This is a genomic window from Streptomyces sp. NPDC097981, from assembly GCF_040302565.1.
In the GTDB taxonomy this organism is placed as follows: domain Bacteria; phylum Actinomycetota; class Actinomycetes; order Streptomycetales; family Streptomycetaceae; genus Streptomyces.
Map to the genome: position 1 here is coordinate 55,616 of NZ_JBEORW010000009.1, position 171,726 is coordinate 227,341.

The 171,726-nt window shown below is 71.9% G+C and carries 139 protein-coding genes, 3 tRNA genes and 6 pseudogenes (1 of these 148 running past the window's edge); 90 read left to right on the forward strand and 58 right to left on the reverse strand.

Features of this window, described 5'->3' with window-relative positions; genetic code table 11:
* Nucleotides 1-1,427, reverse strand: partial view of a PucR family transcriptional regulator gene (locus ABTY04_RS11285; RefSeq protein WP_352213107.1) — the 5' portion only. The gene continues 106 nt to the left of window position 1, outside the view; the window shows 1,427 of its 1,533 coding nt (coding positions 1-1,427); it begins with the start codon at nt 1,425-1,427; the stop codon falls past the left edge of the window.
* 118 nt (nt 1,428-1,545) lie between these two features.
* Between ABTY04_RS11285 and speB the strand changes: the two genes are divergently transcribed.
* From speB to ABTY04_RS11315, 6 genes are all read left to right on the forward strand, one after another.
* Nucleotides 1,546-2,517, forward strand: a complete 972-nt coding sequence (speB, locus tag ABTY04_RS11290) for an agmatinase (RefSeq protein WP_352213108.1) — start codon at nt 1,546-1,548, stop codon at nt 2,515-2,517.
* A gap of 46 nt (nt 2,518-2,563) precedes the next feature.
* Complete coding sequence (locus ABTY04_RS11295) at nt 2,564-4,249, forward strand: thiamine pyrophosphate-binding protein (RefSeq protein WP_352213109.1); 1,686 nt, start codon at nt 2,564-2,566, stop codon at nt 4,247-4,249.
* Nucleotides 4,250-4,365: 116 nt separating this feature from the next.
* Complete coding sequence (locus ABTY04_RS11300) at nt 4,366-4,908, forward strand: GntR family transcriptional regulator (RefSeq protein WP_352213110.1); 543 nt, start codon at nt 4,366-4,368, stop codon at nt 4,906-4,908.
* 137 nt (nt 4,909-5,045) lie between these two features.
* Nucleotides 5,046-8,906: an ABC transporter ATP-binding protein gene (locus tag ABTY04_RS11305; protein ID WP_352213111.1), complete on the forward strand. Its 3,861-nt coding sequence runs from the start codon at nt 5,046-5,048 to the stop codon at nt 8,904-8,906.
* Between the two features lie 112 nt (nt 8,907-9,018).
* Nucleotides 9,019-9,420, forward strand: a complete 402-nt coding sequence (locus ABTY04_RS11310) for a hypothetical protein (RefSeq protein ID WP_352213112.1) — start codon at nt 9,019-9,021, stop codon at nt 9,418-9,420.
* Between the two features lie 85 nt (nt 9,421-9,505).
* Nucleotides 9,506-10,939 carry a S28 family serine protease gene (locus ABTY04_RS11315; RefSeq protein ID WP_352213113.1) on the forward strand — a complete coding sequence of 478 codons (1,434 nt, stop codon included), beginning with the start codon at nt 9,506-9,508 and terminating at the stop codon, nt 10,937-10,939.
* A 51-nt stretch (nt 10,940-10,990) separates the two neighbouring features.
* On the opposite strand, the gene ABTY04_RS11320 is transcribed toward ABTY04_RS11315, so the two are convergent.
* A complete protein-coding gene (locus ABTY04_RS11320) occupies nt 10,991-12,895 on the reverse strand; it encodes a glycoside hydrolase family 3 protein (protein WP_352213114.1) in 1,905 nt (634 codons plus the stop codon).
* 10 nt (nt 12,896-12,905) lie between these two features.
* Nucleotides 12,906-13,862 carry a LysR family transcriptional regulator gene (locus ABTY04_RS11325; protein WP_352213115.1) on the reverse strand — a complete coding sequence of 319 codons (957 nt, stop codon included), beginning with the start codon at nt 13,860-13,862 and terminating at the stop codon, nt 12,906-12,908.
* A gap of 111 nt (nt 13,863-13,973) precedes the next feature.
* Here ABTY04_RS11325 and ABTY04_RS11330 point away from each other — a divergent pair, with 111 nt between their 5' ends.
* Nucleotides 13,974-14,927: an EamA family transporter gene (locus ABTY04_RS11330; protein ID WP_352213116.1), complete on the forward strand. Its 954-nt coding sequence runs from the start codon at nt 13,974-13,976 to the stop codon at nt 14,925-14,927.
* On the opposite strand, the pseudogene ABTY04_RS11335 reads toward ABTY04_RS11330, so the two are convergent.
* Nucleotides 14,878-14,982: pseudogene (locus ABTY04_RS11335) on the reverse strand (MarR family transcriptional regulator); the annotation flags it as partial. The gene ABTY04_RS11330 and the pseudogene ABTY04_RS11335 overlap by 50 nt on opposite strands.
* Nucleotides 14,983-15,264: 282 nt before the next feature.
* Between ABTY04_RS11335 and recD2 the strand changes: the two are divergent.
* Nucleotides 15,265-17,508, forward strand: a complete 2,244-nt coding sequence (gene recD2, locus ABTY04_RS11340; protein ID WP_352213117.1) for an SF1B family DNA helicase RecD2 — start codon at nt 15,265-15,267, stop codon at nt 17,506-17,508.
* A gap of 182 nt (nt 17,509-17,690) precedes the next feature.
* On the forward strand, nt 17,691-18,980 hold the full coding sequence (locus ABTY04_RS11345) for a citrate synthase (RefSeq protein ID WP_352213118.1): 1,290 nt from the start codon (nt 17,691-17,693) through the stop codon (nt 18,978-18,980).
* Nucleotides 18,981-19,449: 469 nt separating this feature from the next.
* Here ABTY04_RS11345 and ABTY04_RS11350 read toward each other — a convergent pair whose 3' ends face one another.
* The 3 genes from ABTY04_RS11350 to ABTY04_RS11360 all read right to left on the reverse strand — a co-directional run bounded on the left by ABTY04_RS11350 (nt 19,450) and on the right by ABTY04_RS11360 (nt 22,939).
* Entirely contained in the window at nt 19,450-21,747 is a 2,298-nt protein-coding gene (locus ABTY04_RS11350) for a heavy metal translocating P-type ATPase (RefSeq protein ID WP_352213119.1), read from the reverse strand.
* A gap of 126 nt (nt 21,748-21,873) precedes the next feature.
* Nucleotides 21,874-22,107, reverse strand: coding sequence for a heavy-metal-associated domain-containing protein (locus tag ABTY04_RS11355; RefSeq protein ID WP_352213120.1), 234 nt, complete (start codon nt 22,105-22,107; stop codon nt 21,874-21,876).
* A gap of 163 nt (nt 22,108-22,270) precedes the next feature.
* Nucleotides 22,271-22,939, reverse strand: a complete 669-nt coding sequence (locus ABTY04_RS11360; RefSeq protein WP_352213121.1) for a TetR/AcrR family transcriptional regulator — start codon at nt 22,937-22,939, stop codon at nt 22,271-22,273.
* 131 nt (nt 22,940-23,070) lie between these two features.
* Between ABTY04_RS11360 and ABTY04_RS11365 the strand changes: the two genes are divergently transcribed.
* On the forward strand, nt 23,071-25,347 hold the full coding sequence (locus ABTY04_RS11365) for an MMPL family transporter (RefSeq protein ID WP_352213122.1): 2,277 nt from the start codon (nt 23,071-23,073) through the stop codon (nt 25,345-25,347).
* A 75-nt stretch (nt 25,348-25,422) separates the two neighbouring features.
* Here ABTY04_RS11365 and ABTY04_RS11370 read toward each other — a convergent pair whose 3' ends face one another.
* The 3 genes from ABTY04_RS11370 to ABTY04_RS11380 all read right to left on the reverse strand — a co-directional run bounded on the left by ABTY04_RS11370 (nt 25,423) and on the right by ABTY04_RS11380 (nt 27,819).
* Nucleotides 25,423-25,623 carry a helix-turn-helix transcriptional regulator gene (locus tag ABTY04_RS11370; protein ID WP_352213123.1) on the reverse strand — a complete coding sequence of 67 codons (201 nt, stop codon included), beginning with the start codon at nt 25,621-25,623 and terminating at the stop codon, nt 25,423-25,425.
* Nucleotides 25,624-25,873: 250 nt separating this feature from the next.
* Nucleotides 25,874-26,884 (reverse strand): Gfo/Idh/MocA family protein, encoded by a 1,011-nt coding sequence (locus ABTY04_RS11375; RefSeq protein WP_352213124.1) that lies wholly within the window; start codon nt 26,882-26,884, stop codon nt 25,874-25,876.
* A gap of 20 nt (nt 26,885-26,904) precedes the next feature.
* Entirely contained in the window at nt 26,905-27,819 is a 915-nt protein-coding gene (locus ABTY04_RS11380) for a sugar phosphate isomerase/epimerase family protein (protein WP_352213125.1), read from the reverse strand.
* A gap of 80 nt (nt 27,820-27,899) precedes the next feature.
* On the opposite strand from ABTY04_RS11380, the gene iolC reads away from it, so the two are divergent.
* The 4 genes from iolC to ABTY04_RS11400 are packed head-to-tail and all read left to right on the forward strand — an operon-like array spanning nt 27,900 to nt 33,052.
* Nucleotides 27,900-28,811 carry a 5-dehydro-2-deoxygluconokinase gene (gene iolC, locus ABTY04_RS11385; RefSeq protein WP_352213233.1) on the forward strand — a complete coding sequence of 304 codons (912 nt, stop codon included), beginning with the start codon at nt 27,900-27,902 and terminating at the stop codon, nt 28,809-28,811.
* A 20-nt stretch (nt 28,812-28,831) separates the two neighbouring features.
* Nucleotides 28,832-29,674 carry a 5-deoxy-glucuronate isomerase gene (gene iolB, locus ABTY04_RS11390; protein WP_352213234.1) on the forward strand — a complete coding sequence of 281 codons (843 nt, stop codon included), beginning with the start codon at nt 28,832-28,834 and terminating at the stop codon, nt 29,672-29,674.
* Nucleotides 29,671-31,539, forward strand: coding sequence for a 3D-(3,5/4)-trihydroxycyclohexane-1,2-dione acylhydrolase (decyclizing) (gene iolD, locus ABTY04_RS11395; RefSeq protein ID WP_352213126.1), 1,869 nt, complete (start codon nt 29,671-29,673; stop codon nt 31,537-31,539). Before iolB ends, iolD begins: the two co-directional genes overlap by 4 nt.
* 13 nt (nt 31,540-31,552) lie before the next feature.
* On the forward strand, nt 31,553-33,052 hold the full coding sequence (locus ABTY04_RS11400) for a CoA-acylating methylmalonate-semialdehyde dehydrogenase (RefSeq protein ID WP_352213127.1): 1,500 nt from the start codon (nt 31,553-31,555) through the stop codon (nt 33,050-33,052).
* Between the two features lie 114 nt (nt 33,053-33,166).
* On the opposite strand, the gene ABTY04_RS11405 is transcribed toward ABTY04_RS11400, so the two are convergent.
* The 4 genes from ABTY04_RS11405 to ABTY04_RS11420 form a co-directional block, all read right to left on the reverse strand.
* Complete coding sequence (locus ABTY04_RS11405) at nt 33,167-34,201, reverse strand: WxL protein peptidoglycan domain-containing protein (protein ID WP_352213128.1); 1,035 nt, start codon at nt 34,199-34,201, stop codon at nt 33,167-33,169.
* Between the two features lie 114 nt (nt 34,202-34,315).
* Nucleotides 34,316-35,608, reverse strand: coding sequence for a hypothetical protein (locus tag ABTY04_RS11410; RefSeq protein ID WP_352213129.1), 1,293 nt, complete (start codon nt 35,606-35,608; stop codon nt 34,316-34,318).
* A gap of 329 nt (nt 35,609-35,937) precedes the next feature.
* The gene (locus ABTY04_RS11415) at nt 35,938-37,131 is read right to left on the reverse strand and encodes a S8 family peptidase (protein ID WP_352213130.1); all 1,194 of its coding nucleotides are present in this window, start codon (nt 37,129-37,131) and stop codon (nt 35,938-35,940) included.
* A 78-nt stretch (nt 37,132-37,209) separates the two neighbouring features.
* On the reverse strand, nt 37,210-37,623 hold the full coding sequence (locus ABTY04_RS11420) for a GNAT family N-acetyltransferase (protein ID WP_352213131.1): 414 nt from the start codon (nt 37,621-37,623) through the stop codon (nt 37,210-37,212).
* A 21-nt stretch (nt 37,624-37,644) separates the two neighbouring features.
* Here ABTY04_RS11420 and ABTY04_RS11425 point away from each other — a divergent pair, with 21 nt between their 5' ends.
* On the forward strand, nt 37,645-37,956 hold the full coding sequence (locus ABTY04_RS11425) for a hypothetical protein (RefSeq protein ID WP_352213132.1): 312 nt from the start codon (nt 37,645-37,647) through the stop codon (nt 37,954-37,956).
* A gap of 111 nt (nt 37,957-38,067) precedes the next feature.
* On the opposite strand, the gene ABTY04_RS11430 is transcribed toward ABTY04_RS11425, so the two are convergent.
* Nucleotides 38,068-38,760 (reverse strand): 4'-phosphopantetheinyl transferase family protein, encoded by a 693-nt coding sequence (locus ABTY04_RS11430; protein ID WP_352213235.1) that lies wholly within the window; start codon nt 38,758-38,760, stop codon nt 38,068-38,070.
* A gap of 78 nt (nt 38,761-38,838) precedes the next feature.
* On the opposite strand from ABTY04_RS11430, the gene ABTY04_RS11435 reads away from it, so the two are divergent.
* Nucleotides 38,839-39,606: an alpha/beta fold hydrolase gene (locus tag ABTY04_RS11435; protein WP_352213133.1), complete on the forward strand. Its 768-nt coding sequence runs from the start codon at nt 38,839-38,841 to the stop codon at nt 39,604-39,606.
* A 46-nt stretch (nt 39,607-39,652) separates the two neighbouring features.
* Here ABTY04_RS11435 and ABTY04_RS11440 read toward each other — a convergent pair whose 3' ends face one another.
* A complete protein-coding gene (locus ABTY04_RS11440) occupies nt 39,653-40,177 on the reverse strand; it encodes a YbbD-related protein (RefSeq protein WP_352213134.1) in 525 nt (174 codons plus the stop codon).
* A 299-nt stretch (nt 40,178-40,476) separates the two neighbouring features.
* On the opposite strand from ABTY04_RS11440, the pseudogene ABTY04_RS11445 reads away from it, so the two are divergent.
* Nucleotides 40,477-40,659: pseudogene (locus ABTY04_RS11445) on the forward strand (phospholipase); the annotation flags it as partial.
* Nucleotides 40,660-40,775: 116 nt separating this feature from the next.
* Here the strand turns inward: ABTY04_RS11445 and ABTY04_RS11450 are convergent.
* Nucleotides 40,776-41,522 (reverse strand): class I SAM-dependent methyltransferase, encoded by a 747-nt coding sequence (locus ABTY04_RS11450; protein ID WP_352213135.1) that lies wholly within the window; start codon nt 41,520-41,522, stop codon nt 40,776-40,778.
* Nucleotides 41,523-41,607: 85 nt separating this feature from the next.
* Between ABTY04_RS11450 and ABTY04_RS11455 the strand changes: the two genes are divergently transcribed.
* A complete protein-coding gene (locus ABTY04_RS11455; RefSeq protein ID WP_352213136.1) occupies nt 41,608-43,155 on the forward strand; it encodes a class I adenylate-forming enzyme family protein in 1,548 nt (515 codons plus the stop codon).
* 10 nt (nt 43,156-43,165) lie between these two features.
* A complete protein-coding gene (locus tag ABTY04_RS11460; protein WP_352213137.1) occupies nt 43,166-43,399 on the forward strand; it encodes a hypothetical protein in 234 nt (77 codons plus the stop codon).
* 121 nt (nt 43,400-43,520) lie between these two features.
* Here ABTY04_RS11460 and ABTY04_RS11465 read toward each other — a convergent pair.
* Nucleotides 43,521-43,593: transfer RNA gene (locus ABTY04_RS11465), tRNA-Arg, on the reverse strand.
* Nucleotides 43,594-43,924: 331 nt separating this feature from the next.
* On the opposite strand from ABTY04_RS11465, the gene ABTY04_RS11470 reads away from it, so the two are divergent.
* The 9 genes from ABTY04_RS11470 to ABTY04_RS11510 all read left to right on the forward strand — a co-directional run bounded on the left by ABTY04_RS11470 (nt 43,925) and on the right by ABTY04_RS11510 (nt 54,305).
* Nucleotides 43,925-45,541 (forward strand): GTPase domain-containing protein, encoded by a 1,617-nt coding sequence (locus ABTY04_RS11470; protein ID WP_352213138.1) that lies wholly within the window; start codon nt 43,925-43,927, stop codon nt 45,539-45,541.
* A 4-nt stretch (nt 45,542-45,545) separates the two neighbouring features.
* Nucleotides 45,546-47,390 (forward strand): GTPase, encoded by a 1,845-nt coding sequence (locus tag ABTY04_RS11475; protein ID WP_352213139.1) that lies wholly within the window; start codon nt 45,546-45,548, stop codon nt 47,388-47,390.
* 96 nt (nt 47,391-47,486) lie between these two features.
* Complete coding sequence (locus ABTY04_RS11480) at nt 47,487-47,894, forward strand: single-stranded DNA-binding protein (RefSeq protein ID WP_352213140.1); 408 nt, start codon at nt 47,487-47,489, stop codon at nt 47,892-47,894.
* A 194-nt stretch (nt 47,895-48,088) separates the two neighbouring features.
* Entirely contained in the window at nt 48,089-49,249 is a 1,161-nt protein-coding gene (locus ABTY04_RS11485; RefSeq protein WP_352213141.1) for a thioester domain-containing protein, read from the forward strand.
* Between the two features lie 94 nt (nt 49,250-49,343).
* On the forward strand, nt 49,344-51,008 hold the full coding sequence (locus ABTY04_RS11490) for a bifunctional phosphatase PAP2/diacylglycerol kinase family protein (RefSeq protein WP_352213142.1): 1,665 nt from the start codon (nt 49,344-49,346) through the stop codon (nt 51,006-51,008).
* A gap of 104 nt (nt 51,009-51,112) precedes the next feature.
* The gene (locus ABTY04_RS11495) at nt 51,113-51,322 is read left to right on the forward strand and encodes a hypothetical protein (protein ID WP_352213143.1); all 210 of its coding nucleotides are present in this window, start codon (nt 51,113-51,115) and stop codon (nt 51,320-51,322) included.
* Between the two features lie 130 nt (nt 51,323-51,452).
* Nucleotides 51,453-53,117, forward strand: coding sequence for an energy-dependent translational throttle protein EttA (gene ettA, locus ABTY04_RS11500; RefSeq protein ID WP_352213144.1), 1,665 nt, complete (start codon nt 51,453-51,455; stop codon nt 53,115-53,117).
* A gap of 10 nt (nt 53,118-53,127) precedes the next feature.
* Nucleotides 53,128-53,595: an acyl-CoA thioesterase gene (locus ABTY04_RS11505; protein ID WP_352213145.1), complete on the forward strand. Its 468-nt coding sequence runs from the start codon at nt 53,128-53,130 to the stop codon at nt 53,593-53,595.
* On the forward strand, nt 53,592-54,305 hold the full coding sequence (locus tag ABTY04_RS11510) for a DUF8010 domain-containing protein (RefSeq protein WP_352213146.1): 714 nt from the start codon (nt 53,592-53,594) through the stop codon (nt 54,303-54,305). The genes ABTY04_RS11505 and ABTY04_RS11510 overlap by 4 nt, the downstream gene beginning before the upstream one ends.
* Nucleotides 54,306-54,411: 106 nt before the next feature.
* On the opposite strand, the gene ABTY04_RS11515 is transcribed toward ABTY04_RS11510, so the two are convergent.
* The gene (locus ABTY04_RS11515; RefSeq protein ID WP_352213147.1) at nt 54,412-54,816 is read right to left on the reverse strand and encodes a globin; all 405 of its coding nucleotides are present in this window, start codon (nt 54,814-54,816) and stop codon (nt 54,412-54,414) included.
* A 104-nt stretch (nt 54,817-54,920) separates the two neighbouring features.
* On the opposite strand from ABTY04_RS11515, the gene ABTY04_RS11520 reads away from it, so the two are divergent.
* Nucleotides 54,921-55,949, forward strand: a complete 1,029-nt coding sequence (locus ABTY04_RS11520) for a methyltransferase domain-containing protein (RefSeq protein WP_352213148.1) — start codon at nt 54,921-54,923, stop codon at nt 55,947-55,949.
* Between the two features lie 16 nt (nt 55,950-55,965).
* Here the strand turns inward: ABTY04_RS11520 and ABTY04_RS11525 are convergent, their stop codons facing one another.
* The 14 genes from ABTY04_RS11525 to ABTY04_RS11590 all read right to left on the reverse strand — a co-directional run bounded on the left by ABTY04_RS11525 (nt 55,966) and on the right by ABTY04_RS11590 (nt 74,966).
* Entirely contained in the window at nt 55,966-57,024 is a 1,059-nt protein-coding gene (locus tag ABTY04_RS11525) for an FHA domain-containing protein (protein WP_352213149.1), read from the reverse strand.
* Between the two features lie 44 nt (nt 57,025-57,068).
* Nucleotides 57,069-58,394, reverse strand: a complete 1,326-nt coding sequence (locus ABTY04_RS11530) for a vWA domain-containing protein (protein WP_352213150.1) — start codon at nt 58,392-58,394, stop codon at nt 57,069-57,071.
* A 42-nt stretch (nt 58,395-58,436) separates the two neighbouring features.
* Nucleotides 58,437-60,011 (reverse strand): PP2C family protein-serine/threonine phosphatase, encoded by a 1,575-nt coding sequence (locus ABTY04_RS11535; protein WP_352213151.1) that lies wholly within the window; start codon nt 60,009-60,011, stop codon nt 58,437-58,439.
* A 3-nt stretch (nt 60,012-60,014) separates the two neighbouring features.
* Complete coding sequence (locus tag ABTY04_RS11540; RefSeq protein ID WP_352213152.1) at nt 60,015-62,744, reverse strand: serine/threonine-protein kinase; 2,730 nt, start codon at nt 62,742-62,744, stop codon at nt 60,015-60,017.
* Nucleotides 62,741-64,006 carry a hypothetical protein gene (locus ABTY04_RS11545; protein WP_352213236.1) on the reverse strand — a complete coding sequence of 422 codons (1,266 nt, stop codon included), beginning with the start codon at nt 64,004-64,006 and terminating at the stop codon, nt 62,741-62,743. The genes ABTY04_RS11540 and ABTY04_RS11545 overlap by 4 nt, the downstream gene beginning before the upstream one ends.
* 71 nt (nt 64,007-64,077) lie before the next feature.
* The gene (locus ABTY04_RS11550) at nt 64,078-65,070 is read right to left on the reverse strand and encodes a glutamate ABC transporter substrate-binding protein (RefSeq protein ID WP_502996617.1); all 993 of its coding nucleotides are present in this window, start codon (nt 65,068-65,070) and stop codon (nt 64,078-64,080) included.
* Between the two features lie 113 nt (nt 65,071-65,183).
* Nucleotides 65,184-66,581 carry a GlnX family signal transduction membrane protein gene (locus ABTY04_RS11555; RefSeq protein ID WP_502996612.1) on the reverse strand — a complete coding sequence of 466 codons (1,398 nt, stop codon included), beginning with the start codon at nt 66,579-66,581 and terminating at the stop codon, nt 65,184-65,186.
* A gap of 179 nt (nt 66,582-66,760) precedes the next feature.
* Nucleotides 66,761-67,771: an N-acetylglucosamine kinase gene (locus ABTY04_RS11560; RefSeq protein WP_352213153.1), complete on the reverse strand. Its 1,011-nt coding sequence runs from the start codon at nt 67,769-67,771 to the stop codon at nt 66,761-66,763.
* Nucleotides 67,762-69,033, reverse strand: coding sequence for a 6-phospho-beta-glucosidase (locus ABTY04_RS11565; protein ID WP_352213154.1), 1,272 nt, complete (start codon nt 69,031-69,033; stop codon nt 67,762-67,764). The genes ABTY04_RS11560 and ABTY04_RS11565 overlap by 10 nt, the downstream gene beginning before the upstream one ends.
* 5 nt (nt 69,034-69,038) lie before the next feature.
* Nucleotides 69,039-69,974 (reverse strand): carbohydrate ABC transporter permease, encoded by a 936-nt coding sequence (locus ABTY04_RS11570; RefSeq protein ID WP_352213155.1) that lies wholly within the window; start codon nt 69,972-69,974, stop codon nt 69,039-69,041.
* 1 nt (nt 69,975) lies between these two features.
* Nucleotides 69,976-70,944, reverse strand: coding sequence for a carbohydrate ABC transporter permease (locus tag ABTY04_RS11575; RefSeq protein WP_352213156.1), 969 nt, complete (start codon nt 70,942-70,944; stop codon nt 69,976-69,978).
* A gap of 6 nt (nt 70,945-70,950) precedes the next feature.
* Nucleotides 70,951-72,285, reverse strand: coding sequence for an ABC transporter substrate-binding protein (locus tag ABTY04_RS11580; protein WP_352213157.1), 1,335 nt, complete (start codon nt 72,283-72,285; stop codon nt 70,951-70,953).
* A gap of 164 nt (nt 72,286-72,449) precedes the next feature.
* Entirely contained in the window at nt 72,450-73,691 is a 1,242-nt protein-coding gene (locus tag ABTY04_RS11585; RefSeq protein WP_352213158.1) for an ROK family transcriptional regulator, read from the reverse strand.
* A 183-nt stretch (nt 73,692-73,874) separates the two neighbouring features.
* Entirely contained in the window at nt 73,875-74,966 is a 1,092-nt protein-coding gene (locus ABTY04_RS11590) for a mechanosensitive ion channel family protein (protein WP_352213159.1), read from the reverse strand.
* A gap of 260 nt (nt 74,967-75,226) precedes the next feature.
* On the opposite strand from ABTY04_RS11590, the gene ABTY04_RS11595 reads away from it, so the two are divergent.
* On the forward strand, nt 75,227-75,763 hold the full coding sequence (locus ABTY04_RS11595; protein WP_133898022.1) for an HNH endonuclease: 537 nt from the start codon (nt 75,227-75,229) through the stop codon (nt 75,761-75,763).
* 55 nt (nt 75,764-75,818) lie between these two features.
* On the opposite strand, the gene ABTY04_RS11600 is transcribed toward ABTY04_RS11595, so the two are convergent.
* Nucleotides 75,819-78,869, reverse strand: a complete 3,051-nt coding sequence (locus ABTY04_RS11600; RefSeq protein WP_352213160.1) for a beta-N-acetylglucosaminidase domain-containing protein — start codon at nt 78,867-78,869, stop codon at nt 75,819-75,821.
* Nucleotides 78,870-79,329: 460 nt separating this feature from the next.
* Between ABTY04_RS11600 and ABTY04_RS11605 the strand changes: the two genes are divergently transcribed.
* Nucleotides 79,330-81,339 carry a 4-alpha-glucanotransferase gene (locus tag ABTY04_RS11605; protein ID WP_352213161.1) on the forward strand — a complete coding sequence of 670 codons (2,010 nt, stop codon included), beginning with the start codon at nt 79,330-79,332 and terminating at the stop codon, nt 81,337-81,339.
* Nucleotides 81,340-81,359: 20 nt separating this feature from the next.
* Nucleotides 81,360-81,599: a hypothetical protein gene (locus ABTY04_RS11610; protein WP_352213162.1), complete on the forward strand. Its 240-nt coding sequence runs from the start codon at nt 81,360-81,362 to the stop codon at nt 81,597-81,599.
* Between the two features lie 153 nt (nt 81,600-81,752).
* On the opposite strand, the gene ABTY04_RS11615 is transcribed toward ABTY04_RS11610, so the two are convergent.
* Nucleotides 81,753-82,247 carry a MarR family winged helix-turn-helix transcriptional regulator gene (locus tag ABTY04_RS11615; RefSeq protein ID WP_352213163.1) on the reverse strand — a complete coding sequence of 165 codons (495 nt, stop codon included), beginning with the start codon at nt 82,245-82,247 and terminating at the stop codon, nt 81,753-81,755.
* 105 nt (nt 82,248-82,352) lie between these two features.
* Here ABTY04_RS11615 and ABTY04_RS11620 point away from each other — a divergent pair, with 105 nt between their 5' ends.
* From ABTY04_RS11620 to ABTY04_RS11635, 4 genes are all read left to right on the forward strand, one after another.
* Nucleotides 82,353-83,645, forward strand: coding sequence for an MFS transporter (locus tag ABTY04_RS11620; protein ID WP_352213164.1), 1,293 nt, complete (start codon nt 82,353-82,355; stop codon nt 83,643-83,645).
* 80 nt (nt 83,646-83,725) lie between these two features.
* Nucleotides 83,726-84,661, forward strand: a complete 936-nt coding sequence (locus ABTY04_RS11625; RefSeq protein ID WP_352213165.1) for an EamA family transporter — start codon at nt 83,726-83,728, stop codon at nt 84,659-84,661.
* A gap of 78 nt (nt 84,662-84,739) precedes the next feature.
* Nucleotides 84,740-85,702 carry a DMT family transporter gene (locus ABTY04_RS11630; protein ID WP_352213239.1) on the forward strand — a complete coding sequence of 321 codons (963 nt, stop codon included), beginning with the start codon at nt 84,740-84,742 and terminating at the stop codon, nt 85,700-85,702.
* A gap of 10 nt (nt 85,703-85,712) precedes the next feature.
* A complete protein-coding gene (locus ABTY04_RS11635; RefSeq protein ID WP_352213166.1) occupies nt 85,713-86,612 on the forward strand; it encodes a LysR family transcriptional regulator in 900 nt (299 codons plus the stop codon).
* 149 nt (nt 86,613-86,761) lie between these two features.
* On the opposite strand, the gene pepN (ABTY04_RS11640) is transcribed toward ABTY04_RS11635, so the two are convergent.
* Complete coding sequence (gene pepN / locus ABTY04_RS11640; protein WP_352213167.1) at nt 86,762-89,347, reverse strand: aminopeptidase N; 2,586 nt, start codon at nt 89,345-89,347, stop codon at nt 86,762-86,764.
* Between the two features lie 140 nt (nt 89,348-89,487).
* Between pepN (ABTY04_RS11640) and ABTY04_RS11645 the strand changes: the two genes are divergently transcribed.
* On the forward strand, nt 89,488-90,012 hold the full coding sequence (locus ABTY04_RS11645) for a DUF1203 domain-containing protein (protein WP_352213168.1): 525 nt from the start codon (nt 89,488-89,490) through the stop codon (nt 90,010-90,012).
* A 61-nt stretch (nt 90,013-90,073) separates the two neighbouring features.
* On the opposite strand, the gene ABTY04_RS11650 is transcribed toward ABTY04_RS11645, so the two are convergent.
* The 3 genes from ABTY04_RS11650 to ABTY04_RS11660 form a co-directional block, all read right to left on the reverse strand.
* On the reverse strand, nt 90,074-91,102 hold the full coding sequence (locus ABTY04_RS11650; RefSeq protein WP_352213169.1) for an aspartate-semialdehyde dehydrogenase: 1,029 nt from the start codon (nt 91,100-91,102) through the stop codon (nt 90,074-90,076).
* Nucleotides 91,103-91,427: 325 nt separating this feature from the next.
* Nucleotides 91,428-94,757 (reverse strand): S8 family serine peptidase, encoded by a 3,330-nt coding sequence (locus ABTY04_RS11655; RefSeq protein ID WP_352213170.1) that lies wholly within the window; start codon nt 94,755-94,757, stop codon nt 91,428-91,430.
* 274 nt (nt 94,758-95,031) lie between these two features.
* On the reverse strand, nt 95,032-95,598 hold the full coding sequence (locus ABTY04_RS11660; RefSeq protein ID WP_352213171.1) for a CGNR zinc finger domain-containing protein: 567 nt from the start codon (nt 95,596-95,598) through the stop codon (nt 95,032-95,034).
* Between the two features lie 128 nt (nt 95,599-95,726).
* Between ABTY04_RS11660 and ABTY04_RS11665 the strand changes: the two genes are divergently transcribed.
* Nucleotides 95,727-96,185: a VOC family protein gene (locus ABTY04_RS11665; RefSeq protein WP_352213172.1), complete on the forward strand. Its 459-nt coding sequence runs from the start codon at nt 95,727-95,729 to the stop codon at nt 96,183-96,185.
* Nucleotides 96,186-96,208: 23 nt separating this feature from the next.
* Nucleotides 96,209-97,111: a pyridoxamine 5'-phosphate oxidase family protein gene (locus ABTY04_RS11670; RefSeq protein ID WP_352213173.1), complete on the forward strand. Its 903-nt coding sequence runs from the start codon at nt 96,209-96,211 to the stop codon at nt 97,109-97,111.
* Here the strand turns inward: ABTY04_RS11670 and ABTY04_RS11675 are convergent.
* Together ABTY04_RS11675 and pepN (ABTY04_RS11680) are read right to left on the reverse strand one after the other, a co-directional pair.
* Nucleotides 97,087-98,046, reverse strand: coding sequence for a hypothetical protein (locus ABTY04_RS11675; RefSeq protein WP_352213174.1), 960 nt, complete (start codon nt 98,044-98,046; stop codon nt 97,087-97,089). The two genes, ABTY04_RS11670 and ABTY04_RS11675, sit on opposite strands and share 25 nt — an antisense overlap.
* Before the next feature lie 169 nt (nt 98,047-98,215).
* Nucleotides 98,216-100,801 (reverse strand): aminopeptidase N, encoded by a 2,586-nt coding sequence (pepN, locus tag ABTY04_RS11680; protein WP_352213175.1) that lies wholly within the window; start codon nt 100,799-100,801, stop codon nt 98,216-98,218.
* 124 nt (nt 100,802-100,925) lie between these two features.
* On the opposite strand from pepN (ABTY04_RS11680), the gene ABTY04_RS11685 reads away from it, so the two are divergent.
* Nucleotides 100,926-101,573, forward strand: a complete 648-nt coding sequence (locus tag ABTY04_RS11685) for a mycothiol-dependent nitroreductase Rv2466c family protein (RefSeq protein ID WP_352213176.1) — start codon at nt 100,926-100,928, stop codon at nt 101,571-101,573.
* A gap of 140 nt (nt 101,574-101,713) precedes the next feature.
* Here the strand turns inward: ABTY04_RS11685 and ABTY04_RS11690 are convergent, their stop codons facing one another.
* From ABTY04_RS11690 to ABTY04_RS11700, 3 genes are all read right to left on the reverse strand, one after another.
* Nucleotides 101,714-102,370, reverse strand: a complete 657-nt coding sequence (locus ABTY04_RS11690; RefSeq protein ID WP_352213177.1) for a superoxide dismutase — start codon at nt 102,368-102,370, stop codon at nt 101,714-101,716.
* A 183-nt stretch (nt 102,371-102,553) separates the two neighbouring features.
* The gene (locus tag ABTY04_RS11695; RefSeq protein ID WP_352213178.1) at nt 102,554-103,963 is read right to left on the reverse strand and encodes an amino acid permease; all 1,410 of its coding nucleotides are present in this window, start codon (nt 103,961-103,963) and stop codon (nt 102,554-102,556) included.
* 265 nt (nt 103,964-104,228) lie between these two features.
* The gene (locus ABTY04_RS11700) at nt 104,229-105,644 is read right to left on the reverse strand and encodes an amino acid permease (protein ID WP_352213179.1); all 1,416 of its coding nucleotides are present in this window, start codon (nt 105,642-105,644) and stop codon (nt 104,229-104,231) included.
* Nucleotides 105,645-105,958: 314 nt separating this feature from the next.
* On the opposite strand from ABTY04_RS11700, the gene ABTY04_RS11705 reads away from it, so the two are divergent.
* Entirely contained in the window at nt 105,959-106,540 is a 582-nt protein-coding gene (locus tag ABTY04_RS11705; RefSeq protein WP_352213180.1) for a biotin transporter BioY, read from the forward strand.
* Between the two features lie 80 nt (nt 106,541-106,620).
* Here ABTY04_RS11705 and ABTY04_RS11710 read toward each other — a convergent pair whose 3' ends face one another.
* Nucleotides 106,621-108,054 carry an amino acid permease gene (locus ABTY04_RS11710; protein WP_352213181.1) on the reverse strand — a complete coding sequence of 478 codons (1,434 nt, stop codon included), beginning with the start codon at nt 108,052-108,054 and terminating at the stop codon, nt 106,621-106,623.
* A 219-nt stretch (nt 108,055-108,273) separates the two neighbouring features.
* Between ABTY04_RS11710 and ABTY04_RS11715 the strand changes: the two genes are divergently transcribed.
* Together ABTY04_RS11715 and ABTY04_RS11720 are read left to right on the forward strand one after the other, a co-directional pair.
* Nucleotides 108,274-108,759 (forward strand): ribose-5-phosphate isomerase, encoded by a 486-nt coding sequence (locus ABTY04_RS11715; RefSeq protein ID WP_352213182.1) that lies wholly within the window; start codon nt 108,274-108,276, stop codon nt 108,757-108,759.
* 73 nt (nt 108,760-108,832) lie between these two features.
* Entirely contained in the window at nt 108,833-109,642 is an 810-nt protein-coding gene (locus ABTY04_RS11720; protein WP_352213183.1) for an Fpg/Nei family DNA glycosylase, read from the forward strand.
* A gap of 60 nt (nt 109,643-109,702) precedes the next feature.
* On the opposite strand, the gene ABTY04_RS11725 is transcribed toward ABTY04_RS11720, so the two are convergent.
* Entirely contained in the window at nt 109,703-110,938 is a 1,236-nt protein-coding gene (locus ABTY04_RS11725) for a GNAT family N-acetyltransferase (protein ID WP_352213184.1), read from the reverse strand.
* A 118-nt stretch (nt 110,939-111,056) separates the two neighbouring features.
* Here ABTY04_RS11725 and ABTY04_RS11730 point away from each other — a divergent pair, with 118 nt between their 5' ends.
* Together ABTY04_RS11730 and ABTY04_RS11735 are read left to right on the forward strand one after the other, a co-directional pair.
* On the forward strand, nt 111,057-112,199 hold the full coding sequence (locus tag ABTY04_RS11730) for a SpoIIE family protein phosphatase (protein WP_352213185.1): 1,143 nt from the start codon (nt 111,057-111,059) through the stop codon (nt 112,197-112,199).
* A gap of 136 nt (nt 112,200-112,335) precedes the next feature.
* On the forward strand, nt 112,336-113,145 hold the full coding sequence (locus tag ABTY04_RS11735; RefSeq protein WP_352213186.1) for an ABC transporter ATP-binding protein: 810 nt from the start codon (nt 112,336-112,338) through the stop codon (nt 113,143-113,145).
* A 196-nt stretch (nt 113,146-113,341) separates the two neighbouring features.
* On the opposite strand, the gene ABTY04_RS11745 is transcribed toward ABTY04_RS11735, so the two are convergent.
* On the reverse strand, nt 113,342-113,950 hold the full coding sequence (locus ABTY04_RS11745) for a DUF4232 domain-containing protein (RefSeq protein ID WP_352213187.1): 609 nt from the start codon (nt 113,948-113,950) through the stop codon (nt 113,342-113,344).
* 232 nt (nt 113,951-114,182) lie between these two features.
* Here ABTY04_RS11745 and ABTY04_RS11750 point away from each other — a divergent pair, with 232 nt between their 5' ends.
* From ABTY04_RS11750 to ABTY04_RS11760, 3 genes are all read left to right on the forward strand, one after another.
* Entirely contained in the window at nt 114,183-115,613 is a 1,431-nt protein-coding gene (locus ABTY04_RS11750; protein ID WP_352213188.1) for a pyridoxal phosphate-dependent decarboxylase family protein, read from the forward strand.
* On the forward strand, nt 115,610-116,065 hold the full coding sequence (locus ABTY04_RS11755) for an HD domain-containing protein (protein WP_352213189.1): 456 nt from the start codon (nt 115,610-115,612) through the stop codon (nt 116,063-116,065). Before ABTY04_RS11750 ends, ABTY04_RS11755 begins: the two co-directional genes overlap by 4 nt.
* Before the next feature lie 176 nt (nt 116,066-116,241).
* Entirely contained in the window at nt 116,242-116,436 is a 195-nt protein-coding gene (locus tag ABTY04_RS11760; protein WP_352213190.1) for a hypothetical protein, read from the forward strand.
* A gap of 114 nt (nt 116,437-116,550) precedes the next feature.
* On the opposite strand, the pseudogene ABTY04_RS11765 reads toward ABTY04_RS11760, so the two are convergent.
* Nucleotides 116,551-117,057: pseudogene (locus ABTY04_RS11765) on the reverse strand (DUF4231 domain-containing protein); the annotation flags it as partial.
* Between the two features lie 365 nt (nt 117,058-117,422).
* On the opposite strand from ABTY04_RS11765, the gene ABTY04_RS11770 reads away from it, so the two are divergent.
* On the forward strand, nt 117,423-117,560 hold the full coding sequence (locus ABTY04_RS11770; RefSeq protein WP_352213191.1) for a hypothetical protein: 138 nt from the start codon (nt 117,423-117,425) through the stop codon (nt 117,558-117,560).
* Between the two features lie 111 nt (nt 117,561-117,671).
* Here the strand turns inward: ABTY04_RS11770 and ABTY04_RS11775 are convergent, their stop codons facing one another.
* Both ABTY04_RS11775 and ABTY04_RS11780 read right to left on the reverse strand, forming a co-directional pair.
* Nucleotides 117,672-118,220, reverse strand: coding sequence for a hypothetical protein (locus tag ABTY04_RS11775; RefSeq protein WP_352213241.1), 549 nt, complete (start codon nt 118,218-118,220; stop codon nt 117,672-117,674).
* A gap of 116 nt (nt 118,221-118,336) precedes the next feature.
* A pseudogene (locus tag ABTY04_RS11780) lies at nt 118,337-118,502 on the reverse strand (IS5/IS1182 family transposase); the annotation flags it as partial.
* A 217-nt stretch (nt 118,503-118,719) separates the two neighbouring features.
* Between ABTY04_RS11780 and ABTY04_RS11785 the strand changes: the two are divergent.
* The 3 genes from ABTY04_RS11785 (at nt 118,720) to ABTY04_RS11795 (ending at nt 120,958) form a co-directional block, all read left to right on the forward strand.
* Nucleotides 118,720-119,175, forward strand: a complete 456-nt coding sequence (locus ABTY04_RS11785) for a hypothetical protein (protein ID WP_352213192.1) — start codon at nt 118,720-118,722, stop codon at nt 119,173-119,175.
* A 449-nt stretch (nt 119,176-119,624) separates the two neighbouring features.
* Nucleotides 119,625-119,900 (forward strand): hypothetical protein, encoded by a 276-nt coding sequence (locus tag ABTY04_RS11790; protein ID WP_352213193.1) that lies wholly within the window; start codon nt 119,625-119,627, stop codon nt 119,898-119,900.
* 671 nt (nt 119,901-120,571) lie between these two features.
* Nucleotides 120,572-120,958 carry a hypothetical protein gene (locus ABTY04_RS11795; RefSeq protein ID WP_352213194.1) on the forward strand — a complete coding sequence of 129 codons (387 nt, stop codon included), beginning with the start codon at nt 120,572-120,574 and terminating at the stop codon, nt 120,956-120,958.
* Here ABTY04_RS11795 and ABTY04_RS11800 read toward each other — a convergent pair.
* Nucleotides 120,943-121,212, reverse strand: coding sequence for a hypothetical protein (locus tag ABTY04_RS11800; RefSeq protein ID WP_352213195.1), 270 nt, complete (start codon nt 121,210-121,212; stop codon nt 120,943-120,945). The two genes, ABTY04_RS11795 and ABTY04_RS11800, sit on opposite strands and share 16 nt — an antisense overlap.
* Before the next feature lie 52 nt (nt 121,213-121,264).
* Nucleotides 121,265-122,020 (reverse strand): GntR family transcriptional regulator, encoded by a 756-nt coding sequence (locus tag ABTY04_RS11805; protein WP_352213196.1) that lies wholly within the window; start codon nt 122,018-122,020, stop codon nt 121,265-121,267.
* A gap of 77 nt (nt 122,021-122,097) precedes the next feature.
* Between ABTY04_RS11805 and ABTY04_RS11810 the strand changes: the two genes are divergently transcribed.
* From ABTY04_RS11810 to ABTY04_RS11825, 4 genes are all read left to right on the forward strand, one after another.
* On the forward strand, nt 122,098-122,376 hold the full coding sequence (locus ABTY04_RS11810) for a hypothetical protein (protein WP_352213197.1): 279 nt from the start codon (nt 122,098-122,100) through the stop codon (nt 122,374-122,376).
* 251 nt (nt 122,377-122,627) lie between these two features.
* The gene (locus tag ABTY04_RS11815) at nt 122,628-122,846 is read left to right on the forward strand and encodes a hypothetical protein (protein WP_352213198.1); all 219 of its coding nucleotides are present in this window, start codon (nt 122,628-122,630) and stop codon (nt 122,844-122,846) included.
* An 8-nt stretch (nt 122,847-122,854) separates the two neighbouring features.
* Nucleotides 122,855-123,307 carry a GntR family transcriptional regulator gene (locus ABTY04_RS11820; protein ID WP_352213240.1) on the forward strand — a complete coding sequence of 151 codons (453 nt, stop codon included), beginning with the start codon at nt 122,855-122,857 and terminating at the stop codon, nt 123,305-123,307.
* A 38-nt stretch (nt 123,308-123,345) separates the two neighbouring features.
* The gene (locus ABTY04_RS11825; protein WP_352213199.1) at nt 123,346-123,558 is read left to right on the forward strand and encodes a UTRA domain-containing protein; all 213 of its coding nucleotides are present in this window, start codon (nt 123,346-123,348) and stop codon (nt 123,556-123,558) included.
* Between the two features lie 86 nt (nt 123,559-123,644).
* Here the strand turns inward: ABTY04_RS11825 and ABTY04_RS41135 are convergent, their stop codons facing one another.
* Both ABTY04_RS41135 and ABTY04_RS11835 read right to left on the reverse strand, forming a co-directional pair.
* Nucleotides 123,645-123,890, reverse strand: a complete 246-nt coding sequence (locus tag ABTY04_RS41135; RefSeq protein WP_502996613.1) for a hypothetical protein — start codon at nt 123,888-123,890, stop codon at nt 123,645-123,647.
* Between the two features lie 899 nt (nt 123,891-124,789).
* Nucleotides 124,790-125,254, reverse strand: a complete 465-nt coding sequence (locus ABTY04_RS11835) for a DUF6086 family protein (protein WP_352213201.1) — start codon at nt 125,252-125,254, stop codon at nt 124,790-124,792.
* A 211-nt stretch (nt 125,255-125,465) separates the two neighbouring features.
* On the opposite strand from ABTY04_RS11835, the gene ABTY04_RS11840 reads away from it, so the two are divergent.
* The 8 genes and pseudogenes from ABTY04_RS11840 to ABTY04_RS11875 all read left to right on the forward strand — a co-directional run bounded on the left by ABTY04_RS11840 (nt 125,466) and on the right by ABTY04_RS11875 (nt 130,975).
* Nucleotides 125,466-126,728 (forward strand): FtsK/SpoIIIE domain-containing protein, encoded by a 1,263-nt coding sequence (locus ABTY04_RS11840; protein WP_502996614.1) that lies wholly within the window; start codon nt 125,466-125,468, stop codon nt 126,726-126,728.
* A gap of 77 nt (nt 126,729-126,805) precedes the next feature.
* Nucleotides 126,806-127,441 (forward strand): annotated as a pseudogene (locus ABTY04_RS11845) (DUF2637 domain-containing protein).
* Between the two features lie 12 nt (nt 127,442-127,453).
* Nucleotides 127,454-127,645 (forward strand): mobile element transfer protein, encoded by a 192-nt coding sequence (locus ABTY04_RS11850; RefSeq protein ID WP_352213202.1) that lies wholly within the window; start codon nt 127,454-127,456, stop codon nt 127,643-127,645.
* An 18-nt stretch (nt 127,646-127,663) separates the two neighbouring features.
* Nucleotides 127,664-127,822, forward strand: a complete 159-nt coding sequence (locus ABTY04_RS11855; protein WP_352213203.1) for a hypothetical protein — start codon at nt 127,664-127,666, stop codon at nt 127,820-127,822.
* Between the two features lie 22 nt (nt 127,823-127,844).
* The gene (locus ABTY04_RS11860) at nt 127,845-128,183 is read left to right on the forward strand and encodes a SpdD-like protein (protein WP_352213204.1); all 339 of its coding nucleotides are present in this window, start codon (nt 127,845-127,847) and stop codon (nt 128,181-128,183) included.
* A gap of 90 nt (nt 128,184-128,273) precedes the next feature.
* Nucleotides 128,274-129,637, forward strand: a pseudogene (repSA, locus tag ABTY04_RS11865) (replication initiator protein RepSA).
* Nucleotides 129,630-129,830: a helix-turn-helix domain-containing protein gene (locus ABTY04_RS11870; protein WP_352213205.1), complete on the forward strand. Its 201-nt coding sequence runs from the start codon at nt 129,630-129,632 to the stop codon at nt 129,828-129,830. Before repSA ends, ABTY04_RS11870 begins: the two are co-directional and overlap by 8 nt.
* Nucleotides 129,830-130,975: a tyrosine-type recombinase/integrase gene (locus ABTY04_RS11875; RefSeq protein WP_502996615.1), complete on the forward strand. Its 1,146-nt coding sequence runs from the start codon at nt 129,830-129,832 to the stop codon at nt 130,973-130,975. Before ABTY04_RS11870 ends, ABTY04_RS11875 begins: the two co-directional genes overlap by 1 nt.
* A gap of 70 nt (nt 130,976-131,045) precedes the next feature.
* Here the strand turns inward: ABTY04_RS11875 and ABTY04_RS11880 are convergent.
* Nucleotides 131,046-131,116, reverse strand: a tRNA-Gly gene (locus ABTY04_RS11880).
* A 169-nt stretch (nt 131,117-131,285) separates the two neighbouring features.
* Between ABTY04_RS11880 and ABTY04_RS11885 the strand changes: the two genes are divergently transcribed.
* The 5 genes from ABTY04_RS11885 to clpX all read left to right on the forward strand — a co-directional run bounded on the left by ABTY04_RS11885 (nt 131,286) and on the right by clpX (nt 136,107).
* Nucleotides 131,286-131,362: transfer RNA gene (locus ABTY04_RS11885), tRNA-Pro, on the forward strand.
* 163 nt (nt 131,363-131,525) lie between these two features.
* Nucleotides 131,526-132,923, forward strand: a complete 1,398-nt coding sequence (tig, locus tag ABTY04_RS11890) for a trigger factor (RefSeq protein WP_352213207.1) — start codon at nt 131,526-131,528, stop codon at nt 132,921-132,923.
* A 368-nt stretch (nt 132,924-133,291) separates the two neighbouring features.
* Nucleotides 133,292-133,909 (forward strand): ATP-dependent Clp protease proteolytic subunit, encoded by a 618-nt coding sequence (locus ABTY04_RS11895; RefSeq protein ID WP_054226615.1) that lies wholly within the window; start codon nt 133,292-133,294, stop codon nt 133,907-133,909.
* Between the two features lie 86 nt (nt 133,910-133,995).
* Nucleotides 133,996-134,667: an ATP-dependent Clp protease proteolytic subunit gene (locus ABTY04_RS11900; RefSeq protein WP_030297267.1), complete on the forward strand. Its 672-nt coding sequence runs from the start codon at nt 133,996-133,998 to the stop codon at nt 134,665-134,667.
* A 153-nt stretch (nt 134,668-134,820) separates the two neighbouring features.
* Nucleotides 134,821-136,107, forward strand: a complete 1,287-nt coding sequence (clpX, locus tag ABTY04_RS11905) for an ATP-dependent Clp protease ATP-binding subunit ClpX (RefSeq protein ID WP_030297265.1) — start codon at nt 134,821-134,823, stop codon at nt 136,105-136,107.
* Between the two features lie 75 nt (nt 136,108-136,182).
* Here the strand turns inward: clpX and ABTY04_RS11910 are convergent, their stop codons facing one another.
* Both ABTY04_RS11910 and ABTY04_RS11915 read right to left on the reverse strand, forming a co-directional pair.
* Nucleotides 136,183-137,103, reverse strand: a complete 921-nt coding sequence (locus tag ABTY04_RS11910; RefSeq protein WP_352213208.1) for a hypothetical protein — start codon at nt 137,101-137,103, stop codon at nt 136,183-136,185.
* Nucleotides 137,104-137,195: 92 nt separating this feature from the next.
* The gene (locus tag ABTY04_RS11915) at nt 137,196-137,828 is read right to left on the reverse strand and encodes a hypothetical protein (protein WP_352213209.1); all 633 of its coding nucleotides are present in this window, start codon (nt 137,826-137,828) and stop codon (nt 137,196-137,198) included.
* Nucleotides 137,829-137,924: 96 nt separating this feature from the next.
* Between ABTY04_RS11915 and ABTY04_RS11920 the strand changes: the two genes are divergently transcribed.
* The 15 genes from ABTY04_RS11920 (at nt 137,925) to ABTY04_RS11990 (ending at nt 158,451) form a co-directional block, all read left to right on the forward strand.
* Complete coding sequence (locus tag ABTY04_RS11920; RefSeq protein WP_352213210.1) at nt 137,925-140,546, forward strand: valine--tRNA ligase; 2,622 nt, start codon at nt 137,925-137,927, stop codon at nt 140,544-140,546.
* 215 nt (nt 140,547-140,761) lie between these two features.
* Nucleotides 140,762-142,132 carry a glycoside hydrolase family 26 protein gene (locus tag ABTY04_RS11925; RefSeq protein ID WP_352213211.1) on the forward strand — a complete coding sequence of 457 codons (1,371 nt, stop codon included), beginning with the start codon at nt 140,762-140,764 and terminating at the stop codon, nt 142,130-142,132.
* A gap of 2 nt (nt 142,133-142,134) precedes the next feature.
* Entirely contained in the window at nt 142,135-142,905 is a 771-nt protein-coding gene (locus tag ABTY04_RS11930) for a hypothetical protein (protein ID WP_352213212.1), read from the forward strand.
* Between the two features lie 21 nt (nt 142,906-142,926).
* Nucleotides 142,927-144,375 carry a glycosyltransferase family 2 protein gene (locus ABTY04_RS11935; RefSeq protein WP_352213213.1) on the forward strand — a complete coding sequence of 483 codons (1,449 nt, stop codon included), beginning with the start codon at nt 142,927-142,929 and terminating at the stop codon, nt 144,373-144,375.
* Nucleotides 144,372-145,655 carry a glycoside hydrolase family 113 gene (locus ABTY04_RS11940; protein WP_352213214.1) on the forward strand — a complete coding sequence of 428 codons (1,284 nt, stop codon included), beginning with the start codon at nt 144,372-144,374 and terminating at the stop codon, nt 145,653-145,655. The genes ABTY04_RS11935 and ABTY04_RS11940 overlap by 4 nt, the downstream gene beginning before the upstream one ends.
* Nucleotides 145,656-145,919: 264 nt before the next feature.
* Entirely contained in the window at nt 145,920-147,449 is a 1,530-nt protein-coding gene (folC, locus tag ABTY04_RS11945; RefSeq protein ID WP_352213215.1) for a bifunctional tetrahydrofolate synthase/dihydrofolate synthase, read from the forward strand.
* A gap of 3 nt (nt 147,450-147,452) precedes the next feature.
* Nucleotides 147,453-147,797, forward strand: a complete 345-nt coding sequence (locus ABTY04_RS11950; RefSeq protein ID WP_352213216.1) for a DUF4233 domain-containing protein — start codon at nt 147,453-147,455, stop codon at nt 147,795-147,797.
* A 114-nt stretch (nt 147,798-147,911) separates the two neighbouring features.
* Complete coding sequence (ndk, locus tag ABTY04_RS11955) at nt 147,912-148,325, forward strand: nucleoside-diphosphate kinase (protein ID WP_352213217.1); 414 nt, start codon at nt 147,912-147,914, stop codon at nt 148,323-148,325.
* 293 nt (nt 148,326-148,618) lie between these two features.
* Nucleotides 148,619-149,638 carry a rod shape-determining protein gene (locus ABTY04_RS11960; RefSeq protein WP_008738981.1) on the forward strand — a complete coding sequence of 340 codons (1,020 nt, stop codon included), beginning with the start codon at nt 148,619-148,621 and terminating at the stop codon, nt 149,636-149,638.
* A gap of 126 nt (nt 149,639-149,764) precedes the next feature.
* Nucleotides 149,765-150,709, forward strand: a complete 945-nt coding sequence (gene mreC / locus ABTY04_RS11965; RefSeq protein ID WP_352213218.1) for a rod shape-determining protein MreC — start codon at nt 149,765-149,767, stop codon at nt 150,707-150,709.
* Nucleotides 150,710-150,721: 12 nt separating this feature from the next.
* Entirely contained in the window at nt 150,722-151,426 is a 705-nt protein-coding gene (mreD, locus tag ABTY04_RS11970; RefSeq protein ID WP_352213219.1) for a rod shape-determining protein MreD, read from the forward strand.
* 13 nt (nt 151,427-151,439) lie between these two features.
* Nucleotides 151,440-153,614: a penicillin-binding protein 2 gene (gene mrdA / locus ABTY04_RS11975; RefSeq protein ID WP_352213220.1), complete on the forward strand. Its 2,175-nt coding sequence runs from the start codon at nt 151,440-151,442 to the stop codon at nt 153,612-153,614.
* Between the two features lie 7 nt (nt 153,615-153,621).
* The gene (gene rodA, locus ABTY04_RS11980; protein WP_352213221.1) at nt 153,622-154,821 is read left to right on the forward strand and encodes a rod shape-determining protein RodA; all 1,200 of its coding nucleotides are present in this window, start codon (nt 153,622-153,624) and stop codon (nt 154,819-154,821) included.
* A gap of 82 nt (nt 154,822-154,903) precedes the next feature.
* Nucleotides 154,904-156,427, forward strand: coding sequence for a CYTH and CHAD domain-containing protein (locus ABTY04_RS11985; protein ID WP_352213222.1), 1,524 nt, complete (start codon nt 154,904-154,906; stop codon nt 156,425-156,427).
* Nucleotides 156,428-156,507: 80 nt separating this feature from the next.
* Nucleotides 156,508-158,451, forward strand: coding sequence for a TIGR03960 family B12-binding radical SAM protein (locus ABTY04_RS11990; protein WP_352213223.1), 1,944 nt, complete (start codon nt 156,508-156,510; stop codon nt 158,449-158,451).
* Nucleotides 158,452-158,499: 48 nt separating this feature from the next.
* On the opposite strand, the gene ABTY04_RS11995 is transcribed toward ABTY04_RS11990, so the two are convergent.
* Nucleotides 158,500-159,921, reverse strand: a complete 1,422-nt coding sequence (locus tag ABTY04_RS11995; protein WP_352213224.1) for a recombinase family protein — start codon at nt 159,919-159,921, stop codon at nt 158,500-158,502.
* Between the two features lie 174 nt (nt 159,922-160,095).
* Between ABTY04_RS11995 and ABTY04_RS12000 the strand changes: the two genes are divergently transcribed.
* The 6 genes from ABTY04_RS12000 to ABTY04_RS12025 all read left to right on the forward strand — a co-directional run bounded on the left by ABTY04_RS12000 (nt 160,096) and on the right by ABTY04_RS12025 (nt 171,610).
* Complete coding sequence (locus ABTY04_RS12000) at nt 160,096-160,242, forward strand: hypothetical protein (protein WP_352213225.1); 147 nt, start codon at nt 160,096-160,098, stop codon at nt 160,240-160,242.
* Nucleotides 160,243-160,291: 49 nt separating this feature from the next.
* The gene (locus ABTY04_RS12005) at nt 160,292-161,254 is read left to right on the forward strand and encodes a hypothetical protein (RefSeq protein ID WP_352213226.1); all 963 of its coding nucleotides are present in this window, start codon (nt 160,292-160,294) and stop codon (nt 161,252-161,254) included.
* 124 nt (nt 161,255-161,378) lie between these two features.
* On the forward strand, nt 161,379-162,158 hold the full coding sequence (locus ABTY04_RS12010; RefSeq protein ID WP_352213227.1) for a TIGR03936 family radical SAM-associated protein: 780 nt from the start codon (nt 161,379-161,381) through the stop codon (nt 162,156-162,158).
* A 234-nt stretch (nt 162,159-162,392) separates the two neighbouring features.
* Nucleotides 162,393-166,106, forward strand: a complete 3,714-nt coding sequence (locus ABTY04_RS12015) for an Rne/Rng family ribonuclease (RefSeq protein WP_352213228.1) — start codon at nt 162,393-162,395, stop codon at nt 166,104-166,106.
* 339 nt (nt 166,107-166,445) lie between these two features.
* The gene (locus ABTY04_RS12020) at nt 166,446-168,014 is read left to right on the forward strand and encodes an FG-GAP repeat domain-containing protein (RefSeq protein WP_352213229.1); all 1,569 of its coding nucleotides are present in this window, start codon (nt 166,446-166,448) and stop codon (nt 168,012-168,014) included.
* Nucleotides 168,014-171,610: a LamG domain-containing protein gene (locus ABTY04_RS12025; RefSeq protein ID WP_352213230.1), complete on the forward strand. Its 3,597-nt coding sequence runs from the start codon at nt 168,014-168,016 to the stop codon at nt 171,608-171,610. The genes ABTY04_RS12020 and ABTY04_RS12025 overlap by 1 nt, the downstream gene beginning before the upstream one ends.
* Nucleotides 171,611-171,726 lie beyond the last annotated feature (116 nt).

Below are 171,726 nucleotides of genomic sequence, written 5' to 3' on the forward strand. Positions count from 1 at the left end.
AGATTGCGGCCGAGCAGGGTCGCGGCGCGGGCGATGCGCTGGCGGACGGTGTTGCGGTGCACCCCCAGGGCGGCGGCGCTGCGGTCCCAGCTGCCGTGGTGGGCCAGCCAGGCGCGCAGGGTGTCCCGCAGGGCGGGGGAGACCCCGTTCAGCAGGGCCTCTGCGTGGGCCCGTGCCTCGGCCTCGCCGACCAGGCCCGCGAAGCCCGGGTCGGTGTGCCGGGCCAGCGGGGTGCGGGCCGCCTCGGCGCGGTCCAGGGCGCGGCGGGCCTGCGCGTCGGCGGTGGCCAGGGCGTCGGGCGCGGCCGGGGCGCTGACCCCCAGCCGCCACCCGGGCTTCGGGGAGGGTTCCCGGTCGGTGAGGAGCCGTACGGCCGGTCCGGCAGGGTCCAGCAGTACGGTGCCCAGCGCGGCGGCGAGGGACTGCGGGTCGGCGCCGCCGCGGGCGTGGACGGCGTACCAGGGCCCCGGCCCGCCCAGCGCCCCGGCGGGGGAGCCGCCCAGCAGCAGCCGGGCCAGCGCGGCGGCCTCGGCCCCGGCCGGCCGCTCGGCGGTGAGCAGGGCCAGCAGGACCGCGGCCATCGAGGCGACGGTGTGGTCGCCGGGGGTGCGGGCAGCGGTGGCGGTGCCGAGGGCGGAGGTCCGGCCGAGGGCGTAGGCGGCCAGGTGCCATCCCTCGGCCTGGTCGGTGGCCGTCGCCGGACCCCCTTCCCGGCCGACGCGGGCCAGCAGGGCCTCCATCGCGGGCAGCACCGTGCCACCCCGCGGAGCCGCCTCGTCCGGCACCCCGTCCGGCACCCCGGCCACCGCCCTCGCCCCGCCCCCGGCCGAGGGGCCCGGTACGGGGCCCGCCGAGCGGCCCGTCGGCCAGAGGACCGCGTATCCGCCCAGGCTCGCCGCGAGCCGCGCCAGCACCGCAGGGACCGGATCCGGACGGCCGGCCGCAGCGGCCAGGGCCTGCTGGGCCTCGGTCACCCGGCGCAGCTCCCGGGTCCGGGCCTCGGCCATGAGGCGCCAGACGGCGCGGGCGACGGCCGTGAACCGCGTGTGCGGAGGGACCTCCAGCAGCGGCAGCCCGTGCCGGGCGCAGGCCTCGGCCAGGGCGGGCGGTACCTCTTCGTGGACGGGCGCCACGCCGAAGCCGAGGGCGGCCGTCCCCGCCGAGGCCAGCCGGGCCACGTACGCGTCGTACGCCCCGGAGCCGGCGGTCGACCCGGTCCCGGACCCCAGCTCCGCCCCCGCCGTCAGCAGCAGTTCCCCGCCCAGCAGATACGGCGACGGGTCCGCCATCTCGGAGGCGTGGACCCCGTGCACATCGGCCCCGGCGGGCCCGGCGAGGTGCCGCAGTCCCAGCTCCCGGTCGGCCAGCAGCACGCCCAGCGGCACCGCCTGGGTCGGCGGGGCGGGCGCGGCGGGGGGCACGCTCATGTGGATACTCCGTACACATCAAAACGGGTCGGTGGATAAAACGTACACTTCGCGCCGCCCCGGCCCCGGCTTACGCTCGAAGGACCGCACACGCAGGACCACCAGAAGGGCACCCCCCATGAGCACCGAGCAGACGCCGCGCGGACCGGTCGACTCCTCCCGCATCCCGCGCTACGCGGGCCCCGCGACCTTCGCCCGGCTGCCCCGCCTGGACGAGGTCGGCTCGGCGGACGTCGCCGTCGTCGGCGTGCCGTTCGACTCGGGTGTCTCCTACCGCCCCGGTGCCCGCTTCGGCGGCAACGCCATCCGCGAGGCCTCCCGCCTGCTGCGCCCGTACAACCCGGCGCAGGACGCCTCCCCGTTCGCGCTCGCCCAGGTGGCGGACGCCGGCGACATCGCCGTGAACCCCTTCAACATCAACGAGGCCGTCGAGACCGTCGAGGCGGCCGCCGACGAGCTCCTCGGCGCGGGCTCCCGCCTGATGACCCTGGGCGGCGACCACACCATCGCGCTCCCGCTGCTCCGCTCCGTCGCCAAGAAGCACGGCCCGGTCGCGCTGCTGCACTTCGACGCGCACCTGGACACCTGGGACACGTACTTCGGCGCCGAGTACACGCACGGCACGCCGTTCCGCCGCGCCGTGGAGGAGGGCATCCTCGACACCGAGGCGCTCTCCCACGTCGGTACGCGCGGCCCGCTCTACGGCAAGCAGGACCTCGACGACGACGCCAAGATGGGCTTCGGCATCGTGACCTCGGCCGACGTCTACCGGCGAGGCGCCGACGAGATCGCGGACCAGCTGCGCCAGCGCATCGGCGACCGCCCGCTGTACATCTCGATCGACATCGACGTCCTGGACCCGGCGCACGCCCCCGGCACCGGCACCCCGGAGGCAGGCGGCATGACCTCCCGCGAGCTGCTGGAGATCATCCGGGGCCTGTCCTCCTGCAACCTGGTCTCGGCGGACGTCGTCGAGGTCGCCCCGGCGTACGATCACGCCGAGATCACCTCGGTCGCGGCCTCGCACACCGCGTACGAGCTGACCACGATCATGAGCCGCCAGATCGCTGCCGCCAGGCAGGGTCGATAAGCACAGCGCGGCGGCGAAGGCGAACCCGAAGGGCGAGTAAGCGCACGTGACGCACGACCACGACCTGGTACTCCGTCCCACCGAGGCCCAGACGGCGGCGGCTCTCGCGCCGCCGCCGGGGCGGACGGGCGGGGACCTGGTCGTGGAGACGCTGCGTTCGCTGGGCGCCACCACCGTGTTCGGGCTGCCGGGGCAGCACGCGCTCGGCATCTTCGATGCGGTGGGGCGCTCGGACCTGCGGCTGATCGGGCTGCGGACGGAGAACAACGCCGCCTTCGCGGCGGACGCGTACGGCCGGATCACCGGCGAGGCGGTCCCTCTGCTGCTCTCCACGGGCCCCGGCGCGCTGATGGCCCTGCCGGCCCTGGCGGAGGCGGCCGCCGCATCGGCGCCGGTCCTCGCCATCGCCTCGCAGGTCCCGGTGGCTGGCCTGGGCGGCGGCCGGCGCGGGCACCTGCACGAGCTGCGGGACCAGGCGGCGTCGTTCCGCGACGTGGTGAAGTCGGTCCACACGGCCCGCACCCAGTCCCAGATCCCGTCGGTCGTCGCCGAAGCCTGGGAGTCCGCGCTGACGGCCCCGCACGGCCCGGTGTGGGTGGAGATCCCCGAGGACGTCCTGCGCGCGGACACCCACATCCCACAGGTGACGGGCGTGGACGCGACCCCTCACGAGCTCGCCCCGCGCCCCGAGCTCACCGCTCTCGCGGCGCACTGGCTGGGGAGGGCCTCCCGCCCGGTGATCATCGCCGGCGGCGGGGTGATCCGCTCGGACGCGGCGGGCAAGCTGCGGCAGCTGGCCGAGCGGCTGAACGCCCCGGTGGTCACCACGTTCGGCGGCAAGGGCGCCTTCCCGTGGACCCACCCGCTGTCCCTCCAGTCCTGGCTGGAGGACCGCCACATGACGGACTTCCTGGAGGACGCGGACGTACTCCTCGTCGTGGGCTCCGGCCTCGGCGAACTGTCCTCGAACTACCACACGTTCTTCCCTGAGGGCCGGGTCGTCCAGATCGAGGCGGACCTCGGCAAGCTGGAGTCCAACCACACGGCCCTCGGCATCCACGCGGACGCCCGCCTCGCCCTGCAGGCCCTGCTGGAGACCGTGGCCGAGCGCGAGGACCCGGACGCGCCGGCACGCGTCCGCCTGGTCCTCTCGGAGATCGCCACCCGCCTCGCCGGCCAGGACGTGGCACTGGAGCGGCAGCTCCTCACCTCGATCCGCGCGGCCCTCCCCGCCCGCTCCCCGTCCTTCTGGGACATGACGATCCTGTCCTACTGGGCCTGGTCGGCGTTCGACGCCAAGCACCCCAACACGATGCACTCGGCGCAGGGCGCGGGCGGCCTCGGCTACGCATTCCCCGCGGCCCTCGGCGCGTGCATCGCGGAGCCGGGCACCCCGGTCCTGGCGGTCTCGGGCGACGGCGGCGCGATGTACTCGATCGCCGACCTGGCGACGGCGAAGCAGCACGGCCTTGACGTCACCTGGCTGATCGTGGACGACGGCGGTTACGGCATCCTGCGCGAGTACATGGCGGATTCCTTCGACGGGCGTACGACGGGCACGGAACTTACCCGCCCGGACTTCGTCGCCCTGGCGCAGTCCTTCGGCGTCCCGGCGGCCACGACCACCCCGGAAACCCTCCGCGAGGACCTGGCCGCTTCTCTCGCCGCCCCGGGCCCCTCCGTCCTCCTCCTCCCGGCCACCCTGAAGATGTTCGCCCCGACCCACCTCTAGCGGTGCTTGCCGCCGGTTCGCCCCCTATGCACCATGTTCTCGGCCCGCTCGCTCGTCGATCGCCCGGAGGAACGGGCGCTCCCGGGCGGGCCCTTCAACCGGACAGAGGGGTGCGCATGTCAGGTGACGACGCCATCGAGCAGGAGTTCCCTCCGATCCGGCGGCGCGGGATCCAGTGGCCCGCCGCCGACGAGCGGGGCGCCGGGGCCGAGGGCCGGGAGGCCGCCGTCGACTCCCTCTCCGTCGGGGACGAGGCCGCGCCGGCGGACGTCGCGGCCGCGCTGGGCCTCGCCGAGGGCGCCCCGGCCTGCGTCCGCCGCCGCAGGTACCTGCTCGACGGGAGGCCCGTCCTGCTCGCCACCTCCTACCTCGACGCCGCCCTCGTCGCCGGTACGCCCGTCACCGAGCCGGACTCCGGCCCCGGCGGGATCCACGCCCGCCTCGACGAGCTCGGCCTCGGGCCGGCCCGCTTCCGTGAGGAGATCCGCGCGCGGATGCCGTCCCCGGAGGAGGCCGACCGGCTCGGCCTGGCGGCCGGGACCCCGGTGGTGCTGGTCCGCCGTACCGCCTTCACCGACGACGGGCGGGCGGTCGAGGTCGACGAGATGGTCCTCGACGCCTCCGCCCACGCACTGGAGTACGAGTTCGACGCCTCCTGACGAGCGGAGCCCCGTCCCCCGTACGGCCCCGCCCCCGCGCAGGCCCCCCACCGCGGTGCGATTGTTGCAGCGGGATGAAATCCGCCGGTCGGCGCGTTGGGGGAGGCGGCAGGACAGGACGAACGGGGAGGCACCACGTGGCGGCGGCAGCGACGGCGGCAGGAGAGAAACAGGGCTGGGCCAGGAGGCTCGCCGCCTACACCTGGCGGTACAGGCTCAACGTGCTGCTCGCCCTCGGGTCCTCACTGGCCGGCATGGCCGTCATGGCCCTCGTGCCGCTGGTCACCAGGGTCATCATCGACGACGTCATCGGCGACCACAGCAAGCCCATGGGCATGTGGGCCGGACTCCTCATAGGCGCCGCGGTCCTCGTGTACGTCCTGACGTACATACGCCGGTACTACGGCGGGCGGCTCGCGCTCGACGTCCAGCACGACCTGCGTACCGACATGTACGACACCATCGCCCGCCTCGACGGGCGCCGCCAGGACGAGCTGTCCACAGGACAGGTCGTCGGACGGGCCACCAGCGACCTCCAGCTCATCCAGGGCCTGCTCTTCATGCTCCCGATGACCATCGGGAACTTCCTCCTCTTCGGGATATCCCTCGGCATCATGCTGTGGCTGTCCCCGCTGCTGACCCTCGTCGCGCTCCTCATGGCCCCGGCCCTCTGGTTCATCGCCAAGCGCAGCCGCAAGAAGCTCTTTCCCGCCACCTGGTGGGCCCAGGGCCAGGCCGCCGCCATCGCCACCGTCGTCGACGGGGCCGTCACCGGCGTCCGCGTCGTCAAGGGCTTCGGCCAGGAGGACCAGGAGACCGGCAAGCTGCGCGAGGCCGGGCGGCGGCTGTTCGCCGGGCGGATGCGGACCATCCGGCTCAACTCCCGCTACACCCCCGCCCTCCAGGCCGTACCCGCCCTCGGGCAGGTCGCGATGCTGGCCCTCGGCGGCTGGATGGCCACCAAGGGGCAGGTCACCCTGGGCACCTTCGTGGCCTTCTCCACCTACCTCGCGCAGCTCGTCGGCCCCGTCCGCATGCTCGCCATGGTCCTCACCGTCGGCCAGCAGGCCCGCGCCGGCGTCGAGCGGGTCTTCGAGCTCATCGACACCGAGCCCGCCATCGAAGAGGGCACGCACGAGCTGCCCGCCGACGCCCCCGCCACCGTCGAGTTTGACGACGTCGTCTTCGGGTACGACCCCGCGCGGCCCGTCCTGGACGGGTTCTCGCTCTCCGTCGCCGAGGGCGAGACCGTCGCCGTCGTCGGGTCCTCCGGCTCCGGCAAGTCCACCGTCTCGCTCCTCCTGCCCCGCTTCTACGACGCCGACCGCGGCGCCGTCCGCGTCGGCGGGCACGACGTGCGCGAGCTGACGTACGACTCCCTGCGCGCCGCCATCGGGCTCGTGCCGGAGGACTCCTTCCTCTTCTCCGACACCATCCGCGCCAACATCGCCTACGGCCGCCCCGAGGCCACCGGTGCGCAGATCGAGGCCGCCGCCCGCGCCGCCCAGGCCGAGGGGTTCATCCAGGCCCTGCCCGCCGGGTACGACACCAAGGTCGGCGAGCAGGGGCTCACCCTCTCCGGCGGCCAGCGCCAGCGCATCGCGCTCGCCCGCGCCATCCTCACCGACCCCCGGCTGCTGCTCCTCGACGACGCCACCTCCGCCGTGGACGCCCGCGTCGAGCACGAGATCCACGAGGCGCTGCGCTCCGTCATGGCCGGCCGCACCACCCTCCTCATCGCGCACCGCCGCTCCACGCTCGCGCTGGCCGACCGGATCGCCGTACTCGACCGCGGCCGGCTCTCCGACATCGGCACGCACGAGGAGCTGGAACACAGGTCGCCCCTTTACCGGCGCCTGCTCACCGATCCGGACGCGCTCGGTGCCGCCTCGCCGCGTACCACCGACGCGCCCGCGATGGCCGAGTTCGAGCGGGACCTCGAACGGGACATCGAACTCGAAGCCGAGATCGACTCCGAGCCGGTCAACGCGAAGCGGCGGGTCGTCGACGGAGTGACCCCCGAGCTCTGGCGCCGCCAGGACGAAACGGAGCCCGCCGCGACCCCCGCCGCCGCAGCCGCCACGCCCGGAGCCGGGCACTCCATGGCAGGCGCCGTGGCCGGCATGCTCCCCCAGCTACCGCCGGGGGGACCCCCAGCCACCCCCGAACTGCTCGCGCAGGTGGCCGCGCTGCCGCCCGCCGACGACGAGCCCGCCGTGGACGAGACCCGCGCCGCGGACGCCGAGAAGAGCTACAATCTGCGCCGGCTTCTCCGCGGCTTCTGGGCGCCGCTCGCCGTCAGCCTCGGCCTCGTCGCCGTCGACGCGGGCTCCGGGCTGCTGCTCCCCGTCCTGATCCGGCACGGCATCGACAAGGGCGTCGAGCAGGCCGCACTCGGCGCCGTCTGGGTGGCCGCCGGCCTCGCTCTCGCCGTCGTCATCGCCCAGTGGGCCGCCCAGTTCGCCGAGACCCGGATGACCGGGCGCACCGGCGAGCGCGTCCTGTACGCCCTGCGCGTCAAGATCTTCGCCCAGCTCCAGCGCCTCGGCCTCGACTACTACGAGCGCGAGCTGACCGGCAAGATCATGACCCGGATGACCACCGACGTGGACGCCCTCTCCACCTTCCTGCAGACCGGGCTCGTCACCGCCGTCGTCTCCGTCTTCACCTTCTTCGGCATCCTGGTCGCCCTGCTCGTCCTCGACGTCGAGCTCGCGCTGATCGTCTTCGCCACGCTCCCCCTGCTGGTCCTCGGCACGATCGTCTTCCGCCGCAAGTCGGTCGCCGCGTACGAGCTCGCCCGCGACCGGGTCAGCCTGGTCAACGCCGACCTCCAGGAGTCCGTCTCCGGGCTGCGCATCGTCCAGGCCTTCCGCCGCGAGCACGCCGGGGCCGTCCGGTTCGCGGAGCGCAGCGACTCGTACCGCGAGGCCCGGGTGCGCGGCCAGTGGCTGATATCCGTCTACTTCCCCTTCGTGCAGCTGCTGTCCTCGGGGGCTGCGGCCGCCGTGCTGATCGTCGGCGCCGGCCGGGTCGAGGCCCACACCCTCACCACCGGCGCGCTGGTGGCGTACCTCCTCTACATCGACCTGTTCTTCGCCCCCGTCCAGCAGCTCTCCCAGGTCTTCGACGGCTACCAGCAGGCCACCGTCTCCCTCGGCCGGATCCAGGGGCTGCTGCGCGAACCCACCACCACCCCCCGCCCCGCCGAGCCGCGCGAGGTCCCGGAGCTGCGCGGCGAGATCGCTTTCGAGGACGTGCGGTTCGCCTACGGCACGGCCGAGGAGCGCGGCGAGAAGGGCGAGGCACTGGCCGGTATCAGCCTGCGAATACCCGCCGGCCAGACCGTCGCCTTCGTCGGCGAGACCGGCGCCGGCAAGTCCACGCTGGTCAAGCTGGTGGCCCGGTTCTACGACCCGACCTCCGGCCGGGTCACCGCCGACGGCGCCGATCTGCGGGAGCTCGACCTGACGGCGTACCGGCACCGGCTCGGGGTCGTCCCCCAGGAGCCGTACCTCTTCCCGGGGACGGTCCGCGACGCCATCGCCTACGGGCGGCCCGACGCGGGCGACGCCGAGGTGGAGGCGGCCGCCCGCGCGGTCGGCGCGCACGACATGATCGCGACCCTGGACGGCGGCTACCTGCACACCGTCGCCGAGCGCGGCCGCAACCTCTCGGCCGGGCAGCGCCAGCTGATCGCGCTGGCCCGCGCCGAACTCGTCGACCCGGACGTGCTGCTCCTCGACGAGGCCACCGCCGCGCTCGACCTGGCCACCGAGGCCCAGGTCAACCAGGCCACCGACCGGCTGGCCGGCAAGCGCACCACCCTCGTGGTGGCGCACCGGCTGACCACGGCCGCGCGCGCCGACCGGGTCGTGGTCATGGACCGCGGCCGGGTCGTGGAGGACGGCACCCACGCCGAACTCGTGGCCCGCGGCGGCCGGTACGCCGAGCTGTGGCGGACCTTCGTCGGCGAGGACGAGCCCGCCGCCGCGTAGCCCGCGCCGCCGAACTGCCCCGGCCCCCCCGGATCTTGCGTTGCGCAACCATCCGGGGGGCCTGCGCGTCGTACGTGCGTACGTGTCGCGTACGAACGATCGGGGGGACAGCGTGCAGCTCGGACGCAAGGGGTGCGGCCGGGGGGCCGCGTCGGCAAGGGTGTTCACGGCGGGGCTGCTGCTCTGCGCCGGCGGCCTGCTCGCGGCGCCGGCGGCCCAGGCGGCGACCGGCGGCTGCGGGGGCGCCCTGGTCAAGGCGCTGCCGCTGCCCACGGGCGAGGTGCGCATCTACAAGAGCCGTACGCAGGCCTGTGCGGTCACGGTGGCCCACGACCCGGGTCGGCGCCGGGCGATGGCGGTGAGCATCCAGCCGCGCGGCGGGGTCCCGGTCCGCGACGCCGGAGCATTCACCCGATATGCCGGTCCTGTTACGGTCGGTGCGATCAGCCGTTGCGTGTATGTAAAGGGGAGCATCGAGGCCGGATCCGTCGACTCAGGCTGGATTCTGTGCTGAACGAGCGGCCCAACTAGGTCTGGTCAGCGGCGCGTTGACCCCGCTAGGTTCACGGGCGACCGAAGTGAACTCAAGGGGAGGGTGAATGCGCAAGACGCTCGGCTGGCTGCTGTCGCTCGTGGTGCTGATCGGCACCATGGGCGCAGCCGGCTTCACGGCTCAGGCGGCCACCGCCGCAGGGCCGTCCGCCGCGACGGACATCAAGGACGAGATCCTCGCGATTCCGGGGATGAGTCTGATCGAGGAGAAGCCGTACCCCGGGTACCGCTTCTTCGTACTGAACTACGAGCAGCCGGTCGACCACCGGAACCCGTCGAAGGGCACCTTCAAGCAGCGACTCACCCTGCTGCACAAGGACGTCTCCCGGCCCACGGTCTTCTACACCTCCGGCTACAACGTCAACACCAACCCGCGCCGCAGCGAGCCGACGACCATCGTCGACGGCAACCAGGTGTCGCTGGAGTACCGATTCTTCACGCCCTCCCGGCCCGACCCGGCCAACTGGGCGAACCTGGACATCTGGCAGGCCGCCAGCGACCAGCACCGCATCTTCACCGCCCTGAAGAAGGTCTACAAGAAGAACTGGCTCGCCACGGGCGGCAGCAAGGGCGGTATGACGGCGACGTACTACGAGCGCTTCTACCCGCGTGACATGGACGGTGTCGTCGCGTACGTCGCACCCAACGACGTCGTCAACAAGGAGGACTCGGCGTACGACCGGTTCTTCACCAAGGTCGGCACCAAGGAGTGCCGCGACAAGCTGAACGCGGTGCAGCGCGAGGCGCTCGTACGCCGCGAGCCGCTGGAGGCCAAGTACGAGGCCGCCGCCGCCAAGAACGGCTGGACCTTCACCACCGTCGGCAGCCTCGACAAGGCCTACGAGGCCGTCGTGCTCGACTACGTCTGGGCCTTCTGGCAGTACAGCCTGCTGGCGGACTGCCCCTCCATCCCGGCCGCCGCGACCGCGAGCGACCAGGAGATCTGGGACTCGATCGACACGATCTCCGGCTTCTCGGCCTACGCAGACCAGGGCCTTGAGACCTACACGCCGTACTACTACCAGGCGGGTACGCAGCTCGGTTCGCCCGACATCCAGCAGCCGCACCTCAAGGGACTGAGCCGCTACGGCTACCAGCCGCCGCGCAGCTTCGTGCCCCGCGACATCCCGATGACCTTCCAGCCGGGGGTCATGGCGGACGTCGACAACTGGGTGAAGCACAACGCCGACCGGATGCTGTTCGTGTACGGGCAGAACGACCCGTGGGGTGCCGAACCGTTCCACCTCGGCTACGGGGTGCGCGACAGCTACGTGATGATCGCGCCGGGCGCCAACCACGGGGCGAACGTCGCCAAGCTCCAGGAGGGCGAGAAGGCGCTGGCCACGCAGAAGATCCTGCAGTGGGCCGGGGTCGCCCCGGCCGCCGCGCTCGCCGACGCGGGCCGGGCGACGCCGCTGGCGAAGCCCGACACGCAGCTCGACCAGAAGGACCAGGAGCGCGAGCCGCAGCTGCGGCCGTAGCTCCCGGGTACCGGGGGCAGGACCCCGGGGCCGCGGGCCGGCGTACGCGCGCTAGTCGTACGCCAGCCCGTGGCCCAGCGGGTAGCGGCCCGGCACCGGGACCGGGAGGCGGCCCGTGGGCCGTACCGCCCCGGTGACCACCCGGGCCGCCGCCCGCATCTCCACATCCGTCCAGGTGTACGTCGCCAGCTCCGCCGCGCACGCGGGCAGCCGGGCGGAGTCGTACGGGTTGCGGATCGCCACCACGACCACCGGCACTTTGGTGGCCAGCAGCTCCGTGACCAGCGTGCGCTGCGGACTGTCCCCCTCCGGGACGTTGTACGTGCACACCAGCACCACCGCGTTGCCGGGAGCCGCGGCAACCGCCCGGGCGGGCGGTACGGCACTCGCCCCGCAGCCCAGGGCGGTCAGCTCCCGGGCCAGTACCTCCGTAGGGGGTCCCGTCGTACCGCTGGGGGAGGCCGGGTCGGTCCCGGTGACCAGCACCCGGGGCCCGGTCGTCGCATCCAGCGGCAGCAGCTTCACGGGATTGGCCAGCAGGGTCGTCGTACCGGCCGCGATCTCGTCGGCGGCGGCCAGATGCGCAGGGATCCCCACCACCCCGTCCAGCTGCCCGGCGGCGGTGTGCGCCGCGTCGAACAGGCCCCGGCGGGACTTCAGTTCCAGGATCCGCAGGACCGACTCCTCGATCCGGTCCTGCGCCAGCTCGCCCGCCTCGACGGCCGCGATCACGCTGCGGTACGCGAGGCCCAGGTCCGGCGGGTTCAGCAGCTGGTCGCAGCCCGCCTTCAGGGCCAGCACCGGGACCCGGTCGTCCCCGTACTTCTGGCGGACCCCGGCCATGTCGAGGGCGTCGGTGACCACCACCCCCCTGAAGCCCAGGCGTTCGCGCAGGATGCCGGTCACGATCGGCCGGGAGAGGGTCGCCGGGTCCCCCGAGGGGTCGAGCGCGGGGAAGACGATGTGCGCCGTCATGACGGCGTCCACGCCCGCCTCCACCGCCGCCCGGAACGGCGGCTCGTCCAGCTCCTCCCACTGGGCCCGGCTGTGCCGCATCACCGGCAGCCCGACGTGGCTGTCGGTCTCCGTGTCCCCGTGGCCGGGGAAGTGCTTGGCGGTGGCGGCCACCCCGGCGCTCTGGTAGCCGCGGACCTGGGCGGCGACCAGAGCCGCGACCGCCTGCGGGTCGGAGCCGAAGGACCGTACGCCGATCACCGGATTGGCCGGGTTGACGTTCACGTCGGCCACCGGCGCGTAGTCTTGCCGGATGCCCATCGCGGCCAGCTCGGCACCCGCGATGCGTGCGGCGCGCCGGGCGTCGGCGGTGGCCGCGGAGTCGGGATCCGCGCCCGCGCCCGCGCCCGGGCCCGGGCTCGCGCCGGCGACCGTACCGCCCGCGCCGTGCCGCGCCCCCAGGGCCATCGCCCCGGGCAGCAGCGTCGCGGGCTTGCCGATGCGCGCCACCGCGCCGTGCTCCTGGTCGGTGGAGAGCAGCAGCGGGACGCCGGAACGGGCCGCGGCGGCCGCCCGCTGGAGGGCGGCCGACAGCTCGGCGATCTGCTGCGGGCCGCGGGTGTTGTGGGCCCAGGAGAAGTAGACGATCCCGCCGAGGTGGTAGCGGGAGACCAGCTCCGCGGCCGTGCGCACCCCGAACAGCTTCAGGTTCTGCTCGGCGTCCGCCGGGTCCGGGTCGGTCGCCGAATGGCCGTACGCGCGGGACACGAAGAGCTGCCCGACCTTCTCGGCCAGGCTCATCCCGGCCACCAGGCGGCGCAGCGCCGCCCGGTCGGGCGCCGGGCCGGGCGGGTGGCTGCCGGGGCGCGCGTCGTCGGGGCGCGGCTCGCCGCCGGCGCCGCCCGGGGCGCCGTCCACGGCGTACGAGGCCACTCCGGCGGCCGTGACGGCGGCCATGGCGGCCGCGGTGAGCAGAGACCTGCGGGAGGCGTGGTACGACACGCGCCGGACCCTACTGCCGGGCCGCGCCCCCGCCTTCGCGGACACTCGGGAGGTCCCCCGGAAGGGGTGCCGCGTACGCCCAGTGCTCCTGGAGGGCCCGTACGGTCTCGGTGATCGCCGGCCGGCGGGCCGCCCCCGTCCGCCACAGGGCGTACAGCCTGCGTACGGGGACCGGTTCCAGCGGCACGGCCACCGCGCCCGGCGGCAGCGCCCCGGTGCCCAGCCGGGGTACGACGGCCACCCCGAGCCCGGCCGCGACCAGCGCGACGATGGTGTGGTTCTCCTCGGCCACGTGGACGATGTCGGGCTCGAACCCGGCGGTGCGCAGCGTCCGCATCAGCCAGTCGTGGCAGACCCGGCCGGGCGGCTGGCAGACCCAGCGCTGGCCGCCGAGGTCCGACCTCTGGATGACCGCCCGCTCCGTGAACGGGTGGCCCCGCGGCACCACCAGGTCACAGGCGTCGTCGCCGATGACCGCCTGCTCGATGCCGTCCGGGGCCGGCAGCGGGGCGATGTCCCAGTCGTGGGCCACGGCCAGATCGGTGACGCCCCGGGCCACCAGGTCCACCGAGAGGTGGGGGTCGACCTCCGTGAGGCGTACGTCCAGCGCGGGATGCCGGCGCGCGAGGCCGGCCAGCACTCCCGGCAGCAGGCCGCGCGCCGCCGAGGCGAATGCGGCCACCGTCAGCAGCCCGCTCGGCTGCCCGCGCCGCTCCTCCAGGGTGGTCTCGGCGCGCTCGACGATCGCCAGCAACTCCCGGGCGGTCTCGGCGAGATGCCGGGCCTCCTCGGTGAGTGCGACCCCTCGCCCGCGGCGCTCCAGCAGTGTGGTCCGGGTCTCCCGCTCCAGCTTGGCGATCTGCTGGGACACGGCGGAGGGGGTGTACCCGAGGGCCGCTGCCGCGCCTGCGACCGAGCCGTGGACGGAGACGGCGTGCAGGGCGCGCAGCCGGGAGAGGTCGAGCATGCGGCCCATCGTAGGCACTGCCGGACCGCAGGGCACTCGTAAGGAATGCTTCATCCATGCCGGAAGATATCCGCGCTGGTGCTACATGGTCCCTGCGTCGATGCTCGATCCATGCGTCCCGTTCACACTGCACTCGCCGTACTCGTCGCCGCCGTCTGGGGCTTCAACTTCGTCGTCATCGAGATCGGTCTCGGCCACTTCCCGCCGCTGCTCCTGTCCGCCCTCCGCTTCCTCGTCGCCGCGCTGCCCGCCGTGTTCTTCGTCGGCCGGCCCAGGACCGCCTGGAAGTGGATCGTCGCCGTCGGAGTGGCCCTCGGCGTCGCCAAGTTCGGCCTCCTCTTCACCGGCATGGCCGCCGGGATGCCGGCCGGACTGTCCTCCCTCGTGCTCCAGGTGCAGTCCGTGTTCACCGCCGTCCTGGCCTCCGTCGTGCTGCGCGAGCGGCCCGGTCGGGTCCGGATGGCCGGCATGGCGGTGGCCCTCGCCGGGATCGCCGTCGCCGCCGTGGACGGGGGCACCTCCGGGCCGGTGCTCGGCTTCACCCTGGTCGTCGCGGCTGCCGCCTGCTGGGGCGTGTCCAACGTGCTGACCCGCAAGGCGTCCCCGCCCGACGCGCTGAACTTCATGGTCTGGGTGTGCACCGTCCCGGTGCTGCCGCTGTTCGCGCTCTCGCTGCTGCTGGAGGGGCCCGAGCGGGACCTGGCCGCGCTGCGCGGGCTGGACTGGTCCGGGGCCGCGGTCATCGGGTACGTCGCCTGGGTGTCCACCGTGTTCGGGTTCGGCGCCTGGAACCACCTGCTGAAGCGCTACCCGGCCTCGTCGGTCGCGCCGTTCTCCCTGCTGGTGCCGGTGTTCGGGATGTCCTCGGCGGCGCTGGTCCTGGGCGAGGACGTCTCGGGACTGCGCTGGGTGGCGGCGCTGCTGCTGGTCGGCGGGGTGGGCATGACCTCGCTGGCCCCCGCCCGTGCGGGCACCCGTACGGCGGTGCAGGGCGTGGACCGCGCCGACACGCCGGTCAGTGCGGGGAGTCCTCCTGCAGCGGCAGCCGCCAGTCCTGCCCCGTGAGCGCGACGCCGTACGAGCGGTGCGGGCGCTCGGCGACCAGGGTGAACCCCTGCCGGGAACGCCGCTTCTGCGGTGATTCACCGGCACTTCGGATCGGCGCCGGAGGGCGGGCAGGCAATGGAAATGCAAAGTTCCGATTCCGTGTGCAACCGCGGGGCGGAGCAGCGGGTCGTATGTTGCGTCGGTGCTTCCGGGGAGGGATCTGGGGGGATCGGGAAGTCCGGCACGGGAGGGGTAACCGTGAGGGGGTCCGGCCGAGAGGCCGGACCCCCTTCTGGGTTCCCCGGGTTGTCCACAGGCCTGACGGGCTGTCGGCGCCGGACGGTAGCTTCGTGCCATGGCAAGCAACGGAGCGGTGCAACCGGTGGTGGTCGAGGGGGTGCTCGAACGCATCACCTATGCCAACGAGGAGAGCGGGTACACGGTCGCCCGGGTGGACACCGGCCGTGGAAGCGGGGACCTGCTCACGGTCGTCGGCTCCCTGCTCGGGGCCCAGCCCGGCGAATCGCTGCGCATGGAGGGCCGCTGGGGATCCCACCCCCAGTACGGCAAGCAGTTCACGGTGGAGAACTACCGCACCGTCCTCCCCGCGACCATCCAGGGCATACGGCGCTATCTCGGCTCCGGCCTGATCAAGGGCATCGGCCCGAAGATCGCCGACCGGATCGTGGAGCACTTCGGCACCGACACCCTCGACGTCATCGAGGAGGAGCCGAAGCGGCTGATCGAGGTGCCCGGACTCGGCCCCAAGCGGACCAAGCTGATCGGTGCCGCCTGGGAGGAACAGAAGGCGATCAAGGAGGTCATGGTCTTCCTCCAGGGCGTCGGCGTCTCCACCTCCATCGCGGTCCGGATCTACAAGAAGTACGCCGACGCCTCCATCTCGGTGGTCAAGAACCAGCCGTACCGGCTCGCCGCCGACGTGTGGGGCATCGGGTTCCTCACCGCCGACCGGATCGCGCAGGCCGTCGGCATTCCGCACGACAGCCCCGAGCGGGTCAAGGCCGGCCTCCAGTACGCCCTGTCCCAGTCCACCGACCAGGGGCACTGCTTCCTGCCCGAGGAGCGGCTGATCGCCGACGGGGTCAAGCTGCTCCAGGTGGACACCGGGCTGGTCATCGAATGCCTGGCCGAGCTCGCCGCCGATCCGGAGGGCGTCGTACGGGAGCCCGTGCCCGATCCGGAGGGCGGGCCGCCGCTGACCGCCGTGTACCTGGTGCCCTTCCACCGGGCCGAACTGTCGCTGGTGGGGCAGGTACGGCGGCTCCTGAACGCCGAGGACGACCGGATGCCGGGCTTCCAGGACGTGGACTGGGACAAGGCCCTCGGCTGGCTTGCCGGGCGCACCGGGGCCGAGCTGGCCCCCGAGCAGCGGGACGCGGTCAGGCTGGCGCTGACCCGGCGGGTGGCCGTCCTCACCGGCGGGCCGGGCTGCGGGAAGTCCTTCACCGTCCGCTCGATCGTGGAGCTGGCCCGGGCCAAGAAGGCCAAGGTCGTGCTCGCCGCCCCCACCGGCCGGGCCGCGAAGCGGCTCGCGGAGCTCACCGGGGCCGAGGCCTCCACCGTGCACCGGCTGCTGGAGCTCAAGCCGGGCGGGGACGCGGCGTACGACCGGGAGCGCCCGCTGGACGCGGACCTGGTGGTCGTCGACGAAGCCTCCATGCTGGACCTGCTGCTGGCGAACAAGCTGGTCAAGGCGGTGGCACCGGGTGCACACCTGCTGCTGGTCGGGGACGTGGACCAGCTGCCCTCGGTCGGCGCCGGGGAGGTGCTGCGGGACCTGCTGGCCGAGGGCGGCCCGGTGCCCGCGGTCCGGCTGACCCGGATCTTCCGGCAGGCCCAGCAGTCGGGCGTGGTCACCAACGCCCACCGGATCAACACCGGTCTGCCGCCGCTCACCGACGGGCTGCCGGACTTCTTCCTGTTCCCGGAGGAGGACACCGAGGAGGCCGGGCGGCTCGCGGTGGATGTGGCCGCACGCAGGATTCCGGCGAGGTTCGGGCTGGACCCGCGCCGCGACATCCAGGTGCTCGCACCCATGCACCGCGGTCCGGCCGGCGCCGGGAACCTCAACGGCCTGCTCCAGCAGGCCATCACGCCGGCCCGGCCGAACCTGCCTGAGAAGCGGTTCGGCGGCCGGGTCTTCCGGGTCGGCGACAAGGTCACCCAGATCCGGAACAACTACGAGAAGGGCGCCAATGGCGTCTTCAACGGCACGGTCGGCGTGGTCACCGCCCTCGACGTGGACGAACAGCGACTGACGGTGCGGACCGAGGAGGACGAGGAGGTCGGGTACGAGTTCACCGAGCTGGACGAGCTGGCGCACGCCTACGCCGTCACCATCCACCGTTCGCAGGGAAGCGAATATCCGGCCGTGGTGATCCCCGTCACCACCGGCGCTTGGATGATGCTCCAGCGCAATTTGCTCTACACGGCGGTGACCCGGGCGAAGAAACTCGTCGTGCTGGTCGGGTCCCGCAAGGCCCTCGGCCAGGCTGTGCGTACCGTTTCCGCAGGCAGGAGGTACACGGCGGTCGCGCCCAGGCTGTCGGGACGCATACCGGTGGGAAACATCACCTAGATGATCGATCATTTGGGGTTCCCGCACCGGCGCAGAGGGGGCAGGATGAGCAGGTTGGCGGCACTCAGTGCCGTCAGAAAGACCAAAGGCCGACCCCGAGTGCACTCTTCTGCGCCAAATGGGGGATGGTAGAGGCAGTCAGGGCACCTCGAAGAAGAGGCACTACGTCGGTGAGGGATGACGTGAGCGACAACTCTGTAGTACTCCGGTACGCGGACGGTGAATACACCTACCCGGTGGTCGACAGCACCGTCGGTGACCAGGGCTTCGACATCTCGAAGCTGAGGGCCCAGACCGGGCTCGTCACCTTGGACAGCGGCTACGGCAACACCGCCGCCTACAAGTCCGCGATCACCTACCTCGACGGTGAGCAGGGCATCCTGCGCTACCGCGGTTACCCGATCGAGCAGCTGGCCGAGCGTTCGACCTTCATCGAGGTCGCATACCTGCTGATCAACGGTGAGCTGCCGACCGTCGACCAGCTCGCGTCGTTCCGCAACGAGATCACCCAGCACACGCTGCTGCACGAGGACGTCAAGCGCTTCTACGACGGCTTCCCGCGCGACGCGCACCCGATGGCGATGCTGTCCTCCGTGGTCAGCGCGCTGTCGACGTTCTACCAGGACAGCCACAACCCCTTCGACGAGAAGCAGCGCCACCTCTCGACGATCCGACTCCTGGCCAAGCTCCCGACGATCGCGGCGTACGCGTACAAGAAGTCGGTCGGCCACCCGGTCGTCTACCCGCGCAACGACCTCGGCTACGTCGAGAACTTCCTGCGCATGACCTTCTCCGTGCCGGCCCAGGAGTACGACCTGGACCCGGTCGTGGTCTCGGCGCTCGACAAGCTGCTGATCCTGCACGCGGACCACGAGCAGAACTGCTCGACCTCCACCGTGCGCCTGGTCGGCTCCTCGCAGGCGAACATGTTCGCCTCGATCTCCGCCGGCATCTCGGCCCTGTGGGGTCCGCTGCACGGTGGCGCCAACCAGTCCGTCCTGGAGATGCTCGAAGGCATCAAGAACGACGGCGGCGACGTCGACGCCTTCATCCGCAAGGTGAAGAACAAGGAAGACGGTGTCCGCCTCATGGGCTTCGGGCACCGCGTCTACAAGAGCTTCGACCCCCGGGCGAAGATCATCAAGGCGGCGGCGCACGACGTCCTCTCGGCGCTCGGCAAGAGCGACGAGCTGCTCGACATCGCGCTCAAGCTGGAAGAGCACGCGCTGGCCGACGAGTACTTCGTCGAGCGCAACCTCTACCCGAACGTGGACTTCTACACCGGTCTGATCTACCGGGCCATGGGCTTCCCGACCGAGATGTTCACCGTGCTCTTCGCGCTCGGCCGCCTTCCCGGCTGGATCGCCCAGTGGCACGAGATGATCAAGGAGCCGGGTTCCCGCATCGGCCGCCCGCGCCAGATCTACACCGGCGAGGTCCTGCGCGACTTCGTCCCGGTCGAGGCCCGCTGACCCGAGCCCGCTGACCGGAGCCCCGCTGACCCGGGGCTGCTGACCGGAGCCCCGCCGACCCGGGGCCGGGCCGCGGCCTCCGGCCGGGCGAAGAGGCCCCCAGGCAAGCGAAAAGCGCCCCGCCGTCGATCCCCCCACGGGTCGACGGTCGGGGCGCTTTCCTGTCCCCGGAACGGATTCCCCCCACGGGACCCGCGCCGGGGTGTCGGCGAGGAGCGCACGCGCGGTGCGCCCCAGGGGGTGTCTGCCGGGACCCGTACGGGTCGGGAGGGCCGCTCAAAGCACCCCGTTGAGCACGTGTCCCGGCCGGCTGATGCCCCGGATGTCCCCCAAGACCCCCGTGAACGTCCCCCAAGACGTTCCTGGCATCGCCCCATTAGACCCACTGCAGTGCCGGATGGTTACGTTGCCATCACTGTGATCTGCGTCTCCTGTGAAGGAAGTGTGCGCAGAGTGGGGAGAACAGACACTAGCGGAAAGATCGCAACCGAAGGCTGTTACTCACCACGAAAACGGAGGAGAACGCCATCGCCGCCCCCGCAATCATAGGGTTGAGCAGGCCGGCGGCCGCCAGTGGCAGGGCCGCCACGTTGTAGCCGAAGGCCCAGAACAGGTTGCCCTTGATGGTGCCCAGCGTCCGGCGGGAGAGCCGGATTGCGTCCGCCGCCACCCGCAGGTCCCCCCGTACGAGGGTCAGGTCACCCGCCTCGATCGCGGCGTCGGTTCCGGTGCCCATCGCCAGGCCCAGGTCCGCCTGGGCGAGCGCGGCCGCGTCGTTGACCCCGTCGCCCACCATGGCGACCGTACGGCCCTGTGCCTGGAGCCGGCGTACGACGTCCACCTTGTCCTGCGGGAGCACCTCGGCGATCACCTCCTCGATGCCCACCTCGCGGGCCACCGTCTCGGCCACGGCCCTGTTGTCCCCGGTCAGCAGTACCGGGGTCAGGCCCAGCGCCCGCAGCCGGGACACCGCCTCGGCGCTGGTCTCCTTGACCGCGTCGGCCACGGTCAGGACCCCCCGGGCCGCCCCGTCCCAGGCCACCAGGACGGCGGTGCTGCCCGCCGCCTCGGCGGCCGCCTTGGCCTCGGCGAGGCCGGCGGGCAGGTCGATCGACCAGTCGGCCAGCAGCTGCTCGCGGCCCACCAGGACGGCATGTCCGGCCACCACGCCCTGGACACCGAGCCCCGCGAGGTTCTCGAAGGACTCGGGGGCGGGCAGGGAGCCGGCCCTCTCGGCCGCCCCGGTGGCGATGGCCCGGGCGATCGGGTGCTCGGAGGCGTGCTCCAGCGAGCCCGCGAGGCGGAGCAGCTCGTGCTCGTCGGTGCCGGCGGCGGTGTGCACGCCGGACAGGGTCATCCGGCCGGTGGTGACCGTACCCGTCTTGTCGAGCACGACCGTGTCGACGCGGCGGGTGGACTCCAGCACCTCGGGGCCCTTGATCAGGATGCCGAGCTGCGCGCCCCGCCCGGTGCCGACCATCAGCGCGGTCGGTGTGGCCAGGCCCAGGGCGCAGGGGCAGGCGATGATCAGGACGGCCACGGCGGCGGTGAAGGCGGCGGTGGGGTTGTCGGTGATCAGCAGCCACGTGACCCAGGTGCCGAGCGCCAGCACCAGCACGACCGGCACGAAGACCCCGGAGATCCGGTCGGCGAGGCGCTGCACCTCGGCCTTGCCGTTCTGCGCCTCCTCGACGAGCCTGGCCATCCGGGCGAGCTGGGTGTCGGCGCCGATCCGGGTGGCCTCGACGACGAGGCGGCCGGAGGTGTTGACCGTGGCCCCGGTGACGGAGTCGCCCACGCCGACCTCGACCGGGACGGACTCGCCGGTCAGCATCGAGGCGTCCACGGCGGAGCCGCCTTCGACGACCGTGCCGTCGGTGGCGATCTTCTCGCCCGGGCGTACGACGAACCGGTCGCCGGCCGCGAGCTGTGCCACCGGGATGCGCACCTCGCTGCCGCCGCGCAGCACGGCGACCTCCTTGGCGCCCAGCTCCAGCAGGGCTTTGAGGGCGGCGCCCGCCTTCCGCTTGGAGCGGGCCTCCAGATAGCGGCCGAGCAGGATGAAGCTGACGACGCCGGCGGCGACCTCCAGGTAGATCGAGGAGGAGCCGTCCGTACGGGCGGTGACATCGGTCGCCACCGCTCCGGGGGCGAAGTCGAAGCCGTGCCGCATGCCCGGCATCCCGGCGTGGCCGAAGAACAGGGCCCACAGCGACCAGGTGAAGGCGGCGAGCGTGCCGACCGAGACCAGGGTGTCCATGGTGGCGGCGCCGTGCCGGGCATTGGTCCAGGCGGCATTGTGGAAGGGGAGGGCGCCCCAGACGACCACGGGGGCGGCCAGGGTCAGCGAGAGCCACTGCCAGTTGTCGAACTGGAGGGCCGGGACCATCGCGAGCAGGACGACGGGGAGGGACAGCAGGGCGGAGACCAGCAGCCGCTGGCGCAGCGCGGCCAGTTCGGGGTCGCGCACGGCCCCGGCCGGCCCGGCCTGTGGTTCCGGCTCCGGTTCCGGCGGAGGGGGCTCCTCGGCGGTGTACCCGGTCTTGACGACCGTCGCGATGAGGTCGGCGACCTGGACCGCGCCGCCGTACGAGATGCGGGCCTTCTCGGTGGCGTAGTTCACCGTGGCGGTGACCCCGTCCATCCGGTTCAGCTTCTTCTCGATGCGGGCGGCGCAGGAGGCACAGGTCATCCCGCCGATGCTCAGCTCGACCTCGGCGGCGTCGGCCGCCGCTATGGGCCCGTCGTGCACGGTGCTGCTGCTCATGTCCGGCTCCAGGGGGAGGGCCGGGCCGTACGGAACCAGTATGAGCTGGCCGGTACGGCCCGGCGGGGTACAGCGAAGTACTGCGAAGTGCTGCGGGTCGTGCGCGTGGCGGCGATCGGGAGGTGCTCAGGCCTGCCCGGCGAACTCGTACCCGGCCTCGTCCACGGCGGCGCGGACGTCCTCGTCGGCGAGCGGGGCGGCGGAGACCACGGTGACCTCGCCGGTCGCGGCGACGGCCTTGACCGAGCCGACGCCCGGCAGGGCGGAGATCTCGGCGGTCACCGCGCCCTCGCAGTGGCCGCAGGTCATGCCGGTCACCCGGTAGACGGTGGTGGTCTGGGTGTCCGTCTCGGCGGTCATGTCGTTCTCCTCTTCAGGGGCGTGTCCGGTCGCCGGGGGCGGCGGTGTCACTCCGCCGTCCCCCCGACTCTTGGAGACTATACCCCTAGGGGGTATCAAAGCGAGGGTTCGCCGCCACTTCCGGCCGGTTCCGGATGCGCCGCGGGTGGCCGCCCTGCGGGGGTCAGTGGTGGTGGGGCGCGGTGATCACCGGATCCAGGTAGCGCAGCAGGACGGTCTTCAGCTCGGCGATGTACGCGGCCCGCTCGGCGCCCTCGCTCGCCAGGATCAGGTCGAGCGAGGCCTTGAAGATGCCCAGGATCATGTTGGAGACGTGGGTGATCTCGTCGGGTGCGCTGTCCGGGCAGAAGCTCCGCAGGACCCCCTCGACCCGGGCCAGCAGTCCCGCGTGCAACTCCTCGTGCTCCTGGGTGATGCCGGGGATGCCTGAGCCGTGCATGAGGGCCCAGAAGGCCGGGTTCTCGCAGTTGAAGGCGATGACCGGGTCCAGTGTGGCGTCGAGCAGCTCGGGCAGGGGCTTGTCCAGGTTCTCGGGAAGGAAGACCTGGCCGTGCATCTCGTGGGCGCGCCGGAGCAACTGGCCGCCCAGTTCGATGGCGATGGCTTCCTTGTTCGGGAAGAACTGGTAGAGCGTGCCCGGCGAGACCTCGGCCTCGCGGGCGATGGCGTTGGTGCTGGCCGCGGCGTACCCGGTACGGCAGAACACGCTCGCAGCGGCCGCCAGGAGCTGGGCGATCCGGCGCTCGCCGCGAGCCTGGCGCCGAGGTGCGGCGGCCTTCTTTGCAGCCTTCGGGGGCTTTTCGGCGGTTTCGTCCTGGGGCCTCTCCGGCATGCCCGTCCCTTTGCTTCCTGTGGGCGATTGACAAACGCGAGAAGGCGCTCGCATTCTTGGAAAACGCGAGCGACTGCTCGTGTTTGCCAGTCTAGTTGGCCTGGCAATCACGGTGAAGGGGACACCGAGTCATGTCCGAAGTCAAAAAACCGCCGTCGTCAGGGGAGGGCGGACGGTGGACCCGGATCGTCACCGCCCGGCCGCGGCTCTCGCTGCTGCTCGCCCTCGTGGTCACGGCACTGGCCGTCCTCGCGGGCGGCGGCGTCGCCGACCGGATGGGCAGCGGTGGCTGGGAGGACCCGGACGCCCGGTCCACCTACGCCGCCAAGGTCCTGGAGCGCGAGTTCCCGGGCTCCCAGCCCAACCTGCTCCTGCTGGTGGACGCCGGGTCGGCGGCGGGATCGGGAGCGGGCGGGGTCGACGCCCCGGCCGTCGCCGCCGAGGCCGAGCGGCTGACCGCGCAACTCGCCTCCGAGCAGGGGGTGGCCGGGGTCGGCTCGTACTGGCGCACGCACCTGCCCGCGCTGCGCTCCGAGGACGGCCGACAGGCCCTGATCGCGGCCCGGGTGCTCGGCGACGAGAAGACCCGCGCCGCGGTGCTGGAGCGGATCGCCCCGCGCTACCGGGGCGAGCACGGGCCGGTCGGCGTCTCCCTCGGAGGGCCGGTCGCCGTCCAGCGGGAGGTGACCACCACCATCCAGGAGGACCTGCTGCTCGCCGAGGCGATCGCCCTGCCGGTGACCCTCGTCCTGCTCGTCATCGTCTTCGGCAGCGCCGTCGCCGCGCTGCTGCCGCTGGGCGTGGGCATCGTCGCCATCCTCGGCACCAATGCCGTGCTGCGCGGCCTGACCGAGTTCACCGACGTCTCCGTCTTCGCGCAGAACCTGACCACCGCGCTCGGCCTCGGACTCGCCATCGACTACGCCCTGTTCATCGTGCGGAGGTTCCGCGAGGAGCTCGCCGCCGGGCGGGATCCGGCGGCGGCCGTGGGGGCCACCCTGCGCACCGCCGGGCGCACGGTGCTGTTCTCGGCGATGACCGTGGCCGTCTCGCTCTCCGCGATGCTGTTCTTCCCGATGTACTTCCTGCGCTCCTTCGCCTACGCCGGGGTCGCGGTGGTCCTGCTCGCGGCGGCTGCCGCCCTGGTCCTGCTGCCGGCGGCGCTGGTGCTCCTCGGGGAGCGGGCCAACTCCCTCGACATGCGGCGGCTGTGGCGGCGCAGTCGGCCCGGAGCCGGCTCCGGGGCCCCGGGCGCGGCCCCCGAGGCCGGCCGGGGCTGGGCGAGGGCGACCGGACTGGTGATGCTCCGGGCCCCGGTGTTCGCCATCGCCACCACGGCCGGGCTGCTGCTCCTCGGAGTGCCCTTCCTCGGGGTGAAGTTCGGCACGGTGGACGACCGGCAGCTGCCGGAGACCGCCTCCTCCCACCTGGTCCAGCAGCAGATCCGCGACGGCTTCCCGGGCAGCCCCGGCGCCGGGCTGACCGTGCTGGCCGAGGGCGCGGCGGGCCCCGCCGACCTCGCGGCGTACCGGGACAGGCTTGCCGCGCTGCCCGGGGTGCGGGTGGACGGGCCGGTGAGCTCCGGGACCCGGCCGGGGTACGCGTACTTCTCGGTGGCCACCGACGGCGAGGCTGCGGGACAGCAGGCCAAGGACCTCGTCGCGGAGGTGCGCAAGGTGCAAGCCCCCTTCGACACCTCGGTGACCGGACAGGCGGCGGTCCTCGTCGACTCCCAGAAGGCGATAGCCGAGAAACTGCCGGCCGCTCTGATCCTGGTGGTCCTGGCCACGCTGCTGCTGGTCTTCCTGCTCACCGGGAGCGTGCTGATACCCGTCCAGGCGGTCCTGCTCAACGCGCTGAGCCTGACGGCGATGTTCGGGGCGGTGGTATGGGTCTTCCAGGACGGCCACCTCTCCGGGCTGCTCTCCTTCACCTCCACCGGGGACATCGAGACCAACCTGCCCGTCCTGATGTTCTGCATCGCCTTCGGGCTCTCCATGGACTACGGGGTGTTCCTCATATCCCGCATCAAGGAGGAGTACGAGCGGACCGGGGACCACGAGGGGGCGGTGCGCACCGGACTGGTCCGCACGGGCGGGCTGATCACCGCGGCGGCCGTGATCCTGGCGGTGGTGATGGTGGCCATCGGCAGCTCGCGGGTGACCAACACCAAGATGCTGGGGCTCGGGATCGCACTGGCCGTGCTGATGGACGCGCTGGTCGTACGGAGCCTGCTGGTGCCGGCGGTCATGAAGCTGACGGGGAAGGCCACCTGGTGGGCCCCGGGCCCGCTGCGGCGACTGCACGAGCGGTTCGGGCTCAGCGAGGGGGAGTCCGCGCCGGCAGCGGTCGCGCAGGCGCCGGGAGAGGCGCCCGAGCCGGACCGGATACCGGCGGGCAGCCGGTAGGCGGGGCGGCAGCGTCAGCCCCTGCGGACGGGGCCCCGGCGGTCCCGTCCGCAGCCGGGGCCGCGATCGCGGGGGTCAGTCCTCGCGGCGGCCCCGGTTGCCGGGGCGGCGGGTCACCCAGACGCGGATCGTGTCGGCGTACCAGTAGGGCTTGCCGCCTTCCGAGTGGTCGGGAGCGGGGAGCAGTCCATGCTTGCGGTACGAGCGCACCGTGTCCGGCTGGACCCGGATGTGGGCGGCGATCTCCTTGTACGACCACAGCTGTCGGTCGCTCATCGACGACACCTCCTTGTCCACGGCGCGGGCCGGCCGGGAGGCCGTCGGGGGAGCCGCCGCGTGGACACAGACGATCGCTCGGTTTGTTCCCGGAGAACGACGGAGGGTGAAGGCGGGGGAGGGATTGTTGACCGTCTGTAACCGAGAAGTCATGTAATGCGGACATGCGTGACACAAGGGCGACACCTGTGACAGATGTGGCGCAAGGGGTGCCCCCGGACAGGCCCGGGGGCAGGGGGCGGAGGGCGGCTCAGCGGTACAGGGCGGGCCGTTCCGCCAGCTCCACCGGGGTCCGTACGCCACTGCGGGCGGCGGCGAGTCCCGCCGCGGAGACGGCGGCCGCCGCGTAGCCGTCCCAGGCGTCGGGCCCGGCCACCCGGCCCTGCGCGGCCGCGGCCACCCAGCGCCGCAACTGGCGGTCGTAGGCATCGGCGAAGCGCACGGTGAAGTCCTGGGCGATCTCGCCGGTCGTCCGGCCCGCGGACCGGACGACCATGGCCTGCCCCTCGCCGATCTGGGCGCTCCCCGACTCGCCCACCGCCTCGCACCGCACCTCGTAGCCGTATCCGCAGTTGACGAAGATCTCCACGTCGACGATTGCTCCGCCCGAGGTCTCCAGCAGGACCAGCCGGGGATCGCGCAGCCCCTCGGGGGCCGCCGAGGTGGGCGTCGGGGACAGTACGGACACGGCCGTGATCTCCTGCCCCAGCAGCCAGCGCGCCGCGTCGACCTCGTGCACGACGGAGTCGCTGATCAGCATGTCGCTGGTGAAGAACGAGGGCGAGGACGCGTTGCGGTGCCGGCAGTGCAGGAACAGCGGCCGGCCGATCCCGCCCGCGTCCAGCAGCTCTTTGAGCCGCTCGTACTCGGCGTCGAACCGCCGCATGAACCCCACCTGCACCAGCCGTCGGCCCAGCCGCTGTTCCGCCTCCATCACCCGCAGCGCCCCCGCCGGGTCCGGGGTCAGCGGCTTCTCGCACAGCACCGGCAACCCCCGGCCGAGGGCGTGCAGGATCGCCTCCTCGTGGGCGGGGCCCGGGGAGGCGATCAGTACGGCCTGCACTCCGGGTGCGGCCATCGCGGCGGCCGGATCCGTGTACGCGCCCGCGCCGTCCAGCCCCGCCGCGACCGCCTTCACCCGGTCCCCGTCCGGGTCGGCCACGGCCACCACCCGCGCCCCGCCGACCGTCCGCCCGATCCGTTGGACGTGGTCGGAGCCCATCTTCCCCGTTCCGATGACGGCGATGCCCAGCGTGCTCATGTCGTGTTACCTCCGGGGAGTCAGCGGGCGCCGCAGGAGCGCAGGTAGGTGCGGGTGCGGCGGGCGATGGGCAGCGGCCGGTCGGGCGGACACGGGTACATGTCCTGCTCCACGATCGCGAAGAGGTCCACGCCGAGCCGCTCGGCGGCCGCGAGCACCGGCTCCAGCGCCGGCACCCCCGCCGGCGGCTCGCACATCACCCCGCGGGCCACGGCCGGCCCGAACGGCAGCTGCTCCGCGGCGACTTCGGCGAGGATCCGCGGGTCGACCTGCTTGAGGTGGAGGTAGCCGATCCGCTCGGCGAAGGTCTCGACGGCCTGGACGCTGTCGCCGCCGCAGTAGGCGTAGTGCCCGGTGTCCAGGCACAGCGAGACCAGGTCCGGGTCGGTCGCGTCCAGGAAGCGGGCCACGTTCTCCGGGGTGTCGATGTGCGTGTCCGCATGCGGGTGGACGACGATCCGCAGCCCGTACCGGTCCAGGACCTCGCGGCCCAGGCGCTCGGTCTGCGTGGTCAGTTCACGCCATCCCTCGGGGGTGAGCGTGCGGTCCTCCAGCACCTCGCCGGTCTTGTCGTCGCGCCAGAACGAGGGAATGACGACGAGATGGCCGGCGCCCATGGCCTGCGTGAGCGCCGCGATCCGCGACACGTGCTCCCAGGTGTCCGCCCAGACGGCGGGCCCGTGATGGAGTCCGGTGAAGACGGTGCCGGCGCTGACGCGCAGGCCCCGTGCGGCGGTCTCCTCGGCGAGGCGGGCGGGGTCGGTGGGGAGGTAGCCGTACGGGCCGAGCTCGATCCACTCGTACCCGGCGTCCGCGACCTCGTCCAGGAATCGCTCCCACGGGGTCTGGAGCGGATCGTCGGGGAACCAGACACCCCAGGAATCCGGAGCCGAACCGATGCGGATACGGGTCAACGCGGGCGGGGAGGACGTCATGACGGCCACCTTAGGGTGCGAGACGAGTGGGAGGACTGCCTGTGACCACCGCGGACGATGTCGCGTTCGACCTGATCACGATGGGGCGGATCGGGGTGGATCTCTACCCGCTGAGAACGGGTGTAGCGCTGGCGGAGGCGGACACCTTCGGCAAGTTCCTGGGCGGTTCGCCCACCAACGTCGCCGTCGCGGCGGCCCGGTTGGGCCGGCGGGTGGCGGTGATCACCCGGACCGGGGCGGATCCCTTCGGAGCCTATCTGCGGGCCGAGCTGCGGGGGTTCGGCGTGGACGACCGGTGGGTGGGGGAGGTGGCGCGGTACCCGACCCCGCTGACGTTCTGCGAGATCTTCCCGCCGGACGACTTCCCCCTCTACTTCTACCGGCTGCCGAAGGCGCCCGACCTGGAGATCGAGCCCGGGGAGCTGGACCTGGCGGCCGTGCGGGCCGCGCGGGTGTTCTGGATGACGGGGACGGGCCTGAGCGCGCAGCCGAGCCGGTCCGCGACCCTGGCCGCGCTGGAGGCCCGCGCCAAGTCCGGGATCACGGTGTTCGACCTCGACTGGAGGCCGATGCTGTGGGAGGAGGAGCCGGGGGACGCGTACGCGCGGGCGCTGGGCCTCGCCACGGTGGCGGTCGGCAACGTGCAGGAGTGCGCGATCGCGACCGGCGAGTGCGAACCGTGGGCCGCCGCGCGGGCGCTGCTGGCGGCCGGGGTGGAGCTGGCCGTGGTGAAACGGGGGCCGGACGGGGTACTGGCGATGAGGCGGGACGGAACGGTGGCGGAAGCCGCGCCGGTACCGGTGGAGGTGGTGAACGGACTGGGAGCCGGGGACGCGTTCGGCGGCGCGCTGTGCCACGGCCTGCTGGCGGGCTGGGAGCTGGAGCGGGTGCTGCGGTACGCGAACGCGGCCGGGGCGATCGTCGCCTCGCGCCTCGCGTGTTCATCGGCTATGCCGTACGCCAAGGAAGTGGAAGAGGTGCTGGAGCCGTGACCCTGACCGCATCGCACGAGATGGAGTTCACCGCGCTGCGGGTGCTGCAGCTCGCCCCGGGAGAGGCGTACGCGCACCCGTGCGCGGACCACGAGTGGATCGTCCTTCCGCTGGCCGGGGGGTGCACGGTCCGCTGCGCGGAGCCCCGGACGCAGGCGGGTCCGGGCCGCCGTGCCCCCACGGTGTTCGAACTGCACGGACGCACCGACGTGTTCGGCGGGGTCAGCGACTTCGCCTACCTTCCCCGGGACGCGGAAGCCGAGATCGGCTCCGCCGCAGGGGGGCGGTTCGCGCTCATCGGGGCACGGTGCGAAGCGGTCCTCCCGGCCCGGTACGGGCCGGCCCGGGACGTCCCCGTCGAGCTGCGCGGCGCGGGCCACTGCTCCCGCCAGGTCAGCAACTTCGCCGCCGCGGGCGCCTTCGACTGCGACCGCCTCATTGCCGTCGAGGTACTCACCCCAGGGGGGAACTGGTCCTCGTACCCGCCCCACAAGCACGACGAGTTCGACCCCGGCCGGGAGTCCCGCCTCGAAGAGATCTACTACTTCGAGATCGCCCCGCACGGGGACATCCCCGGCCTCGGCTACCAGCGTGTCACCCCTTCCCCCGCCGGGAAGACCGACATCCTCACCGAGGTGAGGACCGGGGACGCGGTGCTCATCCCGGACGGCTGGCACGGGCCGTCCATCGCCGCGCCCGGGCACGACATGTACTACCTCAACGTCATGGCCGGACCCCCGGGCCCGCCCCGGGAGTGGCTGATCCGGGACCACCCCGACCACGCCTGGATCCGGGACACCTGGCCCGGCCAGGACGTCGACCCCCGGCTGCCCTTCCACCGAGCGGAGGACGAGACCCGATGAGGCTCACCGTCGCGCAGGCCCTCGTCCGCTTCCTGGCCCGCCAGTACACCGAACGCGACGGCCGCCGCCACCGGCTGATCGCCGCCACCTGGGGGATCTTCGGGCACGGGAACGTCGCCGGCATCGGGCAGGCCCTCCTGGAGAGCGGCCCGCGCGAGATGCCGTTCCTCCAGGGGCGCAACGAGCAGGCCATGGTCCACGCCGCCGTCGGGTACGCCCGCCAGCGCGGGCGGCTCTCGGCCCACGCCGTCACCACGTCGATCGGCCCCGGCGCCACCAACCTCGTCACGGGGGCCGCCCTCGCCACCATCAACCGGATCCCCGTGCTCCTCCTGCCCGGCGACACCTTCGCCACCCGGCCCGCCGATCCCGTGCTGCAACAGCTGGAACTGCCGTACGCGGGCGACCTCTCCGTCAACGACACCCTGCGGCCCGTCTCCCGCCACTTCGACCGGATCACCCGCCCCGAGGCCCTGATCCCGGCCGCCCTCCAGGCCGTGCGGGTGCTCACCGACCCCGTGCAGACCGGCGCGGTGACCCTGGCGCTGCCTCAGGACGTCCAGGCCGAGGCGTACGACTGGCCGCCCGAGTTCTTCGCCGAGCGCGTGTGGGGCGTGCGCCGGCCCCGGCCCGACCGGGACGAGCTCGCCGCGGCCGCCACGGCCGTACGGAGCTCCGCGCGCCCGCTGATCATCGCCGGCGGCGGGATCCGGCACAGCGCGGCCCAGGCCGCACTGGCGGAATTCGCCGAGGCCACCGGGATCCCGGTCGCCTCCACACAGGCGGGCAAGGGGGTGCTCCCGCACGACCACCCCGCCGATGTCGGCGGCATCGGGCACACTGGGACGGCCGCCGCCGACGAGCTGGCCCGCGGCGCCGACCTGGTCATCGCCGCCGGGACCCGGCTGACGGACTTCACCACCGCCTCGGCGACCCTGTTCCAGAATCCCGCCGTCCGGTTCCTCGGTCTCAACCTCGACCCGTACGACGCCCACAAGCTCGCCGCCCGGCCGCTGGTCTGCGATGCGCGGGTGGGCCTGGAAGACCTCCGGGACGCGGCTTCCGGGTACCGCGTGGACCCCGCGTACGAGACGACGTACAAAGAGAAGAAACGGAGCTGGGAGCGCCTGGTCGACCAGGCCTGGGCGGCCCCCGACGAGGACGCCGCCCCGACGCAGGCCCAGGTGCTCGGGCTGCTCGACGAGCTGGTCGGCGCCGACGACATCCTGATCAACGCCGCCGGCTCCCTTCCCGGCGACCTGCACAAGCTGTGGCGGGCCCGCTCGGCCGACCAGTACCACGTGGAGTACGGCTACTCCTGCATGGGATACGAGATCCCGGCGGCGATCGGCATCGCGCTCGCCGCCCCCGGCCGCCCGGTGTGGGCGCTGGTCGGCGACGGGACGTACCTGATGAACCCGACCGAGATCGTCACGGCCGTCCAGGAGGGCGTCCCGATCAAGGTGGTGATCCTCGACAACCACGGCTACGCCTCCATCGGCGGTCTTTCCGGGGCCGTGGGCGGGGAGGGCTTCGGGACCGCGTACCGCTTCCGCGCGGACGACGGTTCGTACACCGGAGCGCCCCTGCCGGTGGACCTCGCGGCCAACGCCGCCTCCCTCGGGATGGCCGTGATCCGCACCCGCACCATCGGTGACCTGCGGAAAGCCCTCGCCGAAGCGCGTGAGGCGGACCGCCCCACATGTGTCTACGCACAGACCCGAACACCCGACACTGTGTCGGGCCCGCCCCCGGCGCAGGCGTGGTGGGATGTTCCTGTGGCCGAGACCGCGACCCGTGCGTCGGCGAACGCGGCCCGCGAAGAGTACGACCGGCAAGCCGCGCAGCGACGTCGCCATCTGTGAAGGAGCAAAGGCAATGAAGACCGTCAACCACTGGATCGGTGGCAAGACCGTCGAGGGCGCGTCGGGCAACTATGGCCCGGTCACCGACCCGGCCACCGGCGAGGTCACCACGCAGGTCGCCCTTGCGTCGGCCGACGAGGTCGACGCGGCCGTACGGGTTGCGCAGGAGGCGTTCCGGACCTGGGGCCAGTCCTCGCTGGCCGCCCGCACCAAGGTGCTGTTCGCCTACCGCGCCCTGCTGGACGCCAACCGCGACGCCATCGCCGAGCTGATCACCGCCGAGCACGGCAAGGTCCACTCGGACGCGCTGGGCGAGGTCGCGCGCGGCCTGGAGATCGTCGAGCTGGCCTGCGGGATCACCACGCAGCTCAAGGGCGAGCTGTCGACCTCCGTCTCGAACCAGGTCGACGTCGCCGCCATCCGTCAGCCGCTCGGCGTGGTCGCGGGCATCACCCCGTTCAACTTCCCGGCGATGGTGCCGATGTGGATGTTCCCGCTGGCCGTGGCCTGCGGAAACACCTTCATCCTCAAGCCGAGCGAGAAGGACCCGTCGGCCGCCAACAAGCTGGCCGAGCTGGCGTCCGAGGCCGGCCTGCCGGACGGTGTCCTCAACGTCGTCCACGGTGACAAGGCCGCGGTCGACGCGCTGCTCGCCCACCCGGGCATCGCGGCCGTCTCCTTCGTCGGCTCGACGCCGATCGCCCGCCACATCCACACCACCGCCTCCGCCAACGGCAAGCGGGTCCAGGCGCTGGGCGGCGCCAAGAACCACATGCTGGTGCTGCCGGACGCCGACCTGGACGCGGCCGCCGACGCGGCGGTCTCGGCCGCCTACGGCTCGGCCGGCGAGCGCTGCATGGCGATCTCGGCGGTCGTCGCGGTCGGCTCCATCGGCGACGAGCTGGTCGAGAAGATCCGCGAGCGCGCCGAGAAGATCAAGATCGGCCCGGGCAACGACCCGACCTCCGACATGGGCCCGCTGATCACGGCCGCCCACCGCGACAAGGTCGCCTCGTACGTGAAGGGCGCGGCCGACCAGGGCGCGGACGTGGTCCTGGACGGTACGGGTTACACGGTCGGCGGCTTCGAGAAGGGCCACTGGATCGGCCTCTCGCTGCTGGACAACGTCAAGACCGACTCCGACGCCTACCGCGACGAGATCTTCGGGCCCGTGCTGTGCGTGCTGCGCGCCGAGACCTACGAGGAGGGCGTGGCGCTCATCAACGCCTCGCCGTTCGGCAACGGCACGGCGATCTTCACCCGCGACGGCGGCGCCGCCCGCCGCTTCCAGCTGGAGATCGAGGCCGGCATGGTCGGCGTCAACGTGCCGATCCCGGTGCCGGTGGGCTACCACTCCTTCGGTGGCTGGAAGGACTCGCTCTTCGGTGACCACCACATCTACGGGAACGACGGCATCCACTTCTACACCCGTGGCAAGGTCGTCACGACCCGCTGGCCCGATCCGTCCGAGGCCCCGGCCGGCGTGGACCTGGGCTTCCCGCGCAACCACTGACCCCGGGCGGGCCCGCCGGGGCCCGCGTTCGACGCCCGTAGGACCTCAGGACCGGCTCGCCCCCCCGCAACCCTCACGCGGGGGGCGAGCTCCGTCCGGAACAGACGGACGACGTCACCCGGGGACACCCTCGCCGGTCAGCGGATTCCGGCCAAGTCCGCTGCGGCGCCGCAGGACCACCGCGGTGAGGGCGGCGCCCACCAGCACCAGCAGGATGCCGACGGCGGGCCAGGGCACGGCGACGAACTCCGCCTCGGAGGCCGAGGCCAGGTCCGGATGGGCCGTCGCGCCGGCCGAGACCCGTACGGTGACCCAGTCCGACTGCGGTGCGTCCGCCCACGGTTCGGTCAGCACGATCCGCCGGCCGGGCAGCAGGACCAGCTTCAGCTCGCGGGCCGGCCGGTCCAGCACCGTGCGGCCGAACAGCCCCTCGGCGGACACCGCCACCTTGGGCTCGACGACCACGTTGCCCCGGTTGACCAGCGTGTACGAGACCGTGGCGCGGGCCTGCCCGACCCACGGCAGCAGCGGCGCGGACCGGCTGACCTTCACGTCCTCCACACTCAACCCCGGTGTCACCGGCCCCGGTACCCGGAAGTACAGCCGGGAGCCGACCTGCCGCTTCACGCCGACCTGGACCTTGCCCTCCTGCCGGATGCCCTCCACGGCGGTGTTGAGGGCGACGATCCCGCCGACGTGGTCGCCGGGCGTCGCGTCCTGCGGGACCTTCACGGTGAACGGAATGTCCTTGCGGCCCTTGGGCGGCACGGTCACCGTGGTCGCGGCCTCGGGCGGCAGCGCGATCCACGCGCCCACGTCCTTGGGCTTCTGGTCCACCGGCAGCAGCGCGAAGGCGCCGCCCGCCGGGGTGTTCACCGCGTCGGTGGCGAAGACCTGGAAGGTCAGCTCTTTGCCGGAGGAGTTCAGGATCGTCACGCTGTCGCTGACCGTGGTCCCGGCGGCGCCCTGGTGGAAGAAGTAGCCGCGGTCGGTCATCGGGGCGCCTGCCGGAGGCGTCGGGAACACTCCCCAGGCGCCGTTGTCCGCGGCCGTCGCCGTCGCGGCCGGCAGCAGCAGGCCCGCGACCAGCAGCAACAGGGCGAGGAGCGGACCGTACGCGAAGGTGCGGGGGCTGGGACGGGGGCGCATGGGCGGTTCTCCAGTCGGCGCGGGGAGGCGGGTTCCATGCGGCGGGGGCGACGGCGAAGGGGTGGTGCGGCGCCGTGGCGCCGCACCACCCTGGGTTGCGCTGCTCCTGCCGGGTCAGGCGATCGAGAAGGTGACGACCGTCTGGTAGGTGTCGGCGAACATGAACGGCGGGAGCTGGATCATCCCGGCGCCGCCCACGGCGAACTCACCACCGGTCAGCTCGTCCCCGCCGGCGGCCTGCGAGGCCACCTTCATCGGGGTCGCGGAGATCGCGCCGGGCGTGCCCGCGGTGCAGGTGCTCGGGCTGTCCGGGTTGGTCACGGTGCAGGACGGCTGGATGCCGATCTGCGCCTTCGCCATCGAGTGGCCGGTCGCCTGGTTCAGGAACGGCGTACGGGTCGCCGTCACGTCCCAGCCGAGGGTGCCGCCGCGGAAGTCCTGGACGGTCGCGGCATTGAACACGCCCACCACCGACTGCGCCTTGCCGTTGATGGTGACCGAGGGGAAGGCGACGGCCGGCTGGCCGTCCTTCGGGCCGAGCGCCAGCGGGCCGGGGAGGACCTCGATGTCGACCGGGTTCTTCACGCCCGCCTGTTCCTCCAGGTACACGAAGGACTTGTACGGGGTGACCGAGCCGTCGATCCGGAGCGCGTCCGCCTTCTTGGTGACGGTGATGTTGCAGGTCGCGGCGCCGGTCGCGTCCGCCGTACCGGTGCCGGTGTCACCGGTAGCCGCCCCTGCGAGGAGGGCGGAGCAGGTGACCGGGCCGGCCGGGAAGTTGGCGCCGTTCACGACGACGGCCGTACCGGCCTTGCCGCTGTTGGGCGTCAGCTTGGTGGTGACCGGGTCCTTCGGCAGGGCCTCGACGGCGACCGAGCCGAGGGTGGCGCTCGGCCGGGGCGCCGGGGTGCAGGTCGTGGTGAAGACGGAACCGCTGAGGTCCGCGTCGGTGACCGCCAGGTCGAGCTTGACGTCGACCGTGGTGCCCTCGGTGCCGTCCGGGATCTTGATGGTTCCGGAGAAGGCCTTCGGGTCGAGCGGGGTGCCGGCGACGACGCTGACTGTCTCGGGCGGGCTGGTGACCACCTGGGTGGTCGCGCCCACCTTGAAGGTGATCTTGGTGGTGTTCACCGTCGTGACGGAGAAGCCGGGGATCAGCGGGCTCGCACCCGGGTCGATCGTGATCGGGACGACGTCGCCGGCCTTCGCCTGGCCGGGCAGGGTGATCGTGTAGTTCTGATTGCCCGAACCGTCCGGCTGCGGTGCCGGGGCGTCGCAGTTCTCGAAGACGGGGGTGGTCACGGTCGCCGCCTGAGCGGTGCCGGCCAGCCCCACCACGCCGCCCGTCAGCGCGAGGGACAGGGCGCCCACCCCGGCCAGAACTCTTCGTCGGAACGTTGTACTCACTGGGTCGCGACTCCTTCGTCAGACGAACCCCTCCCCCCACCCGCTGTGTGGGGGAGGCCGAGCCGGTGCGGTGGCCGACATTGACGCGTCGCGGTGATGAGAAGTCAATGACTTGCTTTCGCCCGAAGCGCACAGAAATTGATGTCCCATCAGGCCGGGTCCTCCGGGGTGCGGGGCGGGTGTGATGGGTGGGATGCCGGCAGGCGACCGACCAGGTCATCCGGTGACCGGGTCGTCGCCGCAGGAGCGGGACCGGCCGGGCGGGGCGGCTGCCCGGCGGGGCGGGCCGGTTGCCCGGCGGGGCGGGCCGCCGGGGCCTGCCTGCCGGATCACGCCGGGCCGGCCGCCGGGGCGTGCAGCAGCAGGTTGGCGGTGCCGGCCGGGACCCCGGTGAGGCGGTCCGGCAGGGCGCTCTGCACCAGCGCGGCGGAGACCTCGGCGGGGGTCTTCGCCGTACCGCCCTCCGCGATGCCCTCCGCGAGGATCAGCGCGGCGACGCCCGCCGCGTGCGGGGCCGCCATGGAGGTGCCGGAGGAGCGGGCGAGGGCGGTCTCCGAGCCCTTCCAGGCCGAGGTGACGGACACACCGGGCGCCACGAGGTCCACGCAGCTGCCGTGACCGGAGAAGGGAGCCCACTGGTCCGCGGCGTCGGCCGCGCCGACCGTGACCGCCGCGGGAACGGCCGCGGGGGAGCCGGTGCAGGCGTCGTCGGCGTCGTTGCCGGCGGCGGCGGTGAAGGTGATCCCGGCGGCGACGGCCCGCGTCACCGCCGTGTCCAGGGCGTGGCTGCGGGTGCCGCCCATGCTCATGTTGGCCACGGCGGGGGTGCCGGGGGCCGCGGCGGCGTCCTTCACCATCCACTCCAGGCCGCCCAGGATGGTCGTCAGGGTCGACGAACCCTTGCAGTTGGCGACCTTCACGCCGACGAGGGACACCCCCTTCGCCACCCCGTACGTCGCCCCGCCCAGGGTGCCCGCGACGTGGGTGCCGTGACCGTTGCAGTCCGTGGAGCTCTCCAGGAACACTCCGTTGTAGCCGACGCGGGCCCGGCCCCCGAACTCCTGGTGGCCGGTGTTGATCCCGGTGTCCACGACGTACGCGGTGACCCCCTGCGCGGTCGTGGCGTACGTGTACGAGCCGTCGAGCGGGAGCTCGCGCTGGTCGATCCGGTCCAGGGTCCACGGCGCCGGGTCCTGCGTGTCGCTGATCCGGAACTCGGTGTCCGGCTCCACCGAGGCCACCCGGGGGTCGGAGGCGAGCGCGGCGGCTCGGGCGGCGGTGGTGCGGACGGCGAAGCCGCTGAGGGCGGTGTCGTAGACGGCCCCCACCCGGTCGCCCGAGCGCGCTGCCTCGGCGGCCAGCGCCCGGACCGGGGCACGGGAGGCGGTGTCCTTGAGGACCACGACGTACGGGGCGGTGGCGGCGTCGGAGCGGCCGGCGGCGGCGAGCGCGGGGTGCGGCGGCAGGGCGGTGGCCGCCGCCAGCAGGGCGGCGGCCGGGAGCAGCGCGGTGAGTGGGGTCATGCGGCCGATGCTCGGGGAGGCACGGTCCGGGCGCACGGAGGGTGCGCCGAGTGGGCGCACGACACGCCGCCGGACGGATTAGCCGGAGAGGGGCCAGCCGCGCATGGCGAAGACGCCCTCGTCGCGGGAGCCGGCGGCGGCGTAGGTGGCGAGGGCCGCCTCGTTGCCGGTGTCGACCCCCACCCACATGCCGTGGCAGCCGCGTGCCTTGGCCTCGTCGGCGAGGGCCTCGGTCAGTGCGCGGCCGATGCCGCGGCGCCGGTAGCCCTCGTCGACGGAGAGCTCGTACAGGCACATCTCCGTGCCCTTGTCGGGGTGGTTCATCTCGACCCCGGAGACCATGCCGGCGGGGATGCCGTCGACGTAGGCGATGAGCATCAGGTGTCCCGGCGCGGAGAGGAAGCGTTCGGACCAGTCGAGTCGGGCGGGGCCGTCGAAGAGCCCCTCCGCGGCCTGGAGTTCGGCGACGGTACGGGCAGGGCGGATGTCCATGGCGGTCACGATAATGGGCGTGTGACGAGTGGCGACCTTGATTTCGACGCGGCGTGGCGGACCGCTGCGGAGCCCGTACGGCGGGCCCTCGCACTCGCGTACGAGGCGCTGGCGGCGGGCGGCCTGGCGGTGGGGGCGGTGCTGGCGGCCGCGCCGGGCCCGGGGGAGCCGCGGATCCTGACGCACCACCGGACCGCGGAGCCGGAGACGGCGTCCCTCCACGACGCCGTGCCCCCGGGGCTGCCCACGGCCTCCGCGGTGGAGGCCTGGCTCCCGCCGCTGTGGCCGGCCTTGAGCGCGGCCGCGGCAACCCGCGCGGCCCGGACCGCCTGACGCCCCGCAGGGTGCCTGCCGACCGCGGTCCGGGGCCACCGGGTCCGGGGTGACCGGCTCCGGAGCGACCGGGCCCACCGGGCCCGCGATCAACGGTTTCGGGCGGGCGGGTCAGGTGCGCAGGGCCAGTGCCGCCGCGTAGGCCGGCGGGGCCGGGAGGTCCGTCAGCCGCCAGCCGGGGACGGGGGCCGGGTCGGGGCCCGATCCGACGTACGGTTCGGCCAGGCCCTCGGCCAGGCCGGTGCCCGTGCCCTTGAAGTAGGCCTCCTTGCGCGACCACAGGCGGGCCAGCGCCTCCCGCCGCTGCTCCACGGGCAGCGCGGAGAGCTCCGCGGTCTCCGCCGGATGCAGGACGTTCAGCACGTCCCGGACCGCCGCCGCGCTCGGGATCCCCTCCACATCGACCCCGACCGGCACCTCCGCGAACGCGAGGTACGCCAGGTCGTCGCTGTGCGAGAGCGAGAACTGCACTGCGCCGCCCGCCACCGCCGGCCGCCCGTGCGGGCCGTCGCAGCACGGGCAGTCCTCCCGGACCAGGCGGACGTCCTGCGGGGCCAGCCCCAGGTAGCCGCCGAGCAGCACCCGCAGCCCCACGTGGGAGGCGAGGTACCGGTGCCGGTCCCCGGCCCGCAACAGCCGTTCGGCGCGCTCTCGTTCGGATGCGTCCAGGATTGCCGTCGCCTGGTCGACCCGGTGGCCGCCGACCACGTCGAGGGTGGTGTCCAGGGACCACACCGCCACAGCCGGCCCCGCCGGGATCTCGCCGGTCCGCGGCAGGTCCTCGCCGAGCCGGTTCACGTACATACTCACCCGACGAGGGTAGACCAGGGGTTCGAGGCGGCCTGGTTACCCTCGTCCTCTCGTCGATCAAGGGAGACATGCATGCGAAGTGCCGCCGTCACGCCGCAAGATGACCGGATCCGCTGGGTCGAGCTGCCCGGGGAGGAGCCCGCCCGCGTGTACGTGCACGGGCTGGGGTCGACGTCGCCCGCCTACTTCGCGGCGAGCGCCGTGCACCCGCTGCTGGCGGGCCGCCGTTCGCTGCTGGTCGACCTGCTGGGGCACGGGCACAGCGACAGGCCCGGGGACTTCCCGTACACCCTGGAGGCGCACGCCGACACCCTGGCCACCGCTCTCGACGCGGCCGGCGTCACCGGAGCCGAGCTGATCGCCCACAGCATGGGCGGCGCCGTGGCCATCGTGCTCGCCCACCGCCACCCTCGGCTGGTCTCCAGGCTGGTACTGGTCGACGCCAATCTGGACCCGGTGCCGGTCGTCCCCCGCACCGCGGGCAGCAGCGGCATCGCCTCCTACACCGAGGAGGAGTTCCTGGCCGGCGGCTGGGCCGAGGTGCGCGACCGGGTCGGCGCGCACTGGTGGTCCACCATGCGCCTGGCGGACCGAACCGCCCTGCACCGCACTGCCGTACACCTCGCGGCCGGCACCACGCCGACCATGCGCGAGCTGCTGCTGGAGCTGAAGATCCCGCGCAGCTACCTGCTGCCCGAGGCTGACGGGCCGCTGGCCGGGGCCGAGGCTCTGGAGGCCGCCGGGGTGTCCGTCACCGCTGTCCCGGACTGCGGGCACAACATCATGCTCGACAACCCGGAGGCCTTCGCCGAAGCCGCCGCGACCGCACTGGCCCGCTGACCGAACCCGACCCGAGCCCGAGCCCGAACCCAGGCCCGAGCCCGATCTAGCCGTGGCTGCGTGCGTGGGCCGTCGCCGGGGTGCCGTCCTGCGCCTTCGACCCCGGCGAGGGCGTGCCGTCGGTCCACGCGAAGACCCGCTTGCCGCGCACCGCGACCTGGTACTGGTAGACGTCCCGGCACTCGGGCCGCTCCTCGGCCCGGGTGCCGTGCGGCCACCACTTGGCGTTCAACTGCCGCCCGCCCAGGTCCTTCGGCGTGCCGGCGGTGCACTGAGGTCCGTCCAGCGGGGTCGCTCCGAGCGTGAAGCGGATCAGCCTGGCCTCGCCGTTGGTACGCGCGTGTATGCGTATGTCGGTGGCGTCCTTGGGTACCCAGGACGGCAGCGTGAAGGCCTGGTTGCCGCGGGTAGGCGCGTCGGCCGCGGTGGCGAAGTGCCTGCTCTTCTCCTTGAAGACCCGGTCGTTGATGGAGTCGGTCAACGGGTTGGGCGGGAGATTGGGCAGCGCGAAGGCAGCCGTGGCGACGACTCCCACAGTGGCGGCGGCGATGACGAGGGGACGGCGGTTCATGTGGTCCAGTCTCGCCTGCGGCGCACCCCTTGCGCGTCCCTCCGCAGGACGAATCCGGTATCTGCCGGAAGTCTGATGCCGTGTCCTACCTGAGGGCCGGCCCCGCCACCGGCACCTCCCGCAGGGCAACCGGCCGCGGGGCGCGGCCCGACCCGCCCGCCAACCCGGCACCAGGGACGGTGAGCCACGGTTCCAGCGGCGTTAAGGGGCGGCGATAGGACGTGCGCCGAGGGTGGAACCCGACGCCGTACCAAGGGTTACCCCGGGCGGTCCCCCCACCCCCGTTCCGGAGGAATGCCATGCGCCGTCGTCTCGTTTCCGTCCTCACATCGGCCGCAGCGGCCGGTGTCCTCGTCTTCGCGTCCCCCGCGTCGGCGGCCCCGGCCGACAAGCCCCAGGTCCTCGGCAGCTGGACGCAGACCAGTGCCGCCAGCTACAACGCCTGGACCGCCGCACGCGGCAACCAGGCCAATTGGGCGGCGCCGTCAAGGCCTTCGGTGTCTCCCCGCAGGACGCACCCGCCGCCTGAACCGTCCCGTGACCGGTCCCGGTCCCTTGATCTCCGGTCCCGCCCGCCACCCCCGTCGGGCGGGACCGGTCATGCCGTCGGGCGGACGGCGACGCTCAGGTCGACCACGTAGTGCTCCTCCAGCCGGCCGTCCGGGAACAGCGCGTACAACCGCTCGCGCTCCGCGGCGAGGAAGGCGTCCGTGCCGGGTTCGCCGATCAGGAAGAGGGAGTGCGTGGACAGCTTGGCCAGATGGGCGTCGACGGGGATCCGGCGCGACCAGCGCAGCAGCCGGGTCCGGAACCGCACACCGCCCTGCGAACGGGCGCGTTCGTTGATGTACCAGCCGGGGCCGAAGCTCTTCTCGATCCGCGCCTGCTGATCGGCGATCCACTCGATACCGACGTCCGGGTCGTTCGACCAGACGGCCAGCGCCCCGCCGGGGCGCAGCACGCGCAGCGCCTCGGGAACGGAACGGGCCGGGTCGGTCCAGTGCCACGACTGCGAGTACGTCAGCAGATCGAGGGAACCCGAAGCGAACGGCAGCCGGTTGCCGTCCCCGCGTACGAGCGGCACCCGCGGGTTGCGGCGGCGGAACTCCGCAGCCATCCCCTCACCCGGCTCGACCGCCACGACCCGGGCCCCGCGGGCGTGCAGCAGGGCGGTCGCGATACCGGTGCCCGCGCCGACATCGCCGACACTGGCCCCGGGCAGTGCGAAGCCGGCGAGCTCCTCCACGGCGTCGAGGAGCGCGGGCGGGTACGAGGGCCGGTGGTCGGCGTAGCGCCCGGCCGCCGAGCTGAACGAGCGGGCACGGTCATGGGATCCGGTCGTCATGCCCCCATGGTCGGCGACCCGGGCGGGGAGGCGCCAGGCGGCCGGAGCCGGTACGGTCGCCTCCACCCTGGGAGAGGCGGTGGGCGTGACCGCACGCCATGTCACGGACCTGGTCGCAGCGTTGGAGCGGTACGCGGACCGGCCGGCGCTCGGTTCCGGCGTCGCCGTGCTGACCTTCTCGGAGCTGCTGGACCTCGTGTACCGGCTGGCCGGGGCGCTGGCGGACCGAGGGGTCGGGCCGGCGACGGGCCTGGCCTGCGTCTTCGGCGGCAACCGGCCGGAGGTGCTGCCGGTGCGGCTGGCCGCGCACGTGCTGGGCGCGCGGCTGACCCAGATCGTCACCGATCCGTACACCCACGGGGTGGAGTTCGTGCTGCGGGACTGCCGGCCCCGGCTCGTCGTGCACGACACGCCCGTGCCGGACACGGGGGTGGCCCGGCTCGCTCTGGACGAGCTGCTGCGGGCGGCGGCAGAGCGGGAGGGGACGCCGCTGCCCGTGCGGGCGCGGGAGGACGACGTGGCGCGGGTGACGTACACCGGTGGCACCACCGGCGTGCCCAAGGGCGTGGCGTCCACGTTCCGCGCGCTGGCGGCCCGCACCGACGGCCGGGCAGACCGCGAGGGCGGCGGGCGCGGCGGGGGCCGCGTCGACGGGAACCGGCTGACGTACGTCTCCGTCACCTCCCTCGCCCAGCGCTCCGGAGGGCGCTGCCTGGAACAGCTGCGCTCCGGGGGCCGGGTGGAGGTGCAGAGCGCCTTCGGCACCCGGGAGTTCGCGGCCGCCTGCGCGCGGCTGGGTCCCGTGTCGACGTACCTGATGCCGGCGATGGTGTACCGCCTGCTGGACGATCCGGCGACGGCCGCCGGGATCCCCGGGCTGAGCGTGGTTTCGTACGGAGCCGCCCCGATCCTGCCCGAGCGGCTGCGCGAGGCCGTGACCCGCTGGGGCTGCCGCTGGCAGCAGGGCTACGGCATGAACGAGGCCGCGGTGATCTGCCGCCTCACTCCCGCCGACCACGAGGAGGCCGTGGCCGGCCGTCCGGGGCTGCTCACATCGGTCGGCCGCCCGGTGCCCGGCGTGGAGGTCGAGGTACGCGACGCGCACGGCCGGGCGCTGTCCGCCGGGCGGACGGGCGAAGTGTGGACGCGGTCCGCGGCGAGGATGGCGGGCTACTGGAACCGGCCCGATCTGACGGCTGCCGCGATCAGGGACGGATGGCTGCGCACCGGCGATCTCGGGCACGTCGACGCGGACGGATACCTCCACCTCGACGACCGGGTCGCGGACGTGGTCATGGTCGACGGGGACAACGTCTACTGCCTCCCGGTCGAAGCGGCCCTGGCCCGCCACCCCGCGGTCGCCCAGGCCGTGGTGGTGGGCCGCCACAGCCCCCTGACGGGGGAGGAGGTCTGCGCCTTCCTGGTCCCGGCCCCCGGCCGGGACCCCGACGCCGCGACGGCGGCCGATGCCTGTGACCTGGTCCTGGAGGCCCTCGCCCCGGCCCACCGCCCCACGGCCGTGTTCTGGCGGCGGGAGATCCCCCTGACCCCCCGGGGCAAGCCGGACAAACGCCGCCTGCGCGAAGAGGCGAGCGACCTTGTGATCCACAATGGGCGGCGACGAAGAGGGTGAGGGGTGTGCAGTGGCCGGACTCGTGTACTTCCGCAGGGTCTTCGAGGACTCGACCGTGGTGCGGTACGCATTCGGCGACGACCCGGACGCATTCACGCGAAGGCTGACCCTGCAGAAGGAGTCCCGCGGCTCCGCCGTGGACGACGGCGATCACGACTACCTCTCGGTGAAGGCGTCGAGGAAGATCAGCGCACTCCGCACGGAATCCGGTCGCTGGCCGGACCGCGGCATGAACGCAAGCTGATCCCGCCACCAGGGCAGATGCGCTCAGGCCCGAAAGCCATGCCAGGTGCGGGCTACGCCGGGTCCGGAAAATCGCCCCCGGCCGGCAGCAAGGCCCTCCCGAGGGAGGGGTTTCGTCTGAGTGCCCCCGGCAGGACTCGAACCTGCGGCCAAGTGCTTAGAAGGCACCTGCTCTATCCACTGAGCTACGGGGGCCGGAAGGTGGCCGTGGCGGCCTGGAGCCCCGGGGTGGGGGTGGGACTGTCGTCCGTGCCGGGTCAAGGATAGGGCTCCGGTTGCCTTGTCCCGGTTGCTTCACCCGCGTGCCACGATGTGGAGGTTCGGTGAAGCGGTCCCGATAATCGCAGGCAGGTGCGATTCTCGCACCGCTTTTGCGCCGCGGCGCCCCTGGTGTTGTGCACTCGTTATGCCTGCGTCCCACTCGTCCGCTGTGCCCGAAAGATCCGCTGGAGTTGCGGTCGGCGCGCAGAGGACGTATAAGCTTCAAAAAATGCCCCAAATTGGGCATTCTTCGCATGTGGTGACCTTGGATGTTCGGCCTCAGCTGCTCGATGCCCTGTCCGCCCTGCGCGACCGGGTCGCGTCCGTGCGTCTGCCGCTGCCCCTGCCCGGCGCCCCGCGCGCCCGCCAGACCAGAGCCGAGCTGCTCGCGCAGCTCGACGACTACCTCGTACCCCGGCTGAGGGCGCCCGAGGCGCCGCTGCTCGCCGTCGTCGGCGGGTCCACCGGGGCCGGTAAGTCCACTCTCGTCAACTCCCTCGTGGGGCGCCAGGTGAGCGAGGCCGGCGTACTGCGGCCCACCACCCGGATCCCCGTGCTCGTCTGCCATCCGGAAGACCATCACTGGTTCGCCGGAATGCGGGTGCTCCCCGACCTGATGCGGGTCTGGGCCCCGCACGGCGAGGACGACCCGCTCCCCGCCGCCCGCTGCGGCTCCCCCCACCCGGGGTACGGCAGCACCGCCGCCACCCGCGAGCTGCGCATCGAGACCGTCGCCGGCCTGCCGCGCGGGCTCGCCATCCTCGACGCCCCCGACATCGACTCCCTCGTGGTCGAGAACCGGACACTCGCCGCCGAGCTGATCTGCGCCGCCGACGTCTGGGTCATGGTCACCACCGCCTCGCGGTACGCCGACGCCGTGCCCTGGCACCTGCTGCGCACCGCCAAGCAGTACAAGGCCACCCTGATCATCGTCCTCGACCGGGTACCGCACCAGGTGCTCGCCGAAGTGTCGCGGCAGTACGGTGCCCTGCTCAACCGGGCCGGGCTGGGCGACGTACCGCGGTTCACGGTGCCCGAGCTTCCCGAATCGGCAGGCGGGGGCGGACTGCTGCCCGCCAGCGCCGTCGCCCCGCTGTACGCGTGGCTCGCCCACCACGCGCAGGACCCGGCGGCCCGGCAGTACGCCGTCGGGCGCACCGCGGTCGGCGCGCTGGACTCCCTCGGCCGCCGGATGCCGGAGCTGGCGTCCGCCGTCGCCGCCCAGCACGCCGCCGCCGTACGGCTGACCTCGGCCGTGGAGGACGCGTACAAGAGGGAGGGCAGGCGGGTCCGCAACCGGCTCGACCAGGGCGCCGTACTGGCCGGGGACGCGCTGACCCGGTGGCGCGGCTACCCCCTCGACACCAGCGCCGACGAACTGCTCGACTCGCTCGCCGAGTCGCTCGCCGCGCTGCTCCAGTGCGCGGTGGCCGCCGCCGACGAGCGGATCGCCGAGGCGTGGCGCCGCGAGCCGGCCGCCGGGGCGGTGCAACTGCCCGGCCCCGACAGGGAAGCGGGGGAGCGCATCGGCATGGCCGTACGGCGCTGGCGGCGCGTACTGGAGGAACTCGCCGAGGAAGATGTCTCCCGGCTCGCCAGACAGCCCGCGCCTGACCCCGACGGGGTCGCCGCCCTGCTGGTCGCGGCTCTCCTCGGCGGCAAGCGGGCCCGGCCCGCCGGGGAGAAGCTCGCCGAGCGGATCGGCGTACAGGCCGCCGTACGGCTGCGCGAGCGGGGCGGCGAACTGGTCGCCGAACACCTGGAGCAGGTGCTGCGTGCCGAACGGGACCGCCGGCTGGCCCCGCTGGAGGCGCTCGAAGTGACCCCGGAACCACAGGCCGAGCTGATCGCCGCGCTGTCCCTGCTGCAGAAGGAGAGGTGACGCGGTGACCGCCGTGACCGACCGCACCGACGACTGCTGGGACGACCGCTGGGACGACGGGTTCATCGCACGCTCGCGCCGCGTCGGCGGGATCGACGACGAGGACGAGGGCGGTGAGGGCGGCGCCGGAGACTACGCGCTCGTCCGCGCCGTCTCCGGCGCCGGCAGCGACGGGGGCAAGACGCCCTCGCCGCCGCTCAGCTCCGAGGGGCAGGCACTGCGCACACGCCTCGAAGCGCTGCGCCAGCTGGTCGGGCTCTCCCGGACCCGGCTCGACGGCAAGACCCTCGCGGAGGCCGGCCGGGTGCTGGACGAGGCGGCCGCGCGGCGCGGGCTGTCGCCGCAGCACACGGTCGTCGCCATCGCCGGAGCCACCGGAAGCGGCAAGTCCACCCTCTTCAATTCACTCGCCGGAGTGCAGATTTCCGAGACGGGACTGCGCAGGCCGACGACCGCCGCGCCGATCGCGTGCAGCTGGTCCGACGGCGCGGCCGGGCTGCTCGACCGCCTTGAGATCCCGGGCAGGCTGCGCCGCCGGCCGCGCGAGACCTCGGGGACCGGAGCGCTGCGCGGGATGGTCCTGGTGGACCTGCCGGACCTGGACTCCGCGGTCGGTGCCCACCGCGACCACGTGGACCGGGTGCTCGCCCTCGTCGACGCGGTGGTGTGGGTGGTCGACCCGGAGAAGTACGCCGACGCGGTGCTGCACGAGCGGTACCTGCGGCCCCTGGCCGGGCACGCCGAGGTGACCTTCGTCGTGCTGAACCAGGTGGACCGGCTGCCCGGCGAGTCGGCCGACCTCGTACTGGACGACCTGCGGCGGCTGCTGGACGACGACGGCATCGCCCTCGGCGAGTTCGACGAGCCCGGCGCCACCGTCCTCGGCCTGTCGGCGCTGACCGGCGAGGGCGTCGGGGAACTCCGGGACCTCCTCGCACAGTTCACCCAGGAGAGGGGTGCCGCGACCCGGCGGATCTCCGCCGATGTCGACCGGGCCGCCCTGCGCCTGCGCCCGCTGTACGTGGCCGACGGCCATCCGGGGCCGGAGATCGGGGAGGCGGCGCGCGCCGAGTTCGAGGACCGGCTCGCGGAGGCGGTCGGGGCGTACGCGGCCGGGCTCGCCGCGGAGCGGGCCTGGCGGCGCAACGCCGGGAAGGCGTGCGGGACCCCGTGGCTGCGGCTGTGGCGGTGGTACGAGAACCGGCGCGCCCCGCGCACGCTGGCCGCGTTGGCGGTGACCGGTGGCCGGGGCCCCGCGGCCCCGGAGGCGCCGGTCGAGGAAGGGGCGACCGCGCGCCAGCGGGTGGAGCAGGCGGTACGGGCGGTCGCCGACGCGGCGGCCGGCGGCCTGCCCGACGCCTGGGCGCAGGCGGTACGGGAGACTGCGGTGCGCGGGGCCGCGCAACTGCCGGAGGTGCTGGACGAGATCGCGGTGACGCTGGGGTCGGCGGTCGCGGTGCCGCGCGCCAAGCCGCCACGCCCGAAGTGGTGGCCGGCGGCGGTGCTGACGCAGGCGGCGATGACGCTGCTCCAGATCTTCGGCGGGCTGTGGCTGGTCGGGCAGATCGTCGGGGTCCTGGAGCCGAGGCTGATGCCGCCGGTGCTGCTGATGGCGGCGGGCATCGTCGGCGGGCCGCTGGTGGAGTGGGCCTGCTCGATCGCGGCCCGGGGCCCGGCGAGGCGGTACGGGCAGGAAGCGGAGCGGCGGCTGCGGCAGGCGGCGGCCGGCTGCGGGCGGGCCCGGGTGCTGGAGCCGGTCGCGGCGGAGCTGCTGCGCTACCGGGAGGTGCGCGAACAGTACGCGACGGTGTCCGCAGGGGGGACGAAGTTGTCCACAACCCGCGAGTAGTCCACAGGCCGGAGCGGGAATCGGGGAGCCGCGCCAGCATGGGGCGTACCTGGTGCGGATCGTCCGTGCGGGTACGGATGCGGGGAGGCGGCGGGGATGAACGACACCCTGGTGACGCTGGTCGGCTACGTGGCCACGCAGATCGACTACAAGGAGACGGTGAACGGGCCGTCGACGCGGTTCAGGTTCGCCGTGACGCCGCGGTACTTCGACCGGCGCAAGGAGGCCTGGACGGACGGGTCCACCAGCTTCTACACCGTGTGGGCGCGGCGCACGCTCGCGGTGAACCTGGCCGGTTCCGTCGCGGTGGGGGAGCCGCTGGTGGTGCACGGGCGGCTGCGGGTGCGGGACGATCCGCCCGACGCGGAGGGCAACCGGTGGTTCTCGGCGGAGATCGACGCGACCGCCGTCGGCCACGACCTGAACCGGGGGACGGCGGCATTCCGGCGGATCGTCAAGGCGGATGCCCCGCTGATGGCCGCTCAGAAGGTGACGGTGGTCTGAGTGTTCGAGGCGGTTAGGATTCCCCGGTACTCACGGGCACCTGGGTCATTGGCCCGAAGGGGAAGACTGTGTCGATTTCCGTTCCCGCATCCTCCGCTCCTGATTCCGTTCCTTCTTCGCTCACTTCTGCCGTCGCTCCCGCCCCACCTGCCGCTTCTGTTGCGCCTGCCGTGTCTGCTGCGTCTGTTCCGGCGGTGGGGCCCGTACGGGCTTCCGCGCGGCGGCCGTTGGCGGCGGCGCTGCTGGCCGCGGCCCTGGCCGCCGCCCCGGCAGCGCGGGCGGCCGCCGACTCCGGGGCGCCTGTGCCCCGGACACCGGAGGGCGCGAGCGCCGTGCTGGACGGGCTGAAGACGTACGGGCAGGCGGTCCTGCACGCCAAGGACGGGTCGGTCCGGCAGATCCCGGCCGGGCTCTACGAGATGCGGGTCGACGGCGGCGGGATGCTGCAGACGTACGGGGTCGGCGTGGCGGGCAACGCCCAGCCCCAGGCCCGGTACGCGGAGAGTGGCTGGAACGGCAGCCTGCTCGCCGGGAACGGGGAGGCGGGCCGGATCCGCTGGGTCCTGGAGCACTCCTATCCGCAGCTGAACGATCTCGCCGGACTGGCCAAGGCGGCCGGCGCCGGGACCCTGACCGCGGAGAGCGCGGCCGCCGGGACGCAGGTGGCGATCTGGCGGCTGGCGGACGGGGCGCAGGTGGAGGCGGCCGACCCGGCGGCGGAGAAGCTGGCCGAGTACCTCCAGCGGTCGGCGGGCAAGCTGCCGGAGCCGCCCGCCTCGCTGGGGCTGGACCCCGAAACCGTGTCGGGGCCCGCGGGCACCCGTCTCGGGCCGGTCACCGTGCGGACCGGGGCGCAGAGCGTGACGGTCACCCCCGACGCGGCGGCCGTGGCCATGGGGGTGCGAGTGGTGGACGCGGACGGGCGACCGCTCACCACCGCGGCCAACGGGAGCCGGCTGTACTTCGAGGTCCCCGCAGGCATCCCGGACGGCTCGGCCTCGGTCACCGTCCAGGGCTCCACCAAGGTGCCGGTCGGACGGGTCTTCACCAGAGGGGTGTCGGCCCAGGCGCAGATCGTGGCCGGCTCCAGCGAGTCCGCGGCGGCCGCGGTGGCGAGCGCGGTCTGGCCGCAGCCCGTCGCAGTGCAGGCCGGCACCACCGGCGACACGCCCGCCGTGGCGCGGGCCACCGCCGCGGCCTCGTCGGTGCCCATCCCGGACGAGGAGCGGCTCGCGACCAGCGGCAGCTCGGCCGCCACCCCGGTCATCGCCTCGCTGGCGGTGGGCCTGGTGGTACTGGGCGGTCTGGTGGTCCTCCTGCTCCGCAAGCGGCCGCTGGACGAGGAGGAGGGCTAGCCGTGGGCTAGCCGACGTCCGCACCGGGGCGGGCCGGGGGCCGGATGGCGGGGGGTGCTGATTCCGGGGGCGGAGGTCCGGGTAAGCGCTGGAAATGGCTGATCAGGAGTTGACCTGGCGGGGCGCCGCCGCGCGGTGGGACCGGAGGCTGTTCGACGGGGTGGCCCGCCGGCACTGGCCCGCGGGCGACCGGGTACTGCCGAGACTCGGGCGGGCCGCGAACCACGGGGTGCTGTGGGGCGGGGCCGCCGTGGCGATCGCGGTCCTCGGCTCGGCCGGCGCCCGCAAGGCCGCGCTGCGCGGGGCCGCCTCGCTGGCGCTGGCCTCGGCGACCGTCAACACCGTCGGCAAGTGGTCCGTACGCCGGCCCCGGCCGCTGCTGGAAGGGGTGCCCGAGGTGCGGCGGCTGGTGACGCAGCCGCAGACCACCTCGTTCCCGTCCGGGCACTCGGCGTCCGCGTTCGCGTTCACCACCGGGCTGGCACTGGAGGCGCCGGGCTGGGGCGCCGTGGTGGCCCCGCTGGCCGTCTCGGTGGCGTTCTCCCGCGTGTACACGGGGGTCCACTACCCGTCCGACGTGGCCGCGGGGGCGGCGCTGGGCGTGGCCGCAGGCTTCGTCGTACGCCGCCTCGCACGCGTGGTGGAGGAGGCCAGGGTCGTGCCGGGCGGCGAGCGGACGGCCGCCGAGGCGCCCGCGCTGCCGGACGGGGCCGGGCTCACCGTGGTGGTCAACACCGGGTCGGGCACGGCCGACGACGTCGGGCTCGACGTACTGCGCGCCCGACTGCCCAAGGCCGAGGTGGTCGGGTGCGAGGGCCCGGAGCTGCCCGCGGAGCTGGCGGCGGCGGCCGCCCGGTCCACTGTGCTCGGGGTGTGCGGCGGTGACGGCACGGTCAATGCGGCCGCCACCGCCGCGCTGCGGGCCGGGGTGCCGCTGGCGGTGTTCCCCGGCGGCACGCTCAACCACTTCGCGCTGGACCTCGGCCTCGCCGGAGCCGAGGACACCTGCCGCGCGCTCGCCGCCGGCCGCGCGGTCCGCGTCAGCGTGGGCCGCTTCACCCCCGGCCCCCGGCCCGAAACCGGCACCGCGCACGGCCCGGAGCGCGGCCCCGCGCACGGTGCCGGGGCGGCCACCGGGCATGGCGCCGAGGGGGGCCTCGGGCCAGGCACCGGGGGCGGTGGCGGGCATGGCGCCGAGGGGGGCCCCGGGCCAGGCACCGGGGGCGGTGGCGGCCACGCCGGAGAGGGTGGCACCGGGCACGGTGGCTCCGGGTACTTTCTGAACACCTTCAGCATCGGCGCCTACCCGGAGCTGTTGCGGCACCGGCTGCGCTGGGCGCCGCGGATCGGGGGTGGCCTCGCGGGGATCCTGGCCGCCTCGAAGGTGCTGCGCGCGGAGCACCCCGTACGACTCCGGCTCGCCGGGCGGCCCCGGAGCGTCTGGCTGCTCTTCGCCGGCAACGGCACCTACCACGGCACCGGCGCCACGCCCCGCCGCCGTGACAGCCTCGGCGAGGGGCTGCTCGACGTCCGCCTCGTCCACGGCGGCGGCCGCCCCGGCCCGCGCCTGCTCGCCGCCGCCCTCACGGGCCCGCTGAGCCGTTCCCCCGTCCACACGGCCACCCGCCTGCGCAGCCTCCGCATCGGCGACATCCCGCCGGGCACCCCGCTCGCGTACGACGGCGAGTACACCCGTGCCCCGGCCGCCCTCGTCCTCGACACCCTGCCCGACGCCCTGACGGTCTACCGCCCCGGGTGAGGAGCCCCAGCCCGCGTCCCGGTCCTGGCCGGCCCGGCCCTACGCAGCCGTATCGCCATGCCGGAGGACTTCCAGACCCCGGACGACGGCGGTTTCGTGGTCGAGTGGCGCGACCACGAGCTGTCCCGACGGTCCCTCGGCCGTGCGGAGACCGCCCGCCGCCCGGAGGGCGTGCTCGCGCGCTGCCCCCGACGAACCGCGAGAGCGTCGCCGGGGAGCTCGCGCAGGCGCGCGGCGGCCTGGGGCCGACCCTGTTCGACATCCTCACGGAGATCTTCGAGGAGCAGGCCTCGGGCGCCCTCCGCCTCCGCTGACCTGCCGGAACGTCTCGCACGGGGCGGTCCGGGGACGTCCCCCGGCGACCATACGGGTTTCCCCCGGGGGATGGACGTACGGCAAGATGGGGTGTATCTGCCCACCCATCGATCTGCCGGACGGTTTCTCTTGGCTGAGTTCATCTACACCATGCGCAAGACGCGCAAGGCGCACGGCGACAAGGTGATTCTTGATGACGTCTCCTTGAACTTCCTGCCCGGCGCGAAGATCGGTGTGGTCGGCCCGAACGGTGCCGGTAAGTCCACCGTTCTGAAGATCATGGCGGGCTTGGAGCAGCCGTCCAACGGTGACGCGTTCCTGTCGCCCGGCTTCACCGTCGGCATCCTCATGCAGGAGCCCAAGCTCGACGAGTCGAAGACGGTCCTGGAGAACGTCCAGGACGGCGCGGCCGACACGATGAAGAAGCTGAAGCGCTTCAACGAGGTCGCCGAGCTGATGGCGACCGACTACTCGGACGCCCTCCTCGACGAGATGGGCAAGCTCCAGGAAGACCTGGACCACTCCAACGCCTGGGACCTGGACGCCCAGCTGGAGCAGGCCATGGACGCCCTGGGCTGCCCGCCCGGGGACTGGCCGGTCACCACCCTCTCCGGTGGCGAGAAGCGCCGCGTGGCGCTCTGCAAGCTGCTGATCGAGGCCCCGGACCTGCTCCTCCTCGACGAGCCCACCAACCACCTCGACGCCGAGTCGGTGAACTGGCTGGAGCAGCACCTCTCGAAGTACTCGGGTGCCGTCGTCGCCGTCACCCACGACCGCTACTTCCTGAACAACGTCGCCGAGTGGATCCTCGAACTCGACCGCGGCCGCGCGCACCCCTACGAGGGCAACTACTCCACGTACCTGGAGAAGAAGGCCGCCCGCCTCAAGGTCGAGGGCCGCAAGGACGAGAAGCGCCAGAAGCGCCTCAAGGAAGAGCTGGAGTGGGTCCGCTCCAACGCCAAGGGCCGCCAGACCAAGTCCAAGGCCCGTCTCGCCCGCTACGAGGAGATGGCGGCCGAGGCGGACAAGATGCGGAAGCTGGACTTCGAGGAGATCCAGATCCCGCCGGGCCCGCGTCTGGGCTCGATCGTGGTCGAGGTCAACAACCTCTCCAAGGCGTTCGGCGACAAGGTCCTCATCGACGACCTGTCCTTCACGCTGCCGCGCAACGGCATCGTCGGCATCATCGGCCCGAACGGCGCCGGCAAGACCACGCTCTTCAAGATGATCCAGGGCCTGGAGGCGCCGGACTCCGGCTCCGTCAAGATCGGCGAAACCGTCAAGGTCAGCTACGTCGACCAGTCCCGCGCCAACATCGACCCCAAGAAGACCCTCTGGGCGGTCGTGTCGGACGAGCTGGACTACATCAACGTCGGCCAGGTCGAGATGCCGTCCCGCGCGTACGTCAGCGCCTTCGGCTTCAAGGGCCCGGACCAGCAGAAGCCGGCCGGCGTCCTGTCCGGCGGTGAGCGCAACCGCCTCAACCTGGCGCTGACGCTCAAGGAGGGCGGCAACCTGCTGCTCCTCGACGAGCCCACCAACGACCTCGACGTCGAGACCCTGTCCTCGCTCGAGAACGCCCTGCTGGAGTTCCCCGGCGCGGCCGTGGTCATCTCCCACGACCGCTGGTTCCTCGACCGGGTCGCCACGCACATCCTGGCGTACGAGGGCGAGTCCAAGTGGTACTGGTTCGAGGGCAACTTCGAGTCGTACGAGAAGAACAAGATCGAGCGTCTCGGCCCGGACGCGGCCCGTCCGCACCGTGCCACCTACAAGAAGCTCACGCGAGGCTGAGGCCGGAACCATGGCCAGACACCACTACCGGTGCCCCCTGCGCTGGGCGGACATGGATGCCTTCGGGCACGTCAACAACGTCGTCTTCCTCCGCTATCTGGAGGAGGCGCGGATCGACTTCATGTTCCGCCTCGCGCCCGGGGAGGGCAGCGATTCCTTCACGGGCGGATCCGTCGTGGCCCGCCACGAGATCGACTACAAGCTGCCCCTCGTGCACCGTCACGAGCCGGTCCTCATCGAATCCTGGGTGACCCGGATAGGCGCCGCTTCCCTGACCATCCGCTACGAGGTCAAGGACGAGGCGACCGAGGACAGGCCGGAGACGGTCTACGTGCGCGCGGAGACCGTGGTCGTGCCGTTCAACCTCGCCGAGGGGCGGCCCCGCCGCATCTCGGCCGAGGAGAGGCGCTTCCTGGAGGAGTACCTCGACGAGCCGGCCGGCAAGCCCAAGGGCGCCGAAAGGCGCCTGGCGGCATGACCGGGCAGCTGCGCTTCGCCGATTCCGGGGAGGCGGCGGACCTCGCCGCCTTCCTGGGCCGGCTGCTCCACTACGACCGGGCCGCCGCGGTCCGCCTCCAGGCCGGCGGCGGCGCGCTCGCCGTCTTCGGGCGGCCGGCGTCCTTCGAGGTGCTGGCCGTCCGCACGGTGCGCCTCGCCGTGCCCGTCTCCCAGCCGCTGGACGTGACCGTGTCCGCCGGCGAGCTGCTGGAATCCGTGGACGAGGCCGCCGCCGGCGCCGTCGTCCCCGGCCCGGTCACCGGCCCGCCCTGGACCGGGGTGCTCCCGCCCCGCGGCGGCTGGCACCAGCTGCCCGGGCTGCCCGGTCCCGCGGAGATACGGGCCGCCGTGGGCGCCGCCGTCGCCGAGTTCCGGGCCCGCGACGAGGCCCTGCCCCCGCAGCACCGGACCCGGTCCGAGCGGGACCGCATCGGCCGTGAGATCTGGTCCCGGACGCTGGGCGACACCGAGCTCCCGCTGCGCGCCGTGCATGCCGCGCAGTCCCTCGGCTTCCTGCGGCCGGTCCGGTCGGCCGTGGCGAGTGGTGCCTCCGCGCCCGCCGCCCCCGAGCCGGTGGCCCTGCTCGCCTCCGGCGGCTGGCTCCGGCTGCGCACCCCGTACGGCTCGATCGCCATGCGCCGCCCGGGCGGTGCCGGCGGCCTCGGCGCCTTCCAGGTCAGGCCGCTCTAGCCCCCGGCCTGCGGCCCTGAGGGCCGCGCCCCCGGGCCGGGCTCGTCTGTCCCGCGCTCCGTTCGGGGTTCCGGGTACGGAAGCCCCGTACGGGCTCCCGGACCCGCTAGCCCGCGGTGTTGACCATCGATGCGGCGGCGTACGTCAGGTACCGCCACAGCTGCGCCTCGTGCTCCGGCGCCAGGCCCAGCTCGTCCACCGCCACGCGCATGTGCGCCAGCCACGCGTCGTGCGCCGCCGCGTCCACCTGGAAGGGGGCGTGCCGCATCCGCAGGCGCGGGTGCCCGCGGTTCTCGCTGTACGTGTTCGGGCCGCCCCAGTACTGCATCAGGAACAGGGCGAACCGCTCCTCGGCGGGGCCGAGGTCCCCTTCCGGGTACATCGGGCGCAGCAGCGGGTCCTCCGCGACCCCCTGGTAGAAGCGCCGCACCAGACGGCGGAACGTCTCCTCGCCGCCCACCTGCTCGTAGAACGTCTGCTCCTGAAGCGTGCCCCGCGGAATCTCATTCACCCGACCATCGTCTCAGACGCCCGGAAGGAGGACGGAGGTCTTAGGACCACCGGCTCGCGGGACCCCCGTTCGCCTCCAGGGCCCGGTCGCAGGACAGTGGAGCCATGGGTGCACACTCCGGACGCCCCGCGGGCACGGCCCCGGGCACCGCCGACCCCGCACGCGCCGCGCACACCGGGCCGCGGGACCTGCGGGACGCCGCCCACGCCGCGCAGGTGAGGGAGCTGACCGCCGCCGGGGTACTGGAGGACCCGGCCTGGCGGGCGGCCTTCGCGGCGGTGCCCCGGCACGTCTTCGTCCCGTACTTCTTCACCGGCCGCGGGGCCGGCCACGAACGGCTGTGGGGCGAGGACCCGGACCCGGCCCACCGGGCCCGCTGGCTGCGCGGGGTCTACACGGACGCCCCGCTCGCCACCCGGCTGCGCGACGGCGAGCTGGTCTCCTCCAGCAGCCAGCCGTCCCTGATGGCGAAGATGCTGGACGCGCTGGACGTCCGCGACGGGGACAACGTGCTGGAGATCGGCACAGGCACCGGCTACAACGCGGCGCTGCTCTGCCACCGGCTCGGCGACGACCGGGTCACCACGGTGGACCTGGACGAGGAGATCACCGAGTCCGCGCGGGCGCACCTGGACCGGCTCGGCTACCACCCCGTCGTGGTCACCGGGGACGGGGCGCGCGGCTGCCCCTCCCGGGCCCCGTTCGACCGGATCCTGGTGACGTGCACGCTGCCGCTGGTCCCGCACGCCTGGCTCGGCCAGTGCCGGCCCGGTGCGCGGATCCTGGCCCCGCTGTCGACCGGGCTGATCGCGCTCAGGGTCCGGGACGCCGACTTCGCGGAGGGCCGCTTCCTGCACACCTCGGCGTACTTCGTCCCGCTGCGCGGGGCCACGGCCTCGCCGACGGCGCCGGGGGTGCCGTACGGGCTCCCGTTCGAGCTGGTGGAGAACGAGCGCTTCCAGTTCATGCTCGTGCTGACCGCGGGCGCACTGCACCCCCGCGAGGCCCTGGACCTGTGGCGCGGCGAGGGCCGGCCGGGGCGGGAGAGGTTCGGGGTGACGGTCAGCGCCGAGGGGCAGTGGTCGTGGCTCGACGACCCCCAGGGCCCGTACGTCTGGCCCCTGGGGGAGTAGCGGACCGAACCGGGAACTAACCCCGGCGGATGGTGATCGTGGTCCAGGCGCCCACGTGGACACGGTCGCCGTCGGTGAGGGGGACCGGGACGTAGGGCTGGATCGGCTCCTCGCCGCCGTTGATGGTGGTGCCGTTGGTGGAGTTCTGGTCCACCACCGCCCAGCTCAGGTCGGGCTGCTGGACGAGCACCGCGTGCTGGTGGGAGACGCCCGGGTCCTCCGGCGGCACCGACAGGTCGATGTCCGGGGCCTCGCCCGTCGAGGCGCGCCGGCGGCCGATGGTGATCTGGCCGCCGGAGAGCGGAAGATGCTGCTCCGGGGAGTACGCGGGCAGGTTGAGCCCGGCCGCCTCGGGGCCGCTGCGCTGCATCATCGCCATGAAGTACGAGCGGTCGGGGCCGATCGTCGCGCTCCAGGCACCGCTGCTCTGAGGCGGGAACGGCGGCCGCGGGGCTTGCTGCTGCTGAGGCTGGTGAGCCTGCTGGTACTCGTGCTGCGGCTGGAATTCCGGCTGCGAATACTCCTGCGGCGGCGGGGGCTGCTGCTGGTACTGCTGCTGCGCCGACTGGTGCGGCTGGGGCTGAGGCTGGGCCTGGGCCTGCGGCTGCTGCTCCTGCGACGGAGGCGGAAGCAGCCAGTCGTCCTCGCGCTGGAGCGGCTCGGCCGGCCGGTTGACCCGGGACGGCCGGGAGCCCTGGTACTCGAAGTGGTCCTGGGCGAAGGGCGCCGGCGCCGGCACGGGGACCGGCGGCGCCGGCGGCGGAGGCGGCGGCACAGCGGCCGCGGCGCCGTTCCCGCCGACGGCTCCCGCATCCGTGCCCAGCGGCGCGTACGAGGTCGCCGAGCGCGTCAGGAAGTTGTAGCGGCACTCCTCGCAGAACGGGGCCATGGCCTCGCGCGGGGTCCGGCACTGCGGGCAGAGCTCCGCCTGGGCGGTCGGCTCACCGGTGGTGGGAGGGTAGCCGTAGCCGTAAGAGGGCGCCGCGGGCGCGCCCGCGGCGGCAGCCATGCGGTGGCCGCAGACCTCGCACCAGTCGTCGGAGGCGGACTGGTGCCCGTTCGGGCAGGTCGGCATGGCGGCTCTTCCCCCTTCAGCCTGCGTCATCGCGTCAGGTCTTCTCAGGATTTCTTCACTCGGACGGTCTGGATCGAACGCGTTTCAAGAGTCATCTCGTCGGCGTCCGCGACCCTCGCTTTCAGCCGCACAGTACCCGCCGCCGCGTCGACGACATCCACCACCTTCGCCAGCAGTTTGGCCGTGTCCGTGTTTCCCGAGGCACTGGCCAGCTGCACGGCACGGCCCAGCTTGGCCGTGGCGCCGTCGACATCGCCCAGTTTGCGCGCTTCCAGCCCCTGTTGGATAGCCTGCGCGAGCTCCGCCTGACCCGTGTAGTGCGCGACCTGCGGATTGATGGCGGTGGAGGCGGCCAGATCGTCCGTCCACACCGCCCGGACGAGCCCCTGCGCGAGCGTGGCCGGCGGTTCGCCCGGCGCGCCGGGGAGCAGGAGCGTGGCCCGGGCGGCCAGCATCTCCTGTCCGACGGACGCCGTGGGCACCCGCACGCACACGTGGTACTCGCGGGACTCGTCGCCCCAGGACCCGGTCGGGTAGTCGCCGGCGCGCGGACCCGCCTCGGTGCGGCGGCCGCTGAGGTCCTGGACGGTGGGTGCCACCTGCTTGACGTACTGGATCTCGACGCCGACCGGGGTCCACAGGCGCAGCGCGACGTCCGCGACCTCCTTGCCCATGACGTTCTCCATCATGAGCGTGAAGTCCTCGGTGAGGTGCGCCGGGTCGGCCACGATGTCGGCCGTGCCGAGCAGGGCGCTCGCGATGCCGGTGACCTCCTTGACCTCCCAGTCGGTCCCCACCCCGCGGGCGTCGCAGGTGAAGCGGCCCGCGCAGGCGTCGAGGGTGGCGCGGAGCACGGCCGGGTCCTCGTGCTCGTTGCGGCCGTCGGTGAGCAGGATGCCGTGCCGGATGGCGGCGGAGGACTGGCGCAGCAGGCCGTCGGCGAGGCGCAGCCAGGTGCCGATGGCGGTGCCGCCGCCGGAACTCAGCGCCCGCAGGGACTCCTTGGCCTGGGCGCGGGTGGCCGCGTCGGCGACCGCGAGGCGGCCCTGGCCCGGGTAGACCTCCTTGGCCACGTGCGTGCCGGCGATGACGGCGAAGGCGGTGCCGTCGCGCAGGGTGTCGATCGCGGCGGCGGTGGCCTCGCGGGCGCCGCGCATCTTGTCCGGCGGGTACTCCATGGACCCGGAGCAGTCGACCATGATCACGACGGCGGCGGAGCCGCGGGCGGCCGCCGCGCGGGTGGCGGTGGCGCCGCCCGTGGAGGTGACCGTGACGATGGCGTGGACCTCCCGCCCGCCCTCGGGGAGGAACTCGTTCTGGTACACGTCCACGCTGAAGCGAGGCGCGCTCGGCTTGGCGAAGTTCGCCATCGGCTGGACTCCTGGGAGAAGGACTGGTGCGGGACGGGTGGATCAGGCCTGAGGGCGTGCTTCCGATTCCGTTTCCGATTCCGCTTGCTGCCGTTCCGGTCTCGGCGCAGCTGCCGCAGCTGCCGCCGTCGACTCCGTCGCGTGCGCGCCGGACGGCGCGGCGAACGGTACGAGCGCCACCGTGACGTTGTCGTGGCCGCCCCCGTCCAGGGCATGACCCACCAGCACCTGCGCGCTGTGCAGGGGGCGGGCGGCGGCGTCCGGGGGCAGCACCTGGGCCATGTCCTGGGCGGACTCCGCGTAGTTCCACAGGCCGTCGGTGCAGACGACCACCACGCCCGCGTGGTCCGGCTTGAAGGTGGCGGTGTGCGGCTCCAGGTCGTACGCGTCGGCCCCGAGCCAGCCGGTGATGGCGTGGGCGCGGACATCCGCGTAGGCCTCGGCCTCGCCCATCAGCCCGGCCGCGACCATCTGGGCCGCCCAGGAGTCGTCCTCGGTGAGGCGGCGCGGCATCGCGTCGCGGTCGTCCGGAACCCAGTACGCGCGGCTGTCGCCGACCCAGCCGATGGTCAGCAGGCCGCCGCTGACGACGGCGCCGACCAGGGTGCAGGCGGGGGCGTTCTGCGCGCCGGGGACCTCCGGGGCCAGGGCGTTCACGGCGGCGGCCGCGGCCAGGATGGCGCCGTGCATGGCCTCCTGGGGGTGGGCCCCGCGCGGGAGCGCGTCGAGCAGCGCCTCGTTGGCGGCGCCGGCCGCGGCGGCCGATGCCTCGTCGGGGCGGCTGGCGGAGGAGACGCCGTCACAGACGATGGCCACGGTCGCGGCCGAGCCGTCGGGCAGGGCGGTGGCCGAGACCGCGAACGAGTCCTCGTTGCGGTGGTGGCGCAGCCCCCGGTCGCTGACGGCGGCGACGCTGCCGAGCTCCTCTTCGACGTGGTCCCGCTCCCGGGGCTGGGCGTGCCCGCAGTGCTCGCAGTACCCGTCGGTGTCGACCCGCCCGGCCCGGCAGGCCACACAGGTCTTGCCGCCGTCACCGGCGGCCGGGGCGGGGGCGCCGCCCTGAGGGGCGCCGGCGGCGTACGGGTCCTCGTGCCCCGGTCCCGCGGTGCCGTACGGGGCTTCGGCCGCGCCCCAGGGGGTCCCGTCGTGCGGGGTGGGGGTGCTGCCGGGCCGGTCGTGGCGGATCTCGCCGCCGCCCGCCGGATCGGGTGCGCCGTACGCGGGGCCCTGCGGCGGTACGGGCTGGGCGACTGGCGGTGGCGGCGGCGGTACGACGGGTTCCGCGACCGGCCGTGCGGCGGCGGGGGGCGGGACCGGCCCGGGCCGTACGGCCGGCTCCGCGGCGGGCTCGGCGGCCGGCCCCGCCGGTGCGGACCAGCCGGCGCCGTCCCCGACCAGCGTGGGCGCCACCCCGGCCGCGACACTGCCCCACCCGGGCGCGGGCTCCGCGAGGGCGTACCCGCCGGTCGGGGCCGTCGGGAGCGGGAGGGTCGGATTGTCCCGGGACACGGGAGCGGGCGCGGCGGACACGGGCGAGCCGCAGACGCCGCAGAAACGGTCACCCTCCTCAAGGGGCTCCGCGCAGCTGGGGCAGCCAGACGGCCGATGCATCGACATCACTCACACCCACGTCCGGGGACGGAAACGGTTTGCCCGCTCCACCAGTTCGATCCTGTCCTCGCCCCGCTGCGCCAGCCGCGCGAGCGCGCGGTACGAGCGCTCCAGGCCGAAGCGCAGGCCCCGCTCGTCCAGTTGACTGCCGAGCAGCGAGGTCCGGCCGGGGTCGGAACCCCGGCTACCCGACAGTACCCAGTCCAGGGCCGAGCCCAGAACCTCTGTCGACAGCCGTTCGTGGCGCACCGGGTCGAGGTCGAACCGCTCCAGGGCCTCCACCTGCGCGGCGGCTGCCGCCAGATCCGGCAGAAGGGCCTCTTCGGGAGACCGCTCGCGCAGGCGTGCCCGTACCGCCGCCACCCGTGCGGCGGTGTAGTGGATCGATGCCTCGGGCACGGACTCCAGCGTGTGCACCGCCCCGGACCGGTCGCCCGAGGCGAGTTGGACGCGGGCCAGTCCGAACGCCGCGCTGACGAACCCGGGGTCGGTGATCCAGACCAGCCGGTAGTACTCGGCGGCGTTGTCCAACTGCCCCAGGATCTCGGCGCACAGGCCCAGCGCCAGCTTCGGTGCCGGCTCGCCCGGGAAGGCGTCGTACATCGCGTCGAAGGACAGTGCCGCTATCTCGTCGTCGCCGGTGGCCAGCGAGGCGATCCCGCGGGCCCACACCACCCGCCAGTCGTCCGGATGCCGGGCTTCCAGGCCGGTCAGGGCGGCTCCGGCCGCGGCGAGTTCGCCGAGCTCCAGGCGGGCCCGCAGCTCGCGCAGGCGCAGCTCCGCCGAGTCGGCGGGCGCCGAGCGCAGGGTGCCCAGCAGGTCGCCCGGCGCGGTGGCCAGGAGCCCGGCCAGGAAGCCGGCGTTGGGGTCGCCCGCGTCCACCAGCGGCACCGGCAGGGCCAGCGCCATGCCCCGGGCGTCCAACGCGGCCAGTTCGGTGGGGTGTACGACGGGTGCCGGTGCCGGTGCCGGTGCGGACACCGGCCCGGCCGCCGGGGCCTGACGGGCCGCCGGCACGGCGGGCCCGCGGGCGGCCGCGGCGGCCCCGGCCGGGCCGCCGGCCCTGTGCGTCGCGGTGGTGGCGAGCGGCGCGGGCAGGGCCGCCGCCCCCGGCATCCCCGTAGGGGCCGCGGCCTGCGCCGCGGGCGCAGCCGCCGGAGCGTGCCGGATCGCAGACAGCCCGGGCCTGCGCCCGAGCCTGAGTCCCGCCGCGGGACCGGGCAGTGTCCGCGCCCCCAGCCGGGACACCTCGGCCCCGGCCGCGTCCGCGAACAGCCGGGTGTCCGGAACCCGAAGCTCCGGCCCGAAGAGCGTGGACAGCTGCGGCCGCGGGCGGCCGGTCTGCAGCGCGACGACCTCCCGCAGCACGCCCGTCAGCTGGTCCGCCATCTCCTGCGCGGACGAGAACCGCCGGTCCGGATCCGGGTCGGTCGCCCGGACCAGCAGCCGGTAGAACGACTCGTACCGCCCGAACACCTCGATGTGCTCCGGATCCGGCAGCGAGTCCACGAACACGTTGGTGTAGCCCTGGAAGTCGAAGGTCAGGACGGCCAGCGTCCGCGCCACGGTGTACAGGTCGGAGGCGACCGAGGGGCCGAGCTCCGCCACCTCCGGCGCCTGGTAGCCCACGGTGCCGTAGATGGCCGACTCCTCGTCGTCCATCCGGCGCACCGCGCCCATGTCGATCAGCTTCAGCTGGTCCTGCTGCTGGATCGCGTTGTCGACCTTGAAGTCGCAGTACAGGAGGTTCCTGCTGTGCAGGTGCCCGAGTGCTTCCAGCGCCTCGATCCCGTAGGCGCAGGCCTGTTCCACCGGCAGCGGATCGCGGCGGCCGTCGGGCCTGCGCCGCTCGTTCGCGATTTCCTTCAGCGACTTGCCGCCCACGTACTCCATGACGATGTACCCGTCCAGCGAACCCGTCCGCTGGTCCAGGTGCTCCACGAAGTTGTAGATCCGCACGATGTTGGAGTGCTCGATCTCGGCGAGGAAGCGCCGCTCCGAGATCGCCGCGGCCATCGCGTCCTGGTCCCCGGTGTCCAGCAGGCCCTTGAGCACCACCCACCGGTCCGAGACGGCCCGGTCCACCGCCAGGTACACCCAGCCGAGGCCGCCGTGCGCCAGGCAGCCCGCCACCTCGTACTGGCCGTGCACGACCTCCCCGGCGCGCAGCTTGGGCACGAAGGAGTACGGGTGCCCGCACTTCGTGCAGAAGCCCTCGGTCCGGCCCGGCCGGTCCCCGCGGGACCGGCCCACCGGAGCCCCGCAGTCCGAGCGCGAGCAGAACCGCTTGCGCTCCGGCACCTCCGGGTTCTCCAGCACCGCCGCCGCAGGATCCGGACGCGGCACCTCCGGCACGTTGACCAGCCCGGCGCCCAGCCGGCTGCGCCCCGAGGCCCCGGACGCCGAACCCGAACTGCGCACCGACACCGAGCGGGTGGACCCGACCCCCGGAAGGGAGCGCGAGAGCCGGCCCGACACCGAGCGCCGCGAGGACGACGAACGGGAGGACCGCGAGGAGCGCGCCGAGGAGGACCCCGAGCGGCCCGAGCCCTGCGAGTCGTCGCCGTGCCGTGCCGCGCTCGTCATCCCAGTCGGCGGCGAGACCAGCTCCTCCGCGCCCGCGGCGACGGCGCCGATCGGCGCCAGACCGCAGGTGTCGCAGTACAGCTCGCCGCCGCCCATGTCCTCGTACGACCCCGGGCAGCCGGGGCGAACGCACGCGGTTCCGACCAGGCTCATGCGTCCTCCTCCCCCGGCCCCTCGGGCCGGTACTGCGGTTGCGGCGGTGCCAGGGCCTCGGCCGTCGCGTGCTGATAGCGCAGCACGGCCTGCTCGGCGGCCCGCAGATCGCACGGCGCGCTCCACAGCATCCGCCGGGCCGCGTCGTACCGTTCGATCAGCAGTGGATCCTCCGCCATGCCGTGCCGGGCCACCTTCGCCTTGTACGCGTCCAGCCGGCCGCGCAGCTCCGCCCGTACCGCCAAGGGCGCCGTCACCGCCGTCAACGATTCACGGGCCCGGCGAAGTTCCTCCTCCGCCCGCTCCTCCAGCGATTCCAGCAGCGGCGAGAGGCGGTGCCACCGGGCCTGGCGCCGGTACTCGGCTGCCGCCGCCAGCTGCTCCTGGAGCGCCGTCGGCGGTCCGCTCACCACCGGCACCTCCGACGCCGCGATCTTCGCCAGCACCTCGCCGCGTGCGGTCCGCGCCTCCGCCAGGGTCCGGTCGGCCCGCGAGAGCACGTCCCGCAGGCCGATCAGCCGCTGCTCGGCATCCTGCCGCACGGCCAGGACCGCCTCGATCTCCCGGCGTACGTCCTCCAGCGCGACCGCGGCCCGGTCGTACCTGTCGGTGTCGGGACGGCCGCCGCCCGGCGCGGAACTGCCGGCCGCCGGATTCCAGAACGCCAGCGGATCCTCGATCACCTGCTCCCGCAGCCCGGCCAGCTCGGCGGTGATGGCTTCCAGGTCGTCGCCCGAGGGATGTTCACCCGGTCGGACTCCCACCGAATGGGCCAGCGAGCGGGTCCGGTGCAGTTCGGCCGCGAGCAGGTCGATGCGGGCGGGCAGCGCCGACCACACCGAGTCGGCGGCCACCACCACGTCCAGCGAGCTCGCGTACAGCTCGTTCATCCGGGCCACCAGCTCGGCGAGCGAGAGCCGTTCCGCCAGGGCCGCGCCCTCGGCCGCGGCCCCGGCGATCAGCACCCCGGGCCCGCGCAGCCGCTCGGTCAGCTCGATCAGCTCTTCGCGGCCGGGCCAGCGGCGCCGCTCGCGGATCTCCCGGGCCGCGTCCAGCGCCCCGCTGTAGGCGTCGAAGTACGTCCACAGCCGGGTGATGGCCGCATCGGCCGCCGCCCACCGCTCCTTGGTGACGCCGGTCAGCCCGGCGCCCTCCAGCAGCCGGCGGCCGGCGTGGTCCTGCAGGGCGAGCAGCGAGGTCTCGACGGCCTCGTGCTCCGCGCCGAGCCGGGCCAGGGCACGGTCGACGTCGTCCCGGTCCATCACTGCCGACTGCGCCTCCACCGACCCCGCCTCCGCTTTCCTGACATCGGGCTCCGACTCTGCCACCGGTCTCAGCCGTCCCGGTACTTCGGCGCGGGCGGTCCGGCCACACCGGGCAGCACGGGCTTGAGGTGCGTCACGTAGGCGTGCATCCAGGGGCTGTTGTCACCGCCGGCGCGGTAGTCCTCCAGCACCTTGTTGACCCGGCGCACCAGGTCGGAGGCGTCCTTGTTCATCGCCACCCCGTAGAACTCCTTGGTGAACGGGGAGCCGACGAGTCGTACCGACGGGTCCTGCGCGGCCTGGCCGGCTGCGAGCGCGTTGTCCGTGATGATGCCGTCCACCTCGCCCAGCTGGAGCCGGACCAGGCAGTCCAGCTGGTTGGGCACGCTGACCGGCACCGAGCCGTACGGCTGGGCCTTGAGCGCCGCCTCGGCCGTGGAGCCGGCCGCGGTGCAGATCCGGCGGCCCTTCAGCGAGGCGTCGTACCCGGTGATCGGCGAGCCCTTGGGGGCGAGGACCTGCTGCCCGGCCTCGAAGTACGCCGTCGAGAACGCGACGTCCTCCAGCCGCTTGCAGTTGATCGTCATGGTCCGCACGACGACGTCGACGCGGCCGTCCTGGAGTGCGGGTATGCGCTGGCTGGTGGGGATGGCCCGGTAGATGACCGCGTTCTCGTCGCCCAGGATGTCCTTCGCGATGGCCTTGACCAGGGCGATGTCGAACCCGTCGAGGCGGCCGTCGACCGGGTTGCGGTAGCCCCACTTGAAGCTGTTCTGGTCCACGCCCGCGACGAGTTTGCCCGCCTTGCGGATCCGGTCGATGGCCGGGCCGTCCCCGCCGGACGGGCGCAGGCTGGCCTCCGGGTCCTGGCAGGTGTCGGTGAGCGCCCAGGGAGCCGGGGCGGCCGCCATCGAGGCGGGTTCGCGGACCACGGCCGGATGGGCCGTCTCCGGGGCCGCATGGGCCAGCGGCAGCAGCACGGCCGCGGCCGTCACCGCGCAGGCGGCGGCCATCGCGCTCACCCCGCCCCAGCCGCGCAGCCGCGCCGCCAGGCGGCGCACCCCGGACGGACCGGTGGTGCCGGAGGTGCCGGGCACCCCGGAGGCGCCGGCCCTGCCGTCGTGGCCCTCGGCGTGGCGCTCGTCGTGGGACTTCACGCGTATCCGCATCGCTGTCACCTGTACTCCGAAAGCCGGCGCCCGATGCCGAGCAGCGCCGCCGCGGCGCCGACGACCGCCAGGGCCGCCGAACCCGTCACCAAACCGCCCAGCGCGCCGAGCCCGTCCCGGGCCGCCCGGGTGAACTCCTTCTGCTCATGGGCCACTGCCAGCTCCAGGGACGCGTCCACCGTGTCGAACGAGGCCCCGCTGCTTTCCTTGTGGTCGCTGTCCCCGATGACCTGGGGCAGAGCGGCCTGGTAGTCGCCGCGCAAGTCGGTCTCCCGGGCCGCCGCGTGCCGCTGCTTCCACTGCTTGACGCCGTCCGCGGCGCGGCCGACCGGCTCCCGCCCGCTGCTGTCGTCGGCGAGCTTCAGCGCCGTCGCCAGCCCCGTGTCCAACTGCTTCATCTCGGCCCGGAAGTCCACGTCGTACTTGTCGGACTTGTTGTCCGAGGCCAGTACGGCACCCCGCGCGATCAGCGTCAGGTTCTCGCTCGCGCGCGCCTGGAGCGAGGCGATCCGCGCGTCGTTGAGCACCTTCAGCGACTCCTGCCCGTCCGATCTGGCCTCGGCCAGCTCCGACCGCGCGACCGTGTGGCCCACGGCCAGCCACAGCAGCACCACCAGCGAGGCCGCCGTCGCCGCCACGAGACCGTGGTTGAAGACCCGGTTCGTCCGCAGGTAGTTGCGCCGCTGCGCCCACGCCAGCGCGGCGAGTGCGAGCAGGCCCGTGCCGAGCGAGGCCAGCGGCAGCGAGCGGGCGTCGTCATAGTCCGTGTACAGCCGGCCCGTCTCCGCCTCGTACAGCCGCTGCGCGGCGGGCAGCAGCTGGGTGCTCATCTTCTCGTTGGCGTACCGCAGATAGGCACCGCCGAGCGGCAGACCCTGCTTGTTCGTGGCCCGCGCCTGCTCGATCAGCCCCGTGTAGCGCGGCAGCTGCTCGCTGAGCAGGGCGATCTGCTTGCGGGAGTCCTCGTCCGCCCCTGTGTTGGCAGCCGCGCTCACCAGCAGTTTCGAGGCATTGGAGATGTCCTTCTCGTACCGCTGGCGTACCTCGCGCGGCTCGTCGCCGCCGGCCAGGAACCCGCTGGAGGAGGCCGTGTCGGCGTCCGCGAGCGAGCGGTAGAGGCTCGCCGCGTCCGCGCTCAGCGGCTGGCTGCGGCCCACCACGTCGTCCGCGGCGCCGACCCGGTCGGAGATCTCCCACACGGCCGCCGCGCCGAAGAGCAGCACCAGGGCCGCCAGGACCGCGCCGATGATCCGCAGCCGACCGGGCTCGGTCGTCGCGGCCGCGCGCAGCCGCTCCACGCCCTCGGCCCAGGCCGTACCCGGCCGGGGAGGCCCCTCCGGCGGACCCGCGGACGGCACGGCGACGCCGCTCCCGGGCGCGTGCGCGCGTGATGTGATGGCCACCGTGACCTCCCCCTCGGTCCTCTGCTCCGCAGCAGTATGGCCGTAGTGACGGCCGGCCACAGCACCCGGTGCCGGATCCCGGGCGATCCACCCCCCTGTGCGCGCCGGCCCCACCCCTTCACCGTGAATACGTCTGCACGGCCGCCACGGTTCCAGACCCGGGGTCCCGCCGCGCAGGTTCACCCGAAATGGGCACGGAGTTTTCCATGGGCCTCGGGCCGGGCCCCGAGCGCATCCAGCCCCAGGAGGCCCGCGCCGAGCACCGGCGGGGCCGAGACCACCGAGACCCGGGCATGCGGCGCCCGCAGCGCCAGCCCCGCCGTGATCCGTCCGTTCAGCTGCGGATGACCGGCCGTGAGCACCCCGCCGCCGAGCAGCACCGGAGCCTCCTCGTCCAGCAGGCCGAGCCGGGACAGCGCCACCGACGCCAGCACCACCACCTCGTCCGCCTGCCGTTCCACGATCGCCGAGGCCACCGGATCGCCCGCCGCGGCCACCGCGAACAGCACCGGCACCAGCTCGTGGGTCCGCCGCTGCGCCAGGGCCCCCAGGTGCAGCGCCTCGATCAGCTCGGCCATCGAGCCGAGCCCGAAGTGCCCCGGCAGGGCCACCGCCAGCTCCGTCGGCCCGCCGCGGCCGTCCTCGGCACGGGCCGCCCACCACAGGGCCTCCGCGGCCAGGCCGCTCCCGCCGCCCCAGTCCCCGGAGATCTGCCCGAGCGCCGGGAAGCGGGCCGTGCGGCCGTCGGGCAGCATCCCCACGCAGTTGATGCCGGCCCCGCACACCACCGCGACCCCGCGCGGCCGCTCGGACCCGGACAGTCCGGCCCGCAGGATCGCGAAGGTGTCGTTGTACACCTCGATGCCAGCGCCCCAGCCGCGGGCGCCGATCTCGTCCGCGAGCTGCCGCTCCTCCACCGGCAGGTCGGCATTGGCCAGACACGCCGAGACCCGGTCGGCGTACGGGGCCCCGGGCCCCGGCAGGGGCAGCGCGGCCGCCTCGGCGGCCTCCCGGGCCGCCTGCCCCAGCACGTCCACCGCCGCCCCGACACCGGTCCGCGGCGGCTGGAAGCCGCCGGAGCGCCCGGTGCCGAGGACCGTGCCGTCCGCGGCGATCAGCGCCGCGTCCGTCTTGCTGTTGCCCGCGTCGATGGCGAGGACGGCGGGCGGGGCGGGACGGGTCACGCCCATGCCAGGTGCTCCTTGTTGTGCGCGAGGAGCCGGTCGGTCAGCCCTTCGGCCAGGTCGAACTGGCCGACCAGCGGGTGCGCCAGCAGCGCTTTGAAGACCCGCTCGCGGCCGCCCCGTACCGCCGCGTCCAGCGCCAGGTCCTCGTACGCCGTGACCTGCGCCACCAGTCCGGCGTACAGCGGGTCCAGCCGCGCCGCCACCAGCGGTACCGGGCCCGACCGGTCCACCCGGGCCTGCACCTCGATCACCGCGTCGTCCGGGAGGAAGGGCAGGGTGCCGTGGTTGAGCGTGTTGACCACCTGCACGGACGGGCCCGGGCCGCCGTCGCCCAGCAGCGCCGCCGCCAGGTCCACGGCCGCCTCCGAGTAGAAGGCCCCGCCCCGCTTGGCCAGCAGCTCCGGCTTCTCGTCCAGCGCCGGATCGGCGTACAGGGCGAGCAGCTCCCGCTCCATCGCGGCGACCTCGGCGGCCCGCGAGGGCTTCCCGCCCAGCTCGCGCACCACCGCGTCGTGCGCGTAGAAGTACCGCAGGTAGTACGACGGCACGACGCCGAGGCGGTCCAGCACCGCGCGCGGCAGCCGCAGGTCCTCGGCGACGGCCGCGCCGTGTTCGGCGAGCAGCCGGGGCAGCAGGTCCTCGCCGTCCGGGCCGCCCTTGCGCACCCCCAGCTCCCAGCTGAGGTGGTTGAGCCCCACGTGGTCCAGGTGGACGTCGGCCGGGGCCAGGTCCAGCAGCGCCGCGAACTTCCGCTGGAAGCCGATGGCGACGTTGCACAGCCCGACCGCCTTGTGGCCGGCCCGGAGCAGGGCGCGGGTGACGATCCCGACGGGGTTGGTGAAGTCGATGATCCAGGCGTCCGGGTTGGCCCGCCGGACCCGTTCGGCGATGTCCAGCACCACCGGCACCGTCCGCAGGGCCTTGGCGAGCCCGCCCGCGCCCGTGGTCTCCTGCCCGACGCAGCCGCATTCCAGCGGCCAGGTCTCGTCCTGGAGCCGGGCCGCCTGCCCGCCGATGCGCAGCTGGACGAGCACCGCATCGGCGCCCTCGACGCCCGCGTCGAGATCGGCGGTGGTGGTGACCTGCGCCGGGTGCCCCTGCTTGGCGAAGATCCGCCGGGCCAGCGCGCCGATCGGCTCCAGCCGCTCGGTGGCGGGGTCGACCAGCACCAGCTCGGCGACCGGCAGGGTGTCGCGCAGCCGCGCGAATCCGTCGATCAGCTCGGGGGTGTAGGTGGAACCGCCGCCCACCACTGCGAGTTTCATGGTCACTAGCCTTTCACTCCCGTCAGGGTGACGCCCTCGACGAACGCCTTCTGGGCGAAGAAGAAGAGGACGATCACCGGTGCCATGACCAGCACGGTCGCGGCCATGGTGAGGTTCCAGTTGGTGTGGTGCGCTCCCTTGAAGGACTCCAGTCCGTAACTGAGAGTCCAGGCGGCCGGGTTGTCCGAGGCGTAGATCTGCGGGCCGAAGTAGTCGTTCCACGCGCTGAAGAACTGGAACAGTGCCACGGCCGCGATGCCGGGCCTGGACATCGGCACGACGACACGCAGCAGGGTGCGCAGTTCGCCGCAGCCGTCGACCCTGGCCGCGTCCAGGTACTCGTCGGGGATGGTCAGCAGGAACTGGCGGAGCAGGAAGACGGAGAACGCGTCGCCGAACGCCATCGGGATGATCAGCGGCCACAGCGTGCCGGACAGGTCCAGCTGCTTGGCCCAGAACAGGTACATCGGGATGACCACCACCTGCGGCGGCAGCATCATCATGGCGATCACCAGCAGCAGCGACAGCCGCCGCCCGCGGAAGCGGAACTTGGCGAGTGCGTACGCGACGGGCACTGAGGAGACCACGGTCAGCAGGGTGCCCAGCCCTGCGTACAGCAGGGTGTTGCGCCACCAGGTCAGGAAGCCCGGGGTGTGCCACACCTTGACGTAGTTGCCCCATTCCCAGGTGTCGGGCACCAGGTCGCGGGTCAGGGTCTGCTGGTCGCTCATCAGGGAGGTCAGGAAGAGGAAGACGAACGGGAGGACGAAGAACAGGGCGGCCGCGACGCCCAGGGAGTGCACGGCGACCCAGTGCAGTACGGCCCTGCGGCGGGCGCCGCGACCGCTGCCGCCGCCCTGGCGGGGCGCCGCCGGGCTGGCCGGCCCGGCCTTCCTGGTCTGCCCGGTGTGCCTGGTCGTCGTGCCGGTCGGCTGGGCCATCTCAGTCACCTGCTCCGATCAGCCCGCCACGGCGGCGCATCAGGAGTGCGGTGAAGGCCATGGAGAGGGCGAAGAGGACCAGCGCGACGACGCACGCGGCGCCGTAGTCGAAGCGCTGGAAGCCGACGTTGTAGACGATCTGGGGGAGGGTCAGCGTGGACTTGCCGGGGTAGCCGGGCTCGAACTGCTGGCCCGAGCCGCCGATGACGCCCGCCGAGACCTTTCCCGCCACCAGGGGCTGCGTGTAGTACTGCATGGCCTGGATGACTCCGGTGACCACCGCGAACAGGATGATCGGCGAGATGTTCGGCAGCGTGATGTGCCGGAACCGCTGCCGGGCGCCGGCCCCGTCCAGCTCGGCGGCCTCGTACTGCTCCTTCGGTACGTCGAGCAGCGCGGCCATGAAGATGACCATGAGGTCCCCGACCCCCCACAGTGCGAGGACGGTGAGCGCGGGCTTGGACCAGTCGGCGTCGGTGAACCAGCCGGGGGCGGGCAGGCCGACCGCCTCCAGCAGGGTGTCGACCGGGCCGGTGCCGGGGTTGAGCAGGAAGACGAAGGCCAGGGTCGCGGCCACCGGCGGGGCCAGGTAGGGCAGGTAGAACAGGGTCCGGAAGATCCCCGCCCCCGTCTTGATCCTGGTGATGAGCAGGCCGATGCCGAGGCCGAAGACGACCCGGCAGCCGACGGTCACCACGACCAGCCACAGGGTGTTGCGCATGGCCGGCCAGAACAGCGGATAGTCCGTGAAGACGTACGTCCAGTTGTCCAGGCCGTTGAAGACGGGCGGGCGGAAGCCGTCGTACTTCGTGAAGGAGAAGTACACGGTGGACACGAGCGGGTACGCGAAGAAGACGGCGAACCCGATCAGCCAGGGCGACATGAAGGCCGCGGTCCGCAGGGCGGACCGCCGGCGCTTCGCACGCAGGGCGGGGGCGGGGGCGGGAGTGCTGGGCGTCGCGGCGGCCATCAGGGGCTACTTCGCCTTCGCGATGTCCGTGTCGATCTGCTGGTCGGCCCTGGCGAGGCCGGCCGCGATGTCGGGGACGTCGCCCTTCTCGACCCGGTACGCGAGGTCCTGGAAGGTCAGCTGGTAGGTGCCGCCGTCGGCCTGGGCCGGGGTGGTGTTCGACTTCGGGTGCCGGGCGATGTCGAGGAAGGTCTTGAACTCCGGGGTGACCTGGAGGTCCGGGGACTCCAGGGCCGCCAGGGTGGAGGGCACGTTGTGGATGGCGTTGGCGAACGCCACGACCGCCGCGGTGTCGGTGGTCATGTACTTCACCAGTTCCCAGGCGGCGTTCTGCTTCCTGCTGCCGGAGGCGATGCCCATGATCGTGCCGGAGAGGTAGCCCTTGCCGTAGTCGGCGATCCGGTCGTCCGGCACCGGCAGCGGCGCGGTGCCGATCTCGAACGCGACCCCGGCCTCCTTGGCCATCGAGGCCCGCCACTCGCCGTCGATCTGCATGGAGACCCGGCCCTTGTGGAAGGGGTGTTCGGCGCTCCACTCGTCGCCGAAGGTGCTGCGGAACTTCTCCAGCTTCTCGTAGCCGCCGAGCTTGGCCACCAGGTCCTTCTGCGCGGTCAGCATGCTCGCGAAGGCCGGGTCCCTGGCCAGGTTGGACTTGCCGTCGGCGTCGAAGTACTTCGGGCTCCACTGGGCGGCCAGCCGCATGGGGGTGGTCTCGTAGCCGTGGTAGGTCGGCATGACGCCGAGCTGGTCGTACGAGTCCCCGTTCGGCTTGGTCAGCTTCTGCGCGACCTCGGTGAACTCGCTCCAGGTCTTCGGCGGTTCGGTGATGCCGACGGCCTTGAACGCGTCCTTGTTGTAGACAAGGCCGTACGCGTCGTTCAGCAGCGGCAGCGTGCACTGGTTGCCGTTGAACTGGGTGTACTCCAGCAGGGTCTTGGGGAAGACCTTCGCCTTGTCGACCCCGGACTTCTGCAGGAAGGGGTTCAGGTCGGCGAAGGCACCGGAGTTGCAGAACTTGCCGACGCTGTCGGTGGTGAAGGAGGAGACCACGTCGGGGGCCTTGTCCCCGCCGGCGCGCAGCGCCTGGTTGATCTTGTCGTCGGTCATGTTGCCCGTGACCTTGACCTTGATGTTCGGGTGCGCCTTCTCGAACCGGGCGATGTTCTCCTCGATCGCCCTGGCCTCGCTCGGCGCCGACCAGCCGTGCCAGAAGTTGAGCGTGACCTCCTTGTCCGGATCGTCGGTGGCTGCGCTCCCGCTCTGGCCCGTGCACGCGCCGGCGAGGACGGATATCGCGGCGACGGCAGTGGCTGCGGCAGTCAGACGGCGGCTTCTGGGCATGGCGGTGCTCGCTCTCTGCGGGAGGAACTTCCGGGAGGGGTGCCGGGGGTGCGGCTGCGAGTTCGGTGGCGCGGGTGGTGCCGGGAGTGTCCGTGGTGCCGGAGGTGCGCGTGAGGGGCCAAGCGGGCGGGAGGCGGGAGGCAGTCGTACGGGAGGCGGGGCGGTCAGCGGCGCGAGGTGTCGAACACCTCGTCACGGGTGGCGGCGAGGGCGCTCTCCAGTGCGCCGCGCAGAACGGGCCGCTCGCGCACGGTGCCGGACACCAGGCGCGGCCGGGAGGGGGCGAGATCGGCGAGCTCGGTCTCGACGAGCTCGCGCAGCACGTCCCCGCCCGCGGCGGTCACCGCGCCGGAGAGGACCACGATCTCGGGGTCCAGTACGGCGACCAGCGAGGCGAGGCCGGTGGCCAGGGCGGTGGCGTACTGCCGGAGCAGCAGCAGGTTCGCCCCCTCGGGGTGCTCGGCGGCCTGCGCCAGCAGCGCGACCGCCGCGGCGACCAGCGCCCCCGCCCCGGCCTCCTGCCCGCCGGGCACCGGTCCCGCGGCAGCCCCGGGCGGCGTCGCGATGCCCAGCGCGGCCGCCATCTCGGGCACCACCTGCGCGCCGGCCAGCCCTTGGTAGCCGCCGGAGTTGACCCGGGTGACCTGCCGGACCAGGGGGTGGCCCGGCACGGGCAGGAACCCGACCTCGCCCGCGCCGCCGGTCCAGCCGCGGTGCAGCCGGCCGCCGAGGACCAGGGCGGCGCCGAGGCCCTCCTCGTTCCACAACAGGACGAAGTCCCCGGGGCCGCGGGCCGCGCCGAGCCGCTGCTCGGCGACCGCGGCCAGGTTCACGTCGTTCTCGTACTCGACCGGCATCGGCAGCGCCGCCGCCAGCTCCTCCAGGAGGGTGGGGGAGTGCCAGCCGGGGAGGTGCCCGGCGTAGCGCAGCACCCCGGTGCGCGGGTCGAAGGACCCCGGGGTGGCGATGACGGCCCGGTGGATGTCGGACCGCTGGAGCCCGGCGTCCTTGACGGCCTCGCCGAGGGCCCGCGTGACCCGGTCGACGGCGCCGGTGCCCTCGGCGTACGGGAGCTCGTGGCTGCCGATCACCTCGCCGGTGAGGTCGGCGACGGCCGCGACGATGCCGCTCGGGGTGACGTCCAGTCCGGCGACGTGGGCGGCGCGCGGGTTGACCGAGTACAGCTGGGCGTTGGGGCCGGGGCGGCCTGCGGCGGTGCCGGTGGCCACGACCAGCCCGGCGGCTTCCAGGCGGGCCAGCAGCTGGGAGGCGGTGGGCTTGGAGAGCCCGGTGAGCCGGCCGATCCGGGTGCGGGACAGGGGCCCGTGCTCCAGCAGCAGGTCCAGCGCCGCGCGGTCGTTCATGACGCGCAGCAGGCTGGGGGTTCCGGGGGTGGTGCCGGTCATGAGCGCTCTCTCCGTCATCGGCGCACGCCGCGGTGCCATCGGCGCACGCCGCGGTCAGGAACTGTTAGGTAAGTTTCCTATCGTGGTTTGAGCCGTGTCAATGCCGATGCCCCCGCAGAAATGAACCTGCGGGGGCATCGGCGTGGTGCGGGAGAGATATAGAGAGAGGAGGGAGAGAAGGGGCTACTTGGTGATCCGGGGCGTGCCGGCCGCCTGCGGCGGGATCGGAGCAGTGGCCAGGGACTGCGGCGATGCCGGGTTCGCGAGCGCCGACGGCGGTGCCACGGCGGCCGACGGGTCGGCCGGGGCCTCGTCCTCGTCGGCGTCGGCGGCAGGCAGACCGCCGATGATCCCGATGCCCGCCTCGTCGAAGGCCTCCTTGATCCGCCAGCGCAGCTCGCGCTCCACGGCGAACTGCTGGCCCGGCATCGTCTTCGCCGAGACCTTCACCGTCATCGAGGCCAGCAGCACCTCGTCCAGGCCCAGCACCTCCACCGGGCCCCACAGCCGCTCGTCCCACGGGGACTCCTTGGCCATGCCGGCGGCGACGTGCTTGACCACCTCGCGGACCCGGGTGAGGCTCTCCGACGACTTGACCTGGACCGCCACGCCCGCGGTCGCCCAGCCCTGGCTGAGGTTGCCGATCCGCTTGATCTCGCCGTTGCGCACGTACCAGATCTCGCCGTTGTCCCCGCGCAGCTTGGTGACGCGCAGGCCGACCTCGACGACCTCGCCCGAGGCCACCCCGGCGTCGATCTTGTCACCGACGCCGTACTGGTCCTCAAGGATCATGAACACGCCGGACAGGAAGTCCGTCACCAGGTTCCGCGCACCGAAACCGATCGCCACACCGGCCACACCGGCACTCGCGAGCAGCGGGCCGAGGTTGATGCCCAGGGCGCCGAGCACCATCAGCCCGGCCGTGCCGAGGATCAGGAACGAGGCCACCGAGCGCAGCACCGAGCCGATCGCCTCCGATCGCTGGCGCCGGCGCTCCGCGTTGACGAGCAGTCCGCCGATCGCCAGGCCCTCGACGGCCTCGGCGCCCCGGTTCATCCGCGTTATGAGTTTGGTCAGCGACTTGCGGACCAGCGAGCGCAGAGCGGCCGCGATCACCAGGATCAGCAGGATCTTCAGGCCCAGGTACAGCCATCCGGCCCAGTTCTCCTCGATGAAACTGGCGGCGTTCGTGACGCTCTCGTGGGCCTCTTTGACCGAAGCGGCCGGGTCCGGGGTGTCGGCTGCCAGGGGCAGCGGGGCAGCAGGCCAGGGCACGACGGGAACCTCCAGGTGTAGCGATCTGTCCGCGGAACGGTGTGCGGCGCAGACCGTCCACACTAACGGGGCATTCCGGTTAGCCCGTTGCCGTGTTCGAGGGAGAGATCCGGTTCACCTGGGGATGAACCGGGTGTGGTTGAAAACACCTCCGACCCGTTACGGGCGCGTGGTGGCGCTTCGACCAGCCGTAAGGAGAGACTGGAGAGCAGATCGTCCCGGCGCGAGCCACGCGCCGCCGGCGTACAAGGAGGCAGTCCGTGCCGCACGTCCTGGTCCTCAACGCGTCGTACGAGCCACTCGGCGTCGTACCGCTCCGCCGCGCGCTCGTCCTCGTCCTGGAGAACAAAGCCGTCTCCCTGGAGGAATCGGGCGCCTTTCTGCACAGCGCGACAAGAGCCGTCCCCGCGCCCAGCGTGGTCCGGCTCAAGCGTTTCGTGCGGGTCCCCTACCGGGGGCCCGTTCCACTCACCCGCCGCGCGCTGTTCGCCCGCGACGGCGGCCGCTGCATGTACTGCGGCGGGGTCGCCACGAGCGTCGACCACGTGATCCCGCGCAGCCGGGGCGGGCAGCACGTGTGGGACAACGTGGTGGCCGCATGCCGGCGGTGCAACCACGTCAAGGCGGACCGCCATCTGCTGGAGCTGGGCTGGCGGCTGCGGCACCAGCCGGCCCCGCCGTCCGGTCTGGCCTGGCGGATCATCGGGACCGGGCACCGGGACCCGCGCTGGATGCCGTACCTCCAGCCGTACGGCGCGGAGGACGCCCTGGACCGCATCGGCGCGGCGGCCTCCTGACCGCGCCCCTGGCCCCTGCGCCCCGCACCCCCGCCCGGGGCGCGGGGCGCAGGGGCTACGGGGCGACCGCGTAGGCCTCTGCCGAGAAGAGGCTGCAGCCGAAGCGGGTGGCGCGCTTGTCGCAGATGACGCGGACGAAGCGGGCCGGGGCCGACGCGTCCAGCCGGACGGTTTCCAGGCCGCCCCGCGACGCCGGGACCGCCCCCGCCGGGTACCACGTCGTGCCGTCCTGGGAGGTCTCCACCCGGTACGCCGACGGATACGCCTCCTGCCAGTGCAGCACCAGCTTGCCGATCCGGGCCGCGGCCGGGAGCTCCGCCTGCCACCATGCGCCGTCCACCGGCCGGGACGACCAGCGCGTGGTCGGGGAGCCGTCCACCGCCGCCGAGGCCGGGAACGCCGGGGTCTCGTCCCCCGAGGACGAGGCCCGCGCCGAGCGGAACAGATCCGGCCCGCCCGTACGCAGTACCGCCCGGACGGTCAGTGTCCGGGTCTGCCCCGCGAACGTGACCGGCACCGCGTAGCTGCCCGCCGGGGTGCCCGACGGCACCGTCACCGACACCGGGACCGAGACCTGCGTACCCCGCGGAGCCGTGGCCTGCGCCGGGAGCCCGACCTGCACACCCGGCGGCGCCGCCGCCGTCAGCGGGCCCCGAACCCCACCGGGGCGCAGCCCCGACAGCTGGGCCTGCACCACCTGCGCGGCCCCGCCGATCTCCACGTCCAGGGTCTGCGCCAGCTCGAACCCGGCCTCCGGCCCGTCCGCCAGCCACGGCACCACCTGGTGCACCGCCGGAGCCTGCCCCGCCCACGAGAGCCGCACCGCGTCCGCGGCCAGGCCGCCGACGTCCGCCTGAGTCCAGCCCGACGCCGCGGCCTCCGCGACCTTGCGCCAGCCCTCGCCCGGCACGTGCGCCTCCACCGCCGCGCCCCGGACCCCCGGCGGCAGCGGGTCCGTCATCACGGTCACCACCGACACCGGCCGCACGGTGTCCAGCCTGACCGTGTACGAGTCCGCCTCCCGGGACACCGTGCCCGTCTGCCGGGCCGCTCCCGTCCAGGCGTCCGCTTCCGCCACCGCCTTCGCGAGGAACGGGTCCAGTACGGCCTTGTCCACCCGGGCGCCGCCCGGCTCCGCCAGCGCCTTGCGGGCCGCAGCCAGCTCCTGCGAGGCCTTCCACGCCGCCGTCCCGTCCCCGCGGGACTGGGCCCGCAGGAGATCCACCGCGAGCTCGCCCGCCGTTCCGTACGCCGACAGCCGCGCCAGCCAGGGCCCGGCCTCGGCCGACAGCGCGGGCAGCCGCGCGGGCGCTTCCCGCAGGGCCGTGAACGCGGCCCGCAGCCGGTCGCCGGCCGCCTGGTCGCCCGAGCCGCGGCTGCGCCAGAACTCGTCCACCAGCGGGCGCAGGTACGCCGACTCCTGCTGGCCCAGGCCCGAGGACGCCGTGTTCCCGGCCAGCCCGGCCAGGGACCGGCGGGCCGCGGGGTCCGGCCCAGCCAGGTCGGAGACCGCCGCCGCCCAGGACTCGCCCGGCCGGTAGCCGTTCGGGTTCCACGCGAAGTCGGCCGCCGTGAACAGCGGGATCCGCGACAGGGTGGCCTGCGGCATCGCATTGGCCAGCAGCGCCGCCGAACCGCTCGCCACCGCCGGCTCCCGGCCCGTGTACGGGCCGAGGAAGACCCGGCCCGGGTCCCAGTCGTTGACCGGGTAGTTGTCCATGGTGACGAGGGGGTGCTCCCCGAAGGCGCCGCGCGCCCCGAGGAGCTCCTTGCCGGTGATCGTGCGCGGGACCACGCCCACGCCCGTCCAGGCGACCTCCACCCGCCCGTCGAGCCGGCTCGCCAGCGCGGTCCGGTACGCGGTCGCGCCCTTCTGGTGGTACTCCGTCGGCATCAGCGACAGCGGCGCCGCGCCCGGATGCCGGGCGGCGAGGTGCGCCGCCAGCTCGCCGGCGACCTCCGCGTGCGCCTTCGCGGCCGCCGCCGGGCCCGTCCCGTACCGCACCCGGTCCGCCCGGCAGCCCCACTCGGTGTAGCTGACGTCCTGGAACTGCACCTGGAACGCCCGGAAGCCCAGGTCCCACATCGCGTCCAGCTTGCGCGCCAGCGCCGCCCGGTCGGCCGCCGAGGCCAGGCACATCGACTGCCCGGGGGCCACTGCCCAGGCCAGCACCACCCGGTTGGCGCGGGCCCGCTCGGCCAGGGCCCGGAACTCCGCCTGCTGCTGCGCCGGGTAGTCCTCGCGCCAGCCGGTCGTACGGTACGGGTCGTCGCCGGGCGCGATCAGCAGCCGGTTCTGCTTGGTCCGGCCCATGAAGTCCAGCTGTGCGAGCCGCTGCTCCTGGGTCCACGGCTGCCCGTAGAACCCCTCGGTGGTCCCGCGCACGGGCGCGGTCGGCCAGTCCCGCACCACCACCCCGGGCACCTTGCCGGCGCCCGGGCCGCCCGCGGCCAGCAGCTGGCGCAGCGTCTGCGCCGCATGGAACAGCCCGTCCTCGCCCACGCCGGCCAGCGCGACCGTGTCCCGGCCCGCGGCCTTGCCGACGGCCAGCCGGTAGCCCCCGTTCGGCAGGTCGGCGCCCGCCGCCCCGGCCCCGGCCGCGCCCAGCGCGTGCAGGGCCTCCTGCGCGTCGGCGCCCTGGAGCCGTACGACGGTGCCCCGTTCGGGCAGCGGCGCCCCGGGAGCCGGTTCGTGCAGGGTCCGTACGCCCGCCTCGCGCAGGGCGGTGCGGACCAGCCCGACCGCGTACGGATCGGCGTCCGGCGCCGCCACCAGCACGGCCTCGGCGCCCAGCGGGACCTCGCGCGCCTTGTCGGCGGTCATCGACTGCGGCCGCGGCCACACGGCCGGCCCCTCGGCAGCCGTTCGAGGCGTGTCGGAGCCCGGGTCGAGCACGGGCCCGGTGCCCGGCGCGGCGGCCTGCCCCGCGGCGGGATCGGAACCCGGTCCGGCAGCAGGCCCGGCAGAGGGGTCCGGTCCCGGGACGGCCGGGGCGCCCGGCGCCGCGAGGGCGGCCGGCGGCCCGGCGAACACCCCGCCGCCCAGCAGCGTCCCGATGACCGCCACGGCCGCGGCCGTCGTCCGCTTCCTGCCCCTGAGCTGCACGGAGCCTCCCCGTCCCGAGTTGTCTCCCGCTTGTACGAATGCCCCCGAGCCCACCACCCGTGCGCCCGGAGTGTCAATGCGAGTGGGTGTTCTGACCTGGATACGCCAGGAATGCGACGCCGCCCACGGGGTATGGCTGCGTTGTTCCCGGCGGTGCTCCACGGCCCCTGACCCACCCTCACACCTCGTACGGACAAAGGAGCAGCCGCCGTGAACGCCGCACCCGGCACCCGACCCGCCTCCGCCGTCCCGCGGCGCACCCCGCTGCTCGCCCACCTGCCCGCGCAGGCGGGGCCCGCCGAAGGACCCCTCACCAGCGAGCTCCCGCTCGCCGGTTCCGTGCACGCGCCGCTGGCCGGCGGGCCCCCGCTCACCGACGAGGGCGCGCTGACGAGCGAACCGACCACACCCGCCGCGGCCGCCGCCGCGGGCGGCCAGACACAGGGACACAGGTACTCACATGGACGACCTCGCCCGGCTCGCGGCCCTGCACGGCGTCGCCACCACCTACCAGCCCGCCGAGGACGTCACCGTCCGGGTCCCGGAGGCAACCGTCGTCGCGGTGCTGCGGGAGCTGGGCGTGGACTGCGACACCCCGCAGGCCGTACGGGGGAACCTGGCCGAAGCGGAACGCGAAGCGGCGCACCGGCTGTTGCCGCCCGTGCTGGTGTGGTGGGCCGGGTCGGAGCCGCCCGCCGCGCTGGCCGCGCTGCCGCCCGGGACGCGGACCCGGCTGGAGGGGGACGACGTCGGGGACGGGGACGAGGCCGGGGTCTGGGAGCCGGGCGGGGTGCCGCCGCTCGGGGTGCACCGGATCCACGCGGAGACCCCCGACGGCCGCACCGGCGCCGCGACCCTGATCGTGGCCCCGGAGCGGGCCCCGGCTGCGCCAGAGCGGGCCCACGGGCTGCTCGTCCAGCTGTACTCCCTGCTCTCCGAGCACTCCTGGGGCATGGGTGACCTCGGCGACCTGGCCGCGCTCGCCCGCTGGGCCGGCCGCACCCACGGCGCCGGGTTCATCCAGGTCAACCCGCTGCACGCGGCCGTCCCCGGGACCCCGACCGACCCCTCCCCGTACCGGCCCTCCTCGCGCCGCTTCCCCGACCCGGTGCACCTGCGGATCGAGGACGTCCCCGAGTACGCCGACTGCCACGAGCGGGAAGCCCTCGCCGAACTCGCCGCCCGGGGCGGGGAGCTGCGCCGCGAGGTCCTGGAGAAGGGGGCGCTGATCGACCGGGACGCCGTCTGGGCCCTCAAGCGCACTGCCCTGGAACTGCTCTACGCGGTCCCGCGCGCACCTGAACGGGAGGCTGCCTACCGGGAGTTCTGTGCCGGGCAGGGCGAGGCGCTGGACCGGCACGCCGCGTGGTGCGCCGGGCACGCCGGCGACGATCCGAGAGGCGGGGCCGAATTCCACCGGTGGCTGGTCTGGCTGACGGACACCCAGCTCGCGGCGGCCCAGCAGGCCGCCCGGGAGGCGGGGATGGCGGTCGGCATCGTGCACGACCTGGCCGTCGGGGTGCACCCCAAGGGCTCGGACACCTTCGGCCCGCCCCTCTACGCGAAGGGCGTCTGCGTCGGCGCCCCGCCCGACGCCTTCAACGCGCGCGGCCAGGACTGGGGACTGCCGCCGTGGCGGCCCGACCGGCTCGCGGCCACCGGGTACGCGCCGTTCCGGTCCCTGCTGCGCGGGGTGTTCCGCTACGCCGGCGCGCTGCGCATCGACCACGTCATGGGCCTGTTCCGGCTCTGGTGGATCCCGGAGGGCGCCCCGCCCGCCGAGGGCGCGTACGTCTCGTACGACGGCGAGGCGATGCTCGCGATCCTGGTGCTGGAGGCCCACCGGGCCGGGGCCCCGGTCATCGGCGAGGACCTCGGGACGGTGGAGCCGCGGGTCCGCCGGGCACTGGCCCGGCGCGGCGTGCTCGGCACGTCCGTGCTGTGGTTCGAACGGGACTGGTCGGGCGACGGACAGCCGCTCGCCCCCGAGGACTGGCGGGCCGACTGCCTGGCCACCGCCACCACCCACGACCTCCCGCCCACGGCCGCCAAGCTGGCCGGCGGGCATGTGGAACTGCGCGACCGGCTCGGCCTGCTGACCCAAGCGGTGGAGCAGGAGCGGGCTCAGGACGCCGCGGACACCGCCCAGTGGCTGGACGTACTGGAGGGGCTCGGCCTGGACACCAAGGGCGAGGAGGCCGCCGTACGGGCCCTGTACGGCTTCCTGCTGCGCACCCCGGCCCGGCTGGTCGGCGTCTGGCTCCCGGACGCGGTGGGGGACCGGAGGCCGCAGAACCTGCCCGGTACCTGGGACCAGTACCCGAATTGGCGGCTGCCGGTCGCGGACCCGGCGGGACGGCCGCTGACCCTGGAGGCGCTGGCCGCCTCGCCCCGGGCGAACGCCCTGCTGAGCGCGGTGCGGGAGGGGGTGCGTGCCCGTATGGCACCCCCGGGCGCGCGACGCGTTTAGGTGTTCGCTACGTTTGCACCGTGGACAAGAAGAACGCTCTGCGCGCCGGCGCCGTCACGGCCGGATCGACGCTGATGATGCTGCTGATGACGTCTCCCGCGCTCGCGCTGAGCCGCGACGACGGCGACGACCCGGGTCCGGGCCTGAGCATTGCCCAGACCCTCGGCCTGTACGTTTTCACGCCGATCGCACTGTTCCTGATCATCACGGGTCTCGTGATCGTTCTGGACAAGTCGCGCAAGCAGCCGACCCAGGGCTGACCCGCAGGGGTCAGTCCCCACAAGACTTCCGGGCGCCGGGGGTCCGCAGGCCGATGTCCTTTCGGCTTCGGTGCGGACCCCCGGCGCCCGTTGTGCGTTCCGGGCGCCCGGCGGACGCCGGTTGGGCGCCGGCGGACGTCCGCCGGACTTCCGCTAGACCCCGGCCAGCAGCTTGCGGAGCAGGCCGTCCAGGGCGGCGACCTCCTCGTCGCTCAGCCCGGTGAGCGCGGCGCGCTGCACCTCCAGGCCGGCGGCGACGGCCTCGTCGATGAGGGCGAGCCCGCGGTCGGTGATCGTCACCTGCAGTCCGCGCCGGTCGTGCGGGTCGGGCTTGCGGGAGAGCAGGCCGGCCTTCTCCAGCTTGTCCAGACGCCCCGTCATGCCGCCCGTCGTGAGCATGAGCGTGGCCGACAGCTGGCGCGGCGAGAGGGTGTACGGGGCCCCTGAGCGGCGCAGCGTGGCGACGACGTCGAACTCCCCGCGTGAGATCCCGTACCGGGCGTAGGCCCGGTCCATCGCGTCGCCCATGGCCCGGGCGATCCGGTAGATGCGGCCGAAGACGGCCATGGGGGCGGTTTCCAGGTCCGGTCGCACCACGTGCCACTGGTTGACGATCGCGTCGACGGCGTCCTTGTTGGCCTCGGTCATGAGCGCAGTATCCGGCCTTCCACAGATCGTTCGCAAGAAAGTTGCTTGATGGAAAGTAGCTTAGGAGTAAGCTACTTTCCATCAAGCGACTTAGGGGGAGGAACGATGGCCACGGTCAGGGAAACAAGGGTGGCGGGGGAGCGGTCACTGCTCGTCGGCGCCGGTGTCAGCGCGATCGGGATCGGCATGTACATCCCGTTCTCGCTCGTCTTCTTCCACCACGTCACCGGCCTCTCCTTTCCCCTTGTCGGCATGGTGATGACCGCCACCGGCCTGGCCGGGCTGGCGTTCATGCCGCTCGCCGGTTCGGCCGTCGACCGGTTGGGTGCCAAGCGGGTCATCCTGGCCCTCTACGCGATACGGGCACTCGGCTTCGCGCTCTACCCGTTCGCCGGCTCGCTGCCGGCCTTCGCCGCCGTCGCGCTCGTCACCGCCCTCGCCGACCGGTCCTTCCCCGTAGTCCAGCAGTCCCTGATCGGGGAGGTGGCGCGCGGCGCCGCCCGGGACCGGCTCCAGGCCTCGCTCCGGGCCCTGCAGAACGCCGGGATGGGCGCCGGCGCCCTGATCGTCTCCGGGGTGCTGGCGATGTGGGGGACCGCCGGCTTCACGTACACCGCCTGGGGCAATGCGCTGGCCTTCGCGCTCGCCGGACTGCTCGCAGGCCGGGTCCGCCCGGTGCGCGACGCGCAGCCGGCCCCCGCCGGGCGGCAGCCCGCCGGATACCGGACGGTCCTGCGCGACCGGCCCTTCCTGGCACTGACCGCCGCCAACTTCCTCACCGCATTGGGCTACGCCGCCCTGTCCGTGCTCTTCCCGCTGTACATCGCCACCTGGCTGCACGGACCCGACTCCCTCACCGGAGCCGCGTTCACCGTCAACACCGTCCTGTGCGCCGGGATCGGCGTGCTCGTCGCGGGCCGGGTCCGGCGCTCCGGAGCCCGCCGCACCCGCTCGGCCGCCCTCGGTGCACTGCTCTTCGCCGCCGCCTTCGTCGGACAGATCGCGCTCGGCACCCTGCGCCCCGGGCAGACCGCGACCCTGGTCGCCCTGCTGGCCATCGTCGTCGTCTACACGCTCGGCGAGCTGGTGCACAGCCCGTCCGGCGGGGCCCTGTCGGTGTCCGCCGCCCCCGAAGCCGCGCGCGGCCGCTACCTGGCCGCTTATCAGCTGTCCTACTCGCTGGCCACCGCGCTCGCCCCCTCCTTCTTCACCGTCCTGCTCTCCGTCGACGGCCGGCTGCCCTGGGCCGTCCTCGCCGCCGCCGCGGCCGGCGCCGCCCTGGCGCTGGTCCGGCTGGAGCGGCGGCTGCCCGCCGAGGCCGTGTACGCGCAGCCGCCGACCGCGGTGGCCGCCCGGGGGGAGCGGGCACCGGGCCGGAGCCCGGCCCCGGCCGTCTGACCCCGGCCCCGGCCGCCCGGGCCGCCCTTCCTCTCACCCTGTCCGTCGGAGTTCCTCACCTGCCCGAGGAGTCACCTGCCATGAAGCGTTTCACCACCGTCGCCCTGACCGCCCTCGCCCCGATTTCCTGGGGCTCGACCTACGCCGTCGCCACCGAACTGCTCCCGCCCGACCGGCCCCTGTTCACCGGGGTGATGCGGGCCCTGCCCGCCGGACTGCTGCTCACGGCCCTGGCCCGCAGACTGCCGAGCGGCGCGTGGTGGTGGAAGTCCGCGGTCCTCGGCACGCTCAACATCGGCGCCTTCTTCCCGCTGCTGTTCCTCTCCGCGTACCGGCTGCCCGGCGGCGTGGCGGCCGTACTCGGCTCGGCCGGCCCGCTGTTCGTCGTCGGACTCGCCGCCCTGGTCCTGGGGGAGCGGGCACGGCTGCGGACCGTCCTGGCCGCCGTCGTGGGGGCGTTCGGCGTGAGCATGGTCGTCCTGACCTCGGCGGCCCGGCTGGACCTCGTCGGCATCGTCGCCGGTGTCGTCTCCTCCGCCTCCATGGCCGCGGGCACGGTCATGACCAAGCGCTGGGGGCGCCCGGAGGGGGTCGGCCCGCTGGCCGTGACCGGCTGGCAGCTCACCGCGGGCGGGCTGGTCATCATCCCCGTCGCGGTCCTCGTCGAGGGGGCGCCTCCCGCACTCGACGGCAAGGCCTTCCTGGGCTACGGCTACATGATGCTGATCAACACCGGTATCGCGTACTGGCTCTGGTTCCGCGGCATCGGCCGGCTCACCGCCACCTCGGTCACCCTGCTCGGCCCGCTGTCCCCGCTCACCGCGGCCGTCATCGGCTGGGCGGCCCTCGGACAGGCGCTGTCGCCCGTACAGCTGGTGGGCATGGCGATCGCCTTCGGGGCCACCGTCGCGGGCCAGCTGTTCGCCGCTCGGACCCCTGCAGAACCGTTCAGTTCTACTGAAGAGACCGATCGAAACATTTCGATGGACCTGACGGATGGTCCGGTGCGACGGTAGATCTCGCGCCGGAAGGCGGACAGGCGGACAAGCCGCCCGTCACACCAGCACCCGAGGGGGAGACACACCGTGGCCGTCATGGACCGGGTCCGTACCGTTGCGCAGCACAAGCCCGCCATAGGGGTGAAGAGGGGGCCCGCGGGGCTCGGCGTCCTCCTCGCCCTGGTCGCCACGGTCGTCTGGTCCGGCAGCTTCGTCGCGACCCGGGGGATGGCCGACGCCGTCCCGCCCGTCCAGGCCGTGTTCTGGCGCTGGATCATCGCCACCCTCGCCGTCGCCCCGTTCGCGGCCCGGCAGGCCTGGCAGCAGCGGGAGCTGATCCGCAAGAACCTCGGCTTCATCGCCCTCGCCTCGCTGTTCGGCGTCGCCCTGTACAACACGCTCGTGCACCAGGCCGGACTGACCACCTCCGCCTCCAACATGGGCATGATCATGGCTGCCTCGCCGGTCGTCATGGCGCTGTACGCCCGCCTCGGCGGCGAACGGCTCGGAGCCCGGCGCACCTGCGGGCTGCTCCTCGCCGCTTTCGGGGTGCTGCTGCTCGTCGGGGACGGCTCGCTCGCCTTCGACTTCGGCGCCGGCGACCTGTGGATGTTCGCCGCCGCCCTGTCGTTCGCCACGTACAGCGCGCTGCTGAGGCGCAGGCCCGCCGAGCTCGGCGGACCGTCCTTCCTGATCACCACGTTCGTGCTCGGCGCGCTGATGCTGGCCCCCGCGTACGCCGTGTCCGTCACCGTCCAGGGCGGCTTCGAGGTCACCGCCGGCACCGGGGGCATGCTGCTCTACGTCGGCGTGATGTCCTCCGCGGTCGCCTTCTTCGCCTGGAACAAGGCCGTCTCGCTCATCGGCGCGGCCCGGGCGGGAGTCGTCTACTACCTCCAGCCGGTGTGCGTCGCCGGCCTCGGCCTCCTGCTGCTGGGCGAGCGGACGGGCCCGGCGCAGCTGCTCTGCATGGCGCTGATCCTGGGCGGCGTGAGCCTGGGGAGCGCCGCGTCGGTCGGGCCGCGCTCGCGGCGTCACTCCCCAAGGGCCCGGCGGTAGGTTCGCTCCCATGACCGAGTGGGACATCAAGAAGCTGCGGATCCTGCGGACCCTGGCCGACCGGGGGACCGTGACCGCGACGGCCGAGGCGCTGCACATGACGCCCTCGGCCGTTTCGCAGCAGCTGACCAATCTCGCACGGCAGTTGGGGGTGCCGCTGCTGGAGGCGCACGGGCGCCGGGTCCGGCTCACGGACGCCGCGCACCTCGTACTGCGGCACGCCGAGGCGGTGTTCGCGCAGCTGGAGCGGGCGGACGCCGAGCTGGCCGGGTACCTGGCCGGGGATGCGGGGGAGGTCCGGATCGGGGCCTTCTCCACGGCCGTGCCGGTGCTGGTGGTCCCGGCGGTGGCGGCGCTGCGGCGGAGCCACCCGGGGGTGGAGGTGCGGGTACGGGAGACCGAGGCGGCCGAGTCGTACGAGCTGCTGTCGGCCGGGGCGGTCGACCTGGCCCTCTCGCTCGCGGCCCACGCCCCGACCGCCCGGGACCCGCGGTTCACCCGGATGACGCTGCTGGAGGACCCGCTCGACGTGGCGCTGCCGCCGGGGCATCCGCTGGCGGAGGTGGAGGAGCTGCGGCTGGCGGACCTGTCCGGCGATCCGTGGATCTACGGGGGCAGCGGGCCGTGGCAGGAGATCGCGCGCACGGCGTGCGAGGCGGCCGGGTTCGTGCCGGAGCAGGCGCACGCGGCGGCCGGGTGGACGGCGATCCTGGCGATGGTCGAGGCCGGGATGGGCGTGGCGCTGGTTCCGCGCATGGTGTCGAGCCGGGCCTCGGGGGTGACGGTGCGGGTGCTGACCCACGACCGCCCCACCCGGCACGTCATCGCGGCCACGCGCAGCGGCTCGGAATCCGCGCCGGCGGTGGCCCATGCCCTGACGGCCCTCCGCGAGGTCGCCGCCGCCCGCTGACCGCCGCCCACCGGAGCAGGCCCGGCCCCGCGCCGCCCGGGTCCGTGCAGGGGTGCGGCGCCGTTGCCGGCGCCTCGAACGCCTGCGGGGCCGGTCGGCCCGATCCCCGGCGGGCCCGGCGTCGGCCGGGCTCCGCCAGGGGAGGGGCGTCAGGCGGAGGCGGCCGCCGCGTCCGCGGCCTGGGCCTTCAGGGCGCGTTCCACGCCCGACCGGGACTCCGAGACCAGGCGCCGCAGGGCCGCGTTCGGCTCCGCCGAGGCCAGCCAGGCGTCCGTCGCGGCCAGGGTCTGCGGGGAGACCTGGAGCGCCGGGTAGAGGCCCACCGCGATCTGCTGGGCGATCTCGTGGCTCCGGTTCTCCCAGATCCCCTTGACCACCGCGAAGTACTTCTCGGTGTACGGGGCCAGCAGCTCGCGCTGGTCGGTCTGGACGAAGCCGCCGATCACCGCCTCCTGTACCGCGTTGGGCAGGTCCGCGGACTCCACCACCGAGGCCCACGCCTCGGCCTTGGCCCCGGCCGTCGGACGCGCCGCCCGCGCCGTGGCCGCGTGGCGCTCGCCCGCCGCCGTACGGTCGCGTTCCAGCTCCGCCGCGATGGCCGGCTCGTCCAGGACACCGGTGGCGACGAGGCGCTCCAGGAACGCCCACCGCAGTTCGGTGTCGACGACGAGGCCCTCGATCTCCGCCGCACCGTCCAGCAGCGCGGACAGGTAGGTCAGCTGCCCCTCGGTGCGGGCCGTGGCCGCGAACGCGCGGGCCCACGCCAGCTGGTGGTCGCTGCCCGGCTCGGCGTCGCGCAGGTGCGACAGCGTGGCTTCGGTCCAGGTCGCCAGGCCCTGCTCCCGCCACGCCGGGTCGGCGTACAGGTCGACGGCCAGCTTCACCTGCCGGTGCAGCGACTGGACGACGCCGATGTCCGACTCCCGGCCGATGCCCGACAGGACGAGGGCGAGGTAGTCGCGCGTGGCCAGCTCGCCGTCGCGGGTCATGTCCCACGCCGAGGCCCAGCACAGCGCCCGCGGCAGCGACTCGGTGAAGTCGCCGAGGTGCGCGGTGACGTTGGCGAGGGAGACCTCGTCCAGGCGGACCTTGGCGTACGACAGGTCGTCGTCGTTCAGCAGCACGACCGCCGGGCGGGCCCGGCCCACCAGCTCCGGCACCTCCGTCAGCTCGCCGTCGACGTCCAGCTCGATCCGGTCCGTGCGGACGAGCTTGCCGCCGTCCAGGTCGTACAGGCCGATCGCGATCCGGTGCGGGCGCAGCGTCGGCTCGCCCTGCGCGCCCGCGGGCAGCGCCGGGGCCTCCTGGCGGACCGCGAACGCGGTGATGTTCCCGTCCGCGTCCGTCTCGATCGCGGGGCGCAGGATGTTGATGCCGGCCGTCTCCAGCCATGCCTTCGACCAGGCGGCCAGGTCGCGGCCCGAGGTCTCCTCCAGGGCGCCGAGCAGGTCCGACAGGCGCGTGTTCCCGAACGCGTGCGCCTTGAAGTACGCCTGCACGCCCTTGAAGAAGGCGTCCATGCCGACGTAGGCGACGAGCTGCTTGAGCACCGAGGCGCCCTTGGCGTACGTGATGCCGTCGAAGTTGACCAGGACGTCGTCCAGGTCACGGATCTCCGCCATGATCGGGTGCGTGGACGGCAGCTGGTCCTGCCGGTACGCCCAGGTCTTCATGGAGTTGGCGAAGGTGGTCCACGCGTGCGGCCACTTCGAGCCCTCCGCGTAGGCCTGGCACGCGATCGAGGTGTACGTGGCGAACGACTCGTTCAGCCACAGGTCGTTCCACCACTCCATGGTGACGAGGTCGCCGAACCACATGTGAGCGAGCTCGTGCAGGATGGTCTCGGCGCGCACCTCGTAGGCCGCGTCCGTCACCTTCGAGCGGAAGACGTACTGGTCGCGGATGGTGACCGCGCCCGCGTTCTCCATCGCACCCGCGTTGAACTCGGGGACGAAGAGCTGGTCGTACTTGGCGAACGGGTAGTCGTACGCGAACTTCTCCTGGAACCAGTCGAAGCCCTGCCGCGTCACGTCGAAGATCGCGTCCGCGTCCAGGAACTCGGCGAGCGACGGCCGGCAGTAGATGCCGAGCGGCACCGACTGGCCGTTCGGGCCCTCGTACGAGCTGTGCACCGCGTGGTACGGGCCGACGATCAGCGCCGTGATGTACGTGGAGATGCGCGGCGTCGGCTCGAAGCGCCAGACGTTGTCCTTGACGTCCGCCGCCTCCGGCGTCGGAGAGTTCGAGACGACCGTCCAGCCCTCGGGGGCCGTCACGGTGAACTGGAACGTCGCCTTCAGGTCGGGCTGCTCGAAGCTGGCGAACACCCGCCGCGCGTCCGGCACCTCGAACTGGGTGTACAGGTAGGCCTGCTGGTCCACCGGGTCCACGAAGCGGTGCAGGCCCTCGCCCGTGTTGGTGTACGCGCAGTCCGCGACGACCTTCAGCTCGTTGGCCCCGGCCGCCAGGTTCCCCAGCGCAATGCGTGAGTCCCGGAAGACCTCGGCCGTGTCCAGGGACGTGCCGTTGAGGACGACCTCGTGCACCGCCGGGGCGACCAGGTCGATGAAGGTCTCGGCGCCGGCCTCGGCCGACCGGAACCGCACGGTGGTCACGGACGGGTACGTGCCGCCCTCCTGCGCACCGCTGAGATCGAGTTCGACCTCGTACGAGTCGACGGTGAGCAGCTTCGCCCGCTGCTGAGCCTCTTCACGGGTGAGATTCGTGCCAGGCACGCGGTCATCTCCTTTGATGGTGACGTTGCCCCGCCATCCTTCCACGTGGGGCCGACCAGGCGCGTGGAGTAATCCACAGGCGAAACACGACGTCCGTTTTCCGCCAGCTTCGCCAGGTCCGGGCGCGCACCCTGGACGGCATGACCACGCATCCGGCGCCCCGACCGGCGCTCCGCGCCGTACGCCCCGTCGCCCCCGCCACCCTCGCCGCCCTGCGCGTCCGTGACGACGCCGGCCGGCCCTGCCTGCCCTACGAGGACCCCGAGGGCGGCGCCCCGCTGCGGTGCTGCCTGCGCCGCAGCCGTCCCGGGGAGCGGATCGCACTCGTCTCCTACGCACCGCTGCGCCGCTGGGCGGCCGAGACCGGCGCCGACCCGGGCGCGTACGACGAGCAGGGCCCGGTGTTCATCCACGCCGCGGGCTGCGGCGGCCCGGCCGGGGTCCCCGGCCACCCCTTCGCCCACCCCGGGGCCCTGCGTACGGTCCGCCGCTACGACGACCGGGGGCGCATCCTCGGCGGCCGCGCCCTCTCCCTCGGCGAGGAGCCGGACGCGGCGCTGGAGGAGGCCTTGGCGGAGGCTTTCGCCGACCCGGAAGCCGCCCTGGTGCACGTGCGCGCCACCGAGTTCGGCTGCTTCCTCTTCGAGGCCCGCAGACCGCGCTGAGCAGCGCAGACGCGGAAGGGACGGCACCGGCCGGTGCCGCCCCTTCCGCGTGGTCGAAGGCTCAGCCGCGCAGTTCCCCGGCGACGAGCTCGGCGATCTGGACCGCGTTCAGGGCCGCGCCCTTGCGCAGGTTGTCGTTCGAGAGGAACAGCGCGAGGCCGTTCTCCACGGTCTCGTCGACGCGGATGCGCCCCACGTACGAGGCGTCCTTGCCCGCTGCCTGGAGGGGGGTCGGGATCTCCGAGAGCTCGACGCCCGGGGCGTCCTTGAGCAGCTCGTACGCGCGCTCCACGCTGATCGGGTTCGCGAAGCGGGCGTTGACCTGGAGGGAGTGGCCGGAGAAGACCGGCACGCGCACGCAGGTGCCCGACACCTTGAGCTCCGGGATCTCCAGGATCTTGCGGGACTCGTTGCGGAGCTTCTGCTCCTCGTCCGTCTCGAAGGAGCCGTCGTCGACCAGGTTGCCCGCGAGCGGGACCACGTTGTACGCGATCGGGCGCTTGTAGACGGCCGGCTCCGGGAAGTCCACGGCGCCGCCGTCGAAGGTCAGCTGGTCGGCGGCCTCGGAGACCGCACAGGCCTGGCCCTTGAGCTCGGCCACACCGGCCAGGCCCGAGCCGGAGACGGCCTGGTAGGTGGTGGCGATCAGCGCGGTGAGGCCGGCCTCGTCGTGCAGCGGGCGCAGCACCGGCATGGCGGCCATGGTGGTGCAGTTCGGGTTCGCGATGATGCCCTTGGGGCGGTTCTTGATCGCGTGCGGGTTGACCTCGGAGACGACGAGGGGGACCTCCGGGTCGCCGCGCCAGGCGGAAGAGTTGTCGATCACGACGGCGCCCTGCGAGGCGACCTTCTCGGCGAGGGCCCGGGAGGTGGCGCCGCCCGCGGAGAAGAGCACGATGTCCAGGCCGGAGTAGTCGGCCGTGGAGGCGTCCTCGATGGTGATCTCCTTGCCCTCCCACGCGAGGGTCGAGCCCGCGGAACGGGCCGAGGCGAACAGCCGCAGCTCGTCCACCGGGAACTTGCGCTCGGCGAGGATGCCGCGCATGACTCCGCCGACCTGTCCGGTGGCTCCGACGATTCCGACCCTCACGGTGACTCCTTTTGGTACGTACGACGCGGGCGCGTGAAGCCATCATGCGTTCGACCCCACGAGGCTTGTCCAATCCATTGTCCGAGGAACGGACGGTGTCCTGAATGTGAACCTCGGTGACGCGTTCGTGGCGGCCGTGCCGCACCCCCGCTGAGCGCCCCTTTTGCCAGGTCGCGGCCGGTTGCGGTCCGGTCTGTCGCGTCCGGTATCAGGACGGATGTTCCGCACATCGAACTCGGGGAGAACCGCCGGGCGCGCCGGCCCGGGGGAGGGGGAAAGCCCGGAGGGGCGGCGCTCGTGCGAGCACCGCCCCTCCGGAGTGGAACTACGGGGTGACCTTCTCGATCTGCACGCTGCCGGTGCCCGCGGCGGTGCCGCGGCCGTTGAGCAGCTTGACCTCGCCGAAGAACTGGCGGCCCTCGGGGGCCGGAGCGGCGGCGAGGACGTTCGCCGAGACGGACGCCGAGGCGCCGTTGGTGAGGTTCACCGCGGCGGCCCCGTCGACCTGGACGGAGCCCAGGGCGGACGAGAAGTACACGTCGCGGTAGTTGTACGTGGTGGAGCCGGACGGAACCGCGTACCCGGCCACCTCGATGGTGTAGGTACCGGCGGCCGGGTTGAGCAGGGTCACGGCCTCCTCGGAGTCGCCGTCGGCGGAGGAGCCGACCTTGACGCCGTCCTTGAGGATGGTGAGGTCGAGGTCGGCGCCGGTGTCGGAGACACCGCCGATGGCCACGTCCAGGCGGGAGACGCCCTCACCGATGGTGACGGTGCTCGTCTGGGTCTCACCGTTGGCGATGGTCGGCTTGGCGACCTTCGCGGAGCCGAGCGGGCCGCCCTGGAGCTTGCCGCCGGTGATGGCCGCACCGTCGTTCTTGACGGTCCACTGGACCGGGGCCGGGGTGCCCTGCTTGACCTCGGGAAGGACCTTGACCGCCGGGTCGAAGCCCGCGCCCAGGACGCTGACGTCGAGCTTGAACGGGTTGTCGAGCAGCGGCGACGTACGGCGCGACTCGACCTCGATCTCCCAGACGCCCGGCGTCGGGTTCTCGTACGAGCGCAGGTCGGGGCGGCACTTGTTGGCCGGGTTGTCGTAGTTCGGGTAGCACTGGGTCGTCGCGCTGTCCTCGACGCCTGTGCCGTACGGGTGGATCGAGATGAAGCGCGTCTGGCTGCCCGCCGCGAGACCGCCGAGGGCGACCTCAAGGGACTTCGCACCCTGCGGGACGGTGACGAAGTACGACTTGTGGCTGTTGCGCTGGACGGAGGAGGTGTCCGACATCGTGAACGACGGCTTCGCCAGCGGGGTGGAGGCGACGACCGTGGTCAGGATCTGCTTGTCGATGCCCTCGGTGGTCTCGTCGTCCAGCTGCAGGATGCCGCTGTGCACGCCGGCCGTCTTGGGCTTGGCCTCGACCTTGATGGTGACAGGCTTGTTCAGCGGCAGCGTGACGTAGTCGTAGCCGCCGACAACCTTGAACGTGCCGTCGTTGTTGCGCCAGCTCAGGTTGTGCCGGGTGCCGTACTTGACGCCCGTGGTGCGGGTGACGACGACGTCGTAGACCTTCTTCTGGCCGACCTTGAGGCCGCCCTCACGGTCGTAGACGCCGGTGCCGAAGCCCGGGGTCTTCAGGAACTGGTCGAGCGCGGTGTCGACAGGCGCCTTGACGGTGAACTCGTTGGCCTTGGCGCCGCGCTGGAGGGACTCCCACGCGTCGACGATGTTGATCAGGCCCGCGCCCTGGGCGTGCGCCGGGACGTCGTCGATCTTCTTCGCGGTGCTGGTGAGCGCCACGCGCAGGCTCGCCGGGGTGACCGCGACGTGCTGCTGCTTGGCGGCCGAGAGCAGCAGGGCGCTGGCGCCCGTCGCCTGCGGCGAGGACATCGAGGTGCCCTGCAGCATCGAGTAGCCGGCCGGCAGGCTGTAGCCGGCCTCCTTCACCGGGGAGCCGGGCAGCCAGGTCTGGGTGGTGTTGATGGCCGCGCCGGGGGCGGTGATGGTCGGCGTGAAGCCGCCGTCCTCACGCGGACCGCGCGAGGAGAACGGGAACATGTTGTACTTCGTGGTCACGCCGGAGCCGTAGTTGGCGGCCCAGGTCTCCTTGGAGACCGCGGCGCCCACGGAGATGACCTTGTCCGCGAGACCGGGGTCGCCGATGGTGTTGACACCGGGGCCCTCGTTGCCCGCCGAGATGACGAGCTGGACACCGTAGGTGTCGATGAGGTTCTTGTAGAGCTCGGCGCGGGCGTTGTTGCCGTCGTTCAGCGCCGGCAGGCCGCCGATGGACATGTTGACGATGTCCACGCCGCGGTTGACGACGAGGTCGATCATGCCCTCGGTCAGTGCGACGTTGGTGCAGCCGCCGGACCAGGAGCAGGCGCGCGAGGAGACGATCTTCGCGCCGGGCGCCTCGCCGTTCATCTTGCCGCCGAAGAGGCTGTTGGCGGCGGTGATGCCGGCGACGTGCGTGCCGTGCTCGGACTCGATGATGCCGATGTTGACGAAGTCGGCCTTCTTGCCGACCCAGTCCCCGCCCAGCGGGTCCATCGGGACGTCCTTGCGGATCTGGATCACGAACGGGATGCGCTCGGCGACGTCGGTCGCCGGGTTGTCCGTGCCGAAGTAGCCGATCTGGTAGCCGTCCTTGTACGGCTTCATCGGCTCGTTGTTCGTGAAGTCGCCGTCCTGGTCGGTGTCGACGCGGACGGTGCCGGCGGCGGGGTCGTAGAGCATGCCGAACTTGTCGGTCGTGTCGCCGTCGCGGTTGACGTCGCCCTTCATGTCACCGGTGGCGGTGATCGACTCGGAGAACCGGCTCCACTGGTACGAGCCCTCCGGCGCCTTCCAGCTCTGGCCGCCCGCGGCGAAGGTGCCGCCCGTGGCCGTGACCGGGGTGATCTGCGCGCGCCAGGTGGCGTCGTTGTCGGTGATCGGGTCCGTCGCGGTGACCCAGTCGACGATCTTGCGCTCGCCGGTGGTGGTCTTCTGCAGCGCCGGGTGGCCGAGGTCGACGCCCGAGTCCAGGATGCCGATGGTCACGCCGCGGCCGTCGGCCTGCGGGTTCTTGGCGACGAAGTCCACCGCACCGGTCTCGAAGGACGGGTTGTACGGGTTCTTCGCGGGGGTGTTCTTGTCCGGCCCCGGGTAGCTCTCGGAGGCGGTCTTCTTCACCGAGCCCGACTCCTGGCCCCCGTCGGGCCGCGGGTCCGACAGCTGGATCTCGTGCTTGAGGTCCATGGCGTGCACCGAGGACAGCTTGGCGGCCGCCTTCAGCGCAGCCTCGGCCTTGCCGGTGGGCAGCGTGGCCCGCACGTAGCCGAGCTTGTCGTTGGTCTGGCCGACCGAGGCGCCCTGGACCGCGGTGAGCTGGTCCGCGACCTGCTTGGTCTGGCCGGGGGCGGTGGCCACCATGACGGTGACGGTCGCATCACCCTTGGCCTTGGCGTCCTGAAGCAGCTCGGCGTCGTTCGAACCGAGCTTCTGCTCGGCGGACTTGACGGCCGGGCCGGTGCCCGGGGTGCCCGCTGCGGTGCCGGTCGCCGCGAACACGGGCATGGCGCCCGCCGTCGCCAGCGCGGCAACCAGGCCGGCCGCGGCCGCGACGCGCGCGGCGCGTCTGGCCCCGGATATGGAGCTGGGGGATTCGAGGGTCATCAGCATCCCTGGATAAGTGAAAGATACGGTCCGGATTTCGGTGCCGGATGACCGGTCAGCTTTGCGCAAGTGACAGCTGTTTGGGGAGCGTTGTCATTGACCGAGACCTGACATGGCGGACTCTCGCCAGGTCGGAGCATGCGCCATCGACCCCGTACCGGGGCGTACTCGTACGAATCGCAGGGGTTGAAGAATCGTTTTGTCGACTTCCCGACCTCAACAGGGTGGTGCGGCGGCGGCCTGTCTCAGATCGGGTGTGACAACTTCCGGCTTCTCAGCGCACGCGCGTGCGCGCGTAGTGGCGTGAGGCCTTCGCCCGGTTTCCGCACACGGACATCGAGCACCAGCGCCTGGTGCCGTTGCGCGAGGTGTCGTGGAAGTGCAGCACGCACGTCTCCGAGGCGCACTTGCGGATTCGGTCGGGCGCCGCACCCAGCAGCTCCAGGTAGTCGCGGGCGGCCGTCCAGGCCGGCCCCCAGGCCGGGTCGTCGAACTCGGCCCGCTCGCCGGGGCCCTCGGCGGTCAGGGTGGCGCGGATCCGCCCGTGCTCCAGCACGGCGTCGACCAAGGCGCGGGCGCTCTCGTCGGCCGGGTCCGCGACCGCCCGGGCCAGCGCCTCGCGGGCGGTCAGCAGGTGGACGAGGGTCGCGGCGTCGGCGCGGAAGCGGCTCGCCAGCCCGGTGCTGTGCAGCCAGATCGCGAGCCCCTCGATCCGGGTCAGCCCGAAGGCCCCGGCGAAGAGGTCGGTGACCTCGCCGTCCTGCATCCACCGCGTGTTCAGCAGGTCCAGGGCGACCGGTTCGCCCGTCAAGGGGCGGGGGTCCGCCGTCTCCGTCGCCATCCCACCGCTCCTCACGCACGCCAGCTAACCCCTCAAGGGTACGTGACCGGTTGACGCCGATCCCTCTAACCTTTAACTTGAATATAGAAGGTTAGAACATGGAACCGAACCGATGAAAGGGGGCAGCCGTGACGGCTGTCATCAGCAAGCTGCGCACCGGGCACGTGGGCCTGAACGTCACCGACCTCACCCGCTCGCTCGCCTTCTACCGGGACGCACTCGGCTTCGAGCTGCTGAGCGAGGGCAAGGAGGAGGGCCGCCGCTTCGCCCTCCTCGGCCAGGACGGCGAACTCGTCCTCACGCTCTGGCAGCAGGCCGACGGCGCGTACGCCCCGGCCGCGGCCGGGCTGCACCACCTGGCGCTCTCCGCCGGCGCCATCGACGAGGTCCGGGCGTACGAGCAGCGGCTGCGCGGGCTGGGCGTGGAGTTCGCCTACGAGGGCGTGGTCGCCCACCGTGAAGGCGCCGCCTCCGGCGGCATCTTCTTCCACGACCCCGACGGCATCCGTCTGGAGATCTCCGTGCCGGCCGGTGCCGAGGATGCGCCCGCTCCCGTCGCGGGGGCCCCGACCTGCGGATTCTTCTAATCGCTCAGATGGGAGGCAGGGTCATGGACCGGTATCACCGGGGCTCGCTGGCCGTGCAGGAACGGGTCGGCGTACGCGAGCTTGCCGACCATGTCGGCCGCTCGATCGGCACGGGCATCAAGGACGTCGCCGCGGCTTTCCTCGGGCTGCAGCCGCACCTGGTCGTCGGCGCCGCCGACGGGACGGGACGGCTGTGGGCCTCGCTGCTCACCGGTGCGCCCGGATTCGTGCGGGCCACCGGTCCGCACCGGATGTCGGTCGCCGGCGGGGTGCCGGCCGGTGATCCCCTCGCCGAGGCGCTGGCCACGGCGGGCACCCGGGTCGGGACCATTTCCCTCGACCCCCGCACCCGGCGCCGGATGCGGCTGGGCGGGGCCGTGGAGGTGACCGCGGGCGGGTTCGCGGTCGAGGCCGACCGGGTCTTCGCGAACTGCCCCAAGTACCTGCAGAAGCGGCAGCCGCTGGAGCTGGTCGCCGAAGGGGCCGGTGTCGTGCGGCGCGGGGACGCGCTCACCCCCGACCAGGAGCGGGCCGTCCGCGCCGCCGACACCTTCTTCGTCGCGACCACCGGCGGGGACCGGACGGACGCCAGCCACCGGGGCGGGCTGCCGGGCTTCGTGGAGGTGCTCTCGCCCGCCGAGCTGTCCTGGCCGGACTACCCCGGCAACGCCATGTTCCTGACCCTGGGGAACCTGGCCGTCGATCCGCGGGCCGGGCTGCTGTTCCCGGACTGGGAGAGCGGGGCGGTGCTCCAGCTCAGCGGGAGGGCCCGGACCGGGTTCGGACCGGACGGCAGCCGGAGCGTCTGCTTCCGTATCGACTCGGTGGTGGAGAGCCTGCACCCCGGCCGGCTGCGCTGGAGCACCCCGGAGTACTCGCCGGCCAACCCGGCGCTGCCGCTTCACCGGGGGAGCGCGACCAGGTAGGCGGCGGGTTCGCGGTCGGCGGCCGCCGTCAGGGCGGTCCGCACGACCGCGGCCTGCTGCTCGGGCCAGTCGCGGAGCTTGCGCGGGGTGACGTGGATGACGGTCACCCCGAGCCGCTCCAGGGTCTCCCGCTTGCGCACGCTCTCCGAGAACTCCTCGTCCTCGCCCTGCCGGGGCGCGCGGGTGTCGATCTCCACGGCGACGGCCTCCTCGGGCCAGTACGCGTCGACCCCGCCGAGGTGCGGGCCACCGGGCAGGCGCAGGTCCACGTTCCAGACCGGCTCGGGCAGCTCGTAACCGCGTACGAGCTGGTACAGCCGGTCCTCGGCGATGGCCCGGCCCTCCGCGAGCAGGGACTCGACGGCGTCCACGACGTGGGGGCGGTTCAGCAGCCGGGCCACCGTCAGCTCCCGTACGACGGCCGCGGGTTCGCAGTGCCCGCCGCGGACGGCCTCGCTGAGCAGCCGGCGTACGGCGGCGGCGTCGGAGAGCTGGGAGACCGCGTCGGCCAGGGCCCGGGCCACGGGGGCGACGGGCAGCCCGGTCACCTCCTGCGGGCGGGGCGGGGTGTGCGTCCGCACGATCCGCACGGCGCCGACGGAGCGGAGCCGGCGGGTGTGGGGCACCAGCACGTCGATCTGCGACAGGGCGGGCAGCGCGGGCGCGGAGCCGAACCGGTACAGCGCGAGGGCCGCGAGCCCGGTGATCATGGCCTGGCCGCCGCGGCGGCTCGCGTACAGCAGGGCGGCGTGCAGGCGCTCCTCGCTGGTCGCGGCGCCGGGGTGGAGGAGGAACACCCCCGGCAGGATCTCCTGCCAGGGCCGCTCGGCGGCGTCGGAGGCGCTGACGCCGTGCTCGCGGAGCTGGGCGAGGCTCATGACGAGGGGGCGGCTGCCGCTGAGGTGGGCGAGGGGGAGGGGCACATTGTGGTTCATGCGGCGGAGATTCCCGCTCGCCCGGGTCTTGCTAACCTCTGTTACATTCTCGTCGACAAATCGGGACAACCCTGCACTAAAGTACGGCCGTTCGAAAGCCGATACCACCGTTCGCCTCGACCGGCCGGGCCGGCGGACCAGCCCGGCCGGTCGAGGCGAACCAGGCCGGCTAGACCGCCGGCGAAGCCGCGTCGGCGGCCTGCGCACGCAGCGCGCGGGCCAGGTCGTCGCGGGCCTCCAGCACCAGGCGGCGCAGCGCCGGAGCGGCACCGGCGTGCGACGAGAGCCACGCGTCCGTGGCGGCGAGCGTCGATTCCGAGTCCTCCAGGGACGGGTACAGCCCCTTCACCACGTGCATGCCGATCTGGATCGAGCGCTCCGCCCAGATCCGCTCGATCACCTCGAAGTAGCGCCCCGCGTACGGCGCCAGCAGCGCCCGCTGGGAAGGCTGCTGCATGCCGGCGATCGTCGCCTCCACCAGCGCGTTCGATAGCGCGTCCGACTCGACCACCACCGCCCACGCCTGGTCCTTGACCGCCTCCGACGGCCGCGCCGCCAGGCACCGCACCTGGTGCCGCTTGCCGGACGCCGTGTCGTCCCGCGCCAGCTCCGCCGTCAGCACGGCCTCGTCCACGGCGCCGTGCGCGGCCAGCGGCAGGAGGAAGTCCCATCGCAGCTCCTGGTCCACGTCCAGCCCGTCGATCCGCGCCGAACCGTCCAGCAGCCCCAGCAGCAGCTGGAAGTCGCCCTCCGTCGCCGCGCTCGCCGCGAAGAAGCGGGCCCAGGTCAGCTGGTGCTCCGACCCCGGCTCCGCCAGCCGCAGCTCGCGCAGCGCGGCCGCGGACAGCATCCGGCCGCCCTGCTCGCGCCAGTCGGCCGCCGCGTAGCGCGTAACGGCGGTCAGCGCCTGCGAGTGCACCATCTGGAGCACGCCGACGTCCGTCTCGCGGCCGGCGTGGGCCACCACCAGGGACAGGAAGTCGCGCGCCGGCATCAGCGCGTCCCGCGTCAGGTTCCACAGCGCCGACCAGCACAGCGCCCGCGCCAGCGGATCGGCCACGTCGCCGAGCCGCTCCCGCAGCGTCTCCAGCGAGCCCTCGTCGAAGCGCATCTTGCAGTAGGTGAGGTCCTCGTCGTTGACCAGCACCAGGTCGGGCCGCTCCTGCCCGGCCAGCCCCGCCACGACCGTCGAGGCGCCCTCCACGTCCGCCTCGGCCTGCGCGTAGCGCACCAGCGAGCCGTCCTCCAGCCGGTACAAGCCGACCGCGACCCGGTGCGGGCGACCCGCCGACGGTGTCGGCAGACCGGGCAGGGCGTCGCCCTCCTGGACCACCGCCAGCTCGGTCACCCGGCCGGCCGCGTCGTACGTCACCACCGGCGTCAGCACATTCACGCCGGCCGTCTGCAGCCAGGCCCGCGACCACTCGGCCATGTCCCGCCCGGAGACCTCCCCGAGCACCGCCAGCAGATCGTCCAGCGTGGTGTTCCCGTACGCGTTGGCCTTGAAGTAGCGCCGCGCGCCCTCAAGGAACGCCTCCCGCCCCACGTACGCGACGAGCTGCTTGAGCACCGCCGCGCCCTTGGCGTACGTGATGCCGTCGAAGTTGAGCTTCGCGTCCTCCAGGTCACGGATGTCGGCCGTGATCGGGTGCGTGGAGGGCAGCTGGTCGGCCCGGTACGCCCATGCCTTGCGGTTGTTGGCGAAGGTCACCCACGCCTGGTCGAAGCGGGTCGCCTCCACCTGAGAGAAGGAGCCCATGAAGTCCGCGAAGGACTCCTTCAGCCACAGGTCGTCCCACCACTTCATGGTGACGAGGTCGCCGAACCACATGTGGGCCATCTCGTGCAGGATCGTGTTGCAGCGGCGCTCGTACGCGGCCCGCGTCACCTTGCCGCGGAAGATGTACTCCTCGCGGAACGTCACCATTCCCGGGTTCTCCATCGCGCCCAGGTTGTACTCGGGCACGAAGGCCTGGTCGTACTTCCCGAAGGGGTACGGGTAGTCGAAGTGCTCGTGGAAGAAGTCGAAGCCCTGCTTGGTGACCAGGAAGACGTCGTCCGGGTCGAAGTGCTTCGCCAGCCCCTTGCGGCAGATCGCGCCCAGCGGGATCGTCAGGTCCCCGCGCGTGTAGGTGTCCGTCACGTAGTGGTACGGGCCCGCCACCACGCACGTGATGTACGTGGAGATCGGCGCGGTCTCGGCGAACCGCCGGGTCTGGCCCTCGCGGGACTCCTCCGCGCCGTTGCTCCAGACGTGCCAGCCCTCCGGCGCGGTCACCTCGAAGCGGTAGGGCGCCTTCAGGTCGGGCTGCTCGAAGTTCGCGTACACCCGCCGGGCGTCCGCCGGCTCGTACTGCGTGTAGAGGTAGACCTCGCCGTCCTCCGGGTCGACGAAGCGGTGCATGCCCTCGCCCGTCCGGCTGTACGCGCAGTTCGCGTCCACCACGAGAACGTTCTCGGAGGCCAGCCCGGGCAGGGCGATCCGCGCCCCGTCAAAGACGGCGGCCGGATCCAGCTCCCGCCCGTTGAGGGTGACGGAGTTCACCGACGGGGCCACCAGGTCCGCGAAGGTGGCCGAGCCGGCGGTCGCGGCCCGGAAACGGATCGTGGTCACCGAGCGGAAGGTCCGGTGACCCTCGGCCGGTTCGGCCTCGTCCACGGCGGACCTCAGGTCGAGGACCACCTCGTACCCGTCGACGGACAGCAGCTCCGCCCGCTCGCGGGCCTCGTCACGGGACAGATTCTCTCCGGGCACGTGCACTCCTTCGTGCGTGATCGTGATACCTGATCGAATCCTCCCACGGGGGAATGCGGGAGGTCCTGGCCTGGTTGGCGAGGGGGAACACGACCAGTGATGCCCAAGCGACTCTAGGAGAGACATGGCCGACACCCAGGTGCGCGAGAAGACTCCGGTCGACTTCTGGTTCGACCCGCTCTGCCCCTGGGCCTGGATGACGTCCCGCTGGATGCTGGAGGTCGAGAAGGTCCGCGACATCGAGGTGCGCTGGCACGTGATGAGCCTCGCCGTCCTCAACGAGAACAAGCTCGAAGAGCTGCCCGAGCGCTACCGCGAGATCCTCGGCCCCAAGGGCTGGGCCCCGGTCCGCGTGGTCATCGCGGCCCAGCAGAAGCACGGTGAGGAGATCACCGGCAAGCTCTACACCGCGCTCGGCACCCGGATCCACAACGAGGACAAGGGCGCGACCCGCGAGGTCATCGCCGAGGCGCTGGAGGAGGTCGGCCTGCCGGCCGAGCTGCTCGCGTACGCCGACTCCGACGAGTACGACCAGGTGCTGCGCGACTCCCACAACGACGGCATCGAGCGCGTCGGCCAGGAGGTCGGCACCCCGGTGATCTCCGTGCCCGGCGCCGAGGGCGACGAGGTGGCCTTCTTCGGGCCGGTCGTCACCCCCACCCCGCGCGGCGAGGCCGCCGCCCGGCTGTGGGACGGCACCCTGCTGGTGGCCTCCACCCCCGGCTTCTACGAGATCAAGCGCACCCGCACCAAGGGCCCGTCCTTCGAGTAGGCCTCCGTCCGGTCCGGTACCGGCTGCTGCGGACACGGAAGACCCCCGCAAGTCATGTCCTTGCGGGGGTCTTCCGTTGGACACGCCCGCACGCGAAGGCTGAGAAGACGATCACGAGGCGGACGGCTTGAGGGCGCCGATCAGCCCTTGGCGGGGATCAGCAGCGGGGTGTTGGCCTTGGCGTCGGCGTAGCGCCTGGCCACGTCCTGCCAGTTGACGACGTTCCACATGGCCTCGATGAAGTCCGCCTTCTGGTTCTTGTACTGCAGGTAGAAGGCGTGCTCCCAGGCGTCGAAGACCAGGATCGGCGTGCTGGCGACGCCCACGTTGCCCTGGTGGTCGTAGACCTGCTCGACGACCAGGCGGCCGCTGACGGGCTCGTACGCGAGCACGCCCCACCCGGAGCCCTGCGTGGCGGACGAGGCGAAGGTCAGCTGCTTCTTGAACTTCGCGAACGATCCGAAGGACTCGGTGATGGCGTCGGCCAGGTCGCCCGCGCCGTCGGCCGCGGTGGGCTCGCCGCCGCCCTCGCCGGTCTTCGGGCTGGCCATGTTGTGCCAGTAGATGCTGTGCAGGATGTGGCCGGAGAGGTGGAAGGCCAGGTTCTTCTCCAGGCCGTTCAGCGCGCCCCAGTTCTCCTTGTCGCGCGCCTCCTCCAGCTGCTCCAGCGTGGTGTTGGCGCCGGCGACGTAGGCCGCGTGGTGCTTGTCGTGGTGCAGCTCGATGATCTGCGGGTTGATCACCGGCTCCAGCGCCGCGTAGTCGTACGGAAGCTCAGGAAGCGTGTAGATGGCCATGCGTGTTGTCCGGTCCCCTCGGCGTGCCAACTTCTTATTGCAACCAATGCGCAACTGCACGGTAGCAGTATCTATTTCTCTGAGCACGTAAGGGTCGTCTGGCCTCGCCCGAGTACGACGCGGGTACGGCGAAGGCGCTCCCCGTGCCGCGCACAGGGAGCGCCTTCGCCGTGTGGTGGCCGGTCAGGCGCGGCCGGCGGCCCGGCGCTGCACCGCGTAGCCGGTCGCCGCGAGGGCGAGGGTGAGGCCGCCGGTGAACACCACCTGGACCCGGGTGTCCTCGCCGAGAACCATCAGGACGAGGACCCCGGCCACCCCGGCCAGCGCCACCCAGGTCAGGTACGGGAAGCCCCACATCTTCACGACCAGCTTCTCCGGGGCCTCCCGCTCCAGCCGGCGCCGCAGCGCGAACTGCGAGACGGCGATGAAGCCCCAGACGACGAGGATGACCCCGCCGACCATGTTCAGCAGCCAGGCGAACAGGGTGTCCGGGTACCAGTACGACAGCAGCACGGTGATGAAGCCGAACCCGCACGAGGCGAGCACCGCGCGGCGCGGCACCCGGCCGGTGACCTTGCCCAGCGCCTTGGGGCCCTGGCCGCGGGAGACGAGCGAGTAGGCCATGCGCGAGGAGCCGTAGATGTTGGCGTTCATCGCCGACAGCAGGGCGATCAGGATGACCACGTTCATGATTTCGCCGGCGCCGGGGATGCCCAGGCGGCCCAGGGCGGCCGCGTACGGGCCCTGCTCGGTCACCGCCGGGTCGTTCCACGGCAGCAGCGTGACGATGACCAGCATGGAGCCCACGTAGACGATCGCGATCCGCCACATGGTCGTCTTCACGGCCCGGGCCACGCCCTTGACCGGGTCGTCGGACTCGGCGGCCGCGATGGTCACCGTCTCCAGGCCGCCGTACGCGACGACCGAGGCCAGCACCCCGACCAGCAGGCCGTCCGTGCCACCCGGCAGGAACCCGCCGTCGTGCAGCAGATGGGCGGCGCCGGGGGAGGAGGTGCCGGGCAGCAGGCCCAGGACGGCCAGCACGCCCAGGCCCAGGAACAGCGCGATCGCGCCGATCTTGAGGGCGGCGAACCAGAACTCGAACTCGCCGAAGTGGGAGACGGCGGCCAGGTTGCTGCCGCAGAACAGCGCCATGAAGGCCAGCACCCACATCCAGGAGGGGGTGCCGGGGAACCAGCCGGTCATGATGTGCGCCGCACCGATCGCCTCGATGGCCACGCCCACGCACAGCAGGGTCCAGAACATCCAGCCGGCCGTGAACCCGGCCCAGGGGCCGATCGCCCGTTCCGCGTGCACCGAGAAGGAGCCGGAGGCGGGGTTCGCGGCGGACATCTCGCCGAGCATCCGCATCACGAACATCACGAGCAGACCGGACACGGCGTACGCGATCACGATCGAGGGACCCGCGGCGGCGATGCCGGCGCCGGAGCCGACGAAGAGGCCGGCGCCGATCACCCCGCCGAGGGCGATCATCGAGAGGTGGCGCTGCTTGAGGCCGTCGCCGAGGGGGGATCCGGCGCCGCCCGAGGGCGGCGCGTCCTGGGCGCGGGGCGCGGTGGATGTCTGGCTCATGAAAGGTGTTGCCTGTCCGGTGTGCGGGTGGACGGGAGGAAGTGCCCCAGTCTCACCCGCGTCCGATCATCGGACGGTTGGTGTCCGTTATTCGGACAGTGGGATGACCGCCGGTGATCGTCCCCGTACGCCGGACTGCGTCGCCCGCCGCATGATCGACGGCCGCCGCGCGGGCCGCGTACCTGCGGACCTGACGGCCCCGGAACATGCAGCAGGCCCCCGCGCGTCCGGCACGGGGGCCTGCTCCTTCACCGCTGCCGCGGGATCACGCCTGCGGCGCCCGCAGCTCCCGGACCCACGCCACCACGAGGACGGCGGCCGCCGCCCCCGTGGACCACAGCAGCTGCGGCCGCGCAGAGTCGTCGAACAGCATCAGCACCAGCACCGCCGCCATGCCGAGCAGCGCAGCCCACGTCAGGTACGGGAAGCACCACATCCGCAGCGTGAGCCGCTCGGGCATGTCCCGCTCCAGCATGCGCCGCAGCCTGAGCTCCGACATCGCGATCAGCGCCCACACGAACAGCAGCACCGCGCCGACCGCGTTGAGCATGTAGAGGAAGACCGTGTCCGGCCACAGCAGGTTCAGCACCACCGACACGAAGCCGAAGGCCACCGAGGCGAACACGGCCCGGCGCGGCACCCCGCCGCCGGACACCTTCAGCAGGGCCTTGGGCGCCTCGCCGCGCTCGGCCAGCGAGAACACCATGCGCGAGGACCCGTACAGGTTGGCGTTGAGCGCCGACAGCAGCGCCACGAACACCACGATGTTCATGATCTGGGCTGCCCCCGGGATGCCGATGGAGTCCAGGACGGCCACGTACGGGCTCTGCCCGGGCTCCAGCGAGTCCCACGGCAGCAGGGTCACGATGACCAGCATCGAGCCGACGTAGAAGAAGAGGATGCGCCACACGGCGCTGCGCACCGCGCGGGCCACGGACTTCGCCGGGTCGTCGGACTCGGCGGCCGCAATGGTGACGACCTCCAGGCCGCCGAACGCGAAGATGACGGCGAGCATGCCGGCGACCACTCCGCCGAGGCCCTTGGGGAAGAAGCCTCCGTGGCCGGTGAGGTTGGCCATCCCGACGGGATCCGTGTCCGGGAGCAGGCCGAAGATCGCGAGGGTGCCGAGGATCAGGAACAGCACGATGGCGCCGACCTTGAGGGCCGCGAACCAGAACTCGAACTCGCCGAAGTTCTTCACGGCGGCCAGGTTGCTCACGGTGAAGACCACCATGAAGACCAGCACCCAGACCCACTGGTCGACCGAGGGCAGCCAGCCGTTCGCGATCTTCGCCGCGCCGGTGGCCTCCACCGCCAGCACCACGACCAGCAGGAACCAGTAGAGCCAGCCCGCCGAGAAGCCGGCCCAGCGCCCCAGGGCCTTCTCCGCGTACACGGAGAAGGAGCCGGAGGCGGGCATCGCCGCCGACATCTCGCCGAGCGCCCGCATCACCAGCATGGCGAGGCCGCCCGCCAGCAGGTACGAGCAGATGATCGCGGGGCCGGCGATGCCGATGCCGGCGCCGGAGCCGACGAACAGGCCTGCGCCGATCACGCCGCCCAGGCCCAGCATGGTCAGGTGGCGCTGCTTGAGGCTGTGGCTGAGGGGCTCCGCCGGCAGGTCGGGCCCGACGGGAGGGGTGGGCCCGGTAGGAGGAGTGGTGGGCAAGCGGTCGCGCATGAGTGGATGCTCGTACTCTCGTGCTCGGCAGCGGCGGTGGGGCTCCGCATTCGGATTGGCGGGACCCTACAGTCTCGCCGGAGGGCACCCATCCGCGCAAAAACGGACGTGCTGTCTGAATCAGGCTCGTGATGCGGATCACGGGAACTCGGGTGTGAACCGGTCTCTTTGTGCACTCCCCACCAAACCGGCGAGTAGGGCTTTGTCCCAGCCGTCGGTGGGGCGGCGCCCGGCCGCGGACTAGCGTCGGTGATCGTCCCGTCAGCCTCGCTCCCCCGGCCACCGCCGGGGGCACCCCCACGCGGAGTCCTCCGATGAGCACTGCTTCCGTCTCCTTCCGCCCCGGCGTCGTCCTCGCCGACCTGCTGCCCGCGAGCCGCGTCCGCGACATCGCGCTCGTCGTCGGCGGAGCCGCGCTCACGGGCCTCGCCGCGCAGATCTCCGTGCCCGTACCCGGCTCCCCGGTCCCGGTCACCGGCCAGACCTTCGCGGCCCTGCTGGTCGCAGCCGCCTTCGGTGCCCGCCGCGGCTTCCTCTCGCTCGCCCTGTACGCGCTCGCCGGCGCGGCGGGCATGCCCTGGTTCGCGGGCGGCACCTCCGGCGCGGGCGGTGCCTCCTTCGGCTACGTGCTCGGCATGCTGCTCGCCGCCACCGTCGTGGGCGCCCTGGCCCGCCGCGGCGCCGACCGCTCGGTCCTCCGTACGGCCGCCACGATGGCGCTGGGCTCCGCGCTGATCTACGCGGTGGGCGTGCCGTACCTGGCGCTGTCCACCGGGATGTCCTTCGGCGCGGCCGTCGCGGCGGGCCTGACGCCGTTCCTGATCGGCGACGCGCTCAAGGCCGCGCTGGCCATGGGCCTGCTGCCCGCCACCTGGAAGCTGGTCGGCCGCAAGTAGCCCGTCGCCTTTCGGCAGCCCCGGCAAACACGACAGCCCCGGACCACGCGGAGTGGTCCGGGGCTGTCGTGTCCGTTCGGCTAGGCGCGCGCGGCGGCCTTGCGGCGCATGTCGCGCACCACGCCGATGACCAGCACGACGGCGGCGACCAGCAGCGACAGCATGACCGTCTCGCGGTTGTCCTTGTCGTAGACCATGTAGGCCAGGACGAAGGTGATCATGCCGGCGGTGGCCCACGTCAGGTACGGGAACAGCCACATCTTGACCGTCAGCTTGTCCGGCGCCTCGCGCACCAGGATCTTGCGCATCCGCAGCTGGGTCAGGCAGATGACCAGCCACACGAAGAGCGCGATCGCACCCGAGGAGTTCAGCAGGAAGCTGAAGACCGTGTCCGGGGAGGTGTAGTTGAAGTAGACCGCGGCGAAGCCGAAGACCACCGAGCCCAGGATCGCGGCCATGGGAACGCCCCGCTTGTTGACCTTGGCGAAGACCTTGGGCGCGTCACCACGCTCACCCAGCGAGAACGCCATGCGGGAGGCCGTGTACATGCCCGAGTTCAGGCAGGACAGCACGGCGGTCAGGACGATCACGTTCATGATCTGGCCGGCGTGCGCGATGCCGATGGAGTCCAGGGCGGCGACGTACGAGCCCTTCTCGACGATCGACTTGTCGTTCCACGGCAGCAGGGTGAGGACGATGAAGATCGAGCCCAGGTAGAAGACGCCGATGCGCCAGATCACCGAGTTGGTGGCCTTGGTGACCGCGCGGCGCGGGTCCTCGGACTCGCCGGCCGCCAGGGTGACGATCTCGCTGCCCATGAAGGAGAAGACGACCATCAGCACACCGGTGAGGATGGAGCCCCAGCCGTTGGGCATGAACCCGCCGGCGTCGGTGAGGTGGGCGAAGCCCGCACCCGGGTTGTCCGAACCCGGCAGCACGCCGAAGACGGCGAGCATGCCGACGATCACGAAGGCGCCGATGGCGACGACCTTGATGCCGGCGAACCAGAACTCGAACTCGCCGTAGGAGGCGACCGAGCCGAGGTTGGTGACCGTCAGGACCACCATCACGATCAGGGCCCAGCCCCACTGCGGGACGGCCGGGACCCAGCCTTCGAGGATCTTTGCACCGGCGGTCGCCTCCACGGCGAGCACGACGACCCAGAAGAACCAGTACAGCCAGCCGATGGAGAAGCCGGCCCAGCGGCCGAGCGCCCGGTCGGCGTACGCGGAGAAGGAGCCCGAGTTCGGGCTGGCGGCGGCCATCTCGCCGAGCATCCGCATCACGAAGACGACCATGGCGCCGACGAGGAGGTACGAGATCAGGATGGCGGGGCCGGCCTTGGCGATACCGCCGCCGGAGCCGACGAACAGGCCGGCGCCGATGACGCCGCCGATGGCGATCATGGACAGGTGGCGGTTCTTGAGACCGGCCTTCAGACCGTCGGAGGACTGGGCGGAACCGGGTTCACCGGCCGGGTCGCCTGCCTTCTGAAGGGTCGTCGTGGAGCTCATGGACGGATCCTTAGGTTCTCGGGTTTCGAGCCCGGGCATTCAAACCTGAGATGAACGCGGGGCGGAAGACCCCAATCCGGATCGTTGCGATAGGGCGAACGTCCAGGAGTCACGCCCCACCGTGTCCCATCTGCGTTCTTTGGGTTTACTTGAGCTTTAGAAGTGACTTACGCGACACCCTCTGCGGGCCTTCCGGCCCGCTCGTGCCACACTCGTCCCATGCGCGTGTACCTCGGATCCGACCATGCCGGCTTTGAGCTCAAGAACCACCTGGTGGACTGGCTCAAGAACAACGGCCACGAGCCCGTCGACTGCGGGCCCCACATCTACGACGCGGTGGACGACTACCCGCCGTTCTGCCTGCGCGCCGCGGAGAAGACCGCCGCGGACGCCGACAGCCTCGGCATCGTGATCGGCGGCTCCGGCAACGGCGAGCAGATCGCCGCGAACAAGGTCAAGGGCGTCCGCGCCATCCTGGCCTGGAGTGTCGAGACCGCGAAGCTCGGCCGCGAGCACAACAACGCCAACGTGATCTCCGTCGGCGGCCGGATGCACACCCAGGACGAGGCCGTCGGCTTCATCGAGGCCTTCCTGGCGACGCCGTACTCCGACGAGGAGCGCCACACCCGGCGCATCGAGATGCTCTCCGCGTACGAGCAGACCGGTGAGCTCCCCCCGATCCCGGCCCACCACCCGCAGGGCTGATCTTCCGCTTTGCCGTGCCGCCGTGGCTTCCGGCCCCGGCGGCACGGCTGTTTCCCGCACAAGGAGCAGTGCCGTGCCTGAGGGGCATACGATCCACCGCCTCGCGGAGGACCACCTCGTCCGGTTCGCCGGCCGGGAGGTACGGGTCAGCAGCCCGCAGGGCCGGTTCGCCGAGAGCGCTGCGCTGCTCGACGGCCGGGTACTCGACGGCGTGGACGCGCACGGGAAGCACCTCTTCCTGGGCTTCCAGGGCAACGGCTGGGTCCACATCCACCTGGGCCTGTTCGGCAAGTACGCGCTCGGGACGGCCCCGGCGGCCCCGCCCACCGACACGGTCCGGCTGCGCATCGCCGATGACGAGCACTACTCCGACCTGCGCGGCCCGACCACGTGCGCGCTGATCACGGACGGCGAGAAGAAGGCGATAGGCGAGCGGCTCGGCCCCGACCCGCTGCGCCCGGCCGACGACCCGGACCGCGCCTGGAAGCGGATCTCCCGCTCCCGCACCACCATCGCCGCCCTGCTCATGGACCAGAAGGTGATCGCGGGCGTCGGCAACGTCTACCGCGCCGAGGTCCTCTTCCGGCACGGCATCGACCCGTACCGCCTGGGCAAGGACCTCACGCGCGGCGAGTGGGACGCCATGTGGCTCGACCTGGCCGCCCTGATGCGCGAGGGCGTACGGAACAACCGGATCGACACCGTCCGCGACGAGCACCTGCCCGAGGCCATGGGCCGCCCCCCGCGCGTGGACGACCACGGCGGCGAGGTGTACGTCTACCGCCGGGCGCACATGCCGTGCCACATCTGCGGGGCCGAGGTCCGCACCGCCGACCTCGCGGCACGCAACCTGTTCTGGTGCCCGGCCTGCCAGAAGCGCTAGCCGCGCGAAAACACCACCGGGCCCGCGCCCCCGGCCCCGCCCGCCGGGGACCGGTTTGGGTCAGAAGCCGTGGGGGAGCCAGGGGGCCGTGTCCGCGGCGAAGGCCCGCGAGGCCGGCGCCAAGGCGCCCGGGTGCAGCTCCCGGACCCGGCCGGCCGCCGCCAGGGCGGTCAGGGTGATTCCGCCCAGGTACGCCGAGCCCAGCTCCCGGACCGACAGCTCCAGGTCCGCCGGGTCCGCGGTCCGCGTGCAGCGGGCGGCGCCGTCCGCGTCGCAGACCAGCCGCCACCGCCCCTCGTTCCACGGGCAGAACGCGTCCTCGACCTCCACCACCACGTCCAGCGGGGCCGTGTACGCCCGCGCCTCCAGGGCCGCCGGCAGGTCCACCAGCCGCAGGTGCAGCGAGTCGCGCGTGCCCGGCCGCGACCGCCGGACGTCGCTGACCAGGTGGAGCAGCGCATCGTCCACCGGCCGCCTGCGAGCCTGCACGGTGGAGGTCAGGTCGATCTCGAAGAGGTAGCGCCACAGCGCCGCCGTCGCCGCCGGGTCCAGCGCATCGAGATCGGCCACCTCGACCTTGCCCTCCGGACCGTGCGGCTCCCAGTCGGCCCTGACCCGGTACCGGGCGTACCCGGCCACGGCGCCGTCCTCCCCTTCCGCCACCACGCACTTCAACGGCGAGGCACCCTCGCGCGCCGACTCCGGATCCAGCAGCGGCAGCCGCTCCCAGCCCGGCCGGCGCGCCGGCATGCCGGGCCGCAGGGCGACCAGCTGCGCGTACACCCGCTCGCAGTCCGGCAGCGCCTTCTCCGGATCGACGAGCCGCAGCCGCACCTCGTCCGTCCCCGGCGGCACCGAGAGCCGTACGCGTGCGGTGTCGACGGTCAGGGACAGCTCGTACGTCGCGGTGCCGTAGCCGAAACGCCCGTAGATCGCCGGCTCCGAGGCGGTCAGCACGGCGAGCGGCTCGCCACCCGCCCGGATGTCGTCCAGCTGTCGGCGCATCATCGAGGTGAGCACCCCCCGGCGCCGGTGCGTCGGCGCGACACCCACCATCGTGACCCCGGCCGCGGGGACCAGCTCGCCGCCCGGCACCGAAAGGCGGAAGGAGAAGGCGCCCGCCGAGCCGACGCAGGTTCCGCCGTCCCAGACACCCAGCGAGCGCCCGAACTCCGTCAGGGACTTGTACAGCCCCCGCTCCTGGGGAGACTCCGGCACTCCACCGAACGCCAGTTCCAGGTGGTCGTACCAGACATCCCACTCATCCGCCTGCAATACGTGCATCTCAAGAGCCATACGGCCATCCTTACCAGGGCATTCCGTCACAGTCGATGGATTTTCGACCGACCCGGATCCCTCGGGTCCGGGGGTCCCCCTGCGCATGCACAGCCAGGATGGATAGGGTCCCGAAGCAATGGCCGGAGCACGCGTGGAGACGCTCATGGCCCGGGCGCGCATGCTGTCGCACCGGGCTCGCACCGCCCTGCGCAAATCCGCCGTCGACTACTTCCGCGGGGACGCCTCCGACTGGCTCGCCTTCGCCGGGCTGCTCCTGACCGTCCCCGCCATCGCCTGCGGCACGCTCATGCTGCCGGTGTGGTTCTCGCCGTCCGCCCTCGTCCTGCCGATCGTCGCGGGCGGCCTGCTGCTGCGCCCCGCAAGCCTGCTCGCGCTGTACGCGGCCTCCGCGGGCGCCCTGATCGTCGAGGCCCTGGTCCTCGGGCCGTACACGCAGGGACCGGCCCGGGTCACCCCCGGTACGGTCCTGGTCGTGGCCGCCTGCGGATTCTTCGGGCTGGTCATCGCCCAGTTCCGCAGCCGCGTCGGCGTGCCCTGGAGACGCGGCGGCACCATGCTCTTCGACCTGCGCGAACGCATCCGGGTCCAGAGCAAGCTGCCCGCCCTGCCGCGCGGCTGGCACCGCGAGATGGCCCTGCGCCCGGCCGGCGGCCAGTCCTTCTCCGGCGACTTCGTCGTCGCCGCCCGCACCAACGGCGGACGGACCCTGGAGATCGTCCTGACCGACGTCTCCGGCAAGGGCATGGAGGCAGGCTCCCGCGCCCTGCTCCTGTCCGGCGCCTTCGGCGGGCTGCTCGGCGCCCTGCCCCCGCACGGCTTCCTGCCCGCCGCCAACGGCTACCTCCTGCGCCAGGACTGGGACGAGGGCTTCGCCACGTCCATCCACCTCGTCCTGGACCTGGAGACCGGCGACTACGAACTCCTCTCCGCCGGGCACCTGCCCGCCCTCCAGCTCTGCGCGGGCACCGGCCGCTGGCAGGAGAAGTCCGGCGAGGGCCCGCTGCTCGGCGTCTACGACGGCGCCGAGTTCGAACCGGCCCGCGGCAACCTGCGCCGCGGCGACGTCCTCATGCTCTTTACGGACGGCCTGGTCGAGACCGCCGACCGCGACATCAGCGAGGGCATCGACCGCCTCACCGGCGAAGCCGACCGCTACGTCGCCGCCGGCTGGGAGGGCGCGGCCTGGCACCTGATCGAAAAGGTCGCCAAGGACGTCAACGACGACCGCGCGCTGCTCCTGATACGCCGCTCGCCCTGAGCCCCGCGGGGTGGGGTTTTCCCCACCACCGATCCGCCGGGCTCCGCCATGTCCTCCCCCACGCCCCCGTCCGTAGCGTCGTGACCACGGTCGACGGACCGGCAACGGCAGAGGCGCACACGGAAGGCGGCACACCATGGGGCTCCGGCGGAGCAAGCGACAGCGCGAGAGCGGGAGCGGGCAGGCGGCGTACGACACCACGGCCGCCGTCGAACTGCGCGGCGTACGGCGCGAGTACGGGCGGGGCGCCGCCACCGTGCACGCGCTCTGCGGGATCGACCTCAGCCTGCCCCGCGGCAGCTTCACCGCCGTGATGGGGCCCTCCGGCTCCGGCAAGTCCACCTTCCTCCAGTGCGCGGCCGGGCTCGACCTGCCCACCGCGGGCTCCGTCCGCCTCGGCGGCACCGAGATCACCGGCATGAACGAGAACGAGCTCACCGAACTGCGCCGAAGCCGCCTCGGCTTCGTCTTCCAGGCCTTCAACCTGCTGCCCTCCCTCACCGTGGAGCAGAACGTGCTGCTCCCGATGCGGCTCGCCGGCCGCCGCCAGGACCGGGACCTGGCCGCCGACCTGCTCGCCCGCGTCGGACTCGCGGGCAAGGGCGGGCGTCGCCCCGCCGAGCTCTCCGGCGGCCAGCAGCAGCGCGTCGCAATCGCGCGCGCCCTGGTCACCCGGCCCGACGTCGTCTTCGCCGACGAACCCACGGGAGCCCTCGACACCACCACCGCCGCCGAGGTCCTCGGACTGCTCCGGGCCGCCGTGGACTCCCTCGGCGCCACCATCGTCATGGTCACCCACGACCCGGCCGCCGCCGCCCACGCCGACCAAGTGCTCTTCCTCGCCGACGGCCTGATCGCCGACCGGCTGCCGCACAGCTCCGCCGCGACCATCGCCGCCCGGATGACCGCCCTCACCGCCCCGGTGCACGCGGGGGCAGCCGCCTGATGCCGCTCCGCCGCAACGGCCTGGCCCGGGCGGGCCGTCTGCATGCCGCTCCGCCGCCAGGTCCAGCACCTCGAACACCCCCTGCCGTCAGGCCGACAGGTCCTGGAAGTCCCCCCGCAGCGCCGGCGGCATCATCCGGTGCAGCTCGTACGCGGTCTGCGTCCTCCCGCCCCGGAGGGACCGTTGAGTCAGGTGATCAACGGGCCGCCGCCGTCCAGGGGCCGATCCCGAGCTTCCCAGTGTTCCCGAGGTCGACGGAACGGCCGAGCTCCAGCTCGACCCGGGGCGCACCGGGCCGCGGCGTCACGTCCAGCACCCACGCCTCGGCGGCGGGCACCGTCGCATCGGTCACGAGGTTCCTCCACACCATCGCGACCGCGGCCGCCTGGCCGGGCATGAGCTCGACCCTCTGCGGGGCGCCGTCCACGCCGGTCAGCGAAGCGGTGATGCCGTCCGACCCGTGCACGACCGCCGCTTCCACCGGGTTCCGCTTCTTGTCCAGCAGCCGGATCTCCGGATAGCCGTCGAGTACGTACGGCTGCGTTCCGCAGTTGACCAGCTGGACGTCGGCCACGCGCAGCCCCATCGCGGCGTCCCCGGCCCCCTCGCGCAGCTGCACCCCGCCCTCGGGGCACGCCTCCTGCGCCGGTGGCTGCGCCTGCGGCGGGGCAGCGGACCGCGGCGCGGATCCCGCCCAGGTGGGCCCCGGTGCGGGGTCGGGCGGCGGTGGCGTATCGCATCCCACCATCACCCCTGCCACAAGCACACCCCCGACAACGCCTGCCACCCACCGCATCAACGCCATCCCCCGACCCTACGACTTCCGCCCACCCCGCCGGTCAACTCCCGCCCCACCGACGCCCGGAGCCGCGGAGGGGCGGGGCAACGGGCCATAGGGGCAGGGGGCCACAGGGGCACGGGGCGACAGGGGCACGGGCGAAGCCGGGACGCGGCGAGGCGGCGCGGTGGTTCCGGGCCGGGCCAATCACCCCCGATTGGCCGGTCCGCTGCGCCCGGCGGGTCCCTACCGTGCCCCCATGGACCGCACGCTCGCCGCCGACCTCGCCCGCCTGCCCGACCTCCTCGATGCCACCCGGCGCACCGCCGTCGCCTCCCTTGAAGCCCTGGACGACCGTCCCGTCGTACCGCTGCCCCCGCCTGCCCCTTCCACCCCGTCTCCCTCGTCGCACCCGCACGCCCCCGAGCCCCTCCCCGCCCGTGCCACCGGCACGGAATCGGCCCTCGCCGCCTTCGCGCAGCGCTGGGCGCCCCGGCTCTCCGCCTCCGCCGGCCCCCGCTACCTCGGCTTCGTCACCGGCGGAGCCACCCCCGCCGCCCTCGCCGGGGACTGGCTGACCGCCGTCCACGACCAGAACTCCAACTCCGCCCTGGACGGCGCCGGCCAGGACCTCGAACGCGAAACCGTCACCTGGCTCCGCGAGCTCTTCGGCCTCGGCGACGCCCACACCGGAACCTTCGTCAGCGGCGCCACCATGTCCAACACCACCGGCCTCGCCATCGCCCGCGAGTGGCTCGGCGAACGCCTCGGCGTCAGCCCGTCCGAGGACGGGGCGGCCGCCCTCGGCCCGGTCCGCGTCCTCTCCGGAGCCCCGCACTCCTCCATTGCGAAGGCCCTTTCCGTCCTCGGCCTCGGCCGCAGCTCCCTCGTCGCCGTCCCCACCCTTCCCGGCCGCGAGGCCGTCGACCCCGCCGCCCTCGACCGCGCCCTCGCCGACACCCGTGGCCCGGCCGTGGTCGTCGCCAACGCCGGCACCGTCAACACCGTGGACTTCGACGACCTCCGTGCCATCGCGGCCCTCCGCGAACGCCACGCGTTCTGGCTCCACACCGACGCCGCCTTCGGCGCCTTCGCCGCGCTCTCCCCGGAACACGCCCACCTCGCGGACGGCCTCGACGCCTCCGACTCCCTCTGCATCGACCTGCACAAATGGCTGAACGTCCCCTACGACAGCGCCGTCCAGTTCACCCGCCGCCAAGACCTCCAGGCCCGCGTCTTCCAGAACGCCGCCGCCTACCTCGGCCCCCTCGGCGAACGCCCCGACCTGGTCCACCTCACCCCCGAGAACTCACACCGGCTGCGCGCCCTCGCCGCCTGGTTCACCCTCCGCGCGTACGGCCGCGAAGGCCACCGCGAGATCGTCGAGCGCGACATCGCCTGCGCCCGGGCCCTGGGCGCCGCGCTGGAGGAGGACCCGGCCTTCCGCCTCCTCGCCCCGGTCCGTCTGAACGTCGTCTGCTTCACGCTCGCCGAGGACCCCACCCCGGCCCGCCTGGCGGCGCTGCGGGAGGCGGCGCAGGAGGAGGTCTTCGTCACCCCGACCGTCCACGCGGGAACCCCCGCCCTGCGCGCGGCGTTCTCCAACTGGCGCACCACGCAGGCCGACGTGCACCGGGCCGCGCAGGCCCTCCGTACGGCGGCGGACACGGCAGCGAAGGGGACCGCATGACGCACCGACAGCTGACCCTGCTCGAAGTCGAGGCCCTGGCGCGCTCCGCGCACGACGGCCAGACCGACAAGGCAGGCCAGCCGTACGCCGAGCACCTCGCGGCCGTCGCCGAAGGCGTACGCGCCCGCGGCGGCAGCCCGGAGCAGCAGGCGGCGGCCTGGCTGCACGACTCCGTCGAGGACGACGCGCTCAGCCGGGAGTGGCTGGATTCCGCTGCTCTGCCCCAGCCGGTCAAGGACATGGTCCTGGCGGTCACCAAGCGCTCCGGCGAACCGGTGGAGGAGTACGCGGCCCGGATCCTCGCCACCCCGGGCGCCCTCCTCGTCAAGGAGGCCGACCTCGCACACAACGCGGACCCCGCGCGGCTCGCCGTCCTGGACGGCCCCACCCGGGAACGGCTGTCCGCGAAGTATGCGTATGTCCGCTCCCTCCTCGGCCTCACCGCACCCTGACCCGGGTCCCGCGCCCGAAATATGCCCGGTGCGCGGACGGTTGGCGGGAAGGGGCTGCTGGCGATTCGCCACGGGACGGATAGCCGGGGCCCGTTGGTGGGAGGATGGTGCATGTGGGGGCGCGCGTGGCCGTGCGCCCCGGGCCGACCAGGGGACGACCGAAGGTGTGATCAGTAGTGGCCATTTCGCTGTCAGTGGTGGTTCTGTTGGCGGTCATCCTGGTGGTGCTCGTCCGCGGCAACCACATCAAGACCGGCCCCGCGATCGTCGCGGTCCTCTTCGGCTTCTTCCTGGCGTCCAGCTCCATCGCACCGGACGTCAACCGCTTCCTCAACTCCCTCGCCGACACCATCGCGGGGATCAAGCTCTGAGGAAGCAGCCCGAGCCGGTTCTGCCCACGCGGGGACCGGCTCCTTTGCGTACCCGCCGAGCCGGTACTCCAGGTCCGAGTTCACCTGGCCGCCCAGCGCCATGACGTTGAGGGTGGCCGAATTCTCGCTGGCGATCGCCTTCTCCACCCGGGACACGAGCGTCGTGAACGCATCGGCCTCGGACATCCCGTTGTACGGGCCGACCCCGGTCTCGAAATAGATCCGCTCGTGCCCCAGCAACTGCTCGGTCGACCGGTAGTTCTTCCACTGCTCCCGGTACCGGTACACGCTCTCCAGGGACACGCAGACGACGACGAGCAGGCTGAGCACGGTGGCGCCGATCCGGGAGAACGCCGAGTCGAGATTGACCAGCGCCGGCACGAGCGCCCCGCCGACGACCGACACGGTCCGCATCCGTAAATGCACGGCCTTGCACCGGACGGCCTTGCGGTCGTACCACTGCTGGTACTGGCCCAGCCGCGTCTCGACGTACTCCCGCGCCGCGGCGCCCCGGCTCCCGCCCGCCCCTGACATGGGGGGAGTACACCGCCTCCCCCGACCCCCGTCAACCGGCCGCGAGATGCCGCGCGACAAGCCGGACGATAGGATGAAAAACGGCATCAGGCCTCACGGAATGCGCCGGACATCAGACGGCACGCATGGCCCATGTGGGGCGACATGCACACGGCGTAACGGTGCGAGACCTTCCCCTCGGAGTCCTGTGCGACCGCTGCCGCGGGTACCGGAGCCGTCACGCCCCATCGGCCGCACCGTCAGCGTCCAAGGCAGGTTGAACGATGAACCGGACACGTCGTCTTGCAGTACTCACGCTCCTGATGGCCCCTGCTCTCGCGGCGGGCCCCGCGGTTGCCGCACACGCTTCGGCCACCGCCGCGCCCGGGGTCCCGTCCGCCGCGACGTGCAAAGTCGAACCGGACTCGAACGGGAAGTACCACTTGTGGGGTGAGGGATTCCCCAGCGGAACGGTGACCTACTCCGGGTCCGCCTCGGGCACCGTCCCCATCAATGGGGGAAGGTTCGACGTCGGCGGTCTCAGCGGAAGCAAGTACGTCGCCAAGGCGTCCGACGGGACCACCGTCAACTGCACCGTGATCCGCTACTGAGGCACTGCCGTCTGCGCCTGGGCCGCAGACCCCGCGAACGCCGAAGGGCCAGGTCGAGGAAACACCCTCTGACCCGGCCCTTCGTCATTCCAGCCGCAGCACCGCAGTTCCCTAGGCCCGCTCGACTGCGCGTGTCCTATCCGTGGATGAGCCACGTTGTATGCCCCAGGGGCGGCTTGAGCGTCTGTGAACATCCGGACGGTGCGGGTCGGAGAGTTCCGCCCTCAGGGCACTCTCCAGTAGCGCAAGCCCTTCCTCCACGGCCCCGAGAGGTGCCCGCTCCGACGTAGGCGTGCGGTTGAGGATCGCGGGCTGGGCTGCGAGGAACCTGCCTCGCAGATCCTCAATGGCAGTCTGGACCGGCTCTGACGCGATGAGGGAAGCCTCGACGCCCCACTTGTAGGCGGTTCCCCGCGTCTCGGAGAGCCTGCCGTCGTCCTCGTCGCGCCAGATCGAAACCAGCGAATCACGCCAGCCGTACATCGCGATCAGGAGGTCGCGATACAGGCCCTTCTTGTCATCCAGCCAACGCACGCGTTCCGCGTACGCCCGCTGCTCTCGCTGCTGGCGCAGCTGCCCACGCTGAGCCAGCCAGGCGCCCGCGAATCCCGCCAGCGCACCTACGGTCGTGCCTGCAAGTCCCGTCAGAGCCGCGTCCATGGCCGCTTCTTAGCAGACAGAGAGCCGCGTCTGTCGGCCAAAGGGCGAGATCAGTGCAGAGCCTGACGTGCAACCCGCAAGAAGCAGCGCGTAGCGAACAGCCGCGGCCACCGCCTCCCGCGCCCAGCCCACCACATTTCCGCAGGTGGGCATAGCCGTAGCCATTGTCGGCGTGGAGCTTGCCGGGCTTGCGCCGTCGGCGCCCGCGGCGGGAGCGGATGGGCGGGATGCCGCGGACGAGGACTCGAGGGCCTGGCTGTCGTGCAGGTTTGCCTCGGTGATCAAGAGCGCCAATATCATGGCGGCTCCGAGAGCCTCACCATGGAGGGATTGGTCGTTGAGCGTCGAAATCAGGCCAGGGGGGTAGCTGTGCAGTGCGGCGAGGTGCAACGTGGCTGACATACGAAGCGCGGTCGATCGCCGCGGTGTCTCTGGTGTGAGGGCTCTGGCTATTGCGGTCGCCGTCGCGTCGCTGTCGGTGCTGTCTGCGGGGTGTGGGGTGGACACCCCGCAACTCAACTACACGCCGGTGCGGATGGACCCCGACCCGGCGCGCACGAAGACGAGGGAGGTCTCCAGCCGCCTGCTGGAGATGGCCGGGGTCAAGGGCAGGGTCGCGGAGTCCGGCATGAGGGCCACGGGCTGTGACTCGTACGCCGACGACCGTTTCGCCATGGAGCACTCCTGGTCGCTGTACGGCCTGGCCGGCGACCAGGTCGACACCGGCATGGAGACCCTGCGGCAGGCGCTTGACGAGAATGGCTGGAAGATCACCAGGGAGAACAAGACCAACAGCGTGGACCAGCACCCCGAGATCTACGCCGTGAACGAGACGGAGCACTTCTCGGTGAAGGCCGCCGCCCTCAATGGCGGGGGGAAGGAGCCGATGCTCGCCTTCACCGTCTACTCCGCCTGCTACCGCGCGGCCTCCCCCTACGCGGCGAACCACGCGTGACGGTTCCTCGATGCCCAGCTGAGCGGCCCGATGGTCCGGCCTACGGCGGTGCTCGGCGAACGAGGCCTTCCGGCGAGCGTGCTTTACCTGTTCATCGCGCTGACGTACATGGCAGTGGCTTTCACCCGTCTCGGCTGGTGGCCATAAGCGGCGAAGGCTTCTGGACTGCACGCGCTCTTATCTTGGGAAACGCCGATGACCGGGCACCGGCCGGCCGCTGAACGCCAACCGCATCGGCCGGACCGTGGCAGCCGTGCACGCCATCCTGACCTGCCAATATTCGGGATGCAAGAGGCTCATTCGGTATGTCCTCACAGTCTTTCGGTTGCACGCGGTTGACCCGGTCCAGGGCGTGATCCTATTGTCCGCCTTGCGTGTGGGTAGCCGAAGGTGGCAAAAGCTGACCGGCTCCTGATTGATACTGCAATCTGAGTAAGTGAGGGGCAGTCGTGGGGTTGCTGCTTTCGTACCTGTTCATCTTCCTTGTCGAATGTGGCTTGATGGTGCTGCAGATGGTCGGTGCGTTCCTGTCTCTGCTGAGTGTGGCTTTGTTTGTCCGGCGCTTCACCGCTGCGCGCAAGCGTCGGGCCGATGGCTGCTTGCCGAAAGTGGCGGCGGTTGCGCCATACGTGTTTGGCGGCATCGGCATTTTCTTGCTGGTTGCTGCTTCGGCAGCGCTCTCCATCGGGAAGGAATGGGGCATTTTCGAAACCTGGGCGATATAGGTTCAAACCGTTGACCCGTGTGAGCACCTGCTGACCGACGGCAACGATGTACGCAACCACCGCGCCCACGACCGGCCGCTTCCAGGCGCGTGGGTTCAAATCCCAAACCCACCGCAGGTGAGCCGCCTTGATCCCGTCTTCGGTGCCGTCAACGTGGCGGAGATTTCGTCAACCGGGGCAAGTGCCAGGGAGTTGATGGCCCGCATGGGGCACAGCACCGCGCGCGCCGCGCTGATCTACCGGCACGCCGGCGCCGACCGGGACCGGTTGATCGCCGACGCGCTGAGCAAGCTCGTGCAGGGCGCGTGGAAGGGAAAGGGGCGCGCAGGGGGGGCGCGGCGCTGTGGTCGCGCACCCCGGGAACGACCGAGGGCCAGGTCGAGGAAATGTCCTCTGACCTGGCCCTTCAGTGTTCAGAGCGGGCGACGGGAATCGAACCCGCGTAGCTAGTTTGGAAGATCGCGTACGCACCCCCACCCCGACCAGCCAACCCCCTGACCTGCACGTCCCGGCCCGCCTCCCCGGCATTCCCCGAGGCTCCCCGCCGAAGCCTTCTCGTTCGGGCACGCGGGGGACACGCTCCGCTGAGCCCTGGGGGGACCGTCGGCGAGCGGTATGCGCGGTTGCGGCACATCGATGCCGCATCGCAGGATGCCAGCCAGGGAGGGGCCATGGAACGACATGAGCTGATGCGGCTGCTGGCCGATGACGACGCGGCATCCAAGGCTGCCCTGGCGGCTCTCGCCGACGGCGGCGAACACGTCGTTTGGGAAGACTGGATTATGTCCTCGGAGGACCACGCCCAAGTCCTGACGACTCGACTTCGGAGCATGCGGCGGAGAGGCATGGAAACCCTGGGGGTGGAGCGAGCGGTGCAGATCCTCAGCGAGCGCGCCCAGCCGATCCTCAGCGGATTGGTCAGAGCCTCCGACGGGTCGTGGGGCTTCAGGTTCTTCCTCACCGAAAACGGCGGCGCGCTGGTGGCCTGTCTCGGCATACGGCGGCCCGATAGACGGCCATCGCACGAGTCCGATCAGCGAGGTCAGACATCGCCCTGAGACCGCTCAAGGCCTTCCATGAACGCATTGTGGAAGGCAAGCTCCGCTGCCCGGCAGGGCGCCGTGATGAACATCCTCTGCGCTTCGCCGAGATCGCATCCGACCACCCGCATGGTCACCATGACGGCGTCCACGCCGTCACAGCCGATCCCCTTCAAGAACTCTTGTAGAGCCCCGCCGTCGGGGTTCTCCGCCCACACGGGCAGCGCCGTCACCGCCAGGTCGGCTATGCGAACCTTGCGCTCCGCGTCCACAGTGGTGCCCCTTCTTGCGTCGGCCGGGTGGTCAGGGTGGTCCTCGGGCACGCTAGCGGCTGACAGGAATCTCGTAGACGATCTCGCAGAGCGCGGACGGGATGACGATGTCCGCCGTCTCCACGGGCTGCCCCTGGTCGCTGTAGTACGTCCGCCGGATGTGTGTGACCAGAGCGGCCTTCTGGATCCCGAGGAGCGATGCCTCCTCGGCGCTGGCCTGCCGCGGCTCCGGCTGCTCCACGGCGTGGCTGACGGTGATCCCGATCGCGGCCATCCGGTTCACGACGCCGACCCCCGCATGCGGCCCACCCTCCGGCAGCACGACAAGCGTGCCCGCGGTGAGTTCGTACGGTTCCCAACTCGTCGACAACTGCACCGGCCGCCCGTCGGCGAGGAACTCGTACACCGTGCGCACGCACAGCTCGCCTTCGGCGATCCCGAGCCGCGCCGCGATCTCGGCCGGGGCCGGCACCTTCGCCTCGGTCCGGCTCTCCCAGTTCCCTTGCTTGCCCAGGGCCCGCATGTCCGCCCGGAACGGCGAGCCGTCCGGCTGCTCCCTGGCAGAAGACCGGACGACTCGCGCACGCTGCAGCGGCTCAGCCACGTACGTCCCGGACCCTGCCCGCCCTTCCAGCACGCCCTGGGAGATCAGGAGCTCCTGCGCTCGACGGACAACGTTCTCGCCGACACCACATTCCTCGGCGATCTGGGCGCGCGACGGCAGCCGATCTCCGGGCGTCCACACGTGCTCCGCGATCCGCTGCCGCAGGACGTCGGCGATGCGGAGATAAGGCGGCTGCTCAGGCATGTGGAAAATCTAGTCCACTAGCTCTAATCTAGTTAACTAGCTTCACTCAACGTGATGGATCGGCGACGGAGGCCCCTGTGTCAGCTTCGGAAGCAAGGGCCGAGGTCCTCGCCGCCCGGTTGTCGGCCCTCGGCCTGACCGCGCGAGTGGAGCGGCACGCCGCATACACGTCGATCGAAGCGGAGGTGTTGGAGGTGCTGCCCGCCGAATCGTGGCGGGAGGTCTTGGAAGTGGTGGCGGAGGCCGACCGATTCGGGCTCCTCGCCAGCAGCTTGACCGGCCGCACCCTCTGGGCCGCCGTAAACAAAGCGGTCCCCGCGACGGGCGATGTCCGGGGACCTGGCCGTCAGCGATAGGAGCTGATCAGCGTGCACAACCGTATGGGCCCCACCGCCGCCCGCACCAGTGGGCCGCAACTCCCCGCACTCTCCTATGCCACGCACGCGCGAACTCCCTACTGGTCGAGCGCGTGTGCGATCGGCAGTCACGGTGAGTGCGCCCATTCGTCCCCAGCCACGGCACCCGTCGGAGTCCCCGTGATCTACGAGGCCTGCGCCTGCTCCTGCCACATCCCGGACGACGCTTCAGAGCCCCAGCAGGCGAACCGGTGAGGCCCCCCAGCGGCGCGCTCGCGACCAACATCGAGATCACCTCGGACAGCGTCCAACGCGGCGACGTCATCCAGATCGGCGGACAGCCCTGCCGCGTAGCCGATCTCGTCCAACTCCGCGCCGGCGCGAAGCGACTGCTCTTCGAGTCGGGAGAGGTTCTCACGCTGCACGCCCAAAGCCGACTCATCGCCATCCGAATGACGAGGAAGTGGTGAGCCGCCTCGTGCCCTCCCGCCGCCAGAGCATCGCGAACGACCTCCGCCACCTGATCTCAACGGGCCACTTCAAACCCGGCGAGCGCCTCCCCTCAGAGGCGCAACTCGCTACCCGCTACACAGTGAGCACCCCAACTCTCCGAAGTGCCTTGGCCCTCCTCCAAGGCGAAGGCCTGGTGGAAAAGATCCACGGCAGCGGCAACTTCGTCCGCCGCCCCCTCCGCAGAACCACGTACGTCGGTGGTGCCGCCACGTCACCCATCCCACCGCCACGGGCAACCGTCCGCACCACGAACCTCCAAGCGCTTGGCGACCTGCCCGCCCTTCTGAACGTCCCACCCCTCACCCCGCTGACCGAAGTCCTCTACGTCATCCACGAAGGGAAGTCACCGCACACCCTGGTCCGCATCTACACCCCCAGGGACCTGGTGCCAGCAGACACTCCCGGACCGGACAGATAGCAGTGAGCCGTCCAGGCCTCCGCCCGCCGCCGTCCACGGTGCAAGAGCGACTGGGCGCCCGCCTCCCAACCCAAGAAGAGTCAACGGTCCTCCGGATCAGCGCGTCGCTACCGGTCCTCTCGCTCACCCGCGTGGCGACCGACACCACCGGCCGCGTGGTCGAGGCAGCCCTGATACTCCTCCCCGGCGACAGATCGGACGCACTCTTCACCACCCGCCTCACGAACAACGACGGGACCACAACGGAATGACGCCGAGCAGCGGACTGCGCCTCCTCCCATGGATGGGCCCCGACGACAAGCCCTGCTATCTGAGCACCGACGACGCGGCTGGCTACCTATCCCGCCTGGCCGACCACGCCGAAGACACCCAGCTCGAACTCGGAGCCGAGCTCCTGGACCACGCCCTTGATGTCCTTGCCGATGTGGCCACCGGCTCGGAGGAACTCCGACGTCTGGCAACAGACCTGACCGAAGCCCTCCGCGACACGCTCCGAGTAGCCACCAGCCGCGGCCACCGCCTCCCACGCCCAGTCCACCTGGAAGGACTTCCAGAGCACCTCGGCTAGCAAGGACTCGCGCAAGACAACGAAGCGGCCCCAGGCTCAGCCTGGGGCCGCTTCTACATGACGCACACGGCTCCGGAGGCCTCGTGCGTCTCACGCGTTTCGGCAGGGCAACCGCCCAAAGCGTGGCTGAGCCCCACCCTCCGTCCGCGAATAGGCCGCATGTCCGGGGCGCCGTCCAAAGCCCCGATCGACGTGCGGGCACGGCTCCTGCTGCTTGATCGCGGCTCCCGTCAGGTGGCCCTCACTCGTCGCGTGTCTTCCTTCGGAGGGTGGAGCGATTGGCAGGTTGGGAATGGGTATGAGGGGCTGAGGGGCTGAGGGCTGGGGGACAAGTGAGTGGACTTGCGGACCAACTACCCGCACTTATCGGGGTGGTTGTTGGTGGTGTTGTGTCCTACGCCGCTGGAGCACTGACTGAGAGGAGTCGGTGGCGCCGGCAGCAGGCCACACGTTGGGACGAGCGCCTGCTTCAGGCATACAGCGACTACGGGCACGCAGTGAAGGAATGCTCCAGCTACTACATGCGACTGGCCGCTGGCCGCAACCTGACAGACCATCCGGCGCCCCTCGAATCGACCAATGACGTATTGGAGCAAGCAGCAACCGCTGAGCGCCAACGATCAGCCATGGTGGAACCCCTGAGCCTGCTGGCCGATGTTCGTACGGCTGAAGCGATACGAGCACTCAATCGCAGCCTCTGGCACCTTGAGTGGCTGGCCCGCGGGAGAAAGTCGGGAGACACCGCTACTTGGGCCAACGCCTTCAGCGACTACAGGGCTGCGCGGGCCGATTTCTATCAGCATGCAAGAAGGAGCCTGCAGGTCGCTGAGATGACGGGCCTGCAGGAAGCGCCCTGGCCACCCAGCTGGCGACCAGTTCGGGAGCCTTCTGATCCGTAGCTCTAGCCGGGTCGGTCAGCAACGGCCGTTCCGGCCGCTACGGGGCTTCGGAGGGACGCTACCGGACGGGGGCGGTTGCTGGGGTTGCGGTAGGGCGCTGCTGTACTGCCTCCAGTTTGGAGCCCCCATTGAGCGTCCGAAGGAGGCCATCTGGCTCCGGAGAGCCTCTTCGTGTTCGGCTCTCAGCGTGATGGGAGACCCCGCCATGTCCAGGAGAACGAGCGACGTGACCAGCAGGCCGCGCCACAATCCCTGCAACACCTCGCTGTTGGTCCGAGAGTAGGAGTCGTACAACCCCTCCACGAACGCCCGGAACGTCGGCAGCTCCATGTCACAGCCGCCTAGTCGGTCGTTGCGTATCAAGCCGGTCGGCAGCTCGAGATGCCCCGCTGCGCCCTGTGCAAGGGAGAAGTAGAGCCGACCGCTTTGGGAGCCCGCGTCCCAAAGCGTCTCGTCGTCCAGTTCGTAGGGGTAGCTCAATCTGACAACTCCACATTTTCATAACGGCGAAAGAGGCGCAGGTGAAGCAGGTCGCTGGCCTGTGACGATAGTCGTAGGAGACCGTCACTATCTGCCCTCGTCCGTCGACGTTGATGTCAGCTTCGTCGCGCCACCTGCCCCACGATCTTTACCCACCACCCTCCCCAGCTCCCATCCCGTCCGCCTTCGATCCACACACGGTGGAGCGGGCGTGGTTCAGGGCGTCAAGGTCACCTTCGCCGCAGTCCGCGTCCTGGTTCACTACCGGTCGGCGATGGAGGCCTGCGGGCTCACGGTTCCGCCCTCCCGGTGGCGCCTGACGCTGGCTCGCCTGACGGACCGACCCGTTCCCGAGCCCCGGTCGCCCCGCATCCTGCGGATCCGGCCCACTCGTACTGGCCTGGTTCTTCGCCTCAAGATTCGGTCCGGGCAAGATGCGTTCGACTTCTCGGCCGCCTCGGACCGGCTTCGGCACTCCTTCGTCCTGCATGCCGCCGCCGCCCGGGAGATCCGGTCGGGGGTCGTTGAGCTGCGGATGACCGGTTACGACGTCTTGAAGGACGTTCGGATGCCTTCTGCGGCTGCGGCTTCTGGAGTCCTACGGATTCCCGTGGCTCTGCGGGAGGACGGCGCCGTGCACCACCGTGACTACCGGGCGGTCCCGCACGCGCTGAACGTGGGCGCCACGAAGTCCGGGAAGTCCGTCTACCAGCGCAACCTGGTCGCGGGGCTCGCGCCGTGTGACGTCGCCCTGGTCGGGATCGACTGCAAGAACGGCGTCGAACTCTTCCCCCTGGCCCGACGGTTCACGGCCCTGGCCGACAACCCGGATGCGGCCGCCGATCTGTTGGCCGCACTGGTTCAGTACATGGGCCGCGTTTACCAGGTCATACGCGCCGAACAGCGGGTCAGCGCCGATCTACCGGATGCGGAGATCACCGCCGACATCTGGGACCTGCCTGAACATCTCCGCCCGACGCCCGTCGTCGTCCTCGTCGACGAAGTCGCCGAGCTTGCCCTTGCCGCCACCAAGAAGGAAGAAGGGCGGCGGGACCAGATCGTCACCCACCTCGTACGACTCGCCCAGCTCGGCCGCGCGGCCGGCATCCACCTGGAGATCTGCGGCCAGCGCTTCGGATCCGAACTCGGCAAGGGCATCACCATGCTCCGCGCCCAGCTCACCGGCCGTACCGCCCACCGCGTCAACGACGAGACCTCCGCAAACATGGCCTTCGGCGACATCTCCTCCGAGGCCGTGCTCGCCGCCATCCAGATCGACAAGGACCGGCCCGGCACCGCCGTCGTCGGCGACTCCTCCGGCGGCTGGACCCGCATCCGCACGCCGCACACCACGCTCCGACAGGCTGTGGACGCCTGCAACTCCCACGCGTATCGCACACCGCAGATCCCGGAGCTGGATCCTTTCCGGCCGGTGCTCCCCGCCCGCGTCCTCAGCGGCACCGTCCTGCCGTAGGCACCCACCCCACTCGGTCGGCGTGACCTCTCACGCCAAGTCCCTACCCGACCCATGCCTGAAAGGAGGTGAAGCACATGGCCCGCCTCGTCCGCCCGGACGCCGTTCTCGTCCAAGCAGTCATCGCGGGGGCCTTGTCCTTCGCCCACCTGCACGACCTCGCCGAAGCGGCGGGCCAGGACGGATGGAAAGCCTAGGCCTACCCGGTCAGCGTGGATCTGCTCCTCGTCGCCGCCTGGCGTCGGCTGCGCACCCTCCGAGACGCGGGGGAGTCGACCGGGCCCGCGTGGACCTGGTTCACCGTCGCTCTCGCCGCGTCCCTCGGTGCGAACGTCGCGACTGCCGGACTCCTGGACCTGGCCCACGTACCGGACCGGCTCCGCATTCTCGTCGCCGGATGGCCGGCCCTCGCATTCCTCGGCGGGACCCTGCTCGTCCATCCGCACGCAGTACCGGCCGCTGGGCCTGAGTCGGCTCCCGTGCCTGGTCCCGAACTGGAGCGGGAGTCGTCGCCCGAACCCGCGCCGCCACTGGCCGCGCCGGTTCCGGAGGTGGCCGCGGTCGCTGCACCGCCCGCTCTCGTGGCCCACGCCCAGAAGATCGCCGCCGACCACCGCACCCGCACCGGCTCGGAGATCGACACCGAGACCCTGCGCGCCCGCCTCGGCGTCCCGCACCCGATGGCAGAGGCCATCGCCGCCCAGCTCGCCTGAGAGGAGAGCCCGATGCCCGCCCGGAACTCGTTCCACTCGCTCATGAAGATCGGCCCGGTCCAGATCGGCACCTACCGCGACAACCGCGGCCGCACCAAGCACGCCGCCGTGTGCACCACGGACAACTGCGGCTGGTCCGCCGACTACGCCAGTTCCACCGCCGCCCAGCTCGCCGCACGCGCCCACCGCTGCCGCGTCAACTGACCGGAAGGACACCCCGCCATGGACGTCCCGCTTTGGCTCGCCCTGCTCGTCGTCGGTGTCCTCGGCTACAAGCTCATCCGCCCGCCGCTGTGGCTCGTCGTCGTGATCCTCCTCGGCGGCTTCCTCCTCGCGGACAGCTTCCTCGCCCCGGCCATCGACACCGCGATCAACAAGTAACCCGCCCCGGAAGGAGAACCGCATGATCCGGCCCAAGATCCCGGTCAACCCGCTCCCGACCGGCCTCGTCACCCCGCTCGTCCAGCCGCCCACCGCCGTCGAGCCCCACGTGGGCACGGCCCCCGTCTGCGACTGCCACCAGACACCTGCACCCGGCCAGTCGAAGTCCCGTGTGCAGCTGCCCGCCGTCCAGCTCACTCCGGCCGGCCTCGTCGCCGCCGTCGCCGGTGGTGCGGGCCTGGTCCTCGTCGTCGGCGCGGTCCTGGTCTCGATGCTCCTGGCGGTCGCCATCACCGGCGCCTCGGTCGCCGTCTGCGCCGTCGTCCTGCGCTCGCTGCTCAACGGCCAGCACCACCACTGACCGGCCCCGAGACGGCCTCAACCGCCAAGTCTCCGCCGTCCCGGCGCCGTGCTCCTGCCCGAACCAGAAGATCCGGAAGGAAGCACCATCATGTCCCGGCACCACCCCGCACCAGGCCTCCTCGGTGAAATGCTGAAAGTGGCCGCGGCCCCCGGTTACGCCCGCTGGGAGGACCAGATCCGCCGTACGGGCGGCTGTTCCGACCCGATCCACATCACCGGCTGGACCGTCTCCAGGGACAAGACCTCCGGCGAGATCCTGCACCGCTACTCGACGGAAACCGAGCCGGGAAACCGCCTGCGCATCGCGTGCGGCAATCGCAGGGCCTCCCGTTGCCCGGCCTGCGCCTGGACCTACGCCGGAGACACGTACCACCTGATCAGAGCCGGTCTCGCCGGAGACGACCGCCGGGACATCCCTGCCTCCGTCCGCGAACACCCCCGGGTCTTCGCCACCCTCACCGCCCCGTCCTTCGGCCCGGTACACAACCGCCCCGCCAGTCGTCCGTGCCGCTGCGGCCGGCACCACCAGGAGAGCGCCGCCGAGCTCGGTACCGCGCTCGACCCGGGCACGTACGACTACGAGGGCGCCGTTCTTTTCAACAACCACGCCGGGCAGTTGTGGCAGCGGTTCACCACCCGACTGCGACGCGAGATCGCCGCGTACGCCGGGCTGACCCAACGGGAGCTCAAGGAGGTGGCCCGGATCTCGTACGGGAAGGTCGCCGAGTTCCAGAAGCGCGGGGCGATCCACTTCCATGCGTCGTACGGATCGACGGTCCCGACGGGCCGGATAGTCCGCCGCCTGCCTGGGCCACGACGGCACTGTTGAACGCCTCGATCCGGAGCGCCGTCGCCCACGCGTACACCTCGGTCAGCGTTCCGGCGGCCGGAGATCAGCCCGCCCGTACGTTCCGCTGGGGCACGCAGCTCGACGTCCGGCCGATCAAGGCGTTCGGGGACGGCTCCGACATCACCGAACAGGCCGTGGCCTCGTACGTCGCCAAGTACGCGACCAAGGGGGCCGAGAACACCGGCACCCTCGACCGGCGCATCGGGAATTGCGAGGCGCTCGTGCTCCTGGACGTCCCCGACCACACGGCCCGGCTCATCGCGGCCTGCCTCGACCTCGACCCGCTGTACGCGGACCGGCGCCTCGCCGCCTGGGCTCACATGCTCGGATTCCGCGGGCACTTCTCCACGAAGTCGCGCTCCTACTCGACCACCCTCGGGGCCTTACGCCAGACCCGCGCCGATTACCGCGCCGCCCAGGAACGAGAGGCACGCGGCCTGGACGACTTCGAGCCGGACACCGTACTCATCCTCGCCTCATGGCAGTACGCCGGCCACGGGCACAGCCCGGGGGAGTCGGTCTTCGCCGCCACCATCGCCCACGACATCCAGCTCAACCGAGAGACCGCCCGCGAAGCCCTGAAGGGGGAGCAGCATGAATGAGCGATTCCTGTCCGTCGCCCAGGTCGCCGAGCTCCTCGGGACCACCGTGAGGTTTCCTCGACGACTGATCGAGGAGCGGCGGATCACCTACGTGAAGGTCGGGCGACACGTCCGGATCCCCGAGAGTGCTGTGCACGCGTTCATCGATGCCAACACCGTCGAGCCTCGTCGGAGTGGGCTGGTGGCTGCCTGATGGCTGGAAAGCGACGTCAGTTCGGGCGAGTGCGGAAGCTTCCCTCCGGGAGGTACCAGGCGCGGTACGTCGGCCCCGATGGGCAGCTGCGGCCGGCGCCCGAGACCTTCCGGACCAAGAGGGACGCAGACGACTGGCTCGCCGACAACCAGACCGAGATGCGGCGCGGCGACTGGCACGACCCGGACGCCGGGAAGGTGCTCTTCGGGCCTTACGCCGTCGCCTGGATCAAAGAGCGGGAGCTGACCAGCACCACCCGGCAGCTCTACGGGTCCCTGCTCAAGCACCATCTGGAGCCGGACTTCGGCGCCGTCAACGTGGCGGCGATTCCGGCACCCCTCGTTCGGCGCTGGCGGGCCGACAAGCTGGCCGCCGGAACCGGGCCGACCACCGTGGCCAAGGCGTACGCCCTGCTCCGGGCCATCCTGGGGACGGCGCTGTCCGACCAGATGATCAGGCGGAACCCGTGCCAGATCAAGGGAGCCAGTACGGTCCACACGCCCGAGCGGCCGACCGCCACTGTCCAGGAGGTCTACGCCCTGGCCGGGGCCATCCAGCCGCGGTTCCGGGTGATCGTGCTGATGGCCGGGTTCCTCGGACTGCGTTGGGGCGAGCTGATCGGGCTGCATCGGCGGGACATCGACCTGGAGCACGGGACCCTTCGCGTCCGGCGGGCCGTCGCCGAGCTGGAGAACGGGCAGCGGGAGATCAAGGCGCCGAAGAGTGCGGCGGGGAAGCGCACCGTCTCCATTCCTGACGTCATCGTCCAGGAGATCCGGCAGCACCTGGAGACCTATGCAGAGGGTGGGGCCGACGGGCGCGTGTTCATCGGGGCCACGGGGGCGACACCGCGGCGGAACCACTTCAATCTGCTGTGGCACAAGGCGTGCCGGAAGGCCGGGATCAAGGGGCTGCATTTCCATGATCTACGGCACACGGGGAACACTCTGGCCGCTTCAACCGGTGCGAGCACGCGGGAGTTGATGGCGCGCATGGGTCACAGCACCGCCCGCGCCGCGCTGATCTACCAGCACGCGAGCGCCGACCGGGACCGGTTGATCGCCGACGCGCTGAGCGAGCTCGTGAAGAAGGGCACGCGGGGCACGCCCAAGGGGAAGGGGCACGCCGGGGGCACGGGGACCTGATCGGACGGTCCGGAAACGACTAAGGGCCAGGTCGAGGAAACATCCTCTGACCTGGCCCTTAGTCCTTCAGAGCGGGCGACGGGAATCGAACCCGCGTAGCTAGTTTGGAAGACTAGGGCTCTACCATTGAGCTACGCCCGCAACACGTGCGCCGCAGGTCCGGGGGACCGCGGCACGGACAGCATCCTAGCGGGTCGGGCCGGGGGAGTGCACACCCGATTACGCGCCCGCGGTGCGGCGTCCTGAAACGTTCGCTCAAAACCCCGCGCATCAGAGGGTCTCCGGCCATGTACCCTACGTGTCGCACCGACGGGGTGTGGCGCAGCTTGGTAGCGCGTCCGCTTTGGGAGCGGAAGGTCGTCGGTTCGAATCCGGCCACCCCGACCAACGGCACCGCCATCGCAAGATCGCGTTGTGGGCTGATTGCCGCTTGCGGTTACTATGCAAGCTGCGTGCCCGTGTGTCTGATGTACCGGGCCGAATCCGCCGAACCGCTGAATCGCAGCGTGGACGCAGAACCCCCAGCAGTCAGCCACAAGGAGACCGAACCGTGAAGAGCGCCGTGGAGACCCTGAACCCGACTCGGGTTCGGCTCACTGTTGAGGTGCCCTTCGAGGAGCTCAAGGACAGCCTCGACGCGGCGTACAAGAAGATCAACCAGCAGGTCACGGTGAAGGGCTTCCGCAAGGGCAAGATCCCCGCCCGGGTCATCGACCAGCGCTTCGGCCGCGGTGCGGTGCTGGAGGAGGCCGTCAACGACGCCCTCCCGAAGTTCTACACCGAGGCGGTCAACGAGGCCGACCTGAACCCGCTGGGCCAGCCCGAGGTCGACATCACGGAGCTGAAGGACGGCGAGCTGCTGGCCTTCACCGCCGAGGTCGACGTCCGCCCCGAGATCGAGATCCCGGACTACTCCGGCATCGAGGTCGAGGTCGACGCGGTCGAGGTCTCCGACGAGGACGTCGAGAAGTCCGTCGAGCAGCTGCGTGGCCGCTTCGCGTCCACCAAGGACGTCGAGCGCGCCGCCGCCGAGGGTGACGTCGTCACCATCGACCTGGAGGCCAAGGTCGACGGCGAGGTGCTGCCGGACGGTGTCGCCTCCGACGTCTCCTACACCATCGGCTCGGGCGAGCTCCTCGACGGCATCGACGAGGCCGTCAAGGGCCTGGAGGCCGGTGGCGAGGCCACCTTCACCTCCCAGCTGAAGGGCGGCTCCGCCGAGGGCAAGGACGCCGAGGTCACCGTCAAGGTCTCCAAGGTCTCCGCCAAGGAGCTCCCGGAGCTGGACGACGAGTTCGCGCAGATGGCGAGCGAGTTCGACACCCTTGAGGACCTCAAGGCCGACAGCCGCAAGCGCCTTGAGAACATGAAGCAGTACGACCAGGCCACGCAGGCCCAGGAGCGCGTCCTGGAGAAGCTGCTTGAGCTCGTCGAGGTGCCGATCCCCGAGAAGCTGCTTGAGGACGAGGTCAACACCCGCAAGCACAACCTGGAGCACCACCAGCTCGGCCAGATGGGCCTCACCATCGAGAAGTACCTGGAGTTCCAGGGCAAGACGGTCGAGGAGTTCGACGCCGAGACCAAGGACCAGGCGATCAAGGGGATCAAGACCCAGTTCGTCCTGGACGCGCTGGTCAACAAGGAGAAGCTGGGCGTCGACCAGGAGGAGCTCACCGAGCACCTCATGCGCCGTGCCGCCTCCTCCGGCATGTCCCCCGACCAGTTCGCCCAGGCCGTCGTCGAGGGTGGCCAGGTGCCGATGCTCGTCGGCGAGGTCGCCCGCGGCAAGGCCCTCGCGGTCGTCGTCGAGGCCGCCAAGGTCGTCGACACCAACGGTGAGGTCGTCGACCTCTCCGACGAGGACGAGGTCGAGACGGCCGCCGAGACCGTCGAGGCCGCTGTCGAGGGTGACGCGGACGCCGAGGCGCAGGCCGACGAGGCCAAGTAACACCCTGGGTGCCGCCCCCTGCGGCGGCGCCCGCCCAGCAGCATCCCGAAGGGCCCGTACACAGCCGTGTGCGGGCCCTTCGGCGCACCTGCGCCGCTCTCCCGACGCCCCCTCTCCGTCTGCTGTCCGCCCTCCGCCCGGCGCCTTCCGCGGGGCCTTTTCCCGGCTTCCGCAAGGCCCGCGGAGCTTGCGCTCCGAGCGAACAGTTCGGGAAGCGGGATGGCGTTGTCCGACCTGCGCGTTAGGGTCCATGAATACGAGGGCACGGGAGTACCCGGACGCCGGCGGCCACCGCCGCCCGACCGGTCCGCGCCCCAGAACGAGACGCTGAGACGGCATGTGGCCGTCGGAGACGAGCAGGTGGATACGTGACGAATCTGAAGCCTTACGCCGCGGGTGAGCCGTCCATCGGTGGCGGCCTCGGCGACCATGTCTACAACCGGCTGCTCGGTGAGCGCATCATCTTCCTCGGCCAGCAGGTCGACGACGACATCGCGAACAAGATCACGGCGCAGCTCCTCCTCCTGGCCGCGGAGCCGGAGAAGGACATCTACCTGTACATCAACAGCCCGGGCGGCTCGGTGACCGCCGGCATGGCCGTCTACGACACCATGCAGTACATCCCGAACGACGTCGTCACCATCGGCATGGGCATGGCGGCCTCCATGGGCCAGTTCCTGCTCACCGGCGGCGCCCCGGGCAAGCGCTTCGCGCTCCCGAACACCGACATCCTGATGCACCAGGGTTCCGCCGGCATCGGTGGCACCGCCTCGGACATCAAGATCCAGGCCCAGTACCTGCTGCGCACCAAGCAGCGCATGGCCGAGATCACTGCCCACCACTCCGGCCAGACCGTGGAGGCGATCATCCGCGACGGCGACCGCGACCGCTGGTTCACCGCGGAGGAGGCCAAGGAGTACGGCCTCATCGACGAGATCATCTCCGCCGCGTCGCTGGTCCCGGGCGGCGGCGGCACCGGGGCCTGATCCCGGCCCCGGCGCGCGGGTCCTCGTACGAGGACCCGTACGCCCGCCCGCACCCGGCAAGCCCCAGCCCGCAGAACGCCACCAGGATGGTGAACACCCAGATGCACATGAACAACCTCTCTCCCGCGAGCGGCCTCTACACCGGCGCGCAGGTGGACAACCGCTACGTCGTCCCGCGCTTCGTCGAGCGCACCTCGCAGGGCGTGCGCGAGTACGACCCGTACGCGAAGCTCTTCGAGGAGCGCGTGATCTTCCTCGGCGTGCAGATCGACGACGCCTCCGCGAACGACGTCATGGCGCAGCTGCTGTGCCTGGAGTCGATGGACCCGGACCGCGACATCTCGATCTACATCAACAGCCCCGGCGGCTCCTTCACCGCGCTGACGGCCATCTACGACACGATGCAGTTCGTGAAGCCGGACATCCAGACGGTCTGCATGGGCCAGGCGGCCTCCGCCGCCGCGGTCCTGCTCGCCGCCGGCACGCCCGGCAAGCGCATGGCGCTGCCGAACGCCCGCGTGCTGATCCACCAGCCGTCCGGCGGCACCGGCCGCGAGCAGCTCTCCGACCTGGAGATCGCGGCCAACGAGATCCTGCGCATGCGCGACCAGCTGGAGACCATGCTGGCCAAGCACTCGACCACTCCGATCGAGAAGATCCGCGAGGACATCGAGCGCGACAAGATCCTGACGGCCGAGGACGCGCTCGCGTACGGCCTGATCGACCAGATCGTCTCGACCCGCAAGAACTCCCACTGATCCTTGCCGCCAGTTGGCGTGGGCACGTCGTCACATTCGGCGATGTGAACCACGTCAAGGGGGCCCCGTACGGGGCCCCCGGCAAGGTACCGTCGGATATGAGGCACCAGGAGCGCTGAACCAGGCGTCTCCCAGGCGAAGGGGAAGCACCTCGTGGCACGCATCGGTGACGGCGGCGACCTGCTCAAGTGCTCGTTCTGCGGAAAGAGCCAGAAGCAGGTGAAGAAGCTCATCGCAGGACCCGGTGTGTACATCTGCGACGAGTGCATCGACCTCTGCAACGAGATCATCGAGGAGGAGCTCGCGGAGACCTCCGAGGTCCGGTGGGAGGAACTCCCCAAGCCTCGTGAGATCTACGAGTTCCTGGAGAGCTACGTCGTCGGCCAGGAGCCGGCGAAGAAGGCCCTCTCCGTGGCGGTGTACAACCACTACAAGCGCGTCCAGGCCGGCGAGAACGGCGGCGCGCAGGGCCGGGACGACGCGATCGAGCTCGCGAAGTCCAACATCCTGCTGCTGGGGCCGACGGGCTCCGGCAAGACGCTGCTGGCCCAGACGCTCGCGCGCATGCTCAACGTCCCGTTCGCCATCGCCGACGCGACGGCGCTGACGGAGGCCGGGTACGTGGGCGAGGACGTCGAGAACATCCTGCTCAAGCTGATCCAGGCGGCCGACTACGACGTCAAGAAGGCCGAGACCGGGATCATCTACATCGACGAGATCGACAAGGTCGCCCGCAAGAGCGAGAACCCGTCGATCACCCGCGATGTCTCGGGCGAGGGCGTCCAGCAGGCCCTGCTGAAGATCCTGGAGGGCACGACGGCGTCGGTCCCGCCGCAGGGCGGCCGCAAGCACCCGCACCAGGAGTTCATCCAGATCGACACGACGAACGTGCTCTTCATCGTGGGCGGCGCCTTCGCCGGCCTGGAGAAGATCATCGAGTCGCGTGCGGGCGCCAAGGGCATCGGCTTCGGGGCGACGATCCGTTCGAAGCGCGAGATCGAGGCGAGCGACCAGTTCCAGGAGGTCATGCCGGAGGACCTGGTGAAGTTCGGGATGATCCCCGAGTTCATCGGCCGTCTGCCCGTCATCACCTCGGTCCACAACCTGGACCGCGAGGCGCTGCTGCAGATCCTGGTGGAGCCGCGCAACGCGCTGGTGAAGCAGTACCAGCGGCTGTTCGAACTCGACGGCGTCGAGCTGGACTTCGAACGCGAGGCGCTCGAAGCCATCGCGGACCAGGCGATCCTCCGCCAGACGGGCGCGCGCGGCCTGCGCGCCATCATGGAGGAGGTCCTGATGTCGGTGATGTACGAGGTCCCGTCCCGCAAGGACGTGGCCCGCGTGGTCATCACGGCCGACGTGGTCCGCTCCAACGTCAACCCGACGCTGGTCCCCCGCATCGTCCCGAAGGACCAGGGCCCGCAGGAGAAGTCGGCCTGACCGGCGCCTGAACAGCACACGCAGAAGGGGTGCCCCCGACCGGAGCACCCCTTCTGCGTGGGGTGGACCGGCCCGCTACTTCTTCACGCGGGCAGTCTTGTAAAGCTTGGCGGCGAGGTCCCCGGTCTGCTCCAGGGTGTAGCCCGGCTTGCCGGCCAGGATGGAGGCCACGTCGCTGGCGCTGACCACGCTCAGGGTGCTGTAGTCACCCCAGATGCAGATGGGCAGCGTGTATTCCTTGGGCCCCTTGACCGCCGCCGGGTTCTTGGACGAGAACTTGAGTTCCTGGCACTTGAGCACGGCGCCCTTGAAGCCGGCCGGGGTGACCGACTTGGGGCTGCCGACGAGCTCGACCGTCGACTTCTCGTCGGTCTGTGAGGCCTTCAGCTTGAAGGCGGTGAAGTACGCGTCCACCGACTTCTCCGGGTCCGCGATGTCGCCGTAGTAGCCGGAGAAGGTCAGGCCCTTGGCCGACAGCGGGTTGCTCGGGTCGCCGGACTGGTACTGCTGCGCCACCTTGGTGGGGTTCTTGATGCCGGCGGCCTCCGCCTCGGTCTTGTCCTCGTCGGTCATGGGCTTGTCCTTGGACTTCGGGTCCTTCTTGAAGTCGTCCACCGACTCCGGGGCGACCAGCTTGTAGCCCTTGGTGTCCGAGGCGACCGAGCCCGAGGCGCCGCCGCCCTTCGTGAGGTACCAGCCGCCGCCCGCGATGACCGCCACGGCGACGATCACGCCGATGACCACGCCCGCCTTGGACTTCTTCGGCTGCTGCGGCATTCCGCCATATGGGGGCTGCTGCGGCGGCATGCCGGGCTGCTGGTAGCCGTAGCCCGGCTGCTGGGGCTGCTGGGGGTAGCCCTGCGGGGGCTGCTGCGGGTAGCCGTAGCCGGGCTGCGGGGCGGGCTGTCCGTACGGTCCCGGCTGCGGCGGCGGCCCGCCGTACGGTCCCGGCTGCTGAGGCGGCTGTCCGTACGGCCCTGGCTGGTTGTAACTCATACCCGCGTCCCCCTTTAGGACTTTCTTATGTTCCCCATATCTTGGCGGAAGTCCCTGCAGGTGCGGTCGCCGGGGGCACAGGCGTTACGGAACTACGACGCCGTCGGGACTTCCATCGCCTCGCGCAGGGCCCTGGCCTGCGACGCGAGGGCGTCGATCGCCATCGGCTGGTTCTCGACCGGGACGGTGACCGTCACCAGCGTGCTGTGGTCGGCCCACATGCAGAGCGGGAGCGTCCCGGCGCCGGAGCCGACGTCGAGCGTGCCGCAGCGCATGGCGCCGCCCGTGGGCGCCCCGGCCTCGTGGGTCGTGACCCCCGAGACCGACCCCATGCCCTGCAGGCTCTGCGTCAGCGCCGCGCCCGGGTCCTGGTCGCCGAACCGGCCGAAGGCGCCGCTGACCACCAGCCGCGCGGTGCCCGACTGGTCCGCGTACACGACGGCGACGTTCGTCGCGCCCGCCTTCGCCGGCCCCTGGCCCTGCTTGATGGCGTCGACCCGCGGACCCGAGTTCTGGAGCGCCAGGCTCTGGAAGGAGGCCGGAGGCGTCAGCCGGTAGCGGCCCGCGTCGTCCGGGGCGCCGTCTCCGAGCAGCGCGTTCATGCCCATGCGCCCGATCACCAGCCCCGCCGCGAGGGCGAGCACCGTCCCGGCCGTCTTCAGCGCGCGCTTCCTCTTCGGCGGGGCGGCAGGCGCCTGGACGGCCTGCTGGGTGAGCTCGTTCATGCGCACATCGAGCCCGATCTGCATGCTCAGGTCAATGGATCCCCGGGGGTGGTATCGATTCGTAACGGAGGCGGGGCCGCCCGTATCCTGTGCCTCGTGACCGAGAACACGCAGACACCCAGCAGCCCCAACCCCGAACTGCCGACCGCGTACGCTCCGGCCGAGGTAGAGGGGAAGCTCTACGAGCGCTGGGTAGAGCGTGGGTACTTCACGGCCGATGCCGCGAGCGAGAAGCCCGCGTACACCATCGTCATCCCGCCGCCGAACGTCACCGGCTCCCTGCACCTGGGGCACGCCTTCCAGCACACGCTCATGGACGCCCTGACCCGCCGCAAGCGGATGCAGGGGTTCGAGTCGCTGTGGCTGCCCGGTATGGACCACGCCGGCATCGCCACCCAGAACAAGGTCGAGCAGCAGCTCGCCGAGGAGGGCAAGTCCCGCCACGACCTGGGCCGCGAGGAGTTCGTCGAGCGCGTCTGGCAGTGGAAGGAAGAGTACGGCGGCAAGATCCTCGGCCAGATGCGCCGCCTCGGCGACGGCGTCGACTGGTCGCGCGAGCGCTTCACCATGGACGAGGGCCTGTCCAAGGCCGTCCAGACGATCTTCAAGCGGCTCTACGACGACGGCCTGATCTACCGCGCCGAGCGCATCATCAACTGGTGCCCCCGCTGCCTCACGGCCATCTCCGACATCGAGGTGGAGTACCAGGAGGACGCGGGCGAGCTCGTCTCGATCAAGTACGGCGAGGGCGAGGACACCCTGGTCGTCGCCACGACCCGCGCCGAGACGATGCTCGGTGACACGGCCATTGCCGTCCACCCGGACGACGAGCGCTACAAGCACCTGATCGGCAAGCTCATCAAGCTGCCGCTCACCGATCGCTCCATCCCGGTCGTCGCGGACACGCACGTCGACCCCGAGTTCGGCACCGGCTGCGTCAAGGTGACCCCGGCGCACGACCCGAACGACTTCGCCATCGGGCAGCGCCACGACCTGCCGTCCATGACGATCATGGACGAGCGCGGTGTCATCACCGTCCACGGCCCCTTCCTCGGCCTGGACCGCTTCGAGGCCCGGTCCGCGGTCGTCGGCGCGCTGCGGCAGCAGGGCCGCATCGTCGCGGAGAAGCGCCCGTACCTGCACTCCGTCGGGCACTGCTCGCGCTGCAGCACCACCGTCGAGCCGCGCCTGTCGCTGCAGTGGTGGGTCAAGGTCGAGACGCTGGCCAAGGCCGCCGGCGACGCCGTCCGCGACGGCCGCGTCTCGATCCACCCCGAGGAGATGTCGAAGCGGTACTTCGACTGGGTCGACAACCTCAACGACTGGTGCATTTCGCGCCAGCTGTGGTGGGGCCACCGGATCCCCGTCTGGTACGGCCCGGACGGCGAGATCGTCTGCGTCGGCCCGGACGACGAGGCGCCCACCGGCGAGGGCTGGCACCAGGACACGGACGTCCTCGACACCTGGTTCTCCTCCGGCCTGTGGCCGTTCTCCACGCTCGGCTGGCCGGAGAAGACCCCGGACCTGGCGAAGTTCTACTCCACCGACGTCCTGCTCACCGGCCACGACATCATCTTCTTCTGGGTCGCCCGGATGATGATGTTCGGCCTGTACGCCATGGACGGCGAGGCACCGTTCAAGACGATCGCGCTGACCGGCCTGGTCCGCGACGAGCGCGGCAAGAAGATGTCGAAGTCCTTCGGCAACGTCGTCGACCCGCTGGACTGGATGGACAAGTACGGCTCCGACGCCGTCCGCTTCACCCTGGCCAAGGGCGCCAACCCGGGCACCGACGTGCCGATCGGCGAGGACTGGGTCCAGGCGTCCAGCAAGTTCGCCAACAAGATCTGGAACGCCACGCGCTTCGCGCTGATGAACGGCGCCACCATCGAGGGCGAGCTGCCGGCCCCCGAGCAGATGTCGGCGACCGACCGCTGGATCCTGTCCCGCCTCAACAAGACGGTCTCCCAGGTCGACGCGTACTACGAGGACTTCCAGTTCTCGAAGCTCAGCGAGGCCCTGTACCACTTCGCGTGGGACGAGGTCTTCGACTGGTACGTCGAGCTGTCGAAGACGACGTTCTTCGCGGGCGGCGAGCAGGCCAAGGTCTCCGGCCGGGTGCTGGGCGAGGTCATCGACGTCATGCTGCGGCTGCTGCACCCGGTGGTCCCGTTCGTCACCGAGACGCTGTGGACCACGCTGACCGGGCGTGAGTCGCTCGTCATCGCCGAGTGGCCGAAGGACAGCGGCTTCCGTGACGAGGCCGCCGAGGACGAGATCGAGAGCGTCCAGGCCGTCGTCACCGAGGTCCGCCGGTTCCGCAAGGAGCAGGGCCTCCAGGACGGCCAGAAGGTCCCGGCCCGCCTGGACCTGTCCGGTACGCGGCTCGCCGCGCACGAGGCAGCCGTGCGCCAGCTGCTGCGCCTCCAGCCGGAGGGCGAGGGCTTCACCGCCACCGCCACCCTGCCGGTCGCCGGCGCCACCGTTGCGCTCGACCTGTCGGGCACGATCGACGTGGCCGCCGAGCGCAAGCGCCTCTCCAAGGACCTCGCGGCCGCGGAGAAGGAGAAGCAGCAGGCCGAGGCGAAGCTCGGGAACGAGGCCTTCCTGGCCAAGGCCCCCGACAACGTCGTGGACAAGATCAAGGGCCGGCTGGCCAAGTCCGAGGCGGACATCGCCCGGATCCAGTCCCAGCTGGACGCGCTGCCCGCCGCGTAACACGTAACAAACGGTGAACCATCGGCCCCCGAGCACATCGCTCGGGGGCCGACGCGTAGGGTGACAGCGGCCCCGGGGGTTTCGTGCAGTCGACGGGGGCCGTTGTCGACCGAGGGGGGCTCGGAGTGATGGGTCGCGACGCGTTAGGCCGCGACGCGTTAGGCCGCGACGTATTGAGGCACGACGCGTCAGTCCGCGACGCGTCAGTCCGCGGGGTGAAACGGCGCAATCTCCTCCTGGGAGCGGCGGCGACCGCGGCCACGGGCGGTGCCCTCGCCACGGTGGCGGCCTTCAGCACCTCGCGCGCGCCCGCCGCAGGACTCCAGAAGGACCTGCTGTCGCGGGACCCCAAGGCCTCCAAGACGGCCCAGGCCGTGTACCGATTACTGGCCGGGCTGGAGGCGGACGCCCGGGCCGGACGGCGCCGCGGCACCCTCATGGGCCAGCACGCCGAGGTGCACAACGAGCGGTACAACCCGGAGTACGGCGACCACAGCGGTCCCAAGCCACCCGGCTACTACTACCGCAAGCCCCAGGACATCACGGGGAAGCTGCCGGCCTTCCTCGAACTGGACCTGGGCCCCGGCTACCAGCAGGAGCGCTGGGGCGTCGGCGAGGCACGGGATTACTCGCGCGCCGCCTGGCCCGCCCGCCGCGAGTTCTGGACCTATACGAACGACGTCGTGGACCTCGCCCTGGGCGTCTGGCACGGACTGCCCCGCAGGGACGACGGCTCGTACAACCCGACCGGGACCGAACGCCTCTGGAACGACACCAAGACCGTGCTGCCGGCGAACGGGGGAGCCCCCGCCGGCCTGGTCGGGATGTCGTTCCACCAGCCCTGGCCGGGCAGCCCGGTCAAGAGCTACGACCAGACGCTGCGCCGCAACGCGCCCTCGGCGAAGGATCCGGGCTGGATCGACCGGGTGCTCACCCCCGGATCCCCGGAACACGCCGCGCTCCTGCTCGACCTGTCGTTCCTCGCGGACCACCTCGGCTACCTGGCCGCGTACGACGTACCCGTACTGCTGCGCCCGTACCACGAGATGAACTCCCTCGGCGGGGAGCAGAGCTTCTGGTGGGCGGGGCTGAAACCCGGGCAGTACAAGGCCCTGTGGGAGCTGCTCTACCACTACCTGGTGGGCTCCCGGGGCCTGCACAACCTCATCTTCGTCTGGGCGCCCACCGCCTGGGACGGTGTCCACGGCAGCGATCCGTGGGACTACTACCCCGGCGGCGAGTACGTGGACGTGGTCGGCGTCGACGACTACAGCGGAACCCCGGACCGGCCGTTCGACCCCGGTGCCTGGACGTCGACGTGGCACCGCGGTCTGGCGGACTACGGCAAGCCGCGGATCCTCGCGGAGTCCTTCCACGTGCCACTGGGCGCCGCCCAGCGCACGACGCTCGACCAGGCCCCCTGGGTGCTGTGGACCGTGTGGGGTGACGGACTCACCGCGAAGAACCCCGACGCCGATGTGCGGCAGACGTACGACGACCCCAAGACGATCACCGGCGGCCGGGAATCGGGCCCCGTGGGAGTGCAATGGCTCGCCTTGCACGACGGAACCTTCGAAGTGGAGTGAAGTTGAGCGCGTCAACGCCACGTGCCCACCGTGCGGCCGCCTTCGTGGCCATGGGCTGGGCAGGCATCCTGCTCCTCTGGGCCGTGTACAACTGCTTCTGGCAGGTCGGCGTCGCCGACTTCCTCAAGGGCATCGTCTACTACGGCACGAGCGACCGCTCCGGATCCGCAGAGACGTTCAACCTCAACTGGGGCGTCGTCTATGTGGCGGGCGGCCTTCTGGTCCTGCGCGGGAACACCCTCGGCCGGGGGATCATCATCGGCGGCGCGGCCATCGAGGGCTACAACCGGGTGCGCAGCCTGACCGGCGCCCTGTTCGAGGACAGGCAGGCCGAGTACTTCTTCTCGACCGTCCAGGGCGGGCTGAAACTGGCGACCTTCGCTGCCGGGACCCTCGTGACCTGCGCCCTCATCGTGCTGCTGCTGCGGGACTTCGCCGCGTACGAACCGTGGCAGCCGCCGGTGAATCCGTGGACCCAGCAGGCGCACGAGGCCCGGCAGGCCCACGAGCAGGCCCTGCGTGCGGCCGCGCAGCAGGTAGCGCAGCCCCAGCATCCACAACCCCAGCAGCCGCAGGCGCCTCAACCGCCCCAGCCGCCGCACGGGTTCGGGCCTGCGCCGTCCTACCCGGCGCAGCCCGGGCCGCAGTTGCCGCAGACGGGCTACGCCCAGCCGCAGCCCCAGCCGCAGCCCCAGCAGCCCCAGCCCGGCTATGGGCTTGGCCCGTACGGCGGTCAGCCCTCCTGGCCTCAGCAGCCCCCACAGCAACAGTAGGAACCCCGAAGGACCCTTCCCATGACCCTCGCCCCGTTACAAGAGGTCGCGACCACGTCCCGTCGCGATGCGAAGCTGGTGCAGCGCCATGCCGACTGGAAGCCCGGCGTACTGGCCTTCCTGCTGCCCTTCCTGATACTCGCCGGCTTCGGCCTGTGGGCGTTCCAGCCGAACCCGACCCCGCTGGGCTGGACGCTGTCGGTCGTCTGGTCGCTGCCCGGCATCGGCGTCATGGTCGGTCTCCAGGGCGCCCTGCTGATCCGCCGCCGACTGCGCAAGGCGCACCGGATGGTCCCGCCGGCTCCGGTGGACGAGGACTTCCTCATCGTGCTCGTGCCGACCATCGGCCGCCACGACACGTACCCGGCGCTGGAGCGCTCGGTCCTCAGCTACGTGGAACACCTCCCCCCGTACTTCCCGCGCATGCGCGTCGACGTCCTCACGGAAGAGGGCTGCGAGGCGGCCGAGCGGATCGGCGACCTGGCCGCGACGGACCCCCTGATCCGCGTGGTCACCGTGCCCAAGGCGTACGAGACGGCGAACGGCACCCGTTTCAAGGCCCGTGCGAACCACTACGCGCACGAGCTGCGGATCGACGAGGGCGAGGCCCTCGACGACGTCTGGGTGCTGCACATGGACGACGACACCGGAGTCGGCCCCGACACCGCCGCATCCATGGCCCAGTTCGTCAACCGCCAGCGGCGGGCCGGCGACGAGGGCAAGCACATGGCGCAGGGGATCCTCGCCTACCCGCGCGAGAACGCCGTGAACCGGTTCACCTGGCTGGCCGACGCGGTCCGGCCGGCCGACGACATAGCCCGGTTCCGCGCCCTCACCGGTCTGGGCACCCCGGTCGCCGGCGTGCACGGGGAGCTGCTGCTGCTCCGTGCCTCCGTCGAGGCGGCCATCGGCTGGGACTTCGGCCCGAAGGCCATCGTCGAGGACGCGCAGCTGGCGCTGACGTTCTGCCGCACGTATCCCGGCCGCAGCGACTGGTTCAACGGCCGCTGTTACGGCGCCTCGCCGGCCACCACGAAGGATTTCGTCAAACAGCGCGAACGCTGGGCCTGGGGTCTGGTCGCCCTCTGCTTCAACCGCACGCTGCCGCTGCGGTACCGCTGGTTCCTGTTGCTCTGCGTGGTCACCTGGGTCATCGGGCCGCTCCAGCACATCGCGACCGTGCTCCTGGTGGCCTGGCTCGTCGGCGATTTCAACACCTCTCCTGTGGCCCAGTCCGTCGTGTTCATGTGGGCGCTCAACTTCGCGTACGTCATCTGGACGTACTGGGAGGGGCTGCGGCTCAACGCCCTGGTCTCGGCGAACGGCAGGCGGCGCTGGTGGGAGCCGCTCGCCGTGCTCGTCCTCATCCCGGTGTTCTCCGTGCTGGAAGGGCTCGGCGGTCTGCGCGGGCTGATCAAGTTCGTCAAGCGCGAAGAGAACAAGTTCGTCGTCATCGCCAAGCCCGCATGAGAAACCGAGAGCCCCTCGTGAAGAACGAGAAGACGAAGCGTTCCAAGGTCCCGTTGCTCGCGATCCTGCCGGTGACCGTGACCTCTCTGGTCATCGGGCTGCCGTTCGTGGTCGGCGACCACCCCCTGCGCTGGCGGCCCGGCTCCGTCAAGCCGGTCCTGGTCCTGCACGACCCGCCGCCCGCCAAGGGCCGCGGCGGCGACACCGTTGTGGCCGCCGGGGGCGGCGCTGCGGCCGAGGAGCCGGCCGAGCCCGCAGAGCCCACCGGGCCCCTGCCGAAGGTGGACCGGCCCTGGAAGGCGGGCATGCCCGAGTGGGGCGTCCAGATCTTCTGGGAGGACAAGAAGGAGCGCAGCGACGCGTACGTCGAGAAGAAGGCGCGGGAGCAGGCCGCCTACCTCGTCGGGCTGAAGGCCAACTCGGTCTCCGTCTCCTTCCCCTTCTACACGGAGGGCCGCACGTCGACGAAGCTCGCGGCCGGCAAGGGCACCCCGACGCCCGCACACCTTGAGACGGTCCTGCGCGTCTTCCACGACGCGGGACTGCGCACCACCGTCCGCCCGACCCTGGACGAGGCGGTCCTCGTCCCGCCGAAGGGCTGGCGCGGCAACATCGAGCCGGCCGACAAGGAGGCCTGGTTCGATGCGTACGAGGCCATGCTCGGCCCGTACCTCGACGCGGCCCAGCGGCAGCAGGCGGCGACGTTCGTGATCGGCACGGAGCTGAACTCGATGGAGGGCGACCCGGGCTGGAAGACCCTGATCGCGGCGGCCGGGAAGCGGTTCAAGGGCGAGGTGTCCTACGACGCCAACTGGGACAACTACGTGGGCGGCCGCATCGCGGTGCCCGTCAAGCGGCTCGGCGTCGACGCGTACTTCCCCGTCATGGTCCCCGACGACGCCCCCGTGGACCGGCTCGTCGACGGCTGGAACGCCTGGCTGGACAAGAAGAGCAAGGACGCGCTGCCGCGGATCGTCCTCTCCGAGGCGGGCATCAGCGCCATGGACGGGGCGTACCGGGCTCCCGGCGACTTCTACGCGAAGCGCAAGGCGAACCCCGCGGTGCAGGCCAACTGGTACAAGGCGGTCTGCGAGGTCGTCCGGGAGCGGCGGATGGCGGGCGTGTACTGGTGGTCGGTCACCTTCGACTCCGACCCCAAGGCCGCTCCCAAGGAGGAGGGCTCCCGGCTGGACTTCGCGGGGCGCCCGGACACCGAGCGGGAGATCCGGACCTGTTTCGGCTCCGACTACGCCGGTCCGGGCACTGATTCCGCGCCCTGACCCCACGGCGCTGCGCGGCCCCTCGACGGCGTCGGCCCGACTTGTCCGGAGTGTCGGTCGGCCGCCACCGGGGGCGCCGGCCCGCGGTCCCGGCCACCCTCGGGTACGTGGCCGGCGCCCGGGCACGGCCTTGCGCACCTGAGGCATTTGTTCCCTGATCTCCCTTCCATAGGATTTGCATAACGATCCGGTCGCATCCCTCGCCGAACGTCCCGAAACGGCCGGGTCGAAAGTCCGCGGGCCCTCCGTCCGTAGACTGGCCTCGTGAGTGAGCAGCAGCCCGAGAGCAACGGACCCGACGACCGCGACGAGACCTTCGAGGTCTTCGAACGGATCGTGGCCGAAGAGTCCGACCGCGACCCCGACCTGGCGGTGATCGAGGCCGGCAGCCGCACCCTGCGCGCCCAGGCCGGACCGCCCCAGGGCGAACCGGTGCCCGCGCAGCCCGTCGACCCGGAGGTGGCGAGGGCGCTCCAGGAGGTGGAGCAGGAGCTCTCCACCCGCTGGGGCGAGACCAAGCTGGAGCCGTCCGTGACGCGCATCGCCGCGCTGATGGACGTCCTGGGCGAACCGCAGCGCGCGTACCCCTCCATCCACGTCACCGGCACCAACGGCAAGACCAGCACCGCCCGCATGATCGAGGCCCTGCTGAACGCCTTCGAGCTGCGCACCGGCCGCTACACGAGCCCGCACGTGCAGTCCGTCACCGAGCGCATCAGCCTGGACGGGGCGCCGATCACTGCCGAGCGCTTCGTCGAGACGTACTACGACATCAAGCCGTACGTGGAGATGGTCGACGCCTCCGAGGAGTTCCGGCTGTCCTTCTTCGAGGTGCTCACCGGTATGGCGTACGCGGCGTTCGCGGACGCCCCGGTCGACGCGGCCGTCGTCGAGGTCGGCATGGGCGGCACCTGGGACGCGACCAACGTGATCGACGCCTCGGTCGCGGTGATCACCCCCATCAGCCTGGACCACACGGACCGCCTGGGCGCCACGCCCGGTGAGATCGCGGGGGAGAAGGGCGGCATCATCAAGCAGGACGCCACCGTGATCCTCGCGCAGCAGCCGGTGGACGCGGCGCAGGTGCTGCTGAAGAAGGCCGTCGAGGTCGACGCGACGGTCGCCCGCGAGGGCATGGAGTTCGGCGTCGTCTCGCGCGAGGTGGCGGTCGGCGGGCAGATGCTGACGCTGCGCGGCGTGGGCGGCGAGTACGACGGCATCTTCCTGCCGCTGTACGGGGCCCACATGGCGCACAACGCCGCGGTCGCGCTGGCGGCGGTCGAGGCCTTCTTCGGCGTCGGGGCGCAGCAGTCCCGGGAGCTGGACCTGGAGACCGTACGCAGGGCCTTCGCCTCGGTGACCTCGCCGGGCCGGATGGAGGTCGTGCGGCGCAGCCCGACGGTGGTCCTGGACGCGGCGCACAACCCGGCGGGCGCGCAGGTCACGGCGGAGGCGGTGACCGAGGCCTTCGGCTTCAGCCGGCTGATCGGGGTCATGGCCGCGAGCGAGGGCAAGGACGTGAAGGGGGTTCTCGAGGCCTTCGAGCCGATCTTCGCGGAGATCGTCGTCACGGAGAACTCCAGCCACCGGGCGATGTCCGCGGACGAGCTGGCGGCGGTCGCGGTCGAGGTCTTCGGGCCCGACCGGGTGCAGGTGGAGCCGCGGCTGGACGACGCCCTGGAGGCGGCGATCACCCTTGCGGAGGAAGAGGCCGAGTACGGAGGGGCCGGGGTCCTGGTGACCGGTTCCGTGATCACGGTGGGCGAGGCCCGCCTGCTGCTGAAGAGGGGCTGAGGAATGCGCACGCTGTGTGCTTCGACGCTGATCGGCGAGTTCTTCGTGATCGGCTTCGCGGGGCTGGTGGCCATGAAGAACCCGGACCTGACGCAGGCGGCGGTCTGGACGGTCTGCGGGGTCGCCATGCTGCTGTCGGTGCTGCTGTGCGGGATGCTGTCGCGTCCGGGCGCGGTCCAGATCGGCTGGGCGCTGCAGATCGGCCTGGTCCTGAGCGGGTTCGTCGTCCCGATGATGTTCTTCCTCGGGGCCGTGTTCGCGGGGCTGTGGTGGTGCTCGGTGCACTACGGCGGCAAGATCGACGCGATCAAGGCCCGCTGGGCGGCCCAGAGCGAGGCCCAGGCCTGAGACCGAGGCCGCCGGAGCGCGGCCGCCGGGGCGGGCCGGGGGGAGCGCGCAGGGGGCCTGCTGACTCCCTGTAGCCTCGTTGGACCGCACCCGTTTGCCGCAAGGAGCCACGACATGACCCAGCGCACTCTCGTCATCCTCAAGCCGGACGCCGTCCGTCGCGGCCTGGTGGGCGAGATCATCGGCCGCATCGAGCGCAAGGCCGGCTGGACCATTCCCGCGCTGGAGCTGCGCACCCTGAGCCGCGAGACGCTGGAGACGCACTACGCGGAGCACGTGGGCCGCCCGTTCTACGAGCCCCTCATGGACTTCATGGCCGGCGGTCCCGTCGTCGTCCTCGCCGTCGAAGGGGAACGCGTGATCGAGGGTGTCCGCCAGCTGGCCGGACCCACTGACCCGATCGCCGCGGCTCCCGGCTCCATCCGGGGGGATTTCGGCACCATCACCCGCGAGAACCTCATCCACGCATCGGACTCCGAGGAGTCCGCCGAGCGCGAGCTGAAGCTGTTCTTCCCCGTCCTCGGATGAGTCCTTCCTGACGCAACATCAGCCGAATAGCGCTCATGACCTGGGGCGACCGAAGTAATTTCGGTCGCCCTTCGGTATTGCCGGGCACTTGCGGGAACGCATGTGCCGGACACGTCGTCACCACTAAGGGGGCGGGTCCCCGTTCCGGCGGGATTACCGGAGTCCCGTCGCGCGGTGTTCGTACTTGCGGCATTACGATGGGGCCTCCACCCACACACCCACCTCGCCGACCTGACAGCAGCCGCTATCAACCGGAAGGCCAGACGCTCCTCATGGGGAACAAGGGGAACAACATGTCGTTCATCGGCCGTGACATGGCGATCGACCTCGGGACCGCCAACACGCTGGTGTACGTGAGGGGCCGGGGGATCGTCCTGAACGAGCCGTCCGTGGTCGCCATCAACACGAACACCGGTGGCATCCTGGCGGTCGGCTCCGAGGCGAAGAAGATGATCGGCCGGACGCCCGGCAACATCGTCGCCGTCAGGCCCCTCAAGGACGGCGTGATCGCCGACTTCGAGATCACCGAGCGTATGCTCCGGTACTTCATCCTCAAGATCCACAAGCGCCGCTACCTGGCCCGTCCGCGCGTCGTGGTCTGCGTCCCCTCCGGCATCACGGGAGTGGAGCGCCGCGCCGTCATCGAGGCGTCCACCCAGGCGGGCGCCCGCCAGGTGCACATCATCGAGGAGCCCATGGCCGCCGCCATCGGCTCGGGCCTGCCCGTCCACGAGGCCACCGGCAACATGGTCGTGGACATCGGCGGCGGCACCACCGAGGTCGCCGTCATCTCCCTCGGCGGAATCGTCACGGCGCAGTCCATCCGGGTGGCCGGCGACGAGCTCGACAACGCGATCATCCAGCACATCAAGAAGGAGTACTCGCTCCTCCTCGGTGAGCGGACCGCCGAGCAGATCAAGATCACCATCGGGTCGGCGTACGACCTCGACAAGGACGAGCACACCGAGATCCGCGGCCGGGACCTGGTCTCCGGCCTCCCGAAGACGGTCGTGATCTCCGCCGCCGAAGTCCGCAAGGCCATCGAGGAGCCCGTCAACGCCATCGTCGACGCGGTCAAGACCACCCTGGACAAGTGCCCGCCGGAGCTCTCCGGCGACATCATGGACCGCGGCATCGTCCTGACCGGCGGCGGCGCCCTGCTGCGCGGCCTCGACGAGCGGCTGCGCCGTGAGACGGGCATGCCGATCCACATCGCGGAGGACCCCCTCGACTCCGTGGCCCTCGGCTCCGGCAAGTGCGTCGAGGAGTTCGAGGCGCTCCAGCAGGTCCTGGACGCCCAGCCCCGGCGCTGACGAAGACCCCCTCCGGGGGCCATGCGGAACCCAAGGATCCGCCGTACGGGCGCTGCCGCGCCCGTACGGCGGATCGTTGATATACAGACAAAGAAAATTCTGACGAGGAAGGCACGGCCGCCGCACGTGAGGGACACACGAGAAAGCCGGCTGCTCCTGGTGCTCCTGATCGCCATCGCGTTCGCATTGATCACGGTGGACATCAGGGCAGGCGAGGAGTCTCCGGTCGACGGCGCCCGGCAGGCCGCCGCAGCGGTCTTCGGCCCGGTCGAGGAGGGCGTCGCGACCGCGGTCGACCCTGTCGCGAACGCGATAGGGGCTGTGCGGGACTCCGGCGAGCGCCACAACCGCATCGCCACGCTGGAGCGCGAGAACGCCGCCCTGAAGGCCAAGCTGGGCAGTGACGACCAGACCCGCAGCCGGATCCGCGAGCTCGACGAGATGCTCAAGCGGGCCGGCGCCGGACAGTACGGCATCAAGGGCGCCGAGGTCATCGCCATAGGAGCGGCCCAGAACTTCTCCTGGACCGTCACCATCGACGCCGGCAGCAAGGACGGCATCGAGCGCGACATGACCGTCATCAACGGGGACGGACTCGTCGGCCGGGTCGCCACCGTCGGCCCCGACACCGCCACCGTCGTCCTCGCCAACGACCCCGACTTCACCGTGGGCACCCGCCTGGAGAAGACCGGCGAACTCGGCTTCGCCACCGGCCAGGGCGACCGCGCCCTGTCCGTCCAGATGCTCAACGGCAAGGCCAAGGTCAGCCCCGGCGACCGGCTCGTCACCTTCGGCTCCCGCGGCAACAAGCCGTTCGTACCCGGCGTCCCGATCGGAGAGGTCGTCAAGGTCGACCCCTCGCGCGGCGATCTGACCCGCACCATCTGGGTCCGGCCGTTCGTCGGCTTCTCGCGCCTGGACATCGTCGGCGTCGTCGTCATGCCGCCGCGCGAGGACCCGCGCGACGCCGTTCTGCCCCCCAAGCCCGAGGTGAAGCCGACCCCGACGGTCACCGTCACGGTCACCCCGTCGCCGTCCGCCAGCGGGCCCGCCAAGCCGGCCGACGAGTAGGAGCTGACCGTCATGCGCTTCAACCGGATCCTGCTCTCGGCCACGCTCGCCGTGGTCGCCCTCGTCGTCCAGGTCGCCGTCCTGGGCCGGCTGCAACTGCCCGGCGCCGTACCCGACCTGGTCCTGCTCACCGTCGTCGCCCTCGCCCTCGTGTACGGGCACCTCAGCGGCGCGCTCATCGGCTTCGCCGCCGGACTCCTCGCCGACCTGGCCCCGCCCGCCGACCACGCCGCCGGGCGGTACGCGCTCGTCCTCTGCGTCATCGGGTACGCCGCCGGCCTGGCCCGCCCCGACTCCGGGCGGTTCCGCTCCGCCTGGGGCCCGATGCTGACCGTCGTCGCCGCCGCGATCGGCTCCACCCTGCTCTACGCCGGCGTGGGCGCCCTCGTCGGCGACACCGCCGCGCGCCACGTCGGGCTCACCGGGCTGCTGTTCACCGCGACCCTCTACGACCTGCTGCTCGCCCCGTTCACCGTGCCGTTCATCATGGCGCTGGCCCGCCGCGCCGAGAACGACCCCCTGGCCGTCGAGGCGAACGGCGGCCCCGCCACGGGCACCGACGTGTCCGCCGGATGGCTCGCCGGCGGCACCGGTCTGCGGATCGGCAGCCAGCGCGGAGGCCTGCGCATGAGGACCGCCCGCAGCCGCGCCAACAAGGCAGTCCGGATAAAGGGCCTCAAGGGAATCAAGAGTGTGAAGAGCGTCAAGAAGCTGTGAGGGGGGAGCTCCCGTGACCAATGTCCCCGAGACCGGCCGCACCTCCCGGGTGCAGATCCGGCTCGTCATCCTCCAGGTCCTCGTCCTCTCCTTCCTGTTCACCCTCGGCGGGCGCCTCTGGTACCTCCAGATCCGCAACGGGGCGGAGTACTACCACGAGGCCAAAAGCAACCACGTCCAGCAGGTCGTCCAGCCTGCCGTCCGCGGCTCGATCCTGGACGCCCGCGGTGTCCCGCTCGCCGACAACGAGACCCGCCTGGTCGTCTCCGCCAGCCGCACGGCGCTGATGAAGATGAAGGACAAGGGCAAGGACGTCCTGACCAGGCTCTCCGGCGTACTGGACCTGAAGCCGCAGGACGTCATGAACAAGATCCGCATCTGCGACTCCCAGACCCCCAAGCCCTGCTGGAACGGCTCCCCGTACCAGCCGATCCCGGTCACCACCGAGGCCACCACCCAGCAGGCCCTCCAGATCCGCGAACGCCCCGAGGAGTTCCCCGGCATCACCGCCGAGCCGACCGCCGTACGCCGCTACCCCGCGCCCGGCGGCGCCAACACCGGCCAGGTGCTCGGCTACCTCTCCCCGGTCACCGACGACGAGATCCAGAAGGCCAAGACCACCAACTCGCCGCTGCTGCGCTCCGACCAGGTCGGCCGCTTCGGCCTGGAACGCACGTACGACAGGACCCTGCGCGGCAAGTCCGGCGTCACCCGCTACGAGGTCGACAACCTCGGCCGGGTCATGGGCCAGGCCAAGAACGACCCGACCATCCCCGGCGCCCACCTCGTGACCAGCATCGACGCCCGTGTCCAGGGCGTCGCCGAGTTCGAGCTGAACGCGGCCATGGTCGAGGCCCGCAAGCAGGTCGACCGCAACACCGGCGTCCCGTACAAGGCCGACGCCGGCGCCGTCGTCGTCCTGGAATCCAAGACGGGCCGGGTCGTGGCCATGGCCTCCATGCCGACGTACGACCCGAACGTCTGGGTCGGCGGGATCTCCGGCAAGGACTACGCCAAGCTCACCGCCAAGGAGTCCAACGTCCCGCTGATGAACCGGGCGATCCAGGGCCAGGCGGCCCCGGGCTCCATCTTCAAGGTCATCCCGACCGCGGCCGCCGTCAACGCCGGGTACAAGTTCGACGGCGAGTACCCCTGCCCGAGCTCGTACTCCATCGGCGGCCAGGTCTTCCGGAACTTCGAATCGCAGGGGCACGGCTCGATCACCCTCGGCCGGGCCCTCGAAGTCTCCTGCGACACCGTCTTCTACGCCCTCGGCCACAAGGAGTGGCTGAAGGACGGCGGGCTCAAGCCGAAGAAGCCCCCGGCCGAGATCTTCTACAAGACCGCCCACCAGTTCGGCCTCGGCGCCGAGACCCACGTGGACCTGCCGGGCGAGGAGAAGGGCCGGGTTCCGGACCGCGCGTGGAAGCAGCGGTTCTGGCAGGCCAACAAGGACATGTGGTGCAAGACCGGCAAGAAGGGCGGCACCTACGTCGAGCTGCTGTCCTACGAGAACTGCCTCGAAGGCAATCTCATGCGCGCCGGCGACGCCATCAACTACTCCATCGGCCAGGGCGACACCCTCGTCACCCCGATCCAGATGGCCACCATCTACGCGGCCATCTGCAACGGCGGCACCCTGTGGAACCCGACCATCGGCAAGGCCGTCATCAGCGCCGACGGCAAGCAGGTCGAGATGATCAAGCCGCAGGCCCACGGCCGGCTTCCCATGACCGAGACCACCCGGCGCCAGATCGGCGCCGCGCTGGAGGGCGTCGCCACCCGCGGCACCGCCGCCTGGCGCTTCGGCGGCTGGCCGCAGAAGCAGATCCCCATGCACGCCAAGACCGGCACCGCCGAGGTCTACGGCAAGCAGACCACCTCCTGGTTCGCCACGTACACCGAGGACTTCACGATCGTGATGACGATCTCCCAGGGCGGTACGGGCTCGGGTGCCTCCGGCCCCGCCGTCCGCAACATCTACAACGCCATCTACGGCCTCGACATGGCCGGTCAGCAGGACGTCGAGAAGGCCTTCCTGCTCAAGCCGGAGGCGAAGCTGCCCACCATCGAGCCCGACGGCTCCATCGTCGCCCCCGACATCAAGCCGTACGTGCCCCCGTCCCCGGAGGAACCGGTACCCGCGCTCGCCGGTCCCCCCGCCCCGCCCGTCGCGCGGCAGGACTGAGACCCCGATGCAGACCGCGAACAAGTTCTCCGTATCCCGGTACGCGCCCGAGCGCGGCGCGTTGGCCAAGCTGACCTCGCGCGACTCGGTGCTGCGCCGGCTCGACTGGCCGATACTCCTCTCGGCGCTCGCCCTGTCCTTCATCGGCGCCCTGCTGGTGTGGTCGGCGACCCGCAACCGCACCCAGCTCAACCAGGGCGACCCGTACTACTTCCTGGTCCGGCACGCCATGAACACCGGCATCGGCCTCGTGCTGATGATCGGCACCATCTGGCTCGGCCACCGCACCCTGCGCGGCGCCGTGCCGATCCTGTACGGGCTCTCCCTGGTGCTCATCCTCGCCGTGCTCACCCCGCTCGGCGCCACGATCAACGGCGCCCACGCGTGGATCGTGATCGGCGGCGGCTTCTCGCTCCAGCCCTCCGAGTTCGTGAAGATCACGATCATCCTGGTCATGGCCATGCTGCTGGCCACGCGCGTGGACGCGGGCGACCTCGTCCACCCCGACCACCGCACGGTGGTCAAGGCGCTGTGCCTGGCCGCCGCGCCGATGGGCATCGTCATGCTGATGCCGGACCTCGGCTCCGTCATGGTCATGGTCATCATCGTGCTCGGCGTCCTGCTCGCCTCCGGCGCCTCCAACCGCTGGGTGCTCGGGCTGCTCGGCTCCGGCACGGCCGGCGCCGTCCTGATCTGGCAGCTCGGCGTGCTCGACGAGTACCAGATCAACCGCTTCGCGGCCTTCGCCAACCCGGACCTCGACCCCGCCGGCGTCGGCTACAACACCAACCAGGCGCGCATCGCGATCGGCTCCGGCGGACTGACCGGCTCCGGGCTCTTCCAGGGCTCGCAGACCACCGGCCAATTCGTGCCCGAACAGCAGACCGACTTCGTCTTCACGGTGGCGGGGGAGGAGCTGGGCTTCGTCGGCGCCGGGCTGATCCTGGTCCTGCTCGGCATCGTGCTGTGGCGGGCCAGCATGATCGCCCGGGAGACCACCGAGCTCTACGGGACGATCGTGTGCGCCGGGATCATCGCGTGGTTCGCCTTCCAGGCGTTCGAGAACATCGGGATGACCCTCGGGATCATGCCGGTGGCGGGGCTCCCCCTGCCGTTCGTCTCCTACGGAGGATCGTCGATGTTCGCCGTGTGGGTGGCGGTGGGACTGCTGCAGTCGATCAGGGTGCAACGGCCGATGTCGGCCTAGCGGGGGCCGGTCTTCGGCCGCTTCCGCCGTTGATTCGGCGTTCACCCTGCCTTCGTGATCCGTTCAGGACTAAATTCAATCCATGGCGGACACGAAACGCGAGATCGAGCGCAAATTCGAGTTCACGACGAGCAAGGCCGAGCGACGCGGAGTCCCGGACCTGACCGGCACGGCCGCGATCGCGGCCGTCGCCGACCAGGGCACCGTCGACCTCGACGCGGTCTACTACGACACCCCCGACCAGCGGCTCGCCGCCGACGGCCTCACCCTCAGGCGCCGCACCGGCGGCGCCGACGCCGGCTGGCACCTCAAACTGCCCGTCTCCCCGGGTGTCCGCGACGAGGTCACCGCGCCCCTCAGCGACACCGTCCCCCGCTCCCTCACCGCGCTCGTCCGCTCCCGCGTCCGCGACAGCGCCCTGGAACCCCAGGTCCGGCTGCTCTCCTCCCGCCGCGTCACCCACCTCCTCGACGCCGACGGAGCCCTCCTCGCCGAACTCTCCACCGACGCCGTCCGCGCCGAACGCGGCGACGCGGCCGCAGCCTGGACCGAGGTCGAGGTCGAACTCGCCGACGGCATCGACCCCGCCCTCCTCGACTCCGTCGAAAAGAAGTTCCGCAAAGCCGGACTCCGGATCTCCGACGCCCCCTCCAAACTCGCCCGGGCCCTCACCGAGACGGGCACCGCACCGCCGCCCCGGCCCGAGCCCGCCCCCGCCGATGCCACCGCGGGCGCGCACGTCCTCTCGTACCTGCGCGAACAGCGTGACGCCCTCATCGCCCAGGACCCCGCCGTCCGCCGCAGCCTGCCCGACTCCGTCCACCAGATGCGGGTCGCCTGCCGCCGGATGCGCAGCGCCTTCAAGACCTACCGCAAGGTCCTCGACCGCAACGCCACCGACCCCGTCGGCGAAGAGCTCCGCTGGCTGGCCGCCGAGCTCGGCCTCGACCGCGACCAGGAAGTCCTGTACGAGCGCCTCCAGGCCCGCATCGCCGAGCTCCCGCGCACCCTCGTGCTCGGACCCGTCCGCAGCCGCCTGCGCGTGTGGAACACCACCCGCCGCTCGGGCACCCGGCGCCGCGCACTCGCCGTACTCGACGCCAAGCGGTACACGGCCCTGCTCGACACCCTCGACGCGCTGCTGGCCGACCCGCCCCTGCTCCCCGCCGCGGACAAGCCCGCCGCCCAGGCCCTGCCCAAGGCCATTCTGCGCGACTACGAACGCCTCGCCACCCGCGTCGCGGCCGCCCTCGACCTGGAACCGGGCACGCCGCGCGACCTGGCCCTCCACGACGCCCGCAAGGCCGCCAAGCGCGCCCGCTACGCGGCGGAGGCGGCCGTACCAGCGCTCGGCAAACCGGCAAAACAGCTGGCCAAGGCCATGAAATCCGTCCAGAGCCTGCTCGGCGACCACCAGGACGGCGTCGTCGCCCGCGAAGCCCTGCGCGACCTCGCCGTCCAAGCGGCCGGAGCGGGGGAGTCCGCCTTCACCTGGGGCGTCCTCTACGGCCGCGAGGAGGCCCTGGCAGAGCGGAACGAACGGGAACTTCCGGATGTATGGGATCAAGCTGCCGCCCCCGCGCTCCGGGCGGACCTCGGCACCTAGGCGGTGATCTTGGCGGTGGGAGGCGGCTGCGCCTCGGGTTACGCTTGAGAGTCGCCCTTTGCCAGCTTCACGAAAGTCGCGTGATGTCCGAGTCGGTCTTCCCACAGCTCGAAGCTCTGCTCCCGCATGTGCAGAAGCCCATCCAGTACGTCGGCGGTGAACTGAACTCCACCGTCAAGCCGTGGGATTCGTGTGACGTCCGCTGGGCGCTCATGTACCCGGACGCGTACGAGGTCGGGCTGCCCAACCAGGGCGTCATGATCCTGTACGAGGTGCTGAACGAGCGCGAGGGCGTGCTCGCCGAGCGCACGTACAGCGTGTGGCCGGACCTCGAAGAGCTGATGCGCGAGCACAACGTGCCGCAGTTCACCGTGGACAGCCACCGCCCCGTGGGTGCCTTCGACGTGTTCGGCCTGTCCTTCTCCACGGAGCTGGGCTACACGAACATGCTCACGGCCCTGGACCTGGCGGGCATCCCGCTGGAGGCCAGGAACCGCACCGTCGACCACCCGATCGTCCTCGCGGGCGGCCACGCGGCCTTCAACCCCGAGCCGATCGCGGAGTTCATCGACTGCGCCGTCATCGGCGACGGCGAGCAGGCCGTCCTCGACATGACCGAGATCATCCGCACGTGGAAGGCCGAGGGCCGTCCGGGCGGGCGCGAGGAGGTCCTCTTCCGCCTGGCCAAGACCGGCCAGGTCTACGTGCCGGGCTTCTACGACGTCGACTACCTGCCCGACGGCCGCATCGCGCGCGTCGCCCCGAACAAGTCGGGCGTCCCGTACCGCGTGTCCAAGCACACGGTCATGGACCTCGACGAGTGGCCCTACCCGAAGCAGCCGCTGGTCCCGCTCGCCGAGACCGTCCACGAGCGGATGTCCGTCGAGATCTTCCGCGGCTGCACCCGCGGCTGCCGTTTCTGCCAGGCCGGCATGATCACGCGCCCCGTACGGGAGCGAAGCATCACCGGCATCGGCGAGATGGTCGAGAAGGGTCTCAAGGCGACGGGCTTCGAGGAGGTCGGCCTCCTGTCCCTGTCCTCGGCGGACCACACCGAGATCGCGGACATCGCCAAGGGCCTCGCGGACCGGTACTCGGACGACAAGGTGGGCCTGTCCCTCCCGTCGACCCGTGTGGACGCGTTCAACGTCGACCTGGCCAACGAGCTGACCCGCAACGGGCGCCGCTCCGGTCTGACCTTCGCCCCCGAGGGCGGCTCCGAGCGCATGCGCAAGGTCATCAACAAGATGGTCTCGGAAGAGGACCTGATCCGCACCGTCGCCACCGCGTACGGCAACGGCTGGCGCCAGGTGAAGCTGTACTTCATGTGCGGCCTGCCGACCGAGACCGACGAGGACGTGCTCCAGATCGGCGACATGGCGGTCAACGTCATCGCCAAGGGCCGCGAGGTCTCCGGGCAGAACGACATCCGCTGCACGGTGTCGATCGGCGGCTTCGTGCCGAAGCCGCACACCCCGTTCCAGTGGGCCCCGCAGCTGTCGGCCGAGGAGACGGACGCGCGCCTGACGAAGCTGCGCGACAAGATCCGCGGCGACAAGAAGTACGGCCGCTCGATCGGCTTCCGCTACCACGACGGGAAGCCGGGCATCGTCGAGGGCCTCCTCTCGCGCGGCGACCGCCGCATTGGCGACGTCATCCGCGCCGTGTACGAGTCGGGCGGCCGTTTCGACGGCTGGCGCGAGCACTTCTCGTACGACCGCTGGATGGAGGCCGCGGAGAAGACGCTGCCGGCGCACGGCGTGGACGTGGCCTGGTACACGACCCGCGAGCGCACATACGAGGAGGTCCTGCCCTGGGACCACCTGGACTCCGGTCTCGACAAGGACTGGCTCTGGGAGGACTGGCAGGACGCCCTCGACGAGACGGAGGTCGAGGACTGCCGCTGGACCCCGTGCTTCGACTGCGGGGTGTGCCCGGAGCTCGGCCTGGAGATCCAGATCGGCCCGACGGGCCAGAAGCTGCTGCCGCTGAGTGTCGTGGGTGGCGGGCCGAAGAAGGCGTGATGTCGTGCGGATGTCCCCCTGTCGCAAGACGGGGGGACATCTGTGTTTCTACAGGCCGGCCGCGAACTCGTCTCTCACGACCACAAGCCGCTGACGTGCATCGTCCGGAATCACGAGTTCCATGCGGATCCGGGGGGCGCGAACCTTCGGGATCTTGCTCCTTGTCACCTTGCACGTGATGCCCGCCCGCACGAGATCCGAGGCCATGGCCTCCATTCCACCTTCCGCCCAGGATTGGCGGAACGTCTTGCCGGTGGACGTCTCCACCCATCGGTTCCGCGCGTACTCCCTGATGCGAACAGGCTCGTCCCCGAGGATGGACAGGACATCCGTCATGAGCCTTGCGTAGACGGAATGAGGATCGGGGGCGCCCTGCCCGCCGCCTCGGCAAGCACGGCACCGGAGGTACTCGTAACACCTGCCGGTGTTGCTTCTCGTCCTCTGTGCGGTCATATGCGTGCCGCAGTCCGCGCAGACAAGTACGCCCAGGAATGCGGTCGCCCCGCCGGGCCGACGGGCGGGCTGGGCCTTGGAGCGTTGGTCGAGCGTGGTCTGCAGTTCTTGGAACTGCTCCTCGGTGAAGATCGCTTCGGCGATGCGGATCGGATGACCCTCCCTGCCGAGTAGCAGCTTCGAGCGGCGAACGCCCCCCTTCTTGTCCTCTTCCACGCGGTACCCCATCAGGGCAGGGTTGCGAAGTCTTCGGAGCAGTGTGGAGGCCGTGAGGCCCGGTCCGCAGACTCCGGCGCGGACCAGAACCTTGGCCAAACGCCGTACCGAGGCACCCTGCAGGACTCTGGCCCGGCACCAATGCAGGGCACGTCGGGCCTTCTCGTCGATGGCGAGGGCACTTCTTCCGTCTGCATCCTCGGCGACGGTGTAGCCATAGGCGGGCTTGCCGACAAGCCACGCGGTTTGTGTTTTCGCGTAATTCCACAGGCTCGCGCGCCGCATGCCCGTGTTGGCAGCCTCGATCTCGGCGATGCTGCCGAGTACCGCAGCGAGTGTCCTTCCGGCTTCTGTCGCCAGGTCGATGGGGTCGTGCCTGGAGACCAGGTTCTTTCCGAACCTCAAGCACCAGTCGATCATCGTGGTCAGGTCGGCTGCTCGCCGCACCAGGCGGTCCAGCTGCCAGAAGAGCAGTAGGTCGAACTCGGGGGCTCTGTCCCTGAGCCATGGTCCGAGCTGAGGGCGACGCCACGGAGGGACCGTGGCGGCGGAGACGTTCAGGTCGCGTGCGACTCCGACGACCCGGTAGCCCCGTTCCCGGGCGAGCAGGCGGAGATCGAGCTCCTGGCGTGCGGGTGAGGTCGTGTTCGCCGTGACCTCTGAGAGCCGTACCGACAGCAGGGCCCGTGGGGCATCGACCGGCAGGAACTTCTCGTCCCTCTCCAGCTCGTCCAGGAGAGCGATGTCTGTCGCGGTCCACGACGGGTCTGTCCATGTGCGTACGCGCAGGTTTTCAGTCATGTCAGAAGAATGCCGATGAAATGCAACCGGTTTCCGTGCATGTTCGGCGTCGGCTGAAAATGACGTGCCCTGACGGGGATTACTGCCTGTTCTGCTCGCGAATCGATCCCAAGAGATGCAATGTGCTATTGCTTTCCGGTGGTATTTCACATCCGCTTATCCAGGAGACGGTCGATGGCCAAGATCGAAATCGACGAGGAAGCGCTGGCGCTCGCCGCCGAGGCGCTCGGCACCCGCACGGTCGAGGAGACGGTGAACGCGGCGCTTGTGGAGATCGCGGCGCGGGCGGGACGCGGCCGGGTTCGGGAGCCCATCGACTGAGCTGGGGCTTCGCCGCAACGGTTGGGGGGTTTCGGGTGTCCCTATGGGCATGGAACTCGACAAGCGGTATCCCGGTGACGGCGGCGAGGGCTGTCTTGTGGGTGTCGTCCGGATACCCGTCAAGATCGTGGCGTTGATCGTCGTACTGCCCGTACGGGTGGTTTGGGATCTGCTCGTCGCGTTCGGGCAGGCCGTCCGGCGGCACGTGCTGGGGCCCTTCTCCGTGTACGTCCTCCAGCCGGTGCTGCGCGCGATCGGCTGGGTGCTGACCGTGCTGCTCAAGCTGGTGTTCGTCTGGCCGTGGGTCGGGTTGTGGCGGTATGTGATCGAGCCGGTCCACGTCCACGTGCTCGCTCCCGCCGGGCGGTTCCTGTACGCGTACCTCTTCCGTCCGCTCGGTGAAGCGTTCCTCTGGGCCGGGCGCGGCGGGATGCGGTATCTGCTCGCTCCGCTCGCCAAGGGCCTGGCGCGGGTGGTGCGGGTGCTCGGGATGGCTTTGTTCGTCTGGCCCTGGGTGGGGCTGTGGCGGTACGTGCTCGCGCCGGTCGGCCGAGGGCTGCTGTGGCTGGGCGGGGCCCTCCACCGGTACGTGCTCACCCCGGTCGGGCATGCCCTGGCCTGGGCCGGTTCGGTGCTCTACCGCTGTCTGCTGCGGCCCCTCGGCGTGTACGTGCTCGCGCCCCTCGGGCAGGCGCTCGTCTGGGCCTGGCACGTCGCCGGGCGGATCCTGCGGGCCGTGTGGCGGGGCGTCCGGCTGGTCGGGTGGGTGCTCGTGGGGTGGCCCGTGGCGCAGGTGTACCGGCACGTGCTGACGCCGGTCGGCCATGCCGTGCGGGAGGTGTGGCGCAGCGTCCGCGCCACCGTCCGGGAAGTCCGGGCCGAAGTGCGAAGGGCGCTGTTCGGGGGCCCCGGCCGGGAACCGGCGAGGTCACGGGCGCGTACTCTGGGTAGTACGACAGCCGCAGGCACTGCGCCCGCCCCCGAGAGCTCCCCGCCCCCGCGGCGGGGGTGAGCCGGCGGGCACGGCACGGGCCGGCTCACCAGATCTCAGGGCGACGCGCGAGCCGCGGAGCCCCGCACAAGGAGAAGAACCACTGGGCAAGCGACAGCCCGAAGGCCCGCCCCCCGCACCGGTGGTGCAGCGCATCCGACTGCGCTACACCAAGCGCGGCCGCCTCCGGTTCACCAGCCACCGAGACTTCCAGCGCGCTTTCGAGCGGGCACTGCGGCGTGCCGAGGTGCCCATGGCCTACTCGGCCGGCTTCACCCCGCACCCCCGGGTGTCGTACGCGAACGCCGCGCCGACCGGCACGGGCAGCGAGGCCGAGTACCTTGAGATCGCCCTCGCTGCACCCCGCGACCCCGAGAAGCTCCGAGAACTGCTCGACGAGTCGATGCCGGTCGGGCTCGACATCACCGAGGCCGTCGAGGCCCGTACCTCCGGGCTCGCCGACCGGCTGACGGCCTCCGTGTGGGAGCTGCGCCTGGAGGGTGTGGAGGGCGCCGACGCCGAGCGGGCGGTCGAGGCCTTCCTCGCCGCCGAGACGGTGGAGGTGCAGCGCCGCACCAAGAACGGCATGCGCACCTTCGACACCCGCGGGGCCGTGGTCAGCCTTGAGTCGGTTCCTGCCCCGGCTGATAGGCCGCTGGACAGTGCCTGTGCGATACTGCGCCTGGTTGTTCGGCATCTGACACCTGCCGTGCGACCCGACGACGTCCTGTCCGGTCTCCGAGCTGTGGCCGACCTGGCGCCGCCGGTCCCCGCAGCGGTGACCAGGCTGGCGCAGGGGCTCTTCGACGAGGAGTCCGGCACGGTGACCGACCCGCTCGCGCCCGACCGCGAGGCTGTCACGGCCGCCCCACCCACGGCCGCCGTAGCCGCCGACGCGAAGGCGCCGGAAGGTCCCGCCGCGTAGGGATCGTCGTCGTCGCGCAGCCCTGGCACTCGGGAGCCACCTGGGTCGGGCCGCGCACTGACCTGAAGACTTCCGCCAGGCCGTACGGACAAGACGTACGGAACCGGCGGCCATGGACCAGAGCTCCCGTGTGGCGAACGCGCCCCGGAGGCCGGTTCCGCGCTGATCGTGCGGAGCCGTGCCGGACCGGAAGTCAGCCGCGGCGCCCGGGAGCGTGACGGGAGAACCGCCCGCATGCTCAACAACGAAACCAACAACACCACCGGTGGCGCCGACAGCGGCAGCCCGAGCGACAACCTGCCTCCGCGCAGGCGTCGCCGTGCCGCGTCGAGGCCCGCGGGACCGCCCGGCGCGACGGCTGCCGCAGCGGCCGCCGCGGTGACCGAGAGCGCGCCGGCCGCCCCCGTCGAGGAGGCCGCTCCGGCCGCCGCCCCGGCCCGTACCCGTCGTCGTGCCACCCGCGCCGTCGCGGCCCCCGAGGCCGCTGCCGCTGCCGTCGAGGTCGTCGTCGAGGCCGCAGCCCCGGCCGCGGCCGAGGAAACCGCCGCTCCGGCGCCGCGGGCCCGCCGTCGTGCCACCCGTGCCGTCGCGGCCCCCGCCGCCGAGGCCGCTCCGGTAGCCGAGGCCGCTCCGGACGAGGCTGCCGCCCCGGCCGCCCCGGCCGCCCCGGCTGCCGAGGAGGCCGCTGCTCCGGCGCCGCGTGCCCGTCGCCGTGCCACCCGTGCCGCGGCCGCCCCGGAGGCTCCGGCCGCCGAGGCCGTCGTGGAGGAGGCCCCCAAGGCCACCGTCACCGTCGCCGACGCGGTGGACTCCCCGAGGCGCGGCGGCCGCCGCCGCGCCACCCGCTCCGCCGCGTCCGCCGCCCCGGCCGCTCCGGCCGAGGCCGCGCAGCCCGCGGCCGAGGAGCCCGCCGCCCCGGCCCGTGGCCGCCGCGCCACGCGCCCCGCCGTCGCCGTCTTCCAGGCCCCGGTCTTCACCGAGCCGATGTTCCAGACCCCGGAGACCGCCGCCATGGCCGCCGCGGCCGCCGCCGCAGCCGTCGAGGCGGAAGAGGCCGAGGAAGAGGAGGAGCTGGAGGCCGAGGCCGAGGTCGTCCAGGCTCCCGCCGCACAGCCGGCCGGCCGTCGCCGTCGCCGTGGCCGTGGTGCGGTCGAGGCCGCCCCGGTCGCCGAGTCCGCGCCGATCTCGCCGGCCGACATCGAGCTCATGGAGGACGAGGCCGAGGCCGCCGAGCTCGACGAGGACGAGGCCGACGAGACGGGCGAGCGCCCGTCCCGGCGCCGCCGTCGTGGGGGACGTCGCCGTCGCCGCGGTGAGGCCGCCGACCTGGACGAGTCCGCCGAGGACGAGGAGGAGGCCGCCGAGCAGGAGGCCGCCGAGCTCGACGAGGAAGAGGAAGAGGCGGAGGAGGCCGGCGCCCTGGGCTCCAGCTCCAGCCGTCGCCGCCGTCGCCGTCGCCGCCGCAGCGGTGACACCGGCTTCGAGGGCGAAGCGGGCGAGGAGGACGGCGTACGCACCGTCGTCAAGGTTCGCGAGCCGCGCCCTGCGCGCGAGAAGGCCGAGCCGTCCGACGAGGTGCAGTCCATCAAGGGCTCGACCCGTCTGGAGGCGAAGAAGCAGCGCCGCCGCGAGGGCCGCGAGCAGGGCCGCCGCCGCGTCCCGATCATCACCGAGGCCGAGTTCCTGGCGCGCCGCGAGGCCGTCGAGCGCGTCATGGTCGTCCGCCAGAGCGGCGAGCGCACCCAGATCGGCGTCCTCGAGGACAACGTGCTCGTCGAGCACTACGTCAACAAGGAAGAGGCCACCTCGTACGTCGGCAACGTCTACCTGGGCAAGGTCCAGAACGTGCTGCCGTCGATGGAGGCCGCGTTCATCGACATCGGCAAGGGCCGCAACGCGGTCCTGTACGCCGGCGAGGTCAACTTCGAGGCGCTCGGCATGGCCAACGGGCCGCGCCGCATCGAGTCCGCCCTCAAGTCCGGCCAGTCGGTCCTGGTGCAGGTCACCAAGGACCCGATCGGCCACAAGGGCGCCCGCCTGACCAGCCAGGTCTCGCTGCCCGGCCGCTACCTGGTCTACGTGCCCGAGGGCTCGATGACCGGCATCAGCCGCAAGCTGCCCGACACCGAGCGCGCGCGTCTGAAGACCATCCTCAAGAAGATCGTCCCCGAGGACGCGGGCGTCATCGTGCGCACCGCCGCCGAGGGCGCGAGCGAGGACGAGCTGCGCCGCGACGTCGAGCGTCTGCAGGCCCAGTGGGAGGACATCCAGAAGAAGTCGAAGCAGATCACGACCTCGTCGCCGAGCCTGCTGTACGGCGAGCCGGACATGACCGTCCGCGTCGTGCGCGACATCTTCAACGAGGACTTCTCGAAGGTCATCGTGAGCGGTGACAGCGCCTGGGAGACCATCCACGGCTACGTCTCGCACGTGGCCCCGGACCTGGCCGACCGGCTGTCGCGCTGGACCTCCGAGGTCGACGTCTTCGCGACGTACCGGATCGACGAGCAGCTCGCCAAGGCGCTCGATCGCAAGGTGTGGCTGCCTTCGGGCGGTTCCCTCGTGATCGACAAGACCGAGGCGATGATCGTCATCGACGTCAACACCGGCAAGTTCACCGGTCAGGGCGGCAACCTCGAAGAGACCGTCACCAGGAACAACCTGGAGGCGGCCGAGGAGATCGTGCGCCAGCTGCGGCTGCGCGACCTCGGCGGCATCGTCGTCATCGACTTCATCGACATGGTCCTGGAGTCGAACCGCGACCTGGTCCTGCGGCGGATGCTGGAGTGCCTGGGCCGAGACCGTACGAAGCACCAGGTCGCCGAGGTGACCTCGCTGGGCCTGGTCCAGATGACCCGCAAGCGGGTGGGCCAGGGCCTGCTGGAGTCCTTCTCCGAGACCTGTGTCCACTGCAACGGGCGCGGTGTGATCGTGCACATGGAGACGCCGACTGCGGTCGGCGGCGGTGGCAACGGCAAGCGCGCCAAGCGCCGCGGTGGCCGCGGTCACGAGCACGACCACGAGATCGAGGGCGTCGAGGCCGTCGAGAGCGAGGTCCTCGAAGCCGAGACCGAGGCCGAGGTGGCCGCCGAGCTCGCTGCGCCGGTGGCGCTGCCCGAGCCGGCGTTCGTCGCGGACGAGGAGCTCTACAGCAGCCCGGCGGAGGCGGAAGCCGCGGCCGGCCTGAGCGGGCGTCGCAGCCGTCGCCGTGCCACTCGCAAGGCGACCGCTCCGGCGGGTGCCCCGCGCGGAGCGGCCGCTCCGGCCGAGGCCGCGGCCCCGGCCGCCGAGCCGGTGGCCGAGGCCGAGCCGGTCACCGAGCCGGCCGAGACGGTGCTGGAGCCGGTTGCCGAGGTCGTCGCCGAGGCCGTGGACGTCGAGGCCGTCGAGGCCGCCCCCAAGGGCCGTACCCGTCGCCGTGCCACCCGCAAGGCGACGGCCCCGGCCCCGGAGCCCGAGCCGGTCGTCGAGGCCGCCCCGGAGCCCCAGCCGGAGCCGGTCGCCCCGGCCGAGCCGGTCACCCCGGCCGCCGAGGAGGCCCCGGTCGAGGAGGCTCCCGTGGCGGAGGCCGCCCCGGCCCGTCCGCGTCGGCGTGCCACCCGTAAGGCCACCGCACCGGCCGGTTCCCCGGCGGGCGCGGCGGAGGCTGCCGTCGTGGTCGTCGAGACCCCCGCCGCCGAGCCCGAGGCCGCCCCGGCCCCGGCCGGGGCAGTGGAGGCCGCAGAGGCCGAGGAGGCCGCCCCGGCGGCCAAGAAGACGGTCCGCAAGGCGGCCGCCAAGAAGGCCCCGGCGAAGAAGGCCACCGCCGCCAAGAAGGCGACGGCGGCCAAGAAGACCGTCGCGAAGAAGGCGACCGCCAAGAAGACCGCGGCGAAGCGGGCGACGAAGAAGACCGCGGCGGCCGAGCAGCAGTCGCTGCCGTCCGTCTCGGCTCCGACCGAAGCCTGATCAGGACCTAGGGTCCCCGCACCACCCGCCCCGCCCGATACCGAATCTCGGTATCGGGCGGGGCCTTTTTGCTCAACCGTGACCAATTCGTTAGAGATCAAGATCGCCTGATGTCGGACATCATCTCTTGTACATGTCAATCAGGTGGGCGACAGTAACCGAACGCTTTACGCGGCTTGTCACGGGTGGGGACCACTGACGAGCGGGGGGATGAGCTGCCGCACGCATGACCCGCGTGCGCGGGGGCTCTGTGCTGCACATCTCCACGGTCTGTCCTTCTCACGTTCTTCCGGGCACCGCTCAGCGCTCTGCAAGAACTGACAAAGGCAGAACAATCACGTGAGCAGAACAATGCACGCGCCGCTCGGTGCGGCCAGGCGGTATGCCGCCAGAGGGACGCTGGCCGTGTCGTCCGCGGCCCTCGCCCTCGCACTGACGGCAGGGTCGGCTCCCCTCGCGAGTCCGGCCGCAGCGGCCACCGGCTGCGCCGGAGCCGAAGCGGACTTCAACGGTGACGGCATCCGGGACACCGCGATCGCCGACACCGACGCGACCGTCAACGGCGCTTCCAAGGCCGGAGTCGTGCACATCGTGTATGGCGGTGGCAAGGGAACCTTCGAACTGACCCAGGAGAGCGCCAAGGCCGGGGCCTCCGAAGCAGGCGACGGGTTCGGCTACTCGCTGGCCGTCTACGACGCAGACCTCGACGGCTGCGCCGATCTGGCGATCGGCATCCCGTATGAGGACGTTGGTGGCCGCCCCGACGCAGGCCGGGCCGTAGTCGTCTACGGTTCGCCGGCCGGCCTCGCCGCCGGCAAGGCGAGCATCCAGTACCTGCAGGGGGCGGCCCCGCTGTCCGGCGCCGCCGAAGCCTACGACTGGACGGGCTACTCCCTCGCGGCCGGAAAGTCCTCGACGGGTGTGCCCTTCCTCGCCATCGGGGCTCCCGGTGAAGACCTCGGCACCACGCCCGACGCGGGCGGGGTGATCTACGTCTCGGGTTCCTCGACCGTGAGCATCGGCATCATCAACCAGGACACCGCGACGGCCGGAGCGGTCCCGGACACGGCGGAGCCGTACGACCGGTTCGGTGCCTCCATCGCGGCCACCCCCACGCACCTTGCCATCAGCTCCCCCGGCGAAGCCCAGGGGAACGTCGTGGACGCCGGCGCGGTGACGGTGTTCAGCCACACGCTGGTCTCCGGCGTGCCCACGCCGCTGAACGTGATCACCCAGGATTCCCCGAACGTGTTCGGTGTCTGTGAGACGGGCGACGGCTTCGGGACGTCGATCGCCGCCGTGCCGTACCGGGCGGAAGGCGCCACGAGTACGACCGAGTCCCTCCTGGTCGTCGGTATCCCCGGTGAGGAGCGGACGACGACGCAGGACTCGGGAGGGGTGGAGGTCTTCCGTCTCAACGCCGCGGGAGGCTTCCAGGAGACGGAGTACGTCGACCAGGCCACGACCGGCGTGTCGGGTACCGCCACATCCGGCGACCACTTCGGCCAGCGTGTCGTGGCCGTCAACACCGCGCCGGACAGCGTCAGCACGCCGGAGAACACCCGCATGGCCGTCGGCATACCGGGCAAGGAGAGCACGAGCGGCGTCGTCGACCGCGGCCAGGTGCAGATCCTGCCGCTGGTCGGACCCCCCGGGGAAAGCGACGTGCTCCTCGGACCGGGCTACGGCATGCCGACGCCTGCCGCGACGCGCCAGTACGCCGGCATGAGCCTCGGCAGCAGCACCGCCGGCCTCTACGTCGGGCTGCCCTACGGGCCGGCCGAAGGCCGAGCGGTCTACCTCTTCCCGTGGAACGTCGGCAGTGCCGGGGCCCCCATCCAGACCTTCAAGCCCGGTGAGGGCGGAATTCCGGCCGGCACCAGCACCTTCGGAACGGCGGTCCGGTGATGGCCGACCAGACATCCGCCATCCGCCGGACCCTGCTGCGGCGTACCTCTCTCGCCGCCGTGGTGACGGCGGGCGCAGTGCTGGCCGCAGGCCTCGGCCTGCCGTCGGACTCGGATCCCCCGGCCACCGAGGCGGTGGCCGTCGGCACCCCTGTCCAGACGGAAGCGGAAGCACTTGCTGCCGCCCGCAACAGCGGCAAGCAGGTCGAGGTCCTCGGCCTGCGCACCGAGCAGCGGGAGATCTTCGCCGCGCCGGACGGTACGTACACGGCCCGCGAGTACACCGAGCCGGTGCACGCCGTTCAGAACGGCAAGTGGGTCGACATCGACAAGACCCTGGTCAAGCGGGCGGACGGCAGCGTCGGCCCGAAGGCGGCCACCGTCGGCCTGACCTTCTCCGACGGGGCGGCGGGCAAGCCGTTCGTCACGATGCGCCGTGGTACCCGTGAAATGTCGCTGACCTGGCCCTACGGCAAGCTCGCCGCGCCGGTGCTCGACGGTGATACTGCCACCTACCCCGATGCCCTGCCGGGTGTGGACCTCAAGGTGCGCGCCGAGGCGAACGGCTTCGGCCACCTGCTCGTCGTCAAGACCCCCCAGGCCGCGGCAGATCCACGGCTCCAGCGACTGGACCTGGGCCTGAAGGCCAAGGGCCTGAAGTACCAGAAGAACGCGAACGGGGCCGTCACTGCCGAGGACAGCGCGGTCGGTGGAACGGTCTTCCAGTCCGGTGCACCAAGCATGTGGGACTCGGCCGCCTCGCAGGAGACCGCCGCCCGCGGCAAGGGCCCCAAGGCAGTCTCCCAGTCGCTGTCCGCGGCCCGCGCCGACGCGCCCACCGGGAAGGACGCGGCTGCGGCGCTCGCTCCCGCCCTGGAGGGCCCGGGGGGCGGCGGGAAGGCCGCGCCTCTCGGCATCGAGGTGTCGGCGGACAAGCTGACCCTGGTCCCCGATCAGAAGCTGCTGCGTGACGGTGCGACCGTCTTCCCCGTGGTCATCGACCCGATCCAGAAGACCGCCGACCGATCCGGCTGGACCGCAGTCATGTCGGGCAAGCCCTCGGTGGGCGAGTGGCAGTACTCCGGAAGCGCGGGCGTGGGCAGGTGCCCGACGGACTACAGCGCCGCCTCCTGCGCCGGCGTCGGCGTACGCCGCGTCGCCTTCCAGATCCCGCTGTCCTTCTACAAGGGCAAGCAGATCCTCGGCGCCACCTTCAGCGCGCGCGTCCAGCACGTGTACCCGGCCGACGCCCATGCCGAACCCATCCAGCTCCAGCGGATCGGGGGCAGCACCGCCCATATCGACAGCGGCAGCAACTGGTCCAACACCCAGAACTCCACGCTGACGACGCTGGAGACGCTCAACGAGAAGATCCAGCCCACGAGCTGCGAGTCCCAGGCCAACATGCACTTCAAGTCGGGTGCCACCGGTGGTCTGACCAACAGCGTGCGCACGGCGGCCGACGAGGGCTGGCCCTCCATGCTCTTCAATCTCCGGGCCCAGGACGAGAGCAGCTTCCAAGGCTGGAAGCGGGTGTGCGGCAACGCGTACCTGAGCATCAGCTACAACACGCTTCCGGGTGTCACCGACACCGGCGCGATGTCGTCCAATCCGGGCGGCGCCTGCGTCACCGGATCGGGCCGCCCCTACACCGACGTGCCGCCGACGCTCCGTGCCATCGCCAACGACGAGGACTCCGGCGAGCAGGTCAAGGTCCGCTTCAAGGTCGAGTGGAAGGACGCGGCCGGGGCGGCCAAGTCCTACGAGGAGGACACGGACTACAAGGCGCCGACGTCCTCGACGCCATTCGAGCACGTCGTGCACTCCGACATCCCCGAGAACACCCCGATCTCCTGGAGCGTCGTCACGCACGACGGGGACGGCTGGGGTCCGTGGAGCGCCAAGTGCGAGTTCATGTACGACAAGTCCTTCCCGGGAACGCCGAACGTGTTCTCCGCGGAGTACCCGGCCACCAAGGAGTACCACGACGGTGTCGGCGCCCCCGGCACCTTCACCATGGCGCCCAACGCGGACGACGCGGTACCGGACACGGACGTCGTCAAGTACCGCTACTCCTTCGACGGCGAGCCCGGCAAGGAGATCGCGAGCGCCACGGCGGGCGGCCCCGTCTCGGTGAGCTGGACGCCCACCCGTCCCGGCCCGCACTGGGTCGATGTCACGGCGATCGACAAGGCCGCGCATCCGAGCGCCACCGCACGGCACAGCTTCTACGTGGCCGCCGGTGCCTCCGCCGCAGCCCAGTGGAACCTCGCCGACGCGCCCGGCGGCAACGCGGCCGACGAGGAGACGGGCAAGTACCCGGCGGGCTTCGGCCCCGGCGTCACATTCGGTGTCCCCGGACCGGGCGGCGCCATCGACTCGGCGGCCCACTTCGACGGCACCGGCAATGGCTGGGTCGATGCAGGCAGCACCGTGCTGGACACCCAGAAGGGCTTCAGCGTCAGTGCCTGGGTCCGTCCGTCGGACCTCAGCCGTGACATGACGGTGGTCAGCCAGGACGGCACCGGCGAGCCGGGCTTCGTCCTCGGTTACGACGCCATCGACAAGACCTGGAAGTTCTCCATCCCGCTCAGTGACGTGGACACGCTCGGCGAGTGGAAGGCCGTCTCCACCGGGGTCACCCCCGTCAAGGACGAGTGGGTGCTGCTGACCGGTCTCTATGACGGCGCCGCGGGCAAGCTCCAGCTGTATGTCAACAAGGAGCTCAAGGGCGAGATGATCCGCCGCTCCACCTGGAAGTCGTACGGTCCGCTCCAGATCGGTCGCCACATCGACAAGGCAGGCTACGAGGGCGCCTTCGCCGGCGATCTCGCCGAAGTCCGCATCTTCAGCCGTCCGCTCCTGCCGGTCCAGATCACCGAGATCACCACGGTCAAGCCGGACCGCAAGGGCTACTGGCAGCTCAACTCGGCGCAGTCCGGGGTTTCTCCGAACCTGGTCGCCGGCGGCCAGGGGTTGACCCTGGCGGGCAACGCCGCGCTCTACACCCCCGATCCGCTGGACCCGTTCCTGACCGCGCCCATGGTCGGGGCCGGCCAGCTGGTCCTGGACGGCAACGGGGGCTACGCCTCGACGGCGAACGCCCCGGTGACCGGAGCCCAGAGCTTCACACTCGCGGCGCGAGTCCAGCTCAGTTCACTCGGCGCCACCGCCTCGCAGACCGTCTTCTCCCTGCCGGGCAAGAATGCCAACCGGGTCCAGGTCCGCTACCAGGCAGCCACCAAGCGATGGGAACTCGCCGTCGCCGCGACGGACACCGCGGGTGCGGCCGTGAAGGTCTTCTCCGACGACCAGACCCTGCCAGACACCAACCCCATCGGCCAGCACCTGGCCGTCGTCTACGACGCCTTCGCCGGTCAGGTCCGGCTTTACGTCAACGGTCAGTTGGCGGCCTCGGCGCGGGGTGTCGAGAACACCACGTGGGCTGCCACCGGTGGTCTCCAGGTCGGCCGCTCGGCGCTCGGCAACGCCGAGTACTTCGCCGGGGCCATCGACGAGGTCCGCGCTTACAACGGTGCCATCGACTCCACGGCCGTGGTCCAGCTGGCCGGAACCGGTGAGCTGACCGACCGCTAGGCCCTTTTCCAGAACAGGCGTGCCCGCCCTGTGCAGGGCGGCGCGCGGGTTGTCCCGGTAGCGGCGGGCCAGGAACACCCAGTCGTCGGCCCACTGAGAGGTGGACTGCCCGCTGT

Excerpts from the sequence above, each read along its gene's own strand:
- ABTY04_RS11950 (WP_352213216.1), top strand. The coding sequence starts at position 147,453 with ATGCGCACGCTGTGTGCTTCGACGCTGATCGGCGAGTTCTTCGTGATC.
- ABTY04_RS11630 (WP_352213239.1), top strand. The coding sequence starts at position 84,740 with ATGGACCGGGTCCGTACCGTTGCGCAGCACAAGCCCGCCATAGGGGTG.
- ABTY04_RS11490 (WP_352213142.1), top strand. The coding sequence starts at position 49,344 with ATGGCTGATCAGGAGTTGACCTGGCGGGGCGCCGCCGCGCGGTGGGAC.
- ABTY04_RS11585 (WP_352213158.1), bottom strand. The coding sequence starts at position 73,691 with ATGACCGGCACCACCCCCGGAACCCCCAGCCTGCTGCGCGTCATGAAC.
- ABTY04_RS11850 (WP_352213202.1), top strand. The coding sequence starts at position 127,454 with ATGCCCGCCCGGAACTCGTTCCACTCGCTCATGAAGATCGGCCCGGTC.
- ABTY04_RS11645 (WP_352213168.1), top strand. The coding sequence starts at position 89,488 with ATGACCACGCATCCGGCGCCCCGACCGGCGCTCCGCGCCGTACGCCCC.
- ABTY04_RS11540 (WP_352213152.1), bottom strand. The coding sequence starts at position 62,744 with ATGAGCCTGGTCGGAACCGCGTGCGTTCGCCCCGGCTGCCCGGGGTCG.
- ABTY04_RS11565 (WP_352213154.1), bottom strand. The coding sequence starts at position 69,033 with ATGAAACTCGCAGTGGTGGGCGGCGGTTCCACCTACACCCCCGAGCTG.
- ABTY04_RS11735 (WP_352213186.1), top strand. The coding sequence starts at position 112,336 with ATGGGGCTCCGGCGGAGCAAGCGACAGCGCGAGAGCGGGAGCGGGCAG.
- ABTY04_RS12025 (WP_352213230.1), top strand. The coding sequence starts at position 168,014 with ATGGCCGACCAGACATCCGCCATCCGCCGGACCCTGCTGCGGCGTACC.
- ABTY04_RS11715 (WP_352213182.1), top strand. The coding sequence starts at position 108,274 with ATGCGCGTGTACCTCGGATCCGACCATGCCGGCTTTGAGCTCAAGAAC.
- ABTY04_RS11575 (WP_352213156.1), bottom strand. The coding sequence starts at position 70,944 with ATGGCCGCCGCGACGCCCAGCACTCCCGCCCCCGCCCCCGCCCTGCGT.
- ABTY04_RS11360 (WP_352213121.1), bottom strand. The coding sequence starts at position 22,939 with ATGCCGGAGAGGCCCCAGGACGAAACCGCCGAAAAGCCCCCGAAGGCT.
- ABTY04_RS11870 (WP_352213205.1), top strand. The coding sequence starts at position 129,630 with ATGAATGAGCGATTCCTGTCCGTCGCCCAGGTCGCCGAGCTCCTCGGG.
- ABTY04_RS11580 (WP_352213157.1), bottom strand. The coding sequence starts at position 72,285 with ATGCCCAGAAGCCGCCGTCTGACTGCCGCAGCCACTGCCGTCGCCGCG.
- ABTY04_RS11670 (WP_352213173.1), top strand. The coding sequence starts at position 96,209 with ATGGACCGGTATCACCGGGGCTCGCTGGCCGTGCAGGAACGGGTCGGC.
- iolC (WP_352213233.1), top strand. The coding sequence starts at position 27,900 with ATGGGGCGGATCGGGGTGGATCTCTACCCGCTGAGAACGGGTGTAGCG.
- ABTY04_RS12005 (WP_352213226.1), top strand. The coding sequence starts at position 160,292 with ATGGAACTCGACAAGCGGTATCCCGGTGACGGCGGCGAGGGCTGTCTT.
- ABTY04_RS11530 (WP_352213150.1), bottom strand. The coding sequence starts at position 58,394 with ATGGCGAACTTCGCCAAGCCGAGCGCGCCTCGCTTCAGCGTGGACGTG.
- ABTY04_RS11605 (WP_352213161.1), top strand. The coding sequence starts at position 79,330 with ATGGACGACCTCGCCCGGCTCGCGGCCCTGCACGGCGTCGCCACCACC.
- ABTY04_RS11935 (WP_352213213.1), top strand. The coding sequence starts at position 142,927 with ATGACCCTCGCCCCGTTACAAGAGGTCGCGACCACGTCCCGTCGCGAT.
- ABTY04_RS11875 (WP_502996615.1), top strand. The coding sequence starts at position 129,830 with ATGGCTGGAAAGCGACGTCAGTTCGGGCGAGTGCGGAAGCTTCCCTCC.
- ABTY04_RS11525 (WP_352213149.1), bottom strand. The coding sequence starts at position 57,024 with ATGCCGACCTGCCCGAACGGGCACCAGTCCGCCTCCGACGACTGGTGC.
- ABTY04_RS11380 (WP_352213125.1), bottom strand. The coding sequence starts at position 27,819 with ATGACGTCCTCCCCGCCCGCGTTGACCCGTATCCGCATCGGTTCGGCT.
- ABTY04_RS11705 (WP_352213180.1), top strand. The coding sequence starts at position 105,959 with ATGAGCACTGCTTCCGTCTCCTTCCGCCCCGGCGTCGTCCTCGCCGAC.
- ABTY04_RS11685 (WP_352213176.1), top strand. The coding sequence starts at position 100,926 with ATGGCCGACACCCAGGTGCGCGAGAAGACTCCGGTCGACTTCTGGTTC.
- ABTY04_RS11635 (WP_352213166.1), top strand. The coding sequence starts at position 85,713 with ATGACCGAGTGGGACATCAAGAAGCTGCGGATCCTGCGGACCCTGGCC.
- ABTY04_RS11995 (WP_352213224.1), bottom strand. The coding sequence starts at position 159,921 with ATGACTGAAAACCTGCGCGTACGCACATGGACAGACCCGTCGTGGACC.
- ABTY04_RS11615 (WP_352213163.1), bottom strand. The coding sequence starts at position 82,247 with ATGACCGAGGCCAACAAGGACGCCGTCGACGCGATCGTCAACCAGTGG.
- ABTY04_RS11985 (WP_352213222.1), top strand. The coding sequence starts at position 154,904 with ATGGCGGACACGAAACGCGAGATCGAGCGCAAATTCGAGTTCACGACG.
- ABTY04_RS11545 (WP_352213236.1), bottom strand. The coding sequence starts at position 64,006 with ATGGACCGGGACGACGTCGACCGTGCCCTGGCCCGGCTCGGCGCGGAG.
- ABTY04_RS11365 (WP_352213122.1), top strand. The coding sequence starts at position 23,071 with ATGTCCGAAGTCAAAAAACCGCCGTCGTCAGGGGAGGGCGGACGGTGG.
- ABTY04_RS11440 (WP_352213134.1), bottom strand. The coding sequence starts at position 40,177 with ATGAACCGCCGTCCCCTCGTCATCGCCGCCGCCACTGTGGGAGTCGTC.
- ABTY04_RS11315 (WP_352213113.1), top strand. The coding sequence starts at position 9,506 with ATGCGCAAGACGCTCGGCTGGCTGCTGTCGCTCGTGGTGCTGATCGGC.
- rodA (WP_352213221.1), top strand. The coding sequence starts at position 153,622 with ATGCAGACCGCGAACAAGTTCTCCGTATCCCGGTACGCGCCCGAGCGC.
- ABTY04_RS11750 (WP_352213188.1), top strand. The coding sequence starts at position 114,183 with ATGGACCGCACGCTCGCCGCCGACCTCGCCCGCCTGCCCGACCTCCTC.
- ABTY04_RS12015 (WP_352213228.1), top strand. The coding sequence starts at position 162,393 with ATGCTCAACAACGAAACCAACAACACCACCGGTGGCGCCGACAGCGGC.
- ABTY04_RS11370 (WP_352213123.1), bottom strand. The coding sequence starts at position 25,623 with ATGAGCGACCGACAGCTGTGGTCGTACAAGGAGATCGCCGCCCACATC.
- ABTY04_RS11405 (WP_352213128.1), bottom strand. The coding sequence starts at position 34,201 with ATGCGCCCCCGTCCCAGCCCCCGCACCTTCGCGTACGGTCCGCTCCTC.
- ABTY04_RS11375 (WP_352213124.1), bottom strand. The coding sequence starts at position 26,884 with ATGAGCACGCTGGGCATCGCCGTCATCGGAACGGGGAAGATGGGCTCC.
- ABTY04_RS11725 (WP_352213184.1), bottom strand. The coding sequence starts at position 110,938 with ATGGCTCTTGAGATGCACGTATTGCAGGCGGATGAGTGGGATGTCTGG.
- ABTY04_RS11805 (WP_352213196.1), bottom strand. The coding sequence starts at position 122,020 with ATGCCTGAGCAGCCGCCTTATCTCCGCATCGCCGACGTCCTGCGGCAG.
- ABTY04_RS11570 (WP_352213155.1), bottom strand. The coding sequence starts at position 69,974 with ATGGCCCAGCCGACCGGCACGACGACCAGGCACACCGGGCAGACCAGG.
- ndk (WP_352213217.1), top strand. The coding sequence starts at position 147,912 with ATGACCCAGCGCACTCTCGTCATCCTCAAGCCGGACGCCGTCCGTCGC.
- ABTY04_RS11900 (WP_030297267.1), top strand. The coding sequence starts at position 133,996 with ATGGTGAACACCCAGATGCACATGAACAACCTCTCTCCCGCGAGCGGC.
- ABTY04_RS11660 (WP_352213171.1), bottom strand. The coding sequence starts at position 95,598 with ATGGCGACGGAGACGGCGGACCCCCGCCCCTTGACGGGCGAACCGGTC.
- ABTY04_RS11755 (WP_352213189.1), top strand. The coding sequence starts at position 115,610 with ATGACGCACCGACAGCTGACCCTGCTCGAAGTCGAGGCCCTGGCGCGC.
- ABTY04_RS11855 (WP_352213203.1), top strand. The coding sequence starts at position 127,664 with ATGGACGTCCCGCTTTGGCTCGCCCTGCTCGTCGTCGGTGTCCTCGGC.
- ABTY04_RS11675 (WP_352213174.1), bottom strand. The coding sequence starts at position 98,046 with ATGAACCACAATGTGCCCCTCCCCCTCGCCCACCTCAGCGGCAGCCGC.
- ABTY04_RS11430 (WP_352213235.1), bottom strand. The coding sequence starts at position 38,760 with ATGTACGTGAACCGGCTCGGCGAGGACCTGCCGCGGACCGGCGAGATC.
- ABTY04_RS11625 (WP_352213165.1), top strand. The coding sequence starts at position 83,726 with ATGAAGCGTTTCACCACCGTCGCCCTGACCGCCCTCGCCCCGATTTCC.
- ABTY04_RS11300 (WP_352213110.1), top strand. The coding sequence starts at position 4,366 with ATGTCAGGTGACGACGCCATCGAGCAGGAGTTCCCTCCGATCCGGCGG.
- mreD (WP_352213219.1), top strand. The coding sequence starts at position 150,722 with ATGCGCTTCAACCGGATCCTGCTCTCGGCCACGCTCGCCGTGGTCGCC.
- ABTY04_RS11655 (WP_352213170.1), bottom strand. The coding sequence starts at position 94,757 with ATGACCCTCGAATCCCCCAGCTCCATATCCGGGGCCAGACGCGCCGCG.
- ABTY04_RS11330 (WP_352213116.1), top strand. The coding sequence starts at position 13,974 with ATGCGTCCCGTTCACACTGCACTCGCCGTACTCGTCGCCGCCGTCTGG.
- ABTY04_RS11960 (WP_008738981.1), top strand. The coding sequence starts at position 148,619 with ATGTCGTTCATCGGCCGTGACATGGCGATCGACCTCGGGACCGCCAAC.
- ABTY04_RS11690 (WP_352213177.1), bottom strand. The coding sequence starts at position 102,370 with ATGGCCATCTACACGCTTCCTGAGCTTCCGTACGACTACGCGGCGCTG.
- ABTY04_RS11620 (WP_352213164.1), top strand. The coding sequence starts at position 82,353 with ATGGCCACGGTCAGGGAAACAAGGGTGGCGGGGGAGCGGTCACTGCTC.
- ABTY04_RS11535 (WP_352213151.1), bottom strand. The coding sequence starts at position 60,011 with ATGTCGATGCATCGGCCGTCTGGCTGCCCCAGCTGCGCGGAGCCCCTT.
- speB (WP_352213108.1), top strand. The coding sequence starts at position 1,546 with ATGAGCACCGAGCAGACGCCGCGCGGACCGGTCGACTCCTCCCGCATC.
- ABTY04_RS11480 (WP_352213140.1), top strand. The coding sequence starts at position 47,487 with ATGAACGACACCCTGGTGACGCTGGTCGGCTACGTGGCCACGCAGATC.
- ABTY04_RS11940 (WP_352213214.1), top strand. The coding sequence starts at position 144,372 with ATGAGAAACCGAGAGCCCCTCGTGAAGAACGAGAAGACGAAGCGTTCC.
- ABTY04_RS11450 (WP_352213135.1), bottom strand. The coding sequence starts at position 41,522 with ATGACGACCGGATCCCATGACCGTGCCCGCTCGTTCAGCTCGGCGGCC.
- ABTY04_RS11700 (WP_352213179.1), bottom strand. The coding sequence starts at position 105,644 with ATGCGCGACCGCTTGCCCACCACTCCTCCTACCGGGCCCACCCCTCCC.
- iolD (WP_352213126.1), top strand. The coding sequence starts at position 29,671 with ATGAGGCTCACCGTCGCGCAGGCCCTCGTCCGCTTCCTGGCCCGCCAG.
- ABTY04_RS11560 (WP_352213153.1), bottom strand. The coding sequence starts at position 67,771 with ATGGGCGTGACCCGTCCCGCCCCGCCCGCCGTCCTCGCCATCGACGCG.
- ABTY04_RS11325 (WP_352213115.1), bottom strand. The coding sequence starts at position 13,862 with ATGCTCGACCTCTCCCGGCTGCGCGCCCTGCACGCCGTCTCCGTCCAC.
- ABTY04_RS11520 (WP_352213148.1), top strand. The coding sequence starts at position 54,921 with ATGGGTGCACACTCCGGACGCCCCGCGGGCACGGCCCCGGGCACCGCC.
- ABTY04_RS11415 (WP_352213130.1), bottom strand. The coding sequence starts at position 37,131 with ATGACCCCACTCACCGCGCTGCTCCCGGCCGCCGCCCTGCTGGCGGCG.
- ABTY04_RS11420 (WP_352213131.1), bottom strand. The coding sequence starts at position 37,623 with ATGGACATCCGCCCTGCCCGTACCGTCGCCGAACTCCAGGCCGCGGAG.
- ABTY04_RS11350 (WP_352213119.1), bottom strand. The coding sequence starts at position 21,747 with ATGAGCAGCAGCACCGTGCACGACGGGCCCATAGCGGCGGCCGACGCC.
- ABTY04_RS11910 (WP_352213208.1), bottom strand. The coding sequence starts at position 137,103 with ATGAGTTACAACCAGCCAGGGCCGTACGGACAGCCGCCTCAGCAGCCG.
- ABTY04_RS11745 (WP_352213187.1), bottom strand. The coding sequence starts at position 113,950 with ATGGCGTTGATGCGGTGGGTGGCAGGCGTTGTCGGGGGTGTGCTTGTG.
- ABTY04_RS11355 (WP_352213120.1), bottom strand. The coding sequence starts at position 22,107 with ATGACCGCCGAGACGGACACCCAGACCACCACCGTCTACCGGGTGACC.
- ABTY04_RS11710 (WP_352213181.1), bottom strand. The coding sequence starts at position 108,054 with ATGAGCTCCACGACGACCCTTCAGAAGGCAGGCGACCCGGCCGGTGAA.
- ABTY04_RS11510 (WP_352213146.1), top strand. The coding sequence starts at position 53,592 with ATGACCGGGCAGCTGCGCTTCGCCGATTCCGGGGAGGCGGCGGACCTC.
- ABTY04_RS11860 (WP_352213204.1), top strand. The coding sequence starts at position 127,845 with ATGATCCGGCCCAAGATCCCGGTCAACCCGCTCCCGACCGGCCTCGTC.
- iolB (WP_352213234.1), top strand. The coding sequence starts at position 28,832 with ATGGAGTTCACCGCGCTGCGGGTGCTGCAGCTCGCCCCGGGAGAGGCG.
- ABTY04_RS11435 (WP_352213133.1), top strand. The coding sequence starts at position 38,839 with ATGCGAAGTGCCGCCGTCACGCCGCAAGATGACCGGATCCGCTGGGTC.
- ABTY04_RS11795 (WP_352213194.1), top strand. The coding sequence starts at position 120,572 with ATGGAACGACATGAGCTGATGCGGCTGCTGGCCGATGACGACGCGGCA.
- ABTY04_RS11775 (WP_352213241.1), bottom strand. The coding sequence starts at position 118,220 with ATGGACGCGGCTCTGACGGGACTTGCAGGCACGACCGTAGGTGCGCTG.
- ABTY04_RS11915 (WP_352213209.1), bottom strand. The coding sequence starts at position 137,828 with ATGAACGAGCTCACCCAGCAGGCCGTCCAGGCGCCTGCCGCCCCGCCG.
- ABTY04_RS11400 (WP_352213127.1), top strand. The coding sequence starts at position 31,553 with ATGAAGACCGTCAACCACTGGATCGGTGGCAAGACCGTCGAGGGCGCG.
- ABTY04_RS12000 (WP_352213225.1), top strand. The coding sequence starts at position 160,096 with ATGGCCAAGATCGAAATCGACGAGGAAGCGCTGGCGCTCGCCGCCGAG.
- ABTY04_RS11730 (WP_352213185.1), top strand. The coding sequence starts at position 111,057 with ATGGCCGGAGCACGCGTGGAGACGCTCATGGCCCGGGCGCGCATGCTG.
- ABTY04_RS11505 (WP_352213145.1), top strand. The coding sequence starts at position 53,128 with ATGGCCAGACACCACTACCGGTGCCCCCTGCGCTGGGCGGACATGGAT.
- recD2 (WP_352213117.1), top strand. The coding sequence starts at position 15,265 with ATGGCAAGCAACGGAGCGGTGCAACCGGTGGTGGTCGAGGGGGTGCTC.
- ABTY04_RS11695 (WP_352213178.1), bottom strand. The coding sequence starts at position 103,963 with ATGAGCCAGACATCCACCGCGCCCCGCGCCCAGGACGCGCCGCCCTCG.